We start from the raw sequence: 230,686 nt of genomic DNA on the forward strand, positions 1-230,686 counted from the left end.
ATCCTTTATTCTCAAATATATATCATTTCGAAATTTCAGTAGTATTGAATGAAGACTTATACTTTCAAAAACTTGCGGATCGACACGGTACTTCCCCACACACCAATCAGCACTCCCAGGCCAACCAGCAGCCCGCAGAGCATCAACCAAATATCCTCAAAGGGAACAAGTTTCAGCCCAAGCATCGGATCTCCCTGTACGGAAGACACCAGACTGCTGTAACCAACGTAGAGAGCACCTGAAGTGACCAGTGATCCGATCAGGCCAATAAGCGCACCTTCAATAAAGAACGGCCAGCGGATAAAATAATTCGTCGCACCCACCAGCTTCATAATGCCAATCTCCTTGCGGCGGGCAAGAATGGTCACCCGGATCGTATTGGAGATCAGGAACATCGACATCAGCGCAAGTCCTGCCACAAAAATAAAGCCGATGTTGCGTACTGCACGCGTTACTTTGAACAGCGTCTCTACCGATCCTTTGCCGTAGTTAACTTTAAAGATTGGCTGCTCTTTATGGGTCTTGTTGAGTGCTTCAATCTTTTCGGAGACAAAAGGAACGGTTGTTGGTTCGATAACTTCCACCAGCAGCTTGTCCGGCAGCGGATTATTGTCTACATCAAAACCTTCCAAAAGCTCGGCGGCATCCGGGCCCATATCTTCGCGGAATTCCTTTAGCCCCTGCTCCTTGGAGACGAACTCAACCTTGCTGACTTCCGGCATGCTGCCGATTTCGTTCTCCACCGTTTCACGCATCTTCTGATCCGTATTCAGCGCTAAATGCACATTGATCTGCACCTGGCTGTCCGCCTTGTCTGCTACGGAATTAACATTAAGCACCAGCAATATAAATACGCCTAGGACGAAGAGAGAGACGACAATGGACGTGATGGAAGCCACCGACATCCAACCGTTGCGGAATACGTTTTTGAAGCCTTCCCGCACATGCCGCAAGAAGGTCTTAAAACTCATAACCGTATTCCCCTCTCACCTGGTCTCGAACAATGTTACCGTTCTCTATAGCCAGCACCCGCTTGCGCATTTTGTTGACTATATCTCTGTTGTGGGTAGCCATGACAATGGTTGTGCCGCGAAAATTAATCTCGTCAAGAAGCTGCATAATTCCCCATGAGGTCTCGGGATCCAGATTGCCGGTGGGCTCGTCCGCAATAATAACAGAAGGATTGTTGACGATGGCCCGGGCAATCGCGATCCGCTGCTGCTCCCCGCCCGACAGCTGCGACGGCTCACGGCCCGCTTTGCTGCGGAGACCTACCAGGTCGAGCACTTCATTGACACGCTTCTTAATGATCTTCTTCGGTGCTTCAATAACCTCCATAGCAAAAGCGACATTCTCGTATGCTGTCAGCCTGGGCAGCAGGCGAAAATCCTGAAATACAACGCCGATATTACGGCGGACATAAGGGATCTTGCGCGGCTTAAGCTTACCTATATTAAACCCGCCTACAGATATCTGTCCTTTGGTCGGTGTTTCTTCTCTATAAATTAATTTCATGAACGTTGATTTCCCTGCGCCGGACGGTCCGACGATATAAACAAATTCATTACGATCGATCTTAACGGATACACCTTGAAGGGCATGGGTTCCGTTCGGGTAGGTCTTCCATACGTCCTGCATTTCGATCATCTTATCACTTCCCGATTCTGACATATTGCTCCGGCTCCTGCCTTTCGACAGTAAACAGCGGGAGCTTCCATAAACTGCATTATTATCGCAGGCGTATCTATTGTAACAAATCCGTAACCGATTGAGTACCCGAAAGTTTTGCCGGAGCCGCACATATACATATATAAAAGCGTGATTGTTGTCCCCTGTACATATATATCGGTTGCAGAAACCGTTCTTTAAGCATTGTTACTACATAGCATTGTTACTATGGCCCGCGCCGCTTCAAGCGCCAATCCGCCCCCAGAAGGAGAATTTTCATGAAAAAAATCCACGCTGCGCTTATCGCTCTGACCGGGCTCATCCTTGCCGGTTCTCTTTTCGCCGGAGCGCTTCATTTATATGGGAGCCAGAAAACCATTCCGAAGGACACCCATTTGGCAGGCTGGAACATCGGCGGAATGGACATCGGCGAGGTCCGCAACGGATTAAATGCGCGGCTGGAGGCGCTGGAGGCGGTCCCTCTTATCCTGAAGGCGGAGGGTAATACGGAGTTGACCCTCACGCTGAAGCAAGCGGGAATGACCTACGAAGCGGAACATTTCCTCCGGGGACTGAAGGAGCTGACAGACGGAAAACTCTTGGACCGGGTGCGTGCCCGCCGGAGTTTCCCCCGCAGCTGGAGCTTCGGTGCCCATCTGGAGATCAGCCAGCTCCAGAACAGCTTAAGCCCGGCCTGGGAAAGAGAGTCTTTTGGCATTCCCGTTGACGCCACGCGGCGGATTACTGAAGATGACCGGGTAGTCTATACACCAGAGAAGACCTCCTACGAGGTGGATTGGCACGGACTGGAGCTTGCCCTCCAGGCAGCCCTGCCAACCAGACTCAGTACCGTAGATTCTTTGCAGGGCAAAGGGATCACTCTTGAAGTGCCGTTGGCCGTCCAGGAACCTGCAGTCACACTTAGGGCTTTGAAAGACCAGGGGATTGAACGGAAAATCACCCAATTCAGCACTTCACTCGGTACAAGCGGACCCGGGCGGTCCTTTAACGTAGAAGCCGCCGCCAAAGCCGTTAACGGCACAATGCTCCCGCCGGGCGCTGTGTTCGATTACGGTAAAGCGATTGAAAAAGCTCAGGTTGAATACGGCTTCCGTGAAGCACCGGTCATTGTGAACGGAAAGCTGCAGCCCGGTACTGGCGGTGGAATCTGCCAGGTCTCCAGCACCCTCTACAACGCAGCACTCCGCTCGGGGCTGGAAATTGTGGAGCGGCGCAATCATTCGCTGCCGGTCAGCTATCTGCCCAAGGGACAGGATGCAACTTTCGCCCAGGGCTACATCAATTTCCGCTTCCGCAACAACACTGGTAAATACTTGATTATTAAAGCTGCGGTACAGGGGCGCACCTTAACTGTAAAGCTGTTCGGAACGTTCCCCAAGAACGTTACCTATGCTGTCCACTCCCAGACCGTGGAGGTGCTGCCGCTAACCGATAAATATGTAGGCGACTCCTCGCTGCCTCCCGGCGGAACACGGGTACTGCATAACGGTAAAACCGGCTATGTGGTTGAGACCTATATTACCCGCTATGAGGACGGCAAGGCCGTAGAGAAGACAAAGCTCTCACGCGATGTCTATCCGGCGCAAAAACGGGTCATCGCCATCAACCGCGGCGGCATGAGCAGGTCCACCCTGCCGGAATCGCCCAAAAAACAACTGGTTGAGGATGGCATACGCAGCAGTGGGCAGCAGTGAGCCTTCCCTTTACTGGCAGGCATTCCGGAAATTCGAAAAAGACGGTCAGCAGCGGATGCTCTGACCGTCTTTTTGGGCAATATAAGTATAAGTTTCACAAGTGTATATATCCATTTTACACTCTGATAATCTACAGCGCCACCGCAGTTAATGATATGACGTTACACTGACAGTAAACTAGCATCTGAAAGGATGAATTATTATGAGCACAATACTTGTATCCGGAATTCCCTCCGTCGTCCGCAGCGCTCCTGCCGTCTACGCCTCGCGCACCTGCCGTGAAACGCTGCGTGTGATGTTTCAGCATCCGGAATCCAAATGTATCGTCGTCTGCAATTCCGTGAATGAACCTGTTGGCCTGCTGATGTGCGAGCGCTTCTTTTTGAAAGCCACCGGACGTTTGGGCATGGATCATTTCTACAGAGAATCTATAACCAAGCTGATGAACCGCAAGCCGCTGATTGCAGACCTCTCCGCCTCCCCGGCCAACGTGCGGACTGAAGCAATGAACCGCCCCGAGCCTATGAGAAATGATTGCATTATTATTACAAGCAACGGCAAGTTCGCCGGTGTTGTCTACCCTTCAGATCTACCTCAGCCCGAATAGCAAACCCACTCACTGCCTCTTAGAAAAGAATGTCCGGTGACGTGTCAATCCTCCAGTACCCGTTCACTTTTTTCAGTTCGACGACTACATTTTCTGTCGGGCCCTGGCCCTCTGGATAAGGCACAGTAAGCTCGAACACTGCTGAGGTTGTGGTTTTGGAAACCATTCTGGCCTTGGCCTTCTCATATTGCAGTGAATTGCCCATGTCGGCATTCACCTGCGCCATTCTCCCCTTATACTCAAGAAATTGATTTTGTACATAATAAGCTGCGGCCTTGTGGGTATACGCACGTTTTATGTAACTGAGCAGCTTCTGCTTCGTTCCGAGATCACTGGAAAGATACCGGTATTCCATAGCATTATAATGAAATAGCTCCGGCATATATGAACTTCCTCCGCGATGCGTATACGTATACAAAGCTTTGGCATGGGCCACCAGCGGAACCACGCTATTGACTGTCAAATTATTGATCAGTACCGGCCCCTCTTTGCCCGGTGCCACTGCGGCCACGCTTTTTACTCCCGTATTCGGGAGCGGCAGTGAAGCCGCCAGTGCCCCGCTTCCCGCAGACATCAGCCCCAGGGAGAGAGCTAACGAACCGATCATCCACTTCTTGTTCATCCTTTAAACGCCTCCTTCATTGTCTTTAAAAATCAGCAGTGCTCAAATGCTTCCATTGCAGCGATAGCTACTTTATAGCTTACGGTGTCCCGTAAGCTAAAATACCCAATCCCTCTTCTTATGAAAACGGATTGATGTCCGGCAAGCACAAAAAAACTCCGCCGAGGATGTATATCGGATTTGCATTGTGCTATATTTGGCTGAGAGGAGGAGTGAATAAATGGCTTTAATAGAATGCAAATTTTATTCGGAAGTATTGGGACTGAACACTTCGATGACTGTCATTTTGCCGCAGCAAACCACTACACAGATCGGGCTCAGCAATGTAAAACGGGGTGATCTTCATCCGACGCTGTTTTTGCTGCATGGCTTGTCTGATGATGACTCTATCTGGCTGCGCCGGACTTCAATCGAACGGTATGTTGCGAAACTGGGGATTGCTGTGGTTATGCCGCAGGTACATCGCAGCTTTTACACAGATATGGCCTCAGGGGGCAATTACTGGACGTTTATCAGTGAGGAACTGCCTGCGCTGGCGCGCTCCTTTTTTCCGTTGTCAGCGAAACGTGAGGATAACTTCGTGGCCGGCCTGTCGATGGGCGGTTATGGGGCGATCAAGCTGGGGCTGCGCAAGCCGGAGGTTTTTGCCGCTGCTGCAAGTCTGTCGGGGGCACTCGATATGGCCCATCATTTCTTGAACTGGGAAGATGCCTCGAAGAAAAGTGAAGAGTACGAACTGATCTTTGGCAAGAAAGACATCGCAGGCACTCCGGATGACTTATTGTGGCTGCTTCAAGAAGTTGACGGCTCGAAGGGACCCAAACCGCTGCTCTACCAATGCTGCGGCACCGAGGATTTCCTGTACGAGGATAATCAGGCCTTCCGTGAAGCCTGCAGCAAGACCTCATTGCCCCTAACTTATGAGGAAGGCCCGGGCGAACATGAATGGGGCTACTGGGATACCAAGATCCGCGATGTGCTGGCCTGGCTGCCATTATCTAAATAGGCTTTTCATTGCCAATACAGAGTTTTTCCCTAGCATAGAAAAAAGACTGTCCTCCCGCATCTAAGATACGGCTTGAAGACAGTCTTTCTTGATTTAAGCTCTTTCGATGATGCGTTGGCCTAAAGTTAACTATTCAGCGCGTTCCCATGCTGCGCTACCCATTTATTGGCCTCAAGCAAGGAAGCCTCTGCCCGTTCAATCGCTGCCTTCACCTGCACAGTGGCTGTGCCTCCGTACACGTTGCGCGCATCCACCACCGCTTCCGGCTGCAGGACTGCATAGATCTGCTCGTCGAACAGCGGCGAGAATTGCTTGAATTCCTCCAGTGTCAGATCGAGCAGGAATTTCCCCTCGTTAATGCAGAACAGTACGGTTTTGCCAATGACTTCATGGGCCTGGCGGAAAGGCAAGCCTTTACCGACCAGGAAGTCTGCAATATCGGTCGCGTTGGAGAAATCGGTATTCACCGCTTCACGCATCCGCCCCTTGTTCACCTTCATGGTGGAGATCATCGGTGCAAACAGCTGCAGCGCCCCTGTAAGAGTGGCTACTGTGTCGAACATGCCTTCCTTGTCTTCCTGCATATCCTTGTTGTAAGCCAGCGGCAGCGACTTCAGTACGGTCAGGAGGCCAATCAGGTTGCCGTAGACTCGGCCGGTTTTGCCCCGCACCAGTTCCGGTACATCCGGGTTCTTCTTCTGGGGCATAATGCTGCTGCCGGTACAGAAGGCATCATCCAGCTCCACGAAGCTGAATTCTGTGCTGCTCCACAGCACCAGCTCCTCACTGAGCCGGGACAGATGGGTCATGATCAGCGAGGCGTTCGCCAGAAACTCCACGATAAAGTCACGGTCGCTGACTGCATCCAGGCTGTTCTCGTACACACTGTCGAAGCCAAGCTGTTCCGCTACAAAATGGCGGTCAATCGGGAACGTGGTCCCCGCCAGCGCGCCCGCTCCCAGCGGCAGCACATTGATCCGCTTGTAGCTGTCCGTCAGGCGCTCCGCATCCCGGCGGAACATCGACACATAAGCCAGCAGATGGTGGGCGAACAGGATTGGCTGTGCCCGCTGCAAATGCGTATAACCGGGAACAATCGTCTCCACATTATCCTTCGCTTGACCAATCAGCGCTTCCTGCAGCTCATGCAGCAGCCCGACCAGCTCTACCACCCGATTACGCAGGTATAGATGCATGTCGGTCGCCACCTGATCGTTACGGCTACGTCCGGTGTGCAGCTTCCCGCCGACCGGACCGATTTCCTCAATCAGGTTCTTTTCAATATTCATATGAATGTCTTCATCTGCTACGGAAAAAACAATTTCTCCCGCCCGAACCTTATCCAGCACCTTATTCAGACCCGCCTTGATCGTTTCTACATCGTCCTGCGGCAGAATTCCGCATTTGCCCAGCATTGTGACATGGGCCAGACTGCCCTGCACATCCTCTTCGGCCAAAGCCTTATCGAACCCGATGGAAGCCGTATATTCCTCCACCAGCTTATTTGTTCCTTTGGTAAAACGTCCGCCCCAAAGCTTGCTCACCTGTTGTTTCCTCCTCTGTTGACGCCAGAAGGGCCGCTCCTGTCCTGACGGGAGGAACGGCCTTCCGAAGTCTGCTTAATTAAGCTGAGCTTATTTCTTGATTAATACCGACGCGCGGTTAAAACACTCTACTTATTAGATTCCGCTACACCTGCTGATACTTTCAAACGCAGGGCATTCAGACGGATAAATCCTGTGGCATCGCCTTGGTCATAAGCTTGTGTAGGGTCAGCTTCCATCGTCGCGATATCCGGGTTGTACAGGCTGACCGGACTCTTGACGCCGGCACCGATGATATTGCCTTTGTAGAGTTTGAGACGCACCGTACCGGTCACGTTCTGCTGGCTTTCTTTGACCAGAGCCTGTAGAGCAAGACGTTCAGGCGCAAACCAGAATCCATTATATACCAAGGTGCTGTAACGGGTAATGAGGCTGTCACGCAGGTTCATCACTTCACGGTCCATGGTGATGGACTCCATCTTGCGGTGTGCCGTGAACAGGATCGTTCCGCCCGGAGTTTCATACACGCCGCGGCTCTTCATACCGACAAAACGGTTCTCTACCATATCTACGCGACCAATACCGTGCTTGCCGCCCAGTTCATTGAGTTTCTCCATGACTTGCAGCGGGGTCAAAGCTTCGCCGTTCAGCGCAACACAATCGCCTTTGAGGAAATCCAGCTCCAAATATTCCGCCTCGTCCGGAGCATCCTCCGGCGCGTTGCTGAGCAGGAACATTCCCTTGTTCTCAGGTGCGCTTGGATCAAACCAAGGATCCTCCAGCACGCCGCTCTCATAGCTGATATGCAGCAGATTGCGGTCCATGGAATATGGCTTGGCCGCTGAGGCCTGTACCGGAATTCCGTTGGCTTCCGCATAAGCGATCATTTCTGCACGGCCCGGGAACTGGTTGCGGAACTCTTCGAGCCGCCAAGGTGCGATAACGTTGATGTTCGGAGCCAGTGCAGCTACGCCCAGCTCAAAGCGAACCTGGTCGTTGCCTTTGCCTGTTGCGCCATGGGCAATTGCTGTAGCGCCTTCAGCGATGGCAATGTCCACCATCCGTTTGGCAATCAGCGGACGGGCAATGCTGGTGCCCAGCAGATACTGTCCTTCATAAAGTGCGCCCGATTGGAACATCGGGTAGATGAAGTCATTCGCGAACTCGTCGCGCAGATCATCAATGTAGACTTTGGAGGCGCCGGTCGCCAGTGCTTTTTCCTCCAGACCATCCAGCTCTTCCTTCTGGCCGATATCGGCTGTAAAAGCAATGATCTCCGCATCATAGGTTTCTTTTAGCCATTTCAGAATGACCGAGGTATCCAGTCCGCCGGAATAGGCGAGTACAATTTTTTCTTTAGCCATGAAGAAGCAACTTCCTTTCGTGTGGGGGGTATAGGATGAACTTCAAAAATTCGCTTATAGAACTCTGGTGATCAGGCGCAACTGCGTGAAAGGTTTGGACTTTCGGCCGCTGTTATAATCAGATTTCTATGATTTATAAGCCCGCGTACAACGGGAGAAATCTGATTATAAAGGCGGACGCTATCGCTCCTACAGTTCCAAACTTTCACTCCGTTGCTCCGCACCGGAATTCTAACGCTGTTTATTAAGTTCAACCTATATAGTGTTTTATATAGTATAAGACCAAGCAAGACCCTTGCAAGATCAATCTTGATTTACTCTAAGCCTAAGGCGAAATTAATTAGCCCATCAGTGCGGCCATCAGAGCCTTCTGCGCATGCAGACGGTTCTCGGCCTGGTCAAAGATGACCGAATTCGGCCCGTCGATTACACCGGTGCTGACCTCTTCCTCGCGGTGGGCCGGCAGGCAGTGCAGGAACAGGTAGTCGCTCTTCGCGCCTTTGACCAGTTCCTCATTGACCTGATAGTCCTTGAATGCCGCTTCGCGGGCCAGCTGCTCGGCCTCAAAGCCCATGCTCGCCCACACGTCCGTGTAGATGACATCGGCATCCTGCACCGCTTCCTGCGGGCTGCGGGTAATGACGATGACAGAGCCGGTCTCCTTGGCGATCTCACGCGCTTCCGCGACCACAGCGGCATCCGGCTCATAGCCTTCCGGTCCGGCGATGGAGACATGCACACCCAGCTTGGCTCCGCCGATCAGCAGGGAATGCGCCATGTTGTTGCCGTCGCCGATATAAGCCAGCTTCAGCCCTTTAAGCTTGCCCTTATGCTCATAGACCGTCTGGTAATCCGCCAGCACCTGGCAAGGATGAGCCAGGTCGCTCAGCCCGTTGATTACAGGGATTGAGGCATAACGCGCCAGATCCTCCACTTTATCATGGCCAAAGGTACGGATCATGATGCCGTCAAGATAACGGGACATTACCTGCGCCGTATCGCCGACCGTTTCTCCGCGTCCGAGCTGAATGTCATTTTTGCTTAAGAAAAGCGCATGACCGCCCAGCTGATACATCCCTACTTCAAATGAAACGCGTGTGCGGGTTGAGGATTTCTCGAAGATCAGTCCGATCGTCTTGCCCTTTAGCGGCTGGTAGACCTCGCCGTTCTTTTGCTTCTGTTTCAGCTCGATGGCCAAATCAATCAAATACGTGATTTCTTCCGGACTGTAATCGTTCAGCTCCAGTAAATCACGGCCTTTGAGCTGCTGTGCGATTGTATTCGCAGCGTTTTGTACACCCTGGCTCATGAACCTGCCTCCCCGTTTTCTTTGTTAGCATAAGTATGAATTAGTTCGGAAAGGATGTCCACCGCCTGGTGGATCTCCTCTTTGCTTACATATAAATTAGGCAGCAGCCGAATCACATTCGGTCCGGCCTGTACGAACAGCAGTCCCTGCTTCTGTCCAGCCAGCACAATATCGCTTACCGGCGACTGGCATTCGATGCCGATCAACAAGCCTTTGCCGCGGATCTCCTTCACAAACGGCGTATCTGCCAGCTTCTCTCCCAGCAACCCGGTGAGGTACCGGCCCATTTCGGCTGCGCGCTGCGGCAGCTCATCTTCAAGCATCGTCTCGATGGTCGCTTCCATCACCGCTGCGGCAAGCGGCGTGCCCCCGAAGGTGCTCGCATGGCTGCCCGGGCTGAAGGCTTCGCGCAAATAGCCTTTGCCCAGCATAACCCCCGCCGGAAAACCGCTGGCCACACCTTTAGCCAAAGTAAAAATATCCGGCTCAATGCCGTAATGCTGATGTGCAAACAGCTTGCCGGTACGGCCCATGCCGGTCTGCACTTCATCGACGATCAGCAGCAGACCATGCTCCTTGCACAGTTCCACCACTGCGTCCAGGAACTCCTGCTTCACTTCAAGCACGCCGCCTTCCGCCAGCACCATCTCCAGCATAATGGCTGCCGTATTCTCGGAGATCGCTTCCTTAAGCGCCGGAAGATCATGCAAAGGCACCGTCTTAAAGCCTGCCGGAAGCGGCAGGAAGCCTTCTTTCACTTTTTGCTGGCCGGTAGCCGTAAGTGTCGCCAATGTGCGGCCATGGAAGGATTGTTCGAACGTAATAACCTCATAACGCCCCGTGCCCTTTACCTTCTGGTGATAGCGGCGGGCCAGCTTGATCGCAGCCTCATTCGCTTCTGCACCACTGTTGCAAAAGAACACCTGATCCGCACAGCTGTTGCCCGTAAGCAGCGCTGCCACCCGGTCCTGGCCCGGAATGTGGAACAGGTTGGACACATGCCATAGCGTATCAATCTGCGCCTTCAGCTTCGCGCCAACCTTCTCCGGAGCGTGCCCCAGACTGGTCACAGCCAGACCACACATGAAATCAAGATATTTGTTTCCTTGATCATCCCATACCCAGCTGCCTTTACCCTTGACCAGACTGATGTCATATCTGGCGTAGGACGGGAATACCGCACCCAGCTTGGCAGGAGCAGCCCCCCGATCCTCCAGTTCCGCTGAACGGTTTTCCGTTGCCCCTGTTAAAGAATCCTTTTCCGCTTGCGTTAGCTTACTCATTCTTAGTCACTCTCCCACCATGCTGCTTCCGGTATTCCGGCAGCGCTGTATTTTGTGATTCCAATCAGCAATATGGCTGTGCAGTACATCTTCTCTTGCATTCTATCAATTTCTGTTAGGAAGAGATAATTCTCGTTCCCAGCTCTTCGCCCTGCAGCACCCGGCTGAGTACTTTCGGCTCCTTGCCGTCCACAATAACGACCTCCGACACACTGCCCTGAATGCAGTCCATCGCGGCCCGCACTTTAGGAATCATCCCGCCGTAGATTTCGCCGCTTTCGATCAATTCTTCAATTTGCGCCACCGTCACCGATGGAAGCACAATCTTCTGTCCTTCCACTGTACGCATAATGCCGGGAACATCCGTTACTACAATCATTTTGGGCGAATCTACAAAAGAAGCAACCGCTCCAGCTGCTGTATCCGCATTAATATTGTAGCGCTGGCCTGCTGCATCCACACCGATAGGGGCAATTACAGGAATATAACCCAAATCAAGAATGCCCTTGATGATCTCAGCTTTGACCCCGGTTACTTCACCGACCTGGCCCACTTCATCGCTGTTCGCTACCGGCCCCGCCATGATGAGATTGCCGTCGACACCAGATAGGCCAAGTGCCTGCCCGCCGCTGCCCTGAATTCTTCGGACAATCGCCTTGTTGATACTCCCGGCCAAGGTCATCTCCACCACATCCAGCACTTCCTCGGTCGTCACCCGCAGGCCGTTCACGAAACGGCTCTCAATACCCAGCTTCGCCAAATTTCCGGAGATCGCCGGGCCGCCGCCGTGCACGATAACAGGCTTCACACCGCTGCTCTGCAACTCTCTTAAATCCTCAAAAAAAGAGTCAGGCAATGCCGCCAGCGTACTGCCGCCGCATTTCATCACGAACAGCCCGCCGGCCCTATTCTTCTCTATACGTTCTTCGGTCATAGTATCGGTATCCTTCCCATGGACTTATGCAACAGGTTGGTCAGGTACGGTAGGCCGCATTGATCCGCACATAATCATAAGTGAGATCACAGCCCCAGGCTGTAGCCGAACCGTCCCCATCAGATAAAGCTACGGTAATCAATATCGTATCGCTTTTTTGCAAATAGTGAAGTGCCTTCTCTTCATCAAAAGCAACCGGACGCGACTGCTTCAGCACCTCAATCTCACCCAGCGATATGTCTACACGCTCCGGTGATACAGGCACTCCCGCGCGTCCCACCGCAGCAATGATTCGTCCCCAGTTGGCATCCGCACCGAATATCGCCGATTTGACGAGACTGGAGCCGACCACCGTTTTGGCAATCGCACCTGCTGCCTCATCATGGACTGCCCCGCTGATCTGCACCTCAATAAGCTTCGTTGCACCTTCGCCGTCACGGGCAATTGCCTTGGCCAACGTCTTGCAGACATGTATAAACGCAGCAGCAAAAGCTTCCCAATCGGGATGTTGCCGCGTCAGCTTCTCGTTCCCGGCCAGACCGCTGGCCATCGCTACCAGCATATCATTGGTACTCGTATCTCCATCGACCGTGATCATATTAAATGTTGAATTGGTAGCCGTGCGCAGCAGGGTCAGCAGAGCTTCCCCGTCAATGACCGCATCCGTGGTCATGAAGCCCAGCATCGTGGCCATATTGGGATGAATCATTCCCGAACCTTTAGCCGCTCCGGCAATTGTAACTTCCTCGCCGCCGACCTGTACCTTTACGCAGCATTCTTTTTTCACCAGATCGGTAGTCAAAATAGCCTGGCAGAATTCCTCCGCACCACCCGCTCCCCCATCCAGCTTCTCCGGAAGTCCGGCAATTCCGCTGCGTACACAATCCATCTTCAGCAGCTCACCGATTACCCCGGTAGAAGCAACTGCAACATCCAGCTCATTCACACCGAGATGACGTGCAGCGGCGGCGCGCATTTCGTAGGCATCGGCTTCTCCCTGTTCACCAGTGCAGGCATTGGCGTTTCCGCTGTTTACGATTACCGCCTGCAACACCCCGTTCGCCAGACTTTCCCGTGTCACCTTTAGCGGAGCAGCCTGAAATATATTGGTCGTATAGACAGCAGCAGCCGTGGCAGGCACCTCGCAAAGGATGGCCGCAAGGTCATTACGGTCGGTTTTTTTGAGGCCGCAGTGCAGCCCTCCAGAGGTAAATCCCCTCGGTGCAGTTATACTTCCGCCTTCCACGACGGTATAAGCTTTACTCTCATTCATTGTATGTTTGACCGCTGAACCTTATGGATACACAGGCGTGTAGCCAAGGCCACGGGTTTCCTCCCATCCCATCATCAAATTCAGGTTCTGAATCGCTTGCCCTGCTGCGCCCTTAACGATGTTGTCAATCACGGACACTATGGTAACCCGGCCTGTACGGGCATCTGTGGCAAACCCGATATCGCAGTAGTTGGAGCCGCTGACTTCTTTCGTCGCCGGAACCACGCCAGCCCCGCGGACACGGACAAACGGTCTGCCTTCATAATACTCACGGTATAATTCCACAAAATCCTGCTCGCTATAATTTCCGTTCATCCCGGCATACATCGTACTCATAATCCCCCGGTTCATCGGAACCAGATACGTGGTGAACGTTACGGTTACCTTCTCTCCGGCAATCTCCGTGAGCACCTGCTCAATTTCGGGGATATGCTGGTGTTTGTTAATTTTATAGGCTTTGAGATTCTCATTGATCTCGGCAAAATGGACCATCAGACTCGTTCCGCGCCCTGCCCCGGAAACTCCCGATTTTGCATCAATAATGATACTGTCATGCTTAATCCAGCCTGCCTTCAGTGCCGGAATCAGCCCCAGCAGTGTTGCCGTAGGATAACAGCCCGGATTAGAGATAAAATCCACGCCGGCGGCACGTTCCCCAAATACCTCACATAAGCCGTAGACCGCCTGCTCCAGGTAAGCTTGAGGGGGAGCCGGATGCTTATACCACTGCTCATACTCCGCACCGTCTTTCAGCCGGAAGTCACCCGATAAATCGACGACCTTCAGTCCTGCCTCCAGCAATTGCGGCACCAGCTTCGCACTGACTCCCGACGGCGTAGCCGTGAACACAACATCCGCCCTTCCGGCGATCTCTGCCGGGTCGACACCATCCAGATTGCGCTGGATAATTGCCGTTAAGTGGGGGAATCCATTCTCAATGGGCTCGCCCGCACTCGATGAGGAGATCACTGAAGTAACCTCTATATCAGGGTGGTTCTGCAGCAGCCTAATCAGCTCCACGCCTCCATAACCCGTTGATCCGACAATTGCCGCTCTCAGCTTGCCTTCCACTGTCATCCCCACTTCCTGCTTCATAAATTGAATGAATACCGTCCTGCAAATATGTATTATTATACGTCCGAATTAATATAAATACAACACATAACGTCAACTTTGTTCAAAAGCATTTTTAGAATTTCTACCTCAGCCCGTGACCCGATAACTAAGAAAAAAGAGAAGCGTTTAGCTTCCCCCTAAGGAAAAATCTATGCTTCTCTTTTAAAACCTTCGCCCAATACTTCATGAGCCTCCGTTATAATGACAAACGCCCCCGGATCGACCGAGCGGACAATGGCCTTCAGCCTCGTAATCTCATTCTGCCCGACAACTGCCATGAGAACCGTACGATTGTCGCCGGTGTATCCGCCCTCAGCCTTCAGCTTGGTCAGACCACGGTCCAGGTCATTTAAGATCGCCTGCGATATCTCTTCCGTCTGGTCTGAAATAATATACGCAACCTTGGTCGTACTAAAGCCTACCTCCAGCGCGTTGATTACTTTGCCTGTAACGAACAGCCCGATCAATGCGTACATCGCCTGCTCCATCCCCAGTACAAAAGCAGCCAGCGTAATGACCGTGCCGTCCAGCAGCACAACGGAGAGTGAGAAGCTGAACCCGGTGATCTTCTGGATAATCTGCGCCAGAATGGTCAAACCACCTGTCGAACCGCGCCCGCGGAAAACCAGACCCAGACCGAGACCCACGCCGATACCACCATAGATAGAAGCCAGCAGCGGGTTTGTTGTAGGAACAGGCCCATCTTTGGTCAGGAAAATAAACAGCGGCAGCACAAAGCTCCCCAGCAAGGAGCGGATTCCATATTGTTTGCCGAGAAAGATGATCCCCAGCACAAACAGCGGGATATTCAGCGCCCACTGCGTAAATGCCGGCTCCGCATGAAACCAGGCTTCGGCAAGTACGGACAATCCCGATACCCCGCCGGATGCAATCTGGTTCGGCAAGAAAAACAGATTAAAAGCAAGCGCGGTAATCAGCGACCCGACCAGGATGAGCACAATATCTACGGTATGGCGCAGCGGCCCGTTCAGCGGGATCAACGGGGGTTTGTTGCGTGAATTGATTTTTTGCATGTATGCCTTTTCTCCTTAAGATGTGATCTTGCTTATATATCGCCGCCAAGTCAAGTTGTTGTTCCAGAGCGTTTCAACTACTTTGCGGGAATTACAGGCATTTCATTCTTACATCACAAAAATTCCTACACCTCCGAAGACGCGTAGGAATACAGTTCCGCTTATTCAACCTCTGTTTTGATTTGGCTCCGCAAGTACCCGTCAATGAACAGATCCAAATCGCCGTCCATGACCGCTCCGACATTTCCGGTTTCCACGGAAGTGCGGTGATCCTTTACCATGCTATAGGGATGGAATACATAAGAGCGAATCTGGCTTCCCCAGGCAATTTCAGATTGCTCGCCGCGGATCTCATCCAAATGCTGCTGTTGTTCCTGTAATTTCCGCTCATACAGCTTGGAACGGAGCATTTTCATTGCCTGTTCCCGGTTTTTGATCTGCGAGCGCTCGTTCTGGCAGGTTACCACCACACCTGTTGGCAAGTGAGTAATCCGCACAGCTGAGTCGGTCGTATTGATATGCTGACCGCCTGCGCCGCTGGCCCGATACGTATCGATCTTCAGATCCTCTGTACGGATATCCACCTCTACATCATCGGCTATTTCCGGAACGACATCGCAGGAGACAAAAGAAGTATGGCGTCTTCCGGAAGAGTCGAACGGTGATATGCGCACCAGCCGGTGGACCCCTTTTTCAGTCTTTAAATAGCCATAGGCATTAAAACCCTTGATCAGCAGTGTAACACTCTTAATCCCTGCTTCATCACCCGGCAGATAATCGAGCACCTCTACTTTAAATCCGTGCTTTTCCGCCCACCGCGTATACATCCGCAGCAGCATCTGGCCCCAATCCTGGGATTCTGTTCCGCCAGCACCCGGGTGCAGCTCCAGAATTGCATTCAGCTTGTCATACGGCTGGTTCAGCAAAAGTTGAAGCTCGAACTCATCGACTTTGCTGCCCACACTGCGGATGGTTCCGGCAATCTCTGCTGCCAGGGCGTCGTCGCCTTCTTCATCGGCAAGCTCAGCCATCATTGCGGCATCTTCATAATCCTGCTGCAGCCTCTCATACTGATCCACGCTAGACTTTACCGCGTTCATCTCGGCGATCACACCTTGCGCCTTCTCGGGGTCATCCCAAAATCCGGGAGCAGCCATTTTCTCCTCAAAGTTTGCGATCATCTCCTGCTTCAGATCTAAGTCAAAGAGACCCCCTAAGGTTGGTTAGTTTCTTGCCTATTTCACGCAGGTCTTGCTTCACGTTAGCATCGATCATATGGTTCACTTCACCTTTCAAAAATAAGTGGTTGCGCCGGGCGGCTGATTGGACTTAGGCGTTTCTAGAGACCAACGCGCTTCGCTGGCGGAATTGTTCTTCAGAACAAAGCGTATTATTCGGTGATGCCCGTAACTGCGTGGAATGTTTGGACTTCCGGCCGCTGTTATGTTTGGATTTCCTGATTTAAACCGCTAGTCACGGTAGAAATCCAAACATAAAGGCGGACGCTACCGCTCCTACAGTTCCAAACTTCCCCTCCGTTACTCTCACCTTCATGGTTAAAGTTCTCAAGAACAGTTCCTTCTGCTCCGCTTGGGAATCTCGCAACGCCCAGAGTCCAAAAAAGCGGCCGGGCCGCAAAACGGGGGAGTCCCCCGGGCCCAGCCGCATTTTATTGTCATTATAACCTTTGAAGCAATGGACAAGACCTAAAGCGCGAAGCATTAAAATGCACTCGCCACTTCGTACTTGCTCACTATTTTAACAGAATCATAAAATCAAGTACCAACTATGTCTTACGCGTTCTGTCCGTGGCAGTTCTTATACTTCTTGCCGCTTCCGCAAGGGCAAGGGTCGTTGCGGCCAATCGCAGACTCTACATGCACCGGACGTTTCTCGGCAGGCTCGGCATTTGTGGAGATTTTGTCCTCTTCCACTACCGACTGGCGTTCCTGATTCGTCTCAATGTGCGCCTTCATAATGTAGGTCGCTACTTCTTCCTGAATGCTGGCGGTCATGGCATTAAACATTTCAAAGCCTTCGAATTGATATTCGCGAAGCGGATCGGTACCGCCGTAAGCACGCAGGTGAATCCCTTGACGAAGCTGATCCATCGCATCAATATGATCCATCCATTTGCTGTCTACGGAACGAAGTACGATAACCTTCTCGAATTCGCGTACCAGTTCGGCACCCAGACGTTCTTCACGGGCTGCATATTTCTCCAGCACACGGGTGAAGATGTACTCAATGATCTCTTCAACTTCCTTGCCCCAGAGATCGTCACGTTTCAAAACGCCTTCTTCCAACAGTTTGCTGTTTACATAATCAGCAACCTCTTGAAGCTCCCAGTTTTCCGGAATATCATCACTGCAGTGGGCGTTAACCACACGGTCAATGACCGGTTTGATCATTTCTACTACGATATCTTTAATGTTGTCAGACTCCAGAATTTCGCGGCGTTGTTTGTAGATAATCTCACGCTGCTGATTCATTACGTCATCATATTGCAATACGACCTTACGGATATCAAAGTTGTTGCCTTCTACCCGCTTCTGGGCAGATTCCACTGCACGGGTAATCATACGGCTCTCAATCGGCTGATCTTCTTCGAATCCGAGACGGTCCATCATATTCAGGACATTGTCCGCTCCGAAGCGTTTCATCAGCTCATCGCCAAGCGACAGATAAAATTGAGTTGAGCCCGGGTCGCCTTGACGTCCCGCGCGTCCACGCAGCTGGTTATCAATCCGCCGGGATTCATGCCGCTCCGTACCAATAATATGCAGGCCACCAAGATCGGTCACACCTTCACCCAGTACAATATCCGTACCACGGCCAGCCATATTCGTAGCGATAGTTACTGTTCCAGGTTGTCCGGCATGAGAGATAATTTCTGCTTCCGCCTCGTGATGTTTGGCATTCAGTACCTGGTGTCTAACACCCTTGCGTTTCAGCATTTCAGATACGCGTTCGGAATTTTCGATGGATACTGTACCTACCAGTACCGGCTGGTTCTTTTTGTGGCGCTCTACAATCTCCGCTACTACAGCGTTGAATTTGCCGTTTTCGCTCTTGTACACGACGTCTGGCATATCATCACGTTTGTTAGGTTTATTGGTCGGCACCTGGAGAACTTCCAGCCCGTAGATCTTCTTGAATTCCTCTTCTTCCGTCTTCGCAGTACCTGTCATACCACCCAGCTTGCGGTACATCCGGAAGTAGTTCTGGAACGTAATTGTAGCGAGCGTCATGCTCTCATTCTGTACCTCAATCTCTTCCTTGGCTTCAATCGCTTGATGCAGTCCGTCACTATAACGGCGTCCTGCCATCAGACGGCCCGTGAATTCATCGACAATAACAACCTCTTCATCATTTACTACATAATCCACATCGCGGCGCATAATAGCATTAGCTTTGAGAGCTTGTACGATATGATGGTTCAAGGTTACATGGGCATGGTCATATAGATTCTCAATGCCAAAAGCACGTTCAGCCGTAGCGACACCCTTCTCGGTCAAAGCCACGGACTTCACTTTAATATCAATCGTGTAGTCCTCTTCAGCAGTCAGCTTCTTCACGAAACGGTCTGCTGCGTAATACAACTCTGTCGATTTCTCAGCCTGTCCGGAAATAATAAGAGGGGTACGGGCTTCATCAATCAAGATGGAGTCAACCTCATCAATAATACAGAAGTATAGCGGGCGTTGTACCATTTGCTCCTTGTAGAGCACCATGTTGTCACGCAGGTAGTCGAAGCCGAATTCATTGTTCGTGCCATACGTAATGTCGCAGGCATAAGCGTTTTGTTTATCAGCATGGTCCATACCGTTCAGGTTCACCCCGACGGTCAAGCCCAGGAAGTTATAGATTTGTGCCATTTGCGCACTGTCGCGCTGAGCGAGATAGTCATTTACGGTTACAACATGCACGCCTTTACCCAGCAATGCATTCAAATATACCGGCAGCGTTCCTACCAGTGTCTTACCTTCACCTGTCTTCATCTCGGAGATCCGGCCTTCATGCAGCGCCATTCCCCCAACCAGCTGTACGTCAAAATGCCGCATGCCCAGCGTCCGTTTGGAAGCTTCGCGTACGGTTGCAAAGGCCTCGGGAAGAATCTCTTCCAAGGTTTCGCCCTTCTCAATACGGGCGCGGAATTCTTCAGTCTTAGCTTTGAGCGCTTCATCCGAAAGCGCCACAAAATCCGGCTCCAGTCCATTAATTACTTCGACCGTCTTCATTAGACGTTTGACATCCCGTTCATTGGTGTCGCCGAATATTTTCTTTACAAGTCCTAGCATGGTTAACCCCTTTCATGCAACACAGATGGTGGAATCGAGCCCATCCCACAAAATTGAAAGGGCCATATATTATTTCGATTCCGCTGCTTCATAAATTGTAACAGTTTGTAAGAGATGCCGCAATACGAGCAGGCCGCAACCTTATTTTACAAAAAAAGTTCAGTCGCGTTTTATCTTCATATTTTCGCTGAAATGCCGCTGTACCTTTGGAGGGCAATGTTGCCCTTTTTTCTGTCTCCGTTTATATACGCACAAGAGCCCTATTCGATTCACACGAATAGGGGCTCGGTTAATTTTCTACGTCAGACTGAGACGAATAACGCAGCCTCAGCTATTGCCTTGTTGATCTTCAGAATCTAGTTCTGTTCAATCAGGCCATACTTTCCATCATTTCGTTTGTAAACAACACTCACTTCAGAAGTGTCGATATTGGAGAACACAAAGAAATTATGTCCAACCATGTTCATTTGCAGGATCGCTTCCTCGACATCCATAGGCTTCAAGGTAAACCGCTTGTTACGCACAACCTCCAAATCATCATAATCCTGTTCCTCTACGGCAACAGCACCAGGGGCTCCTTCTACAAACAGCGTCTTCAGGCTTCCTTCCTGGCGGAACTTGCGATTAAGTTTGGTCTTGTGCTTGCGGATTTGGCGTTCCAGCTTGTCCACAACAGCATCAATGGAAGCGTACATGTCATCACTGCGGTCCTCGGCACGAAGCGTCACACCTGCCAGTGGAATGGTTACCTCCACCGTATGAAGGCCGCGGACAACGCCAAGCGTCACATATCCTTCTGAGGTAGGGGGTGCATCGAAATACTTCTCAAGTCTGCTGAGCTTCTTATCAACATATTCTCTCAAAGCGTCGGTCACTTCAATTTGTTGACCTCGAATGCTGAATTGCATGGGCACTCCTCCTTTGTTTACATTTTCATTATACCAAATTGTCAGCGCTAAGTAAAAAACAAATCATGACAGCCTTTACATTTAGCTAACATAAGATGCTATGAATTCCCCGAAAATACACAATTGGCCCGGAAAGGGTTGTTTTTAATCACCCTCTTCCGGACCAAAGTCAGTTACTTCTACTTAGTATGAATGCGCAGGATCTCCACCGGTGACCATGTGTTTTCACTGCCGGTAATGAGATATACCTTGTAGCTGGTATTCGCAGTCAGGCCGGTTAGCCCCAGCGTCTGTCTTACTCCAGGAGCAGGGGCAGGACTGATTAAACCCGTCCAAGGCGCTGACAGCGCTGTTCCTGCACTATCTTTTCCCTGGGCAATTTGAGCTGCACTCGGATCAGCTGCATTAGCCGGCAACACCACGTATCTTACCGGTGCAGCAGTCCCGCTTGCTTGCCCGTAGGTGACATACACATCTGCTGTAACCGTACCTATCTCCCCTGGTTTAACAGCAGTAATAGACGTTGCACTGCTTGCAGCAGTGGTTAAGCGCAGTGTCGATACTTCTGACCAGTTTCCGTATGAATCAGCAAGCGTTACATAAGCTGCATACTCAGTACCCGCCTGCAAGCCATAGACAGAGAAGGATATAGTTGTATTGCCTGTTGCTGCAGTCTTCCCGCTATTGACACCAGCTGTTCCGGCACTGGTCAGACCATCTCTTATCTGCAACGCGCTCGGCGCCGATACAGTACTGCTGTAAGGGGCCACAACATAATAGACAGCTCCGGTCACTGAAGGTGTAAGATACACATCAGCTGTAACAACACCAACATGGCCGTAGGTTACACCACTTACGGATGGAACAGTGATGCCACCACCACCGCCATTGCCTCCTCCACCACCGCTGCCTCCGCCTGTACCGCTAGTTGGAATTGGTGTTGGTGCAGGTGTTGCCGAAGGTGCAGGTGTCGCGGTTGGTGCTGTTGTAGGCGTAGGTGTAGGTGTTACAGTACCACCAGAGCCACCCGGCCGGTTAGCTACCGAATTTCCGATGATGGTAACCGCTTCAGCTCTTGTCAGCGATTTCTTAGGGCCGAAGGTTCCGTCTGTATACCCGTTGATAATCTTCTTATTGGCTACCGCAGCAACGGAGCCCCGTGCCCACACAGAAATCTGTGCACTATCCTTGAATCCAAGAGTAGTACTGCCTGTGTTCAGACTAAGTAATCTGGCAGTAATCGCCGCTGCTTCCTGTCTTGTCAGCGGGCTTAAAGGGCGAAAGGTTTTGTCGCTAAAACCGGCGATATATCCGGCTTTTACAGCTTTCGCTACTTCATTGTAAGCCCAGTTGGATTTTTTAAGATCCTTGAAGCTGATAGCCGCCGTATCCGTGAATCCAAAGAGGCGGTTTACAAAAGCAACGTATTCGCCCCGGGTAATCACCTTATTGGGCTTAACCGTACCATCAGGGTATCCACCCAAATATCCTTTGTCCAGCCAGTTCTGCAGTTGGCTTTGTGCCCAGTGTCCCTTAATATCCTTTGGCACAGAAGCGGCAGAAACACTGCCCAGAGCCCCGAACAACATGCTAACTCCAAGTAGTACGGTCATAAATCCACGCCATGTTTTCTTCATTCAGCTGTTCATCCTCCTGAGTGTTTGATGGGCATAGGCTTCACTCATCGCTTCTTCCACATCCTCCCGGAAGCATACGCCTAAGTAAGTAAATTGTGTCGAGTCATATAATTAGCCCAACAGTTTACATTACCCAGAAACTGGTTGAACATAACATTCAATTGGTAATCTATATAAATCCACCCTCTGATGTACAACAAAAAAGGACCCCGGGAGTAGTCCCAAGGTCCGCGCTAGCGTAGTCTCAATTGCTAACCATCTACCATATATGTAGGTCGGCTGCGCCGGATGATTATAATTTGATGACGTTAGCTGCTTGTGGTCCGCGTGCGCCTTCTACGATATCAAACTCTACGGATTGTCCTTCATCCAAAGTCTTGAAACCGTCAGTTTGAATCGCGGAGAAGTGTACAAATACGTCGCCACCATCGGCAGTTTCGATGAAGCCATAACCTTTTTCTGCGTTAAACCATTTAACTTTACCTTCCATTGATTAAACATTCCCTTCGTCATCAGATGAACGTGAGTCTTGCTCACAAGTCGACTATACCACCGCTGCTTCTTTATTGTCAATTGGAATAGTAAATGTTTTCTTTCAATAAATTACCATCCCTAAATTTAATATAAAGTCGTCATATTTGTGATATTTTCATCAAAAAAGGAGCAGACGCTATTTAATACCCGCCTGCTCCTGAGATGAATCATCAGGAAATTATTATTTTTTCCGGTCCATCAGGAAGCTGTCCGGGGTGTATCCGGCCTCGTAGGCATTGCGCTGTTGCTTAGCTTGATTGCGTTTCTGAAGCCAGTCTTGAGCTTCCAGGCGAAGGGCGTTCATGCGGGCCATGATCTCTGCATCATGCTCCACAATCCGTGCGATTTCGACCTTTTGCGACTCTCGTGCAGGATTAGACGAAAGCTGACGAGTCATGTCGTCTATCAGTAGTTGACGCTCCTCCACAAAAACTTCAAGTTCCTCATAATCAGCATCGTTCAGCCGCTTCAGGATGTCTTTCGTCAACAGCTGCAGCTGCGCAATCAGCTCATCCATGCGAACTTTCCGTCGGTAACGGCGACTGGCCGCCCTGGCCAGTAGCGATTTTGGAGGCCTGCAGCCAGGTCTCCCGCAGTTCGGTTAAGTAGCCTACCGCTTCCTCAGCTTTCACTGCATCCTTGCGGATATTCGCTTCTACGAGCAGGAAGCTCGTATACTCGTAGAGTGAATATAGTCCTTCAGACACCTCGTAGCTACGATCAAGCGTACTCATCAGCTCACTAACGATGGTTTGCGCCTTACCGAGATTAGTATTTGTTTTCTCGAGATCGTTTTTTTTCAGTCCATCCAGCCCTGCCCGGATAAAGCGAATGGCCCCGTCATAGAGCATGATCACCAGTTGGGCAGGTGTAGACGTCTGAACGGAAGACTGACGGTATTTATCGTATGGAGAATTAATCAATGATCTCACCCTTTAACTGTTATGATGATTGACCCATGCTGGATAGTAAACTGGAGGCCTGGGATTGCATCTTACTCATTGCCGTTTCCATCGCAGTGAACTGTTTGTAGTAGCGGTTCTCCGTATTGGTCAGGTTTCTCTGCATGAGAAGAATTCGACTATTATACCCCTTCAACGTCCTACCCATTACACTTTCTTCTTTAAAGGAGCTGGTTAGATCCATTGAGTTTTTGCTTGTTCCTGCGCGTTCAGCAATACTGCTAAGTGCAGCACTTATCTTATCTGCCATCTTATCAAAAATACCGTCATTTATAGCGTTTCCCGGACCCTGGAACAGGTCAAGAGCAAGCTGAGGATTTGCGTTGATGGCAGTCTTCAGCTTCGCTTCGTTCTCAATCACTAACATACCGTCTGAGGCATAATTCCCTGTGGTAATCCCAAGTGTACTAAGCGGACCCAACTTCTCCGTTATAACTCCGCGCATTTGGGACAGAACATTTTTTATAATGTCATTATTCTTTAGAAGACCACTTTGTGCTTTCTCTGTCCAGGTCTTAATATCTGCTTCTTTTAATTCCTTCTTCTGCTCATCTGTCAATGGCCTGAAATCACGATATTTAACTTCATCAATTTTGGAATTCAGCGTTTTGATCAAGCTGTTGTAATCTTCTATAAAGCCCTTAATGGACTCTATGGCTTTATCCGGGTCAGATTGGGTTGTAATTTTGATCGTATTGTCACCTGTTATTGGAGGTGTAGCGGTTGGATTTGCAGGATCAACAGGACCTCTTATAACCGTTTCCTTCAGCAGCGTCAGTTGGACGCCATTAATTGTGAAAACATTGTCGTTCGTATCTTTAATAAGTTCACCATTAATAGAAACGATGGCGTTCTGTCCATTCTTAACATTGTAATCACTGGGACTCCCTACAGCAGGCTTTACACCTTTGAACAACTGCAGCAGCTCGAAGGAATCCCCTCCCAGCTTTACTTCGCTGCCAGAGTCAGCAGTCAGCTTCAATTTGCCGCCAGTAAATTCTGCCTGAACTTTAGTTGTACCCGACTTTGCGTTAATCTCAGCTACAACATCATTAATAGATTTGGTTCCGTCAAAGGAGAAGGATTCACCATTAACGCTGAATTTGTATTTCAACTTCTCGGCATCTGCCACGGTTGTCGCATCCAGCAGATTTTGCAGATGAGCCAATGACTTGGTACCATCGCTGGTTCCGGCCCCATTGGTCTCTACTTCCGTAACAGTTCTCTTGGTGAATAAAGCCAATAAGGTACTTCCATTTCCTACCTTTACGTCCCTTGTTGATTGGTATCCAGAAGCTGGATTTGGATCTCCACTGGTCTTGGAGGCAATACTCAATTTCCCTGTAATCTCATCATAGCTTGCAATAGCATTGGCAGTCGGGTGGGAATTAATGGTTGCCACCATCGTTGATATAGAAGTAAGACCATTGAACAGGGATTTGCCATCCTTGTCCTTAAATTCCACCCCATTAATGGCAACATCAAAACCCTTCTTCAGATACTCGGTTCGGGCATCCTCTGAAAGACTGTATATATCAACACCGTCGAGCTTAGCCAAAGAAGTAGAGCTTGATACTCCTTGTCCTAATCCTGTATTCATCTGCAGCGTTGTCCGGGCAGCCAATTGACTAACACTTACCTCCATGTTAATGCCATTGGCGGAAGCCAAAGCCTCTGCTTTTACGGCATCTGTGTTTCCAGTAGTAATTGCCTTATTCGCATTTAAAGCCGCATTCCCGCCATATTTCACAATCAATTTATTTTGCCGGAAATCGTAGAGTTTACTGTTTAGTTCCCGGTAGCTTTCCCGCGTCCACTGCAGGAGCTGCTTATCTTGGGTAAGCTTATCTAGGGGCACCCTCTTGGCAGCCATCATGCTCTTGACCATACTATCAATGTCCATGCCTGAGAAACCATTTACACGTGTAACCAAAAACAACACCTCCCAAAAGTTAGATTTTCTCGTCTACAAGTATTCCTGCGATTTCCATCATACTAGCTACAAGATCAAGCGTCTTCTCTGGCGGAACTTCGCGTATTAATTCACCGGTATCTTTGTTAAGCACCTTCACCATAATATCATGTGTCTTCTCATGGATGCTGATCTCCAGCGTGGTCTGGGGTCCCTGCAGAGATTGAACGGCTCGTTCAATGGTGCGGATCAACTGTTCCTCAGCAACGGATACATTCACGCCCTGCTTTTCTTTCAGACTCATCTCCTTGGCATTACGGATCGCAGAGACTTGATTTACGGGTGATACCGGTCCACTGCCCGAAGCTGTTGCTGATTCAGCTCTACCCTGCCCGCTTGTTGTAGAACTAGCAGTAAGTGAAAACTGTACATTCATTAACCCCGACCTCCACTATACACTTTAATACTTTATATATCGGTTAGTTTCAGGGATAATTTAGGATTTTGTTCAAGTCAAGCAAAAAAAAGAAAAAAGGCCCCGGGTTTCCCCGGGGCCTAGTGTGAAGCAAGTAAATCTTAACGAAGCAATTGCAGAACGCCTTGCGGCTGTTGGTTAGCTTGCGCCAACATAGCTTGTGCAGCCTGAGCAAGGATGTTGTTCTTAGTTTGTTGCATCATTTCTTTAGCCATGTCAACGTCACGTACACGGGATTCAGCAGCAGTCAGGTTCTCAGAAGCTGTACCCAGGTTGTTGATGGTGTGTTCCAGACGGTTTTGAACGGCACCCAGTTTAGAACGTTCGCTGGATACAAATGCAGTAGCTTTGTCCAGAACTGCGATAGCTGCAGATGCGCCTTCTTTAGTAGCAATGTTCAGAGCAGCTTCACCCTTAACATCGTTTGTTCCGTTAGTAACAGTATTGGCAGCAGTGAAACCAGCATCGCCAGCTTTACCAGTGATACCCAAAGCGTTGGAACGAACGTCTTTGATGGACAGGCTCATGGATTGACCTTTGTTAGCACCGATTTGGAAAGAAGTTTCGAAGTCTTTTTGAACTCCACCGTTGGTAACTTTAATGCCGTTACCCTCTTCGCCTTTGGCGGTTGCCGAAACTGTAAGAACTCCTGCAGCTCCAGTCAGCTTAACACCAGCCAATTTATCTCCAAGTGTATCGGTAATAGCTTTTACAACAGCAGTTGCATCAGCCGCACCACTAATATTAACACCCAGTGCCTTACCTGTGTATGCACCTTTAGTTGCATCATAAAATTCGATTTGTTGATCATTAATCGTCAAACCAGTACCCACCAGTTTTGCTGCTGCGGCAGCATCAGCAACTGTGAACCCAATACTGGCTGAGGCTTGTGTATACGTTGTTGTACCAACGGAAGCAGCACCACCTGCAGCTGCAGCTCCGTTCACTTTTGCTGCAGCCATATTTCCTTGAGAGCCATAAAGTTGACCACCTGCTGTTTTTGCAACAGCTGCAATAGTTATATCGCCGCCAGCATTGGTTTTAACAGTAAAATTGCCTTTTAATGTATCATTTTCATCAATAGCTTTTTGCAAAGCAGCCGCGTATGCTGTGCCAGTGGCTGGCGCAGTTGCAGTTGCAGCTGTTAACTTAGCAGAAAGGTCTTGACCATTTATAGTTACTGTCAACTCGTCTCCATCTGCACCAGTGGCGATAGCAGTAATAGTTTGTGTTGCTTCAGTATGAGTTGTTTTCCCCTCTACTACTGTACCAGCCGTTCCAACTGCACCAGCAGTACCAACACCTACAAGAGCATCTGAAACAGCACCGTTAGTTCCTGGAAGTGTCGCTTTTCCGTCACCCTGCAACAATTTCTGAGTATTGAACTCAGTAGTGTTACCGATACGGTTGATTTCGGAAGTCAATTGGTTCATTTCGTCTTGCAGAGCTTGACGATCGGAATCAGTGTTCGTTCCGTTAGCGGATTGGTTAGCGATTTCGCGTTGACGTTGAAGGATGGAGTGAGTTTCGTTCAGTGCACCTTCAGCGGTTTGAATCAACGAGATACCATCTTGAGCATTACGGGAAGCTTGATCTAAGCCGCGGATTTGACCGCGCATTTTTTCGGAGATTGCCAGACCGGCAGCATCGTCACCGGCACGGTTGATGCGAAGACCGGAAGACAATTTCTCAATATTTTTGTTAGTGTTAGCAGTGTTAATGGACAGTTGGCGGTGAGTATTCAACGCCGGGATATTGTGGTTAATAATCATTTGATATTTCCTCCCTGAAATTAAGTTAGTTCCACATCCATGTGGTAAACGCCGAACCATTAAGGTCGGCCGCCCTGCCGGATCAGCGTCTAATACATATATCGACTGCATGTCCCCAACTGTTTAGAGTTTTTTAAAGTTTTTTTATTTTTCTTTTATTTTTCTTCTCCAATCGACAAAAAAAACCGAGCAGTATATTGCTGCTCAGATTGGATAAACAGTTCCTAATATTTAATTATTGGCATTTGAGCCGCGCAGCCGATTAATCAGTGCATTCAAATCAGACTGTTGAGGAGCAACAGATTCACGGTTCGACTCTTGAATGGAAAGATAGACTTCTTTGCGGAAAATATCAACATGTTTCGGTGCAGAGATCCCCACTTTAACTGTATCCCCATCCACACTTAGGATGGTCAGCTCAATTTGGTCCTGTATCACGATGGACTCCCCTTTTTTGCGGGACAGTACAAGCATGTTATCCACCATCCTTTCCGTCTATAGTCGACTGTTCCTGCAGCAAGCTATGCTTCGTATGATAAGGGGCCTTGTGCAAAACAATCTGTTTGCCGGATAGGCCTGTAGGATTGAGTACAACGGGAGCGAGTAGATTAATCGTTGATTGATCTAATTGCTCTTTTAATGTAATAATGCAGCGGACAACGACATCTTTGCTAATCCCTAACTCTTCAGCTTCATCATCTGGCAACTCAAATTCAAAGGTAGGGTAAAAGACAAAGGGATCACCTAACAAGAAAGATAGAGCTATGTTTTTTACAGACTGTAGTACCCAAAACGGAGTTTCCGCCATCGGTATCAGAGCAAATTCAGTCTCCTCGTCGAAGCCGGGCAATCCTTTAGAGAAATGATAGATCTGTTCTTCGTCTATTTCTAGTTTACCCCAAGATAGCGTTTCAATAATCAAGTTGTTCACTCCTTAAAAGTTCTGCAATGCAAAACTATTCCTTAGACATAATATAATATTATTAGAAAAGTATAAAAGCTATAGAGGCGCTCTAGGCACATCTATAGCTTAACAAGCTACAATTTAACATTCACTTCGGGTGGAATAAACTGAATCGATGCATACTGCTGCATGTAAATATTCAGCTTGCCGCGAGTATATTCAGTTTCCGGACGATGTCTCTCGACTTGAATATCAACCTCTGCTGCCCGAAAGCTAATTTGAGGAGCTCTCGTCTCAAAATGGATATCCACGTTATCATAGGAGGCAGGGCCACAAGGCTCAGGGAAGGAATTCGGCTCGGTATCCATGCCATATACTTCAGCTATTGTATTACCAGGCTTAAAAAACTCGGCCATTCTTGTTCCTTGCTCCATCCTGCGGGCAATCGCTTGAAGATACAACTGTTGGATCCCAGAATAGATACGTTTGTTCATATCTAGTACACTGCCTCCGTTATAGGCGGCGTGTGCCCTCGTTTGGTCAATAGTCAGCTCCGGCCGGAATGACTGCACGTTGAGTTCCCCTGGGGTAGTCGTTACATTTACCTCTGCCTTGGGCTGAGACATGGAGAACGTGCCGGGATCAGCATCAATACCAATTATCGCCGGTGTCTGCCGAATTTGCAGAATGGACTGCAGCAACGAGCTTCACCTCCGTTATCTGATAAAGTCCACGAGTGTGGTAGATATAATCTTAGCACCTACCGACAAAGAGGCGTTGTAGATATTCTCTTGAATTTTGGATTTCATAATTAGCTCCTCGTAATCGGCATCTTCTGTCTTCGCTTGCAGATCTGTCAGATTGATGTTGAGATCGCTAAGCCGATCCTGCATTAATTCCACACGATTAGTCTTCGCACCTATCTCTGCGCGGGCAGATAAGATGGTTTCAACCCGTGTATCGATATTGTCCAGTTGACCTGTTATGGCTGTTAAATCACCTTTTTTCAAGGCATCAGAAATGTTGTTAATAATTGAGAATAGATTGTCAGAGTCCCCAGTGTGACCAAACACATCATTACCAGTCATATTAATAGGCATCTGCACACCCTCACCTACAATATACTGAATTTGCCCGGAATCTGTAGTGACCGGCTTGGAAGTGTCATAGGACCCATCTGTCCCTTTGGCAAAATCATATGGCTTGGTATCATATTTCTCACCATTAAAGATGTATTTGCCGTTGAGCTTGCTGTTGGAAACATCCACAAGTTGCTGTTTGAGCTGCAAAACCTCTTCGTTGATGCTGTCCAAAGCCGATTGGGGATTGCTTCCTGTCGATGCTTTCACGGTAAGCTCCCGCAGACGCTGCACAACATCTCCTGCCTGGCCCAACACGGTATCATTATAATCCAGCCAAGAAAGAGCACCGTCTACGTTCCTGGTATATTGTTCATTTGACGAAAGCTCCGCACGGTAACGCAAGGAATATGTAATTCCTACAGGGTCGTCGGAGGGCTTGTTGATCTTCCGCCCGCTGGCCAGCTGCAGCTGTGTATCGTTCATTGTACGCGCATTGCGGTTCAAGTTAAGCAGCAGCTGTGAATTCATCATATTGGAGGTTACCCTCAACATATGCTCTTCCTCCTCTATCTACCGACGGTGCCGGTAGAATTAATCAATTTATCGAGCATTTCATCAAAAGTCGTCATAAAGCGCGCAGCGGCGCTGTAAGCATGCTGGAATACAAGCATATTCGACATTTCTTCATCCAGTGATACCCCGCTTACAGACTGGCGGCGGGAATTCACTTGCTCAACCAGAAAGTCCGAATTGCTCGCCTGGCGGGCAGCCTCTTGTGATTGGATACCAAGCTGACCGACCATAGAGCTGAGGTAGGACCCGACAGTGCCTGTTGTAGAGCCGCTTGCTGTAGTAAATGTATTGTTATCTTTGAGATTGCTGAACATCAGGGCCAAGGTATTATTGCCTTTGATCACTGAAACCTTGCCAGCGGTATCAGTAGTTGCACGCATCGAAGTAGCAAATAGGCTTGGGTCGGCTGCAATCTCCGGATTCAAACGAATATTGCCGGCAGTGATAGCTTCACCTGCGACAGCAGGGGTAAAGAATGCGCGGCCTGAGCTGCCATCCATACCAAATCCTAACTGATGCAAGCCGTTCAGGCCCTTAACAGTAGTCTTTAGATCACCAGTTAGAGGAATAGGAATTGCAGCACCTGCAAGCAGCGGGGTCTTTGTCCCGTCCACATTTATGATTTCTGAGTCTTTGAGTACAGTAGTTCCTGCGGGAACAGTAGAGCCTGCCGGAATAGTAACCTGCACCTCTCCGTTAGCAATCGTATTAGCCAAGGTATCAAGCTGTTTCTTGTAATCCGTGACATAAGTTCTGTTGGAAAATATCATCCCGTAAGCTTCTCCAGCCTTCAGATCTCCAGAGTCATAAGCAGCATTAAGGAACGCGCTGTCTACCGTTGCGCTAAGCGCTGCTCCCTGCACAAGATTCCGTCCCCCCAATGAGATGTTATATCCGGCGTCCGTATCTACCACCGTAATATTAGCAATCTTGGAGAGCTTGTCCGTCAACAGGTCACGTTGATCCCGCAGATCATTGGCTTGATCCCCCATGCCTTCAATCTTGGCAATGGATTGGTTAAGGTCGACGATAGAACTGAGGTAGGTTTGAATTTCCTTCCCCTTTACATCAATATTGGAGGTAAGATCACGGTCAAGATTATTTAATTGTGTGCTCATATAATTGATTGCATCAGTGAGCGATTGTGTGGTCTGCACTACAATCTTACGGGCCGTTGGGTCCTCTGGATTCTTGCTCAGATCTGACCAGGACTTCCAGAAGTTATCGAGTACGGTCCGGATGCCTGTATCTGAAGGTTCATTCACAATAGCTTCCAGCTTATCGAGAGTATCCGATTGGATGGTCCAGTTGCCGCTGGCGGCACTTTCTCCACGGTACTGGTCATCCAGAAACATCTCCCGGATCCGTTCGATGGAGGTGAATTCTACACCGGTACCCAGCTGGCCGGGAACGGTAGAATTAGTGAGTCCATACGCCTCAATAGGTGAAGCTGCTTTCATATTCACGCGCTGGCGGGTATAGCCTTCCGTATTTGCATTGGCAATGTTGTGTCCGGTTGTATTGAGCGCAGCAGTCTGCGTAAAAAGGCTTCGTCTTGCGGTCTCAATTGAATGAAATGTCGATGTCATGCTACTTGGTCCTCCCTTGTGATTGCTCCGGCAAAACAGCCAGTAATAAATACAATTCTATCCGCGGGTGTCAAAAAGGCCCGGCCGTGCTGCGCTGTTGCCCTTGTCGGATGGATGATGATAGGTAAAGTCCTGGTTCGGTCTTCCGACAAGCAAATCCAGGGAATAATCTATAAAGGTAAGCGACTGCTCAATCAGCTTCTGGTTCAGCTCATTGGCTTTCTTCAAGCGACGCACTGTGTCTGAAAGCTTCTGCTGAATTTGCAGCAGCCGTAATTTGTCTTCTGGGTCAAATACAAGCCGGGACAGCTCTGTCAGATTCAGATTCAGATTGGAGCGTATGCCCACATGCTGCAAAAAGGCATACGCAGCCTCCGTGCGCTGCTCTTCAAGCTGTCCAATCAGCTTCATTAATTTGGACTCACGGTTCATGATGTCAATAAGACCATCCACCTTGTTGTCCATAATCGTCTGTTTCTTGACAGCGGCCAGATCCAGCATCTGAAGATGCACTTCGTCCAGCCGCTCAAGCAATTCAAGCAATTTCGTCAATGCCATGGATGGGTTCACCTAATTCTCGGAGGATTGCTTAAAATAAGGGGCGAGTTTCTCTGCGAGTTTGGCTGCGTCTACTTCATAGGTACCTGCGGAGACCTGTTGCTTCAAGCTGTCAATCTTAAGTGCGCGTTCTGCATCAACCTTGCCGCTGTTCTGGGCTTGCAAGAGCTTAATAGCTTCGTCGGAAATAGAAACCTCATCTTTACGCGTACTCTTCTTCATTTGTTCCTGCCTTTGCGATTCCGCACTGCGTTGATACGGATTAATCGCATTAATTCGTCCGGTCTCGTTAATTTTCATAACTTCCACCTTCCTTTTGATATAAAAAAACCGATAATCTTTACTAAGTTTATCGGCCTACGTTGAAACATTCTTTATAGCTGCAAACGTTTTTTTACAGAATTTATATACCACGGAGCTTATCGACTGCCCGGTAGGCGCCCTCAGATGACTTCTTAACAGGTTCTGCAGCGGCACTTTCTTTAGCAGCATTTGCAAGATCTTTCGTCAGACGGGAGCGGCAGCTGTCGCACATATGTCCTTCACGGATCAAGGTTCCACATACTTCGCACGGCAGCATCATATTAGGCGCATTTGCTATGGAAATTCGGCCTTCGCGAATAAAACGGGTGATTTCCTTGATCGGAATCTCCGTAGCATCGGACAGCTCCTGAATATTGGTGCCTCTGTTCTTGCGCAGATATTCTACGCAGATTTCATATTGATGTTCAAGCTCTTTGAGACAGGGCTGGCACAGGTCCATGATATTTTTGACATATAACCGGCCGCACTTTGGACAATTGTCTAAATTCATTTCGGCAGCGGCTCCCTTCTTACATTCTTTACTGTGAATTCACGTCTTATGCTCTAGATTACATGATAGCAGAAATTCCGTCTATGATTAGTATCGGCTAAAAAATCGCTTTAATTATATTATAATAGCAAAAAATATGCTAAACGGTCATATCAAAGGAGAAATCACATGATTCGTATTCTTGTCATTGAAGATGATCAGGAAATTTCCGGGCTGCTCGAACGATATTTTCATAAGGAAGGCATGGACTGTGTGCGGATCGGGAACGGCCTTGAGGCAAAGGCAGCTTTTGAGCGCAACGGCCCTTTTCAGCTTGTACTGCTCGATCTGATGCTGCCAGGGATGGATGGACTGGAGGTGCTGCGAAGAATCCGTGCGGTCAGCTACGTGCCCGTGCTGATTATGACCGCCAAAGACGGGGAAACGGATAAGATCATCGGTCTCGGCAGCGGAGCAGATGACTATATTATTAAGCCTTTCAGTATCTTTGAATTAATAGCCCGTGCAAAGGCACTTATCCGGCGGTATATTGATTTTTCGGCCGATCCCCTCCTTGAACAGAGCAATCCATACATCTCCTGCGGCGATCTACTAATTGATCCCGAACAGTGCTCAGTCCTGCAAAACGGTGTCTCCCTCGGTCTGACGGCCACGGAATTTCAAATCGTCTATTTGCTGGCCTCTCATCCCAAAAAAGTGTTCACCCGGGAAAATCTATATACCCGAATCTGGGGTGAAGATTATGCAGGTACGGGTGCGGAAAACACCATTTCCGTACACATCCGCAGACTGCGCTCCAAAATTGAAGAGGACCCCTCCATGCCCCGGCATATCATCACAGTCTGGGGAATGGGCTACAAATGGGGTGAAATATGACGGTTCTTGTCCTTACTATCAGCCTGATTCTTGCTGTCCTGTTGGCCATTGTCCTTGCCTTCCGCTTACTGCGGCTTCATCGCGAACTGAATCATATCCATGAGTTTCTTTTGAACAAGACTACCTTCACAGAACCCGGACAGGCCCTGCCCAATGAGCGAGTTCGGATCTTTAGCGAAAACCCTATACTTCGCAAGTTGGCTTCCGGCATTAACAGTCTTCTGGATCGTCTGCAAAATGCTGAATCCCGTACAAGGCAAGCAGAGGACGCGCATAAACGGCTGGTATCGAATATCTCGCATGATTTACGCACCCCTTTGACCTCTGTGATGGGCTATTTAGAGGTACTGCAAACCGATGAGAATCTGAGCGGTGCGGAGCAGAAACAATTCATGAACATCGCTTATAAGAAATCCCGCTCAATGTATGAGCTGCTGGATCAGTTTTTTCAATTGGCGAAGATTGAAGCCGGGGATCTCCCCCTGCAAAACGTCCCTATAGACATGAACAGATTAACCAAGGAAATGCTGGTCGGCCTCTATCCTATTTTTCTCAACCTGTCGCTGGAGCCTGTTGTGGAGATTCCGGAAAAACGATTGTATGCGCTTGGTGATAACATGGCTGTGGAACGCATCGTTGGCAATTTACTGTCTAACAGCTTGCAGCACGGTGCTTCTTCCGGAAAGATCGGGGTTCGGCTCACCGAAACAGAGGATCACATCTTGCTTGAAATCTGGGATAACGGACCGGGGATTGCACCGGAGAACTTGAAGCTTATTTTCGAAAGAACGTACACGCTTGAACCCGCACGTACATCCGGCAGCAGCGGCAGCGGCTTGGGACTCACGATAGCCAGACAGCTCGCGCTCAAGCAGGGGGGAAGTCTCCATGCCGCTTCGATACCTGGGGAACGCACCTCTTTTATTCTGCAGCTGCCTAAGGCTTCCTCTTGCTGAATGTAGGAATATTAAAGAAAAAGTAAGAATTAAGTCATAGTTAAGTAAGGGTATTCCTCTAAGCTGAGTCCATACCTTTACTGAGGAGAGACAATCAATGATTCCTATTCTGCAAACCCGTGACTTAAACAAGCACTACCGAAACTCGGCCGTAGTTGAAAATTTGAACCTGACCGTGCGCCAGGGTGATATTTATGGTCTTCTCGGTCAGAACGGAGCCGGCAAAACTACGACCCTGCGCATGCTTCTGGGATTAATCCAGCCTACCTCAGGCAGCATCGAATGGCTTGGTAATCCGCTGCACAGAAGGCTTTACAGCCGGATTGGCTCTATTATTGAAACCCCGGGATTCTATCCACACCTGACAGCCGCCGAGAATCTCGAAATTCACCGCCGGATGAGCGGCATTCCCGAGAGGGAATCCGTGATGGAGCACCTGAAGCTGGTCGGTCTGCAGCAGGCCGCACATAAAAAGGCAAAACAGCTCTCACTCGGCATGCGCCAGCGTCTCGGCATTGCCCGTTCACTCATGCATCGTCCGGACATGCTCATCCTGGATGAGCCGATTAATGGGCTTGATCCCCTTGGCATTAAGGATACCCGCGAGCTTATTGTAGACCTGCAGAAGAAGCGGGAATTGACCGTGCTGATCTCCAGCCATATTTTGGGTGAAATCGAGCTTATGGCCAACCGGATCGGTATTATGCATAAAGGCAGACTCATTGAGCAGTTGGATTACGAAGAGATCCAGGGCAAAAACCGCCACTATCTTGAGCTTAAGGTGAATGATGATCAGCAGACGGCCGTGTTATTGGAGCACCAGCTTGGAATCCACAAGTTCCAGGTGTGGGAAAAGGGAGTACTCCGCTTGTACGAGGGCTTCGACAACAGCGGTGAAATCAACCGCCAGCTGGTGGTGCACGGGATTGAAGTGAAAGAGCTGGCCATCCGCGCCGACTCACTCGAGGATTTCTTCATCCATGTTACCAGCCAAAAGGAGCTGAACTAAGATGCTGTACTGTGAATGGCTCAAGTTCCGAAAATCGCCGCTCTTCTGGGCACTGCCCGCAGTAAGCCTGTTTGGCCCATTGTTGTTTATGGTAATGCGCCTCGGAGAACCAATGTCCTGGGAAGGTTATCTCTCGAATGAAAAGCTGATGTATGCATTCATGACGGTAACCCTTTGGATTGCTCTACTAGCCAGTCAAATCATCTCCAAGGAATATACAGATTTTACGGCTTCTGTATTATACACCTATCCACGCTCCAGAATGTCGATTATATTCAGCAAACTATTCATAGCTTTCCTGATTTTATTGGTCAGCACGTTTATTGAATTTATAGGGATGTATATTACCATCTGGATTTTTAAAGGAGAGCCGTTGCCTACAGAACTGTTGAACGATCAGTTAGCTCGCGCAGGGCTGTTCCTGCTGGGTCAGCTTGCGGTTCTGCCTCTGTTCGCTCTGCTCAGCCAGCTCAGCCGCTCACTGCTTGTTCCCGTGCTGGTGGCAGTAGCCGCTACGATTACTAATCTTAGTCTTGGACTCAGCGGCAGCAAATTTTTTTGGTATTCGCCTTTTTCCGTGGTGGCTGCCCCATATGTATCCGATATTGGAAACATCGAGACCGGAAAGATCGTAATGCTGATTGTAATTGTGTTCCCGGTCTCGCTGGCTGCGCTGCTCATGCATACCTTCAAAATGGAAGTAAAATGAACGTTCTAAGATCTGGCCCAGGTCAAGCTGTATATTTCCGCTGTGCAGCCCAAACTCGCGCTTAGCCGGATTATCGTTTCCGCACACGCACGGATGGTGCTTCCTGTGGTATAGATATCATCAATAATGATAATCTGCAAAGGCCGGTCCTGCGGATTCAATGATTCCAACAGATCTTCAAAACTTGATAGAACTTTAGAATCTCGGCTAGCGGCAAAAGCGTGCTTCATATCTGCCAGCCGCTCGGCCCGGGTCTTAAAGCTCTGTTTGCCGGTATGATGGGTACGGATCAGCAGCGGGAGCTGCGGTACCCCTCTGCGCCGGGATATCATCTCCGCCAGCCGCTCGGCCTGGTTGAACCCTCTCTCCACGAGCCGGGAGTCACTGACAGGAACAGGAACCAGCAAGTCGGCCTGCCAGAGAAGATTCCGCTCGCTTTTCCTAACAGGAAATATGATGTTTGAGAATCTGCTCTGCACCGGGCGGCTGCTGTGCATTAACTGCTCCCGTTCTTCCTTCAGAATGGAATATGCCCTGTCCAGCATCAGGCCAAGCATTGAAACCAGCTTCTCATCGCCGCGATATTTGTACCTTCCCAAAATCTCACGCATCACACTCGTATAAGCAACCGCACTGCGGTTACACACGAGTGGACCTGGCTCGCTGCTGCGGGTACAATCGGGACAGCCGACATGGCGTCCGCATTTACTGCAGCGCGGACAGCGAATCCAGGGAATAGCCGCTTCACAGCCCGCACAGACTCCAGGCAGTTCTGTTACGGGCTGGCTGTGTTTCCCGCAGATCAGGCACTGCTGCAGGGAAGGGGCAAATAAGGATTGAATATTGGCCAGCCTCAAGAGTGAGAATTTCATATCCATTTCTCCTTGCTTATCAACCCTTGTCTGCGGGCAATGGCATTCATTGTCCGAATCTGCGAAATGGCTCCGCGCTGTGACCTTGACCACTGCGGAGATAAGAAGATCACCGATCCGTCTGGATCGTCCTTTGACCTCCCGGCCCGGCCTGCCATCTGGACAAGTGAGGCCTCATCGAACAGACCACTGTCAGCATCCAGAATAAACACATCGCTTCGCGGGACTGTTACTCCCCGTTCAAGAATCGTAGTTGTCACCAGCAGGGAGATTGCCCGGCTGCGGAATCCCGCCACCTTCTCTGCTCTTTCGGGGTCCTGGGATGAGGTGCCTTCAATGGCTTTGCCCGGAAAACTCCGGCGCAGAAGCGACAGCAGTCCGGCAATATGGGAAATCCGCGACACAAACACAAATATTTGCGCTTCCCGGGCAAAAGACCTGCCCAGCGCCTTCTTAAGCTTCCCGGGCAGAGTTCTGCGCTTCAAGCATTGCTGTACCGGCGCCATGGTCAGATGCTGCGGTACGGGCAGGGGATGGCCATGAAAACGGACAGGCACTCTGGCATGCGGAAGTCTGCCGCTATGCGCTTGGCGCTGCAGCTCCGGTGGCGGCGTCGCCGACAAATAGATAAAACGGCCGTCCGGCTTGCACGCATGCTCGGCCGCAAAGGCCAGCATTGGATCATTGACATAGGGGAATGCATCCAGCTCGTCAATTATGACCAGATCAAAGCCCTGATGAAAACGCAGCAGCTGGTGGGTGGTCGCCAGCACCATCTGGCTCTGGCTCCAGCAGTCCGGACTGCCGCCGTATAGCACGGAGAGCGTCCTGTCCGGGAACGCCCGGCCCAGCCGCGGAGCCAGCTCCAGTACGACGTCGCGGCGCGGCGTCGCTATCAGCACGCGGCCCCCGGCGCGCAGCACCGCCTCCAGGAGCGGGAAAGTGATCTCCGTCTTTCCCGCTCCTGTAACTGCCCAGAGCAGGAACCGCCCTGGGCCCTGGGCGGCGGAGCGCTGGCGCGGCTCCGCCAGGAACCCCAGTGCAGCGCCGGCGGCTCCCGCCTGCGCGCTGCTCAGCCCCCACCGGCGCGCTGCTACGGTGGGACTGACACCGGCCGTACACCGTACGGCCGGAAGGGATGCGCTGCGCAGCAGCAGCGCACAGGCCCGGCTGCGCCCGAGCGCGAGGCAGGCCTCGCAGTAGGCGCAGCCGGTGAGGCCGCACGCGGCGCATGCCGTGCGGCCGGTGGCGACGCTGCCGCAGCGCAGGCAGCGTATGTCCGCGCGGCGGGCGACAGCGCCGCCGCGCAGGGGCAAGCGGAGCCGCGGCAGGCGAAGCGCCGCAGCACGCAGGAGGCTGCCTGCACTGGGCAGCCGCGCACGGACATCCCTGCCTTCGCTCTCTTTCAATTCTTCCGCCACAACCTCCCTGCTCTTCCTCTCACTCCATGCATCAACGCCTACTCTCCTGCTCTCCCTCCCACTCCACGCATCACCTACTGTATCCCTAGCTACGCTCTCACTCCATGTATCGCCCGCCACTTCCCTGCTTCCCCGCCCCCGCCTCGCCTCACCTGCAGCCTTTTGCGGGCTCTCAGTCCGCGTAGCTCTCTTTTCTATCCCCGAGCTCCATCGCCGCAGTTTCCCCTTGCTCTCTTCAACCCTGCTGCAAGCGGCCTCAAGTTTCAGCCGCCCCTGCAAATGTGCGAGCTGCGCTGCAGCTTGCCAAGTGTCTGCCAGTAGCGGCTCCTTCTCCTCCAGTAGTGCTTCAACTTCAGACTGCAGCAAAGACCGGCCGGACAGCGCCTCCACTAAGCGATCCGCCTGCGCACTGAGTGCGAAACGCGCAGTCCGTTCACTGAAACTAGCGGTTGAATGAAACTGGGTACTATTCTTCCATTCGCCACCTGCTTCTTGCTCCTCATTAATCTCAGCCTGCAATAGATTAGCCAGATAGCCAGCCCAATGTTCTTCCGTCCATTCCTGCATGCCCTTCACAGGTTTGACATTGTCACGAAGTTTGACTGCCCAACCGAGCGGCAGATCCGCAGAAAGCAATACCCGTTTGTCCGCAGACTGTCCATTCCAGCCTTCACCTCCCACCCCGCTCCACCAGACATTGTCTACCTGGATATTCAGCGAAACCCACAGGTGCCAGCATTCCTTATTCTTCACAGCATATAGGGCAACCCTCATCTGCAATCCCTCCTTAATTTATCCTGAGACACAAAAAAGCACACCACTCCATTCTTGGAGAGTGTGCTTCACCCGATTCTTGCGTATTTAATTCTCATTCGCCGCGCTCTGATTGATATCCCCCGCTTTCCGGCATCCGCATAAACCGCAACGGAGCAGTTGTGCCGGGAAACCGCAAATCGACCAATATACCCTGCTGTAACGGGCTTTCTGCCTGTAAGCTACGATTGTGCATGAACCGGGCAACATCAATGGAAGAACCGCTGCAAGCCAATCTGGAAGCCACAGCTATCGTAGCATCACTTGAATCATCGTCCATTACTGTCACCCGAAATAACTTTCCGGTCAGAAAAGCATGAATACCGATTACCCGGATATACCATTCGACAACCGCTTCATGATTACGGGTAATAAGAATATAATGCAGCCGCTTCCCAGAACATGCCGTCTGCCGGGTCAGTTCCCGGTTGCGCAAAATATGAACAAGGACAACTGCGGATCCGTATATAACCGCAATCCAGATTAACTGGGCTACCATGGAGATGCACCTCCTCTGTATACCGACACTATATGCCGGAGTTAAAAGGTCGGTGCCTGCCCATGGTTCCAACAAGACTGGGGATAGCCGGGTACATATTTACATCAGCGTTTTGCCGAATCGAATATAACTGTGCACTGAAACAATACGTTTGATTACAGCAGAATCGCTGCAGTCTGTTATGTAATGTTGTTCCGGATCATTGGGATTCTCCAAAACGTTCAGTTAAGGTTAAGCCTGTTATAGGGTTACCCAGCCGTATTTGATAGAATTAATGACTGCTTGAGTACGGTCGTCAACTTCCATTTTTTGCAGAATACTGCTGACATGGTTCTTAACGGTCTTCTCGCTGATAAAGAGGTATTCTCCGATCATCTTATTGCTCTTGCCTTCGGCCATCAGCCGCAGTACCTCTGCCTCGCGCCGGGTCAATGGATTGTTGTCGCCTGCGACGAATTTGACGCCTGCTTCCTTAACGGCCGTTTCGGTCATTGCTCCCGTCTCATTGAGATAGGTCATGCGCCGCAGCTGATTAATCAGCTTGCCCGTAACCTTAGGATGGATAAATGCATGGCCTTCACAGACGGAACGAATAGCGTTAATAAGCGACTCTGCCTCCATATCCTTCAGCAAATAGCCATTGGCACCCTTGCGCAGTGTTTCAAATACATAGCTTTCATCATCATGAATCGACAAAATAATAACCTTGACTTCAGGGAACATTTCACGCAGCTTTTGAGTAGCCTCCACACCGTTCTCGATAGGCATATTGATATCCATAAGCACGATATCGGGTTTATTGACATTGCAAAACTCCAACACCTGGATGCCGTCACCGCATTCGCCAATGACTTCAATGTCATCCTCCATATTTAAAATACGTTTCAGCCCTTCACGAAACAACTGATGATCATCGGCCAAAAGAACCTGAATGGGCGATTTGCCAGAACTTTGGTTCTCCATCACATTACTCCTTTCCCTTATCCACATTCGTCGGAATGTGGATTACAATTGTTGTGCCCTGATTCTCCGCTGACAAAATCTCCATTCTTCCTTCAAGCAGTTCCACCCGCTCCCGCATGCCTACCAGTCCAAAGCTTTCGCGGTTGCCCTGCTCGCTTACCTTCTTAACATTAAAGCCTAATCCATTATCCTTTACGACGATCTTAATCAGCTGCGCCTGATAAGTGATCTCTACTAGCACATAGCTGGGAAAGGCATGCTTGGCCGCATTGGACAAACCTTCCTGAACCAGGCGGTACACCGCCGCCTCCATGGCAGAAGACAGCCTGTGCTCCTTGCCCCTCGTTTCAAAGGAGGTTCTGATCTTCGTCTTCTCCTCATAATCATGAACGTATTTACGGAGTGTCGGGATCAGCCCCAAATCATCGAGAGCCATCGGACGTAAATTAAAAATCACCTTGCGCATTTCTTCGAGGCTGTATCGAACCTGTCCCTTTAAGTCTATTACTTCGTCCTGCACCAGGGCAAATTCCTGCTTTACCAGCATTCTTTCTACAATTTCCGTCCTAAGGACTAAATTCGCCAGCATTTGAGCAGGACCGTCATGAATTTCCCGGGCAATTCTCTTCCGTTCCTCTTCTTGAGCCAGGATTATTTTGAGTCCGATCATCTGCCTGTTCTTCGCAGTTTCGACAATTCTAGTCACTTGTCCTAGTTCTCCGGACAAATATTCCAGGACAACGCTCATTTGCGAACCAATCGATTCGGCACGTTCCACTGAGTTCTCCACACTTCGAACCCGCTGTTGCAGTTCATCCCGTCTGCTTCGGAGATAGGTTTCCCTTTCCCTTGTCATCATGAGCTCCAGCTGAAGCTCTGTCGCCTTCTCATACGCAATCCGGATATCTTTCTCCGAGTAGCGGACAAAATCCCGGCTAACCTCAGTCAGCCGGATGCGGGAGCGGTGGTACTGCAGCTCCAGTTTGTCTACCTTTTGCAATGTTTCATCCGTTTCTTCCATAACGCGCTGCAGTTCTTTGGTGAGTGCAACAAGCTCATCCCTTGCAACCTGCAATATTTCAAATATCTGATACTTGCTGCTCTCCATCACGTCGATGGTATTCTTAATAACGCGATCTATCGCATCGGCCTGAAATTCCACGGATGCTTGCCCCATTTCTATCGAATCGTATTAAAGGCTTTCCTTTATACTAACATATCACGATTCGATAGTTACGGTCTTCGTGTTCTGTTCCCATTTTACGGTCAAACCTAGCTGTTCTGAGACCAATCTTAGAGGTACTAAAGTCCTGCCCTGTAGGATCAAAGGAGCTACTTCAGCACTCTGCCGTTTCCCGTTCAACACATATTCCTTGCTATTCACAGTAAGCTCCATAACTTTTGCACCTCGCAAAATCAAGATCTTCTTGGTGCTCGAATTCCAACCCGCGCTGCCGCCAAACGCGTCCATCACATATTTAATCGGCACATAAGTACTCTCACCTTTAACAACGGGAGCTACGTCAATGGGTTTATCCGCTCCGTTCAGCGCCATGGATTTGGAACCAATCTTCATTACAGCGGTTCCCTTCGGAAGTCCGGCTTCACTGGAAAGCGACGGCATCACAAAGGAAAGATTGTCAAAAGCAACGGTGCCGGTTTTGGCCCGCTCATCTTGTCCTTCCTCTACATTCACCACATACAATCTCTTTAAAGATGCAGGGAATTTAATTCCGGAGCCTGACAAATCAATATTCAAGCTTTTCCAGCCGTTCCAGTCGATAACTTTGGCCAAATCAATATAAGCTGTAGTTCCGCTACTGTCCACTACTTCAGCCCGTAGCCAATTCAAACTCATATCGCCCATGACATCAAGCGACATTGAGGTTGCTGCTGCCGGGATGCTTTTACCGCCCGTGCCATTGAATTGGGCGTAGGCATACATTTTGCCACTGCCGGCCGTCATATCATAGCTAAGCGACAGCACCTTGGAGCCTGCACGTTCAGCACTGCCCGCCGTAACACCCGCAGTTCCTGTTACAGTGTTGACGTTTGAAGTAAAGGCAATCGGATAGGTTACATTCTCAAAGTCTTCCCAGGTAGAAGCTGCCGCTGCCGACAATACAACTGCAGTGCTGAAGCCGTCATAACGGGCTATCGCATAGCCGGTAGTCACACCAGGATTGACAGAATCAACTGTGAGCTTACCCTCCTGCACATTGCCCTTAAAACCGACGAACTCCCATTTGAGTGCTGAATTCGGCACTGAAATTGTTGCTCCGCTCTTGGCAGCTGCTGTCACAGGCACGGATACCGATGCGCCGGCCGTCAGAGGCGCTGTAGCCGTTCCAACAGACAGACTGTTCAGATCCTCACCACCCAGAACAGTGACCTTTGTAGACGCGCTAGCCTTACCGCTAGTCGCTGTCAAGGTGACTGTCCCCGGCTTCACTCCGGTTACTTCCCCTGTACTTACACTTGCACTGCCATTGCTTGCCACCCAAGCCGGGTTTGCTGCAGCTACATCGATTGGATTATAGTACGTATCATAGCCTTTTAAAGAATAGCTTTCCTTTTGTCCGATCAGAAGCACCGGGCTGCCGCTGATTTTAATCCCTTTTACTTCGCCTTTTGGAGCAGATGTAAATACTCCAAGCCCGTTGACAATGCTGCGCTGCTCTTTGCCATACTCTGTATTAAACGTTAGAGTGGTCGAGGTTTCGGCCAAAGGCCGGTCTACCATCGTTGTAGAGCCGCCTCCGTCCAGATTGAGCCCCTTCCAGACCCCGATATCCGTCATGAAGGATTGCAGCTCTGACAGCGACATTCCGGCACTGTTGTCATTTTTCTCGACTGCGATAACATAGGCATACTGTCCATCCTGTGAATACCCCAGTGCTGTGCGGGCACGGTAACCGCCAAGACTGCTGGTTGAGCGCGAGAAGGTCGCAGCTTGGCCGCCATTAACCAGTATCGTATGTCCGCCTATCATCATCTGCACATTGGCGGGATCGAGCTCCTGCTGCGTTGTTTTGGAGCGTAGCGTATAGTCTGTGACCAGCTTTTGCCCTACAGCCAGGTGACCCGTAACAAACTGAGACGCGAGTCCATGTGTCCGCAGAATATAGGCACCTTTAGGAACTGCTATTGCCAGAGCTTTACCGGCTTCTGAAATCTGGGTAATAATATCATTCTCAACCAGAACCTCTGTGGGGCTGGCCGAGCTATTCTTTGGCCGCTCCCGCGCTGTCCAGGCATCTGTATAAACATAGGCAGCATTGGCATGGCTGTATGTGGAACTGCCTCCATCCGGAGTATAAGCTCCTTTGTTGATACCCGATAACGGGAATTGCGAACCATCCTCCGCCGTCACCAGCCCTTCAAACGTATATTCGTCGATCACAGGCTTGCGGTCCTTGGTAACAGCAAAGGCGTACATTCCATTAAGCTGCGACGGCGTTGAAACAACGACTCCGCCCGTTACCTGTCCACCAATAGGCGCGCCTTCACCACTTGTATTGAAATAGTCTCCATTAACTGCCGCCACTGCTCCGGTTTCCGCAGCCATACCGCCTGTGCTTTGGCGCGTAGTCAAGTTGCCGCCTTTGCCGGTCATCACATCTAGAGATACGTAGGGGTTATTCAGATCTACACGAATTACATCCGCGAGCCCAGTCGCATTCTTGCCGGAGCGGGTGGTGGAGAATTTATATTTCATCATAACTGCCCCTGAAGTGATTACCTCTTCACCTAATTTGGTTACTTTAATAGAGGCTGCTGCTTGAGCCAACGATGCGGTTCCTGGCCCGAAATGAGGCAACCCTTCACTGCCGATTACCGGCATGATCCACAGCACTCCTGCCAATGAAGCGGCGATCCATCTTTTAGCTGGCGACATTTTCATTCCCCGTAAATCTGCTCTGCTATTCTTGTCCTTGAATACTTCATTCATTTCAGCGTAACTCTCCCATCTCATTGTTAAAAATTTAAACTTCCCCATAGGTTCACATCTATTTTCAAAAATCCTATAAACTGTTTTCAGTGTCCCTGTTATATCTTTAATAGACTGAATTTATGGGAAAAAGTTGCGAATATTACTAGATTCATCAATTTGAACTGACAAAAAGCGCCCGGCGCAAAACCGGACGCTTGAGAGCGGACATATAGCTATTGTCAGTAGTAATGCCACACTCGGATACTCATGCTCTTGCAAGTGGAAACGGTTTTGCCGTCCTAAAAAGGACAGTATCCGTTTCAGCGAGAAATAGAAGGATAATTTATAGCGTGAAGCCATATAAATTCGTATATTTTTACAAAAAACCAGCCTTTGTCAGCATCCGCTGCAGCATTACTGCCGCTTGAGAGCGGGTGGCATTGCCTTGAGGCTGAAACTGGGCGCCAGGCATACCCAGAATAATTCCTTCCTGTACAGCTTTAGCCACAAATTCGGCGCTTTGACCCGAAACCTTGCTCTTATCTTTAAAGGCCGAAAGTACGGATGTGCTTGTGCCGCTAAGCGTAATCGGATTTTTGGTGTATTCCATAGCCCGAATCATCATTGTCGCCATATGCTCACGGGTAATATTGGCATTGGGACGGAAAGTACCATCCGTATTGCCGGTAATAATTCCGGCCTTGGCCGCTGCTCCAATAGCATCTCCGATTTGGGTAGAAGCTTGAACATCACTGAAGCGCTGTGCCGTCTCACGGTCACCCAGCAGCCCAAGCCCTCTGCTTAGCATCACCGCAAACTCGGCACGGGTAATCTTCTGCTCTGGCTTAAAGGTGCTGCCGTAGCTGTTGTCTATAATATTTTTGGCCGCCAGCAAAGCTACACTTGATTTGCTCCAGTGCCTGCTCATATCTGAAAAGCCCCGGGTAGACAGAAACGTTCCTACCACCTGATTCCCTACCACCTTCGCCTGAATGAAGGTATAGCTTCCTGCCCCGCTGATTTTGCCAGGCAGATATGCTGCTTCAGAATAGACAAGGTCCAGTCTGGCTGCTAAAGTCTGGTCACTGACTAAAGAAGAAGTTGTACGGGCCGTATATTCCCCCGGAACACTTAGAACCGTACTATTGGAATAATTGCCGCTGACCGCAGCGGTCAAACGGATATCCACAAGGCTGGTTACACTCTGCAGTCCCTGAGCTTTAAGCGTTGCCTCAACTGGCCCAAATGTGCCGAAAGGTACCTTTTCAAGTCTTAGCATCAGCGAGATATTGCTGCTGTCTGTAGTTAACTTGGATGCAAGGCCGGTCATATCTATGTCATTTAGTGCAAGATTGTACAGGCTGTCACCATAACGTATAGCAAAGGCTGCCTTACTGTCGCGTTTTACTGCTTCCAGCAGGGGCTTAAGCGGTACAACTACATAGGCCCCCAATTCCGTGGAGGGCACTTCAAATGCCAGAGACGGACTGCCCATTTTATTGAGATAATCATAGCTGGCAGTTAATCGGTCAGCCGTAAGGGTATATCTTTTTACCGACTGGTTATATACGGAACGGTCATCCGCAGAAGCTGCGGAGTCCCCCTTCAATAGCGGATACTCTTTGCCAAATTCACTTGCTGCCAAAGTTCCCAGATACGAAGGACGCCCCGTTGCCGATGTGCCTACACCGGTGAGGTTCTGAACAGAAAGCGCGCTGAATGAAGCAAGCGCACTGCCGTTCAGATCCAGAATATTTCCGGAACCGGACATATAAGATAAAACGACGGTTTGTCCGGTTTTGACTGCCGTGGACAACAGCAGCTTCAATGTACTTCCCGATACAGTATACGATTGTATACCCACGCTGCTTCCATCAGCTCTCACACCAAACTGGTTGGTGTACAAGCTTGAGGACGCCTGCATATTCTTGCTGAAGTTTACAATAAGCTCATCACCGGAGACAGTCGCTGAATTAATAAAAGGCACTGTTGTTGTACCATTACTACTGCTGGTGCCTGAAACCGACACTGGCTGCAAATTAATGTAGGCGGCCCGGTTGCCGTTCAAGTCACTGATACCAGATGTTCCTGGTACATAAGAGATCGTAGTGGAATTATTCGTGCTCAAGGCGCTCGCTAGCGTCAAGGTTACCAGATTTCCGCTTACGTCTACGTTTGTCACATAATTAGGTGTATTCCCCACAAGTACGGAGAATTGGCTGTTCATCGGCAAATTAGCCGTTGACAGTCCTTCATTATAAGTTAGTACAATCTTATTTCCCGAGCCTGCAGCGCTTTGATAGACAGGTGCAGTTGAATCACTGGTATTACGGATATAGAAATCGCTAAAATTCGCTATATTTTGGCTATATTGATCTTGGATAGGATAAGATCCGGCATAGTAGGTTACGCGAATCGTCTGTCCATTCGCTGCATCATTACTTAGCCCCAGAATGACCGTGGAGCCACTGGAAGTGGAGGAGACCACTCCAAGTGAAACACCATCTGCATAAACAGAAAATTGGCTGAAGGCGTTATTGGAAATTGCTTTAAGTGTATCATTGAAATTCAGCGTTAGTGTCTTGCCTGACAAAATTCCGTCCTTAGGCGCTGGAAGCGCCGTTTGGACTGTGTTCGTTACCTGTCGTAGTGAGAACGTAGATGCTGCGTTGCCGGCGGCATCCTGAATCGTTCTAAGGCCACCCGTATAGGCTATCTTGACAAATTGGCCTACTGCCACACCCGTACTAAGGGTCACATACACGCTGTCCCCTTGGATATATACACTCTCTACTGCCCTTTTCTCATCGTTGACCGTTACATTAAAGCTGGAAGACAGCAGAGCAACTGCCGGACGAATTGCTTCATCATACTTCAGCCGGATTGTGCGGTTACTTTCAAGCTGTGTAGACACCAGAACCGGTGCCCTCTTATCTAATGCCACCGTTCGGAAACTCCAAGAGTTTTTTCCGTTGAGTCCCTCATATGAATTCGGATTATTTTTTTCAATAAAAGCACCTGATGGAATATCAACGTAATAAATAGTATCGTTTTCGAGCGCACTTGAAGGCACGATTACGAATTCACTGTCGTTATTTCCGCCAATTACTTTTGATCCCAATTTTGTTCCATTGCTCTTATAGAGGCTCACAGGATTCGTCTCAATATACTTACTTGGACGGTTGAAGGTAATCTTAATGGGCTGATCAAGCGCCGCAGATTCACTGCGGTCTGCCGGGCTGAGCGAGTCTACAGCATAACCAGTTTGTGAGGTAGTTGTAAAACTCCATACATACGGTGTTCCTGAGGCAGGAAAAGCATTGCCATCCTGGTCATTAAACGCGCCTGCAGGAATAGTGACTGTGTAAATAGTATTATTCATCAGCGGACTCGTCGCCGATGTCGATGCTACCGTTATGGTTCTGGTCCCGCCACCGGTAACAGCCGAGGAGTTCACATCAAAGTATCTTGTATCCGCTGCATTAGTGGAAGATAATTTGATCACTCCATTAACCGGCGTCATCGGCTGGTCAAAGTTCAGCTGAATGTTGCCGGCTGGGGATACGGCAGTAGCACCACTGGCTGGAGATACATTTACCGCAACGCCTGTTCCCTTTGTGGAAAAACTCCAAATGTTCCCACTGGTTATTCCAGCGAAGGTTTTATTCTCATCATCCTTAAAAGCATAAGGATCGATTAGAACATAATAACTTTTTCCAGCCGTAAGTCTACTCGCCAGATTCAATCTCACTATCGTGGAAGAGTCGTCGCTTTGCAGATTGACTGAATAATCTCCATCATTAACCTTGAATTCCTGAACAACAGAATTGTCTGCCGAGGAAATGAGTTTAATGGATCCACCGCTCTTTTGCAGCTTCTTGTTCAGCTTAAAGCTAAGCTGAGTCAGTGTTGTGGAATCTACCCGTGAATAGTTCGCCGGAGTGAATTCGCTTGCCACAATATTCAGGTTCATTTCAGGTGATGAGGTAAATGTCCATGAAGCAGCCGCTGAGTCAGCACCCGCCCCGTCCTTAAACAGTCCTCTGGGAACAGTGACGGTATAGGTTTTGTTCTTCTCCAGCTGCTTGCCTAATTTAACTTCGTATTCCGTAGAATTGCTGATTAGCCCAGAACTGCCGATAGGCACCGTCACATATGGCGTGCCTGTGTCTCGCGTAGTAAGGGTGATATCTCCACTCTGCGGATACACCTGACGATCGAATTTCAGTTTAATGGAGGACGATACATTTACATTGACCTCACCTGCTGTTGGCGAAGTTGCCATGCTGAATTCGCTTGCAGCATAAACTGCTGAATTCCCGGGACCGATTGACGAATACCCTGCACTGAGCAACAGATCCCCTGCCAAAATGAGTGCTGCTAATATTGAAATTTCCCTTTTCATGCGGTGATAGACTCCTCTCAAGCCATACTTTCGTCTTTACATATATTCTTATATTTCGGCTAAATGGCTTCCAAAGTTTAGAAGAGTTCCTCTATAAGATAAGTTGACTTATATATAGTTTCAGCATGTGCATACAAAAAAGCCCGCAAAAGCAGTTCTTCCTTGAATCGAAGAATTGCCTTTACGGGCCTGATTCTAAAGCTATAAATTATATCCCAGCCTGGTCTTTAAGCATTTCTGCCTTGTCCACACGCTCCCAAGGAAGATCAATATCCGTACGTCCAAAATGACCGTAAGCTGCAGTTTGTCTATAAATCGGCTTGCGCAGATCGAGCATGGAAATAATTCCGGCCGGCCGCAGATCGAAGTTGCTGCTGATTAACTGAGCCATTTTTTCCTCACTGATTTTACCTGTTCCGTATGTATCTACATTAATCGAGACAGGATTAGCAACGCCAATGGCATAGGCCAGTTGAATCTCGCATTTGTCGGCAAGACCAGCGGCCACCAAATTCTTGGCGACATAACGGGCGGCGTAAGCTGCGGAACGGTCGACCTTAGTCGGATCCTTCCCTGAGAATGCCCCTCCACCATGACGGGCATATCCGCCATAAGTGTCGACAATAATCTTGCGGCCAGTCAAGCCTGCATCACCTTGCGGACCGCCAATAACGAAACGGCCTGTCGGATTAATGAAATATTTAGTATTCTCATCAAGCAATTCGGCAGGAACAACCGGCAAAATAACATGCTCCTTAATATCAGCCTGAATTTGCTCAAGCGAAATTTCTTCGGCATGCTGTGTGGATACCACTACAGTATCTACACGTACCGGTTTTTCGCCATCATACTCAATGGTCACCTGTGTCTTACCATCAGGACGCAAATATTCCAAAGTGCCATTCTTACGGACCTCAGACAGGCGCCGGGCAATACGGTGGGACAAAGCAATTGGCAGTGGCATCAACTCAGGTGTTTCATTCGTCGCAAACCCGAACATCAACCCCTGATCACCGGCGCCAATGTTGGCGGTTTCTTCAGCAACCTGTGCAGGATCGCGGTTCTCCAGCGCAGCATTTACACCTTGGGCAATATCTGCAGACTGCTCATTCAGCGAGCTGAGAACGGCACAAGTATTATAATCAAAGCCATATTTCGCGCGTGTATAGCCAATTTCCTTAATCGTATTACGTACAATGGCCGGTATATCTACATACTCCGACTTTGTACTAATTTCGCCAATGACAAGTACAAGACCCGTTGCAACCGCTACCTCACAGGCGACACGTGCATTTGGATCATTAGCCAGAAAAGCATCCAGTACCGCATCAGAGATCTGATCGCAGATCTTGTCCGGATGTCCCTCCGTTACGGACTCGGAAGTAAATAAATGACGTCCTTTAATCGACATGTACAATAACCTCCCATATGGATAGTCTGACACTGTATAAGGGGGCTCCTTAACAAATAACAGGCCACATAAAATAAGTATAGTATAAATATCGGAATACCGCATATCTTAAAAAAATGAACCTTTTCCGCATGGAAAAGGTTTATGGCTTTCCTCAAAAGTCATATTATCTTATTTGCAGGATGGTGTCAATTATAGCCATTGTTACCCGTCATAGCGTAAGGCACTAGCTTATACCCCGCAAGCAAACCCTAGAGTGGTTCGGGTATTAAGTAAACAAAGATTGCTCAGCTTGTTTAACCAGTCTCTTTGTAATCTCTCCACCTACAGATCCGTTGTCTCTGGATGTAAGATGTCCGAGGTACTGACTACGCCCGATTCCACCTGTTCCACCCAAAGCCCCCAGTTCAGAAGCAAACTCTGTATCAGCCCCGCCACCGTAAGAAGCTCCGTATAGTCCGAATTCAGCAGCGATCTCGTATTGCATCTGTTTAAGCATTGCCCGGCTCTCCGGTACAACTGTGCGATTAGTACGTGCCATGTTACAGCACCTCCTGAATTTTTTTAAGATCACAGGAAGTATTGTGTGCTCTTTACCAGGGCCTCAATCGCCTCAATGTTTGTCAACAGTGGTAAACTGTGCCGAAGTATGATGAAACCTATATTAGGACATTCTATTTATATTCGAGCCTATTTCAATGTGTAGGCTCCGCGTACCATGACAACCAGACCACCGGCCTGACCCTCTTGCACCACTATGCCCCGTCCGGCACGAGGGAACGATAACAGATGATTGGATGGTACTGCAGTACCGTTAACCAGATCTGCTCCATCCGTTAAATCAGCAACACCATTGCTGTCCTGAGAATAAATAGCAGCCTTTCCGGCGCGGACGATAAACTCGGCACCCGCTCCGGCAATCAGAGTCTGACCTGCTTTCACATCAACAATCTCAACTTCCTCGCCTTTATTTTGGCTAGGTGGTGCTGTAGGCGTAGGGGTTGCTGCAGGCGTTGGTGTCGCTGCTGGAGCCTGTGTAGCGATAGTCCCGCCCTGAATCGCTTTTTGGATCTGTTGATCCACATAGCTTTTGGTAACTACTGGATCTTCAGACGTCCCTGGCTGGTTGCCCACACTGGCACCGTCAGCTTGACCAAAAAAGAGGGATCCACCCCACAGACTGCCTGTAATAAGCACAGCTGCTGTCATTATTCTATAAGTTGGTTTCATACTAACCTCCAATGTACTGGGATTGTAAGCCTTATTACATAAAAAGTCTAAAAAAAAAGAATAGCCTCCGAAGAGGCTATTCTGTGCTTCGGTAATCGGAGATTACTTAGCGTTTACTGTCTTATCACCAACGATAGTGTTACCTGCGATATCTGTAGCAGTTGCGCCATCGATAACTCTAACAGTAATATTATTTACGTTGTTAGCGTTGAGGTCAGGATATCCTGCAAGTCTAACATAATATTTACCTGCATCGTTACCAACACCGGCGATGAAACCACCAGTAATTGCTGTTGCAGTCGAGCTGTTGTTCACAATAATTACGAAGTCGCTAGCCTTAAGAGTAGCAGCATTGATCGGCTCAGAGAATGTCAATTGCAGAAGTGAAGTATCTCCAGAAGAGACAGCTGCTGAATCCAAGGTCGGTTTAACACCGTCTGCCAATACTGGCTTAATAGTAGCGCCGTAAGTACCATTTCCTGCAGTATCAGTTATACCGGATGCAATAAATTCAATTGCTTCAGTTTTGCTGATTGCTGATTTAGGAACGCGTACTTCAACTACTGCTTCTGTAGGAGCTGTTGAAGTTCCTTTAGATGTCAATAGCTGTGGATAGGAATTGATAGGAAGTGCTTTGCTGCCCAAAGTATAGCTGTTCAAATCACGCAGGGACGTCACATTCAGACCAACGTTGTCTTTAACTGTTACGGTGAAGACAACTTCAGTATCAGCTTTAGCTCCCTCAGAGTAAGTGATGCTTGTAACTACAGGTCTTTCAGTGTCAGTTGTAGTTGCAGCTGCTGCACTAACACTAATAGTAGTGCCAACTGATTTGTTCTTAGCAAGTGCCAAATCTGTTACTAGACCAGCAGGAAGACGCAGAGTATAAGTTCCACTAAGACCCTTCACATTTGGATATGTGAGCTTACTACCGTCAACAATCTTAGCACCACTGAAATCAATACCAGTTACTACTAGACCAGTAGAATCACTAATCAATGTTGGTGTTCCACCTACCAGCGTAACATCTTCGGAGTATGGTACAACCAGACCTTTATCAGTGCTGAATGATGCATTAGAAGCTACAGGAGCCGTAGTATCCTTCACAAGTGTGATCGGTTGAGTCACTGGTGTACCAAGCGTGTTGCCCAATGTGTCTTTAACAGTTGCTCCGAAAACAAGTGACCCAGTGTAAGAACCGGAATCTGGCAGTTTGAATCCAGCAGGAACTTTAAACTTAATAGTGTCGCTGTCAGCAGTTGCTTCTACACTAAGTGTTCCTTGGGACTCTCCATAAGTATTCAAGAATTTAACGTTACCAATCAAGGACTGATAGTTAACTTTCTTGTTGAACTTGACAGTGATAAGGCTATCACCTGTTGCAGTAACAGAAGTAATTGCAGGAGCAGCAGTATCAGAAGTTACAGCTACACTTGTTTTGATCGGGTTAGGACTTATCAGGTTGCCAGCAAAGTCACTAACATTCAACAGGGATACATCATAAGTTGTACCAGTCTTCAATGTACCTGCAGTCAAGCTGAAGGTGTCGTAAGTTTCACGGGTTACAGAAGCGGATACGCCGTTTACGCTAGCAATAATTCCGGCCGGTTTAACTGGCTCACTGAACTTCACAAGCACTTTATTAGTAGTATCCTTAGCTACAGCAGTTACGCTTGCAACTGTTGGAGCCACTGTATCAGCAACAGTCAACATCTGGCTGTACTGAGCAAGAGCTGTTCCAGCAGTTGTCTTAACTGCATCTGTTACAACAACAGTGTATTGGCCTTTAAGGAATTCAAGACCTGGGAACGTAACAACCGCTTCAGTTCCAGCAGCGTTAACGCTCACTTCAGCACCATCTACTGTAATAGCAGGTTGGTTATTCAAAGGAATTACTCTGATAACACCAGTTTTAAGCTTATCGCTAGAAACTACAGTTGAAGTATCAATTGCACGGTTGAATGTTACTTGCAATTGCTTAGAGTTCGGAGCATTTACAGAAACAACCTTAGGAGCTGCAAGAGTAACCTTCACGGTGTAATCAACGTTGTTGTGTTTGAAAGGAACTGTAGTTTCAACGCCTTCCACCAAAGCGGTAGTCAGAGTTACAGTTGTTGTAGATTTATCAGAGAAAGTCACCAATACGCTAGTTGGGTTCAAAGCATCACCCGAAACTACTGTTGGAGCTTTCGAGTAGTTAGCAGCAGCATAGGCTGCTTCTACTACCAAAGAGCGGGTAGCACTGGATTTGAAATCGATACCTTTTGCAACCAGACCAGCGTTAACAACTGCTTGTGCGTAACCTTTAGCCCATACAGCGGCGTTGTTGTCAGTTGTAGTAGGAGTTTCAAGTTTCAAAGCACGGTGCAGCACAGCTGCGATTTCTTGAACTGTAACTTTACCACTGTAGTTAAAGATACCTTTTACAGGGTCAGTTCCTTTCATGTAACCAGCTGCAGTTACAGCTTCAATGTAAGGAGTTGCCCACATAGTTTTAGTGTAACCTTTGTCTTTGTAAGACAATGTTGTAGGAGTCACTTCTGGAAGATCAAACAATTTAGTGATGATCTTCGCGAATTGAGCGCGATCCAGATCTTTTTCAAGATGCGCTTGACCGTCTGGGAATCCATCAAGAATACCTTTCGCTGCCAAAGCATCAAATTTCGCTTGCGGAGTTGTTGCAGTTTCACCAAATGCTACAGAGGCAAACATCGAGAATGCCATTGCTGTAGATAATGCTACGGATAAAATTTTCTTCATAACCTTTTTTTCTCCTCCTTGGACGTTCATGAACTGAGATTTTTCTTTAGTTGGGTAGCTCATGTCACTCATTAGCCGATGCACCCCCTTTCCCGAGTTGAGCATATTAAGTATAAATAATGTCTGTGACGGGTATCACAGAAACTTGTAAACCGATTTAAGGCATGACAATACTAGATTCCTAATTCTACCTAAGTATTATACAATGTGCCTCAAGTCACGTAAAGCTAATTTTTCCAATCACTGCGCTTCATTAATTTGGGCCATCCCAAATGTCTGGTGCAAATGACTCTACACTTTAAACGCAGAAGTTCTGGAAAAGTTGCGCCTTACTAAAAAAAAGTTTTTTTGGCATCCCGATGCCGCTCCAATAGAAGAGCATATGTAGTTCTACTAACTATTTCTAATCATGGGTGACTACGGGAAACAGTATAGCACATGAACTTTCGAAACGTCATTAAACAATATTTGTTAAGTTAATAAACATAATCACCTTTTTTCAAACCCAAAAATTTCTTTATCATCCAAAACAAAAAAGCGCCGTAACCGGCGCTTTCACTTTATAGCATATAACTAACGGATCTTCATCGACAGCTGAATCAGTTCCTGCCGCTTCTCAGGGCTTGAATTGACATTCTCGTACATTGTATCAATCGCTACTCGGTTCTCCCGATAGCTCTTCTCATGCTTAATTGTAGTATGAGACCACTCAATTAATGCATTCTCTGCAATAACAAGATCATTATATGCATCATGGAATCCTGTAGCTTGTACAAGTTCCTCCATTAGATCCTGTGAAATTTCCTGTAATGCTCTTTTTGCTGTGATTTCCTTTTCCAGGATTTTCGCTCTATTCTCAAACATATTCTTTGCTTTCATATAATCCAATTGTGCTTTTGCTAAAATCGGTTTCATGGATGGCTTTCACCTTTCAGAAAATAATATTTACAATATTATTGTAACGTAAATGGGAGCAGATTACAAAGTTATCTAAATGGAAATGCAACCTGCGTGAAGTCACAGCTTCTCCGAAGAACTATATATAGTCCGTTTCTTATTATACCCAAAGAAAATTGATTTATAAAGGCATACCCTTAACAACTCCATTTGCATACAAAACGGAGGGCAAGTAACCAGCCCTCCGTAATATCATAATAAATTAAAATGTATCTAGCTCAGGGTTTTAGGGAAGATGGTGGTGCTCTTCTTTAACAGTTCCACAGCGATCTTTCCTGCCTCAGCTCTGGTCATATTAGACTTAGGATTAAAGTTGTAAGACGCCTTCTTTTGACCAGCTATGCTTACTTCAGCGCCATTCATAATTTTCGCCTTCGAAACGGCTTGGACTGCCGACAAGGCATAAGACTCTATTTTACCGGAATCCAAAAATGACTTGGCGACTGAATCCTTTAATTTCTGATCGTTAGCTGCCAATTTCAATTTCAGGGCTCTGGCAATCATTACAGCTGCCTGCTCACGAGTAATTGGCTGATCCGGCGCAAATACTCCATCGGTAAGTCCAGTCACTATGCCTGCTCTCGACGCAGTTTCAATATGGGCATAGTCCCATGTGATTGAACTTGCTCCAGGCACCAGATCGGAATACGTCTTGTTGTCATCATAATTAAGTGGAAGATTCAAACCTTTAACCAGAAGTGTCGCGAACTCACCTCGTGTCGCTTGATCATCTGTTCCAAATTGCTCAAACCGAAGATTTTTCATAATACCCTTTGAGTAAAGAGCGTTCAAAATATTTCTGGCCCATTGATGATTCGTGACGTCATTATAGCCCCGGCTCATTTTCATTACCTTATAATACCCAAATTCATCAAAAGGAACGGAGATCGTGTGCTTATTGGTATCTACAGTACCGCCAATATTCTCCCATTCCCTTTTATTGTTGTATTTGAAGACCGTAACAATAGTTCCCGCGTCTTGTACAACATTCGGGTCAAAGGCTAATGTCAATTTCCCCCGCTTAGATGGTGTAATGATACGTTCCGCTGGAGTCTGTGGATCCCCAAACAATCCATCTACAGAATAAGGAGCCAAACCATTCGTAGCTGGAATATGCCCTGGCGTTGATGTGGTTCCAAGCTCACCCAATCCTCCGCTGATCCAATACACTTCCGATATGCGTCCAAAATTGCTGCTCTCATAAGGAGAATTGAACCGGAGCGTAAATTCATCTGGAATCGTCCAAGTTGGTATGCCGCTCTCTTTAAAGGTTTCAGGGAAGCCGATGACGTTCCCATAATCGTTACGCCGTTCTACAACACCTGTGGATGGGTCTGCAATCCCAAACCGCAGCTTGTTATTAGGATAGTACTTCGTCAAATTACGCGTATCCGTACTTTGCATTACCGTTCCTTTTGGGAAGGTTAATTCCACTGCTTTGTTAAACACACTGTATTTGTCTGCTGTTTTAGGTGACATGTATTGTGCATCGACCGCTACTGTACCGGTATAGAATATTGAAATAGTGTCTGTACTTGTCGTAGCACCGCGAACAATTTGAATTTTGATGCTGTTAGCTTTATCTGCCTTCAACCCTACATAGTCCAGTGCAAATCTCCCTGGCCCCAAATCCGTACGTTTGACTGCTTTTTCTTTGTCTATGATGACATCTGTAGCCCCTTCAGCTTCAATATCAAAATGAACAAAGTTTTTATTAACAACATATTGAGTACCTACAGAAGGCTGAGGAGAGAGAATACGATAGGCACTTACTTCTCTAACAATCTCCAGCTTCTGACTTGTTTTGGCTCCTGTACTATTTATCAGCTCAAGCGTGTAAACATACGTTCCTGGCGTATCATTCACAAGATCCTGAATCCGCATTACAAAGTCTTTTTGACTCCCAGCAAAACTGGTGGTATAGCGTTTATCTGCAAAACTCGGGCTGGGAGTAATCGGTGGATTGGGAATGGCAGGAATATCAAGTGACAGGATATTTTTTGTTCCCATATTCAAATTGAGTTTTACCGCACCGCTTCCTCTAAGTACCAGATCATAAGTTTTCAAGCTGGTAGTATACTGATTATCTTTGTATATAAAATCAGGAGTTAAGTTAAATAGTTTGGTCAGCAGTTCATCCGTTGGTCCAAACTCCCTATCAGGAAACGTACTTCTAGCAGTACCCACCGCGGGTTGAAACTTACTTATGGTTGATACGTTCTCATCGAGAATGTAAATGCGCAGTTCCTTGCGGACTTCCCGGGTTTGCCCCTTTTCATCCGTACCTGTGCCTGTAAAGACAATTTTATTCTCTCCAAACACTAATGGACCCGTGGTCGCATTAATCGCTAAATTAACTTCAAATCCACCTGCGGCGCTTTTAAACCAAGTTTTATCTAAGCCGGTTGATCTTTGTTTTGTTCCATTCACATACATTTCAGCCACGAAGTAATCGGAGTTTGAATTGAAATCAATATATTGCCCCTTAATAGCAAGGCTCTTGCCAGCCTCGGAATCAATAACAATAGTCTGTCCATCTGTAAGGTTGGATACATAAATATAGCTTTTAGAGGCAAAGGAAATATTAACATCCTTATATGCAGAGGAACCCTCAATGTTAAATCTAACGGTCTGGTTCCCGTTTTGGAAATCCTTTATTTTAAAGATATGCTGTGTATCTGAAACAGAAGTCACCAACTCCGGTGTCAGACCTGCAGTGGAAATCGGTAAATATTTCGCAATCAGTTTCGCCGGGCTAGTCACTGCTGCATTTGTTTTAACCGAGATATAGAACTCACTGGCATCCACCTTAGCCCCATTCAGAGCTATCCCGGGTGGAATAACGCCAGTTCCATCGTATCCTGCAAGATATTTCATATCCGTGATTACGATTCTATCTTTCATATACTGAAAATCAAAAGAACGATTTATAGTTTTAGTTCCGTAAGCTACCGAAAGATTATGTGTTTGCGTCTCTAATCTGTTCGCTGGCGTTGCATTGTCTTTGTTTAGGGTCAGCGGCATCTCAAAAGAAACCAGCCGATAGGACGGTGCATTCTTGATAGGAGAGGGTACCAAAACCTCATCTCCCGCGTTCAATGCGATAAGACCAGCGCTGTCCAATGTTATACCGCTCCCATAGGTAGGCGTTGATACTGCTCCATTCATTTTCACTACTGCCGAACCCGCAAAAGGGACTCCCGCAGTATCCTCAATCATCATTTGAACCATTAATTTTGCAGTATCTGAACCTTCTGTCATCACCGGCTGACCACCCAGCAGGTCCTGACCCTGATTGTGCGAATCAACCAAATACATTTTAACTATAGGATTCTTCTCATCATAATAAAAAAGCGTATATTCAAAGCTCAACGTATCTGAGCCATTCTGCACGACTAATTTCAGATTATTGACACCCGGATTAAGCGCCATACGCTGTGAGAAGAACGTTCCATCCTGCAGTAAGGAGGTATTTGATGCACTTTCATTATTAATGGCAGCAGTAACCTTTGTTGCATTTAACGCTTTACCTTCAAGTGTAATTTCTTTGGTGGCTACGACCAATTGTGCTCCTTCGTTCAAATTAAGCTTCTCTGAGCCACCCAGAACTTGAAGTCTCTCGACATAAGGAACCTGATCAAATAGTACATAAAAAGCCTCAGAGCGATCATTGCTTCCCTGTGAGCCTGTAAGAGTAATCTTGTTCATGCCTGGAAACAATGTCAGATTTGCGGTAAAGCGGTTGTCAGGACTGTCAATATCCAACTGCACAACACCTGGCGTTACATGAGTAGCATCTTCTACCCATTTCCCATCTTCCCAGTTCAAACGTTGTACATTGGCCCCCAGAGTAGAACTCGTAACTTTTGTAAATGTTCCTGTAACTGGTAAACTAGCATCCGTTACCTGTAATACATTAGTTCTTGAGATTTGATTTGTTGCTGGAGGCAGTAATGTCAGATCAACAGTGTTTCTCAATTTCGTATTATCTGGCGTAAAATAACTGGTAGGCTTAAGCGTGTCTGCAGCCACTGCAGTATTCATAAGTCCAGTTGGAATTAAAGATACAATTAAGGCGAACAGAAGCGTCCATACAAATGGCTTTCTCATGCGCTGCATGTCATTAATCTCTCCCTTTTGATGATATTAATTATTTTATCGGTCCTAGAGAAGATAATTTGAAGGAATTCCTTGAATTTTCTATACACTTATCATTCGTGCTTCAACAGATTCCTTCAATAAACACCCTCTAAAATGCAAAAAGCCCACCCTTCATCAGGATGAGCTTTTCAAAAAAAATATATAATAGCAATACAAATCTATAAACAAACCCTACAGCTTCGAGCCTCGTTCCTGACTAACTTTCATTCGCATTCTCAGGAAGAAGTCAATTACAGGCCGTTTAGTCTTACTAATAACACCGGTAATCTCCGCGCCAATTTGCAGGAAGAACAGCATTACACAAATGACTACAAAAGTAACCCAGTTTGCTTCGTAAAGTGAGGCAGAGGTCTGGATAACAGCCAATACACCGAAAAATGTTGCAATTCCATAAATGATCAGTACCGTTTGACGGTGGCTGAACCCCAGTTCGCGCAGGCAATGATGCAGGTGGCCTTTATCCGGTGCAAATATCGGTTTCTTCTGCAGCTTGCGGCGTACGATGGCAAAAAAGGTATCAGACAAAGGCACCCCGATAATGAGGAGCGGTGTAATAAAAGAAACGACGGCAATTTGCTTAAACCCAAGAAGTGCAAGCAGAGCCAAGCAAAAACCTAAGAATAGTGAACCTGTATCACCCATAAAAATTTTGGCGGGGTGAAAATTAAAGAACAGAAATCCTATGATGCTGCCCAGCAGCAGCAGGCACAGAAGTGCAACCATGGTATTTCCCATCAAGAAGGCCATCACTGCAATGGTGGCAATAGCTATACCGGATACCCCGGCAGCAAGCCCGTCCAACCCGTCAATCAAGTTAACGGCATTCGTGACCCCCACAATCCAGAAAATAGTCAGTGGAATAGCAATCCAGCTTTCCAGCGAAGAATACGTATTATGAAAAGGAATATTTACGAAATCAACAGTAATACCAAAACCGAAGACTACTATGCAGGCAGCCGCAATCTGGCCCAGCAGCTTCACCTTTGCCGAAAGTTCGAACCGGTCATCCAAACCGCCGATCAGAACAATCATTCCGCCGCCACACAGCAGCGCTTTGATGAAGCTTACCTCCCGCGGAGTGAAGTCATAAGGAATAATTGGCAATACGGCAAGCAGGCCCAACACAAACGCCAGAAAAATACCAAGTCCGCCAAGGCGGGGCATAATCTTCGTATGCACTTTACGGGCATTCGGCACATCTGTAGCGCCAATCTTAATAGCGAATTTCTTCACCAGCGGCGTCAAGAGTAAGGCGAGTCCCATGCACACAACAAATCCGGCGATGTATATGATTAACATTTGATCAGTCGACCCCCATTTCTCTACCGCATTGAATTATACGCTGAACTAAATACAAATTCCAATTCCGTTTTTGGGCTGCTATTCTTATTTTCACGGTGAATATCCGCATTTTACTGAGCTTTTGTCACTTTATCTTTCTCACGCATCACTTTTACTGCGAATTTCGGCAGCGCAAGCATTCTTTTATAGCGTGTTGGTTCTTTAAGAAGACGATATAACCATTCCGCTCTAAGTTTCTGGAAGGCTATGGGAGCGCGTTTGGTCTTGCCCGAGATCACATCAAAACTCCCTCCGACCCCCATCATCACCGGAATATTCAGTCTGGATTTGTACTTGGCGATCCAAGGCTCCTGGCTGTCAGCGCCTCTGGCAACAAAGAGCAGATCCGGCTGGGCCTCCAGAATTCCAGAAATAATCTTCTCGTCGTCGTCGGGTCCAAAATAACCATCATGATATCCCGAGATTACGATCCCGGGATACTGAGTTTGTAACCGGGAGGACGTCTCATGAATCACTTCCGGGGTAGAGCCCAGCAGATAGACCTTCCAGGTATATCTTTCGCCTTGACGCAGCAATTCATGTAAAAGATCAAATCCGGCCACACGCTCCGCCACGGGTTCACGACAATATTCCGCAGCCCACACGACGCCTGTCCCATCAGGCACCACCAGCTCCGCCGATTTCATGATTTCCATGTATGCTGGATTCTCCAGCGCGGTCATAACCATGATCGGATTAGCAGTAATTACCTGGTGCGGTTCACGGTTGCGGACTGCTTCTGTCAAATAAGCGACTGTGGCTTTCATATCGATTTTAGATACCCTGATGCCAAAAATTGGAACTGTAGGTACCGGACTTTCTGCTTTCACTATCAATCATCCTTTGCGGTGGAAATATTCAACAATTTGCCGGGCAGGAGCCTCGGCTTCTTCAACTAAGGCAGCAATTAGCGGCTCACGCTTAAGTTTCCAATCGTCTCCTGCTTCCAGAAGATGAAGGACTTCAGCGGCAACTTCTCCGCCGTCAAGCGAAGTCGTAGAACCGACGGGCCGACAGTCGATCCGCTCAAGAAAGTGATCGATCTTAGGATCATAGGAGATCCCCATCAGCGGCACACGCCTTCCGGCAGCATAGATGAGACTGTGCAGCCGCATCCCGATCAGCATATCGCATTCTCCTACCTCGCGCAACATCTGCCGGGGATGGAGCGCATCTTCACAAATGCTGATCCTGCCGCCCTGGCGCGCAATACCCTCCTCCAGTTTCTGCATCACATAACGCGAAGCCTCATTATCTGAGGAATGATGGAAAGGCAGGAAGCGCAGATGCAGCGGAACTTGCCCACAGGCAATTAGCAGGCCTTGCGCAATGGCATCCAATTCCTTACGGGACTGCTCCCAGTAACGCACCGATATCCCGACGGTCTTCAATGCAGTGTCGCGGGTAATCTCCTCAAAGGGTTGGGAAGCCTCTGGAAGAGAGAGTCCCATCACAGGATCAGGAACAACCACAACTAGTTCCCGGTCAAGCCCCATAGTCTGCAGCAGCTGGCGAGATTGCTCATCCCGCACAGACACATAGCTGCATTTGCGGAAAACGGATTTGATCAGCGGATGGAACAGCTTCCGGTTTACCGGACCGATGCCCTGGGCATAAATAAATGTCGGCTTTCTCATCCATTGAGCCAGCTTTATAATCCCCAGGTAGTAGGGAATACTCTTGCTGCCCGTCACGTCCTGCAGCAGGCTTCCGCCGCCGCTGATGAGACCTGCACTCTCGTAAATGGCCTGGCGTACCTCACCCAGCTTCATCCGGTGAACAGCTTTTACACCATAAGTAGCCGTTGTCCACTCCGGATCAATGGATAACACAACAGGTTCAACCGGTATGCCGGCAGCTTGTGAATGCTTCTGCAGCGCATCTAGAATGGACTGCAGCACTGCCTCATCCCCGCTGTTGCGGAAACCATAATAGCCGGAGAGAATTATTTTTTGAGCAGCGGCGACCATCGTTTCCAACACCCTTCTGCAATCTGCCATACGCCAACAGCGATGAGTCCAATAATCAGACCAAGCCCCAGTCCAAGCAATCCGCGAACAAGTGAAATCAGCATAGGAGAATGGATATGGGCGAAGGTATCCACCATCGAAAGCTGGCCGATGACCGCAATAATCATAATAAACGCGGCATTCCGGTATTTATAGGCCATGAAAGCACCCAGAATGAACAGCGGATGAGCCAGCAGGAATTCTTTATTGCGCGGCCGGACTTGAACTGTATTCTCCAGGAAGGTACGGAAAGTCATCTCCAATGGACTTACACTACCGCTGTTTCCAGTCCGTTTTAAGTAATACCAGCCAATGATCAACAGAACACCGGCAGCAATAACCATTATGAGTGTAATGGGAGTACGCAGCAGCTTGCCTGTCTTGTTAAAGGTGAATTCACCACGGTATAGAAGTACATACAGCGCAGTCAAGGCAATCGGCGCCAAATGCAGCAGGCTGACACCGCGGAACTGATTGAGCACAAGGCTGTACGTAATGTTGTTCAGAAGTGCAATTACAAACGGTACGGCACTAAGCGAGATCAGTGCTGTCTTCACATAAAGTACAAGACTGTGCGCCAAACGCCGCTTGGGACTCATGACCGTATAGGTTAGTTTATTGATTCGAAGCGGCGGACCCTGTTCATTAATCTTGCGGATCGCCATTACTGTCGCCACAGTCGGGGCGCTGATAGCTACCGCAAGTGCCAATGCCTGTTCAAAAAGCTGAGGCTTTATTACAAGTAATCCGGCACTTCCCAGCAATCCCAGTACCCAGGCAGGAAGTGTGAGCCATGGAATGAAAAATGAGACAAGCAAAGCTACCATGGATACCGCACCAATCACAGCCCCAAGCTTGAAATAACGCTGATAGGAGGAGTCAACGACTTCAAACGCCGTGGCTTGTCCCAGGGTAAAACCGTTATCCTCAATTTTATCTACAGCACCCCCGGGATCGCTTAGACTCGTTATGAGGTTATCGAGCGTGTCGGTCACCTGAGCTTTAGCAGTGTTTCTTGACGGAATCGTGTTGAGATAGATCATCCGGATATTACGGTCTTTGGTTGCAAGCGCGAAACGGTCAGCAATGACTTCCGGTGCCAAGCTGGAATCTCTTTCACTGAGAGAATACAACCGTGCGACGTTATAGTCGAGCTCATAGGCGAGTTTATTAAAACCTTTTTGCTGGGCCTTAATATTCTCAATTGCAGCAATCCCCATTCCGCGTTCCTTCATAAGTTTTCCAAAGGCGTCTAAACTCTTTAAGTCAGCGTCATCATTATATCCCTTGACCGACTCGCCTTCGAAAAGAATCCGCTTGACCCCGAGTTCCTCATAGCGGTCCAGCAGTTTCTGTACTGCCTCCTGGTTATACTTTAAGGAGTCCACTAGACGGGGGACAATGTTGAACCCTTTGCCATGCAGCATGTCCAGCGTCATCGGATCCGGCTGTAGAGGTTTCATTGTAGCATCTTCAATAGGAGTCTTGATGATCAGCCCCTGCTGTCCGCGGAAACTCCAGTCCTCCGTTCCAATGTCAAGACTGCTGAACGCTTCACGTATCATCGACGAGAGTGCATCACTATTATCTGCGCTCGTAAAGAGGACATATGTATAGTTCTCATTCTCCGGAATCACAGTGTCGGTAAGATTAGCGATATCAGCCGCTCCCCATAACATCAAACGGCGGGCCTTACGGTAATCCTCAAGCGTGCTTTCATAAATTGCCATGCTCTGAACGCCGGCATCCTTTAAACGGTCAAGCTGGTCGGAAATATAATCCTTTGGATTAGAGCGGTAGCTGGCCACTTCAACCAGATCGCGGTAATCAAATACAAATTCAACCGTTTTGGATGATTTCTCCGTCTGCAGCCGGTCATAAACAACCGGTAGCGCAGCCAAGACACCAATTATTACGATAATCCACAACCACTTTCGCGAAGCTATATTCCATCGTTGCCATTTCTGCTGCACCAAAAGTACCTCCTCTTTCACTTTGAAGCCTAGTACCGTTTATAAAACAGTCTTCACTGCCAAGCTGCATATTAATTAAAATCGCTCTAAACTCAAGCAGAAACGGATGTGCATCCGGTTAGGAGCAGTATCCGTTTCTGCGGGAAATTAGCTATCTCGTATTATTTCCCGTCAACGCGGGTCATAACCTGCTGCGTAAGTGCAGCAACCTTATCCTTGGCATTCTGGAGCGATTCACCGCGAACCGCAAAGTACACCTTGATCTTCGGCTCTGTACCGGAGGGCCGCAGGCAGAACCATGAACCGTCGGATAACAGATACTTCAGCACATTTTCCTTAGGCAGGCCATTCAGCCCCAGAGAGTAATCCAGAACCTCGCTTACAGAAGCACCTGCGATTTCCTGCGGGGGATTGCTGCGCCAGTCATTCATAATTGCCTGAATCTGGGCCACACCGTCTTTACCCTTCAGCGTGCGTGATTCCAGGCTTTCCAGGAAGAAGCCAAACTTGCTGTACAGCTCCTGAAGCACATCATAAAGCGTCTTGCCTTGTGCTTTGTAATACGCCCCAGCTTCTGCAATCAGCATGGAAGCCAGAACGGCATCCTTGTCCCGGGCATAATTGCCGGCAAGGTAACCATAGCTCTCTTCGTAACCGAAGAGGTACGTATATTCCCCGGACTGTTCGAACTGGGTCATTTTCTCCCCGATATATTTGAAGCCAGTCAGCGTATTGAATACAGTAGCACCATAATGCTCGGCAACCGCTGCGCCCATTTCACTCGTCACGATGGTCTTGACAACAGCACCGTTCTTCGGCAGCTTTCCTTGTTCCTGCAAACGGCTCAGGTAGTAATGGATCATCAGAGCCCCGGACTGGTTACCAGATAAAACAACGAAGTTCCCTTCATTGTCCCGTACGACGGCCCCCATCCGGTCTGCATCAGGGTCGGTACCGATCAGCAGGTCGGCGTTTAATTCTTCGCCAAGTTTTATAGCCAGGGTAAAGGCTTCCCGCTCCTCGGGGTTCGGTGATTTCACCGTCGAGAACTCAGAATCCGGCTGCTCCTGCTCCGGCACCACATGGACCTGCGTAAAGCCGATCTTCTTCAGTACACTGCGGACCGGCAAATTGCCCGTTCCATGCAGCGGAGTGTACACAATCTTGAAATCTTTGCCAAGAGTAGAAGCGATCTCTTCACGGGCAACACTCACAGCAGCTACTGTATCTGTAAAAGCTTCGTCTTCTTTCTCTCCCAGCCAATGCAGCAAGCCTTGACTTTCTGCATCTTCACGGGAAATCCGCTTTACGCCATTGAAGGAATCAACCTCCAATATGTAGGAAATGACCTTCTCCGCCTCGTCCGGTACCAGCTGTCCACCTTCAGCATTATAAACTTTATAGCCGTTGTATTCCGGCGGGTTATGGCTTGCTGTGATAACAACGCCACCTGACGCCTTCAAATGACGGACAGTAAAGGAAAGCTGCGGCGTCGAACGCAGGGATGGAAACAGATGCGCCTCAATACCGTTGCCAGCCAGCACAAGTGCCGCCTCCAGCGTAAATTCGGGTGAGAAGCGGCGGGAGTCATGCGCGATCACTACAGAAGGTCTGCCTTCTCCAGTATGCTGCTCCAATATATAATTAGCGAACCCTTGAGTCGCCCGGCCTACTGTATATCGGTTGATCCGGTTGCTGCCTGCGCCGATAACCCCGCGCAATCCGCCTGTACCAAACTCCAAATCTCTATAAAAGCGTTCTTCCAGTTCCTGTTTTTCATTCGCAAGAAGGTTCAGTTCTGCCTTCGTATTCTCATCCACAGATGGGTCCTGCAGCCAACGTGTCAATGTTTCTAGCGCTTTCGGGCTTAATTCAGTCATATGAATCTCTCCTTATCCATATTATGATATATGATTGTATAACAGGTGCTAGCTGAGCGCGAACATAATTTCGCCAGAGGCGACAATCTTCCCCTCCACCTTCGCGGTGGCTTGGCCTTTTCCGATGCTGCCTTTAAGCCGGGTAATCTCCACCTCAAGCGTTAGCGTATCTCCCGGTACTACCTGGCCACGGAAACGGAAACCGTCCAGTCCGGCCAGAAAACCGATCTTGCCCCGGTTGGTTTCAAGTCCCAGAATAGCTACGGCGCCTACCTGTGCCAGAGCTTCCGTAATCAGAACGCCGGGCATTACCGGATAACCCGGAAAGTGACCGGTGAAGAACGGTTCATTTACCGTCACATTTTTGATGCCGACAGCCCGTTTGCCCATTTCTATTTCTGTAATTTTGTCCACCAGCAGAAATGGAGGCCGGTGGGGTATTATTTCTTGAATTTGATTGATATCCAGCATTGTCGCAAAGCTCCTTTCGGATGTAACCGCGTGTTTAAACCATCCGCTGAACAGTACTTTGGTTTTATTATTTTACAAAGTCTGCATAAATATTGGCGGCTTCGGTAAAAACTATAATTATCCTTCACCACCTGCAGCAGTGGAGGTTAAGATAAGGGGCTTTCTCCACCGCACGCGGCAGCATGGCGGAGAGGGCCCTTTTTGGCGTTCCTTGGTCCCCAATCATTATACATTTTCCAGTATAAAAAAGAAAACTCCCTTAGACAACCAGGGAGCTTTAAAATACCTCATATTTAAGGTGCGAACACCAAATCATATACATGCTTCCAGGTACTCCACAGAAGCACATCACTGAATTCCTTTTTGCCTAGAACGACGTAACCGACCACAAGACCACTCGCAAGTGCAGCTACAAGCAGCAAGGGAATCATAATCCACTGGATAATGGCCCATGTGGATACTCCCCGCTTCTTCACCGGCTGCCGTTGTTCTTCTTCCGGTTTCTTATTGTCCTGACGACTCATTCCTTCACCTACCCGCGCATAGAATTAGCCAGGCCAAGCATTTGGTCACTGGAGGAAAGTGCCCGTGAGACAAGCTGATAGGTGCGCTGAATCTGCATCATTTCCGTTATTTCCTTGCTGAGGTCAACGTTGGACTGTTCCAGATATCCGGAACGCACTCCTACTGCCGAGGCTTCACCCGGTGCTCTTTGGAGAAAGGCCTGCTGCGCTGTGACTCCGTCAGCAAGCACGTAAAAATTTCCGTCGACTGCCTGCATCGCACTCTTGCTTAGCGGCTCTACAATCATGATTGTACCCGCTACCCGGGCCGGCGCATTCTCGCTGGTCTTCGTGAGCACCCGGCCGCGCTCATCAATAGCGGCACTTACATTCGCAGGTACTGTTAAAGGGTTGCCATCAGTATTCAATACAGGATTGCCTGTATTATCTACCAACATCATATTATCAGGGTTGGAGGCATCCGGTGTAAAATGAAAATCCCCTTGACGTGTATAAGCGGTAGCTCCATTCACCTGAACCCCAAATAACCCGTTACCTTGCAGCGCCAGATCCGTCGGATTCCCAGTTTCTTGAAGCGGACCCTCTTCCCAGTTGGTCTTAACCTCAGGCACACGGACCCCAAAGCCGATATTGAAGCCAAGCGGCATGCTGCGGCCGGGCTGATCGTAGTCTTTGGACTGCTGCTGAACACGGGTCAGAACGTCCTCAAACGAACCTTCTTTGCTCTTATAGCCATTGGTACTCATATTAGCAAAGTTATCCGCGATAATATCCAGACGCTGCTGAAGGCTGGACATCGAGACAGAAGCGCTGATTGACGAATTGTTCATGGATTAATCCCCCTCTATACTCTACCGACTTCATTGACGGTCTTCTGCAGACTGGTGTCGTAGAATTGAATGACTTTCTGGTTCGCCTCATACGCCCGGTATGCAGCATTCATATCAACCGTTACCTGGGTAGGGTCCACATTGGAATTCTCCAAATATCTCTGGCGCACCTGCAGGTTATCTCCTGCGTTAGCATAGCGGATTTCCGCAGCCTCAATATCATCCGCATGGAAGACACCGTTACCGTCGCGCACTAGTTCCTGCGGTCTCGTGATTACACTTACACCAATTTTGGTTCCGGAAGGAAGCCCTGTAGCCGTATTGATCAGATTGCCCTGCCCGTCCACTTTAAGATTATCCTGCGGGCCTGTCAAGACCAGCGGGTTGCCGTTAGCATCTAGAACATTAAAACCTCCGGCGCTGAGCACCTGTCCGGTCGCGCTAACGCTGAAGCTTCCGTTACGTGTATATAAATTATTGCCTTCGTTATCTTGAACAGTGAAAAATGCCTGCGGCCGGTAGATAACCTCGCCTTCAGGAGTTACATATTTGCCCGACCCGTCAAAAGCTATGTTGTCTCCGGTAGCAGGGTCCGTGACCTGTAAGTCAGTAGACAAGGCAAAGTCAATCGACTTTCCGCTTTCAATCAGATCGCCCTGCAAATATTGGGAAACAGATTGTTCTGCAAAAACCCCTGTGTTGAGGCGGCCTACCGGCTTCGTGGTGCCACCACTCATGGCTGAAATCAATACATCAGGAAAGGCATGGCTGACACTATCGACCTGCTTGTACCCCGTTGTATTCAAATTGGCAATGTTTTGTACCGCCGTATCATGTCTGCGCTGCTGCGTGACCATCCCGGCAGCGGCCGTATATAATCCTCTAATCATGAGGGCAATTCCCCTTCCTGAATCTGCTATTACCCTTTATTATCGGCAGCTTAGAACTTTTTCTTAACAACCTTGTCTAAATGATCCAGCATAATCCCCGTTCCCTTGACCACACAGTGCATCGGATCTTCCGCAATCCAGACAGGAACATGCAGCTGCTCCGAGAGCAGCTCGTCCAGCCCGTTAAGCAGTGCGCCGCCGCCGGTCAGTACAACCCCACGGTCAATAATATCGGCCGACAGCTCCGGCGGTGTACGCTCGAGCACTGATTTTGCCGCAGCGACAATAGAGGAAACCGGATCCCATAATGCTTCTTTAACCTCACCGGAGTTAATGGTCAGTGTTTGTGGAAGTCCGCTCACCATATCCCGGCCGCGAATATCCATTTCGGCCTGCATCCCGCCTGGCCGGACTGTTCCGATGGTGACCTTAATATCCTCAGCCGTGCGCTCACCAATGAGCAGTTTATATTTCTGTTTGATATATTTTAAAATGGCATCGTCGAACTTGTCCCCTGCGATTTTGATGGAGGAGGCGGTCACGACGTCGCCCATGGACAGGACAGCTACATCCGTCGTTCCGCCGCCGATATCGACGACCATATTTCCGCTTGGTTGATAAATATCCATACCCGCTCCAATTGCCGCGGCCTTGGGTTCTTCTTCCATATATACATCCTTGGCCCCGCTGCGTTCCGCCGCTTCACGGATCGATTTCTGCTCAACTGATGTAATATTCGTGGGGGCACAGATCAAAATGCGGGGCTTAGCGTACCAAGTACGGCCGCCAACGCGGTCGATGAAATATTTCAACATCATTTCTGTAACGGCAAAATCAGCAATAACGCCGTCCCTAAGGGGACGAATGGTTGTAATGTTGCCAGGTGTCCGTCCTACCATGCGACGAGCCTGTTCACCTACCGCAAGGACTTTCTTCGTATCACTTTCAAGTGTGACCACGGAGGGTTCATCCAGAACGACTCCCCTCCCTTTAACATGAATGAGCACATTGGCCGTGCCGAGATCGATTCCGATATCCTTGCTAAGCATAATGAAAGAGCCCCCAAAGTGTTATTTTAAATGAGATTTGTTAGTGAGTACCAAATTTAAAAATACCATACTTTAGGGGATATACACAATGTAGTAAAAGCGAATTATTGCTTATAATTCCGAAAATATCATGGCTTTGCGGCTACGGCAACCTCACGTTTTTTACCGGTCGTTTTCTTATATTTAATTTTTGTGGCTTCTCCCCCCCGCAAATGACGGATTGATTTGTGATATTCGAGAATGTGCTTCACCTGATCGGCCAAATCAGGGTTGATCTCCGGCAAACGCTCGGTTAAGTCTTTATGCACCGTGCTTTTTGAAACGCCAAATTCCTTGGCAATGGTCCGGACTGTATGCCTGGTTTCCACGATGCAGCGTCCGATTTTGATCGTACGTTCTTTGATGTAATCGTGCACGCTCCCGCCTCCCAACTGTGGATAGTTTGGTACATTATATGAGGGGCGGGCCTATATATTCGCGCTTTCAGGGGATGACAAGCCCTGGAAGGCTCATTTTATTTCCTGGACAACCGTAAGAAGGGCCTATTTCGGCGGAAAACAGCTTACTTCTGTCCTGCTAAGTTTCGCTGGACGTTGCAACAAAAAAACAGGAGGCATTCGCCTCCTGTCTAAAAGTTATGCTTAACGCTGCGGCAGCAGATCCGAAGGATTGACTACCTTGCCATCCTCGTACACTTCAAAGTGCACATGGTTGCCAAGATTTTTCTCAATTTCACTGCGTCCGGCTGTTGCCAGCGTGTCGCCTTGCTTCACTTCATCGCCTTGCTTCACTTTGGTGTCGCCGAGGCTCTGATATACTGTCTTCAGATTGTTCGGATGGGTAATCTCTACAACCTTGCCGAACACTGCAACATCTTCAACCCGTGTTACTTCACCGCTAAGCGCTGCCTTGACATCAAACGTCTTGTTGTCCTCACGTGCGATGTCGATTCCGACATTCGGCACGAAGGTGTCATTGTACTGCACCATAGCCGCTACATGGTTCTCTTCTGTCCCATTCTCGTCATAGAACGGTTTTACCACTTCCACTTCTCCGGGACTGGCTACAGGCCAGGTCAGAGTTTCTGCCGAAGCGACAACTTCCAGAGCCTCAGGGTCGTTTGCTGCACCGGCTTCTTTGCTGGGTTTAGCGGCATCCTGTGAAACGACTGCGTTGGTGTCGGAGTTCAGCGGCTTCTGGCCGGCATCCTGATAGACCCACACCAAGGTTAGTATAATAGCCGCTGCCGCCGTGTAGACTGCCGGGAATACCCACCGTTTGGAGAACAGCCTGTTCCATGAAGAAGGCTTAGCGCCTGAATCTCCCTGCTTGTTTTTGAGAGATTCATCATGGGTTGATTTGTTTTTTTCTTGTTCATTCATATGTTTATCACCTCAGTAACCAGTGTTACCGGGCGCTTCGCTTTTATACGTATCTTTCAAGTTATTTTTTCAGAAGAGTTGAGACTTGAACAAAAGAGACACCGCTGTAATAGTGTTTGAGAATTTGTGTCGCTGTGCTGCCTTCCTTGGCCATGCCGTTAGCTCCCCACTGGCTCATGCCGACTCCGTGTCCATTCCCGTAAGTTGTGATTAGAATCTCGCTGCCCTTTCGCTTCCAGGTAAACTGGCTGGAGCGCAGCCCCAGCTTCTCGCGCACCTCCCGTCCGGTAAATACGGTTCCTCCAATCGAGATTTCCTTGACCCGGTGTCCCGCAGTCAGAGACAGTACTTTCACAGGCATCTGTGCAGAGGAAGAGGAGACCGGCTTCGCCCCTCCGAAAGCTGCAAGATCCTTGGAAGCAGGTAAAACCTTGGCGCTTAACCCCAGCTTGCCTATCAGCTCTGAAATACTAAAGGTATAGGTTACCGCGAGATTCGGTGTAATCTCCTGCTCCCAGGGGCTGGCTACACTGCGCAAATAAGGCACGGCGGCATTCCAGTAGTCTTCCGAATTTTCCGTATAGCCTCCGCTGGAGGCGAAAAAGGAGGCGGTGATCGGCTGCCCCTTATAGGTCATAATGACGCCGCGCGTTTCGCGGACCGCGCGACGGAGTTTGGCCAGCCCGGCGCTTTTGCCGCCGCGCACCCAATCCCGTTCCAGCGCCGCCTGCGAGACGTAAGCCTGATGGCTTACTGTATCGGTCACATCCGCGCCCGGAACGGGCACGCCACTGCTGTCGCCGGCCACCAGGCGGCGCATAATGAACGTGCGGGCGGCCACGGCCTGTGCTTTGAGCGCTTCGAGCTCAAAGTCCGCCGGCATCTCGGCCGCCAGCACGCCGCTGACGTACTCCTCCAGCGGCAGGGTCTCTATTTGTCCGCTCTGCGACAAATAGACATGCACTTCCGGCTGCGGGGCCTCCCTAGCAGCCGTCTCAGGCGGCACAGGCCGTTCCGTGGCCTGTGGCACGGCCTTAGGCGCTGGCTGCCCGCCTCCGCGCAGCGGGACAATCGCCAGCGGCAGCAGCAGCGCCGCCAGCAGCGGCGCTGCGAGCCAGGCGGCCGGGGCCAGCCGCCGGATACGGGGCGCTCCGCGCCGGGTGCGTGCGTAACGGCGTTTGAATTTGCGCCGCAGGTAGTGGAAATCTTTCATCTCTATGGCTCCTTCCGTAAGTCACCGGTGATTCTTATAGATATGAGTTTTCCACAACTGCTAGAACGCTATTCTGAGAGTGAGAGAATCAAATTGCCGTGAAGTTAGCAAAATTCCCAATCGGCAAAAAAAAGACCGCACCGCAAATGCGGAGCAGCCTATTTCATTTATATTATTTACGATTATACCCAGGTTGGCTGAATCTGAAAGCGCGGCTTCAGTTCATCGCTTTTGTACGATTCGCTTTTGGCAGCTTCCGGTTTGGCAATTTCTTCTTTGGATGCCGCTACAGCCGGCTCTTCCATGGAAATCCGCCAAATGTCTGCACCAAGTCCCGACAGCTTCTCAGCCAGATTCACATACCCGCGGTCAATGTGATGCGTACCGCTCACTTCCGTAGTCCCTTCGGCAACAAGTCCCGCCAAAATAAGCGCAGCGCCTGCACGCAGGTCCGTAGCGCACACTTTAGCGCCGACAAGCTGAGCGTTGCCGGTCACAATCGCCGAACGGCCCTCAATCTTGATCTCGGCGTTCATGTTGTGGAATTCATCTACATGCATAAACCGGTTCTCGAAAACAGTCTCTGTTACGACACTGGTACCTACGGAGCGAAGCAGCAGCGCCATCATTTGCGACTGCATATCGGTAGGGAAACCCGGATACGGCAATGTCTTCAGATCAACAGCCTTCAGTGGTTTATCGCTGATGACGCGCACGCCATTCTCATCAGGAATGATCGTAACGCCCATTTCCTCCATCTTGGCAATAACAGGTCCGAGATGATCGGCAATCGCACCTTCAACGTATACATCCCCGCCCGTGATCGCTGCAGCTGCCATGTAGGTACCTGCTTCAATCCGGTCAGGAATCACATGATGTTTTACGCCGTGAAGCCGTTCTACGCCCTCAATACGAATGACGCCGGTCCCAGCTCCACGTACAATGCCGCCCATTCCGTTCAGGTAGTTGGCCAAATCAACAATTTCCGGCTCTTTCGCGGCATTCTCAATCACAGTCACGCCTTCGGCGAGTGCTGCGGCCATCATTATATTTTCAGTCGCACCCACGCTGGCCACATCCAGATACACCTTGGCTCCACGCAGTCGACCGTTTGATTTCGCTTCAATGTAGCCTTGGCCCAAGCTAATCTCGGCACCAAGCGCTTCAAATCCCTTCAGATGCTGGTCAATCGGCCTTGTACCGATGGCACAGCCGCCGGGCAGAGAAATGCGTGTATGACCCATACGGGACAATAAAGGGCCCATTACCAAAAAAGAAGCCCGCATTTTCCGCACCCATTCATAAGGCGCTTCACAGGAAGTGATGCTTCTAGCATCAACCTCGATGATATCGTTCTGGTATGTAACACCTGCACCCAGAGATTCCAGCACTTTGCTGATAGTCATTACATCGTCTAGCGGAGGTGCGTCCACAATGACGCTAACTCCTTCTTCTGCCAATAGAGAGGCGGCTATGATCGGTAGTACGGAATTTTTTGCGCCGCTTACTTTCACGCTCCCGGTCAATCTGTTGCCACCGCGGACGATAAATTTGCTCATTTCGGTTTCCCTCCGCGTCCATATTTCTGAAATAATTTTGAATTTAAGATTCATTTGTTAAATACCGGATATTCCGTCTGTGCGCCCGATGTGCGGGCACGTTCCTTAAACTTCAGTGTTGACATAATAAAACCTTATTATTCGACACCTTTTTCGCATCCATAGACCTATACAGATATAACCAAACCCACTTGCATTAAAACACATTGCGAAGCAGCCCGCTCCAGCCCAGGTAATCCAGCAGAAACCCAGCCACGAAATGACCGAGGACGATAGCCAGCAACAGATGGAGCAGTCTTCCTTGAGGGCTCTTGGGATATCTTATGACCAAATCGAGCTTAAGGTTCTGAAGTGCCCACCAAGATAATACGACACAGAGCAAAGAAACGATCATTGAAACCAAACCGCTGGTACCGATCGCGCTGGATAAATCATCGTAGATCATTTGTTCCATGTTACCTCCCGTGTGAATGTTACTTGGAAATCGACTCTTATATCATACTTGCGCAGATGAAAAGAATCCAGTACTTTTACGAATTTTTAAACATTTCGCCCATTAAGCCCCAGGTTCATGACAATATGTTCATTTCTTACAGGTTTTTTATTCCAAAAAAAATGCAGCCAAGCTATAGGCTTGACTGCATTTGGTGCTACTGTTGTCCTTTTCCGGTGGACACTTTAATCCGTGTAACGGCGCGTTGCAGCGCCAGCTCCGCACGGCGGTGATCAATCTCATCCTGTTTGCTGCGGGTCTGAAGACGGCGTTGGGCCCGTTCTTTAGCCGCTTCGGCGCGTTCAACATCGATATCCTTAGGCAGCTCGGCACTTTCAGCCAGAACTGTCACCTTGTCTTTATGCACTTCTACGAACCCGCCATGAACGGCGATAGTGACGGAAACACCGTCCGATTTTACAGTGAGCGGAGCAACCTGAAGTGGAGTCACAAGCGGAATGTGTCCCGGCAAAATGCCCAGCTCGCCATTGACTCCCCGTACTGTCAGGCTGTTAACCTGTTTGGAGTAGACAAGACGCTCCGGCGTGACAATTTCCAACAAAAAGGTATTCACTTCCATTCCTCCTCAAAGCTTTACCCAGTAAAGCTCGCATCGAAAGCATGATCTAAAGCTCAGAATTACATGGATTTCGCTTTTTCGACCGCTTCTTCAATCGTACCTACAAACAGGAAAGCTGCCTCCGGAAGATCATCGTGCTTGCCTTCCAGAATCTCTTTGAAACTGCGAACAGTTTCTTTGATTGGCACATATTTGCCTTTAAAGCCGGTAAACTGCTCTGCCACGTGGAAAGGCTGGGACAGGAAGCGTTCAACTTTACGGGCACGGGCTACAATAACCTTGTCTTCCTCACTCAGCTCATCCATCCCCAGGATGGCAATGATGTCCTGAAGCTCGGTGTAGCGCTGCAGCAATTGCTTAACGCCTTGTGCGACGTTGTAATGCTCTTCGCCGACAATTTCGGGAGCCAGCATACGCGAACTGGAAGCCAGTGGATCCACCGCAGGGAAAATCCCCTTCTCGGAGATTTTACGCTCCAGGTTGGTCGTTGCATCCAAGTGGGCAAATGCCGTTGCCGGAGCCGGGTCAGTGTAATCGTCCGCCGGTACGTAGATCGCTTGAATGGAGGTAACGGAGCCTTTTTTGGTGGAAGTGATGCGCTCCTGCAATTGGCCCATTTCTGTTGCCAGCGTTGGCTGGTAACCTACCGCTGAAGGCATACGGCCGAGCAGTGCCGATACTTCGGAACCTGCTTGGGTAAAGCGGAATATATTATCGATAAAGAGCAACGTATCGCGGCCTTCCACATCACGGAAATACTCCGCCATGGTCAGACCGGTCAAGGCTACACGAAGACGTGCGCCCGGCGGCTCATTCATTTGTCCAAACACCATGGCCGTCTTCTTGATAACGCCAGAGTCGGTCATTTCATGATAAAGGTCATTACCTTCACGGGTCCGTTCACCAACACCGGCAAATACAGAAATACCGCCGTGCTCTTGAGCGATGTTGTTGATCAGTTCCTGGATAGTTACCGTTTTACCTACACCGGCACCGCCGAAGAGGCCGATTTTACCGCCTTTGGCGTATGGGGCCAGCAGGTCGATAACCTTGATCCCGGTTTCCAGAATTTCCGCTTGGGTCGACAGTTCATCATAAGTCGGGGCAAGACGGTGAATCGGATTCTTCTCTGCGACAACCTCAGCACCGTTATCAATAGGGTTGCCAAGTACATTAAATACCCGGCCGAGTGTAGCTGCGCCAACGGGAACCGAAATCGGTTCACCCTGGTCAATCGCGTCCAATCCGCGAACCAGACCGTCCGTGGACGACATGGCGATACAACGGACCAGATTGTCACCCAGGTGATTGGAAACTTCAAGCGTCAGATCAATAATGCGGCCGTTCTCCAAGCTGGTTTCAATCTTGATAGCGTTGAAAATCTTGGGCAACTGGCCGCGTTCGAATTCAATATCAACAACCGGACCCATAATGCTTACAACGCGTCCTTTGTTCATCTTCATTTCCCTCCTCGAAAGCTGTTACATTGAGAAGAAACGGCGTGCTGTTTTCAGGAGACTATGCCCCTGAAGCGAGCGGTACGTTGTATCGCTCTACGGCACCCGTTTCTTATAGATCAAGACTGCGCATTTGCTCCGGCAACGATCTCAGTAATTTCCTGCGTAATCGCGGCCTGACGGGCACGGTTGTACGTAAGTCTAAGGTCTCCGATCATTTTCGACGCGTTCTTAGTGGCACTGCCCATCGCTGTCATCTTCGCACCCAGCTCACTGGCTTTACCGTCCAGAATTGCGCTATAAATCAAAGTTTCGGCATATTTCGGAAGCAGCACTTGCAGTACGCCTTCCGGGGATGGTTCGTATTCATAGGCTGCACTTGCGCCTGTGTGCTCCTCACCCACTGCATCCATTGGGAGCAGACGGTCAACGGTTGGCACTTGGCTGATGGCATTCACAAACCGGTTATAGCAGATATAAAGCTCATCATATACACCTGTCTCAAACTGCTGAACCGCCGAGTAGGCGATCGACTTAATATCAGAGAATTTCGGTGTATCGGACAGCTCGGTAACTTCCTCTACAATCGGGTATTCACGGCGCCGCAAGAAATCACGGCCCTTACGGCCGATGACGAAAAGCGCATATTCGTCCTTGGAACTATGCCGCTCTGCCAGAAGCATCGTCACTTTACGCAGGATATTGGCATTGTATCCACCCGCGAGACCTCTATCGGAAGTAACAATAATATAGGCGGTCTTCTTCACGGGACGGCTGACCAGCATCGGATGCTGCAAGTCCTGTGTACCGGCAGCAATACTCGATACGACCTCTTTCAGCTTCTGTGAGTACGGACGGGCAGCTTCCGCTTTCTCCTGCGCTTTGCGCAGCTTGGAGGCGGCTACCATCTCCATTGCTTTAGTGATCTGTCTGGTGTTTTGAACGCTCTTGATTTGACGTTTAATATCACGCATACTTCTTGCCATGATTTCACCACCTTAAAGCTTTGACGAAGTCAAAGCTGACCTCGTAAGCATAACTGAGCTTTGAAGAAGTCAAAGCTAACTTCGTAAGCATATATCAGAGCTTCGGCAGAGCCAAAGCCCGTTTCAAAGCATGGGTAGACAGTTATTTGCGATTAGCTGGTCGCGAAGCCTCTTTTGAACTTCTCGATCGCTTCTTTCAGTGCTGTCTCGTTGTCTGCCGTCAAATCCTTCGTATCAGTGATGGATTTGATAATGCCGGCAGCGCTGCTCTCGACGAACGCCAGGAATTCCTTCTCGAAGCGTTTTACGTCTTTAACAGGAATATCATCCAGGTGGCCTTTAACAGCGGTATACAAGCTGAGCACCTGATGCTCAACAGACAACGGCTGGTTTACGCCCTGTTTCAGAATCTCCATCATACGGGCACCACGGTTCAGACGGGCTTGCGTAGACTTATCGAGATCGGAACCAAACTGGGAGAATGCCTGAAGTTCGCGGTATTGGGCCAGATCCAGACGGAGTGAGCCGGCAACCTTCTTCATAGCTTTGATCTGCGCTGATCCCCCTACACGGGATACAGAGATACCGACGTTGATCGCCGGACGCTGACCGGAGTTGAACAGGTCAGATTCAAGGAAGATTTGGCCGTCTGTAATCGAAATTACATTCGTAGGAATGTAGGCCGAAACGTCAGAGGCTTGAGTTTCAATGAAAGGCAGTGCGGTTAATGAACCACCACCCAGCTCATCGCTGAGCTTAGCCGCACGTTCCAAAAGACGGGAGTGCAGATAGAAAACGTCACCTGGGAATGCTTCGCGGCCTGGTGGACGACGGAGCAGCAGGGACAATTCGCGGTAAGCGGAGGCTTGCTTCGAAAGGTCATCATAAATGACAAGGACATGCTCACCTTTGTACATGAAGTACTCGCCCATTGCACAACCTGAGTATGGAGCGATATACAGCAGTGGGGACGGCTCGGAGGCCGACGCAGTTACAATAATTGTATACTCCAAAGCACCATGGCGGCGGAGTGTTTCTACAACCTGCGCCACTGTGGATTGTTTTTGACCAATGGCAACATAGATACATTTCATACCGTTGCCCTTTTGGTTGATGATTGCATCAATTGCGATAGCTGTTTTACCGGTTTGACGGTCACCAATGATGAGCTCGCGTTGTCCGCGGCCAATCGGCACCATCGCGTCAATCGCTTTAAGACCGGTCTGCATCGGTTCATGAACAGATTTACGGTCGATAACACCCGGCGCATTGTTCTCTACCGGACGGAATTCTGTCGTATCAATCGGACCTTTGCCGTCCAGCGGCTGGCCGAGGGCATTCACTACACGTCCCAGAAGGGCTTCGCCCACCGGTACCTGCATAATTTGTCCCGTACGTTTAACTTGATCGCCTTCACGAATCTCCGTATACTCACCCAGAATAACAACACCGACGTTGCTTTCTTCCAGATTGAGCGCCATGCCCACTACTCCGTTGGAGAACTCCAGCAACTCGCCTGCCATTGCGTTTTCCAGACCGTAGACACGGGCGATACCGTCTCCGACTTGAATGACGGTGCCAATTTCGGCCACTTCGATATCGGCTTTATATTGCTCAATTTGACTTTTGATCAAAGTGCTGATCTCTTCAGGTCTGATGCCCAATATCCTCACCCCTATCTTCTATGCTTATCGTTAAAAGATTTCTCGAGACGCTCCAGTTTGCCGGACAAGCTGCCGTCATACAGCGTATCGCCGATTACGACCTTAAGTCCGCCCAGTAGGCTCTTGTCCACGAGATTCGTAACACGAATCTTGCGTTTAGTAAGCTCGCTGAATTCTGCGGCCACAGTATCCTGCTCATCTTGATTAAGCGCATAAGCAGAGTACACAGTAGCATCGCCGATACCGAGGGCGTCTCCTTCAATTTTGATGTATGTTTCCAGCAGCTCAGCAAAAATATCGGTTCTGCCCCGCTCAACCAGCAATTCCACCATGTTCATCACCGTTGGAGAGAGCTTATCCTGAAATGCTGTGCGAAGCACCTTCAGCTTGTCGGACTTTGAGATGCGCGGTGCATGAATGAACCGTTTCACCTCTTGATCGAGATGCAGTACCTCGACTACTGTCTTCAGCTGTTCTTCCACTTCAAGCGTAATGCCTTTCTCCACCGCTGCACCGTACAATGCTCTGGCGTAGCGCCCAGCAACTACCGTATCGCGGCTCATGAGCGGCCTCCTACCTCTTTGAGGTATTGATCGACAAGCTGTTCCTGCTCGCCGTCAGCCTTGACTTCTTTTTCAAGCAGCTTGGAAGCAATGCGGACCGAAGCCGTTCCAAGCTCGCTGCGCAGGGCTTCCACAGCCTTGTTCTTTTCGTTGGAAATATCGCGGACAGCCTCGTCCTTAAGACGTGCAGCCTCAGCTTTAGCTTGATCCATAAGCCGGTCTGCCTGATTGCTGCTTGTGGCCTGGGATTGTTGAATGATCTGTTGTGCCTCTTGACGTGCCTGCTGCAGAGCCTGCTTCTGTTCTTCTACATAAGCGACCGCCTGCTCTCTGGTCTTAGCTGCTTCATCCATCTGCTGCATCACCAGTTCACGGCGTTTCTCCATAACTGCGAATAATTTGCTGAATGCAAATTTACTGAGCAGGAAGTAGAGAATTACAAATGCGGCAATTGAAAAAACTATATTCGTCCAAACTATAGTCACTGTGGTCACTCCTTTCCGTTACCGCGGTGTGCGGACATATACAAAAGTAAGGCGCGGATGGCACTTGCCCTCCCCGCCAAACCGTAAGAACGGTTTATTAAGTAAACATGATCAGGAATGCAATAACTGTTGCGGCGAGCGGAATTACTTCGACGATACCTACACCGATAAACATTGTTGTCTGCAGTGCGTTACGTGCTTCCGGTTGACGAGCGATGGATTCTACCGTTTTGCTGACGATCATACCGTTACCAAGACCTGCACCGAGTGCGCCCAAACCAACCGCGATTGCTGCTGCCAAAAATTCCATTTGTAAATATCCTCCTTTAATTTTGAATCATTTAGTATTTGTTTAATGATATAAAAATCTCCCGCGAAGAGTACTCCGGCGTCTGCCGCTTTCCTCACGGCAGTTCATTAATGTGCTTCTTCCTCGTGGATCGTCATCTGCGCGATGTACACCATCGTCAGAATCGTAAAGATAAACGCCTGAAGCGCTCCTACAAAGATACTGAAGCCTTGCCAGATTGCCAAGAATGGAATACTGAGGAATCCCAGCTTCAGAATAACCGTAATCAAAACCTCACCGGCAAAAATGTTGGCAAATAGACGGATGGCAAGCGCCACCGGCTTCGCCAGGTTCTCAATAATGTTCAGCGGCAAGAAAATTGGAAACGGCTCAATGTAGTGTTTGAAATAATGTTTACCATTCAGCTTAACGCCCAGGTAGTTCATCAATACAAACACGATGATCGCCAGCCCTGCGGTAACATTGATATCGGCAGTCGGCGATTTATACCACAAGATCTCCACATGCTCGCCATGCGCCAAGTTTTTGGTCGCTTCGATAACATGTCCGAAAATCTTAACCGGCTCATGGGCTTCAGTGATGAAGGAAAACGGCAGACCCAGGAGATTGGAGACAAAGATAAACAATATCAGCGTCAATCCCAGTGAAATGTAAGGTTTACCTTTCTTCAGGTCCATGGCACTGCTGATGACTCCCTGTACAAATTCCACCACCCACTCCATAAAGTTCTGAAGTTTGGACGGATTCTCAACGGACAGGTTGCGGACAGACATCATTACCAATATGAACACTACCAGCGAACTGATTAAAAGCATCAGAACAGCGGATAAATCAATCGGTATTCCGCCGAAATAGATTAATGGCATTTCATGCATAGTATCATCCCCCTTTCTCTTTAATCTGGCTACAGCTTATTCCTAATACCTAAATATATCCCCACAGGAATAGAGAGAAGCTGGGGAATGAACAGGCCGGCAATGGTTGCCTCCAGCGAGAAATGCTCGATCTTGACCGAGAACATGGTGACCAGAATCGCAAAACAGATCCGTGTAAGAAAACCAAGGCTGAATGCCTTCCCCTCGTGGTTTGCAGCCGACTTTGTTACCCGCCTTACTTTGGCGGCAAGATAACGAAAGTTGACCAATCCCGCTAACAAACCAAGCGCCATTCCCAGTGTCACGGTACGGGTCTCATGATGCAGTGCCCATCCCATTAACAATCCGGACATCACAACGAGAGTAATCCTGGTAACGGAATTGATCATGGGAGTCATATTATCCATTTTGCTCCCCCAGAAATTTTTTGATTAGCAGGACGACGTTAACGATCCCGAGAAGCATCCCGGTGATTGTACCGATGGCCAACCAGGATTTGGGGCCGTCCATCTGGTTCTGCAGCCATCTTGCCGCAAAAAAACCTATAATAATGTAAGCGGCAAGCAAAGTGCCTGCACTTCCGATGACTAAAGCGGTCCGTCCCAGTCCGGCTTCGTCCTTTTGTTCCTTCATAGGCTACAATCCCAACTAATTTTACTGAATATCCAGACTCTTTGTCAATTCATTGAAAATTGCTCAAAAGTGCTTGAAAACATGAAAATAATCACAGCAAAGCCTACCAAAACCATATAAACCGTACAGTTTCACTGTATGCTGTTTTTATTCACTTTAGTATATTAGTCGTTGTGCCTTTAATTTTTAGTTGTGAACATTCTGTGAAATTCCTCAGGACGCTCTTCAACGGCTCCAAAATGGTGCAAAATCGCATTGACAATTCTCTCGGAGGCTTTGCCGTCTCCATACGGGTTGGCGGCCCGGCTCATCGACTGATACAGATTCTGATCGGTCAAAAGAGCATGTGTCCGTTGATACACCTTCTCCTCGTCCGTTCCCACAAGCTCCAATGTTCCGGCTTCGATCCCTTCCGGGCGCTCGGTTGTATCACGCAGCACAAGCACAGGAACTCCAAAGGAGGGAGCTTCCTCCTGCAGGCCGCCGGAGTCGGTCAAAATCAGGTGGGTATGCGGATAAAAATTATGCAGATCAACGACATCCAGCGGATCAATCAGCTTAATTCTCGGGTGTCCGCCCAGTATCTCATGCGCTGGTTCCTTGACTGCCGGACTCGGATGCACGGGATAAACAATGGCTACATCTTCAAATTCATCAGCGATTCTTTTGACAGCACGGAAAATATGACGGTGCGGTTCGCCTTGAGATTCTCTGCGGTGCGCCGTCATTAAAATTAGTCTTTTTCCTGAAGCAAAATCCAGTACAGGATGCCGGTAGTCCGGCTGTACGGTATATTGAAACACATCGGTTACTGTATTGCCTGTGATATAAATGCTTGACTCTTTTTTGTTCTCGTGTCTCAAATTGCCTGCCGACAAATCTGTCGGAGCAAAGTGCAGATCTGCGAGGACTCCCGTGAGCTGGCGGTTCATTTCCTCAGGATACGGGGACAATTTATTCCAGGTCCGAAGTCCCGCCTCAACATGTCCTACTTGAATCTGCTGCAGGAAAGAGGCATAACTGGCCAGGAAAGTCGTCAATGTATCTCCATGCACCAGCACGAGATCAGGTTTGGCCTCACGCAGTACAGGTTCAAGCCCTTCCAGCACCCGAATGGTGATTTCATTCAACGTCTGGCGGTCCTTCATCACATCCAGATCGTAGTCAGGAGTGATTTTAAAGACCTCCAGCACCTGATCCAGCAGCTCACGGTGCTGCGCGGTCACACATACAACAGACTCGATGTGCTCGGGATGCCTGTTCAGTTCCAGGACCAGAGGCGCCATCTTAATCGCCTCGGGGCGCACTCCGAAAATCGTCATTACTTTAATTTTGGACATAACCCCCACCCTCTCTTCTAAAATAGATGCTTGTTTTACATTTATTCTATATTACTTCTCTAGAGATTATTTGGTTCCATATAACCGGTCTCCGGCATCGCCAAGCCCCGGAATGATATATCCGTGTTCATTCAGATGGTCATCCAGTGCTGCCACATAGATATCCACATCAGGATGGGCTGCTTGTACAGCGGCGACACCTTCAGGGGCGGCAATCAGATTCATCATCTTAATTTGGGTACAGCCGCGGTTCTTCAAAGAAGTGATTGCTGCAATTGCAGAGCCGCCTGTTGCCAGCATCGGGTCGATAACAATTAATTCCCGTTCCTGAACATCCGTAGGAAGCTTAATGTAATATTCGACAGGCTGAAGGGTTTCCGGATCACGGAACAAGCCGACATGTCCTACTTTAGCTGCCGGAAGCAGCTTCAGAACGCCCTCAAGCATTCCCAGGCCGGCCCGCAGAATCGGTATCAAGCCCAGCATTCTTCCTGAGATAACCTTGCCCTGTGTTTCGGCCACCGGCGTCTGCACAGTAATTGTCTCCAGCGGAATATCCCGCGTGATTTCGTAAGCCATCAGTGTAGCAACTTCATCGACATGCTCTCTGAATTCTTTCGTGTTGGTCCGCACATCGCGAATAAATGTTAGTTTGTGCTGAATCAAAGGATGATCGCAAATCACCAATTTTCCCATTTCTGTCCCTCCGGTAATTGTGAGTCTTGTTCGCCATAGAAAGCGCTTTTGCTTCTTCCGTGGCTAAATCCTGTCTATTATATCATCACCGGAGGCTCTTTTCACCTACGATGACTGAGTCCTTTTCATGGAAGCATAAACAAAGGCGAGCTATTCTTTCCAGTACAGTCAGGAAAATACGGGGTGCTTTGGAAATAGAGTGCGCTTTAGTTTGTTCTATTTGCTGCATTTAATACTATTCACATTTTTTTCACTTATTTTGTTGAAAACTCCATGAACTTTCATGAATATTTCATGACAACATCAGACTGTTTTCAATTCTAAGATGTGAACATTATGTCACATGAGGATTTTGCTTGTTTATTAACTTTCAAAAAAACCTCCGAAGCAGCCGGGATACCAGCGCAACGGAGGCGAAAGCTTTATGCTCAGATTAGTCTGATAGCAAAGTGGATATTTAGTACTGGAGACCCGGATAAATCGGGTATTGATCTGTAAGCTGGGCGACCTCACGGGCCGCTTCAGTCAATTTAGCTTCATCCTTCGGATTCTTCAGCACGTTTGCGATAATGCGGCCGATTGTTACCATAGCCTGCTCGTCCATACCGCGCGAAGTAACCGCAGGTGTTCCGATCCGGATGCCGCTGGTTACAAATGGGCTGGTAGGATCAAACGGGATTGCATTTTTGTTCACGGTAATACCGATGGAATCCAGTACTTTCTCCGCATCTTTTCCGGTAATGCTCAGATTGCGGGTATCCAGCAGCATCAGATGGTTGTCCGTACCGCCGGAGACGATGTTCACTCCTTCTCCGATCAGCGTCTCCGCAAGTACTTTAGCGTTCTTCACCACATTCTCGGCATAGGTCTTGAAGGATGGCTGCAGTGCTTCGCCGAAGGAAACTGCTTTGGAGGCAATCACATGCATCAGCGGTCCGCCTTGGGAACCAGGGAATACAGCTTTATCAATGGCCGCGGCCCATGGCTGTCTGCAGAGAATCATGCCTCCGCGCGGACCACGCAAGGTTTTGTGCGTTGTTGTAGTGACGAAGTGGGCATGCGGAACAGGACTCGGATGAACACCCGCAGCAACCAGCCCGGCGATATGAGCCATATCGACCATGAACAATGCACCTACGTCATTCGCAATGGAACCGAGTGCTGCAAAATCAATCGTCCGCGGATACGCACTTGCACCGGCTACAATCAATTTAGGACGGTGTTTGAAGGCGGCTTTGCGCACTTCATCGTAATCGATCAGGAATGTGTCTTCCTGCACGCCATAAGCAACAAAGTTATAAAGCAAGCCGGAGGCATTCACAGGACTGCCGTGTGTCAAATGGCCGCCATGCGCCAGGTTCATCCCCAGTACAGTATCGCCAGGATTCAGCGCGGCAAGATAAACCGCCATATTGGCCTGAGCGCCGGAATGCGGCTGCACATTGACATGTTCGGCGCCAAACAGCTGTTTGGCACGGTCGCGGGCCAGATTCTCCACGATATCTACATCTTCACAACCGCCATAGTAACGTTTGCCAGGATAACCTTCGGCGTATTTATTCGTGAGTACGGAGCCCATGGCTTCCATTACTGCTTCACTGACGATATTTTCCGAAGCGATAAGCTCGATGTTGGCACGCTGACGGCTTAGTTCCAGTCCCATGGCTTCCAGTACTGCAGGGTCACTCTTACGCAATTGTTCCATAATTTTTGATTTCCTCCCTAGTGCATTAGTTTATGTTGTACTTATTTAATCCCTGATTGTTAATGTATTGCTACAAGCTGCTGCCCTGCTTAATCGCAGAGCTGTGCACCACTGGTTTCCGGTGTACGGTATACCGCACGTTCGCCGCCGATAAGAGGCGGTCTGCTCCAGGCCGCATTGACTCTGGCCGAACCGATATAGCGCAAACTCGGGCGAAACGGAACCGCTACCCGGCGCAGATGCATGCCGATCAGCGTCTCACCGATGTCAATCCCGGCATGGGCTTCCACCGTTTCAGCCAAAACAGGGTCCGACATCGAGCGGTACGCTGCGGCAGCCATTGAACCGCCGGCTCCCGGTATCGGCACCGCCGAAACCTCCCTCAGTCCGAGCGACTCCAGCAAAGAACGCTCCATGACAAGCGAACGGTTCAAATGCTCACAGCATTGGTATACGGGATGAAACCCCCATTTATCAGCAACCTGGCGAACACCCTGCAGCAGTTGCTCTGCCACTTCAAGCGCCCCGCCGGTTCCAATCCGGACGCCGGCTACTTCACTTGTACTGACTCCGACGACCAGGATTTTTCCCGGCCCCAGCTTGCCGGCTTCCGCCAGTTCGCCTACGACTACTGCGGTGGCAGCAGCCAAGGAAAGCCCAGTCCCCGCCGGTTCCACCCCTTCCACGGCCGGACTGCCGGGAGCGCGTTCTTCCCAAGAGTCCTGCTTCATGACTTCATCCATCACTTCTGCCTCCTCAACGTTGACTGCAACTCATTTCAGGCCAAAACCGTTTTTTTACTGCAGAGGTACTGCTGCGCCACAGCAGGGAATGAATGCTGAAGGATAGTACGCAGCTTAAGCTTACATATATTTTAAACAAAAAAGAGCAGTCCGCAGGAAGCTGCGGATGTGCTCTTTTGCCCAGGCGACCGGCCGTTTATTCCAGTGCTCCATCGTGGTTTGATCCACATTTGTCGCCAGTTACACCGGAACCGGATAATATTTATTTCATCTTAAAGGAAAGGCTGCGAAAAATCAACCTTCTTTACAAACGGCGTAAGGATTCCAATTTATCGAGCAGATTGTAAAGAGCGGTACGGATTTCCGCCGCTGCCAGCTCATAATCCTCACGGGAACCGCCATAGGGGTCGGTAATATCAAAGCTTGGAATGCGCTGGCGGATCTCGATTATCCGCTGCAAATCGGTCGCCTTCGGCTCTCCGCCCAATGCTTTGCTTAGTTCCGCATCTGCATACAAGCTGTCCAGCTCTTGAATATCGCTATTAACCGCCTCTTCATCATGGACATATTCTTTCAAGGTATACGTCTTCGTAACCGCATTAGGAAAATATTGCAGCAAATGCCGTTTATGCCCGCCCGTCAGGGTCAGTACCAGATCCGCCCAGGACACCATCTCTGCGTTCAGCTGTGAGGAGATCATCTGATCATTAATACCCTCTTCCCGCAAGATTGCTCCAGCGTGCCTGGATATGGAAGTGCCGGAAATGGCGGATACGCCTGCAGACCGCACTTCCAGCTCGATTCCGCGTTCCTTCGCAAGTTTCCGCAGAAGCCCTTCAGCCATAGGACTGCGGCATGTATTCCCGGTGCAGACGAATAAAATATGCAGCATGCTTTCCACCTCCAAATATAATATAAATTAATTTTTACCGTTATTGTATCAGAAGATGAACAGCAATCCAAACGCCAGCAGGATCGCTCCTCCCAGCGCCTCCCCGTAATCGCCCAGTCCACGGCTGACCCGCCTGCCCAGCAGCAGACCGGTAATCGCCATGAACCCCCCGCAGGCGCCAAAAGCAAGAACAGTTAAAACTATGCTATTCACAAACATGCCAAGCGATACCCCAACAGAAAAGGAGTCAACGCTTACACTCAGTGAAATAAGCAGCATGCCCCAGAAGGTCTGGTGATCCATAGACCGCGTTCCAGCATGACCGGCCCGGAAAGAGTTGAACACCATATGTCCACCGAGCAGAATTAACAGCCCCCCGGCTGCAAAAGTGGTTACCTGGCCAAGCAGATGTCCCACATAGCTGCCGGTAAACAAGCCAAGCAGCGGCATCAGCACATGAAAAAAAGCAATAAGCAGGCTGAGCTGCAGCACATGCAAAAGACGGATGCCCTTCATCCCGATACCTACACCGAGCGAAAATGCGTCCATCCCGAGTGCGATTGCCATTATGGCAATCGTTACAAGCTGGCCCCAGCCAGCATATTCCCCTGCTATGCCCATGCTCATGCCCATACCCCCAAAGTCCGATAGTCTTGTACAACAACGATATGCGGACAAGACGGCAATCATGACTGAGCAGGAGAGGTTGGAGGCGGGAAACCGCTGGGTGAAAGGATTTTGGTTAAAAATAGGCGGCCGGGAGGGACTCGACCGGCATTGCCCTGGCCGGGGTGCCCATGCGGGACTTCAACGCAGGGCACTGTGTGAGCGGAGCCGGAATTTATCCGGCGTCGATCACGGATCCACCGGCTGCTTTCATCAGCCGGTTCATGATGGCTGCGCCGAGACCGGCCTCCGGGCAAGCCTCGGCCAGGATGTAGGTCGCTCCCGCTTCATCGAAGCGCCGCAACGCGGCATACAGGGAGCGCGCCCCTTCCTCCGGCGAGTCCAGCGAGCCGAGGGAAACGACGCAGGCGGCCGGAACGGCGGGATACAGGGCCCGGTGCTCCTCGAAGAGGAGCAGGCCCGTCACTTCGCCATTCCGCTGCGCCGCCTGCAGCAGATCTGCGGCGGTTTCCGCCACGCGCTGCGGGGAAACGCCGCGCACTACGCCCAGCCAGCCGTGCGGGGCGTAGTGCGTGTACTTCATGCCCGGCGCGCGCGGCGCCGGGCTGCCGTTACCGGCGGCCTGCACCGCGCCGGCAGGCTGGCCGAAGGCGGAGCCGGAGCCGGTACCGGCGTCCGCTTCGGCCCGGGCCGCGGACGGGCCGGCTGCAGCGCCGGCAAAGTCCACGGCAGCAGCCGGGGCGGTGTCCACAGCCCCGGCACCCGCAACCGCCGCCAGCTGCTCGGCGGTGATGCCGCCGGGACGGAGCACAGCGACCGTCCCGTCCGGCTGCACCTGCACGACGGTCGACTCCAGGCCGACCCCGGCTGCGCCGCCGTCCAGAACCCCGCCGATGTATCCGGCGAGGTCTTCCATCACATGGGCGGCCAGTGTCGGACTTGGCCGCCCGGAACGGTTGGCGCTGGGCGCGGCAACCGGGCAGCCGGCTGCGCTCAGCAGCGCGAGCGCAAGCGGGTGGTCTGGCATACGCACCCCGACTGTATCAAGCCCGGCCGTCACCAGCGGAGACAACACGCCGGGCCGAACCGGGAGTACGAGCGTCAGCGGACCGGGCCAAAATGCGTCGATCAATGCCGCGCCCACCGGATGCACTTCCGTCACAAGGTCATCCAGATCCGCCCGCTGCGCAATATGCACGATTAGAGGATTGTCGGAAGGGCGGCCCTTGGCCGCAAAAACCGCCTCTACTGCAGAGGTATTCCGGGCATCCGCGCCAAGCCCGTACACCGTCTCAGTCGGAAATGCGACCGTTCCGCCTTCGCGCAGCATGTCTGCAGCCGCCGTGATCGCCCGCTCATCCGCCTCACTCCGCAGCACCGGAGCCGCAGCCGGGTGATCCCCAGTTTCCTTTACGGAATCCAGTTCCCAGTAAACCGTATTCTTTATGTTTCCGCTCCGGCGCTGGGCCGCGAACGGGTAAACTTTCTGCTCTGTCATTTCTCATCACCTTATCATCTCTTTAAATCTCAAAAACGGCCCCACCAGGTGGGGCCGCAGCAAATCCGCTCAAGTTCATCCTATATCGTAACATATCTCGCAACCGCGAGCCAGAAAGACTAATATCTGCTCAAGACCATAATCCGCTGATCCAGCTCCAGAGATTGTGCAGCAGCTCCCAGATAAAGAACCGCACTTTCGGGGCCGAAGCTTGTTCATCTCCATTGCCATTCTCAGCTGAAACGGTTGTCACCTTGCCCGCTTCCGCAGCCTTCACCTTGGCTCCATCCTCCGCTCCAGCAGCGGAAACAGTCTTTGCTCCTTTGGCGGAGGCAGCCGCATCTCCTGAGCCTGCATCAATGAAGCATAACGGCGGAAACAGTACGCACCACCAGTTCTGCCCTTTGCCTGCACCGAGCGTAACCCGTACCGCTTCATATTCCCCGGCCGGATACACCGTACCACCGTACATTTTGGTCGGGAAAGGAACCACACCCAGTTCCACCTTATAGGTGTACTCAATCCCCCGCTTTTCCAGTTCGTCCGCGACAAGCGCATTGAGTTCCGGCAGATGGCCCCGGATCAATGTCCGCGCCTGCTCCAGGCTCTGGGGATCTTCCAGTTCCGCTACCCACTGGTTCATTTGTTCAACAATGGAGTCCCGGATCTGGCGTTTGACCAGCTGATCGCCCGTCATATCCGAGTTCGCCAGAATGCGCAAACGGATCGAATCCTGAGGAATAGTAACCTCCGCTATCGCCGCATCACTTTTTTGCCCTTCCCAGGCCATCATCAGGATCATAAAAAAACAAACTAAAATGGCAGTATACTTAACGGTTACGCGCAAGGAATCCTGTATTCCCGGTTTATTGACATCCATCTCCCGCAGCCCCTCTCCCTATGAAACTCTTATGTCCCTAGTATGTCCAGGGAAGAGAGGCTGCAAACCTAGCAATCTATTAATTTATAATTAGCAGATGGATATGCGCTATTTCACGAATGGAATCATGCTGTTTAATTTGCCGGCAGGGGCTGAGGGAGAGGCAAGCATCGGCAGATCCTCTTCCATATCCTGCCCGTATAAAAGCACACTCATGGCAATGCCCATGCTGGCCATATTAATCAGAATCGAGGTTCCTCCAAAGCTGATGAAGGGCAGGGTAATTCCCGTCAGCGGCATTAAACCGATATACGCCCCGATATTCTCCAGAATCTGATATAGCAGCATGGCTACAATCCCTACGATGAGAAACGGCCCTGCGCGGTCCCTGCTGACAAGGGCTATCAGAATCAACCGGTGAATCAGGATAAAATAGAGCAGCAGCAGTACAGCCGATCCAACAAATCCAAATTCCTCCGCGATCTGCACAAAAATCGATTCCGAATACAAATAAGGCACCATATTGTTCTGCACGGAGCTTCCCTCCAGGTATCCCTCTCCGCTCATCCCTCCAGAGGCAATGGCAATTTTGGCATTCCGGGTCTGATAACTCGCATCCTTGCTCGCCACATCGGGAACGAGCCAAGGATCGAAGCGTCTGATAAAATGATCGCGCCCGAGGGTTTCTTTAATAAAAACTACTGCTTGATCATGATAGTTAATATAGGTCAAAATAAAGCCGGCCGCCGAGCCGCCGATAATAAGCAGCCCAATCAGGGCATGTGAAAATTTAATATGGCCAATCCACAGGACGCCTAACAGAATTATGAGATAGCTCAGCGCATTGCCAAGGTCGTTCTGGCTGATGACGAGAAGAAAGGGCACCAGTGCGATCAGACTGAGCGGCACGACATCCCGCCAGAACAGCAGCTGATTTTTATTTTTGCGTACCAGCACGGCAGCCAGAAAAATAATCAGAATCAGCTTGAACAGCTCAGCCGGCTGAAAGCTTAATTCACCGACTCCGATCCACCCCTGGCCCCCGTTCTTCACCTTTCCAAAGAAGCTGACCATCAGCAGGATCCCAATGCCTATAATATAAATAAACAGCGCATATTTAACGAGCAGGCGGTAATCAAATATCATCAGCACGGCAAAGGAAACAAAACCCAGCGCATAAAATTTGATCATTCGAATATGCATTCCGCCCATGCCTTCTCTTCCCTGGGTGACACTATATATAGAAAAGATACTGATACACATCAGCAAGAGCAGAATAACAATGATGACGCCGTCAATTTTTTTGAGCCTTTGCAGCATAGGGCGAACTCCTTAAGTTATCCAGATTTTGGACTTATGTATTACATAACCACACAGTATAGCAGCCACTTATTCCCATTGTAAAACATTTTACAGCCCGGATACAATTTTATAGTTTAGGCCCATAATCTTCCTGATCACTTACACCCCCACTTCGAACCTAATCATAGAAAAAAAACCGCCGGAGTTCATCTGCACAGATGTTCTCCAGCGGTTTGTTATTTAGCAGCGAAACTATCCCTGCTTGGCAGGGGAAGGGTATAAAGTAGATATCGGCAAATCCTCCTCAACATCCTGTCCATGCAGCCGCACGCTCATGACTAGGCCAATACTGGCCATATTAATCATAAGCGAGGTTCCCCCGTAGCTGACAAACGGCAGTGTGATTCCGGTAAGCGGCATTAAACCGATAAAAGCCCCGATATTCTCGAAGATTTGATACAGCATCATTGCGACAATCCCTACAATCAGGAAAGGCCCGCCCCGGTCTTTGCACTCCAGCGCAATCAGGATCATCCGGTGAATCAGAATAAAATAAAGCAGCAGCAGCAGCGCCGAGCCGACAAAGCCAAATTCCTCGGCAATCGCAACAAAGATGGAGTCGGAATAGGTGTACGGCACACGGTCCGTCTGTACGGAAGTCCCCTGCATAAACCCTTCGCCGCTCATACCGCCCGAGGCAATTGCCAATTTGGCGTTTTTGGTATGATAACTCGCTTTGGCCGTTGCTTTATCGGGCACAAGCCAAGGATCAAACCGTTCAATCCAGTGTGAACGCCCAATATCGTCAAGGAACCCCTTAATCTCATCGTGATAGTGAATATAGCTCATAATCCCTGCGGTAGCAGCGCTGGCTATTACGAGCAGTCCAATGAGCGCATGTGAGAATTTGATGTTGCCGATCCATAGCAGCCCCACCAGAATCACAAGATAAGAAAGCGCGTTACCCAGGTCATTCTGGCTGATGACGATCATAAACGGCAGTAATGTAAGCAGGCCCAATGGTACGACATCACTCCAGAAGCGGAGTTTGTTTCTGTTCTTGCGGACAAGCACGGCAGCTAGAAAAAGAATCAGGATCAGCTTGAACAGCTCCGCCGGCTGCAGACTGAATCCTCCAAACTTAATCCAGCCCTGGGCACCATTCTGCTCTGCGCCCACAAAGCTGACCAGAACCAGAATTCCGATCCCTGTAATATAGATATACAAAGCGTATTTAACGAGTATCCGGTAATCCACAAACGTCAGTCCGACAAAAGCAATGATGCCGAGCACATAAAATTTGATCATCCGGAGATGTGCCCCGTCCAGTTTTTCCCTTCCATGCGTAACGCTGTATATGGAAAAAATGCTGACGACCATCAACAGCACTAGAATCATTACGATGACGCCGTCAATCTTTTTAATCTTCTGAAGCATATTCCGTCTCCTTACTCTGTACTGGTTCTTCCAGATTCATGCCTGCAGGGAAGTTCCGTCAAAATCTATTGTAAAGGAAGGGGCAGCAAAAATAAAATCCCATCTTCTAACACTTAACTTTCCTGCTTCCTATCGTGCGATGCCCAGCACATGGCGCGGAATTCCGGCAAGATCGTCAACGGTCACGATCTCGTTCCAGTGGCCCGCCGCCTTAAGCAGCTCGGCCACCTGCCCGGCCTGGCCTTGACCGAGCTCAAAGCCGACCAGCCGCGGCGGGGCCGGGAGCAGCGGCAGCTGCTCCATCATGCGGCGGTATGGGTCAAGCCCGTCATCGCCGCCATCCAGCGCGGTGCGCGGCTCATGTTCGCGCACTTCGCGCTGCAGCCCGGCGATGTCGCCGCCGGGAATATACGGCGGGTTGGAGACGAGAATATCCGTCTCCATCCCCGCAAACGGCTCGAGCAGATCGCCGAGCCGCAGGTCCACTGCCGTGCCGTGCCGCAACGCGTTGCGCGCGGCCACCGCCAGTGCGCCCGGCGAAATATCGCCGGCGCAGACCACCCACGCCGGCGCTTCCGCCGCCAGCGTGACGGAGATCGCTCCGCTGCCGGCACCGATATCGACGGCGGTCAGCGGACGGGCGGCGCGAGCGTCCCCTGCGCCGCTGCCGGGGCTGGCTTCTTTGCCGCCTGCCTCTGTGCCGGGTGCAGCCGCTTCAGCTCCGGCTGCACCGCCTGCATGCACGGAGCTGTCAGCAGCTACCCGCGTTTCTGCTCCTGCATTCACCATCCTATCCGGCCACAGCTCCGCCGCGTAGCGCAGGATGGCTTCGACGAGCAGCTCTGTCTCCGGCCGGGGGATCAGCACATCGGGCGTTACCTCAAAGGCACGTCCGTAAAATTCCTGCTCGCCAATAATATACTGCACCGGTTCCCCAGCCGCACGTCGGGTAATTCCGGCTTCCCAGGCATCCTTCACCGCTGCCGGAAAGGGATCAGCCAGCGCCATATAATACGCCGCCCCGCTCAGGCCCAGCACATGCTCCAGCAGAAGCTGCGCACTGCGCTGCGGCTCAACACATCCATGTCCGGCCAAAAAAGAAGAAGCCTCCGCAAAGGCTTCCCGGATGCTTTGCACGTAAGGCATGACATAAGAGTCGTGTTTCAAAGCATTATTCTCCTTTTTCCATCAATTCCGCTTGTTCCGCAATAGACAGTGCTGAGATAATCTCAGTAATATCTCCGTTCATTACTTGTTCCAGACGGTGCAGCGTAAGTCCGATCCGGTGATCGGTAACCCGGCTCTGCGGGAAGTTGTACGTACGGATACGCTCACTGCGGTCACCTGTGCCGACCTTGCTCTTCCGCTCGCCGGAATATTTAGCTTCCTCTTCCTGGCGTTTCAAGTCTGAGATCCGGGCACGCAACACTTGCAGCGCTTTTTCCTTATTGGAGTTCTGCGATTTACCATCCTGACAGGTAGCCACGATGCCTGTAGGAACATGGGTTACGCGTACGGCAGACTTGGTAGTATTAACGGACTGTCCGCCCGCACCACTGGAACAGAAGGTGTCGACACGGATGTCTTTATCATGAATCTCAATCTCAAATTCTTCAGCTTCAGGCATAACTGCAACGGTAGAAGTAGACGTATGGATACGTCCCCCTGATTCCGTCGTAGGAATACGCTGCACACGGTGCGCTCCACTTTCGAATTTCATTTTGCTGTAGGCACCACGGCCATTAATAAGGAAGATGACCTCCTTGAAGCCGCCAAGATCATTTGTATTCACATCCATCAGCTCTACGCGCCAGCCTTGTGCGTCTGCATAACGGGTATACATGCGGTAGAGATCGGAAGCAAACAGAGCCGCTTCGTCTCCGCCGGCAGCGCCGCGGATTTCCACAATTACGTTCTTCTCGTCATTAGGATCTTTAGGCAGCAGCAGAAGGCGGATCTTCTCCTCCAGCACGGTCTGGCGCGAGGACAGGTCGTCGATTTCCATCTTGACCATTTCCTTCATTTCATCATCGAGCTTCTCAGCCTGCATCATCTTTGCCGCTTCCAGCTCTTCCATTACATTCTTATATTCGGTATAAGCCTCAAAAGCAGGCTGCAAATCAGATTGTTCTTTGGAATAGTCCCTCAGTTTCTTACTGTCGTTTGCAACATCCGGGTCACAAAGCAGTTCACTGAGTTTCTCATAGCGGTCCGCCAGGGATTGCAATCGGTCCAACAAGGGAATTCACCTCTCCTGATTCAATTTCATATTCAATAAATAATGTTTACATTATTAGATACAATAAAAATAGATATACGACTTTATATTATACCACCGATTATGCCAATTGGCTACAGTGCCCCCGTATAGATTCGAGGGATTTTTATAAAAGGGAGCCATCCCGAGGTGAACATTCACCCCGAAATGGCTCCCCTTCTTGACGTTTAAACGCAAAGCAAGACTGTTTATACGTGTTATACGTTGAAACGGAAATGCATGACATCGCCGTCCTGTACCAGATATTCCTTACCTTCCAGACGCAGCTGTCCGCGTTCCTTGGCACCGTTCATCGAACCTGCGGCTACCAAATCAGCGTACGCTACAACTTCCGCCCGGATGAAGCCGCGCTCGAAGTCGGTGTGAATGACACCGGCTGCGCCAGGCGCTTTAGTACCGCGGCGGATGGTCCAGGCACGAACCTCTTGCACGCCGGCTGTGAAATACGTATACAATCCCAGCAGCTTGTAGGCTGCTTTGATCAGGCGGTTCAGACCGGATTCCTGCAGGCCCAGCTCTTCAAGGAACATCGCCTTGTCTTCACCTTCAAGCTCGGCAATTTCCGCTTCCACTTTGGCGCTGATAGGCACAACCTCTGCATTCTCGGCAGCGGCAAACTCACGGACCTGTTGGACATACGGGTTATTGTCGGCACTGGACACTTCATCTTCGCCCACATTCGCCGCGTAGAGCACCGGCTTCAAGGTCAACAGATGCAGATCGCGCACGATCAGGAGCTCATCATCGGACAATTCTACACTGCGTGCCGGTTTATCTTCGTACAGGGCTTCCTTGATCCGTTCCAGCAGTTCAACTTCCTGGGCATACTTCTTATCGCCGCCCTTGATATTTTTGCGGGACCGCTCAATCCGTTTCTCAAGGCTTTCCAGATCTGCCAGAATCAGCTCCAGGTTAATCGTCTGGATATCGCTGATCGGGTTCACTTTACCGTCCACATGCGTTACATTCTCATCCACAAAGCAGCGTACGACATGAACAATGGCATCCACTTCACGGATGTGGGCCAGAAACTTGTTGCCCAGACCTTCGCCTTTACTCGCGCCGCGCACAAGTCCGGCAATATCCACAAATTCAAAAGCAGTCGGAACTGTCTTGTTCGGCTGCACCAGCTCGGTCAGCTTATTCAGACGTTCATCCGGCACTTCTACAACACCGACGTTAGGGTCAATCGTACAGAAAGGATAGTTTGCGGATTCTGCTCCCGCTTGCGTAATTGCATTAAATAAAGTGGATTTACCAACATTTGGAAGTCCAACAATTCCAGCTTTCAAAGCCATTTATATGACAACTCCTATTTTCGGTTGTATTGATCGCCCGCATAATTACTGACTTGATCTAAACCATTATATATTAGAACAAAATCTCCAGCAACAGCGGATGTCCGGGGGATGTGTCAGATAAAGGGCGGTGGCAGCAGGCCTTTCGCTGCGCATGGCGGTTAAACGGCTGGCATTAGATCGCCGCGCTTATTGCCCTGAGGCAGCCACCAGTGCCTTCCGGATCGCTTCGTCTTTGTGCCAGTCTCTGTTTTTTTCCGGCATTCACAACAGCATCAAGCAAGGTCTTGAATTCATCATTTGCCGGTCCATCTGCAGTCAGACCAAGCACCACCGGAAAGTTGAGCACAAATAGGGACCCTACTTTCAATACTAATTCCCTGCTTCCCCAGAGCACTTCATTTTGAAGACATGCTCTAAAGACAATCATATTTTCCTTTTCATCCGAATTAATCAGATAAGTCACATTTTCCTAATCCAAAACGTTCTGGAGAATGCCAAAAAGACCCCTTTACGAGGTCTCTGTGTGCTGCGATGAGCCGGGCTTCTTAAAGCGTTTTGGACATGGTGATGTCCGTAACGAGGTAGCCCATCTTTTTGTACAGCTCGAAAGCGCGGTTGTTCTGGCCGAAGACATGCAGGCCGATTTTGGAAACACCCATCTCCCGGGCGGACTCATCAAGCGCAAGCAGGGCCTGTTTGCCATAACCTTTGCCCTGATACGGCTCAAAAATATAAATATCATAGAGGAAAGCTTCCCGTCCCGTGCGTGCTTCCGTTACATTAAACCAGATATAACCCGCCTGAGTATTGCTTTCTATTTCCATAACAGAATACAGGTAGGCCCCGTCGGTGTGAAGTCCTTTGGGCAGGAAACGCACCATCTCTTCCTGAGACTGCCTAAGCGCAGTCTCGGCATCCCATGCCCCCGCTTTGATCTTATCCTCCGCATAATCGCGGGTCGACTGACTCCAGAAAAATTGAAAAGCAATTTCGTCCATTTGGACTAATTTAATCATGATTTGTAATCCTTCCTTACTCCATAATCTTCGCTCGCCCCTACTTGCGGATCAGGCGCGGGTTGCCGCGCAGAGCTGCAAGATCCGGCGCGCCAATGCCGAACATCGCCGTCCTTAGCTCCAGCTCCACCTGTGCCAGCGCATGGTCCAGCGCTTCCTCAGACTGTACTGCCGGGCCTAGCAGATTCCGGCCGAAGCCGGCCAGATCAGCGCCAAGCGCCAGCGCCTTCGCTGCATCTACTCCATGCCTCAGCCCGCCGCTGCCGATAAGCGCGCCCTGCGGTGAAGCCGCCCGCACCCCGGCAATGCATTCGGCGGTGGGAATTCCCCAGTCGGCAAAGGCCTCCGCCGCCGCGCGCCGCACCGGATCGCTGCTGCGGAACTTCTCGACCTGGCTCCAGGAGGTGCCGCCTGCACCGGCCACATCTATAAAAGCCGCCCCGGCATTGTACAGCCTGACCGCTGTCTCGCCGTCGATGCCCCAGCCGACTTCTTTCACGCCTACCGGCACCTCAAGCGTCCGGCATACCTTCTCGATCTCTTGAAGCAGGGAAGCAAAACCCGTGTTGCCTTCCGGCTGAAACACCTCCTGCAGCCCGTTCAGGTGCAGCACCAGCCAGTCGGCGCCGGCAATCTCCACCGCCCGGCGGCATTCTTCCACGCCAAATCCATAGCTTAGCTGCACAGCGCCAATATTGGCAATGACCGGAATTCCCGGGGCCATGCCGCGTACATGAAAGGTCTCGGCCAGCTCGGAGCGTTCCACAGCTGCTCGCACCGAACCTACACCAAGCGCCCAGCCCCGGCGCTCGGCTGCTTCCGCCAGCCGGGCATTGATTGCCCCGGTAGCCTTGCTCCCGCCTGTCATGGAGCTGATCAGCAGCGGTGTGCGCAGCTCCCTCCCCAAGAAGGTCGTACGCAGCGCGATATCGTCAAAGTTCAGCTCCGGAAGCGCATTATGCCGGAACCGGTAATGCTCGAACCCGCTCGTTATCCCGGTGCCGCCGACCTCCTCGTTCAGGCAGAGGCGCACATGCTCAATTTTGCGCTCACCCGTTGTGGATGAAGGCAGCAGAGATGTATGCCCTGCACTGTCTGCAGTCTGCGGATCTCCGCCAGGCTCCGGGCTGAACCGTTCCTTTACTTGCCGGGGCCCTTCATCCTGCGGCATATGATTCATCCTGACTCCCTCCATTTCCATAGCATGCTTCATTATAGCATCGCCGCAGAGCAATTTACAGAAAGGGCCCCCCTTGTATCACGTCAGGACAATGGCATAAGGTATCAGAGGTTCAGCCAAGCTGTAGATTGGTCGATTTGGCAGCTGCTGCTTCACTTCTCCCCCACGGGTGTTAATAGGTTGTTACAATGCCAACGCAGGCTACAAGAACTGGCTTGACACTGCGGATACTCAGGAGGATTAACCCATGAATCGACGCAAACATCCCATTATGCCCGCAACCCTTCAATCTACTTATAATATGGAATTGGACTTATCCTTTGCTGCAAAAAAACGCTTCCCCCCAAGCCGCCGCTTATGGCTGCTTGCTGCTGCTGTGCTCGTATTATGGCTGGCTGGTGTGATGATTTACCAGACCCATAAACTGCTGCCTCCGGGCCTTTCTTCTGAAAGCCCGGTGTACAAGGTTCAAAATGTGCACTTTTGGCATGATTTAACCTACCAGGGCGACAACGGGTCGCAGCACCGGGAAGAGCAGATCCTGCCGAGGATACTGCAAATTATCGAAGAATCGCGGGAGTTTCTGGTCGTTGACTTATTTCTGTTCAATGGGTATACCCATAAGGATCAGCAGTTTCCTGCGGTCAGCCGGGAGCTTTCCGATAAGCTTATCGCGCAGAAAATAGCGTACCCCGCTATGGATGTTGTTTTTATCACCGATGAGGTCAACACTAATTACGGCTCTGCCCCCAATCCTCTGCTGGAAGAGATGAAAGCCGCGGGAATTAAAGTCATTCTGACTGATGTAGACGCGCTGCGCGACTCTACTCCTGCCTACTCAGCCGTATGGCGGACCTTTATCCAGTGGTTTGGGCAGACTGGTACAGGCTGGATTCCTAATCTTATGGCCAGCGGAGGGCCTGATATCACAGCCCGCTCATATATGAAGCTGCTGAATGTAAAGGCCAATCACCGCAAAGTTGTAGTCAGCGAGAATACAGCTCTGGTATCCTCCGGCAATGTCCATGACGCCAGTGCTTATCATTCCAATATCGCGCTGGAGGTAAGCGGTCCCGTTATCGCTGATATCCTGAAGACTGAGCAGGCCGCAGCAGACCTGTCCGGAGCAGGTCCGCTGCTTGGCAAAGATCCCGTACTCACGGGGAGCGAAACTGCCGCAGGCGGTCCGCTGGAGGTACGATATTTAACCGAGGGCAAGGTAAACAAATACGCCCTTGAAGGAATCCGTGCGGCCCAGAAGGGCGACATCCTCTGGATGGGCATGTTCTATCTTGCCGACGACACCATTATTGATGCACTGCAGGAAGCATCCGCACGCGGCGCAGAGGTGCGCCTCCTGCTGGACCCGAACCAAAACGCCTTTGGCCGTGATAAAATCGGCATCCCGAACCGTCCGGTGGCCTGGGAACTAAACCGGCGTTCGGATGGCAAGATTGCTATCCGCTGGTACAACACGGGCAAGGAGCAGTATCATACCAAACTCTTGTTCATTGCCAAAGCGACCGGCAGCTCAATCGTCCTCGGCGGCTCCACCAACTTCACGGCCCGCAACCTGGACGACTATAATCTGGAGAATAATCTCTGGGTGTCCGTGCCGCAGGATCAGCCGCTCTATGCGGAGATGGAGAGCTACTTCAACACAATTTGGAACAATGAGGGGGCGGAATACAGCCTGCCCTTGGAGGATTACCAAAGCGAGGTGACCTGGCTCAAATATATAATTTACCGTATGCAGACCCGCTTGGGTCTGACAACATTCTGATCTACAGAAAACCGCCGGAAAGCTGCAATCAGCTTCTTCCGGCGGTTTTTTACTTGTCCGTTATCTTTCCGTACTCAGAGCAGCGGCGACATCAGCCGGGCTGCAGATTCCAGCATCCGCTCCAGGAGACGTTTATTCATGAAGGTCTCATGTACAATCTGGCGGGTTGACAGCAGATCCCGTTCAAAATCAGCAACGATCCGGGAGACGCTCTCTGTCTGCAGCAGCAGCGCATTGACCTCAAAGTTCAAGTGAAAGCTGCGCATGTCCATGTTTGCAGTACCAATTGTGGCTATCTCACCATCGGTAATCAGCAGCTTGGAGTGAATGAAGCCCTTCTCGTATTCGTAGATCTTCACACCCGATTCCAGCAAGGCCGGGAAGTAGGAATGCGACGCCAGAAACGGCAGCCATTTATCCGGTTTGGCGGGGAACAGCAGCCGCACATCAAGTCCGGACATTGCCGCTACACGCAGGGCGGTCAAGATATCCTCATCCGGAATAAAGTACGGGCTGGCAATCCAGACCGATTTCTCTGCGGAGGTAATCATGGAGAAAAAGATATTCTTCAGCGCACGCCGTTCGTTATCCGGTCCGCTGGCAATAATCTGCACAGCTCCATCCCCGGCTGTGAACCGCAGCTGTGGCGAGAGGTAGTCCTGCTCCAGTATTTTCTCACCCGTTGTATGCATCCAGTCCTGCAGGAAGATAATCTGCATCGTACGCACTGCCTCGCCTCTGAGCAGCATGTGGGTATCGCGCCAGAAGCCGTACGTTTTGCTGCGGCTTAAGTATTCATCACCAACATTAAGCCCGCCCATAAATCCGACATCGCCGTCTATGACAACAATTTTTCGGTGATTCCGGTAATTAACCCTGCTGGAGAAAAAAGAGGTGGAGTTGCCGTATGAGGCAACCTGCACTCCTGCATCGCTTAATTCCTTAAGAAACGCTTTGGAAAGCTGAATACTTCCTACAGCGTCATACATAAATCTGACCGTAACACCCGCACGGGCCTTCTCGATCAGAATTTGCTGAATGCGGGTGCCGATATGATCTGCCCGAAAAATATAATATTCCATATGAATATGATGCTGGGCCTGCCGTAGCTCCAGCAGCAGAGTGCCGAAGGTTTCTTCCCCATTGGTAAGAATCCGCGTTTCTGAATTAAAAGAAATCGGCGTCCGCGCGAGCCTCTGGGATAATCCCAGCAGCTTCTGGCGGGCAGGATCAAAGACCGACCAGTCCTGGTGCATCCGCAGGGCATCATTTTCAATCCGTTCATAAGCCATGAGGTCCCGCTGGGCCTTCTTATCATATTTACGCCGTTTGAACACATTTTGTCCGAACAGGAAATAAAAGACGAGTCCCACTACCGGAATCAGGGCAAGCAGCAGAATCCAGGCCATCGTTGTGGAGGGGTTGCGATTCTCCATAAAAATCCCCAGACCGATCGAAATGACGGTCAACGTGGAGAAAATACTGATGATTGTACCGGCGGTACTTCCAAGTAAACCAAAACCAAAATAATAAAATGCCAGTAAAGCCCCGATAATGATTATCGCCTGCAATCCTCTTCTCATATGCAACCTACCTTCTCTTTCTTCCGTACATCACTAAAATGACACATTTATATATTACATGAATAATCTCTTTCTTCCTACTGGAATCGTCTGCAAAACAAAAATTTCAATAATAAGCTAAACTCTCCATACAGGAATTTGTATTGCCGCAAATTATATAATATAATCAGCTTGACCTTAGAGTCATTTACAGAACCCAATAGTCAGGAAAGGAGTTATACCTCTTTGTGATTGACAAAAACGCAAACAAAAAAGAACAGATTATCAAAACAGCCATGCAGCTATTCGCTGTAAAAGGCTCATCCTCCACCTCTATGCAGGAAATTGCTGAGCTATGCGGAATCTCCAAGGGCAGCCTGTACCTGGTGTTCAAGTCCAAGGAAGAGCTGGAACGCAGCATTTACATATATTGCTTCCGCATGATTCGTGATCCCCTGCAGCGCGAGGAATTGGAGAGCCGGAGAAGCCCGCGGGAGAAGCTGCGCAACCAGGTCGAGATCCTGCTTAATCATGTATACGAGCTTCGCGAGTTTTTGCAGCGTCAAATTCAGGAATTTGCCGGAAAAGGCGTAATGGAAGTGCCGGAATGGCTACGCAAGAGCAACGCTCCCCTGCTGACCTGGTTCCAGAATAAACTCGAAACCCTGTACGGGCCCGATATTCTGGCTTATACAGGAGACCTAAGCCTGCTTGGGAGCGGGATGATCCACTCCTATATCCGGGTTATTTTCAATCAAGGATCGCCTGTATCTATCGCACGTATGGCCGACCATCTTATGGATCTGCTGGACATCGTTGTCGCGGGTCTGCTCGCCGGCAAGCCTGATCCCCTGATTTCCTCCGCTTTCCTCATACAGTGGCTGGAGGAACACGGAGACAACCCGCGCAAAAGTCCGCTGCAGCTGATCAAAGAAATGAAGGTATTGCTCAGCGCTACTTCCGCCGTAGACACGCAAAGTCTGGAAGAAGGGCTTGAATCTCTGGGAATTCTGGAAAGTGAGATTCTCATGCCACATCCACGTAAGGCAATTGTCCGGGGAATGCTGTCCAACCTGCAGAGCTACCCTGCGCTGGACAAGGAACTGCAGGATCTGAATAAGCTGATTTCTCCTTACATGCAGAACACATGCGGTTTATATTAACCCTTAAGACCAAAGGAAGTGGAAACAGAGAGAAGACGTCCGGATAGGCAGTGCCAGTAAATATAAATAGAGGCTTTCCACAGGAAAGTCCGAGAGGAGCAGAAACACTACTTATGAAAAGCTTAATTAATTTCTCGCTTAAGAATAAATTCGCGATATGGCTGCTAACCATTATTATTGTATTCGCCGGTTTGTACAGCGGCCTGACCATGAAGCAGGAAACTCTGCCTAATATCAGTATTCCTTATCTCAGCGTGACAACGATTTATCCAGGTGCAGCACCGGAGGGTGTTGTGAATGATGTCAGCAAGCCGCTGGAGCAGAAGCTCCGCAATGTGGATGGCGTCAAGATGATCACTTCCACCTCGCTCGAGAATGCTTCCAACATCCAAATCGAGTTTGATTACGGCGCGAATCTGGATAATGCCACAGCAGCCGTTCGTGAAGCCTTGAACGATGTCGCTCTGCCGGAGGATGCCCAGAAGCCGACCATTTCCCGCTTCAGCCTGAGCTCACTGCCAGTTATCTCGCTGAGTCTGTCCGATGACAAATCCGGGGATCTGGAAGAGCTGACCCGCATCGCGGAGAATGATATCCGTCCTGCCCTGGAGGATATCGAAGGTGTTGCTTCCGTGCAGATTTCCGGGCAATACGTCAAGGAGGTCTCCCTGAAATTCAACCAGGACAAACTGAAGCAATACGGGCTGACAGAGGATACCATTAAAGGGCTCGTTCAAGCCTCCTCTCTGCGTGTTCCGCTGGGACTGTTCGAAATGGAGAAATCACAAAAGGCCGTTGTTGTAGACGGCAATATTACCACAGTAGACGATCTTAAGAATTTGACGATTCCGCTTGTGCCTTCAGCTGCGGGCGCACAAGCAGGTTCAGGTGCCGGTGGTGGTGCTGTTGCTGGTGGTGGTGGTGCTGTTGCCGGTGGTGCCGGTGCAGCCGGTACTGGTACTGCTGGTAGTGGTTCCGCCGGAACAGGCGCGGGCGCGGGAGTACCAACTGGCCTGCCGACGGTGAAGCTGGGTGAACTTGCCTCCATTGAGGTTATCGGCAAGTCCGAATCCATCTCCCGTACCAACGGCAAAGAATCTATCGGGATTCAAATTGTTAAGTCCAATGACGCCAATACCGTTGAAGTTGTAAACAGCGTTAAAGATACAACGAAAGAATTGAAGCAGCAGTATAAATCTATGGATCTTACGGTTCTGCTCGACCAAGGCAAGCCGATTGAGGATTCCGTAAACACTATGCTGTCCAAGGCAGTCTTTGGCGCTTTGTTCGCCGTACTGATCATTCTGCTGTTCCTGCGGAATATCCGTTCAACTATCATCTCGATCATTTCTATTCCCTTGTCGCTGCTTATCGCTGTTCTATGCCTGCGTCAAATGGATATCACGCTCAATATGATGACGCTCGGCGCGATGACCGTAGCTATCGGGCGGGTTGTCGATGACTCGATTGTCGTCATTGAGAATATATACCGGCGTATGACGTTGTCGGGTGAGAAGCTGCGCGGCCGGGAGCTGATCAGCGCGGCTACAAGCGAAATGTTCGTGCCGATTATGTCTTCTACAATTGTAACGATCGCCGTATTCCTTCCGCTTGCTTTTGTCAGCGGCATGGTGGGGGAACTGTTTCTGCCGTTTGCACTGACCATGGTATTCTCCCTGCTCGCTTCTCTGGTTGTGGCGATCACACTTGTGCCGGCACTGGCGCATACGCTGTTCCGTAACGGACTGAAGAAAGGCAAGAAAAACCATGAAGAGAAACCGGGCAAAATGGCTCTGGGTTATCAAAAGATTCTGAACTGGTGCCTTTCCCATAAGCTGGTTACTTTCGGGGTCGCGGTTCTGTTGCTGGTTGGCAGCTTGTTCCTGATCAAACCGATCGGGGTAAGCTTCATGCCTTCACAGGAAGATAAAAGTGTCATCATGACCTATGCGCCAAAAGCCGGGCAAACCGCTGAAGATGTCCAGGAACAAGGACTGAAGGCTGAGAAGTACATTCTGGCCCAAGAGCATATCGACAACATGCAATACTCCATCGGTGGCGGTGGATTTATGGGAATGGGCTCCAGCAATTCAGGTCTCTTCTATATTACCTATGACAGTGATACTCCAGATTTCGATACAGTTAAGGAAAATCTGATTGAAGGGCTGACCAAGGAGGTTCCTGAAGGCGTGTGGGGCGATATGTCCGGCATGATGGGCGGAGGCCTTGGCGGCAATACGCTGACCGTGAATATTTTTGGTGACACCTTGGATCAGTTGAAACCGGTAGCCGATGAGATAGCAGGCATCGTGAATGCCGATACCGCTAATTTCAAGGATGGGGAAACCAGCCTTGCTGAAGGTTACGAACAATACACCGTGGTTGCCGATCAAGCGAAGCTAAGTTCGCTTGGCCTCACTGCCGGACAGATTGCCATGAAGCTGAGTCCGGTTAATGCCCGCCCTGTAATGACAGAGGTGGAAGTGGATGGCAAAAACTATAATGTCTATATTGAAGCCGACACCCATACGTACAGCAGTATTCAGGAAATGGAGGAGGCTACGCTGACCTCACCGCTGGGCTTTACAGTGCCGATCGGCGAAGTGGCAAAGATTGAGAACGGCACATCTCCGGACTCAATTACCCGCATTGACGGCAAAATGAGCGTTAATGTGACCGCTGAAATCATTGCTGCCGATGTAAACAGCGCTTCAAATGACGTGAAGGAAAAGATCGACGCCCTGAAGCTGCCTGACGGAGTTACCATCTCCTTCGGCGGCGTTACCGAACAAATCAATGAAACCTTCGGCCAGCTCGGACTTGCGATGGCGGCCGCTATTGCCATTGTATATTTTGTGCTTGTGGTTACTTTCGGTGGCGGTCTGGCACCATTCGCGATCCTGTTCTCACTGCCATTCACTGTAATCGGAGCACTCGTCGCTCTATTGCTGGCAGGAGAAACCCTAAACGTCTCCTCGCTGATGGGGGCACTGATGCTGATCGGTATCGTCGTAACGAATGCGATCGTACTGATCGACCGGGTTATTCACAAGGAAAAAGAAGGGATGTCTACCCGTCAGGCACTGCTTGAAGCCGGAGGCACCCGCTTGCGTCCAATTCTAATGACGGCTCTCGCCACGATCGGCGCTCTGCTGCCGCTGGTTACAGGACTTGAGAACAGCGCCGGCATTATCTCTAAAGGACTTGGCGTGACCGTTATTGGCGGTCTGATCAGCTCCACCCTGCTGACACTGGTCGTTGTACCTGTAGTCTATGAATTCCTAATGAAATTCCGCAGCAAAAAGGTTATTGAATAGAGCTAAGGACACTAACCAAAAGTTCATAAACAAGGCGCCTTTCCACAATTTGGAGAGGCGCCTTTTGTTTGTGCTTAATATGAAAGCATACATAGTCTATAGATAGCGGCCGGTTACCGTTACTTGGTCCAGGTTAAACCATGGCTGCCGCGCTGCTCTCCAGCGAAGACTTCCAGGCGCGCAGCATCTGCAGATCCTGCGGCAGAAATTCCTCCAGCATATGGCTCAGCCCCAGATATAAAGGACTGTCTGTAGCTGCATTCAGTCTTTCGCAGAATTGTGGTGTCCATTTCAGTAAGTGCTCTTCCAGGAAGTTCTCCTGGATTTCCAGCAATTCCATGGCGCTTCTCACCGAGAAGCTGTTGTACAGCATCCGTTCATGGAGCACGGCCATGAATTCCAGCTCAATAGCGATATGGTCATCGGCTTCGCCGCCGCATTTCTTGAACACAATCCCCGCCGAAGCGTATACATCGGAGAGCACATTGCAGAATTCTTGCTCACGGCCCAACTGGGCGGCTTCACGCGGCAATTCGTTCATCAGCCGCTTGTATTCGCGGTTCTCCTTCTCGCAGATCAGCGGAAGCTGGGCAGGCTCCTGGCTGCACAGATAACGCTTCAGCTCCCTTCCGCCCTCCGTCATTTCCGCCGCTACGCTCATTTGGCGGTTGCGGCTCCACTGGGCAACCAGCGAAAGCGTTGGTTTTCTCCCGTAAAAGTCAACTAAAATCTGATATATTAATCCCCGGCTCTCCAGCCAGCGGCTAAATGCCTCCGGCACGACAAGTGATGGAACTGTTGTTATCGTCATTTTGCAAATCCTCCCTACTTGGTTTGACCGGATGCTGCACCCGCCGTTATTGCCGCGTGCATGCCCCGGTATCATAGCTGTGAGCTGCGCAAAAGTGAACATAGAATAGAGATGAATCTTTCACACTTAAATTATATCGAAATTGTAAAGCGCTTTCAGTGAGCATTTTATGACCATTCCCCGTAATTGTCGTACTATTGTCAAATTTAGACTTTGCCATTCCTCTTTTGTCCCCTATTAAAAGCTAACAATGCACGGTACCATTGACGGCAGCGGAAGCAATCTTTAAAATTTAAATAAGATACACAAATGAAGGGAGCAACGATATGGAACCGCTGACGGACCCTTTTGGACGTTTACATGACTATATCCGCATTTCGGTTACAGACCGCTGCAACCTGCGCTGCATTTATTGTATGCCGGCGGAAGGAATGCAATTCCAACCGCAGGAAGAGATTATGAGCTATGAAGAAATTACTGCTGTGGTGGAGGCGCTGGCGCCCCTGGGACTGAGCAAAGTCCGGCTGACCGGGGGAGAACCGCTGGTCCGTAAGGATTTAGAGAAGCTTGTATCCATGATTTCCGCTATACCGGGTATTAAAGATATATCATTAACCACGAACGGTCTCATGCTGCCGGCTAAAGCCGCCCTGCTGAAGCAGGCTGGCTTGTCACGGGTGAACATCAGCCTCGATTCGCTCAAACAGGAGCGCTTTGCGATGATTACCCGCGGCGGAGATGTCGCCAAGGTGCTGAAAGGCATAGAAGCCGCTGAAGCGGCAGGGCTCTCCCCGATCAAGCTGAATGTTGTGCTGATGAAAGGCATCAATGATGATGAAATTAAGGATTTCATCTCGCTGACCCTGCACAGCCCGCTGAATGTGCGGTTCATCGAATATATGCCGATCGGCAGCGCAAGCGATTCCTGGCGCCAGACTTATTTGCCGCTGGAAACGGTCGTCGAAGCCTGTACCGAAGCAGGCTGGGCAACTGAGGAAGCAGAGATGCCCTCGGGTAACGGCCCTTCGCAGAACCGGCGGGTGGTCGGAGCGCAGGGAACCTTCGGGCTGATCCACCCGGTCAGCGAGCATTTCTGCGATAACTGCAACCGGCTGCGGCTCACTGCGGACGGTCATATCAAAGCCTGCCTGTATTGGGCGGATGAGTACAACGTACGGCCTCTGACCGCTGATCCGGCGGCGGTGCAAGCCCTGTTCCGCCAGGCGCTCGGCAACAAGCCGCATAACCATGAGATGGCGCTGGCGCTGGAGAAAAAGGCGCAGAGCCATACTCCGACGGTTCGCCGCATGTCGCAAATCGGCGGCTAGCCTTTATGATTGCAAGTCAAAACGGATACCCTGCTGCCAGCAGCAGGGTATCCGTTTTTTCGGGAAAACAACTTACGGCAGCAGATTTGGAGCTAAAAGCTTACCCACAATTGAAAGCCCATATAGAGGGCAATTCCCCAGATCAGCACCGCCGAAGCCTTGTTCATCAGCCTGACCGCCTTGCCGGAGGAGTCGGCTTTCCCGAGCATTCTCCCTGCTGCCGCCAGTCCGATGAACCATACCCAGGATACCCCTGCAGCAGCTGACGCGAACACCCAGCGTTCACTTCCGGCATATTGCAGTGCATTGGTGCCGATAACACCTACCGTGTCCATCAGAGCATGCGGATTCAGCAGGGACACCGACAAGGCATAACCCACCTGCCCTTTCAGCGATAGCCGTTTTGCTTCTCCTTTTGCCGGAGCGGCGGCCCATATTTTCCAGCCCATAAAACAAAGAAATAAGGTGCCCGCCCCCAAGACGGCCGGCGTCAGCCAATCCAGTGAGAGCAGAACCAGCGACACCCCGCCGACAGCAGCAGCAATAAGCAGACTATCGCACAGGGCAGCCGTCAGAATAACGGGCAGGGCACCGTGAAACTGCGGATGCAGCGCCCCTTGGTTAAAGACGAATATATTTTGTACCCCCAGCGGTAAAATAAGCCCAAAAGCCAATATTATTCCATGCACTATTGCATCCGTCATCATCCGGCTCCTTCCAGCCTGCCGTCTATTGCAAATCAACCTATGGCAACAACATACACGTCCGTCGCTGCACTATTGATCCTACTCCCCCTAACGGCTCAGGTAACCCTCCAAATCCTAAGGATACTACCCAACCAAATATAGTAGCCGGACGAAGCGTGATATACTCCAAGTAACAAAACACTTGTTCCAACAGCATTTACACCCTATATAAAGGAGCTAGTCCTTTGACGTGCCAACGCCAATCAGTTCATCCACTTACAGCCTCACCCTCGGCAGTTCCTCCAGTTCCATCCGCTTCCCTTGATGATTCTGCAAGCATAAGCGGCCATTGGAAGCCGGACCCCTCTTCACCGCTGCCGCTGCACAGACAAATCTCAGCCTATTTCATCAGCAAAATCTCCAGCGGCGCCTGGCCTCCCGGCATGCGGCTGATCCCGCAGCGCGAGCTATGCCGTCAGCTTGGCGTCAACCGCAGCACGGTTGTCACCGCACTCGGGCAGCTCGCTGCACTCGGCCTGATCGAAGGCAGTCGGGGCGGAGGAACCCGGGTTGCCGCTTCAAGCAGGGCTGGAGCCTCCGGGCCGGATGCAGCGGCCCGCTCCACTGGAGCTGCGGGCCAGCTTGGCGGCAACTGGAATGACTACGTGGAGGAAGGCATCCACTACCCTAACCTGCCTGCGGTACAAGCCATCAACAGGCTTGAATATGAAGCGGGGCTGATCCGTCTCGGTACTGGTGAGCCTGCGCCCGGGCTGCTGCCCGGCGAGTCGATGCGGCAGGTGCTGCTCGGGCTGGCACAGAACCTGCTTCCGCCGCTCTCCTACGAGGAGCCGCTTGGCAGCCTTAGTCTTCGCAGAGCGGTCAGCCATGAGCTGTCGAAGAACGGAATAGCGGCCGATCCGTCTTCCATCCTCATTACCTCGGGCGCACTGCAGGGTCTGCAGCTCATTGCGCTGGGCCTGCTGCCGCGCGGCTCGACGGTGCTGCTGGAGAAGCCCTCCTACCTGTATTCCATCCACGCCTTCCAGTCGGCGGGAGTGAAATTCAGCGGCCTGCCGATGGACAAAGACGGCCTCTTAACAGATCAGCTGGCAGCCGCAGCCATCCGGAGCAAGGCGGCCATGCTCTACACCATCCCCAGCTTCCATAATCCCACCGGAATTCTGATGGGTGCGGGACGGCGGGACGCCTTAATGGACATTGCAGGCGGACTTGGACTGCCCATTCTCGAGGATGGCGCTTATCAGGATCTATGGCTGGATGGCCGCCCGCCCAACCCCCTGAAAGCCCGGGACCGCGAGGGAAGAGTGCTCCACCTGGGCACGCTGTCAAAGGCGGCAAGCCCGGGCCTGCGCATCGGCTGGATTGTCGGCCCGGAGCCGGTAGTCCGCCGGCTGGCCGATATCAAGATGCAGACCGATTACGGCGCAAGCTCCCTGTCGCAGCTCGCCGCCGCGCGCTGGCTGGAAGGCGGTTATCATGCGCAGCATCTCGTCTTGCTGCGCGGAAAATTGCGGCGGCGGCGCGATTTCATGCTGCAGCTGCTAGATATCCATTTTGCCGGGCTGGCTTCCTGGAGCATTCCGGCCGGAGGTTTCTACATCTGGCTCTCCCTGAACGGAGCTCTTTCGCTGCGCCGGCTCTTCAAGGCTGCACTACAGGCCGGAGTACTCCTAAATACAGGGGATCTGTATGACCGCAGCGACAGCAGACATCTCCGCCTGTCCTTCGCCTATGCCTCTGAGGATGAGATGGAGCATGGAATAGCCGCCTTGGCAAATATCATAAATAATCAAATGACATAAATTTAAATTTGTCATTTGTCATCCACCATGTTAAGCTGTACCTACCGAAGGGAGAATCCACCCGTGAACAAACCAAGCGCTTTTTTAAGCAAGACGGAAATATTGGACGCCGCTGAACAGACCTTGCGCAGGTTCGGGCCCGACAAAACCTCAGTGACGGACGTAGCCAAGCTGCTGGGCGTCAGCCATGGTACCTTGTACCGGCATTTTCCCAGCAAAGCGGCATTGCGGGAGGCTGTAACGGAAAGATGGCTGGACGAGTTGATTCTTGGCCCTCTGACAGAGATCGCAGCAGCTGCGGCAGCCGGAAATGCTCTGGAGCAGCTAAGGAAATATATCGCAAAGCTGATCGAGCTTAAACATCACTACGCCGAGCAGGACAGCGAAATGTTCAAGATGTATGCATCTGTTACGGAAGAAGCCTCCGAGCTCATTGACACCCATATTCAGCGGATTATCAGCCAGATGGGCAGTGTAATCGACAAAGGCGTTCAGGAAGGCACAATTACGCCAATCGCCGGTACGGAGACGATTGCCCGTTCACTTTTTTACGCGACGGCCCGGTTCCACCATCCCTCCCATGCCTATGAATGGCATAGCGGAAGCATCGGACAGGAATTCGCACAGCTCTGGGCAATACTTGCCAGAGGCCTCGCGGCTGTCACCAGTTAAACCCGCTATCTTATACAAAACTAAGCGAACACTTCCGAAGCCAGTTTTGTCCGAAGCAGATTCTTATGAAGTAACGCTAACAAAACTTTAAGGAGGAACAATTCATGAATCAAAACCTGGAGGGTAAGGTAGCTATCATTACGGGGTCCTCTAGAGGGATCGGACGGAGCGTTGCGGAGAGACTGGCGGAGCAAGGGGCCGCTGTAATCATTAACTATTCCAGCAGTCCTAAACAAGCTGAGGCTGTGGTGCAGGGTATTCAGGGGAAAGGCGGAAAGGCAGCCGCCCTTCAGGCCGACATCAGCAAACCCGCGCAGATTGAGCAGTTGTTCAAGGATACCAAGGAGCTGTTCGGCAGGATTGATATCGTGGTCAACAACGCCGGAATTATGATAAACAGCCTCATTGGCACAGCTACCGAGGAGGAATTCGACAAGCAGTTTGCCATCAATGTCAAAGGGACCTACTTCTCCTGCCAGCAGGCCTTCTTCCATCTGGAAGAGGGCGGCCGGGTCATTAATTTCTCCACCTCGGTCAATGGCCAAATGTTCCCGGCTTACAGTATCTATGCCGGAACGAAAGGTGCAGTAGAACAATTCACCCGCCAGCTCGCCAAGGAATTCGGGGCCAAAGGCATTACGATCAACGCAGTTGCGCCGGGGCCGGTTGCCACGGATTTATTCCTCGAAGGCAAATCCGAGGCACAGCTTGAAGGGCTGAAGAAAGCCAATGCTTTTGGCCGCCTGGGCCAGCCTGAGGATATTGCCGGAGCCGTCAGCTTCCTCGCCGGGGAAGAGTCCCAGTGGATTACCGGACAAACGCTGCGCGTAAACGGCGGATTTATTTAAGCCGCAATGGCAGGCTCACCGTACAAGCCGTCCCCTCACCGGGACGGCTTGTTACGTTTATCGTCCCGTTATGCAAATCTACGATTTTCTTCACCAGTGACAATCCCAGTCCGCTCCCGCCTCCGCTGGCGCTTCTTGCTTTATCCGCCTTATAGAATCGTTCAAAGATGCGGGGCAGCTCCTCCTCGGCGATGCCTATGCCGCTGTCCCTGATTTCCACAATGGCTTGACCCTCTGCATGATGCACGCGTATGGTGATAAGCCCGCCCTCAGGGGTAAACTTGATACTGTTATGCAGCAGGTTGGTCCATACCTGGCTCATCAGATCCTGCACAGCGTCCACCGAAATCTCCTCCAGCTCGGCTTCCAACTCGATCTCTTTATCCAGCCACTGCGGCTCCGAGGCCAGAATCATATCTTGAAGCTGTTTGTCCAGCCGGTATGACTTCACTTCAAACGGAAAGCTGCCCGCCTCCAATGCCGACAGCTTCAGCAAATTGTCACTGAGCCCGGAGAGGCGGCTGCCCTCTGCTTCGATGATGTCCAGATAATGTCTCCGGTTGTCTGCACTAAGGCCCTCTTCCCGCAGCGCACGGGCGAACCCGCGAATCGAGGTGAGCGGCGACTGGATCTCATGTGAGACGTTGGAGATGAAATCCTGGCGCATAATCTCCATCCGGCCCAGCTCGCTGGCCATTTCATTAATCCCCTCCACGATTCCGCCAAACTGCCCGTAACGCTTGCTGTTTTCCAGCTCTACCTTGAAATTGCCTTTGGAAATTTGCCGCATTGCTGTCAGGATGGGAATATAGAATGCTCTCTCATCCCCCCTGGCATGTCCGATAAGAGCCGTGGTACCGCCCACAACCAAAAGAATAAGAAACTGCAGCGCCATAACAAGCAGCCCCGATCCATAAGGGGACAGAGACCATTCAAAATGTCCCGACAGCAGCTTTACACCGTAATATCCCCCATTCCAGGAAGCATAGAGGGCAGCGATCAATATCCCCATTCCAAGGATTTCTCTCATAATCCTGCCAAGTCTTCTCATCCATTAACCACCTCCAGACGGTAGCCCAGCCCACGGATGGTGCGGATATTGAAGCCATATTTTTCCCGGGGGAAACGTTCGCGCAGACGGCCCACATGCACATCCAGCGTCCGTTCATTGCCCCCAAAATCATAACCCCAGATTTCTTCAATCAGCCTGTCGCGCGTCAATGTCTGCCCGGGATAGCTTGCCAGCTTGAACAGCAGCTCGAATTCCTTCAGCGGCAGCGTGATTTCCCCAAACTCCGAGGAGACTTCATAAGTCTTGCGGTTCATCCGCAAATTTCCGACGTTTACACTCTGTGCGGAGGAAATCTGGTACCGCTTCAGCAACGCTTTAACTCTGGCGATCAGCACCAGCGGTTCAAACGGCTTCACCAGATAATCGTCCGTGCCCAGCTCGAAGCCTTTAACAATTTGTGAGGTTTCCCCTTTGGCTGTCAACATCAGAATGGGAAAATCATAGCTTTTCCGCAGCGCGCGGCACAGCTCCCAGCCATCCATCTTCGGCATCATCACATCGATGATCGCCAGATCCACGCTGTTGTCCTCAAGCAGCCGCAGCGCCTCCACCCCATCGGAAGCGCCGTAGACCTCATCCATCCCCTCAGCTCTCAGAAACAGCTCCACCAATTCGCGGATGTGCGGATCGTCGTCCACTACCAGTATTTTGGCCATATTCTGCTGTAGCCTCCTCTTTACCGCCCTCCAAAAGCTGCGGTGTGTTCATCTGCAGCTGCTGTTCCGCGAATTCCCGGTACAACTCGTGACTGCGCAGCAGCTCTTCGTGCGTTCCTTTGCCGGTGATCCGGCCTTTCTCTATAAAGATAATCTGATCCGCATTCACCACGGTTGCCAGTCTGTGGGCAATCACAATCGTGGTCCGGCCTTGCATAAGGTTCGATAACGCACTCTGCACCACTGCTTCGGACTGGCTGTCGAGACTGGAGGTAGCTTCGTCCAGCATCAGAATCTTCGGATCACGCAGCAGCGCCCTCGCGATGGCAATCCGCTGGCGCTGTCCGCCGGACAGCTTCACGCCCCGTTCCCCCACATCCGTCTGATAGCCGTCCGGAAGCTCACGGATAAAGCCGTCGGCATAGGCCATGGCCGCAGCATGGCGCATCTCCTCCTCGCTGATCTTCCGGTCCAGACCATAGCCGAGATTGTCGGCAATCGTGCCGGAGAGCAGCGGGCTTTCCTGCGAGACATACCCGATCAGCTTGCGCCAGGAACGCAGGGAAAATGCCGACAACGGCTTACCACCCGCCTTGATGACGCCATGCTGCGGTTCATAGAACCGTTCCAGCATTGAGAATAACGTCGTTTTGCCGCCTCCGCTTGGTCCGACAATCGCCGTAACCTGACCCGGCAGCATGGAGAAGCTGACCTTGTCCAGCACCTGTTCACCTGTTTTATAGCCAAAGCTTAAATCCTCTATAGCAATCGGTCCCTGCAATCCATCCGCTTCCTCTGACCCTTCATAAATCTCCTCTTCCGCAGCCAGTGTTTCAATGATCCGTTCCGAGGCACCTTTGGCCTTCTGCACCTGGGTGAAGAATTGGGTCAGCTGGGTGAGCGGCATCACGATCTGGATCAAATACAGAATAAAGGCTACCAATTCACCTGCAGTCAAGGCACCCGAGGACACCTGCATGCCGCCATAGCCGATAATGACGACAAGCAGCATCATGAACACAAACGAGACTAGCGGACTGATCATCGCACTGATTTTGCCCTCCCGGATGCCGAAGGACAGCAGATTCATAATTCCGGTCCGTCCGGCTTCATATTCCCTTTGCTCCGCGCCCGATGATTTCACCAGCCGGATTTCGGACAGCACACCGCTCAGTGTAGCGGTAAAGGACGCTGTTTCATCCTGAGTGCCCTTGGAGATTTTGTACATCTGCCGGCCCAGCGGCACCAGAATGAGTGCGGACAGCGGAAGCACCGTGAACAGCACCAGCGTCATTTTCCAGTTCAGATAGAGCAGTACTGATATCGAACCGACGATAGAGATTACCCCGGTAAATAAACTGGCCAAATGCTCGGAGATCAGCGTCTTGAGAATTCCGGTATCGTTTGTCATCCGGCTGACGCTTTCACCTGTACGGTTATCATTGTAGTAGGCCACCGGCAGCACAAGAAATTTGCGCCACAGCCGGTCGCGCAGTCCCGCGACAATCTTCTGCCCTACATAGTTCAGCAAATAAATGGAGACGCCTCCGGCAATTGTCTGGGCTACAAAAGCTCCGGCAATTCCCGCAATCTGCAGCTTGCTGATGGAGGCCAGCGAGAAGCCGTCCACCAGATTCTTAGTGAACATAGGAATGACCAGGCCCACCAGTGTCGATATCATACTAAGCCCTACCGCCAGAGCAAGCAGCCCGTAGGAGGGTTTCGTCTCATGCAGCAGTTTCAGGAACGGCTTCAAGGCCGCTCCCTGCTTCTGTGAAGATTTGGATTTATTCATAGAACTTCCTCTTTTCTGACGGATAGATCTCGGAGCTGTTCCGCTCCTGTCCGTCTTCCCCTCCACATTAACGCTGCTTTGTAAACTGAAGTTAAACGAAGGAAAAATTAGTGCTCTCAGCAAGGATCCTCGAGCTGTGACAGCAGCTTGACGGCAGCCAAATAATCATCCGTTGTATTCATATTGTACAAAGGGGAGGGCGTAGGCCGGCTAGGCGTAAAGCCGGATTCTGGAACATATAGAACGTCCAGCTTCTCCAGGCACTCCATAACTTTGAACCTTCCACCGCTCAGCGCTGCTTCCAGCGCCGGAAGTGTCCGCTTATGATACAGCCCGAGCAGGGGCTGCGTCCGGCCGGAGGCGGACACCGGAACAGCGGCAGACGCGCCGAAACCGGCTCTATGCCTCACTGTCTCGGGATACGCTGCCGCATGGCAGCTGAGTATGTACTGCAGAAATAACGCCGAAGCAAACGGCAGATCACAAGCCGCTACCAGATTCCATTCCGTTGGTGAATGGCTGAGCGCCGCATGAAGACCTGCCAGAGGGCCGCAGCCTTGATAATGGTCCGTGATCTGGGGGAGCTGCAAGAAGTCATACTCCCTGCGCTCCAGGGGACCGCAGGCAATGACCGTACTTTCGGCTAGCTTGGCCAACTCGTCCGCCAGCCGGGCAATCACAGGTTCTCCGGCAAGTGTAAGCAGCGCTTTATCGCTGCCCATCCGCCTCGAAGCCCCCCCTGTCAGAATAATTCCCGTGTATTGTATCATGATTCCCTCCCGCTGAAATCTCCTGTTCTCTATGCGTATCGTATCAAACTTTACAGCGCGAAAACAGCAAGTCTGACGGGATATCACTTCAAAATCCTTTGCTGCAGGAAAGAAATGAAATTTATTACGCGGGCGAACTTTTTCAAAATTCGAAAAAATATAGACACTGGTTGATTTTGCGGAGGTCTGTGCTAGACTCTAAATTCAAGGCCTCCTAAGCGCCGGTTCCGGCAGCTGCCTAAGGATAAGCGAGGCTCATTCCATAAATGTTCACGTAAACATTATAGAAATCTTAGCTGCAAAAAGGAGTTATCCCATGAAACGTTACCTCGTAGACAGGCCTATCCAATCGAAGCTGTTAATCTGCTTTTTGCCCATTTTGGTCTTATCCGTCGTACTGACCGGATTCTTCTCTTATCTTTCGTCCAGTCGGCAATTAAAAGAAAACGCTTTCTACGCCCTCGCCGACACCACTCATCAGACAGCCCTGTTCATGAACGACAAATTTCTCACAATTTTCGAACAGCTGGTGCGCCTGGAGGATAATGATGCCCTGCAGAGCATTCTCTCGGGAGAAGGCCAGGCGGCCGACCAGAACCGGTATGACGATCTCATTAAGCTGCACGACCAGCTTGACGATGTATACCATTCCTATTTTCAGATGATCGATTCCATCTTTGTCGCGTTCAATAACGGAAGATCCTTCAATCTGCAGCAGGAATATGTCCCCCGGCAGGTCCATATTGATCTGAACGATTGGCTTAGGCGCTACAATACCTCGCAGAAAGGCTACTATTGGCTGAACAGCCATAAGGATACGATCTTTGAGACGGTGGAGCAGCGGAGAGTTATGAGCAGCTTCAAAATGATCGGTACCGAACATTCCCCGGCCAGCGGCATTGTCCTTATCAATTTACGCGAAAGCTATTTTCTCGAGATTATGGAGAATGTAAAGATCAGTCCGGGCGGGACACTGATGCTGATCAGCCCGGAGGGTGAGCTGTACTCCAAGACCTTGGATGCCGAATATGAACTCAGCGGGGAAACCATTAACGCACTAAGAAACGGATCACAGGACAGCGGCAGCCTGACAGCCGACAGCAAGGCAGGCCGGAAAATGGCCATCGCCTACAATACCCTGCCGCTCAATCATTGGGTGCTTGCAGCGGTTGTGCCGGAGAAGGATATTCTCGAGGGAGCAACCCGAATTAAATACATCTCCCTGGTTCTGATCCTGTTTATCCTAATTGTGTTCATCGTGGCTGCCGCGGTTGTCGCCCGCAATCTCAGCAACCCGCTCCGCTACCTGTCCAAGCAGGTCAAACGTTTCGAGCGGGGAGACCTCGGCGTCAGCTTTGAGCTGGACCAGCATAATGAAATCGGCGTATTGGCCCGCGGGCTCTCCGGCCTGGTGGCTTCGGTAGCCCAGCTGCTCGAGACAGTGCGCAGTGAGCAGGAGAAGAAACGCCAGATCGAGCTGCAGGCGATGCAGGCCCAGATCCAGCCCCATTTTCTCTACAACACGCTAAGCTCTATCAAACATCTGATTGATATGAATGAGCGGCAGCGCGCTTCCACCATGGTCAGCGCATTGACCTCCTATTTCCGGATCAGCATCAGCAAAGGCCGTGAGATTATTCCGGTCCGTGAGGAGATGGAGCATGTGCGCAGCTATCTGATGATACTCAACATCCGGTACAGCCAGGAATTTGACTTCGAAATTAAAGTCGAAGACGAGCTGCTTGAGCTTCCCATTCTCAAGCTTACGCTGCAGCCGCTGGTGGAGAATGCCATTTACCATGGAATCAAAAACAAGCACGGCCACGGCTTCCTCTCCATTTCCGGCCGCCGTGAGGGGGATTATGCTGTCTTTGAAGTGTATGACAACGGGCACGGGATCAGCCCGGACAAGCTTTTACAGCTCCGCGCCTCGCTGGAATCAGAGACGGTAGGACATGAAGCCATCACCTACGGGCTGTGGAACGCCCACCGTAGGATTATCCTGCATTTCGGCAGCCGATATGGGTTAAAGCTTGACAGCGAAGAGGGTTTGTACACACAAATAAAGGTGTACCTCCCTTATACAGGCGATACGAAAGGAGAACGATTATAATGCTGAAACTGCTGATTGTGGATGATGATAAATGGATCCGGGAAGGCATACGGGCCAATGTGAAATGGAGTACTGAAGACATTGAGGTGACTGGAACCGCCGCGAACGGAGAAGAGGGCTGGCTGCTTGTTCAGCAGCTCCGTCCGGATATCCTGCTGACCGATATTCAGATGCCCCTGCTGGACGGGCTCCAGCTCGCGGAGATGGTGAACAGGGCGTATCCGCTGACCCGGATTATTTTTCTGACCGGCTATGATGATTTCTCCTATGCCAAGAAAGCTCTCCACCTCCAGGCTTCCGACTACATTCTGAAATACGAGGACAATGATACCATCCTGAAGTCCGTAGCGGCTGCCGGACGCAGTCTGCTGCAGGAGCTGCGGGAATCGGAGAAGGCTCAAAAAAGCCAAACCCTGATTGAAAATAAGTTCTTCTCCGATCTGCTGTCCGGTGTTCCCAGCATCGACTGGGCACGCCGCGAAATGGATCTCCTCGGCATCCGCTGGGAGGGGAACTACTTCCGGGTCGCGGTGATCCAGCCCGAAGATCTGCGGCGCTTCTCCCGGCCCGGCATTGAGGAGAACGCCGAGCTGCTGCTGTTCTCCATCCGCAATATAGGCGTTGAACAGTTCAGCGGCCGGGCCCCAAAGCCTTTTTTCGTCCATTACAACCACAGAATCAATATTCTCTTTAACCTGGAGAAACCGGGCGAGGCGGATCAACCGGACGGTTCCTTTGCCCAATTGCTGGAGGAGATGAGGAATACGATTGAGGCCTGTCTTAAAATTCCGGTAAGCATCGGTGTAGGCAGCGTGTGCGAAGGTTTCGCCCAGATCCCCTACTCTTACAATAAAGCCCTGACGGCTGCGCATATGAAGGATGTTGCCGGCGAACCCGGCCTGTTCTTCTGCGATGAAATGCGCCATTCACAGCATTCGCATCACATGCTGCTGAAGCAAATGGAGCAGTATATTATCAAACATTACGCTGATGAGAAGCTGAGTCTCGCGGCAATTGCCGGTGAAGTTCATATCTCACCATCGTACGTAAGTACTCTCTTCAAAAAATACAGAGAGATCAACGTAATCGAATATATCGCCGGCATCCGGATGGAAAAGGCGGCGGAGCTGCTGAAGCAGACAGATTACAAATCCTATGAAATTAGCGAAAAGGTAGGCTACCCTAATCCTCAATACTTCAGCGTGCTGTTCAAAAAGCACTTCGGCATGTCCCCTTCGGACTACCGTAAGGCTCAGCAGGGTTAAGCGGGCAGCCGCTAACTTATACGCAAACTGTTAAAGAAAACAAACAACCTTTGAAATATATCTTATTCAGCTGATCCGCTATCTGAATTACGATTGTTTTGGAGGTGCAGTTATGGATATTACGCGACAAACCGGGGGCAAGCTTGCCTTATCCAAACCGGGAAAAAGAAAACGCATCAAAGGGGACGGGTGGCTTCCCTATTTGCTTATCGCCCCCACAGTCCTGCTCATTGCGGGCATCCTGATCTTTCCGATATTCCGGGTATTCGACCTGAGTGTTCAAAGCTACGATTTCACCCGTCTGCAGGAAGCAGGCTATATCGGACTGGAGAACTTCCGCCATATCTTCACGGAAGACGATTTATTCTACTCCACACTCGTCACTACGCTAAAATGGGTGTTTTCAGAGGTGGCCCTTCAGCTGGTCTTCGGGCTGATTGTTGCCCTGCTGCTGAACCAGTCCTTCCGGCTGCGCGGCCTGGTCCGCTCGCTGGTGCTGGTTCCCTGGGCCGTATCCGGCGTGCTAACGACCATGCTGTGGTCGCTCATGTTCAACCAGCATATCGGGATCATCAACGATATCCTGATGAAACTTGGCATCATTGATGAAGCCATCGCCTGGCTGGCTAATCCGAGCACTGTGTTCGGCTCCGTAGTCTTCGCCGAGCTGTGGCGGGGTATTCCGTTCTTTGCGATCACACTGCTCGCCGCACTGCAGACCATTCCGCACGAAGTGTACGAATCCTGTGAGGTGGACGGTGCCGGGCCCCTGAAGAAGCTGTTTCATATCACTCTTCCTTATCTGAAGGAGAGCATTATTTTCGCCACCCTGCTCAGAGCCATCTGGGAATTCAACTCCATCGACATGATCTTTACGATGACGAACGGCGGCCCGATGGATATGACGACAACGCTGCCGATTTATATGATGAAGACCTCGATCCTTGAGGGCAATTACGGATACGGCTCGGCGCTTGGTGTCGTCACCTTCCTGTTCCTGATGCTCTTTGTCATTCTGTACCTGAGACTCAACCGGGGAGGAATGCAGGATGAATAAGACTACCGGCCGCAAAATAGGCAGCAGGCTGCTCTTTTACATTCCGCTGGCCTTAACGCTGATCTTTGTACTCGTTCCTTTTCTATGGGCTATCTCCACCTCTCTAAAAAAAGAAACGGACATTATGAGCTCGACGATTCAATATCTTCCGTCTCCGCTGACCTTCGAGAATTATATCAATGTGTGGAACGATAATAATTTCTCGCAATATTTCCTCAACAGTGTGCTGGTCTCCATCCTGTCGGTGATCGTCATTACACTGCTGTCGGTGATGAACGGTTATGCGATGAGCCGCTTCAAGTTCAAGGGAAAAAGCGCCTTTATGCTGATCCTGCTGGCTACACAGATGATGCCTGTCATCCTGTTTGTAATTCCGCTGTTCCTGATTTTCAAGAACCTCGGGCTAATCAACACGCCTTACTCGCTCGTCCTGTTCTATATTGTGCTGCAGGTCCCGTTCAATACGATATTGATGCGCGGCTTCATTGCCTCCACCCCGAAGGAGATTGACGAAGCGGCCATGGTCGACGGTGCGGGAAGATTCCGCATTATCTTCGCCATCATTGCGCCGATCGTGCTTCCGGGCATCGTGGCAACCAGCGCCTTCGCATTCATCGGCGTCTGGAATGAATTCCTGGTCGCGTTCTCGTTTATCACAACGCCTGACCGCTTCACCATTCCTATCGGGCTGAAATTTATGATCGGCGAATTCAGTGTGCAGTATGCCTCACTGGCAGCGGGAAGCATTATCGGGCTGATTCCTCCTGTGCTGCTGTTCATGTACATCCAGCGTTATTTGGTGGAAGGCCTCGGCGGTGCCGTTAAGGGCTAATCCGGCTCCAGTCATTAAGGACGGGGCCGGGCCGGCTTTTCCCGGAAACGTCCTTAATATATACAACAATATAACTTTCAGGGAGGTCTAAAGATTTATGAAGACAAGAAAATTACGGAGTTCCGTATTGGTAGGCGCCTCGCTTCTGCTGGCATTGACCGGCTGCGGCTCGAACAAGACAACGAACTCCGCCTCATCAGGCGAAGCCAGCAAGAACGGGGATAAGGCTAAGCAGACGACCATCAGCTTCTGGGCAGCTGCGGTGACTACGGAGCGCAATGCTTTTTTCGAGAAAATCATCAAGCAGTTTGAGGAAGAGAACCCGGACATCAAGGTGGATTATCTCGGGGTTCCCGGCGATTTGTCCGCTTACGAGCAAAAGGTAAATGTCGCGATCTCCGCAGAACAGGCACCGGATATCATGAATGATTTCAAGGCCGACCTGCTCGCCAGAGATGTGCTGGAGCCCCTCGATGCCTATTATGACAGCTGGGCCGACAAGGATCTGATTTCCGCTGAGCTGATTGCCAGCAACCGCAAGCTGGATACCAAAGAAGGAAAATTGTATGCGCTACCATACAGCTCCCAGACCTGGAATCTCTGGCTGCGCCCTGACTGGTTCAAAGAAGCAGGCCTTGCGCTCCCCGATACCTGGGATCAATTCTTCGAGGATGTTGCCAAGCTTACCGATAAATCCAAAGACCGCTACGGGCTTAGTATCCGCGGGGGTGCCGGAAGTGCCAATACGCTGGAAATGCTGATGTACTCCTACTCCGGAATTGCCGATTATTTTACGCCTGAAGGAAAAGCAACGATTAATGATCCCCTTCACGCAGAGTTTCTGGAGAAATATTTAGGCGCGTATAATGTCTATACTCCAGAGGATGATCTCAACAAGGGCTGGAGCGAGCTCGCCGCCACCTTCCAATCGGACAAAGCGGCTGTTGTTGTGCATAACCTCGGCTCGGCAAGCTCCCATGAGAAAGCATTCAACGGAGACTATACCAAGTTTGAAGCCGTACCGTTTCCGAAGGGTGTCAACGGCTATCGTGAACATCCCGGCCTCATGCCGCTGGGTCTGACCATGACCAAAACCGCCGAAAACAAAGACGCGGTATGGAAATTCATGACCTTCTACCTGTCCCATGACATCAACAGCCAGTACGCCAAGCTATATGGTGAAATCCCTGCCAATCAGGAGGCGGCCGCCGATGCCTGGATTCAGGACATTCCTTATATGAAATCCGCTTCGGAGCTGCTCAATTCGGCCGACACGCATTTTGCCGGCACTCCGTATTATCTACCGGGCTACAGCAATATCCAGAAAAAGATTGAGCCTATGATTCAAAAGGTGATGGCCAAAAAAATGACCGGAACGGAAATGCTGGACGAATGGGCTAAACTGCTTGAGGCAGAGAAACAGTCCTATGATCAGACTCAAAAATAATACGCCACCGCGAATGGGAGGGCTGGAATGAATACTCATGCTGCTACAGGTTCCGGACGCTGGATTCCCGATCAGGGAGACGGAACTTACAGAAACCCGATCATCTATGCCGATTACTCTGATCCCGATGTTATCCGTGCAGGCGATGATTTCTTTATGACCGCCTCCAGCTTTGCGCATACGCCGGGTCTGCCGATCCTACATTCCCGTGATCTGGTCAACTGGAGCATCGTCAATCATGCGCTGCCGCAGCTGGAGCTTCCCGGCTATGAGCGGGTGCAGCACGGCAAAGGCGTGTGGGCGCCCAGCCTGCGCTTTCATGACGGGCAGTTCTGGATCTTCTACGCAACACCCGACGAAGGCATCTTCATGACCAAGACAGATAACCCGTTTGGTGCCTGGGAACCACCGCATCTGGTGAAGGCCGCCAAAGGCTGGATCGATCCTTGCCCTTTCTGGGATGAAGACGGGCAGGCCTATCTGGTCCATGCCTTTGCCCATAGCCGTTCCGGCCTGAAGCATATTCTGAGCCTCTGCAGGATGTCCCCGGACGGCAGAAGCCTACTGGATGAAGGCCGGATTATCATCGACGGCACAGTAAAGCATCCTACACTGGAAGGTCCGAAGCTGTACAAAAGAAATGGCTATTATTATATCTTTGCCCCCGCCGGCGGAGTGCCCACAGGCTGGCAGGCGGTCTTCCGCTCCACCGCCATCGATGGGCCTTATGAGGATAAAATCGTGCTGCATCAAGGGGATACCCCGGTGAACGGCCCGCATCAGGGAGGATGGGTTGAGCTTGCGTCCGGCGAGTCCTGGTTTATTCATTTCCAGGATAAAGGCGCCCACGGCCGGATCGTCCATTTGCAGCCCATGGAATGGCAGGAGGATTGGCCGCTGATGGGCCGGCTTGCACCCGGGCAGGACATCGGAGAGCCGGTAGAGCTCTGGAGAAAGCCCCATATCCGTGCGGCCGGAGAAATTGCCGTTCCCCAAACTGCAGATGACTTCCGTGGACCGTCGCTCGGCCTGCAATGGCAGTGGCAGGCCAATCCGGCTACCGGCTGGTACAGCCTGAATCCCTGGGGCGGCTTGAGACTGTATGCCGCGGCACTTCCAGAGGGCTGCCGCACTCTTTATGACGCCCCGCAGCTGCTCATGCAGAAGTTCGCCGCTCCCGTTATTTCGGCAGCCGCACAGATTACGCCCAGCTTTGCCACCTCCGAAGAACGGGCGGGCCTTGTGGTCTTGGGACAGCGGGCCTTCTATCTGGCCTTGTCTATGGACCAGGACGGAGCGCTCCGGCTGACCCAGTATGAGAGCAGTGGTGTTACAGAGAACCTCACGGAAGCCGGGGATATTAAAAAGGCTGAGATACTCACCAGTGCAGACAGCCTGCACTTAAGGTTCAGCTTGGGGGAAGATTGCCTTTGCCGGTTCAGCTTCAGCCAGGACGGTTCACAATACACCGATTTCGGTGAGCCGTTCACGATTGCCGAAGGACGGTGGGTCGGAGCCAAAGTTGGCCTGTTCGCAGTCTCCTTTGCCCCGGTCGAGTCCGGGGGCTTTGCGGACTTTGACCATTTCCATATCTAAGTTAAACTCCTTGCCGATATCCCAGGATATCGGCTTTTTTCCACTTAAAAAGCTGACGGGAGCAGAAATTAGACAGCTGGCTGGAAAATCATTCAAAACTTGGTTTGTATCCCTTTTCAACAAGTGTTACAGTGTTAGAAACGGCCTATTTTAAGGCTGAAGCAAGGAATGCAAGACATCTGGCGGGAAAGGAGTGCCCAATTTGCGGGAGTACCTTAATAAGCATCCATCCTTCAGCTCTCTGAAATGGTTCAATTTCTTCGTATATGGAACCGTGGTCCTCTTCACCAGCTTCTTCCCACTATATCTGCAGGATGTAGGGATGAATAAGTTGGAGATCGGGAGCTTAATGTCGGTAGGAGCACTCGTTTCAATTATTGCCAATCCTTTCTGGGGCATATGGAGTGACCGTTATCAGAATATACGGCGGATTGTCCTCGTCATGCTGACGGGAACATTAGTATTGTCTCAGCTTGTATTTCAGGCGCATACATATGAAATGATTTATGTTTCCATCCTTTTCTTCTACTTTTTCCAGGGGCCGCTGTTCGCCCAGAGCAACACGATGATTCTTAGCTATATTGACGGCACGAATCACAAGTTCGGCTCTTTCCGGCTCTGGGGCTCGCTCGGATGGGCGCTGACCGCGATCCTGGCCGGGCCCGTTATTGAGTGGGCCGGCGTATCTATCTTGTCTTATCTCTTTGCTGCACTGCTCTGCGCTGCTATGCTTTCGCTGGTTGCCCTGCCGAGGCTCGATCATTCCATAGGCGTTGCTCCATTGCCGTTCAAGGGCTTCCAAAAAATCTTTTATAATCCGTTTTTTCTATGTTTTATCTTCTTCGGCATTCTGGTCTCCATCCCCAATACGATGAACAACACCTTCGTGTCGCTCTACATTACAGAGCTTGGGGGCAGCAAAACAATGATCGGCCTTGCCGTATTCCTCTCCTCTATCCTGGAGGTGGGAGTGCTGCTGCTGTGCAACCTTTTCCTGAAACGTAGGGTCTCTGTGCTGCTGGGCTGGCTGGCACTCGTAAGCGTCTTATTTGTCCTGCGCTGGTGGCTGATGGCCGGTGCGACAACACCGCTTCAGGTGGCTTTTATTCAAATTCTGCACTGCATTACGTTTGGCGGCTTCTTCTATGTGGGAACGCAGCTGACCATGCTGCTGGTTCCACGCCCCTACCGTTCCTCTGGACAAGCCCTCTACACTCTGACCTGGAGCGGCATTTCCGGCATTCTCGGCGGCGTTCTCGGCGGTTGGCTCTATCAGACCCTCGGGGCCCAGAGCATGTACCAGTCCGGTGTATTCCTCTCGTTCATTGGAACGCTTGGCTTCGGCTTAATGTGGCTGTTCGTCAGCCGCGGTGACTACCTGAACCCGGCGGAGCAGGACGAAGAGCTGGCGGGCCACGAATAATAACCTCATAAGCAGCGGATACACCCCATAGAACATAACACAAAAGCAGGCTTGGACTTCCCGATAAGGAAGCCAAGCCTGCTTTTATGTTAGCCTGCCAGATTACAATGCTATGAATTAGCCCTGCTTAGGCGGCTGGAATGAGCTTTTGAGGGATACCACAAGATTGAACACGAGATGTCCCGGCGCGGAGTATTTGCTGTCCACGTTAAAATAGCCATGGCGGAAGAATTGGAACTTGTCCTGCGGCACGCTGTCCTTCAGACCCGGCTCCACAAAGCCCTGCAGAATCTCAATGGATTGCGGGTTCAGCTGATCAAGGAAACTCGGCTCCGGTTTGTCGGCCACAGGCTCCATTCCTTCGATCTCAGCCTCCGCATCCGCTTCTTCAGCGGAAATCAGCGGCTCATAGAGGCGGAATTCCGCCGGTACCGCCTGGCTGGCATCCACCCAGTGCAGTGTTCCCTTGACCTTGCGGCCGGTAAATCCGCTGCCGCTCTTCGTCTCGGGATCATACGTGCAGTGCAGCTCCACAACCTCGCCGTTCTCATCCTTGATGAACTCGTTGCACTTAATGAAATAGGCGTTCTTCAAGCGCACTTCGTTGCCGGGAAAGAGACGGAAATATTTGTTCGGCGGAATCTCCATGAAGTCATCGCGCTCAATGTAGATTTCACGGGAAAATGGAATCTGCCGGTTGCCCATTTCCGGATTCTCCACATTGTTCTCAATCTCGAAGTATTCGGTCTGACCTTCCGGATAATTGGTAATGACCACCTTCAGCGGCCGCAGTACGGCCATCGTCCGGGGAACGGTCAGCTTCAGGTCCTCACGGATGAAATGCTCCAGCATTTGCAGGTCCACCAGACCCTGGCTTTTGGAAATGCCTGTTTCGTGCACAAAGCTGCGGATCGCTTCCGGAGTGTACCCGCGGCGGCGCAGCCCGGAAATCGTCGGCATACGGGGATCATCCCAGCCGTCCACATGGCCTTCGTCCACCAGCAGTTTCAGCTTGCGCTTACTCGTTACCGTCTGGGCCAGGTTGAGCCGGCCGAATTCATACTGATGCGGCACGGCCGGCATCTCGCATTCTGCGACCACCCAATCATAGAACGGGCGTTGATCTTCAAATTCCAATGAGCAGAGGGAGTGGGTTACACTCTCAATAGCATCTTCCAGCGGATGTGCAAAGGTATACATCGGATAGATGCACCATGCATCGCCGGTGTTATGATGATGCGAGTGGGAAATACGGTAAATGACCGGATCGCGCAGGTTGATATTCGGTGAGGACATGTCAATTTTGGCACGGAGCACCTTTTCGCCGTCCTTGAATTCCCCAGCCCGCATGCGGCGGAACAGATCCAGGTTCTCTTCGATTCCGCGCTCACGGTGCGGGCTGTTCTGCCCCGGCTGGGTCAGCGTACCGCGCAGCTGGCGGATTTCGTCAGCGCTGAGGTCATCGACATAGGCTTTGCCCTTTTGAATAAGCAGTTCTGCCCGCTCGTACATTTCTCCGAAATAATCGGAGGCAAAACGCAGTTCATCCCATTCATAGCCGAGCCACTTTACATCCTCTTGAATGGAATTCACATATTCTGTATCCTCTTTAAGCGGATTGGTGTCGTCAAATCTCAGATTGGTCTTTCCGCCGAATTCATCAGCCAGCGTAAAGTTAATCCAGATCGCCTTGGCATGTCCGATATGTAAGTAACCGTTCGGCTCCGGCGGAAAACGGGTGACGACCTCCTTAACCTTCCCCGAGCTCAGATCTTCAGTAATAACATTCTTAATAAAATTGGAGGGTGTTCCACGGTTCTCCACAGCTATCAACCTCTCGTTCTGTATTGTTCTACTTCCTTGTATGAACATGTTTCCTACTAATATACCCGTTAACCGTAGAATGTTCAATAAAATGGGTGACTCACTCAGCCTTGCCGAATGCTTTGACTTCTCTCCCGGCGATAGAGTAGCATGGAAATTATAAGGCATAATTAACGAATAACTTAACAATGGGGGACTATTCTTATGAAACCGATGAAACTGCCTAAAGAGCAGCGCGACATTATTACAGAGAACATCCGCACTTACTTCGAAGCCGAACGCGGAGAGACCATCGGCCATCTCGCAGCCGACAATTTGCTGGATTTCTTCCTTAAGGAACTGGGACCTGCCCTATACAATGGAGCGTTGAGCGATTGCCGCGCCCTTGTAGGACAGCGGATGCAGTCGCTGGAAGAAGATATTTACGCTCTGGAATGGAAGAAGCGTTAATCAGTACATCCGGCCCTAGTGGCACAGAGGGAGGCAGCCGCTTGTTTAATTATGTCATTGATGAAGAGCTTGTGCTGAAGCTGTTGATGCCGGAGCAGGCCCGCCACATGTTCGCGCTGGTAGAGCGCTCGCGGAGCAGGCTCAGGCAGTGGCTGCCTTGGGTTGACGGAGTCACCGAGCAGGACCACATCGCCACATTTATCAAAAATGCCGCCAAGCAGGGCAGCGACAACGGCGGCTTCACCGCCGGACTGTGGGTCCGGGGAGAACTGGCCGGCATTATCGGCTACCATGAGATAGATTGGCAGAGCCGCTCCGTCGGAATCGGCTATTGGCTTGGAGAAGGATATGAAGGCAAAGGCTACATGACCAGCGCCTGCCGGGTTTTCGTAGATTATGCGCTGCTGGAAATGGAGCTGAACCGCATTGAAATCCGCTGCGCCACGGGCAACAAGCCCAGCCGGGCGATTCCCGAGCGGCTGGGTTTCGTATTCGAAGGAGTTCTGCGCCAGGCGGAGAAGCTGCCTACGGGCTATGTGAACCATGCGGTATACGGCCTGCTGCGCAGTGAATGGAAGCTGCTGAGCTAAACAGAGGGACATATACAAACCGGCAGAATGTAACGGAATTGTCGATCTTTTATAACAAACCAAGCCCCCCGTAACAGGCATCCGGGGGGACTTGGCATACCATCAAATTCACCGATTTGGATATCAGAGTTGTTAGCTCTCCGCAGCCTCAAGCCAGCTCCGGAACTTCATCCGGGTTCCCGGCGCCAGGCTGTCCAGTTCCGATAGCTCAGCCAAACCGTTCTTGTCCTTTCGGCCATGTTCCATCAGGTAGAGCACCCGCTTTACAGGGTAGCCTCCCGCACCGGATTCCTTCTTGACGATTACATCACCGGCTGTAATCTGACCTTCACGCAGTACACGGAAATAAAATCCGCTGTATCCGGTAGCCAGTACTTTGGCCGGCATATCAGCCGGGCCATGCTTCTGCGAGAGCTTAAAGCAAGGAAACCGCGGCTGGCTAACCTGCAGCAGAGTCGAACCGATCTCATACACATCACCGATGCAGACCTCGGTCTCCAGCAGTCCGCTGACTGTGATATTCTCGCCGAAGGCGGAGAACTCCAGTTTCTTGCCGAGCTGCTCCTCCCAAAAGGCATAATGCTCAATCGGATACACACAGACCGCTTTGTCCGGCCCCCCATGGTTCACCAGGTCCGCTTGCCCGTCACCGGCGAATCCCTCAAGATGAAGCTGTACCGGCCCAGCCGCCGGCATTTTATAAATCCCCGTTTCCAGCGGCTTACCACGGTAATCTACCGTTACAGGTTTGCCTACATTAAGCGAAATGACTTCCATTTCCCTTCCCTCCAGTCAGCATGCAGCTCATAAATACCTCATCTACATAATGTCCGCCAAGATAAAACTCTTCCCTGAGCCGGCCCTCTTCCTCAAATCCGCATTTCCGGTAGAACGAGAGCGCAGGAGTGTTGCTGGACAGCACCCGCAAGCGGAGTTTGCGTATCCCGTTCTCTCCGGCATGCTGCTTGATCGCCTCGATCAGCTGTCCGCCGATGCCCAGCCGCTGGAACTTCGGATGGACAGCGATGTTCACCTCGCACACATGGCGGTTGCTCTCCATCCCGCTGGGACAGCCGAAACCGACATACCCGCATAATTCTCCTTCCTGCAAAGCTACAAGCTGGGAACCGGGAGGGGTATGGAGCAGATAATCCTCACGGGAACACCACATTAATGGACCCGGTGTGGTCTCCTCCGTCCAAATCATGTTATCGAGAATAATCAGCTCACGGGTATCCTTGAACTCCGAGGGACGAATCGTGAGCGAGCCTCTAATAATTTGTTGCATAGCTCTTTGCACTCCTTGACTTACCTTTAAGTGATTCTTCTACAGACCATTATACCCCATTTTGTTCCAGTGCACGGCCAGAACGGTTGATGAAGGCATGGACCGCGAAGAACCCCACCGCCAGCAACGCCATTCCGCAAGCCAGCCAGCCTGTCGGCACAAGGCCTCCCCGGTCATACAGGCTGCCCATCATATAGGGGCCGAGAACTCTGCCGACCGCACCGATCCCACCGCTAAGCCCGAGATAGAAGGGCGCACTGCGGTCCGCATGATCGGAAATAAATGAAGGCATTGCCGGAGAAATAAGCATCTCCCCCAGCGTGGTCAGCAGCATCGCCAGCACCAGGCCGGGATAGCTTGGGGTTAACAAGATCACTGCATATCCACTCAGGTAAAAAACAGCGCTTGCCGTCATCTGCGCCGTCGAGGTCTCTGCGAACCAGCGTTTAATCAAGCTTACCAGCGGCTGTGCGGCAAAGATCAGAATCCCGTTGAGCGTCCAAAGAAGGCTGTAGGTGCTCTTAGCCCAGCCTTCCGAAATAATAAACGGAGAAACTCCCGTATTCCAGATTGAGTTACCGATCAATAAAAACAACGAACCTAAGGCCATATACAGATAGATTCGGGTGTGGCCTATAAGCTTCCAGTTCGACAGCTCTCCGGGGCCGTTTCTCCTATGCGGCTCGGCATGGGCCGGCTCTGTGCCAACCTTCCGCAAATACACAAAGAAAAATGCGGCAAACACGGCTGAGGTCAGCCCATTAAGCACAAAGCTCAACAGATAGGAAATATCGGCCAGAAAACCGGCCAGCATCGTGCCCAGCGCTACCCCAATATTATTGGCGACATAAATTACATTAAAAAGCTCTCCGCGCTGTTCTGCGAAGCGGAAACCTATAAAGGCCTGAATGGCCGGCAATGACAACGAATTGAACAGACCCACCAGCCCCATCACCAGCATGAACATATTCCAGTTCACGCTTGCCGCCGGCAAGGTAAACAAGGCTAGGGCATTCATGGCCAGCGCACCGACAATCAGGCGTTTGACACCAACTTTATGATAGAGTGATCCACCCAGCAGTTGTCCGAATATGCCTCCAAGGGATTGAATAACAATAACGAGTGCGGCATCTGTCATACTGCGGCCCAGTTCATCAAATACATACATCGTGACAAGCGGCCACATCAGCGCGCTACCCGTTGCATTAATAAGACTGGCAATCAGAAAAACTTTGACTTCCTTTGGATAAGCTTGTAAAAACCTCATGACTTGTCTTTCAACCCCTGTAATATATGTGTCATTAATTTCATCCAGTATCATCCCAAAACAGGACGAAGAGCAAGCATCCACACTGACGCATTATCGCGTCACTTAAACACAACATCCCCCATGATTTTTGACCAAAACCTATGGACAGCCCTAGCAGTAAAAAGCCTGTCCAATCGGATCTTTATATTTTATAACTGCTGCCGCCATGCGTAAAGAAATTTGCTGAACGAGACTGATTCGTTCTTCGTTTGCCCGGGTAATAGAGCATATGAAACACTCCCTATTATTCGCCGTGAGCCCGATTTCGTTCCCCCGAGTCGGATATGCACGGCGAATTTTGTGTTGTGCGCCCCTATTTCACCTCACAAAAAAACACCCCGAGAACCTTTCCTCTTGAGCCGTTATAGGCTGGAAGAGGAAAAGTTACAAGGAGTGTCTATTGCCGTTTAAGACGGCATTTAATTAGTAAGGATTAAGCGTGTTTCTTCACTCCGACAGAGGATACAGCCTCTACGGATTGCACAGCCGCCGGCCCTTTACGAAGGTAAGCCATATAATAGGCTGCGGCTACGAAGATGGCTCCGCCCGTAAGGTTGCCCAGCCATACCGGGGCAAAGTTTCCGAAATATTGTGCCCAGGTAAAATGCCCCTCAAATATAGCAGCAGGGATAAGAAACATGTTGGCTACAACGTGCTGGAATCCGATGGCCACAAATGCCATGGTCGGGAACCAGATACCGAGGATTTTGCCGCTGAAATTATCCGCCCCGTAAGAGAGCCACACGGCCAGAGCTACCAGCCAGTTACAGCCGATCCCGGAGACAAAGGCCTGCAGGAAGGTTGCGTCAATCTTATGTTCAGCCATATCGACCAGTTTATCAAGATACACTCCGTCTGCGGTGAGGCCGACAACGTGGCCGAAGAAATAAGCAACGAACAACGCGCCTGCCAGGTTGCTGAGCGTGATCAGCACAAGGTTCTTGATGACTTCCCAGAAGGAAATCTTCTTCGCCATAAATGCCAGCGGCACGGCCATCATATTGCCTGTCAGCAGTTCCCCGCCGGCCAGCAGCACCAGGACCAGTCCTACCGGGAACACCGACGCCCCGATAAAGTTTGCGATGGAGCCCCATTCCGCCGGAGCACCGGCAATGACACGAATATCCAGTAAAAATCCGAGCGCAATAAACGCTCCCCCCAGAAAACCGAGAATAAGTACGGTGGCAAGCGGGTTGTGAGCCTTCTTGATTCCGTTCTCTACCGTTACCTCGGCGATCTGCTGCGGTTTGTTATAAGCCATGATTCCTATCCCCTTTTAATACTTAAAATTTGTTCCTTTATGCCATTGTAGCGTGATCGCAATCACATTTACGTGATAAAAGTCACGTCTAGGAAAACTAAGTGAAAGTTTTCACTGACATGTCAAATTTACCATTACTGCATTGGATGCAGAAACAAAAAAAGACCAGATCCATGGGCTGGATCCGGTCTCTTGGGTTTGTTTTATACAGTTACAATTTCTTTGACTGCAGACATCTTTGGCAATGCCTGAAGGCCAGCAGTGTTCAGGAAGTTCCACGGCTTGTTGTAATGCGGCTGGAAGAAGAAATCAATGAAGGCCAGCTGATCCACCGTCATTTTGTTCTGGATGCAGACAGACACGGTATTGATCGACTGTGTCAGATCCATCTTGGACATAATCTGCGCTCCGAGAACCCGGCGGGTGGCGCGGTCAAATACTACTTTTAACTGAACCTGCTCAAAGGTCGGCATAAACTCCGGACGGTAGTTGTCGATCAGCAGCACGCTCTCGATATCCATGCCTTCGGCTTTGGCTGCGTCTTCCGTCAGTCCCGTTCCAGCGATGTTATCCTCATAAATCTTAATCCCCGATGTTCCCTGCGTACCCATGTATGGGATCGTGTTCGTCACCAGGTTGCGCGCTACCAGTGTTCCCATACGTACAGCATTCGTAGCCAGCGGAATATACGCATGTTTGCCGGTTGGGTTATAATGAATCGCACAGCTGTCGCCGGCGGCATAGACATCCGGGAGGCTGGTCTGCATATAATCATTGACGATAATCGCCCCGTTAGGCAGCATATCCACTTGACCTTTCAGCAGCTCTGTATTCGGACGGAAGCCAATGCAGAGGATAACCAAATCGGTCTCATGCTCCCCTTTGCTTGTGATCACCTTGGTCACTTTACCGTTCTCTCCGGCAAACGAGCTGACCTTCTCACCGAGCGCCAGCTTGATGCCGTGATCCTCCAGTGTCTGCTGGATCGGTGTAGTGAATTCTTCATCCAGATATTTGCTCAGGATCCGGTCCTCGCCGTCGATCAGCGTAACCTGCTTGCCGTTCATTTGAAAAGCCTCCACCAGCTCGACTCCGATATAACCGGCTCCGACAACGGTGATTCTGTCCACCTGCTGTGCTTTTTCGATAATGGTGTTGGAATGATTGTAGTTCTTCGACAGCAGGATGCCATCCAGCTCCATGCCTTCCAGCTTCGGCACAATCGGCCACGAGCCGGTAGTCATAATAAGTTTGTCATACGTATCTTCAAATTCCTGGCCGTTAGCCAGATTACGGGCTATTAAGGTTTTGCGGGCTGTATCCACATTGATCACTTCATGGCGCATCTTTGTATTAACACCCAGTTCAGCAAGCTTCTCAGGCGAAGAATAAAACAGGCCTTGCGGATCTTTAACCACTCCGCCGACATATAGAGCAATGCCGCACGACAGGAAGGAAATATTATCATTGCGTTCGTACACCGTAATTTCGGCATCCGGGTAAAGCTGGGCGGTATTAACAATTGCGGCGGTTCCGGCATGGGTACATCCAATGACTGCTACTTTCATGATTTCTTCCTCCTCCAAATTGGCAAGCATATTTTTGTCTGTTTGTTTGTGATATATTTCACTTTATATACTGATTATATTGTGATTAATATCACATTGCAAGCCTTTTGGTACATCTTCTCATATTGTTCACATTTGAAATGTATGAACTTCGCCTTTTTTTAGGTACTCTGCGGCTTCCTTTAGCTTTTCCCCGGCGGCAAGACATTATGTCTTAAAAATGCAGGAAGCAGCAGCCAGCCTAGGATCACAGCAGCAGTGCAGCAGGATAATATCAATGGAGGAAACCCGTCACGCAAAAAAAACCGGAGCCCGCGCAAATTACGCAGCGGGTCCGGGGTTTCGGTCATACTAAAAGATATAAAAACTACTCCAAGCCGTTAATTACACCGTCTTCGTCAACGGAAAGCCCTTCGGCGGCCGGCTTGGCCGGGAGCCCCGGCATGGTCACAATATTGCCGGTAATCACAACAGCGAAGCCTGCGCCCAGCGACAATGTAATATCACGCACCCCCATCGTGAAACCTTCAGGCGCACCAAGCAGTCTTGGCTGATCTGAGAAGGAATACGGTGTTTTGGCCATGCACACCTGAAGCTGCTGTAAGCCCAGCCGTTCGATGATGGCCAAACTGCGTTTGGCCGCAGGGGAGAACGCGACTTCCGCACCACGGTAAATTTCGGTGACGATTTTATTGATTTTGGACGGAATATCCAAGCTGTCTTCATACAGTGGGGCGTAACTCCCTGCATCTTCACGATCCAGCAGTTTCTTCAGCTCCGCTGCCAGCTCGAGTCCACCTGCACTGCCTTCTGCCCATACCTTGGAAACGGCCGCAGGCACGCCAAGGCGGCTGCAGGCGTTCAGCACCTCTTCTATCTCCGATGGCACATCACCTTCAAAGTGATTGAGCGCAACTAGCACAGGGACGCCGAATTTTCCCAAATTCTCAATATGGCGTTCCATATTGGACAGTCCCGAGAGCAGTGCCTCCCGGTTGCCGGCATACAGCTCTTCTTTGCGGACACCGCCGTTATATTTCAGTGATTTCACCGTCACGACCAGCACAGCCGCAGAAGGGGCAAGCCCGGCCTGACGGCATTTGATATCCATAAACTTCTCCGCGCCGAGATCAGCGCCAAACCCCGCTTCGGTTACAACCACGTCACCCAGCTTCAGCGCATAACGGGTCCCGATGACACTGCTGCAGCCGTGGGCAATATTCGCAAAAGGTCCACCGTGCACAATGACCGGCGTCCCCTCCAGTGTCTGCACAAGGTTAGGCTTCACAGCTTCCTTAAGCAGCGCAGTCATCGCTTCCACCGCCCCGAGATCCTTGGCCGTTACCGGCTGCCCTAACTGGTCATATCCGACCAGCATGCGGCCTAAACGCAGCTTAAGGTCAGCAAGGTTATCGCAGAGGCACAGCACAGCCATAATCTCCGATGCTGTTGTAATCTGGAAACCGCTCTCCCTCACTGTTCCATTGCCGTCGCCCAGCCCGGTCACAATGCTGCGCAGACTGCGGTCATTCATATCCATGACCCGCTTCCAGACGATGCGCTGCGGATCGAGGCCCAGCACATTCCCTTGGAACATATGATTGTCGATCATCGCCGACAGCAGATTATGCGCTGAAGTGACTGCATGAATATCCCCTGTAAAGTGCAGATTAATCTCATCAGCCGGAACGATCTGTGCCTTGCCTCCGCCGGTTGCCCCGCCTTTCATGCCAAGGCATGGCCCCAGCGAAGGCTCGCGCAGTGCCGCTACCGTCTTCACCCCCGCTGCATTCAGCGCCTGGGTTAGCCCGATGGTTGTTAAAGTCTTGCCTTCGCCTGCCGGCGTAGGATTAACCGCAGTAACCAAAACCAGCTTGCCATCGGGCTTGTGCTTCAGCTCATCCCATAGCGTTGGCGCCAGCTTGCTTTTATATTTGCCGTACAGCTCCAGATGCTCTTCACTAATCCCTGCTGCCGATGCTACCTCTGTTATTAACCTCATGCCCTTATAAAACCCTCCTGCCGTTATTATCCTGCTTCGTACTGCGCATTATGCGCTTAGTGTGTTTTATGTATGATCAACGATGATGTTGTCTCTTCAAAGGATACAGCGTCTCTGAAAGGCGTCAAGGATTATTTTCATAGTATATTTCACAGCACAAGCCGTGGCAATGGATTCTGTGGCTGCTTTCACCGGAGATCAGCTATGGCTAATCAAATAAAAGCCCTCCCAAAATGCGGTTTGCACCGGGTTTCGGGAGGACACTGAATTTGCACTAAGACAGGCATGGCCCGGGTTTGCAAATGCTGTTTACAGCAAAGATTCTATGAGTCCCTTCATCGTTTCAGGGGATTCCTTCGGCTCCACGCGGGCCACAACCTTGCCGCTGCGGTCAACCAGGAACTTGGTGAAGTTCCACTGGATGTCACTGCTCTCGGCTGCACCCGGCTGCTGGCCCTTCAGATATTGAAAGAGCAGGCTTGCATCCGGTCCATTGACATCCACTTTGGCGAAGACCGGGAATTTGACGCCATAATTAATCTGGCAGAACTCCTCCGCTTCTTCACTCGTTCCCGGCTCCTGGCCGGCAAATTGGTTGCAGGGAAAACCCATCACAACAAGACCTTGGTCACCATATTGCTCATAAAGATTCTGTAGATCTCCGTATTGCGGTGTAAGTCCGCATTTGCTGGCCGTGTTCGCGATCAGCAGCACTTTGCCTTCATAATCCTTAAGCGGCACTTCTTTACCGGAAGGCGTTACTCCGGCAAAACTGTAAATAGACATCCTGCATCCCTTCCTTTCGGGTGTATGTTAATAAATGACCGGTATTGCAGCGAAATGCCCAGACTGGGACTTTGCATTTCATTTCCCATCTTACCTTATCGGAAACGGAAAACAAAACTCAGCAGATTATTATCCAGCGTCTGAGCCCCGCCGGGATAACCCGCAAGCCTCAGCGATAAGCCGGAGGGATTTCAGCCGGCCCTCAAAGCTATGTATAAAACTTGCAAACATAATCTCTTCACATTGATATTGTTCGGCAAGAGCCTGAAACTGGCGCCGGATATCCTCCGGCGTCCCCACAACCATCCGCCTGCGGTTCTCCTCAATACGAAACCGGTCATACGGAGCATAATTATAGCGCAGCGCGGCTTCTACGGAAGGCGTGCCGGTGGAGACATGGCCTTTCTCCAGCAGTACAAGCGAAAGATCCATGCTGGTTGCCAGCCGGTCTGCCTCTTCAGCGGTTTCTGCACACACAGCAAATACGGAAACCAGCGCCCGCGGCTTCGCGGCAGCGGGAGACGGTCTGAAGTTGTGCCGGTAGGCCCTTACCGCTTCATATCCTCCGTTGCCGTTAATAAATTGGGCAAAGGCGAAGCCGGTCCCAAGCTTCGAGGAGAGTTCGGCACTGTCTCTGCTTGAGCCGAGCAGCCAGATCTCCGGCGCTGTACGGACGGCCGGAGTGGCCTGCAGTCCCGCAAAACGGTGCCCGGAATCCACTGTACCGTGCAAATAGGCAATGAGATCCTTAACCTGCTCCTCATAACGGCTTATGTCGTCCAACCGGTTCTCTTGCAGGGCGCGCACAGCCAAAGCCGCACCTCCCGCTGCCTTGCCCAGCCCAAGGTCAATCCGTCCGGGATACAGCCCTTCCAGCACGCGGAAATTCTCAGCCACTTTAAAGGCACTGTAATGCGGAAGCAGAACGGCACCGGAGCCAATCCTAATAGAGGAGGTCACAGCAGCCAGGTGGGCCATGAGTACTTCCGGGCTGGATCCGGCCAGTCCGGGAGCCGCATGATGCTCCGATACCCAGAAACGGTGATACCCCAGTCTCTCCGCCTCCCGGGCGAGCATGGACGTTTGAGCCAAGGCCTCGGCAGGGGAGCAGCCCTCGGAGACCGGAGACTGATCCAATATGCTTAATTTCATATTCTAAGCCACCCCAATGATAAGATTTGAGATATCCAGATACTGCCTCCATTATATCCTGAACGTTCCCTGTGTACCTATTCCCCAACAGCAAAAGTCCTTCTCCTGTGAACCGGAGAAGGACTTTACCTCGCTATATACCAGCGCATGCACCGGTAGAGCCTGCATACCCGCTTAACCAGCCTGCGGGCAAGCTTTGAATTACTCCTGAACCAGCTTGACCAGCATGTGCGCCAGACGATGCCGCTCTTCCTTGCTGCCAACCTTCCACAGCTCCAGCAGCAGTTTCTCCTCGCTGTTGCGGGGCTCTTCATAAGCCGCCAGATAATCAGCGATTTTCTCGGCTGCTAGGACCAGCTGCTCATCGCTGAGCCCGATTTTTTGGGCAAGTTGAATCCGCTTACTTAAATAGCTTTTAAACTCCTGAAAATTGTTCAGAATAACCTCTTTCTGCTCAGGTTCAATCCGGTCCAGGGCGTCATTGACACGGTTCATGGTTACACTTCCATCCTTGCTTACCACATGGTTATGTTCGGACACGTGATGCGCCTCCTTATGAAAACTAATTAGTTTCCCACTACTTAACCATCGGCCGCATAGCTGAACCATAGCATTGAAGGAAGCAGACGTTACGCATTGGCCAATCAAAAAAAGCGGTCCCGTTATCCAGGGACCGCTGGTGGAGCTGTTGCTAAACGTGCCGGTTAATTCGATACGGGAACAGCATCAAAGTACTCTTCCAACGTAATGCCTTTCTCTGCAATGGAGGCGGCGATCTCCTTGCCTACATAGCGGACATGCCAAGGCTCGTACTTATAACCCGTAATCGACTCCTTACCTTCCGGATAACGGATAATGAAGCCGTACTCCGCAGCATGGCTTGCGAGCCAATCGGCTTCAAGCGTACCCGCAAAGCAGCTCTCGGCGGCGCATTTGCCGTCACTGCCGGAAATGTCAATCGCCAGGCCCGTCTGATGCTCACTATGGCCGGGAACCGCGCTGTAGGTGCGGGCTTTCTCTTCCCCGTCTCTGTCTACATAGTTGTTAAATAGCCTTGTCTGGGTTTTCTCGGAACGGTAGGCCGAAACACCGGCCAGCTGTATGCCATCCTTATTCGCCCCAGCGAACATTTCCTCGAGCGCACCAGCTGCAGTGCGGCGCATCATCCGCTTCTCAATCTTCTCCGAGAAGAGGAATCGTACATTCGGATATACCAGATCCGAAGGCTTATACTTATCCGGCAGCTTGTACTGCTTGTTGACCATGACTGACATGCTTTCGGGCTCTGCGGCAGTCAGTTCGGCTGCATTATTGCCTGAATCCGGCGTGCCCGGCTTATTTGTAGCAACAGAAGTTGGATTGGGAGCCGTGTTCTCACCATCGTTCTCTTCCGGATCAGCCGTAGCAGCCGGAGACCCTTCGGCTCCCGTGTTGTTTCCAGAAGTCCCCTGGTCCTGCTCGTCCGGGTTTAAACTGGCAACGGGCGAAGGTTCTGCACTTGCATCCCGCTGACCCTGAAGGGCACTGCCGTCGCTTACTACCGTTCCTTCTTCCTCTGAAGCAGATGGACCCGACGTATATTTTCCGATTCCCCAACCGATCGCAATCACGACAACGAATAAAATAACTATTTTGGCGGTCTTGGACATATGATGTATGTTTCCTCCTATACTTGTTGGCAACCTGCTTCCGATCCGTCTGTACGAAACCAACAGTTGCCTCATTCTCTGCACTCCTGCAGCTGGTACTCTATTTATCTATTAGACAGGCTAAAGGGCAAAAAAGTTTCAGTCGTATAAAACAAATGTTACCACAGGTGGTTGGCGGATACACCAACTGCCCTATGGTAACAAGTTTCATCTATAGCTGTCTATCGCCTTTATCTGGATGAGCCGCGTCCGCCGCGGGAACCGCCGCCGGAGCTCTTACCACGCCCGCCACGTGATGCACCGCCGCCGCCGCTGTTCCGTCCGCCGGAGCTGTACCCGCCTTTGCCGCCCTTGGAGCTGCCGCGCGCACCTTTGGGAGCTGCCGCATTGTAGCCGCCTGATTCACTGCTGCGGGCTACATTGGCTCTGTGTTTAGGGCTGGCTTGCGCACCGCCCGGATTATATCCGCTTCCCGAGCCTGCGCCTTTGGAAGCGCCATAGCTGAAGCCGCCAGCTTCCATTCCTCTGGTGACGTTGGAGCTGTAGCCGCTGCTCGGGCCGCCTTTGGATGGGGCGGCCGTTCTGCTGCCGCCACGCCCGCCGGCGGCATTGCCGCCTGCCCCGTAAGCTGCAGCCGGGCTGGCGCTTCTAGGGTCAAAGGCGCCGTAGCCGCCGCCCGGTCTTGGCTTCGCCGCGCTCTTGCCGGCGGAATCGCCGCCTCTGGGCGCTGCCGCCTCGTAGGCGCTGCGCTTGCCCCCAGCCGTCGCACTGCGGCTGGTCTTCTCGGCAGGCGCGCCCCAGCTGCCTGCTTCCTTGTTGCCGCCGCGGCCGCGCCCGCCCGGCCGTGCTCCGGCTTCGGCGCGTGGTGCTCCGCCGCTGCGCCCTTGCCCGCGCCCGCCGCGGCTGGCACGCGCCGCTTCAGGCGCTGCGTTCTGGCGTCCGCCGCGCGGAGAGCCGCCGCCTTGCACGGAGGTGAATTCGCCTACGCCGAATTCATCCTTATCGTAGCGGCGGCGGTCCAGCCGCTGGGAAATACCGTGCTCAATCAGCTCGAGCCCGTTACGTTCGCGCGGCGAGGAGAAAGTGATCGCCAGGCCTTTGCCTCCGGCACGCCCGGTCCGGCCGATCCGGTGAATGTAGCTGTCCGCATCCAGCGGCAGGTCGTAGTTGAAGACATGGGTAATCCCTTCAACGTCCAGACCGCGCGCGGCAACATCCGTAGCTACCAGCAGCTGCAGCTTCGCTTCGCGGAACCGCTTCATCACTGCTTCGCGCTTGCCCTGGGACAAATCGCCGTGCAGCTCGTCGCAGTCATAACCCGCTGCCTGCAGCGCTTCGTTCAGCTTCGATACCCGCCGTTTGGTCCGACAGAAGATAATTGCCAAATACGGACGGTCGCGTTCAATCAGTGCCTGCAGCGCTTCTTCTTTGTTGCGGTCGGAGCACTCTACGACCTGCTGGCGGATATTGTCCAACGGAATCGGCGAGCCGCTCTTAATCACGATGTCCAGCGGTTCCTTCATGTAGTTGGCGGCGAGACGTTTAATGGGATCAGGCATTGTGGCGGAGAAGAGCATCGTCTGACGGCGGTAAGGAACAGCCGTAATAATCGTCTCCACATCCTCCAGGAAGCCCATATGCAGCATCTGGTCGGCTTCATCCAGGACGAGCATCTTCACGCCCCCAAGATCCAGCGTTTCCCGCCGCAGGTGGTCAAGCAGTCTGCCCGGGGTTCCGATAATGAGATGTCTTCCGCCCTCCAGCTTGCGAAGCTGCTTCTCTACATCCTGGCCTCCGTAGACAGCCAGAATCTTCACACCCGTATGCCGTGCCAGCTTGCGTGCCTCTTCCGTAATTTGCAGGGCCAGCTCACGCGTCGGCGCGAGGACCAGCGCCTGCGGATAAGCCGCCTCCACGCGGATCTTGTCCATAATCGGCAGCAGGAAAGCGAGCGTCTTCCCCGTTCCCGTCTTCGCTCTGGCGATAACATCCAGACCCTGCACCACCGGCGGAATGGCTTCCTCCTGCACCGGCGTTGGTTTTACAATGCCTTGTCCTTTGAGCAGATCATTCAATAATTCAGAAACTCCTAATTCCTTAAAACCCGGCAATTTCTCCACCTCACTAATTCTCTAATTTGCCTTACTGTGCAGCATAACTTATAGTCATCCATTTTCGGGAGTAATGTACGCATCCATACAGCCTTCGCTGAAGCGGCGGCACAAGCTTATTTCAGGCGAAAACGGCATATTATCAAACAAAAGCGGAAGAACCCCGTCACCGGAGTCCTTCCGTCCCACTTGCCGATTCTGGCCCTGCAGACGTGCGGTCCAAGTCGGTTTCAGGGGCAGCAGCGTTCCACCGGACATTCAGACGGCACTCCATTTGCGTTCCATTACATACTATACGATAGCCTGTCCTGCCTTAAGGGCCGAACAGTGACCTAAGAAAGTTATCTTTATATTGTACTTGATCCTGGGGCGTTTGTGTGCAAGTGGCGAAGAATAATTATTGTGTTCCCTGCAAGGCTAGAAGCGGCCCGATTTAAAAATCGAGAAGAGCAGCCACAGAATCATCAGCAGCGCAATCACCGAGCCAATCTCCACCGTAGGAAAATCCCACAGCAGTGAAGGTTCGCCGCGCAGCGATGAGCCGATAATCAGCCCTGCCATAATAATGCTGAAGGCCAGCAGTACAATGCTGAAGGAAAGGCGGTTGCCGACGCGGCTAAACTTATGCTCTAAATTTTTCAGTTCGGGTAGCCCGACCTCCACCTTAAGCTTGCCTCTGCTGATTAGCGCCGACAGCTGCCGGGCCTGAGAGGGAAGCTCGAACAGACTTTCCGCCAGATCGGCGACTCCCCCGATAAGCTTGCGCCGCATGCGGGTGCCGCTGAAGCGCTGCTTCACCAGCTGCCTGCCGAAGGGCTCGGCCATCTGCACAATGCTAAAGGAAGGGTCAAGGTTGGCAACAACCCCCTCCAGCGTCAGCATCGTTTTGCCCAGCATCGCCAGATCCGGCGGAATGACCAGCCGGTGCTTACGGGCGATGCCGAACAGATCGTTCAGCGCCTTACCGATGCTGATCTGATGGAACGGGATATCATAATAGGACTCCCGGAGCCGGTCCATATCATCATGAAGCGCAGCACGGTCAGCTTCTTCGGGAATTACTCCCAACCGCAGAATTGCCCGCACCATAGAATCGGTATTTCTGCGCATCAGCGCGATGACGAGCGCGGACAGACTGTCCTTCATCTCCTCACTGAGCCGCCCGACCATGCCAAAATCAATCAGCGCCAGCTTGTTGTTGTCCAGCAGCATCACATTGCCCGGATGGGGATCGGCATGAAAGAAGCCGTGGATAAAGATCTGATCCAGCATCATCTCCACAAGCTGCTGGGCTACAGTTTTTAGCTTGACGCCCCGCTCCAGAAGCTCATCCCGGTGGTTGAGTGTAATGCCCTCCACATATTCCATCGTCAGCACACGCGCCGAGCTGTAGTCCCAATAGATCGCCGGAATATATACTTTATCATGTGCCGTCTGCTGGCTGGCAATACGCTCGGCGTTGCGGCCTTCCTGGCCGTAGTCCAGTTCAGCCAGCAGCGCCCGGGAGAACTCCTCCACCATCCGGATCAGCCCGTATTGCTTTGCCCAGTCCAATCTTCTTTCGGCAAGCGCGCTTAGGTCCTGAAGAATTTCCAAATCACGGGTCATGGTCCGCATGACACCGGGACGCTGTATCTTAACCGCAACCTGCTTGCCTCCATGCAGTACAGCGCGGTGCACTTGGCCGATCGAAGCCGCAGCAAGCGGTGTATTCTCGAAATATTCGAAGGTTTCACCCAGATGCTGGTCAAGCTCCTGCTCGACAATATTGCGTGCAGTTTCCGCCGAGAATGGCGGCACACTATCCTGCAGCTTCACCAGTTCCTGAATGATCGAATCAGGCAGCAGATCGGAACGGGTACTGGCCAGCTGACCCAATTTGACAAAGGTTGGCCCCAAATCCTCCAGTACCTGGCGAATCCGTTCCCCGAGTGTAAGGCTTGCGTGAGTCTCCTGTGTCAACATCCGGCGCGGAAGGGAAAGAATATGGTAGAGACCCAGTTCCTCCACCATATAACCGAAGCCATGGCGCATTAGCGCCATGGCAATGGTCCGGTACCGTCCGGCATGTCTGATGCGTACAGCCATTTATTCCGTACGCGTTTCCGGCAGAGCTTCCTTCTGGGCAGAGGCACCCTCCAGCTCAGCCACACGGCGCTCCAAAACGGCAATTCGAGTTTCCAGTGTAGCGATATCGCTTTGTACGGGAACTTTAAGATCCTTCAGCACACGCTGAACCTGCTCCTGTACGGCATTCTTGAAGGCCCCGCGTTCCTCGTCGCCTCGCTCCACGAGCCGGTCGACAAGCGCTTTGGATTCCGAGGGCGCAAGCTCTCCCCGTTTTACCAGCTCCTCAACTACCTTTTCCACCTTTTCCTTGCTGACAATGGTGAGGCCCACTCCTAAAGAGATTGCTTTTTTGAACAAATCACTCATAGTACTTTCCTCCCCAAGATTCCAGTTATGGATAAAGTATACCCCTTGTCAGAGCATTTCACAAAGGAAGCAGCCGCAAGGGGTATCATTTTATTGCAATCTCAAATTATCTGGGAATACGTGCCGCCCAGGTCGCCGCCCGCAGAATCAATTCACGGACCGCCGGATGCCGGAACGAAGGCTCATGATGTCCGGGCATAATATAGACAACCCGTCCCAGTCCGTAGCTGTGGCACCAGGCTGCCGGCAATCTTTCGCCCTCATATTCATACTCCAGCAGAATGGTCTTCTCGGTAAAAGGATCGAATTCAAACCGGTATGGCTCTTCATCGAGCTGGAAGTCTTCCATACCCTCTGTAATATCATGCTCCATCACTTTGAAGTTCAGCGGAGCATAGGGCGGATGTCCGGTGAATCTGCCGCCGATTAGATGGGCTAATTCATAGCGCTTGGCCAGGGAAACCCCCGTATGCAGCACGATCAGTCCTCCCCCTCCGCTCACATAGCTGAGCAGACCCGCTGTCTGCTGGGGGGAAACCGTTTCGTTCCATAGTTCATTATAGGCGATGCACAAATCGTAACCGGCCAGATGCTCGCTAAGCAGCAGCTTTTTATTCTCCGAGCACTGAACGATCAGCAGATCATTCAGAATTTCGCTGATTTGTTTGTCTACACCCTGCAGCGGATGGAACCGGGGATGAGTGTAATCGCCCAGCAGCAAACATTTTCTCTTGTCCATAGGTATCCTCCTCCTTGTCTCTATCTTGGATTATGGCACGTTGCTTTTATTCTAAGTAAAAGTGCAGCAGATGTCTATTACCGGCAGGATAAATGTCTGTTACCGGAGCCTTGCATCAGGCTAGTTCAGGACTGCGTTGCTAAGTAAGAAATAGAAGGACAATTAATAGCGTGAAGCATATAAATTATCTTTTAAAAAAACAAATCCTGCCCACGAACGGAGCAGGATAACCGTCTTTACAGATCCCCCGCAGAAAACCGCAGCGGAACCCGGCCGAAAAATCAGCGGTTTGCCGCGACATAACGCCCAAGCTCAACAAACATGCTGCCCATCCGTTCATGCTCCGGCATCACAATCCGCTTGACGCCTTCCTCCTTCAGGGACTCAGAGGTAATCTTGCCCACGGAAACCGCCAGCACTTTAGTTTCAAAGGCTTGCACCAGTTCCCCAAGCTTGCCTTGTTCCCGGGCGTACCCTGCCAGGAAGCGGAATTGCGGTCCGCTCGTAAATGCTACGGCATCCACCAAGCCCTCCGTGATTTCCGCCAGCAGCCTGGCAAGCGAACCCGGCTCGGGCGGGGTGTGAAGGTATGGCTGCACTTCGCGGACAACAGCTCCGGCTTCCGTAAGCCAGGCAACGAGACGGGGGGAGCGATCGCCATGCAGCTGCAGCACGGCCTCCTTGCCCCGCAAGTCCCAATCCGCAAGCCCGCGGATCAGTCCTGTAGTACTGCCATCGTCATCGCGCACCTCCGGCACCAGTCCCCGCTTCTTCAGGGCGTTCACTGTTTTATAGCCCCGGGCAGCAATCGGAGAGGACGAGAGGACCTCCTGAAACCGTTCGGCAAGCCCTATTTCCCCGGCCATTTCGAACAGTGCATCAAGCCCCATGCCTGTAGTCAGAATGGCCATATCCGGCGGATGCTGGGTCCAGGCTACGAGCGCTTCACGAAGGGCCTCACCGTCGAGAAATACCGTTCCCTGGGCAGGCCGATGCAGCGCCGTCCCCCCCATATTCTGCACCAGTTTGGCCATTTCCTCCGATTTTCGCGGACCGGCAAGGGCTACGGTAATCCCCTTTAACTGCTCTGCCATAAATATTCCTCCTAGTTAGCCCTGCATTATTGCTTATCAGTATACTTGCAAAGCCCTGGAAAAGAAAAGTAGCGTGATCAAATCCGTAATCGGGAATTTTCCGGTCCCTTCTGAAGATCCGCTTCCTGCGGAACAGAAGGTTCAAAGGAAACCTGCTGCCCCGGATGAAGCTTGAAGCGGCCTGCCAGCTTCTGCAGCTCTCCGGCAAGCTGGCTTAAGCCAGCCGTGGAAGAGGCGATTTCTTCAACGGAAGCAAGCTGCTCCTGTGCAGCAGCTGAAATCGTCTCCGTATTGCCTGCAGCCTCCTTGGAAATGCCCTGCAGCTCCCCGATTGCCTTCTCCATACTGGCAGCTTCTGCCGACAGGGTGTGTACGGCTCCGCCCATCGCTTCAATTTTCTCTGCCGCGCCTTTGACCGCCCTGCGGATCCGCGATAAGGAGCGTCCTGTAGTATCTACTGCCAGGATGCCTGCCGACACCTTCTCTTTGGCATCCTCCATCGTCACTGTTGCCTGCTGCATCTCCCCGTTGATGGAGGAAATCTGCTCCGAGATCATCCGCGCCGATTTCTCTGATTCCTCGGCCAGCTTGCGGACCTCCGAGGCGACAACGGCAAAGCCGCGCCCCTGCTCGCCCGCTCTGGCTGCTTCAATGGAAGCATTCAGGGCCAGCAGATTGGTCTGCCTCGCAATACCTGTGATCACACCGACAATGCCCTGAATTTGTCCGGTGCGCTCATTCAGCTTGTCAATCATGTTGCCAAGCTCTTCCACCGTCTCATGAATTCCGTTAATTTTGTCAACCACACTGATGACCGAATCATTCCCCTCGGCTGCAGACAGTGAGGTCTTGTCCATCATGGCTGACACCTGCTCCATGAACCCGGAAATATGCTGGACTTCATGGGTTGTTGCCGCGGCGCTCTCCAGCCCTTTTTGCACACTGCCTACCTGCCGTTCTGAGCCTGCCGCGACTTCCTGAATCGCTTCGGTTACATGCCTGATCGCCGTAGTTGACTGCTCAGCCCCGCTTGTCAGCTCTTTGGCCGAAGCGGACAGATTACCCGTCATCTGCTGAACACCGAGAATCATGCCGCGCAAATCAGCCACCATCGTGCGGAAATTGTCGGCCAATAGGCCAATTTCGTCCCTGCGGAACACCCCGATATCTTCAGACAGGTCGCCTTTCGCTATAGCCGCTGTAGCTTTGCGCAGACGGATCAGCGGACGGACGATGGAGGAGACATTGAAATAGATCAATACGAGCGCTAGCAATACAGAAACAGCAATCACTACAACCGCTTTATCACGGATGCCAGCTGTAGCATCAGCAACCTCTTGCTTGCTGATGGTGCCCCCGATTCTCCAGCCGGTAAGCTCATTGACCATGAAGGTCAGCTTTCTGGGAGTATCCTTATACACATAATCAAAAGAACCTGCTTCTCCCTCGAACATCTGCTTCACAAAATCCAGCGAGGATTCCTCGGCTATCGTCTCCGTGGGATGAACCAGAAACTTTTTGCTGCTGTCCAGAATCATTATGTATCCTTCCTTGCCCAGCTTAATGTTCGTAAGATCAGCCAGGGCAGACAAGTTTAGGTCGAGCCCTAAGACTCCGCTGCCATCTGCAAGCACTCCCGAAATAGCGATGGCCGTTTCATTATTTGCCGTTTTAAAAGCAGGGGAGATTACTGTTCCTTTCCCTTGCTTCAGCGCATTCACATAAAAGCTCTGCTTGCGCGGGTCATAGCCGTCCGGCTGCTGGCCATCGGAAGCATGAACAGACTTTGCCCCGCTGGTTCCGACGTAAATATCCAGAATATCGGGATGCAGCGCGGCATATTCCTGCAATCTGGCCTTTACATCAGCCGCACTTTCCCCTACAGCATTCACTGACCCGGAGGAAATTTGCCCGGCAAAATAGCTAACCGCGTCGATTTTGGACTGAATGTTTGCATTTATGATCTCGTTGGCCGCCATCACACTTTCTGTGGCGTTAGTCATCAGCTGTTCCTCCACCTTATGGCTGGCCGATTGATAGGTCTGCCAGCCGATGATAAGACTGGGGGCCAGAAGTACAAGCAGATATGTAAGAATAAGCTTCATACGGATGGTTAAGCGACTGCTTTTATTCATGGGTGAAATCCATCTCTCCTTCTTATCAGGTCTTAAGTATGATCATTTATGGCATATATAGATTGAACTTATAATTCTTCTATTTTGGGATTGGCCGTGACTACAGAGAATGTTTGGACTTCCGGCCGCTGTTAGGTTTGGATTTCCTGAAATAGCCGCGAATCGCGGTAGAAATCAAAAATCTAAAGGCGGACACTGTCGCTCCTACAGTTCCAAAATTCCCCTCCGCACTTTTCCCTACATGTAATTCTCAAGTTCAATCTATATAGGTATATAATTATATACCGGGTATGGAATCCCTCTTTTATTCTGAAATTTGCTATGAATTTCAAGACTTTCTTAATAAATTTGCTGATAAAACAGCAAAAAGACCGTTTATTTGAAAACGGTCTTTTATTATATATCTATTCATATGTGAGACCTTGGCCGGGATTTAGGCCCTTATTAAGCTAATTCATAACTTTGTTCCTGCAAGCCGGGCATACTCCGCCGAATACGACATGGGCATGTGAAATGGAATATCCGGTATCCTTAGCCACCGTATCCATCCACTCCTGGGGCACATGGCTCATTACCTCATCCACCGCACCGCACACCTCACAAATAATATGCTGGTGATCGTCCATACGCGCATCATATCTGCTGGCAGCTTCCCCAAGCTTCAGCTCGCGGATCATTTGTTTATCGGCAAGATAACGCAGTGAATTATACACGGTGCCATAGGCCAGGTTATGTCCCTGCTCTACCAGCCGGTTCATCACTTCTGCGGCGGTAGGATGATCATGTGACTGGCGGACGATATCATAAACGGCTTGACGCTGGGAGGTCAAATTCAGGTTCCTCATCTTTATCATCCTTTAACTTATTTTTAGATCAAGTATAAGTCTTGATTACTCCAGCGTCAATCTAATCGTCTGACTGTCGAATCCAACTTATTTTGGCATTATATCCCCGATTTCATGCACCTGGACCTTTGAGGAGTTTCTTTTGGCGGGACTGTGGTAATAAATGAGATGAATATGGTACCGATGGAGGGATGTTAAGATGAGTTCAACGCACGATGTATCTCAGGGTCTTCCGCAATTTCCGCAATCGTTATGGAGAGACAGCATCGACCTGCCTTCGTTTCCGAAGCTAACGGAGGATCTAGTTACAGATGTCGCAATTGTCGGGGCCGGTATTACCGGCATTACTGCAGGTTATTTGCTGGCAAACGCAGGGTATAAAGTCACTTTACTGGAGGCGGGAGAAATTTTTGCCGGCACCACTGGATTCACAAGCGCCAAAATTTCCGCCCAGCACGGGATGATCTACGATGATTTGCTGAAGCATTTCGGGGAAGAACAGGCCAGGCTCTATTACAGTTCAAACACTGAGGCGATGGAATGGATTATCTCCACTGCAGAGGAACTGAACCTGTCCTGCGGAATAACACGTGAAGACGCCTTCCTCTATGCCGATAACAGCGACGATAAGACGCTCAAACAACTGGAGGCGGAGTTTAATGCTTACGAAAAACTGGGACTCCCCGGGCAATGGCTGGACAATGTCTCCTTGCCGCTGATGGCAGGAGGTGCCATCAAGCTGCCGGGACAGGCCCGCTTCCACCCGCTTCAATACCTGCAAGGCTTGCTTCAGGTGATTCTGGACAAGGGCGGAACTGTTTACGAGCATACGATGATTGGAGAAAAGGTAGACAAGGACGGCGGCCTCACGCTTTACACTGAGGGAGAGAAGCTGAAAATTAAGTGCCGCCATGCCATCTCGGCCTCCCACTTTCCTTTCTATGACGGCGGAGCCCTCTACTTCTCGCGCCTGCATGCAGAACGTTCCTACTGTCTGGCGATTCAGCCGGAGACCGATTATGAGGGCGGCATGTATTTGAGCGCCGGAGATCCTACACGCTCTCTGCGCGCTGTCGAATGGGGCGGCCAGAGGCTGGTCATTGTCGGCGGGGACAATCATAAGACAGGCCAGGGCATCTGCACCTTTGGCCATTATGAGAATCTGGAGCTGTTCGCTGGTGAATTGCTGGGCATCAAGAGCATCCCGTACCGCTGGTCTGCCCAGGACCTCATTACCCTGGACAGAGTGCCTTATATCGGCAAGGTTTCCGGGGAAGAGGAAATCTATATTGCCACCGGCTATCGCAAATGGGGCATGACCAGCGGAACATTGGCAGCGCGTATGATCACGGATCAGATTTTGCGCAAGCATACTCCCTACAGTGATCTCTATGATCCCTCGCGCTTTAAAGCCAACCCATCCATCAAAAATTTCATCGTGCAGAATACCAATGTCGCCAAGGAGCTGATTGCCGGCAAGGTGGAGATTGTCCACAAAAAAACCCGTGATCTGGAGCCTGATGAAGGCGCGGTTGTTTTTCATGACGGCAAACGTGTTGGGGCCTACCGTGACACTGGGGGCAAGCTGCATCTGGTCGACAGAACCTGCACCCATATGGGCTGCGAGTGTGAATGGAATGATGGGGAACGCACCTGGGACTGTCCGTGCCATGGCTCACGTTACTCCTATGAGGGAGCTGTACTGGAGGGTCCCGCTACGGTGCCGCTGACGAGGCTGGAAGCGGAGACGAATTAAAGCTGTGACATCTCCAAGTGGCTCCGGCGTGATTGTCCGCCCACGCTCAGGTATAATAGGAACTGAATGTTTTTATTATTAATAAATTCAGAAGGAGCGTGACGGCAGGTTATGGATTTGAGAGGAAAAAGCATTGTGATTACAGGTGCCGGCAAAGGGATCGGCAAAGCCTTAGCAATGGCAGTGGCGAAAGAAGGCGCTAATCTGGGCCTGATCTCCAGAACTTCAGGTGATCTGGAGGCACTGAAATCGGCTTTGACAGAGGTCTATGATGTAAAGGTCAGCATTGCTGTAGCCGATATCGCTGTCCGCGAAGAAGCGGAGCGGGCCGTTGTTGCGCTTCAGAATGATCTCGGCACCTTCGACGCGCTGATCAACAACGCCGGAATTGCCAAATTCGGCACCTTCCTGGAAATGGACCCGGCAGATTGGGAGCGCCACATGCAGATCAATCTGTTCGGCACCTATTATGTAACCCGGGCAGCACTGCCGGCAATGATTGAACGCAGCGGCGGAAATATCATCAATATTTCCTCTACAGCCGGTGAGCGCGGCTTCGCCACCGGCTCGGCCTACTGCGCCTCCAAATTCGCCCTGATGGGCATGACGGAAGCGCTGGCCCAAGAAGTGCGCAAGCATAATATCCGCGTAGTGGCCCTGACACCAAGCACCGTCAATACCGGACTTGCCGAGAATGCCGGCCTGAAGATCGGCGATGAAGACCGGATGATGCAGCCGGAGGATGTGGCTGAGCTGACCCTGGCGGCCCTGAAGCTGCCGGACCGCGTCTTCTTGAAGACTGCGGGAATCTGGACTACCAATCCACAATAAATTGCAGAGTCTTTCGAGGGAGGAATCAGCATGCTGGTAGTAACAAACACCATTAAGGTTAAGGAAGGGCATGGAGAAACCCTTGCCCAGCGTTTTGGCGGAGCGGGCGGCGTGCAGGATATGCCCGGCTTTGTACGTATGGAGGTATGGCACAGCGTCGCTAAAGAGGGCGTGGAAGAGCTGAAAATCTGTACCGTGTGGGAGAACGAAGAGGCCTTTAAAGGGTGGACTGCCAGTCCTTCCTTCCGCGAATCGCACCGGGGGTCAGGCGGAAATGAAGCCATCCTGGGTGCGTCGCTCGACAAGTATGAGCTGCTGATCAGCCGTACACCGGGGGAATGATCCGGTAGAGGGCGCAGGCCCCATACTGCTCATACGGCTGCGCTAGGGCGTGTCAATCCCGTCTGGCGGCGCAAATGACTGCAAAATAAAGGGACGCCCTACTAAGCTATCATGGCTTAGAGGGCGTCCCTGTTTATTATCTGCCTGTAGCAAGCTCTGGCTTAATGCTCATCAACTGCCGGCAATGCCTGCTCCAGCTCCTGATGTTTGCCGGGCCAGAACGACCAGCGGCCCAGCAGCACTGTGATTGCCGGCACCAGAAACGGCCGGACGATGAAGGTATCCAGCAGCACGCCTATCGCGGTAATGATCCCGAACTGCACCAGCACCTGTATCGGCAGGCTCGCGAGTACGGCAAAGGTTCCGGCCAGAATGAGTCCGGCCGACGTAATCACCGATCCAGTCTCGTTCACACCCTCTGCTACGGCCTGCTTCAGCGGCATCCGCTTGCGCTTTTTCCAAATGTTCGAAATCATAAAGATGTTGTAGTCCTCGCCCAGCGCCACCAGGAAGACGAAGGAATACAGCGGAATCGAGCCCTGAATGGCATCTGCGCCCAGCACGTAATGAATAATAATCCACCCTAAACCAAGGGCTGAGAAAAAGGACAGAATGACTGTAGCCACCAAATAGAAAGTTGCCACTACAGAACGCAAGTAGATCAGCAGCAGCAAAGTAATAAGCCCAATGACTACCGGTATAATCAAATCGGTATCCCGCTCACCCAGCTCTTTCGTATCATGCTGGATTGCCGTCTGTCCGCTGACCCATACCTTATCGCCGGGCTCAGCCACTCCTACATCAATCAGCGCCTGCTCCGCAGTATCCTGAAGCGCCGGTATGTGGCTCATCGCCTCCAGGGAATACGGGTTATTCTTAAATTCGATATCATAACCGAGAATATTCTTATTGACCGCACCTTCCTGGGGGTCCGATACAACATCCACGTATGAAAGGCCGCCCAGGATTACCTTAAGATCCTCACCATCCGCTTTGCCCTCGGTATCTATCATCAGCTTGGCGGGAGCCAGCTCCCCGGGGGAGAACTGATTGCCTATCAGGTCAAAACCTTCGCGCGACTCCATATCCTCCGGAAAGGACGATAGGATATCATAAGTGAACTTGATGCCCCCGGAGAAGGAAGCCAGCACACCCAGAAGCACCACGGTTACTCCTACAATTGCCCAAGGACGGGAAACGACAAAGTTGCCGATTCCTTTGTTGCGGGCAGGTTTTGGCTGCGGAGCCGGCTTGCCTTTGGCTCTGGCCCGATCCGCCTCCATCAGCGGAGTGCGTGGAACAAACGGGAAGAATGAAGTCCGCCCGAAGATGGCCAGCAGCGCCGGCACCAGAGTCAGACTGGCGATGCCCATAATAAGAATGGAGACGCTGAAAGGAACCGCAAAACGGTGGTACGCTCCATATTTCGCCAGCAGCAACGCGAACAGCGCCAGCACTACTGTAAATCCGCTCATTGCAATAGCCCCGGAGGAATGGGTAATTGCGCTCAGCAGGGCACGGCCTTTACTCTCCTCCACCTTCAGCATCTGACGGAACCGGGAGATCAGGAACAGGCAGTAGTCCGTGCCTGCGCCGAACAGCAGCACGGTCATGATGGAGATGGCCTGTGAATCCACTGTAATCCAGCCCTCCTGGGCCATCTTCCCAATCACCGGACTGGTAACCCCATAAGCAAATCCTACCGCCACGAGCGGAATCAAAGCCAGAATCGGCGAACGGTAAATCAGCAGCAGGAATACCAGCACAAGAATTACGGTCGCGATGAGCAAGGAAACGTCCGCATCCTTGAACAGCCCTGTCGCATCAATGGAGATACCCACAGGACCGGTAACCCGCAGGCTCAACTCACTGCCGTCCACCTTGGCCGCAGCAGGATCACCGCCGGTTTCCGCAGAGATCAATTCCTTCATTTGCGTTACGGCCTCACCGAGCTGATCACTGTCCGCGGACTTGTCGAAGAGCACCGGTGTGACCAGTGTGCTGCGGTCCTCGGACAGAGAAGCTTGCAGCGCCTGCGGCGGCAGCTTTCCCAGCGGCGGAACATAGTTCTGATGCGGCAACGGCTGCTGCTCAAGCTTGCCGTATACAGCAATGATATGTATCAAATCCTCATCGGACAGCCCGCCCTCCCTATGCCATACAAGCAGTGCCGGCACGCCACTCCCTGCTGGAAACTCCTGTTCCGCAACCGCCGCCGCCCGGACCGACTGCGAATCATCAGGCAGATTCTGCGCATTATTCACTACCTGTGAGTTTACGGAAGGCCAAAGAAGTGTAAGAGCACCCACAATTACGATCCAGACCGCAAGAGTTATCCACTTTGTTTTACGGCCAGCCACCCATTTTCCGTAACCTGACATTCCTTTCACCCTCTCTTCAACCCCGGCTTCCCTAAAAAATGAGCCGCGGGTCATTTTATTAACCTTATCATATATACCCTATAATTTTTAATCAAATCTTTTTTATATTTTATTCTTTGCCATAAGCTATCCCCTTCATGCAAAACACCCCTCTGCTCACAGCAATAGTAGGTATGCTGTAGATAGAGGGGTGATATTTGATGGATATATTCAGATGATATTTGCTGCTTCTGCTTGCGGTTTAGCCCACATCCGGCAGATCGTCACCGGAAAATTGGCTGTTGTACAGGTCGGCATAGAATCCGCCTTGCTCCAGCAGCTCCACATGGGTGCCTTTTTCAATAACGCTGCCTTGGTTCATCACCAGGATCAGATCTGCGTCACGAATCGTTGACAGGCGGTGCGCAATTACAAAGCTTGTTCTGCCGTTCATCAGCGTATTCATCGCCTTCTGAATCTGCACTTCGGTCCGTGTATCGACACTGCTGGTCGCTTCATCAAGAATCAGGATCGAAGGATCGGCCAGAATTGCCCGGGCAATAGTCAGCAGCTGCTTCTGCCCCTGCGAGATATTCGAGGCCTCTTCGTTCAGGACTGTGTCGTAGCCAAGCGGAAGCGTGCGGATAAAGTGATCGGCATGCGCCGCCTTGGCTGCACGTACCACATCCGCCTCTGTTGCACCTTCGCGGCCGTAAGCAATGTTGTCGCGGATCGTCCCGTTAAAGAGCCAGGTATCCTGAAGCACCATACCGAATTTACTCCGCAGCTCGCTGCGCTTCATGTCGGTGATGTTGACTCCGTCAATTACAATCTCGCCGCCGCTGATCTCATAGAAGCGCATCAGAAGGTTGATCAGCGTGGTTTTGCCGGCACCGGTTGGTCCTACAATCGCTATGGTCTGACCCGGGCTGACTTCAATGTTCATATCTTCAATAAGAATAGCATCCTCTTTGTAGCCGAATTTCACATGACGGAATTCGACTGAGCCTTCTTCGGCAACTACAGCACGCTTAGCCTGAGCAGCAGTAACTTCCGGAATTTCCTCTTCTTCATCCAGCAGCTCGAACACGCGCTCAGCGGAAGCTATGGTGGATTGAATGATGTTGGCGATATTGGCCGTTTGTGTAATTGGCATGGTGAACTGGCGGGAATACTGGATAAACGCCTGAATATCACCGACCTCAATCGTTTTCTTGGTCACGAAGATCCCGCCGACCACACAGACCAGCACATACCCCAGGTTACCGATGAACATCATCAGCGGCATAATGATCCCGGAGATAAATTGGGAGCGCCAGCCGGAATTGTACAGATCGTCATTAATACTGTTGAACTCTTTAAGCGATTGCTTCTCGCGGCCAAAGGCCTTGATAATGCGGTGACCCGTGTACATCTCCTCTACATGGCCGTTCAGCTGACCCAGTGATTTCTGCTGGCCAATGAAATATCTTTGTGAACGCTTAGAGATCGCAATAATCACGACAAAGCTTAGCGGCAGGGTGATAACTGTAATTAAGGTCAGCCATGGGCTGATGGTGAGCATCATGATAATGACACCAATGATAGTTACAATGGACGTAATCAATTGAGTTAAGCTCTGCTGCAGGGTCGTACTGATATTGTCTACATCATTGGTCGCACGGCTAAGAATTTCCCCATGCGTCCGGGAGTCGAAATATTTCAGCGGCAGACGCTCCAGCTTGTTATTGATCTGCTCGCGCATATCGAAAACAACTTTCTGGGCCACGCCGGCCATTACATATTGCTGCACATAGCTGAACAAGGAGCTGAACAGGTACAGACCCGCCAGGATAAGCAGAATTTTGTTCACATAATCAAAATCAATCGCGGCTCCCGGAACACCCTTCAGTATGCCGTATGCGCCCTCGAACAGCTTGGTTGTCGCCTTCCCCATCACCTTCGGGCTGAAAATACTGAATACGGTGCTGGCAATAGCCATAATAAATACAATCAGCAACTGCATCTGCCGCGGACGCAGGTAGCGGATCAGCCGTTTGAGCGTACCTTTAAAATCCTTGGCCTTCTCCACCGGCATGCTCATTCCGGGCGGTCCGCCGGGTCCACCGCCATGTCCCCGCGGTGGTTTGGGCATTTGGGTTCCTTTATTCGCTTCACTCATGCTATTTCCTCCTCTGACAACTGCGAGGATACGATCTCGCGGTACACTTCGCTGTTCTCCATCAGCTCACGATGGTTACCGATGCCGGCAATCACGCCGTCATCCAGCACAATAATCCGGTCAGCATCCATAACCGTGCTGACCCGCTGGGCGACGATCAGAACCGTTGATTTCGTTGTTTCGTCTTTGAGCGCAGCGCGCAGCTTGGCATCGGTCTTGAAATCAAGCGCCGAGAAGCTGTCATCGAACAGGTACACTTCCGGTCTTCTAACCAGTGCACGGGCAATCGACAGCCGCTGCTTCTGTCCGCCGGACACGTTGTTCCCGCCCTGGGCAATTTCGGAGTTGAAGCCTTCTTTCATCGCAGAGACGAAATCATAGGCCTGTGCTACCTTGGCCGCATGAATGATCTCCTCATCCGTAGCATCTTCTTTACCGTAGCGGATATTCTCGTTGATCGTGCCGGAGAATAACACCGCCTTCTGCGGAATATATCCGATCTTGCTCCGCAGCTCTTCCTGCGTCATCTCGCGCACATCTACGCCATCCACACGCACGGCGCCTTCAATGGCGTCATAGAATCTCGGGATCAGGCTCAGCAGGGTCGATTTACCCGAGCCTGTACCGCCAATGATCGCTGTAATCTCACCGGGCCGCGCGCTGAAGCTGATTCCGGACAGTGCAGGCTGCTCCGCACCGGGATAGGAGAAGGAAACATTGTCAAATTCAACAAACCCATGCATAGCATCCCGGCCATCCTTCTTCGTTACTGCAGCCGTGTTCTGAAGCTCGGATGCCGTAGGATCTGTAATCTCAGGCTGCATATCCAGCACTTCATTGATACGCAGTGCGGAGGCAGAGGCCCGGGGAATAAGCACGAACATCATCGACACCATGATTAAGGAGAACATTATCTGCATTGCATATTGAATAAATGCCATCAATGAACCTACCTGCAGATCACCATCGCCAATCCGGATTCCGCCGTAATACAGAATAGCAATCATCGAAAAGTTCATCACGAGCATCATAATCGGCATCAGGCCGGCCATCACCTTGTTGACTTTGATCGCCGTTTCCGTAAGATCCTTGTTCGCTTCAGTAAACCTTCTGTTCTCATGATCAATCCGGTTAAAGGACCGAATGACACGGATACCGGTCAAATGCTCACGCAGTACGCGGTTTAATTTGTCCAGCTTGACCTGAATCGCCTTGAACAGCGGCAGGCCCTTCATTCCGATGAAGAATATTGCTCCTACAAGCACAGGAATCACGACTACAAAAATAAGGGAAAGCTTGGCATCTTCTGATACCGCCATGATAATCCCGCCGATCATCATCATCGGAGCGCCGACCATCATGCGCAGCATCATAGTAAGTACGGTTTGTACTTGTGTAATATCATTAGTAGTACGCGTAATCAGCGAGGCAGTGCCCAGCTTGTCGAATTCATGCAGCGTAAAGTTCTCCACATGATTGAACATCCGCGAGCGGACATTTTTACCGAATCCGGCAGCAACCTTTGCCGATAAATAACTGGCAACGATAGAGCATATGGCTCCTCCGCCCGCCACCAGCAGCATAAATCCGCCGATTTTCCATATATAATTGCGGTCGCCCTGCACGATCCCTTTATCCACGATATCGGACATCAGCGTAGGGAGGTACAAGTCGCCCAGAGACTGCAGAAAGATAAGGATTAACACAGCGGCGACAGCCAGCTTAAAAGGGCTCAGGTTTTTTAATAGTTTAATCAAGTTTCTCATCTCCGTTCATTTGTAGCAGGTCTAGATTAGGCGGCGGATTATCTTCTACGAATGCGTGGACCTTCAGCAGAAGATCTGCCAGATGGTTGCACTCTTCTTCGCCCAAATGTTCCGCCAGTTTGTTCAGCGCTGCATCCATATGATGTTTGGCTTTGCGTGTGATTACTTTCCCCTGCTCCGTCAGCTTAATACGGACAACTCTCCGGTCGGAGGGATCAGCCACCCTGAGAACCATGTCTTTGGCTTCAAGACTGTTGACCAGCTGGGTAACGGTTGGCGGCATCAGCCCCAGGAACCGGCTCAGCTCCGAAACCTTAAGTCCTTCATCCAGGGGATGGGACCGCTTGGCAAGACATATCAATAAAGTCATCTCACTTGGCTTGTGGCCTTCCACAGTTTGCTGCCAATGAACTTTTCGCAGCTGCCGCAATGCGGCAAACAGCCTGTGCGCGACTGGATTTTCTTCATGGTTTATCCCAATGCTGTTCACCTCTGTCGTTAGTTAGGTTTGCTAATAATTAAACACTATATTAATTAGGCTACCTAATTATATTTTCACCGTAATTGTTTGTCAAACATTGAAGGCGTTATCAATTATTACGGAATGAAGAACATCAGCGCTGCAACTGCTGCGAAACCAAAACTCCCCCGCCCGAAGGCGGAGGAGGAATATTCATAGTATAGGATATGTAAGATGAGGTAACTGGGCAATACCGGATTGCTGATCAACGTTTACTGCGTTTTCATCATTTTTCCTTAACTCTTGTATGAGTTCTCTATACTTCTTCTGCTGGTCATCGGTAGCGTAATCCCTGCTTGTCTCGAATAAAGTCACACAATCAATCAAGTCCTTCGCACTGTTCAGCTCAACAGCGAGCGTGAGACATTGCAGAATGCAGTCGACTCCAGACATATACCGTTCCCGGTCTATATGGTAGATGGCCAGCTGATAGCTGAGCCTGTATACACGGTCTATATTCATCGGGTCCTGATACAGCACACAATGAGCCATCTCCACTGAAAACTGTTCCAGCACATCGTCTACAGCGAATCCGAACCGGTTGGCCGCCTCTATGATAATGACCAGACCAGGCAGAATCTCCCCGGGATGTTCCACCAGAAAAGCTGTATATGCCGGCAGTACTGCGTAATTGCCCACCAGCATTTCCAGGGTAAAGCTGTTCGCTATGGCAAATAAACGAAAGGCTTCAACCTCAGACCGGCCCTCATCATCAAGAAATTGAAACCAGCTTAAATCGGCATAGCCGGCAGTATATTTCTTGGCTTCTTCATATCTCCCCTGTTTCGTAAGAGAGGTCGCCTTGAGCAGATAGCCATGGGCATAATAAAAAACAAGCGGGCGCTCCAGTTTCAATTCTTCACCTCGCCTGCCTGCCTTCTTTTGCAGCTGTTCCCGGTACATCGCACTGGCCAGCGCCCTCAGTTCATCAGTGTACTTCTCCATTTCTTTGTACTTATGCAGGGTAAAGGTGACCTGGGCCAGCTTCAGCAGACCATCTAGCTGCAGATTCTCGGGAAGGCGTCCGCGGAACGGTTCAAAGGTGATCACTGCCCGCAGCTTCTCCTCCCAATTCACAACGGACATCAGCGATTTGAAAATACGGTACTGACTGATCGCCAGCCGTTCGGAGTAACTATCCTGTTCATTGTCCACTACAATTTTATAAAAAACCGTCGCCTCCTGCATCTTGCCGGCGGTGAACAGTTTCTCCGCTACTGAATAGACAATATCGAGCGGTTTGGGGTATTCCATCATTCTGCTTAACACTTCATCAATACAATGCTGCTTGCCAGTTTCGGCGCAGCGAATTAAAAAAGGCTCCACCCTGCGGCGCGAGACCTTCTCTTCACTAAAGCATTCATCCACATAAAGCGAATATAAACATCCTTCCGGAAATCCAAAGGCTCGGTTGAACGCATCCAGCTGCCTCAAAGAAATCGGCTTAGGCGGATTGCCATGAAGAATGGCACTGAGACTGCCGCGGTTCAGGCCGGAAACTTTCGCGAACGAGGCTAGATTATGACCCGAGCGGGACAGATTGTCCTCAATTTCAGAGCGTAATGTTGTCAGTTTCGCCTCCACTCGGCACCTCCCCCGGTCATGTTGAACTAGTGCTGCTATTAATTGACATTATAGGTGAAGCCTGTGGAAAGCACAACAAAATGGCCCCGCAACGCGGGACCTTTCCTATCAGCGGGCAGCTGATTATTTATGAAATTACTGTTCCAACAATTTAAGAAGAAAAGCAGCAGGCTCTTCTGTCAGCACCTATCCGGTTGTTAGAAGCCGGGCGGAACTACTGCTGCAATGCCGCCTTGCTTCTTACCCTTTGGCTCTTGGTAACTTTGCCGAAAGCGGAAGCTGCATTATTGCGGCTGCGCAGGCCTTCCATCATTTGCTTCTGAGCCATTACAATGTAGCCGTCCAGACGCTGGCTGAGCTCAACGACCGTATGGTCGCTCAGACTGCGCTCCTGCGCCACCTCCAGCAATTGACTTCTAAGGCTCTCTATAGTTAAAAATAACTCGTCTTCTCTGTAATCTCTTCTATGATCCTCGTGGGAAGCCTGGTATAAGTTCACGATCAGTCACCTGCTCTCTATCAACTTCTACCTTATCATAATTCATGATGCCAAAAAACATATTTTGAAAAAAAAGAAAAATATGTCGAACATATTACATTGGTAAATTTTCATTCATTCCTCTGAATAGACATTCCCGGAGGACTGTAACGCTGGCCAAGGACTCCCATGGCAAAAGTTATCCATTCCCGGGCGGCAAAGGACAAATACCGGTCTCTGCGCCAGATCATCCCCAGCTGCCAGGGAATAACAGGCTCTGTTAAAGGAATCACAGAAATTCTGGACCGGTCCATGTCACGGCAGATGGTCTCCGGCAGCAGTGCGATGCCCATCCCGGCAGCCACCATCCGGCTAATCAGGTCCCACTGTGAACTCTCATATACAACTCTGGGCTGAAATCCGGCTTTTACGCATTCTGTTATGATCCGGTCATGCAGGGCAAAATCCTCGCGAAACAGCACAAACTCCTCCTCCGCCAGTTCTTTCAGAGGAACACTGTCAGTACCGGTCAGCCGGTGTCCTATCGGCACTAGAAGCTCCAGTTTCTCCTCTACAAAAGTAAAGCAATGAAACTTTGCCGTATCCACGGGTAGCACAATCGCCCCGATATCAAGCAGCCCCGTTTCCACATCATCCTCCACTTTCTTGGCTCCGTCCTCATGCAGCCGGATGGTAACCTCGGGATACCGCCGGTGAAATTCTCCGATGACGGCCGGAAAGAAGCTGGCGCCCACCATGGGCGGCAGGCCGATGCGGATATGCCCGCGCTTTAGGTTGCGCAGGCTGTCCAGCTCGGAGGAGAGGCTGGCGAACGACTCCACTATATTTTGCGCCTTGGAGAGCAGAATCTCCCCTGCATCTGTCAGCCTTATGCTTTTGCCTTCACGGTAAAAGAGGTCCGCACCCAGCTCATTCTCGAGGTTGCGGATCATTTTGCTGATCGTGGGCTGTGAGATATAGAGCGACTCCGCCGCTCTGGAAAAGCTGTTCAACCTGGCCGCCTGGACAAAGTACTGTAATTGGCGGATATCCATCGCTTATCGCCTCCCATGCATAGACAAAAGGAATGTCATTTATTCGATCTATTCATTTTACCTATGAAAACAATTGATGTAAACTTTCATTATCATGAAAGGAGCGAAGCCTTATGAAAAAGTTATCCCTAGGCTTGCTGCAGGTAGCCGGACTTACAATATTCTCAATGCTTATCAATACATTGACTCCACTACTTCATATACCTATTCCCGGAAGCATTATCGGGATGATCCTCTTGTTCCTGCTGTTGGAATCTGGCGTCATCCGCCTGAACTGGGTGGAAGTCGGTGCCTCTTGGCTGCTTGCCGAGCTGCTGCTGTTCTTTATCCCTTCCGCTATCGGAGTGATGAAATATTCGAGTCTGCTTGAAGCAGACGGCCTTCAAGTGCTGGCGGTTGTGCTTGTCGGCACATTTGCGGTAATGGCCGGTTCGGGCCTGCTTACGGGAGCCATCTATAAAGTGAAGGAGCGTAAAAGCTGATGATTACAGGACTGCTGCTGCTAGGTCTCACCATTGCTGTGTATCTCATCTCCAAACGAATTTATGCCTCCAGCACCAAGATGTATGCTTCTCCGCTCATCATAACACCCTTGGCGATGATCCTCTTTCTGCTATTGATGGGCATCCCTTATGAATCTTACAATGCGGGAGGCAAATGGCTTACAGATCTGCTGCAGCCGGCGACCATCGCCTTTGCGATCCCACTCCATAAAAACTTCAAAGTACTCAAAAAACACGCCGCCGAAATTGCGGCGGGCGTGTTCTCGGGTACAGTAATTGCAGTGCTCTCCTCGATGCTGCTGGCAAAGTGGCTGCATTTAAGCGGGGAACTGGCGACCAGCCTGGTACCCCGTTCGGTGACGACACCGATTGCCATGAGCATCTCGCAAAGCATTGGCGGTGTCCCGAGCATTACGGCTGTTTTCGTAATTCTCACCGGCGTGCTGGGAACATTGATGGGGCCAACCGTACTCCGCCTCTTCCGCATTGACAACGAAATAGCGCGCGGTGTATCGCTGGGAACCGCCGCACACGGCACAGGGACATCCAAGGCCTTTGAGCTGAGCTCCCTGACCGGTACCATCTCCAGTATCTCGATGATTCTGACGGCGCTGTTCTCGATCGGACTTGCACCGGCACTTCTCGCGGTATTCCTCCACTAGGCCGACCCGGCTTGGGCCAAAGACCTGCCGATCATTTAACCGATCCGGCAGGTTTCTTTTTACTTAAAGCCAAAAGCGGCTATTCCTAAAGTTTCACCGGCAGGCCGCACTGAGCCGACTCATAAGCCGCGCAGGTTACTTTCAGCGTTTTGTAGCCGTCCTCATAATCGCTGAGAATCCGTGAGCGGTCTCCGGTCCGCACCGCATGCAGGAAAGCCTCGGTCTCCACTGCGTAAGGATTGCCTGCATTAACGAATTCCTTGCTGTCGCCGCTGCGCACCTCCAGCAGACGTTCCGGATTCCAGTCCAGCAGCCCGTTGTCATTGTAGAAGCTGAGTCCGACACGGCCAACCTCGCCGGGCAGCACACAGGTATTGGAAATGTTCGCAACCACGCCGCTTGCCAGCTTCAGCGACACTGTGCCCACATCAGCTACCGTTACATTCTCGTGCTGCTCATGCATGATCCGGTTCCCGAACATACCATATACTTCTGTCACCTCGCCGGCCAGATAACGCAGCAGATCGACGATATGGGTCGTCTGCTCCGTGAATTGTCCGCCGGATTGTTCCTGGTTGCGCCACCAGGCTACGCCGGGCATCCCTCCCATCCATTGTCCGACAATCATTCCTACCTTATCTCCACTCAAAGATTGTTTCAGCCGCGTTATGTTCTCCTGATAACGGAAATGATAGCCAACCGAGGTCAGCAAATTATGTTCTTTAATATCCTGCAGCAGACTTGCCGGAATTTCCGTGCTTGACCCCAGCGGTTTCTCGATAAAGAAAGGAATCTCTCTCTTAATCAGCGCCCGCTCTATCGCTCCATGCGATTGTGGAGGTACACAAATGTACACGGCATCCAGCTTATGGGCTTCCAGCATCTCTGTCATTTCACCATAACCCTCTGCTCCATACGGACGGGCCATATCTTCACCCTTCTGCTTGCTGCTGCCGCAGATGGCTTTCAGCGACACATCCTCCATGCCTGTGAGCAAATCGGCATGCACCTTGGAGAACCAGCCTGTTCCTACGATTCCGATATTAAGTGTCATTTAATTCCCTCCTGTAGCGCTCTAGTGAACAGCATCTTTTCATAGAAGTACAATTAGATTATAAGCGTTCAAGCCAGTACAAGGTAGTTTCTCCATTCCCCGGGGAGCAGCTGCTGGTATGGATATTGCAGGAACCGGTCATCTGCGAGCACAATGCTTCCGCTGTCATTCTCGCTGCGGATCAGCCTGCCCCCAGCCTGCAGCACCTTGCACATGCCGGGATAGACATAGGCGTAATCAAAACCGTTCTTTCCCCGGGACTGGAAATATTCACGCAGCAGATTACGCTCCAGCCCTACCTGCGGCAAGCCTACCCCTACAACCATCACACCGTTCAGGCGGTCACCGGGCAAATCCACACCTTCCGAGAATATCCCCCCCAGCACGGCGAAGCCCAGCAGTGTTTCAGGGTTATCCGGGCGAAAGGAGGAGAGGAATTGCTCCCGCTCGGGTTCACTCATACCGCTGCTCTGCACCAGCGTGGGAACCTCCGGATATTTGTCCGCGAATATCTCATAAACATTCTGCAAATAGACATACGAAGGAAAAAACACCAGATAGTTGCCTTTCCGGGAGACCAATCCTTTCAGCGCATCACTCAGTGGAAGCAGAGAATCGGCCCGGTCGCGATAACGGGTGGAGACTGGCAGCACAGACACCTGCCACTGCTCCTTATGAAAGGGAGAGGGCACACTCAGGCTGTAGTCTTCCTCGCCCGCGCCGATCATGTCCCTGTAGAAGGAAAGCGGCGACAGCGTAGCCGAGAAGAAGATCTGGCTGCGGTAGCTCTTTCCCATTTGCTGCAGCAAAAAGGAGGGGTCCAGATTGAACAGCTTCAGCACCACATCCCCGCGCTGGACTTCCGCATAGGTGACATACCGTTCATCATAGGTCTTGAACGTGCGCAGCATCCCCTGCACCGCATAATACGTATCCAAAAGCCCGCCTTCACCGTCTTCTTCCCCCTCCTGTGCAACCAGCGAAATAGGCGAAGGGCTGAGCAGCTCAAGCTCCGCTTCTGCGGCAAAACTCTCCAGCAGGGCAGGCAGCTCCTCCGGATACATCGTCCATTCACCTGCCCCTTCTTCATTGCAGCGTTTGCGCAGGGCAATGAAAAAAGCATTTACCGCTTTGGCGGCAACGCCGAGTGAGCGGTTAACGGTCTTGTACTGGCGCTGCAGCGAGAGGAACGGAGCCTTCGCCAGACTGGCCGAGTACATCTCCCTCCCCCGGTCCACCAGATTATGGGCCTCATCCACCAGCAGCACCGTCTTCTTCTTCCGTTCCTCCGGCAGCCGCTTTAAGCTGATACGGGGATCATAAATATAATTGTAATCACATATAACGGCATCACAGGCATAGGCGGCATCCAGCGAAAATTCAAACGGGCAAACCTGATGTCTCTTGGCATACCTGGCAATCACGTCCTGTGTCATCAGCGTCTCATGCTCCAGCATGTCCAGCAGCGCGTTATTGATCCGGTCATAATATCCGTCGGCAAAGGGACAGAAGTCCTTAGTGCACAGCCCCTCATCACGAAAACAGGCTTTCTCCTTTGCCGTAAGCGTAATAGCATGCACATGAAGCCCGCCTTTCAGCAGCATGGCTATTGCCTCCTGCGCGGCGAACCGGTTAACCGTCTTAGCGGTCAAATAGAACAGCCCGGCTGCCTTGCCTTCTCCCAATGCTTTGAGCGCAGGAAAGAGGGTGGACATCGTTTTGCCGATACCGGTCGGGGCTTGGGCGAACAGATTAACGCCCTCCGTGACTGATTTATAGACCGCAGCCGCAAAATGCCGCTGTCCCTGCCGGTATTCGGCAAAGGGAAACGACAGCCCGCGGATGCTGGCTTCCTTCTGCGCCTCATGCCTGACCATCAGCTCAGCATAAGGGGCATATTTCGCTACCGTATCAACGGCAAAGGCAATCAGCTCTTCTTTGGACAACTGCCTGTAGAGGCTCCGCTGCTCTTCACCGCCCCGCCGGACATAGGTGAGCTTGACCTCAATAGAAGTAAGCTCCTGTGCTAGACATATCATATAGGCGTACATGTATGCCTGCGCCCAGTGCACCTCCCGGCCTTCGAAAGCAGGTTCGAGCGGACCGGCCGTTGATTTGATCTCTTCGACCGTCACACTTCCGTCCTCCCCGGTGAGCAGGCCGTCGCAGCGTCCGTCGATCCTAAATATAAGGCCTTCATGGGCAATTTCTGTCTTCAGGTAGACTTCTTTACGGTCTCCTTCCTTATACTGCTTCTGAATGTGCTGATGAATACGCGTACCCTCCACCATCGCTGCTCCACTGCGGAATCCCGGCTCCAGACTGCCGCTGCTAAAGACATATTCCACGAGGGATCTCACTGAAAGAACTATTTCCGCATATTCCATGTATGCCCACCCCCACTATTTCCCGAGCCCCTTTTTAGCATCGGTGGCCGTTTTCGTCCTTTTTCCATGATATAAACTGATCTGAGTGCTATAATCCCGGCTTCATTCCTGCGCATATCGCTTTACGCGGTTCATGGTGGTTATACGACGATTCTGATTTTTGACATTCCTCCACCAGCACTGCATAATAAGTTCTATTAATATGGAATTCTTTTGTCTATGCGCTGCGTCCTCCTAGCCGGGAAACGGCGTTTCATCTTGCAGAAAGAAGGCGAAGCTGTGTCATCCCTTACTATTAAACGATGGTTGGTTAAACCATTTGTATTCTTCTCGATCATCTTCATTCTCAAAAGCTGTCTGGCTTGGGGTGTAATCTTTGGAGATTTATTGCCCTGGAAAACAATATTAACCGAAATTCCTTTTGTTTGGGCGCTTTTTTGCCTTATTGAGCGTTTTGCCTCCAAACGGAAGCTTGGTTATTATATGACCGTCAATCTGCTCGTTACCGCGATCTTTTTCGCCGCTATTATGTACTTTAAATATTACGGAGTTATTGTCACTTACCATGCAGCAGAGCAGGTGAACCAAGTCACTGCTGTCCGCAACAGCGTATTTTCACTGATGGACCCTTACTATCTGCTGATATTTGCCGACATTATCATCCTGGGCATCTATTTCTTCTTTAATAAGAAGGGCCGGACGTATAAAAAGGATAATATTAACCGCTGTGACCACCGCCGCAACGGCAAGCTTTCCTTCAGCGTGCTGTTCGCCGTTTCCTTCGCACTCTGCTTGTTCAATATACTGCCCAATAAGGCCAGTATGAATGAGATCAAGAAAGCGCAGGAGATGGGTATCCTCAATTATGAGGCTTATACCATTTTTGCTCAAGATAAAACAGAGCTTGTGAACGCCAGTGAGATTACGCAGGATGCTATCAACAAGCTGAAGGGAATTGATCCCGCAGCTGTCTCCCCGCTTCAGGGTGCTGCCAAAGGCAAGAACCTGATCATCATTCAGCTCGAGTCCTTCCAGAGCTTTCTGATGGGACTAAAAGTGGACGGCCTAGAAATTACGCCGAACCTCAACCGTCTGATGGATGAAAGTCTTTATTTCCCTAACTTCTACCAGATGGTGGGGCAGGGAAATACCTCGGATGCGGAGTTCGTTGTTAACTCTTCTTACTATATTCCGCCGCAAGGTGCGGCTACGATGGCATATGTCGACAAGGATCTGCCAAGTCTGCCGAAATTGCTGCAGGCCAACGGGTATCAGACAGCCACCTTCCATACGAATGATGTGGAATTCTGGAACCGCGGCGAGCTCTACAGTTCACTGGGCTGGGAGCAATATTACGACCATAAGTTCTTCGGAGATGAAGATACCTTCTTCTTCGGTTCTTCCGATGAAGTGCTCTACCGCCGGTCTGCCGAGAAGCTGAAAGAAATGGATGACAGCAGCAAGCCGTTTTATGCTCAGGTCATTTCCATGTCAGCGCACCATCCGTTCACCATTCCGGCAGAGAAATATCAAATGAAATTGCCTGAGCGTTATGAGGGCACCTTTGTCGGAGACTATATCCGTTCGCAGAATTATGCCGACTATGCCTTCGGACAATTTGTTGAAGAGCTCAAAGCAAGTGGTGTCTGGAATAACAGTCTGATCATGGTCTACGGAGACCATATGGGACTGCCGATTTATTCACTGGACCATGATGACAAAGAACTGATGACTGAAATATACGGACATGAATATGAATATTCCGATATGCTCAATATTCCGCTAATTATTCATGCCGGAGACAGCCTCAAGCCACAAACTCTGGAACAAGTTGGCGGAGAAATTGATATTATGCCAACGGCTGCCAGCCTGCTGGGTGTCTCCATGGCTAACAATATCCACTTCGGCCAGGACTTGCTCAGCCAGACATACAATCTGCTGCCGCAGCGTTATTATTTGCCAACCGGCTCCTTCATTGCCAGCTCCGGGCTGTTGATTCCCGGGAACAGCTTTGAAGACAATACGCAATATAAACTGGCTGCCGGAGGGAAAACTCCTGACGGTACCGAAGATGAATATACCAATGCTTTGCGGTTGCGCCAGCTGTCAGACAGCTATGTGACCCAATTGCCGGATAAAAAGACCGCCGTAGAATAACATAGGCGGATTAAGCAGCAGTACAGAAAGAGCCGCGCTCCCATTTGGAGCGCGGCTCTTTCTGTATCCCTCAGGCCAATCCCGTTATCGTTCCTGCTTCTCAAGTATCCGGTAATAGTCCGCGAAGTTCTGCAATTCCTCCGGCTTCAGGATTGATAAATGTTCGGCAAGCAGCAGCAGCGAACGGTACTGCGCTTCCTCCAGCAGCTCCTGGCCCTTGGCTGTAAGAGTCACAATAACTGCTCTGCGGTCATTCTCATCCGGCTCGCGTGCGATAAGTCCCAGCGCTTCTAACCGGTCCAGCATGACTGTAACCGCACTGGACTTCACCTCAAGCTTATCGGCCAGTTGGATCACCCTTGCTTTTTTCTCCTGTGCGATCATGCGCAAAAGTCCGAATTGCGGCACAGTCAGACCGATTTCTTTATGCAATGACATCTGTGAAGTGATTTTACGCTGCACCCTCCACATAGACAATCCTACGGCTTCAATCAACGGATCGATTTGTTGCGGCATCCCTTTCAGCTCCCAGTCCGTTAGTCCTGCCTTAAGCGTAACACTTCGGCAGGTGATGATTCAATGCTTTTGTCTTTTTGGACATGATCAGAGTCATTGCAAAAGTGATTTTTTTAGGCAAAGTTTGCATTTTCCGACACAAAAATACTACATTCTAGATACTGCTCTAGGAGCCGCGATACGCTATAATCTTAGCAGTGAACAGTGATTCACTGAATATATTTAGTCAGGGCTGGTGGTACAAAACATGAAATTGGCAACAAAATTAACTTGGATGATGCTCATTGTGTTACTTCTTGTCGGATCATCCATCGGGTTCTTCGGATACCGCGCCGCTTACAGACAAGTGGATGAAGCTGCAGGTATCGAACTGGTAGGCTGTGCGAATATTACTACCGGCCTGGTAGATCCCGCTGACATATCGGCACTGGTGTCAGGTGACAGCAGTAAGGTGGCCGCTGTAGAAGACCGGATCAGCTGGATTATTAACCATAAACCGATTTTCAAGGAAGCCTTCATCCTATCCTTGGACGGTACTGTGCTTGCCGCAGACAAAAGCTTCAAAGAAAGAGGCTATAAGGCCGGCGACACTTTCTATTTTTCGGATAAAGATAAAGAAATGATTACTACCATGAAGCATTCCGCATACTCCAAAGTTTATACATATCAAGGCACCTCCCTCAAAACCGGGTACGGCCCCATTTATCAGGATCATGACCCCACGAAGCCCATTATCGCACTTATGGCCATCAATTTTGACGGCCCGCTGATTCAGACGCGTACGAGGGACATCATCGTTCAGCCTTTCATTATCGGCGCATCCATACTGGTAGTAGCTATTATTGCCGCGTATTTGGCCATCCGGCGCATGGTTAGACCGCTCACCAAACTATCCAGTTCAGTTAACAACGTGGCTAAGGGCGATTTGACCCGTGAACCGCTCCTGTTCAAGAGCAAGGATGAAATCGGCACCTTGGCCCGCGACTTTAACGAAATGACGTCGAGCCTGCGCTACCTCATCACCCAGGTCAATGATACCTCCATGCTGGTGGCCTCTTCTTCCCAGGAACTCTCAGCAAGCGCTCAGGAAACGAACCGGGCCGGAGAGCATAGTGTCAATGTCACCCTTGAGCTGGCGGATGGGGCCCATACGCAGCTGGACAATTTGGAAGGAAGCTATAAAGCTGTACAGGATATGTCCCGGTTTATTACCGACATTGCCGACAATGCGGACAGCGCCATGAACAATGCGGCCAGCAATGCACTGAGAGCCCGGACAGGACGGGAAGCGATGGATTCCACCACCTCGCAAATGCAGGTGGTCAGCGGCAGCATTACCGATTTATCCGCTATTATCGAGACACTGGGCAGTCATTCCAAGGAAATTGAGAACATTGTCGGTACGATTGCCAGCATTGCCGAAGAAACCAACCTGTTGTCGTTGAATGCGGCGATAGAAGCGGCCCGTGCCGGTGAAGAAGGCCGAGGCTTTGCTGTTGTTGCAGGCTCTGTTCGTAAGCTTGCTGAACGCTCAGCTAAATCAGCAGGTCAAATTGGCGATTTGGTCAATCTCATTGTAAATCAGATGGACAAGGCCGGAGAAACCATGAAACGTTCCACGGATGAAATGCAGCAGGGCAGAGAAATGATCCTGTCTGCCGGGCAATCCTTCTCCGAGATAGAAGTTTCTGTCTCCGATATGTCTTCACAAAGCCAGCAGATTTCGGCGACCGTCCGTGAACTGGCACTGATCTCCGACGGACTCGTGACAACGATTCAGAATATTGTCGCAGTATCGAACCAGACTGCCGAAGGCGCCGAGACCCTATCTGCTTCCTCCCAGGAGCAGCTTGCAGCTATGCAAGAGGTTGAATCCTCCGCTGCGTTCCTTTCTTCACTTGCTGAGAAGCTGCAGGTGCTGGTGGAGAGCTTTAAAATCTAATTCTAATAAAGCAGCAAGTCTCAACAAGACTTCGCTGCTTTTTTAATGCTACAGACTTAACAAGTGCTAAATTCTTATCTTTGAACAAGAGGCTGGCCATCCTGTTTCTCAGTGATGACCAGCCTCTTGTATAGTACATTGAGTTATATAAACGTATGTAGCGTCTAGGCTGTATTTTCTATAAACCATTGACCCAGTTCATGAACCGGCATCGGACGGCCGTAATAGAAACCCTGCATTACCCGACAGCCGAGGGATTGCAGCAGTTCTATCTGTTCGGTGGTTTCTACACCTTCGGCCACAACCTCCATATTGAGGTTGCTGGCAATCGCAATAATATTGCTGATAATCGCTTTTTTCGAATGCATTTTACTTTTGCGGATAAAGACCTGATCAATCTTAAGCGTATTGACCGGAATCTCATCCAGATTACCGAGTGAAGAGAACCCTGTACCGAAATCATCGAGCGATACACGCACCCCGAGATTCCGCAGCTTGGAGAGCTGTGCTACCGTCTCCTCCATATTGTTCATTGCAATGGATTCCGTGATCTCCAGTTCGAGAAAATGCGGCTCCAGACCAGAGCGTGTAAGCGCCTCCTCCACCACATCATACAGGCCTCCGCCTTCAAACATCCGGGCCGACATATTGATGGATACAGGAACATTCGCTACCTCAGCCCTGTGCCACAGCATATTCTGGCCGCATACATCATGCAGCATCCAGTACGTAATCGGCACGATAAGGCCCGTCTCTTCGGCAATCGGTATAAACTCTGCCGGAGAGACGATCCCATGCTCCGGATGCCTCCAGCGCAGCAGCGCCTCCAGTCCAACAGTGACGTTCATAAATGAATCCCACTTCGGCTGATAAACTACCATAAATTCAGAGCGGGCCAGCGCCTTGCGCAGATCCTTCTCCAGTGACATCCGCCGCAGCTGGTGGCGGTTCATCTCCTGATCGAACACACTGAATTTATTTTTGCCGGAGTCCTTGGAGGTGTACAGCGCGGTATCCGCGGCTTTCATCAGCGCAGAGCGGTCCGTGCCATGCACGGGAGCCAGGCTGATTCCGACACTCGCTGTTACATACAGCTCATTGCCCTTAATGCTGTAGGATTTCTTAACCTCCCGCAATACATGCTCTGCCATGTCCTGAGCATTCTCTAATGTACAATCCGGCAGCGCAATCAGAAATTCATCGCCGCCCATCCGAAAGACCTTGCCTTGGCAGCCTACACAATACATCAACCTGTCTGCAACCTCCTGCAGCAGTTCATCGCCGATGTCATGTCCCAGCGTGTCGTTAATCGACTTGAACCGGTCCAGATCGACAAAAAACACCGCACCCGTGTTCACCCCAAAGAACTCCTCGAGAAAGTAACGCTCCAGCCCATGCCGGTTCGGCAGCTCGGTCAAAGGGTCATGATAGGCCATCTTTTCCAGAACATGCCGGTCCAGAAACACGGCGCCTCCAGAAATAGCGAGCATAAACAGAGTTACCAGCGATACCCCTGTCAACAGAATGAAATCCGTCTCCATCAGAAAGGGCTTAGTCCCAAGCCAACTGTTGAGCTCGAAGCGGCTTGTACTCAGGCTGATATAATGCATTCCGGTTACCGCAAACCCGATGAACAGCGAGGAGCAGAGCTTCCTGGCACTGAAGCCTGTGTAATCCTTAAACTTGCGAAACAGAAATACAGCGATGTAAGAGGCCAGAAGAGCAATCATCATAGATATGCCCTGAGCCATTGGCTCATAGTGAAGTCTGCCGTCCATCTCCATAGAGGACATCCCGATGTAATGCATGGCAGAAATTCCACCGCCCAGAATGAAGCCGGAGGCCAGCAGCCTGAGCAGCCGCTGGCGGGATGCTACCGCAATCCCCAGGGCCAGAAAACTGGAAAGGATGCTGATCAGCAGGGACAACACCGCTCTGCCCGGATGATAACCGACTTCAAACGGCAGGCGGCTGGCCATAATGCCGACAAAATGCATCGCCCAGATTCCGCTGCCCAGCACACATGCCCCCGACAGCAGCCACAAACGCCGGATCTTGCCCGTAGAATGGGAAACCTGTGAAATCAGATTAAGCGCTGAATAGGCCGCGGTTGCCGCCAGCGCGAAAGATAGCAAAACAATCCAAATGTTATAGTGGATTCCCATTTGATCCATAGTTGACCTCTTCACCGGTTATATTATCATTATCGCTGCATGTATTCTCAAGTATAAAATCAATATACGAGTATCAGATAAACGGAAGAGTGTGTAAAGATTATAGGTGATCCCTGAGAACTAACTTCAGCTGTATTCTACCTTTTATTTGGAAATCTGTCTAAGTAAATACTGGAACTTGAACCCCTTTTTTGAGGATGGCAAAAAATGTCCATATTTGCCTGCTGCCTCAAGCGCCGAGAGTTGGGAGCTTCCCGTTTCGCGGAGCGGCTTGGGGGAAGGAAATATGCCAAACCCACCAATTGAGAGCTGCCAAAATTACCAAATAGATGTAAATTCCCGGGAAGAACAAGGTGAACACATAATGAACCCCGGCAAATCCCATTAATATAAACAGTAAGGCAAAGGAAATCCCTTTGTAATCACTCTGCTTGGCAGCTTCATATTTCTCAGAGAAGGGCAGCGCCTGCGGCATCATGCGATGGCAGATGACGGTATACAGCAGCGAGGCCAGCAGCACAGCGAACAAATCTACAATGATCTGGCCTCCGAACAGCCAGACGAATACCGCTCCTTCCAAGACAAACAATGGCAGTAGCAGCCGCAGCAGCACCGCCTTAAGCATCCCGCGGTACACCGCGGCCGTCTCGGGCAGTGGAATAGCTTTATAAATCCATGCGCCCTTATAGCTGGCCGAATAACGCAGCATTTGCACAGCAGTCAGCACCAGCATTGCGCTGAGATAAACAAACAGGTAAGCTTTGGAGCCTCTGACCGCCTCCATGTCTCCGCTCCACACCTGGTTGAATATAAAGATAAAGGGCAAGACCAGCGACAATCCTATGGACGGGTATACCTTCAGCTTGAAATCCCGTTCGTTTTTCATCATGGACCAGGTAAACCGGAAGAACATCCCCTCTTCCTTGTTCCGGCATACAATCGCAGACAGCCGCCGGGACAAGCGTCCATTATCTTTGCCCGCAGCGCCCTGCTCCGCCAGCTTCTGCAGACTCCGTTCGAATGTCGGCATCAGCTTGATGTATGCCGCAAGCAGTATCAGCGGCACCACAAGGCCAAGCAGGGCCAGCTCCACAAGATGGGCACTCTTTTTCCCGGCAATCAGCAGCTCAAACGGAGCAGAGAACCAGATCGGGGCGAACAGAAAATTCCACCAGGCCGCTTTAAAAGTAACACCCAGCTCAGTGATGTTGAACAAGCGGGAAATCAGCTGGGCGCCCACCGTAACTCCAATGGATAAAATGATCTGGACATAGTTGATGATGTCCTTGAGCTTTTCCCCGTCAAAGACCCTTAGGATCAATAAATAGAGCAACGCGGTAAATACAAGGATAAAGCAGTCCATCAGAATGACCGCAGCAGCGTACAGCAGGAAGAAAGGCACTCCCTGGATAAATATCGAAGCGATCAGTGACGGTCCCGTAAACGTCAGCGTGACTGTCAGCAAATAAATGAGAATATGCAGGCTCTTCGCCATGCTCAAGGTCCGGCGGTTCACCGGCTTGGAGAACAAAATATTCTTGTCCCGCAGATCCAGCATGACCGAGGAGAAGTCGGAGATCAGTGTTGTCATAATCATGAACATAACCACACTAAACAGCATACTCATCATCAGGATATAATTTCCCTTGGGAATAACGATGAAAATCATCATCAAACCGATCAGTAAATAAAACCACTGCACCCGGAACGGCGAACCCTCGGTCTCCTGCTTATTGTTCTGTGATCCCGCAAATACCGTCGGCGTCCGCCTTCCGTCCATGGTCAGCTTTACTTGAAGAATGTTGCGCAGCATACCATAATCGACACCGATTCTCTTGAAGCCTCCCTGCAGCCGGTCAAGCAGCTTCAATACAAAGAAATCATTCATGCGGAGCACCCTCAGCAATGACCGCTACAAATTCACCGGCGATATCCCGGTACTGGTCAAATCCGGTCAGCTGATTGAAGATCTCCTCCAGCGAGCCTTCCCTGTTCTGCTCCTTCAACTGCGAGAAGCTGCCGTCTGCTACGATATCTCCTCCGTCGATCAGGATGATCCGGCTGCTGATCTTCTCTACCACATCCATAATGTGCGAGGAATAGAAGATAGTCTTGCCCCGTGCCGCGAGTGAGGCGAAGATTTCTTTAACGATCATTACACTGTTGGCATCCAGCCCGCTGAGCGGTTCATCAAGAAATAAGATGTCGGGATCATGCAGCATGCTGGAAATCAGCAGCACCTTTTGCTTCATCCCTTTGGAGTAGGAGGCGATACGCATGTCGTAGGCCCTCTCCAGGTTTAAAAGACCCATCAGCCTTTCCGCCTTCTCATCGGCATCCTTTTGCTTCATGCCGTACAGTTCGCCGATGAATGTCAGATACTCCCTCGCGGTCAGGCTGTCATACAGCTCTGCAACCTCAGGCACATAGCCGATCCGCCTTTTGTAGGCAGTATCTCCGTCAGCGATGTCTCTGCCAAAAATTTTCACCGTACCGTTGTAACCCTCTACCAATCCGAGCATGATCTTGACCGTGGTGCTCTTGCCCGCCCCGTTGGGTCCGATATAGCCAATGATTTGCCCCCGGTGAACCTCCAGATCGATTCCCCGCAGCACCATTCTGTCACTGTAATTCATCCATAAGCCAGATATTGAGATGACCGGCTCTTCCAATAGCCCCATTGTTAATCTCCTTTCGAATCGGCTTTCTTTTAAATCATCAAGACAAACTTTCAATACTATTCCTATTCTATCAAATTTTACAACGTTCCTCATGTGAGTAATCGCAACAAGTAACCCGTAAACTTATACATTCACAAGAAAACTGGGGGTATATTAGGACTACGAACAACGTGAAAATTACAATTCTTATCTTTTAAAAAGGGATTGACAGTACAGCGGAACTTCCAGTATATTTATCCCACATTAATTCTTATATAACCAATTAGATTAGGGGGTATTATTAAAAATGTCTACTATCGACAACAACTTGATCACCGCCATCGAAAGCAACTGGTATGGCTTTGTTGTATCGATTTTTGTATTCGGGGTACTCTTCCTGTTGGCCCGCAAGCGAGTCGGGTTTGGTACGCGGGTCATTGTAGCTCTGGCAATTGGTCTGGTCGTCGGCATCCTTTTTCAGAATCTGGAGTTTGACACCAAGGCTATCACCACCTTCGGCAGCATCTATGTCAGTCTAATCCGCATGCTGGTTGTCCCTCTGGTCTTCGTTCTGGTGCTTAACAGTATTGCATCGCTGACCAATCTGGAATATTTGCGTAAGATCGGCTTCAAGACCTTTGCCTGGTTCCTTGGAACAACGGGTATTGCTTCAATAATAGGACTACTGGTTGCACTGCTGTTCAACCCGGGAAACGGCATTCAGCAGGATGTGCCGGCCGACTTCACCGCCCGTGAAATTCCGGCCTTCTCCCAGGTCATTCTTGACCTTGTGCCTTCCAACCCGATCAATGAAGCGGCTGAAGGCAAGGTTGTGCCGGTGCTTATCTTTGCAATCTTCCTTGCAGTGGCCATCATCAAGATCGGATCGAAAAATGCAGAGTCCGTAAAGCCTGTGCGTGACCTCATTCAATCGCTGACACTGGTGCTGCATCAGGTCGTTAAATTCATCATCCGTCTGACGCCTTACGGTGTCTTTGCACTTATCGCCGGCATCACTGCCCGCTATGGCTGGGAAACGCTGCAGGAGCTGGGAAGTGTAATTATAACCTCCTACGTCGCACTGATTATCCATTTTGTGCTGGTGTTTGGCGGGCTCGTATTTTTTGTGGCCAAGGTCAATCCGCTGCGCTTCTTCCGCAAAATTTATCCCACCGTTGCCGTGGCCTTTACAACCAGAAGCAGCTACGCTGTACTTCCGGTTAATCTTGAGGTTATTACAAAACGGCTGCATATTTCTCCCCGGATCGCCAGCTTTGTCGCTCCCCTTGGGGCGTCAGTCAACTTCAACGGCTGCGGCGGGATCTGGCCGGCCATTGTTGCTGTCTTCACTGCACAGGTATTCGGAATAGATCTTGGCTTGACTGACTATATTCTGCTGGTCTTTGTCAGCATCATTTCCTCGATCGGAGTTGCCGGTGTGCCCGGACCCGCAGTGATCTCGACAACAGTCGTACTTACCGCTTTGGGCCTGCCGCTTGAAGGTATCGCAATCGTCGCCGGTGTGGAAGCGCTGATCGACATGGGCCGCACAGCTGTAAATGCTACCGGTACAACCGTCACCGCCCTGTTGGTCGCCAACTCCGAAGGAGAGTTCGACCGGGATGCCTTCAATAACAACAACGACGAAGATGAGCTTATTGCATCCGCCGTATAATTCAGTGTCTGACCTGTATTCACCCAAGTCCAAACGGCTTCGCCGTCCTCAAAAGAACGGCATCCGTTTCAGCGAGAAATAGAAGGATAATTTATAGCGTGAAACATATAAATTCATATCTTTCCAAAAAAACGGCTGCGCCGTCCTTGAATCAGGACAGCGCAGCCGTTTATGTGTGCAACAAAAATTACAGCAGAATCCGTTCCCGCCGGCGGGCAGAATCGAGGCAGGTCTCAATCAGCCGCATATTCAGCACCGGATCATCTGCTGCTACTCTGGGTTTAACCCCGGAAACGGCCGCCGCAAAATTATCGGCCTGCCAGACATAAGGATTTGCGCCGGTAGCTTCGATCACCTTCGATTCGCCGCACGTATGCAGGATGAATTCCGCATCCTCAAATCTCGCATTGAACGGCATCGGAATTTCAATCCGGCCCTCCGTGCCGAGCAACTCCAGTAGCTGGCGGTTGTAGGCCCACATCCCGCAGTCGAAGATCAGGCTTACTCCGCCTGGAAACTCAACCAGACCTGAAGCCATCATATCCACATTGTCATGCTCCGGGGAGAACATCGCTTGTACCGTTACCGCTTCCGGCTCCGCAGCGAACAGCATACGCGCCGCGCTGAGCGGGTAACAGCCGACATCGTACAAAGACCCCCCGCCCCAAGCCGATTTAAAGCGAATATTCGTCGTATCCCCGGCATCATTATATGTAAATGTTCCGCGGATTGACCGGAGCTCACCGATTTCTCCCCGGGCGATAATGTCCTGCACCTCGGCAATCCGCGGATGATGCCGGTACATGTAGGCCTCAGCCAGATGAACACCGGCCTTCCGGCATGCTTCCACCATCTCTGCCGCCTCAGCACTGTTAAGCGCAATAGGCTTCTCACAGAGCACATGCTTGCCAGCTTCCGCAGCGCGGATGACCCATTCCCGGTGAAGATGATTCGGAAGCGGAATATAGACCGCATCAATATCCTGATCCGCAAGCAGCTCCTCATAACTACCGTAGGCCTTCTCTATCCCAAACTCCGCAGCCACGGCACTGCTTTTCTCCAGTCCACGGCTCGCTACTGCTGCGATGATGCCGGATTCCGATTCCTGAATAGCCGGCATGACCGAATTTGTGGCAATCTGGGCACATCCCATAATTCCCCAACGAAGTTTCTGCGCCATAGCTGTACACCTTCCTTGTATTAGATTGTCTATTTATACCTATAGACACCATATCATAGAATAAGGTTTATCTCTATTTACAGAGGTAGGATGATGTTATGAGGTAATCCAAATATCCAGCACAACGGCCACTCCAAGCACAATAACGCGGGCCATGCTCATCAGCACGAAATTTTTGACTGCCAGGATAAAGGTCGTCGCCTTCTCCTGCTTCTTATAAAACAGGGCAATATTGCGGCGCAGCGGGATCAGTGTCAGCAGCAGCAGCACAACCAGAACAGGATGGACGCCAAGCAGCAGCAGCACGATCAAATCCAGAAAGGAGACATAGTAGAGAAGCTTAAACAGCAGTAACGCATTGCTGCGGCCGATGTAGACGGGCAGTGTATACCTGCGGTTCTCCATATCATCCTCAATGTCGCAGATGTTGTTCGCCAGCATGATTCCGGCAATTCCCAGAATCGCCGGCACCGAAAACCAGAATAGATACAGGACCTCCACAAAGTTGATATGCAGATCAATCCAGTCTTCCCGGAACAGCAGGGTAACAACACTCTGGTCGGAATGGATGTAAGCCGAAATGAAGATGATGACAAAGCCCATAAACAGGCCGGAGAACAGCTCACCCAGCGGCATCCGCGAGATCGGTATCGGCCCGAATGAATACAAGATCCCGATCAGGAAGGACAATCCGCCGAGCAAAAATATGATCAGACCAGTCTGGGAGACAAGGGCAATCCCGCCCCCAACCGCCAGCACCAGCAGGATGATAATCGTCGCCACCACAGTACTTTCCTTGAGCTTGTAATGAACAATGGCATTATGGGTCTCATAGCCGTAGCCGTGGGTTTTGGCCGCTTTTTTGAAATCGTAATAGTTGTTAATTGCCGTTGTCGCCATATCGAAGCTCAGCAGGGACACGAACATGAGCGCAAAACGCAGAGGATAAAAATCCTCAAACCGGTACAGAGCATACAATGACCCGAGCAGAAACGGGATAACACTAGCCACCTTGGTCGGCAGCTCTACAAATCTCAGGAAACTTTTTACATTCAAGGTGATCCACCCTCATCTGTCAAATAAGCACGGTTATTGTGCGGATGTTGTTATGGTCAGCGGAGACCATTCGGCGATGACTGTCTGGCCATGGGCGGACACACTGCCTTCGGGCGTGAGGTCCTTCTCGGTCATAATGCCCAGTGCTACAGTGAAGCTGTTGAATTTGATCGGCACATGCTGCTCGCGCCGCACCTCTTTGCCGTTGACATAGAACACAGCCTCATCGTTCCCGCGGTTATAGGTTATCTTGTACGTGTTGAATTCACGCGGTTTGAAGTCCGTATCTTCCTTGAAAATGCAGAAGTATTTCGTTCCCCCGGTTTCAGGAACCTGCACGCCCGGGAAAGGCAGAACTCCGTAGACGCTGGCATATTTGTCGTTTCCGGCAAAGAAATCAAGCGCCGCACCCGTCGTGAAATCAAGCAGATTCAGCGAAACATAACCATCATACAGGTCTCCGGGTGCCGTACCCTGTGTGCGGGCGCGAATCTGCAGCTCGAAGCTGACCTCTCCGCTCTCCGGCACCTCGACCGGCTGAGCCGAATAATACATATGCTTGGCATTGTCGAGAATCTGCACATGGTTGTTCTGGCGGGACAGCTGGGCCCGCACATAAAGGTAGCCATTGCGCACAATCACAACAGCCTCCGGCTCACGGTAAGCCCAGAAAGAACCATCCGGCAAGGTGAATCCTCCGGTCTTCCAGACCTTGCCCTCCGACAGAATAGTATGAAAGTCTCCGAGTATGGTCGGGTTATACTGTGCAGCCTGTGCATCTTCATTGCTTGTTTTGTTCTTGTCCATGGGGTTCACTCTCTTTCTATCATCTAATGTTCAGCAATTTTTACATAAAGCCTTGAAGCAGCAGCGCTACCGCCATAATTGCACCGCAGCGCACGGAGGCCTGCTGGGAGGCGCCCATCAGCGGCAGATAGGCTGGCGAGGCATTTTGCGGCTGCAGGCCGCGGTATACATGCACCGGCGCAATCGCAGTGAGCAGTGCAAGCAGCGCATAAACCGGAAGCACGCCAAAGCCCACGCAGACGATCAGAGAAGCGTAGGACATATAAAGCAGCACACGCGAGAAGATCAGCGACTTGCGCTCTCCCCAAACGACAACAAGCGTACGCTTGCCTGCCTGCTCGTCCGCTTTCCAGTGCAGAAAATGATGGTTGAACAGCAGCAGCGTCGTCAGAAGTCCAACCGGAACCGAAAGCAGCACCGGCTTCAGGCTGAATTCGCCAGTCTGCACGAAATAAGAGCCGAGTACAGGCATAATGCCAAACGCAACGAAAATGGCGAATTCACTGTAACCCTTGCCCCGGTACCCAAAACGCAGTGGTGGAGCGACATAGAAATAGGCGATAAGTGCCCCTGCCGCTACAAACCAGAGAATCTCCCAGCCGCTATAAATACTGAGCACCGTGCCGCAAAGCACGGCGACTGCAAGCAAACTCCAGGTCAATACTGCGAAAACGGTCTCCGAGAGCAGACCTCCGGACAAAAAACCGGAGTTTGTGGAAATCATCCCCGGTGTGTTTTTTGCCTCCATATCAGTTCCGTTGCGAAAGTCCCATAAATCATTCACCATGTTAGAGAACAGATGCGCAGATATTGCCCCGATGATCGTTATAACAAACAAAAACGGATGGAACTCTCCCTCCCATACATATGCCCCGACAGTTCCCAAGACAACCGGTATGAGCATAACTGGGATGGTTCCAAACCGTGTAGCTTTCTTAAAAAATGTCCATTTATTCATGCCCAAGGTGGTCCCCTTCTATTATAATGTGATAATTATTATTGTTTAATTATTATACATCAAATTTCGACAGTTAGGGCAGAAAAGCGCTGCAAAATATTCCCTAATCATGGTACACTGGTTATAATGGTACTTATTTCCTATAAATTCTATAGATACTAAGGGGAGCAACATGAAGCTGCGCAAAAAAATAGTGATCTTCATCTGTGTCGTGGCCCTATCCGGCTTAGGGCTGACTTATCTGCTCCTGCACCTGATTCTGCTGGGCCGCTTCGAGAAGCTGGATGAAGCCGCACTGCGGGATAAGCTGGAGAATGCCGTCTCCTCTTATCAGAATGAGCTGCAGAATATGAAGACCCAGTTGCTTAAATATTCGGTTTGGGATGAATCCTACCGGTTTGCGGAATCCACGGACCCCGCAGATTCTATTAGTGACGCCTACCTAAGCAGTAACTATAGCCGGACAACTTATGAGATTAACCATTTTGATATGATGGCCCTGCTGAACCCTTCGGGTACCCCCTTGTACGGGGAAACCTACAATCCGGACTCCCGCAATCTATCTCCGCTAACACCGGAGATCATCACCTTGTTCAGGGATATTCATCAACGGCTTCCGAAATTATCCGGCGCAGAGGATAGCACAAGCGGCATTGTATTACTGGATAAAGGCCCTATGCTGATCACCCTGACCCCTATTGTAAACAGCGGCAAAACGAAACCGGTTGTTGGAACAGCAGTAGCCGGCAGAATGCTGCAGCAGGAGCAGCTCACAGAGATCTGGAATGAGGCAGCGTCCACCATCCAGATCAACCCTGTGAACTCCGGCAGACTCGCGGAGAGCAACGGAAGCAATATCTGGATGAGCCCTGCCTCGAACAATGTAATGTCCATTCACACAACTATATACGACCTGTTCGGCAACCCCGGTGTGGTTCTCACCCTTAAGCATCCGCGTCAGATCTACGTAAGCGGACTGCAGTCGATTAACAGCTTCCAACAGTATTTTCTTGCCGTCACTATGCTAATAAGCGGGGCCAGTCTCCTCTTCGTCAATCAATCTATCCTCGTAAGAATCTCCTTGTTGACCCGGAATATCCGGGCTATCGGCAGAAGCAAGGATTTATCCATCCGGATTGGCCCTTCCGGCAAAGACGAATTCAGCGATGTGGAGCAGGAGTTTAACCGGATGATTGATTCCCTGGAGCAGGCGCAGGAAGAGCTGCAGCTGCAAGCAATGCTTGACCCTCTGACTCAGCTGCCCAACCGTTCGCTGTTCTTCGCGAAGCTTAATGAAGCGATTGCTTCAATTAAAGGAACCGGCAGACAGCTCGGACTGGTATTTATTGATCTGGATCACTTCAAAACCGTAAACGATACACTCGGCCACGACTTTGGTGATGCCATGCTGAAGGAGATCGCTTTGCGGATTTCCCAAGTTATCGGACGTTGTGATGTGGTGTCCCGTCTGGGCGGCGATGAGTTCACGATCCTGCTCGCCGATATCCCCGATTCGGACAGCATTTCTGAGCAGCTGCTACGCATACGGGAGACGCTGTCGCTGCCCCACCGCATACAGGGACATCTCCTCTACAATACGGCCAGCATTGGCGTCAGCATCTATCCGCAGAACGGCGAAGACGCCGACTTTCTGGTCAAACAGGCCGATCTGGCCATGTTCCATGTCAAAGAAACAGGCCGCAACAATATTTTTCAATACTCTGAGGATCTTGAAGAAAGTATCCGCCGCAAAAATGTACTCTCCCAGCTGCTGCTCTCCGCAGCCGTGAATCATGAATTTGAAGTCCATTATCAGCCGATCCTCAGTTCCGGCAACCTGAAGGTTTCGAAGCTGGAGGCGCTGCTGCGCTGGACAAGCCCTGCATACGGCCCTATCTCGCCCGGCGAGTTTATCCCGCTCGCCGAAACCAGCGGCTCTATTGTAAACATCGGGAGCTGGGTGCTGCGGCAGGTCTGCTCCGATCTGCGTACTTTCCGGCAGAATGGGCTGGAGCTGACCGTGGCGGTCAACATTTCCGCCATGCAGCTGATGCAGCCGGGACTGTCTGAGCTGCTGCTGGAGCTGCTCCATGAATACGGGCTGCCCAGCTCATGCCTGGAGCTGGAGATTACGGAGAGCGTGCTGGTGTCGGGTGACAATATTTTCCATTCACTGCAACAGCTCAGGGGACACGGTTTCCGCATTTCCCTGGACGACTTTGGCACAGGCTTCTCTTCCCTCAGTTACCTGCGGCGCTTTCCCGTTGATGTAATCAAAATCGACCGTTCTTTTGTTTCCGAGATGACACTGGGCCCGCAGGGTGACGTGCTGATCAAGGCTATTATCGAGCTTAGCCATACTCTTGGACTGCAGGTAGTTTCCGAAGGAATCGAGCTGAAAGAGCAGTTCGACATGCTGCGCGACCTGGGCAGTGATGAGCTGCAGGGCTACTATATAAGCAGGCCGGTAAAATTCCAGGATATCCCTGACTTTTTAACGCAAAATAATCTCCTTTACCACAGTAAATGAGCACTCTTTTTTTGTAGGCAAGCTCAAAACGATATGATATGATAGGCAAGCTGATTACAGCACCCCTTTCCGGGTGCTGTGATCCTATGCGAACACTTATGAAAATTGGAGGCTTTAATTGCTATGTCAGCGCAACCGCAAACACAATCCGTCAAAATCGTCACTGCCGACCCCAGCGCCATCGGCTTGTTCGGATTGGCTATCGTCACCTTGGTCGCTTCTTCACAAAAGCTCGAAATTACAACAGGTCTCAGCTACTGTATTCCATGGGCTATATTCCTCGGAGCCTTCGCCCAGCTGTTCGCTTCTATCCAGGATGCCAAACACAACAACACCTTCGGGATGACCGCTTTTGGCGCTTATGCGTTCTTCTGGTTCGGCATGGCCGGAAGCTGGCTGATCAAGCTGGGTGTATTCGGTACGGTTCTGGCAGAAGGCGTTGATCCCAAACAGCTCGGCTTTGTTTTTGCGGGTTATTTGGTCTTCACGCTGTTCATGACCCTTGGCGCTGTGGAAGCCAATAGAGTGCTGCTTGTTATTTTTATACTGATCGATTTCCTGTTCCTCGGCTTGACCTTTGATGCGTTCGGAGTGGCTGCGGAATTCTTCCACAAGCTGGCTGCCGTATCGGAACTGGCCATCGGTATCGTATCACTGTACGGCTGCGGTGCATCTGTGCTCAACGCTCATTTCGGCCGCACGTTCCTGCCAATCGGTGCACCACTGGGTATTTTCAAGAAATAATCCCGTCTCTTCACTTGCACAAAGTCCATAATGTACTCATTTCTAGAGCAACGGATAAATACAGGCTGCCTTTAGGCGGAACGTATTTATCCGTTTTGGATTTTACGGGGTTCTTGTTAGGTTTTTCCTTGCACAAAGGCGATAAAAATGACATGCTAAAGAAACACCCACGACATATCTCGACATTTTTCTGCGGTGCTGGAACAGCTTCTAATGAGTTATTAATATAATGTTGAATTTCGGGTATCGGAGGCATTCCATGGCTTTCTTTAATAAAAAGCCTTTAACGATCATCCTCGGCTTCTTAGTCGTGCTGCAGCTCTCTCTGTTCTATTATTACTCCTTATCAGTGAACCGGGAATACCGGGCTGAAAAAGCCGGCTTGTCCTCAAAGGCAGTCATGTTATCATCGAACATTGAAGAGAAGGTTTCGATTGTCAAAGGTGTTAGTTCCTTTATTCAAACGGTCGGCTTTGATGCTGAGCCAGCGCTTATTAATCAATATTTAATGAAGGCTTATAACAATTCAAGCAATATTATGAATATTATGATCGCTCCGGACGGCCTCATCCGTTATCTCTATCCTCTCTCAGGCAATACAGCGATTCTTAATAAAAGTCTCCTGCTCGATCCCGACTTGTCCTCGCCCGGTTTGATTCAAGAAACGATCACTTCCCGGGGCATTACGGTGGACGGTCCCCGGGTACTTGCCCAGGGTGCCTTCGGCATGGTAATCAGGCAAGCTATTTATAACGGCAACTCATTCTCCGGCATCGTTTCCGTCACACTGAAGATCAATGATATTGAGAACCAGCTGCTGTTTAAAGACTCCCCCATGTATGTAACAGATGAAGACCATACCTTTTTATTTGGCAATCAAGCCCACGGGAACGAAGAGCAGGTCACGGTTCCCATTGAAATTAAAAATCAGCATTGGCTGATGGGAATCCCCTTTTCTTCGCACAAGAAATGGGAGATCTTCCGCAGCGTCCTGTGGATCGACATTTCCTTTCTGCTCGTTATGGCCTTTATTCTGTATATCTTCTGGCATCAGGACCGGTTCAACCGCGAACTGGAGCGCGTGGTCAATATCCGCACCCGGGATCTCCGAATATCCAAACGCCTATATGAAAAACTTGCCCATTATGACAGTTTGACGGAAATTCCGAACCGGCGTTACTTCATGGATGAATTCGGACGGCTGCTGCAATGCGCCGAACCTGCGCAGACCTATACGCTGTTCTTTTTTGATCTAAACAGGTTCAAGGAGATCAATGACACCCTCGGCCACTCCACGGGCGACCAGGTCATCAAAACACTGGCCTGCCGGCTGAAGGACAGCGGCCTGCCCTTCAAGCTGTTCGCGCGTACCGGCGGCGATGAATTCGTAATGATCTTCTCCGATTTGCCGCGGGAGCAGATCCCTGAAATTTCCGGGCATATCAGCCTGCTGATCTCTGAAACACTGCTGATTGCCGGGGCATATTTAAGTCTCTCAACCAGCATAGGGATCTCTCTTTATCCGGAGCATTCCCTCCACAAGGAGGATTTGCTGAAATTCGCCGACATGTCCATGTATCAGGCGAAGTCACAGGAAGACAGCAATTATTTCGTGTTTGACTGGGAGCTGCGCGAGAAGCTGGAGCAGAAAACGATGATCTCCAAGTATCTGCATTCCGCGCTGGAGCGTGAAGAATTCGTGCTCCATTATCAGCCGCAGATCAATGCCGTCACCGGCCAAATGGTTGGTATGGAGGCCCTGATCCGCTGGAACCATCCGGAGAAGGGGCTGATCGGGCCCGGAGCCTTCATCACTGCTGTGGAAGACGCCGGGCTAATGATTCAGCTCACCGACTGGGTGCTGCAGGAAGTATGCCGCCAGCTCTGCGAATGGAGAACGATGGGCATGCCGCTGCTGCGGACATCCATCAACATCTCCAACAGCTGGTTCTATAACCGGAATCTGATAGAGAACCTGCTTGGCGTGCTTGAGCAATATGGGCTGGAGACGAATATGCTGGAATTCGAGATCACAGAAAGCACCGCCCTGCTCGAGGAGCATTATCCGCTGCTGCAGCAGATGCGCGACCATGGGATTGTCGTTTCGATTGACGACTTTGGCACCAAATATTCTTCACTGAATTATTTGAAGCATTTCCCTGTCAACAAGATCAAGATTGACCGCACCTTCATTACCGGCATTGGTGTCAGCTCCATTGATGAGACCATTATTAAGTCAATTGTTTATGTCGCCTCCCAGCTTGGTTATGACCTGATTGCGGAAGGTGTAGAGACGCCTGAACAAGCCCAGTTCCTGATTAAGCATGACTGCCCTTATATCCAGGGATTTCTTTACTTCCCTCCGCTTCCTGCGGATGAGATCTTCAAGCTTGCTTCCTGATGTTGCCCGGGAAGATACTGTACCGTATGTCTCAGGCTCCCTTTGGGGAGCTTTTTCTGTACTATATATAATAAGTAAGCACTACCGGAGGTGGGATTCTGTGAAAAATGAAAAGGCCTTAGGGGTGTATGGCTTCCGCTTTAGCGAGCCGGAGCAGTTGCCGCTCTGCAACCTCTTTGCAGTCGGGCATGAGATTGTAAGTAATGCTTCTTACCACTGGAATGGAATGGAGCGACGTGACGGCCCCCTGTTACTCTTCCAATATACAGTTGAGGGCGCAGGGGTATTCAGCACGGAACACGAGAGCTTCAAAATCAGCTCCGGACGGGCATTTCTGGCGGAAATCCCCAGCAGCCACAGCTATTATTATCCCGGCGGTTCCCAGCCGTGGGAGTTTTATTTCCTGCTCTTCAGGCCGCAGCTGGTACAGCCCCTCTGGGAGGAGATCAAGGTCAAGCTCGGTCCGGCGCCGGTCATCGAAACGGGAAGCCTGCCCATCCGCATGCTGCGGGATATTACCCGGGAAGCCCATAGCGGAAAAATCACCGATCCTTACATCGCCTCCTCGCTGCTGTATCAATTCATGATGGAGCTCGGCAGACTGTCGTCCAGCGGGCCGCGCCATGAAACGGAGTGGCCGGCGGCGGTTAGGGATGCCGTTACTTTTATCGAAGGCCATCACAACTCCATGATTGGCCAGGAAGAGCTTGCGGAGAAGCTCGGACTTTCCAAATTCCATCTGCTGCGGACATTCAGCAAATATGTCGGTGTAACACCCAATGAATACCTGAACCGCATCCGTATCGAGCGGGCGGTGGATCTGCTGCGGACAACAGACCACAGTATTGAAGCCATCGCGGTTCAGGTCGGATATTCCACCGGAAGCTATTTCATCAAAGTGTTTCACAAGCTGACGGGACAAACGCCTGGCAATTTCCGCACCGGAAACGGCAGCCTCCAGTATAACCGTTTGTTCTTCAGTTAAATTCCCGCCATGCGCAATTTTGTGCTATTGAGATAACTATTTTACTGTAGAAATGGGTTTTGAAAGTGTTTTATGATGGATCTATTAGAGCAAGTTTATTCTACAACCCCTTCCGGGGTTTAAGGAGCGAGATCATCATAATGAGTCACTTACAGTATGCGAAAACACCGCCTATGGGCTGGAACAGCTGGGATTGCTATGGAGCTGCAGTTACGGAACAGGAAATCCGCGGAAATGCTGAATATATGGCGGCGAACCTGAAGTCCTTCGGCTGGGAATATGTCGTTGTGGATATTCAGTGGTATGAGCCGGGGGCAATTTCTTCGCAGTACCGTCCTTTTGTTCCGCTGGAAATGGACGAATATTCCCGGCTGATGCCGGCAGTGAACCGTTTCCCCTCGGCAGAAGGCGGCAAGGGGTTTCTCCCTTTGTCTGATTATGTACACAGTCTGGGCCTTAAATTCGGCATTCATCTGATGCGCGGAATTCCAAGACAGGCGGCGCATGCCGCCACCCCGGTCAAAGGTTCAGGAGCGACCGCCCGGGACATCGCCCATCCCAACTCCATCTGCCCCTGGAACACCGATATGTATGGGGTTGATGCTGCCAAGGAAGGTGCCCAAGCGTACTACAATTCCCTATTTGAGCTGTATGCCGAATGGGGCGTAGACTTTGTGAAGGTGGATGATATTGCTGCGTCCAGACTGTACGATACACACCAGCCCGAGATTGGGCTGATCCAGAATGCGATCCGGCACTGCGGACGCCCGATGATCCTAAGCCTCTCCCCGGGACCGGCACCGGTTTCTTATGGAGATTTCCTCGGCCAACATGCCAATATGTGGCGGATCACCGATGACTTCTGGGATCATTGGGACCTGCTCCTGGATATGTTTGACCGCTGTGAGGCGTGGGCAGGCAAAGCCGAAGCCGGCAGCTGGCCGGATTGCGATATGCTGCCGCTGGGCCATATCGGCATCCGCTCCGTAGACGGCGGCGGGGCTGACCGCTGGACTCGCTTCACGCCTGATGAGCAGGTCACCATGATGACCTTGTGGAGCATCTTCCGCTCGCCCCTGTTCTTCGGCGGCGAACTTCGCGATAACGACGCTTGGACCCTTTCCTTGCTGACCAACCCAGATGTACTGGAGATGCACCGCAACAGCAACGGCGCACGCCTCATCAGCCGGGCAGGAGACCGCGTGGTCTGGACGGCGGAAGGGGACTCCGGGTGCCGCTATGCCGCGATGTTTAATACCGGCGAAAACACCCAGAGGGTCAGCGTAACTCTCGCAGAACTGGGCCTTGAGAGACCAGTCACTGCCAAGGAGCTTTGGAGCGGGGCGGAGGTTGGCCCCGTGCAAGACGAGCTCGCTTGCGAGATTGCTCCGCATGGCGCAGTACTGTATCGTCTGACATAGCTCCCGCTGCAGTCATAACGTTGAATGAACCAAGTGATTCATCTTACGGCAGACCCGGATTAACGGGCCTGCCGTTTTGCTGCAGATATATGCCGGGAAATCCAACCAGCCATAGCACATCCCCTCTCAGGACAGTCACAGGATAGATCCAATCGAGCCAATCCCCTACACGCCTAGCGGCATTTGGAACATCTTATGACAGCAGGCATACTTCTCCTCACGTTAACCATACTAAGGTCATTCTATGATGTGACGGAGGAATGCAGCGATGGGCAAAAAGATGAATCTGCTGATGTTCAGCGGGGAATATGACAAAGCGATGGCCGGGTTGATTCTGGCCAATACCGCAAGGGATATTGAGGTTGAGGTCACAATGTTTTTCGCCTTTTGGGGACTCTTCCTTGTCCGCGACCCCGAGAAGATGACACTTGAGGATAAGACAATTTATGAAAAGCTGATGGATGTCATTACACCGAAGGGACCACAGCACCTCCCGCTTTCGCGGATGAACTTCAGCGGTCTTGGACGGATGATGCTGGAGGAAATGATGGAGGATCAGGGCGCGCCGAAGCTGATTCATTTTCTCAAGGGCGCCCGCAAAAAAAACATTAAATTCTACGCCTGCAAGCTGTCCGTAGAGATCATGGGCTTCAAGCCGGAGGAGTTTCTGCCCGAGGTGGAGATCATTGATGCGGCCACCTATCTGAAGGATGCGCTGGAAAGTGACATGCAGCTCTTTATTTAGAGGAGCTCCTTAATGAATGCAGACAATAGGCTTTAACCCATTGCCTCCAGCGGGCATATACTGAGCCTGGGAATATAACCCCACTCTTAATTCGCAAGAAGAAACGGCCGTGCCGTCCTTTGTAAGAGGGCGTGAGCCGTATCTTGCGAGAAATCACCGGGCTGGAGGGATTGTCTGTGCTGAGCATCAACCACGCTTCTTCTGCGGAGGAGCCCGCTTCACTGCAAGAGCATTTCGCAACGTTTCGCGAGCATACCATCGGCAACCGGCATTCTATTTCCACGCCTTACGGACGGCAGCCGCTGCTGTATGCCGACTGGACCGCCAGCGGGCGCTTGTATGAGCCGATTGAGCGCAAAATGCAGGAGACGTTCGGCCCCTATGTCAGCAATCCGCATACCGAGTCCAATACGACCGGTTTAACTATAACACTCGCCTATGCCGAGGCTCAGAACATTATTAAGCGGCATGTTCATGCCGGGCCGGGAGACGCCCTGCTCTTCTGCGGCAACGGCACAACCGGAGCAGTGAACAAGCTGCTGCGGCTGATGGGCCTAAAGCTGCCGGAATGGATGCGGGATCATTACCTCTGTCTTCCAGAGGAACGCCCGGTTATCTTCATCAGCCACATGGAGCATCATTCCAACCTGCTGCCTTGGCAGGAGGGCATCGGCGACGTGGTCACCGTACCGGCCGGGGCGGATGGAAGCATGGATCTCCGGGAACTGGAGGATCTGTTGATCCGCTACCGGAACCGCCGCTTCAAGATCGGCTCCTTTACCGCCTGCTCCAATGTAACCGGCATACAGACCCCGTACCACAAGCTCGCTGAGGTGATGCACCGGCACGGAGGCCTCTGTTTTGTCGATTTTGCCGCCAGCGCGGCTTATGAAGAGATCGACATGCATCCTGCCTCCCCGCTGGAGAAGCTCGATGCCATCTTCTTCTCTCCCCATAAATTCCTTGGAGGCCCCGGTTCAAGCGGGGTACTGGTATTCGATACCGCGCTTTGCAGGGGCCAGCTCCCGGATGAGCCCGGCGGCGGCACGGTGGTTTGGGTTAATCCCTGGGGCGGACGCCGCTACATAGATGAAGTGGAGGTCCGCGAGGACGGTGGAACACCGGGGTTCCTGCAGGCCTTCCGCACAGCGCTCTGCCTGAAACTGAAGGAGAAGATGAATGGCAACGGGCAGTTCATGATGCGGAGGGAACAGGAACTGTGCCGCCAGCTGCTGACCGGGCTTGCCGGAATCCCCGGATGTTACATCCTGGCGGGTGAGCATACCAAACGCCACGGCATCGTATCCTTTATCTTGAAGAACATCCATTACAATCTGGCCGTCAAGCTGCTGAATGACCGTTTTGGCATTCAGGCCCGCGGAGGCTGCTCCTGCGCCGGCCCCTACGGACATTATCTGCTTGGACTTGACGCCAAGCTCTCCCAGCATTTCATTCACGCGATTCAGGCCGGAGACCAGTCTTTGAAGCCGGGTTGGATCCGCCTTTCGCTGCACCCCATCATGACAGACCGTGAAGTCCAAACGATCATCTCCGCAGTGCGGAGCATTGTCCGCCATATAGAGGAATGGAGACAGGATTACCGCTATAACGCCTCTACAAACAGCTGGGTTCATCTCAGCGGAAACCATGAGACCGATGCCGACATCAGCGGACTATTCGTGGTGTGAAGAATTTCCCGCGGCAAGCGGCTTCTCCTGTTCCCGCGCCGCCCGGGCAAACCGGGCCTCTATGGCCTTGACGCACCATAGGGAAACACCGATGAACAGCAGCACATAGATGATCTCCCACGGATTGCGGATAAACCGATCCAAGTCATTTCCGATATAGGAAACTGCAAACACCATGATGGCTTTGCCTGCACACAAAGCGAGCAGATAAGACCGCAGGCGCATGCCGGCAAGCCCGGCTGCCATATTGATGACCACAAAAGGCCCTACCGGAAATATACTGAGCAGGAAGACATAACTGAACCCGCTCTGGCGGACCCACGTCATGCTTCTCGCTACTTTTGGCCGCTGCGCCCACTTCCGCAGATAGCGGTGGGATGCAATTTTGCGGATAATCATAAACGTGGTCACACAACCGGCAACCAGCCCGATCCAGGAATACAGGAATCCGAGCCATAAGCCATAAACCGCACCGTTTAATCCCACAATCGCAATCGTAGGCAGCGGCGGTACAAAAGATTTCATAAAAGTCAGCCCGATCCCGGGCAGCGGCCCGAGCGAGCGGTACTGCTCCAGCAACAGCCGCAGACGTTCCTCTGTCAGCCATGATACCGTATCCAGAAAGTACATACCCTCCCGCACTCCTCATCCTTGCTAAATTTGAATCTGTATAATTTGTGGCGCCGAGCCTCAATTATACAATAGATTGGCACAGGATGACCTTTTCTGTTGGCAGCATCCTGTTCTTCTTGTACTATGTTGCTATAATTATCAATGTAAAGGGGAGAGCTCCATGTTAATACCATCCAGACTGCTGGATATACGGAAAACTGCGCTTCAAGATTTGGATTTCGTCCTGGCTGCCGAGCAGGCCGAATCTAATCGACGCTTTATCGGACAATGGAGCAGGGAACAGCATGTTGCAGCACTACAGGACGGGGACATTCTGCATCTCATCATCCAGGATAAATCCGGGGAACAAGCAGGCTATGTGATTATAACGGGGCTGCAGGACCCTAATCTTAGTGTCTGCATTAAGCGGCTTGTCATACAGGCTAAGGAACGAGGCTACGGAAAAACAACCCTCTCACTGCTGACGGATTGGATCTTCACCCAAACCGAAACCCACCGGCTGTGGCTGGACGTTAAAGAACATAACTTCAGAGCCCGTCATGTCTATGAAGGTGCGGGATTCACACTGGAAGGGACCCTTAGGGACTGTGTAAGGACTGGGGATTCTTTCGAGTCGCTGCACATCATGTCGATTCTGCGGTCCGAGTATTTGGACAAGCTATCGCTGCAGGCATAGTCTTCTTGGCGCCAATTCCCTCTGCAGCGCCCTTTAGCAGGGCAAGTTCTCTACATAAATTTGCCGGACTGCACAAAAAAGACTGCCAGATAGGAGCCAATTGTTTCTTGGCCTACCGGCAGTTTTTTTGACACGCGAACCCTGTATCTTAGAATTGTCGCACCTTACGTATGCGTTTCTATGGGGGTGGCCGGTCTCAGACCACATAAAACCACCGTCGTCACATGCTTGCGCGCATCCGCCGTCAGCAGCTGCAGCTCCACCGGCACCCTGCCTGGGCTGCTATGAATAAATCTCACCCTGGCACCGTCCAAATCCTCTTCAATACTGACGATGGAGTAGCCTTGCAGCAGCAAATCGTCAACCTCCTGCCGCTCTTGGTCAAACTCATCAAATGCAGACATCTCAGACCACTCCTCCGCTGATTTCCGCTTTGGCCGGTCGCGGTGCTTCCGCTGCAAACCTTTTGCGGTGCAGGTATTTGCCGGAACCCGCCCGGCCGACAAACCGCTTGTCGCGGATCACGAATTCCCCCCGGCTGAGTACGGATACCGGTTCGCCTTTAACCTCAAAGCCTTCAAACGCGTTGTAATCGACGTTCATATGATGGGTTTCGGCAGACAGTGTTCTTTCCACCGACGGATCAAAAATCACGATGTCTGCGTCGCTGCCTACAGCTATAGTGCCCTTTTGCGGAAATAGGCCAAACAGCTTGGCGCTGGAGGTCGAAATGATATCCACGAATTTATTAAGCGAAATCCGCCCCTTCTGCACCCCTTCGGAGTAGAGCAAGCTGAACCGGTCTTCAATCGTCGGACCGCCGTTCGGGATCTTGGAGAAGTCGCCCAGACCCAGATCCTTCTGCCCCTTGAAGTCAAAGGAGCACTGATCGGAACCGATCGTTTGCAGCGTGCCGCTCCACAGCGCATCCCACAGCACCTCCTGATTCCACTGCTCGCGCAGCGGCGGGGACCAGACATATTTGGCGCCTTCAAAATCAGGCTTCGCGAGCGCGGTCTGATCCAGCACCAGATATTGCGGGCAGGTTTCACCGTAGACACGCAGCCCTTTCTTGCGGGCTTCAGCAATCTTCCAGGCCGCTTCGGCGCAGGTTACATGCACGACGTAGAGCTGCGAATCAGTCAGCTCCGTCAAGTAAGCGGCCCGGCCCGTGGCTTCACCCTCCAGCTCCGGGGGGCGGGTTAGCGCATGGTAGATCGGATCGGTGTTGCCTGCGGCCAGAGCCTGCTCCACCAGATATTCGATCACATCGCCGTTCTCGGCATGGACCATAACGAGTGCGCCTTCCCGCTTGGCTGCCTGCAAAGTCTTGTACAGTACACCGTCATCGGCCTGAAAAGTGTTCTTGTAGGCCATGAACACCTTCAGCGAAGTGATGCCTTCGTCTTCAATAATTTGCGGCAGCTCGCCCAGCACCTTGTCATTCAGCTCCGAAACCATCAGGTGAAAGCTGTAGTCAATCACCGCTTTATCCTGTGATTTGTTATGCCAGGTATCGACAGCCTGCTGAAGCGGCTGGCCTTTGGCCGTCAGGCAGAAGTCGATGACCGTTGTCGTTCCGCCATAGGCGGCGGCAATCGTGCCGGTCTCGAAGTCATCAGCCGTCACGGTTCCCCCGAAGGGCATATCCAGATGTGTATGGGGATCTATCCCTCCCGGAAAGACATAACAGCCGGAAGCGTCAATAATCTCCGCACCCGGCGCTTCCAGCTTCAGCCCTATTCCGGTAATAATGCCGTCCTCAAACAGCACATCTCCCTTATAAGTATCCGCTGCGGTAACGATAATGCCATTTTTGATTATCTTCTTCATGCTAGACCACCTCCGCTTCTGAATACGAGCCGTTCAAGCCGCTGATGACCTTCTGACGCTGATTCCAGGTCAGAGGCGCCGCGCCGCTGTCCAGGGCAACCATATCAATGGCTCCGTCTGCCGGGCAGACAATGGAGCACAAATTGCAGCCCACACAGTCTTCTTCACGCACTTGCAGAATTGCCTTTCCTGCGGCATCCGTTAACATGTCGATACATTGATGCGAAGCATCCTCGCAGGCAATATGGCATTTGTTACAGTTGATGCAGTTCTCCTCGTTAATTCGTGCAACGACTTTATAGTTGAGGTCCAGATCACCCCAATTGGAGTACTTAGACACCGATTTGCCAATCAGCTCAGTGACCGAAGCCAGCCCTTTATCATCCAGATAATTGTTCAGCCCGTCGATCATCTCCTCGACGATCCGGAAGCCGTGATGCATAACTGCCGTGCAGACCTGAATGCCCGTGGAGCCCATCAGCATGAACTCAACCACATCCTGCCAGGTGGAGATGCCGCCAATTCCGGAGATCGGCACGCCGACTCCGCGGTCGCGGGCGCATTCGGCCACCATGCTGAGCGCAATCGGCTTCACCGCCGGGCCGCAATAACCGCCATGCGCGCCTTGGCCGCCGACATTCGGAATCGTGTTCCAGCTGTGAATGTCCACGCCGGCCAGACTGTTGATTGTATTAATCAGGCTGATCGCATCGGCGCCGCCTTTGACGGCATGGCGGGCAACGACTGTAATATCCGTTATATTCGGGGTCAGTTTCACAATGACCGGCGTGGTCGCGACTTCTTTGACCCAGGTGGTCTGCGCCTGTACGAGGTCGGGCTGCTGGCCGGAGGCTGCGCCCATGCCGCGTTCCGCCATCCCGTGCGGGCAGCCAAAGTTAAGCTCCAGGCCGTCTACGCCGACAGCCTCTACCCGTTTGACGATTTCATGCCATTTGTCCTGCCTCGGTTCGACCATCAGGGAGGCAATAATCGCATGACCCGGAAACTTTTTCTTCGTTTCATAGATCTCCTTCAGGTTCACCTCAAGCGGGCGGTCCGTAATCAGCTCGATATTGTTGAAGCCCGCCACACGCTGACCGTTGAAATGCACGGCCGCAAACCGGGAGGAGGTGTTAATGATCGGATCACCGAGTGTCTTCCACACCGCCCCTCCCCAGCCGGCCTCGAACGCCCGCTGCACTTGATAGCCTGTATTGGTAGGCGGCGCAGACGCCAGCCAGAATGGATTAGGTGACTTGATACCTGCAAGATCAATACTCAAATCTGCCATTGATGTTCCCTCCCTGTCATATAAAGTCCGGTTGAAGCCGCCGGTCTTGTATTGCTTGGCACTCCCCGTTTAGACAGCAGAACCTGCCACGCTGTCCTGCAGGCCCAACAATTGCTTCACAATCGCATAAGCGGCGTCTTTGCCCTGCTGGGCGGCGGATACGACCATCGCTTCGCCTTTGCCGGAACCAAACACAATATCACCAGCGGCATAAATCTGCGGATCCGACGTCCGTCCGGTCTTCTCATCAATTGTGACAACCCCATAGTTGTGCTCAAGACCGAGCGCTTCAACCAGGTCCAACCGCCGCTTCTGTCCGATCGCTACCACAACCGCATCCACCGGTATCAGGAACTCAGAGCCATCAACAGGCATCGGCGCAAGGCGGCCGTCTTTGCCGGTCTCCCCGGTCAGCTTCATCTGCACGCACTCCAGTGCCGTAACATTGCCGAGCTCGTCCCCGACAATACGCTTCGGCAAAGTCAGCCAGTTGAATTCCACACCTTCCTGCTTGGCAAATTCATATTCGAAATCGTAGGCCGTCATCTCCGAGCGCGTACGGCGGTAGACCATCTTCACATTCGATGCCCCCAGCCGCACCGAGCAGGTTGCCGCATCAATGGCCGTATTGCCTGCGCCGATGACAGCGACGCGCTGGCCCATCAGCTCCAGTGTGGGAATGCCTGTCTTGGTGGTCTCCACCAGCTCTATCGCATCGTATACCCCGGACAGCTTCTCTCCTTCAATCCCAAGCGGAGGAACATACCCCATCCCTGCAGCCAGCACAATGGCATCATACTCCGCCTTCAGCTCCTCCACGGAGACGTCAACGCCAACCTTCGTTCCGGTGCGGATCTCCACGCCCAGCTGCTCCACCTGCTCCACTTCCCACAGCGATATAGACTGCGGCAGCCGGAAAGAGACAATACCATGCGTATCCAGCCCGCCGGCGAGCGGCTTCGCCTCATAGATCACCACCTGGAAGCCTTCACGCGCCAGCTCTCTAGCCGCTGACAGCCCGGCAGGACCGCTCCCGATGACAGCGACCTTTTTGTCATTAGGAGCACCGGCTTTGAATAACTGAACACCGCTGTTTATAGCCCAGTCCGTGGCATAACGCTGCAGCAGTCCGATCTGGATTGGTGCCGAAGCATCATTCAGAACGCATGCGCCTTCGCACAATTCCCCGGTAGGACAGACACGGGCGCAACTGGCGCCTACAGGATTGGAGTCCATGATCGTCTGCGCCGAGCCTTTTAAATTATCGGTGGCAATCCGCTTAATAAAGGAAGGAATATTAATGCTGGTCGGGCAGGCTTTAATACAGGGGGCGTCATAACAATACAGACAACGGTTGGATTCTTCGATTGCACCTTTGCGGGTCAAACCCGGCTCAGCCTCGGCGAAGTTGCGCATGAACATATCAGGCGTAAACGTGGTTAACGGAGAAGAATGCTCCATCAGATCTCCCTCCTTCTGGACGAGTGGTGTTCCCAGGCATTACCGGATAAAAAATTACATTTTCATCATCGAAGTCATCTTTGTGTTATATAATATAACATTATTTCAATAATCGCCTTAAAATTTTACTTACTCATCAGGCTTGATGTAGTAAAATGGGCAATAAACCAAAGAATCCATTCTATTTTCTTTCTGAACGAGTTATATTTCCTCACATATTATATTCAAACTATAGTCATTTTGATTTTTCGTTACACTAGACACATTGTCTAATTTCAAAAGTGTATTTTTTACCTGCCTGACGATATAGCGAGGGGGAAGCTTATGGATTGGGAACTTGTATTTACGGTCCGCGATGCGCTGAAAAGACCGCTGTTCGCGGAAGCGGAGCTTATCGGCGGAAAAAACGGCCTGAACCGGGCGATTCGCTGGGTGCATGTACTGGAAAGCGCCAGTTTTGAAAGACTGATTCACGGGGAAGAGATGATATTGACTACGGGGATGGGTGTAAGTGTTGATTTGCCTGCCTCCTTATCATTTATGCACAATTTGATCGATAAGAATGCCGCCTGTTTGTGCATCGAGCTGGGAGAGTATTTCTGCAAAATCCCGCAGGAGATGATCGACCTGGCGAATAGCCACGATTTCCCGCTGATTATTTTCACCCGAACGGTACGTTTCGTGGATATCACGCTTGACCTGCATTCCCTCATCATCAACCGCCATCACCGCATGCTGCAGGAGCTGGAGAGCATCTCCCGTGAATTCCACCGCCTGACGTTGACTTCCCAAGGGACCCTTAAGGTTCTGCAGCTATTATGTAAAAGCACCCGCACGCAAATTGTATATATGCAGCTGCAGGGCAAACCCCTGTTCTTCCCGGCGCTGCCGCCCGAGGATCAGGCCCCATTGCTTCAGTTCTTCGAAGCCTTCAGCGAGGAGATGGAGGGCGTACAGCCCGATGCCGCACCTTACATCCGTGAATTCGGCCACAAGCTGATCGCGCTGAAGCCGGTGGGCGCGCTCGACCAGACCTGGGCTTATATCCTGATGGTCAGCAGCCACAAACCCCAGGAGTTCGACTGCCTGCTGCTGGATTCCGCCTCCCTGTCGATCGCCCAGGAGCTGCTGCGCACACGGTATATGGAGGAACGCAAGCTGTTCTCCGAGAACCTGTGGGTGGATGAGCTGATCAGCGGCCGCACCCAGGATGACAACCGGCTCAAGGGACTGGCGGGACCCGACTTCAATGTCTTGAATGAGCTGCCGTACCGCGTATGCCTGATTGAGATCGAGAATCCCCGCGATGTTAAATGGAACAGCTCGGAGAATGATTGGGAATCCATCACCTTCCATCTGTCGCTCATTCTCCGCTCCATCTTCGAGAAATACTCGCTGCGCCCGCTGATCACACTCAAGAACAACCGGCTCACTGTCATCGCGCTAGATATCCAGTCCAAGCTGCCCGGCAAGCTGCGGCTGCAGCAGGCGCTTGATTCCCTGCTGCATATCCGCTCCGACGAGAAATTGAAGGACCTGCAGCTCGTTATTGGAGTCAGCAAGTCCCACAGGGGCCTGAAACATGCCTATGCCGGTTATCAGGAAGCCGTACAAGCGTTGTCTCTCTATACTTGTTACCAGAAGTCTGTGTTGTTCTACGAAGAACTCGGCGTATTCCAGCTGCTGCTGAACCTGAATGACGGCAAGACGCTGGAGAATTTCATCCGCAGCTATCTCGGCCCGCTGATCGATCACGACCAGTCCAAAGGGAGCGAGCTCCTGCTGACGCTGCGCGTCTATCTCGACCACGACGGCTCCAAGCAAATCGCCGCCCGCAATTTGTTCATCGTCAGACAGTCGCTCTATTACCGGCTGGACAAAATCACCGAACTGCTGGGCGAAGACTTCATGCTGCCGGAGAACCGCATCTCCATCCAGGTCGCCCTGCGTGCCTACCAGTTCCTGTATCCGGAGAAATTCACTCTGCCCAGCTCCCGTTCAGCACAGCTTTGAACGTCTCGATTATAAACTGCACATCCTCATCGGTGGAGGATAACGGCGGTGCAAAGGTAAGCACATTATTGAATCCCGCCACCGTATCTCCGTTTTTGCCGATGATTAGCCCTTTAGATTTGCATTCGGCAATAATTCCTTTGACGACAGCCAGATCGGCAGGCTGCTTGGTGGCTTTATCTGCCACCAGCTCAATGCCGATGACCAGCCCAAAGCTGCGGACATCTCCTACCAGCTTGTGATCCCGCAGCTTAGAGAATGCATCCGCCAGCCTTTGCCCGAGGATTTCAGCACGCTCCACCAAATGCTCCTGCTCCAGAATCTCCAGGTTGCGCAGCGCAAGCGCACAGGCCGCAGGATTGCCGCCGAACGTATTCACATGGCGGAAATATCCATAATCATCACTGTTGTCCTTGAAGACCTCATAAATATCCTTGCGCACCGCCGTTGCCGACAGCGGAAGATAGGCGCTGGTCAGCCCTTTGGCCATCGTCACTATATCAGGTTTGATGCCGAAATTGTGATGGCCAAAGCTGCGGCCGGATCGCCCGAAGCCGCAGATGACCTCATCAATAATCAGCAGTACTCCATGCTTGCGGCAGATTTCCTGCACCCGGTCCATATACACCTGATGCGGCACAATGACTCCGCCTCCGGTAATCACCGGCTCCATAATTACCGCCGCAACCGTCTCTGCTCCCTCCCAGACAATCGTATCCTCAATGGCCTGCGCACATTGGAGGTTGAACGCCTCCACAGTCATGCCGTCAGGACGGCGGTAGCTGTCCGGCGGTGCCACATGGAGGAATCCGCCGGTCAGCGGCTCATATTTATATTTGCGCTGCGCCTGGCCGGTCGCTGACAGGGCGCCGAGCGAGCTGCCATGATAACCGCGGTAGCGGGCAATGAATTTATGCCGGTAATGCTGGCCGATTTGCTGCTGGTATTGGCGGGCCATTTTGAAGGCCGCTTCGTTCGCTTCCGATCCGCTGTTGGAGAAGAAAATGACATAGTCGTCGCCCAGCCATTCATTCAACTTCTCGGCAAGCGCGATAGCCGGCCTGTGGCTCTGCGTGAGCGGAAAATAAGGCAGGGTGAGCAGCTGCTGATAGGCCGCATCGGCCAGCTCCTTGCGCCCATATCCGACATTGACGCACCACAGCCCGGACATCCCGTCCAGAAATTTATTCCCGTCAATATCGGTAACCCATGATCCGCTTGCCGTCGCCGCGATCATCGGCGGATGGCTCTCGCTGTAAGGGGTAATGTTATGCCATAGATACTGCTGATCTTTCTTGACGGCCAGCTTGCTTTCGTTCTCCAGGCTCTGCACCGCAATCTCTCCTCTCAACATTCCATTGTGGTCAATAACGCGCAGTGATCATTTTCTTGCGGGTGTAGAATTCTACACCGTCACGGCCGTTGGCGTGCAGGTCTCCATAGAACGATTTCTTATAGCCGGAGAAAGGGAAAAAGGCCATCGGCGCAGGTACACCGAGATTCACGCCAAGCATTCCGGCATCAATCTCTTCCCGGAACTCCCGGACCGCCTTAGCGCTGTCCGTATAAATGCAGGCTCCATTGGCAAATGGGGACTGATTCGTTACGTTTATCGCCTCCGCCAGATCCTTGACACGCACCACAGACAGCAGCGGAGCGAAAATCTCATCGCGCCAGATCGTCATTCCCGGCTCTACACGGTCGAAGATGGTCGGCCCGAGAAAGTAGCCCTTTCCTCCCGCCGCTGCATCTTTCCGGCCGTCCCGTACCAGTTCCGCCTTCTCCTGTACACCTGCCTCAATATAAGCCAGCGTACGGTCCTTGTTCGACTGGCGGATGACCGGCCCGAGAAATACTCCAGCGTCCCTGCCGTCGCCGATCTTCAGCCCGTCGGCCGCCTCAAGGAGACGGCGCACCAGTTCATCGGCAACCGTCTCCTCCACGACGACCACCGAGCAGGCCATACAACGCTCGCCCGCCGACCCGAAGGCCGCAGCGATAATATTCTTCACCGTATGGTCCAGATCGGCATCTTGAAGCACAATCGAATGGTTTTTGGCTCCGGCCAGTGCCTGCACCCGCTTGCCATGTGCAGTCCCTTGCTTATACACATATTCCGCTACCGGCTGTGAACCAACAAAGGAAATCGCCTTCACCTCGTCGTGTTCAAGTAATCCACCCACTACATCATGCGATCCATGCACCACATTCAGCACACCCGGCGGAAACCCCGCTTCCGCAAACAGCTCCGCCAGCCGGTTCATCAGCAGCGGTGTCCGTTCGGAAGGCTTCAGCACAAAGGTATTGCCGCAGGCCACTGCCAGCGGAAACATCCAGCAGGGCACCATCATCGGGAAGTTAAAGGGCGCGATCCCGCCGATCACCCCCAGGGGGTAGCGGTACATGCCCGATTCAATTCCGGTGGCAATATCCGGCAGCTGGCTGCCCATCATCAGTGTGGGGATGCCGGAGGCAAACTCCACACATTCAATACCGCGCTGCACTTCGCCCAGCGCTTCCTCCAGGCTTTTGCCGTTCTCCAGCGTAATCAGCTCAGCCAGCTCATTCCAGTGCTGCACCAGCAGCTGCTGGTACTGGAAGAAATAGCGGGCCCTCCGCGGAACGGCAACCCTCTTCCATGAATGAAATGCCTCTGCCGCAGCTTGTACCGCAGTATCCAGCTCTTCGCGGCTGGAAATCGGCACATAAGCAATCACTTCTCCGGTTGCCGGGTTGAACACTTCCTCCTCCCGCCCGGATGATGACGCCACCCAAACCCCGTTTATATAATTCCTGACCTTTTCAGTCTGCTTCGCCAGCAGAGACATAGCCTGCACCTCTTTCACTGTTTGTGGATGCCGATGATAACAGATGACCGCCAGAACGGGCGGCCATCTACTATCAATATGAGGGAAACCGCTTATTTCGCTGCCATTTCAACAATCTCGTTCGTATAGGCTTCTTTCACGTTGGCCGCCTCTTTGATTACACCGAATTTGAGCGCGATGTCTGCCGTCTGCTGGAATGCAGCTGCATCGGTATACCCCAGCTTGGAAACGTCAAAGCCCTGCGGCTGGATCAGCTTGGCAACCTCCGTCATCATCGTGAGCTGATGCTCTCTTGAAGTGCTGCCTTCTTCAGCGAGCTTCATTACACTATCTACAGCCGCCTCAGGATCGGCGATGGCATCTTTCCAGCCCTTCAAGGAAGCGCGGACGAATTTGGCCGCTGTCTCCTTATTGTCTGCAAGCCACTCTTTATTGGCGAACAGATTGTCTTCGAGCATCGCTACGCCTTCATCATTCATATCAATCACATTCAGCGCTTCGGCCTTGATGCCCGATTCCAGCACAACCTGATATTCGTTATACGTCATCGCCGAAGCCGCGTCGATTTCGCCGCCAAGGAATTGGTCCATCGTGAAGCCCTGCTTTGTGAAGTTCAGGTCCTTATTGGAATCCAGCTTGTATTTATCAAAAAGCGCAAGGATTTCAAACTCGTTACCACCCATCCAGTTGCCGACTTTTTTGCCTTTCAGATCCGCTGCACTGCTGATTCCTGCCTCCTTCTTGGACACCAGCACCAGTCCGCTCTTCTGGTAGATTTGCGCAATCTGCACCAGCGGCATTTCCTGTTCCTGGCTGGTCAGCAGACTCGCCACCCAATCCACGCCGATATCGGCGGAGCCGCCCGCGACCTGTTGTTCAGGTACTATATCCGGGCCGCCGGGCAGGATCTCTACATTAAGACCTTCTTCAGCATAGTACCCCTTGTCCTGGGCCAGGAAGTATCCGGCAAATTGGGCCTGGGGCACCCATTTCAGCTGGAGCTTGACCGTCACCGGTTCCGCAGCCGGTTCTGTGGCCTTTTCCGGTGAAGCCGAAGCCCCCGTGCCTGCCGTCGCTTCAGCCGCCGGAGCATTATTATTGTTATTACCTCCACAACCTGCCAGCAAAGAGATTGCCATGATCATTACCGCCATCAACAGCCCACCGTGAAATTTGCCTTTATTCCCTTTCATCACGCAGCTCCCCCTACCCATTTGAGTTTGTAGTCTGGTGTAACAGATTTAAGATGACGCCCGCTGGGAGGAATGCCACTTGATGAATACCTTCTCCAGCCGCTCCACTACCAGATAGAAGATGACTCCGGCTATAGCTGCAAGTACGATGCAGGACCAGCCCAGCGGCATCTTGGCCACCTTGATCGAGTTGGATAGCAGGTAGCCAAGCCCTCTGGAGGAGAAGAAAAACTCTCCGACAATCGCTCCGATCATACTTGCGGTAGCATTGATCTTCAGCGCGGTGAACACATACGGCAGACTGTTCTGAATCCGCAGATAGCGGAATACCGCCGGCTTGCCGGCTGCGTAGGAATGCATTAAATCCAGCGCCAGCGGATCAACTGATACCATCCCTTTATAGGCATTGATAGCCATCGCCGCCATGGTCGTCGCCGTAACGATTGCGGCACGCGAGCCGATCCCGTCGCCGAACCACAGATTCATAATCGGTGCCAGCGCAACAATCGGCACAGCATTCAATGCAGCGACCAGTGTCAGGCTGCCACCGCCCCAGCGGGGCCAGGCCGTTGCGACCAGGGCGATCAGGAAGCCGCAGGCCGAACCGATCAGCATTCCCGCCACAGCCTCAGTCAGTGTATAGCCGGTATAGGACAAGAGCAGGCTGAAATTATTCCTTATCGCCTCCGCTATGGCCGAAGGCAGCGGCAGCTGGTATTTTTTCAGATCGAACAGCTTGTGGAATATTTGTGCTTCCCAGAGAACCAGAAAAAGCACACCGGCCAGCAGAGGCAGAATCACGCCAGCGTTCAGCCAGCTCACAGAGCGGCGGCCAAACTTCCGCTTGCTCCGTCCAGTAAATACGTCTTCCTTCGTTGTTATACGAGATGGTGTAGATCCCTCATTCCCTGCAGAGGCTATCAACGTTGCTTCACGCACAGTATTCCCCTCCATTAGCGGCGCCCCCCCTTCGGGCGGAATTCAGGCTGCCATGGCGCAACCAGGCGTTCGGCGAGGCTCATCAGTCCGTAGCTCGCCACTCCCAGCAGAGCGCCGACAATTACCGTGGACCAGAACATATACGTATGGGAAGGACCATAATAGAGATTGCGCAGCATGATCACACCTATGCCATGCTGCGCCCCCATAAGCTCTACCAGAATCGCACCGGTCACGGCAAGCGGGGCTGCGACCTTGAGGCCGCTGAACAGTGCCGGCAGTGCAGCCGGAAGGCGCAGCTTCCAGTACACCGCCCAAGGTTTGGCGGCATAAGAATGCATCAGCTCCAGCGCCGGCAGATCGACGCTGCGCAGACCGCGCAGCATGTTGAGCGCAACCGGGAAAAAGGTAATGTATCCGGAAATAATGATCCGGGACACCTGCTCATCACGTACAATACCGTAAATAATGGGCGCAAGCCCCAGAATCGGGATCATCTGCGAGGCTATGGCATACGGAAAGGCAAGCTGCTCGATCGTCTTTGACAGACTCATCAGCACAGCGAGAACCACACCCGCAGAGGCCCCGATCAGAAACCCGACTCCTGCATTGCCAAAGGTAGCTCCCCCCTCCTTAACCAGCGTGCCGCTGTACTTCCATAAGGTAGCCGCCACTTCATGAACATAAGGCAGCTTCGACTGGGCCAGCGGCGTTTGTGCCACATGGAGCAGCATCCAGGAGCCAGCCTCCCACACCATCAGCAGCCCAAGGAGCCAGACGGACAGCGGCAGCACGCGGCTGCGCATAAACGCACTGTTCCCCTTCATCGTTACACCCCTTCAAAGCTGTCGCGGATCGTGGCGATCAGTTCAAAAAACTGCGGGCTGTTTCTCATTTCCGCCGTACGCGGACGCGGCAGCGGAATATCAACAATGGCCGACAGCCTTCCCGGATGCGGAGAAAGCACGAATACGCGGTCAGACAGAAAAATAGATTCAGGAATGCTGTGGGTGACAAAAACAATGGTGCTCTGCACCTTGCTCCAGACAGCCAGCAGCTCTTCATTCAGGCGCTCACGGGTAAACTCATCCAGCGCGGAGAACGGTTCATCCATGAGCAGTATCTCCGGTTCCATCGACAGCGCTCTGGCAATCGCAACCCGCTGCTGCATACCGCCGCTGAGCTGCCAGGGATATTTGTCCGCGAAGCCTTGCAGCCCGACGAGATCCAGCAGCTCCAGCGCCTTGTCCTCACGGATCGACTTCTTGACGCCCATCAGCTCCAGCGGCAGGGTAATGTTGTGTTTCACCTTGCGCCAGTCATAAAGTACCGGACTCTGGAAAACTATGCCGTACTTTTGGGCCAGTCTGGCTTCCTTGGCGCTTTTGCCAGCCACCGTTATGTTTCCGTCGGTTGGTGTAATAAGATCTGCCATCAATCTCAGCAGTGTGGTTTTGCCGCATCCCGATGGACCCAGCAGGGAGACGAATTCTCCTTTGGCAATATCAAGGCTCACCTGATGCAATGCAAGCACATCCGCAGTCTCCGCCACATAACGCATTTCAACGTTTTCCAGCTGTATTTCAGGAATTCTTGCCGCTACTAATGACATTCCCAGCTCCCCCTTCATCCCTGAATCCATTCGTTAAATGTTAATTAACTTAACGTAAATTCTTATGAAACGCTGAATTTCTTTTTGAAATGTAGTATTAACTAACATGGTACACTCTGCTCCCGGTACACTCACTAGACAAATAGTAAAATTGCATCTGTGAAATTCCGTCACTTTGTCTAGGAGTGGCGCTTTCATTGTTAATAATGAAGAAATATGCCGATAAAAGAAGGTAGCGGTATTCACGCTTCACTGCGTTCAATCCCGAATGTTATCCATGAAGATATGTGGTACTATTTATCTATATTCTTGCTGAAACAGGAGACAATACGTGATGTTTAATGCTTATAATAACGCCTCATGGCTATATGCCCCGTTGTCCCTGCTCCCATGGCCAGCCTCGGCAGCCCACACTACCTGGAGGCCCAGCCGATGGAAGCTATGATCTCGAATTATATTATCATTGTCTCCATCTCCGGTGTGCTGAGCGCACTTCTCGCGCTGTTCGCCTATTACAGAAGAACGGATTTCTCCGGAATCAATGCCTTCATCCTCAGCTCCATCACTTCCGCGATCTATACCTTTGGCTTCGCGCTGGAATTGTCGGGCAGCACTATGCAGGAGATTGGCTTTTGGGTCAAGGTGGAGTATCTGGGTATGCCCTATATCGCTCCTTCCAGCCTGATTATGATCATGCATTTCGTCGGCCTGGACCGGCTGGTTAAGAAAGGGCTGCTGACCGCGCTGTACTCCATCCCCTTAATCTCTACCGTGCTCGTATGGACCAACGATTATCACCATCTGTTCTATCATTCAATGCATTTCCGGGAAGGTGCCCCCACCCCGCTGATCGACATCGTGATGGGGCCTTGGTATATCGTGCAGGGCAGTTTGACCTTCGGCTGCATGCTTGCCGGAATGTGTCTCATTCTCTGGCAGTGGAACCGGATGAAGCGGGTCTACCGCCGGCAGATGATGACGATCTTCATCGGGCAGTTCCTCCCGGCTCTGGGAGCCTTCCTCTATTTAATGAACATGACCCCTTATGGAATGGACCCTGTGCCGGTGATTATGAGCGTGACTTCGACCCTCTATATTTGGGCGATTCTTTCCAGGGGCATGCTGACCGCGGCACCCATCGCCCGGGAGAATTTATTCGAGAGCATGCGTGACGGAGTGCTGGTCACGGACCGCAAAGATACGCTTGTCGACTATAACCGTGCTGCCACGGAAATGCTGGAGGGCCTGGATTCATCAGCCATCGGCAGACCGCTCGCCCAGCTGTTCCTGCCTGCGGGCAAAGACGCTGTAGATTATGTAATGAATTCCGACCCTCTGCTCAGCGAGGAACGCGAGCTGGCCTGGAATATCAACGGGGAGACCAGCTACTACCAGGTCAGATCCTCTCCGGTGCAGAAGCATGACGGTCACCTGGCCGGGCGGATGATTATGCTGATTGATGTGACAGAGCGGACACTGCTTCAGGCCAAGCTGCTGCAGCTTGCCACTGTCGACAGCCTGACCGGTATCTATAACCGTACGCACTTCATGGAGCAGAGCCGGTCTCTGCTGGAGGAAGCAGTCGGCAGCAAGCGCCCCTTGTCCATCATCCTGCTCGATATCGACTTTTTCAAAAGCATCAATGACCGGTACGGACATCAATATGGCGATATAGCGCTCCAGCATATTGTCAGCGTATGCAGCAAACATGTGCGCGAAGGGGATATCTTCGGGCGTTACGGAGGCGAAGAATTCGTCATTTGTCTGCCTGACACTTCCTTGAAGCAGGCGGCTCTGCTCTCCGAAGCTATCCGTGACAGCATTGAGCACAGCGAAGTCTACACCTCGTCCGGTCCAATCCATGTAACGGCAAGCTTCGGGGTGGCGGAGGCGTTCAGAGAACCTATTTCGCTTGAAGAGCTGCTCTCCGAAGCGGATCATGCGCTCTACAGCTCCAAACGCAACGGACGCAATACCGTACATTTATCTAGCGGAGGTTCGATCACCCCCTTTACACCTGTTTAAACGAACAGCCCTGTTCTCCGGCACGAAGCCGATTAGAGAACAGGGCTGTTATCTCATCATTCTGCAACACAATGACCCCGCCAGTGCGTGGCAGGGTCTGAATATAGTCAGTAGAAATTATGAATATTGCAGTTAACGCCGCTTCGCGCCCGCCATGAAATATTCCACACCCTGCAGCAAATCCCCAGGCAGCTCTTCAAGCTGAAGATAGGTCTTCAGCTCCAGCACCACCCGTTCCCGGTTGTGTCCGAACACATCGACGATCCGGGCCAGCCGTTCCCAGGGAGCCAGATCCTCCCGGAACTCCTGCCTGGTCATCGGCAGCCCATGCGACTCCACATACCAGTCCGCGTCATAGCGGTAAGCAATGTCCAGCAATTTTAAGAACCCGGTGCTGCTGTATTGGCGCGGTCCGCCATATACAGAAGGGCCTAGAGCATCGCCCAGAAAAAGCACCTTGTCTTCCTTAACGTAAAGCACGCAGGAGTCCGGCGAATGGTCGCCGCCTACATGGACCACTTCACAGATAACTCCGCCCAAATCGACCGTGAGGCTGCCGGTAAACACAATATCCGGCTTGACGACAGTTACCTCTCTTGCCCCGCCGTACTCCAGACGGATATGTTCCGCGCTTTCTTCACTGATCGTGCCACTCTTTACAAGCTTCTCCAAGCCCTCTTCTCCCCAGTTCCGCCCGGTCAGGCTCTCCAGCACTTTCGCCGTCTCTTCATGGGCAATAGCTGGAGACAACCAGGATGAGAGCCCGAAGGTGTGATCCCAGTGCCAATGGGTCAGAACCAGCATGTCTGGCTGCCTGCAGCCGCGTCTGGCCAGTTCTTCCCGGAACAGCGCTGCATGGGCCGGCGAATTGCCGGCATCCATCAGAAGTGTACGCCGTTCCCCTGTAATTGCTGCCAGTACCGGACGATCCGTGTCATGCTCCGGATGCATAATCAGAATGTGACGGCTAAGCTGTTCGAACTTGTGCTCCATCTCGTGCTCCCCCTTGCAATATACATCAGACTGAAAATAGGCCGGACAACAAAGTATATCCGGACGTTCTTTTGGTGATAACAGCACCCATAGCGGTATTTCCGGCCTCGTTCATTTCAGGCCATCTTTAATCTTCATGTTGCCTCAATTACGGACAATAATCAACAGCCCTTGTTTGCTCTAGAGGGTTTTAAGTTTAATAAGAGTTAGCTGATCTGTTCGGGTCAGGTACGGATATACTGACAAGGAGGAGATTCCATGATTAAGATCGGGCTAACCGGCTTCGGTGACCATGAAGAGCTTTACGGCAAAATCAAGCCCGCTGACCGGCTCCCTACCTATAGCGCGCATTTTCCGATTGTGGAGATTGACAGCTCCTTTTATGCCGTGCAGCCAGTCAGAAATTACGCCAAATGGGTGAGCCAGACGCCGGATGCCTTCCGGTTTATCGTTAAAGCCTATCAGGGAATGACTGGCCATTTACGCGAGAAAAAGAATTATTATGACACTCCGGAGGAAATGTATCAGGCCTTCCATACCTCTATTGAGCCAGTCCGGGCAGCCGGGAAGCTTGCGATGGCCCTCTTCCAGTTTCCGCCGTGGTTCGATTGCACCAAAGAGAACGTGCAGTTTCTGCGCGAGGCCAAGCAGCGGATGCTGGATGTGCCTTCCGCCATCGAATTCCGCAATGACTCCTGGTACAGTCCGGAAATGCAGGCCAAAACCCTGCAGTTTCTGGAGCAGGAGGGCTGGATTCATACAGTGGCCGATGAACCCCAGGCCGGATCAGGCTCGGTTCCGATTGTGCCGGTGGCCACATCACCGGATATCACCTACGTGCGGCTGCATGGCCGCAACGCCCAAGGCTGGAGCCAGAGCAGCCATCCGAATTGGCGGAGCCTGCGCTACTTGTACCGCTACAGCACAGAGGAGCTGACCGAGTGGCGGGACCGTCTGCTTGCGCTGGAGCAGTCCTGCCGGGAGCTGTACGTGGTCTTCAACAATAACTCCGGTGGTGACGCCACCGATAACGCCAAAGAGCTGCAAACGCTGCTCGGAATCGACGGCGGACTGGCCCCGCGCCAGCTGGACTTATTTTCATGAGCACCAGATGTGTACATATCCTCTCTTCTGCTCCTTACTGAATTACGACACCAATCGCATTTATCCATTCCTATCATAATTTTAAAGGAGGCCAAACGGAAATGAAGAGAAACCATACGATGATGCAGTTTTTCGAATGGCATGTCGCCGCGGACGGGAAGCACTGGAAACGGCTGGCTGATGCTGCCACCGAGCTGAAGGCCGCCTATATTGATTCTGTCTGGGTACCGCCGGTAACCAAGGCCGTCTCTGGCGAGGATACAGGCTATGGTGTCTATGATCTATACGATCTGGGCGAATTCGACCAGAAGGGGACCATCCGGACCAAATACGGCACCAAGCTGGAGCTGGTGGAGGCGATTGCCGAATGCCAAAAGAACGGCATCGCTGTTTATGTGGATCTGGTGATGAATCATAAAGCGGGCGCCGACGAGACCGAAGTGTTCCAGGTGATCGAGGTTGATCCGAACGACCGCAACAAGGAGATTTCCAAACCGTTCGAGATTGAAGGCTGGACCAAATTCACCTTTCCCGGACGTGGAGACCAGTACTCCGCCTTTAAATGGAACCACACTCATTTTAACGGCACCGATTTCGATGCCAAGGAAAGCCGGACCGGCGTATTCAAGCTTGCCTCCGACAACAAGAGCTGGAACCCGAATGTGGATGACGAGTTCGGCAACTATGATTATCTGATGTTCGCCAACATCGACTACAGCCATGAGGAAGTTAAGCATGAGATGCTGGAATGGGGCAAGTGGCTGGTCGACACGCTGCAGTGCAGCGGATACCGGCTGGACGCCATCAAGCATATCAATCATGAGTTCATCAAAGAATTCGCTGCCGAAATGGCTAAAAAGCGCGGTGAGGACTTCTACATTGTCGGCGAATTCTGGAACTCGAATCTCGAGGCCTGCCGGGAATTCCTCAACACGGTGGATTATCAAATCGACCTGTTCGATGTATCGCTTCACTACAAGCTGTATTCGGCTGCACTGGGGGGCAGGGACTTTGATCTGACCCAAATCTTTAACGATACGCTCGTCCAGACCCACCCCGGCAATGCCGTAACTTTTGTTGACAATCATGATTCGCAGCCCCATGAAGCGCTGGAATCCTGGATCGGCGACTGGTTCAAGCAAAGTGCCTATGCGCTGATCCTGCTGCGGCGTGACGGATACCCGGTTGTCTTCTATGGTGATTATTATGGCATCGGCGGACCGACTCCGGTGGAAGGCAAGAAAGCTGCCATTGATCCGCTGCTCTACACCCGGTACCATAAGGCATACGGAGAGCAGGATGATTATTTCGACCACCCCAATACGATTGGCTGGGTGCGGCGAGGTGTGGAAGAAATCGAAGGCTCCGGCTGTGCCGTAGTCATCTCCAATGGAGATCAGGGGGAGAAACGGATGTTCCTCGGCGAGGAACGCGCAGGCGAAGTTTGGGAGGATTTCACCCATAACCGTGAGGACAATATAACCATCGGTGAGGATGGCTGGGCGGTTTTCCCGGTAAACGGCGGAAGTGTCTCTGTCTGGGCTCTGCCCGATAACGGCGACAAGGAACCCGATCCGGCATAAAGCATTTATTCAATAAAAGAGGTGAACTACGCGCCGTACCGGCAGCCGTTAGTTCACCTCTTTGCTATAACGTTGACGTTCCGGTTCAACTGAGTTTATAGCTCAGCATATATTCTGTAAGCGGTCCGTCAAGATCAAGCTGCGGATCATTAACGGTCCATTCCCCCGCAATGTCCAGTTCACGGCAGGCAAGCCCGAAATTGCAGGCGGCAATCCCGATATCAATCCGCTGCATCTCAAAGCCCAGCTTGTTGCCGCTGTAATTCGGCGTATGCTGCAGGTAGAAATGGGCCTGCTTCCGGTCTGGAGAGACTACCACTCTCCAAGGCTGTTTATTTGAAGCAGATGGGCCGAGCCGGACCATTTCCAGCGGGGGCGCAAGCTTCCCGGCTGACTCGGGAGCGAGCATATTGCCAAATTCGGTGTCGTAGAACAGCTCCCGCCAAGGCTTCTTCTGATCAGCTTTGACGACATAGCGCATCGTGGCATCCAGCAGCCGCTGCTTCTCCCGTGCATACCCCAGCGGCGTGATGCAAGGAATAATCTCGTCCGGGGCAAGCTCGATTTCGCGGGCAAAGGTCTTGCGGTTGAACGTTCCGCCAAGCCAGCAGGTGCCAAGTCCCAGGCTGGTGGCATAGAGAATCAGCCTATGAAATACATACCCGAATTCCAGCAGCGCCAGTTTGTCGTTCCTAACCTTGCCGACCAGATAGGCCTGCGGATTCTGAATGATACCGTAAGCCCCCAGCTTCACGTTCTTTCCGTCCTCTGTCCCGCTTTTGGCCCAGACCCACTCAATTCCCGGCTTTCCGCCAAACGGCCCGTGCAGGTTGTCCTCCTGGCTCAGATAATCCATTATGGAAGCATGGACGGCCTCCCCGATCGGTGTGGCTTCATAAGTCCGTACAGATTTACGCTTCTCGATAATATCCATAACCGGAATTCCCATCTGATGTCCCTCCCCTTCATTATTTTAAAAAAGATGGCGCCTGCGGAAACAGGAGCCATCCAAGTGATGATGGATACTTATGATTGCTTATTGTGCGATCTTAGTAAGATCTTAATAAGAGCAAAAGTTATTTAGTTATTTTTTTCACATACTAATATTAACATCTATAGACCATGCTGTATAGACGCCGAGCCCACCTTAGGGGGATTTTCAATACACTGGTGACGGCTACTTCTGCACCCTAAAAGAGGACTCCCTCACGGCAAAGGATGTCCTCTTTAGGGTTTGCTGTTTACTTGGCTTCGGGTGCTTACTTATACGCGGATGTCAAATCTTCCTTGGCTGTCCGTAGTGGCAGCAGCGATCTCCTGCGCGCTTGCCGCGGCAAGCGTATTGCTGTTTGCAGGTTTCTCGGGCGGTGTGCTGCTGCTGTTGGCGGAAGCGGAGCTGTTCTGCGATTTCTGGGCAATTTGCGCATCGATCTGCTTGATCTGCTGCTCAATTTGTTTGGTCTTGGTTTCCTTTGTCTTCTCGTCGTCCTTGCTGGCCCCGATCTTCTCCAGATCGGCTTGCAGCTTCGCTTTTTGCTTCTCCAGCGCACTTGTATCGGTAGCACTGGAAGCAGTATAGGAAGCGGAAGATGTAGATGATGCGGATGAAATATTCATTCACGTTCCTCCTTTCACCTCTACACTATAATCCTTCCACCCGAAAGGAACGTTAAAATGCGCTGAAAGTTTGCTGAAAGTATTCGAAGCTATGAATTGGATTAGACCTTGCTCTGACCACTCTCATCCACTGCCTGAGACGTTTTTGGCCGGGTTTTGCGGTTGACCAGCGTTACGCTAAGCAGAATAATCGCCAGACCAGCAAGCGTATTGGCATAAACCGGTTCATTCAGGAAGATTACACCCCATATCAGCCCGAACACGGGGACCAGGAAGGTAACACTGACGGTCTTGACCGCGCCAACACTTTGGATCAGGTGAAAATACAAGAGATACGCCACGGAAGTGCAAATGAATGACAAACCGAGTACGGAAAAAACCGCTGCCGAAGACGGCAGCTCCCGGGGGGCAAAAATTACCGCCAGCGGCAGCAGCACTACAGCCGCCCCGAGCTGCTGGCCTGCAGCAAGCGCCAATGGCGCAAGGCCACGGCCCACGCGCGCAGCGTATAACCCCCCGAAGCCGTAGGCAAGTGCAGCTCCTAGTGAGAAAAACACGGACAACAGAACCTTGCCGGAGAGCGGCACCGGACTCCATCCGACCAGCACAGCTACGCCGAGCAAGCCGATCACGAGTCCTATAGACTTGGACAGTCCCGGCTTCTCCTGTTGTGTTCCCCAAGCTGCTAGTGCCGCAAACATCGGTGTGGTGGCATTGAGGATGGCTGCCAGCGAAGCGCTAAGATGCAGCTCGGCCATGCAGATCAGCGTGAAGGGCAGCGCGGCATTAATGGAGCCCAGCACAAGGAACTGCTTCCAATGCTGCCAGATCCTCAGCTTCCGCTTGGTGACCGCTGCAAAGAGCAGCAAGGTTGCAGCTGCCAGCGTAACGCGCAGCTCTGTCGTAACAACAGGCCCCAATTCGGGAGAGGCAATTCTCATAAACAGAAAGGAAGCGCCCCAGGAAAAGGCCAACAGTAATAGAATGGAATAATCCTTACGGCTCATTTCCTCTCCCCTCTCTTGCAGAGCAGCAGATAGGACAGGATAGAACAAACCCCGGCACCCGCGATCACGATCGCCATCGGCAGCGCCGTATCGTCACCCCCAAGGCCGACCAGCGGAGCGACACAGCCGCCAAGCAGCAGCGGCAGCAGACCCAGCAGCGCTGAAGCGCTGCCTGCGGTTTCTCCCTGATCCTGCATCGCCAGCGAGAAGCTGGTTGTGCCCACCATTCCCACACTGGAAACCACAGCGAACAGGCAGATCAGGATGGGAAGGAGACCGCCTCCGGCCAGAATAGTGATCAGCAGCACAGCACCTCCCAGTGTGCAGAGCAGGAGGCCGCTGGCCAGCAGCTTCGCTTCGCCCAGCCGTCCGGACAATCTTCCGGCAAGCTGGCCGGACATAATAATCCCCAGCCCGTTAACGGCAAAGATCAGACTGTACATTTGCGGAGACACTCCAAAAATATTTTGCAGCACAAACGAAGAGCCGGAAATATAAGCGAACATCGCCGCTGTAACAAACCCTTGAGAGAGCGCATAACCTATAAACTTCCTGTTGCGGAGCAGATCACGGAAGGTGCGCAGCGTGCCTAGCAGCCCGCTTTTTACGCGCCGCTCCTTCGGCAGCGTCTCCGGCAGCCGCAGCAGAATGGTGGCGCAAAAGAGCAGCCCGGCTGCAAATAATACAATGAATACGCCCTGCCAGGTCGTTATTCTCAGCAGCTGCCCGCCGATAACGGGAGCGAATATAGGCCCCAGACCATTGACGATCATCAGCAGCGAAAAAAACTTCGTGAGTTCGGAGCCGCTGTACAGATCGCGGACCGCCGCCCGGGAGATGACCACCCCTACCGAGCCGGCCAGGCCCTGGATAAAGCGCAGCCCGACCAACAGCCCGATCGAGGGGCTGAAGGCGCAGAGCAGCGAGGATACCGCATAAATCAGCATGCCGATGAGCAGCGGACGGCGGCGCCCGTGGACATCACTCAGAGGCCCTGCCACAAGCTGCCCCAAGGCCAGCCCCAGCAAAAAGAAGGTCAGGCTAAGCTGAACCAGCGCTGCGCTGGTGCCGAAATGTTCGCCAAGCGCGGGAAGCGCAGGCAAATACATATCGATGGACAGCGGACCAATGGTGGCAATAGCCCCCAGAATCACAGCAAGCTGAAGCCGCTGTTTCCGCGTTGGGCCTTCTGCGGCCAGCGAATTCTTATCGTTTTGTATTTTGATCATGGTAAATTTTCGTCAACCTTTCCGCAGCAGGCCTCAGGCCAGTTTTTTGTATCCTTCATACTACCTGATGCGGGACATGATGTTCAATGTTTTTTCCTATTTATGTACCTCAGAAGCAACGGCTTTCCGGTGCGGGTTGTATTCGGCATAGGCTCCGGCGATGTGTCTGTAATCCAGCGGGGCATCCTCGATGATCGCTTTGCGTTTGGCTTTCAGTATAATTTGCTCGATATCAGCAAGGCTGCAGCCCGCCAGCAGTTCAGCCATCCGGCGGGACAGCTCCTGCGCCTCCGGTTCAGAACCGACAAACAGCCCAATATACTGAAGCCGGTCTTCCTCCGTCGGCAGCGAATACGTCATTTTCGTATCAAACCGCCGCCACACCGCAGGGTCGAGCTCTTCCTCCAGGTTGGTTGCGGCAACAAAAATACTTTCGCCATGAAACTCATCCAGGCATTGCAGCAGCGTGTTGACCACCCGTGCCATCTCCTTCACCTCATCGCCGGAATCACGCATTCGGCCCAGCACATCGAATTCGTCCAGAAACAGCACACAAGGTGCAGCATTGGCATAGTCAAATACCTTCCGCACATTGCTCCCGGTCTCACCAAGATGGCTGTGAATAATGGTATCCAGGCGGACCAGAACAAGCGGCAGCTCCAGACGGTGCGCGATATAAAATGCGGTCAGCGTTTTGCCGGTGCCGGGAGGACCGAACATCACCATTTTGCTCGGCATAGGCACATCCTCCGCCTCAAATCTTTCTTTCATGCCCTGGATCGTAATAAATTCATCCACAATGGTCCGGTTGACCCCATTCAGAATGATGCGCCGCACCTTGCGTCCACATTCCTTTGGTGTATATACGGTTGCCATGTCCAAGCCCTTGGCCCGGGGTAGCCGGGCGGGGTTGCTGTTCTTTTTGCTGCTGTTCACGTGGGGTAGACTCCTTACATTCATAATATTAAATAGTAACAATTACGATTAAAGTCTATGGTACCAAAAACCGGAGGAATTTGCTATACCCCATGGTTATCTGCAAAAAAAGGCTGGCTGCGCATTATCATGACAGCAAAAACCGCCCGCAGGAGCTTCTAAGCAACATTACGTCACTTATCAGCGGCCCCGCAGGCGGTTGTAGTTGTAGCTTTCCTGAAATCACTTGCTGTTCCGGTTCAGCCAATCACGGGCTGCTTCAGCCTCGGCCGCGCTCAGGCGGTGTCCCTGATTACCCCAGTGGGCGGTAACTTCAGCCCCCGCCCCCTGCAGCAGCTGCTCCAGCTCCCGCGTTTCTTCTGCCCGGATCAGCGGGTCATTGCTGCCTGCACCGATAAAGACCGAAACGCCGTTAAGCGAAGGGATCGCAAGCCCCCGGAGCGGCACCATCGGATGCAGCAGCACTGCCGAACGGAACAGGTTTCCGTAATGAAATAACAGGCTGCCGGCGATATTCGCTCCATTGGAGTAGCCGACAGCTACGAGATTGTTTGGATCGAAGCCGTACTGCACCGCCGCTACATCCATGAACTGCTTCAGCTCATGGGTGCGGAAGATCAGGTCCTCTTCATCAAAGACACCTTCAGCCAGACGGCGGAAGTAACGCGGCATGCCGTTCTCCAGCACATTTCCCCGGATACCCAGTACAGAAGCGCCGGGAGCCAGCAGCTCCGCCAGCGGCAGCAGATCCTGCTCGTTTCCGCCTGTGCCATGAAATAATACTAGTGTTGGTTGATTGGCGTCTGTTCCTTTGTGATAGACATGAATCATCCCTGCTTCACCTCAATTTCACGGATTTCAAATGGGCTCAAATTCTCTTCGATCACAGCACGATGCGGTTCAAACCATGCCGGAAGCATCAACTTCTGGCCCAGCGCATCCGGAGCCTCGTCATTGGCGAAGCCTGGAGGATCGGTAGCAATCTCGAACAGGATTCCGCCTTCTTCACGGAAGTAGATGGCGTTGAAATATTGGCGGTCCTGTACCGGAGTGGGCTGGTAGCCGTGACCTTGCACATGACGTCCCCATTCCAGCTGCTCGGCATCATCTTTAGCGCGCCAGGCGATATGATGAACGGTTCCCGAGCCTCCGGCTCCTTGCGGCACCGGCGAGTCTTTAAGATCTATAATATTGCCGAGATCGGCAGTAGAGCCGTAACGGATATAACCGTCTCCCTTGGCGATCAGCTCCATTCCGAGTGTACGGGTAAGCGTATCGGCCGTTTTTTCGGGATTCGTACTGTAGAGCACAGCCCCGCCAAAACCTTTAATAGCATGCTCCGCAGTCACTCCGGCAAAGGACCAGGTACTCTGCGGACCCGCTTCGCGTTCCACCAGCTCAATCCGCAGTCCATCGTAATCGCTGAAAGACAGGTAAGACTCAGAGATCCGGGTTACATGGGTAACCGGAATCTGATATGCGGCAAGCCGCTGCTCCCAGAAAGCCATCGAACCAACCGGAATCGCATAAGTGGTTACGCCAACCTGCCCGCCGCCAATCCGGCCTTTGCGCCCTGTCGACCAAGGAAAGAAGGTAATAATGGTGCCCGGTGCACCCTGCTCATTCCCGAAATAGAGGTGGTAAACCTCGGGGGCGTCAAAGTTGATTGTCTTTTTTACAAGCCGCAGGCCGAGAATCCCGGCATAGAAATCGGCATTGCGCTGAGCATCTCCGACAAAAGCTGTAATATGGTGAATCCCTGCAGTTTGAAGTGTCATTATAAGTCATCTCCCTAAGATTTTTTTTAGATGATAAGTTTGAATAGATGAACATCTGGCGTATAATCCGATTTAGTTAAAAAACAGGGCATCCAGCGAAATCGAACCTGCTCCGGTCAAAGCCACACCTACTGCGACTACAAGCACCGTTAATGGAAACTCGATTCCGTTGGCCGTCGACCAGAAGCCGTTCGGAGCATGAACCTTGATAATCGCTCCGAGCATCGTTGCGGCAATTAATACTGCAGCCACAGGAGTCAGGAGTCCGGCTGCGAACAGCAAGCCTCCGGCAAGCTCCAGCATTCCTGCCAGCACCGCCATCGCGACACCCGGCTTAATACCGATGGATTCCATCCAGCCGCCCGTACCCTTTGGACCATATCCTCCGAACCAGCCAAACAGCTTCTGTGCCCCATGCCCGATAAAAGCAATCCCGATCACCAATCTTACCAATAACAACCCTACACTAACCATTTTATACCCTCTCCATTCTCTTTAATTTAATTATCTTAACCTTAAGATATTAGCTAAAAAAAATTAGTCGAACCTTGTACTTTGCTAGCCTGGTAAACGCTGATAAGCAAGCTTCCCGCCCCGTTCTTAGGAGAATGTTGCTGGCCTAAATGCCTTTACCAAGCTTCTTTAGCAATTCTATTGCCTGTTCCTTCTCTTCCTGATTCAGACCGCCCATCATCCCGTGAATAGAAGAAACATGGCGGGGGAAAATATCGTCAAACAGCCCGCGGCCTGCTTCGGTAATCTCCGCATAAGTTACACGCCGGTCATCGCTGCAGGGAACACGCTTCAGCAGTCCTCTCTTCTCCAGCTTGTCGATGTTGTAAGTGATGCTCCCGCTGGTAACGAGTATCTTCTCTCCGATCTGCTGCAGCGGAATCCGCGTTCTATGATAGAGTACCTCAAGGATCATAAACTCGGCAGAAGCTAAACCATGGCTCTTCATGTCCTTTACCGCCAGATCCATCAGGCTCTTATAGGCCTTGGATAAGACCACGAACAATTTCAGTGATGAAGCAGCCTGCTCCTGATCCGATGCGCCAGCCGTCTTGCTGATCAGCTCATTGTAGTCGCTCATATTGTACACCTCCAATGCTTTCGGCATTTATCTTTAAGTTAATTATCTTTAAGTTAAGATAAATATAATCCTGTGCGGGAAATTTGTCAACAGTTTTTGCACAATTCAAGCAAAGTCTGCTCACCGCCTTTATACGGCAACATCAGATCCCAGGATGAATCATCTCTGCTTGTTTCTCGATAGATTTAATTATGACTGTCTATAAAAGGTAAAGCTCCGGCAATTTTGCAGGAGCTTTACCTTTTATGCTTTTGCTTCTTAGTTAGAGAGCAGAACACCGTACTGATCAACCAAACCCAGTTCGTAGGCTTTCTGGATAGTAGCAAACCGCTGAGACACAAAGGCACTTAAACCATTCTGGGTCTCATAAACCTGGTTGTCAGCAAGCTCTTCTTTGGATACTGCCCGCGAATTGCTTTGGTGCACACCCTCTTCCTTGCGAACTGCATCCATAAATTGCTGGAATGTCATGGAATTATTCTTCTCTGCCTCGTTACCCCTAAGCGTTTGTTTCAAGCGATTCACCACTACCAAATTTGTATAGGCGGCAAACTCAGCTGTGAATTTCCCATCGGCTCCCACTGCTTGAATCGTCAAGATACCTCTCCCCTTTACGCATTAATAATTTATGTATCGGCTTAGGGATTGGTAAATGTTAGGAGTTTCATTATCACTGAACAGTGATATATAAAGTATCTGTGAACGTCCGGTATGGAGGTAAATAATTATTAGCTGTAACTGAAATGTTACCTGTATGCACATCGTTTAAATCAAAAGAACGATAATAGACGGTACCCACAACAATATTGCCCGGACCTGTAATAAACTGATTGGGTGCCGATTGGGTTGTAGGTATCATTGAACCGTTTTGGCGGAGAACCGGATAATTAGGTGCTTGCATAGTCCCTTGAGCATATACGGAAATATATCCCTTCGTACCTGTCAGTGTTACATTGGCAACTGTCTGGTTAGGACTAATGTTCTCCCAAATGAAGTTGTTGCCGTCAGATGTAATTCCTGTATATTGGAGATTGGTTAAAGCAGGCGCAGGTGCAGCTGAAGCAGCAGCCGGAATCATAAATAAAGCCAAGACCATAAGAGAAACTATCCATTTTCTAATCATCAAAAACATCCTCTCCCGATTTTGTTTGACGTGACTAAAATGGTTCGTTGCTCACGGTATATTAAGCCTACTTATGAACGCCTCCCTTCAGGGCATTTTTACAATGAATAGATGTAGAAGCTAAACTCTAGATGAAATGTAACCCTACCGCAAGCTTCTTAATACAGGAATATACTGTAATTTTATTCCTTATTTTAGAATACTCCCATTGATAGAGTTCGTCAATCTGCATTGTTAACCTCTACAGAAGTTCCCCAGTTTGACCTTGACTGCAAAACGGCGTATCCTTTTCCTAGCGAATATTGGCCTTTATTACCGAGCTGCATTACGAGCTATATTAATAGGAGGAGGCTGAAAAATGAAATCAGATTCTACTCCAACTTCTACCGGCAAAGCCGCAGAGGAAGCTCTGCCGCGCGTGCTGATCGTAACCGCTGTCGAAGCCGAGCGGGAGGCGGTCCTGCGCGGCCTGAGGGGCAGCAGCAGGTTCCACGTCATCGCTGCAGGTGCCGGTACCGCAGCAGCAGCGGCGGGCACCGCAGCAGCACTGGCAGCCGGAAGCTACGGCTGCGTTATCAGCGCCGGGATCGGCGGCGGCTTCCCCGGGCGGGCGCCCGTAGGCTCGCTCGCGCTCGCCAGCGAGATGATTGCCGCCGACCTCGGGGCGGAGACGCCGGAGGGCTTCCGCAGCGCGGCCGAGCTCGGCTTCGGCCGCGTGTCCGTGCCGGCCCGCTCCGGCACGGTGCAGGCCGTTGCGGCCGCGCTCGCAGCGGCCGGGCTTACGGTAAGCACAGGTCCTGTGCTTACCGTGTCAACGGCGACCGGCACCGCAGAGACGGCCGCCGCTCTGGCGGCGCGGCATCCCGGTGCCGTCGCGGAGGCGATGGAAGGCCACGGGGTTGCCGTGGCCGCCCGGCACTTCGGGATCGCGGCGCTGGAGCTGCGCGCGATCTCGAACCCGGTCGGCCCGCGCGACCGGGCGGCGTGGAAGATCAATGAAGCCCTGGAGGCCCTGGAGGCCGCGGCTGTTATACTACTGGAGGTGCTGTAATGACAACCGAGCTGAATATCGCCTTTTCCCCTTGCCCCAATGACACCTTTGTGTTCCATGCCTGGGCGCACGGGCTAGTAGAGGATGTACCCAAGCTGAATGTTACCTATGCAGATATTGATATTACGAACGGTCTGGCTGCTGATGGCGCCGGGCCTGAGGTGCTCAAAATTTCCTATGCTGCCCTTCCCTGGGTGCTGGAGCGGTACAAGCTGCTGTCTTGCGGCGGCGCACTTGGCCGGGGCTGCGGCCCGCTGGTGCTGACCCGCAAAGGGCCGGGCGCCATCAAGCATCCCAAGGAGCTGTCGGGCCGCAGAATCGCCGTACCCAGCGAGCGCTCCACCGCCTACCTGCTCTTTCGCCTTTGGGCTGCGCAGCAGGTGCCGGGCGGTCCAGCCGAAATCGTCGTTATGCCTTTCGATGAGATTATGCCTGCCGTGCGTGACGGGCAGATTGATGCCGGACTGGTGATTCACGAAGCCCGGTTCACTTATCCCTCCTATAGCCTCCATATGCTGACTGATCTTGGCAGCTGGTGGGAAAGCGATACCGGACTGCCTATACCGCTTGGGGCAATTATCGCCCGCCGCGATCTGGACAGCGAAGCCATCTCCGGCTGGATACGCAGTTCGCTGCAATACGCCTGGGATCATCCTACAGCAAGCAGAGATTATGTCCTGAGCCACGCCCAGGAGCTGGCTCCAGAAGTCGCCAAATCACATATTGATCTTTACGTGAATGAATTCTCGATGAATCTCGGAGAGGATGGCTACGCTGCAATCTCTGCTCTGCTGAACCGCGCCGCGGCCGAGGGTCTCGTGCCTGCCGTTGCTCCTGAGCTGCTTCGTTAGAGCTTGAAACAGATGACTTCGGAAGCTTTTAACTTTACAATAAAGCTAAAGATCAGTGATGGGAGAGGATTCAATGATTCCTGCAGGCAACAGCAAGCAAAACATCGACCGCTTCTTGGGATTTCAGGACGAATACGACCGTTACCGTCCGGAAGCCCCGCAATTGGTTACTGAATTGTTGACGAATTACCTGGGCTGCCGCCCTGCCCTCGTGGCCGACATAGGCTGCGGAACAGGACTGTCCACCTTTCTGTGGAGAGAGAGTGCCGACTCCATAGTCGGCATAGAACCTAACCCCGACATGCTGGCCAAAGCGCTTGACAAGCTTGCCCGGCAAGGACAGCAACAATCCCTGTCCTTTGTCCAAGGATACTCCAACCAGCTGCCCTTTGACTCTGGCAGTGTTGATATCATTACCTGCTCCCAGTCATTCCACTGGATGGAGCCGATAAGCACGCTGCAGGAAATCTCCCGCTGCCTGCGCCAAGGCGGGGTGTTCGCCGCTTATGACTGCGATTGGCCGCTCGTACTACAGGCGGATATTGAAACCCGCTACAAACAGCTGATATCCGCCGCCGATAAACTGCTTGATGTACTCCAGCCATCTGCCGAACAGGCGCATAAATGGGATAAAGAAGGACATCTGGGGCGGATAGAGGCCAGCGGCTGCTTCTCCTTTGCGCGGGAAATTGTTTTTCATAATACAGAAGAATGTGATGCCGAACGTTATGTCGGGCTGGCACTCAGTCAAGGCGGCATTCAAACCGTTCTGAAGCTCGGCTCTTCCGCACTGGAGCAGCTTATTTCCGATTTCTCCGTAGCGGTGGAGCAGTATTTTCAGGGACGCACCCTGCCGGTACACATCAGCTACCGGATGAGAGTCGGGATCAAATAATGCTTGGAACGGCTATCTGTTATATATAGAACCCAAAAACTGATTTCTGGTTTTATGAGAGTGCATTTTCTCTTCAATTTAAGTCTCCCATCTTTTCACCACCCCAACAAAAAAAGCGCCCAAATACGGAAACTCCGCATTTGGGCGCTTTCTACTGGCTATGACTGACTAACTGGCATATTATGCACCAGCTTATTTCTTGTTCATCTTGAACTTCAGGAACAGCTCGTTGTAATGGGCGAGCATCCGCTTGCCGAGGTTGTCGTAAACCTCCAGCCGGTCGGTAATTTCAGCAGGCGGATAGAAGCGGGTGTCTCCGGAAATATCCTCCGGCAGCAGCGCAAGTCCCGGAACGTTAGGTGTGGAATAACCTACATACTCTGCATTCTTCGCCGCCACATCGGGACGGAGCATAAAGTCAATGAACTTATGCGCCCCCTCCACATTGGCCGCCGTGCGCGGAATGACCATGTTATCGAACCATTTGTTCGAACCTTCCTCCGGCACCACATAATCGAGCTTGTCGTTCTCATCCATAATTTCCGAGGCGTCGCCGGACCATACGATCCCGACGGCTGCTTCTTCGTTCGCCAGCAGCATTTTGACCTCGTCACCGACAATAGCCTTCACATTGGGAGACAGCTTGTTCAGCTTGGCCAGCGCTTCCTGCAGGTGATCCTCATTCCGGTCATTGACGGAATAATGCAGGCTGTTCAGCGCCATCCCCATGACCTCACGGGCACCGTCAACCAGGAAGATACTATTGTTCAGCCTGCTGTCCCACAGGGAATCCCAGCTGCTGAAATCAATCCCCTCCGTCATTTCCGGGTTGTAGATAATGCCTACTGTTCCCCAGAAATACGGCACCGAATACAGATTTCCCGGATCGAAGGAAAGATCCATGAACTGCGGATCAATATTGGCCAGATTCGGAATCTTGCTGTGATTCAGCGGAAGCAGCAGCTTCTCTTCCCGCATCTTGGCGATAGCATAGTCTGAAGGCACAACAACATCGAAGGTTGTCCCGCCCTGCTCGACCTTGGTCAGCATCGCCTCATTGGAATCAAAGGTCTGGTAAATGACCGTAATCCCGGTCTCTTGCTCGAACTGCTTCAACAGTTCAGGTTCGATATAATCGCCCCAGTTATAGATGGTCAGCGTATTGCCGCCCGTATAGCCTTCAGCCGAATTCAGCCTAGAAGCCAGGAACATCAGCCCAAATGCGACGATAAGAATCGCCAGAAAAGCATTCACCAGCTGTTTCATCTAGGCACCCCCACTTCAGCGGCCGGCTCTGCGATATGAACCGCCGGGCGTTGCTTCCGGCGGTTCAGGAAATAATAACCGACGACAAGCAAGATAGTGAAGAGGAAGATCAGCGTGGACAACGCGTTAATCGACAGCGATACACCTTGCCGCGCCCGTGAATAGATTTCCACTGAAAGCGTCGAATATCCGTTGCCTGTTACGAAGAATGTCACCGCGAAATCATCCAGTGAATAGGTAAGGGCCATAAAGAAGCCGCTGAAGATCCCGGGTTTAATGATCGGCAGAATCACCTTGGTCAGCACATCGCGGCGGCTGGCCCCGAGATCACGCGCAGCATCGGTCAGCGTCGGGCTCATGTCCTGCAGATGCGGCAGGATCATCAGCACGGCAATCGGCACGCTGAATGCAACATGCGAGAGCAGGACCGACACGAAGCCGAGCTTGATTCCGGCAATCGTGAACAGGATCAGGAAAGACGCGCCGATAATGACATCGGGACTGACAATCAGCACATTGTTCAGTGAGAGAAGTGTATTCTTGGCCCTCCGGCTGCGGATGCGCTGAATGGCCAGCGCCCCGATGATCGCAATCAGCGTAGCAATCGCCGAAGACAGCAGGGCAATCACCAAAGTGTTAATCATAATAATCATCAGCCGCGTATCCTGCACAACCTCACGGTAATAATCCAGCGTGAAGCCCTCGAAGCCATGCATCGTCCCGCCGCTGTTGAAGGAATAGTACATCAGGTAGAAGATCGGTGCGTACAGCACGGCAAAGACCAGCACCAGGTACAGATTTGAAATCCCATTCTTATTACTTCTCATGCCGCACCCCTTTCCGCGAGCTGCCCGACAGAATCATGAACAGCGCCATGATAACAATCAGGAAGACAGCAACTGTAGAGCCCATGCCCCAGTCCTGAGTGACCAGAAAATGCTGCTCAATGGCGGTGCCCAGCGTAATGACCCGGTTGCCGGCGATAAGGCGGGTAATCATAAACAGCGATAACGCCGGAATGAATACCGCCATGCAGCCGGAGCGCACCCCGGAGATGGTCAGCGGGAAAATGACCCGCCGGAACGTCGTCCACCCGGAGGCACCCAGATCACGGGCCGCATCTACAAGGGACAGGTTCAACTCGTCCAGAGCGCTGAAGATCGGCAGGATCATGAACGGGATAAAGATATATACCGAAACAAAGACAAAGCTGAAACCTGTAAAGAGGATTTGCTGCTCTCCGATGCCCAGCAGGTCGAAGACATTGTTGACCGGCCCGAAGGTCCCAAAGATACCAATAAAGGCATACGTCTTCAGCAGCAGATTAATCCATGTCGGCAGGATGATCAGCAGCAGCCACAGCTGCTTATGTTTCGTCCGGGTCAGCAGATACGCCGCCGGATAAGCCACCAGCAGCGAGAACAGCGTAATCAGGATCGCGTACCAGAAGGAGTTGAGCATCATTTTCATATATACCGGTGTAAAGAAGTTCACGTAGTTGTCCAGTGTAAGATGCCCGTCCAGATCAAACAGGGAGTAGTAGACAACCAGCAGCACCGGCGCTATGACGAACAGGGCGATCCATAAGTAATAAGGGATGAGGAAATACGACCGGCCCTTACTCTTCATGGCTCTCCACCTCGCCGTAAGCTTCCAGACGTCTGTCGAATTCTTCCTCCGTTTCCCCGAAACGCATAACATGAATCGCTTCCGGATCGAAATACAGCCCGATCTCGCTGCCGACCTCCGCCTTGCGCGTGGAATGGACCAGCCATTCGTGGCCGGACCCGTCGTAGCAGCTGATCTCGTAATGCACGCCGCGGAACAGCTGGGAATCCACGCGGACGCGCAGTTTGCCTTGTTCAACTGCAGCAATCTCCAGATCCTCCGGACGGATCACGATCTCCACCGCTTCATTCGGCTTCAGCCCCGCATCCACACATTCAAAGCGGTGGCCGTTAAATTCAACAATATAATCCTCAATCATCATACCGGGCACAATGTTCGACTCGCCGATGAAATCAGCCACGAAGCGGTTGATCGGCTCATCATAAATATCGTTAGGCGTTCCGCTCTGCTCAATACGTCCGCCGTTCATGACAAAAATCCAGTCGGACATGGCCAGCGCTTCCTCCTGGTCATGGGTAACGAAGATAAAGGTGATGCCCAGCCGCTGCTGCATTTCCCGCAGAATGTACTGCATTTCCGTGCGCAGCTTCAGATCAAGTGCCGAAAGAGGCTCATCGAGCAGCAGCACCTGCGGTTCATTGACGATGGCCCGGGCAATCGCTACACGCTGCCTCTGTCCGCCGGACATTTCATTAATGGCCCGCTGATCGTAGCCTACAAGGTTGACGAAGCGCAGCGCCTCCTGCACCTTTTGCGTGATGACCTCTTTCTTAAGCTTCTTGATCCGCAGTCCAAAGGCCACATTCTCAAATACGTTCAGGTGCGGAAACAAGGCATAGTCCTGAAATACCGTATTGACCTGCCGTTCGTTGGCGGGAATGTGGTTGATGATTTTGCCGTTCAAATAAATGGAACCTTCCGTTGGTTCAGCGAACCCGGCGATCAGACGCAGGATTGTCGTCTTTCCGCAGCCCGAGGGTCCCAGCAGTGTATAGAATTTGCCGCGTTCGATCTCGAAGCTGACTCCTTTTAACACGGCTTCTTCATCGTCATATTGTTTGGTAACCTGGTCAAAAGAAATAATAGTGTCTTCCAGGGTAGTTATGGCTAACGACCTCCCTTACCTTATGTAGT

The 230,686-nt window shown here is 51.4% G+C and carries 199 protein-coding genes and 1 riboswitch; of the genes, 46 read left to right on the top strand and 153 right to left on the bottom strand.

The genetic code is table 11. From position 1 onward, the window contains the following. Positions 1-56: 56 nt before the first annotated feature. Positions 57-971 carry a permease-like cell division protein FtsX gene (gene ftsX / locus NST07_RS31450; protein ID WP_341096733.1) on the bottom strand — a complete coding sequence of 305 codons (915 nt, stop codon included), beginning with the start codon at positions 969-971 and terminating at the stop codon, positions 57-59. After that, positions 961-1,647, bottom strand: coding sequence for a cell division ATP-binding protein FtsE (gene ftsE, locus NST07_RS31455; protein WP_038600957.1), 687 nt, complete (start codon positions 1,645-1,647; stop codon positions 961-963). Before ftsE ends, ftsX begins: the two co-directional genes overlap by 11 nt. Before the next feature lie 299 nt (positions 1,648-1,946). Here ftsE and NST07_RS31460 point away from each other — a divergent pair, with 299 nt between their 5' ends. Continuing rightward, positions 1,947-3,383 carry a VanW family protein gene (locus NST07_RS31460; RefSeq protein WP_342480730.1) on the top strand — a complete coding sequence of 479 codons (1,437 nt, stop codon included), beginning with the start codon at positions 1,947-1,949 and terminating at the stop codon, positions 3,381-3,383. Between the two features lie 202 nt (positions 3,384-3,585). Continuing rightward, positions 3,586-3,990 carry a hypothetical protein gene (locus NST07_RS31465; RefSeq protein ID WP_342480731.1) on the top strand — a complete coding sequence of 135 codons (405 nt, stop codon included), beginning with the start codon at positions 3,586-3,588 and terminating at the stop codon, positions 3,988-3,990. 19 nt (positions 3,991-4,009) lie between these two features. On the opposite strand, the gene NST07_RS31470 is transcribed toward NST07_RS31465, so the two are convergent. Then, positions 4,010-4,612 (bottom strand): DL-endopeptidase inhibitor IseA family protein, encoded by a 603-nt coding sequence (locus NST07_RS31470; RefSeq protein ID WP_341096737.1) that lies wholly within the window; start codon positions 4,610-4,612, stop codon positions 4,010-4,012. Positions 4,613-4,832: 220 nt separating this feature from the next. On the opposite strand from NST07_RS31470, the gene NST07_RS31475 reads away from it, so the two are divergent. Continuing rightward, positions 4,833-5,618, top strand: coding sequence for an alpha/beta hydrolase family protein (locus NST07_RS31475; RefSeq protein WP_341096739.1), 786 nt, complete (start codon positions 4,833-4,835; stop codon positions 5,616-5,618). A gap of 125 nt (positions 5,619-5,743) precedes the next feature. Here the strand turns inward: NST07_RS31475 and argH are convergent, their stop codons facing one another. The 26 genes from argH to NST07_RS31605 all read right to left on the bottom strand — a co-directional run bounded on the left by argH (position 5,744) and on the right by NST07_RS31605 (position 33,496). Next, on the bottom strand, positions 5,744-7,162 hold the full coding sequence (argH, locus tag NST07_RS31480) for an argininosuccinate lyase (protein WP_341096740.1): 1,419 nt from the start codon (positions 7,160-7,162) through the stop codon (positions 5,744-5,746). 128 nt (positions 7,163-7,290) lie between these two features. Further along, the gene (locus NST07_RS31485) at positions 7,291-8,526 is read right to left on the bottom strand and encodes an argininosuccinate synthase (RefSeq protein ID WP_341096742.1); all 1,236 of its coding nucleotides are present in this window, start codon (positions 8,524-8,526) and stop codon (positions 7,291-7,293) included. 340 nt (positions 8,527-8,866) lie between these two features. Beyond that, positions 8,867-9,835: an ornithine carbamoyltransferase gene (gene argF / locus NST07_RS31490; RefSeq protein WP_342480732.1), complete on the bottom strand. Its 969-nt coding sequence runs from the start codon at positions 9,833-9,835 to the stop codon at positions 8,867-8,869. Beyond that, positions 9,832-11,118, bottom strand: a complete 1,287-nt coding sequence (locus tag NST07_RS31495) for an aspartate aminotransferase family protein (protein WP_341096745.1) — start codon at positions 11,116-11,118, stop codon at positions 9,832-9,834. Before NST07_RS31495 ends, argF begins: the two co-directional genes overlap by 4 nt. Before the next feature lie 115 nt (positions 11,119-11,233). After that, a complete protein-coding gene (gene argB / locus NST07_RS31500) occupies positions 11,234-12,052 on the bottom strand; it encodes an acetylglutamate kinase (protein ID WP_341096747.1) in 819 nt (272 codons plus the stop codon). 40 nt (positions 12,053-12,092) lie between these two features. Then, positions 12,093-13,325: a bifunctional ornithine acetyltransferase/N-acetylglutamate synthase gene (gene argJ / locus NST07_RS31505; RefSeq protein WP_342480733.1), complete on the bottom strand. Its 1,233-nt coding sequence runs from the start codon at positions 13,323-13,325 to the stop codon at positions 12,093-12,095. A 21-nt stretch (positions 13,326-13,346) separates the two neighbouring features. Next, on the bottom strand, positions 13,347-14,396 hold the full coding sequence (gene argC / locus NST07_RS31510) for an N-acetyl-gamma-glutamyl-phosphate reductase (protein ID WP_342481994.1): 1,050 nt from the start codon (positions 14,394-14,396) through the stop codon (positions 13,347-13,349). Positions 14,397-14,590: 194 nt separating this feature from the next. Then, complete coding sequence (locus NST07_RS31515; RefSeq protein ID WP_076109619.1) at positions 14,591-15,475, bottom strand: YitT family protein; 885 nt, start codon at positions 15,473-15,475, stop codon at positions 14,591-14,593. A 161-nt stretch (positions 15,476-15,636) separates the two neighbouring features. Beyond that, a protein-coding gene (gene prfB, locus NST07_RS31520) for a peptide chain release factor 2 (protein WP_341096750.1) occupies positions 15,637-16,750 on the bottom strand; the annotation gives its coding sequence in 2 pieces (ribosomal slippage) (positions 15,637-16,677 and positions 16,679-16,750; 1,113 coding nt in all). A 518-nt stretch (positions 16,751-17,268) separates the two neighbouring features. Beyond that, on the bottom strand, positions 17,269-19,776 hold the full coding sequence (secA, locus tag NST07_RS31525) for a preprotein translocase subunit SecA (RefSeq protein WP_342480734.1): 2,508 nt from the start codon (positions 19,774-19,776) through the stop codon (positions 17,269-17,271). Positions 19,777-20,132: 356 nt separating this feature from the next. Beyond that, positions 20,133-20,684: a ribosome-associated translation inhibitor RaiA gene (gene raiA / locus NST07_RS31530; RefSeq protein ID WP_341096753.1), complete on the bottom strand. Its 552-nt coding sequence runs from the start codon at positions 20,682-20,684 to the stop codon at positions 20,133-20,135. Between the two features lie 179 nt (positions 20,685-20,863). Continuing rightward, positions 20,864-22,321 (bottom strand): S-layer homology domain-containing protein, encoded by a 1,458-nt coding sequence (locus NST07_RS31535; RefSeq protein WP_342480735.1) that lies wholly within the window; start codon positions 22,319-22,321, stop codon positions 20,864-20,866. 292 nt (positions 22,322-22,613) lie between these two features. After that, positions 22,614-22,811 carry a cold shock domain-containing protein gene (locus tag NST07_RS31540; protein ID WP_019915069.1) on the bottom strand — a complete coding sequence of 66 codons (198 nt, stop codon included), beginning with the start codon at positions 22,809-22,811 and terminating at the stop codon, positions 22,614-22,616. Positions 22,812-23,036: 225 nt separating this feature from the next. Continuing rightward, positions 23,037-23,372, bottom strand: a complete 336-nt coding sequence (locus NST07_RS31545; protein WP_342480736.1) for a flagellar protein FliT — start codon at positions 23,370-23,372, stop codon at positions 23,037-23,039. Then, complete coding sequence (gene fliS, locus NST07_RS31550; protein ID WP_342480737.1) at positions 23,365-23,778, bottom strand: flagellar export chaperone FliS; 414 nt, start codon at positions 23,776-23,778, stop codon at positions 23,365-23,367. Before fliS ends, NST07_RS31545 begins: the two co-directional genes overlap by 8 nt. Positions 23,779-23,797: 19 nt before the next feature. After that, complete coding sequence (gene fliD, locus NST07_RS31555; protein ID WP_342480738.1) at positions 23,798-25,750, bottom strand: flagellar filament capping protein FliD; 1,953 nt, start codon at positions 25,748-25,750, stop codon at positions 23,798-23,800. Positions 25,751-25,769: 19 nt separating this feature from the next. Beyond that, positions 25,770-26,165, bottom strand: a complete 396-nt coding sequence (locus tag NST07_RS31560) for a flagellar protein FlaG (RefSeq protein ID WP_342480739.1) — start codon at positions 26,163-26,165, stop codon at positions 25,770-25,772. Between the two features lie 140 nt (positions 26,166-26,305). Then, complete coding sequence (locus tag NST07_RS31565) at positions 26,306-27,976, bottom strand: flagellin (RefSeq protein ID WP_342480740.1); 1,671 nt, start codon at positions 27,974-27,976, stop codon at positions 26,306-26,308. A gap of 231 nt (positions 27,977-28,207) precedes the next feature. Continuing rightward, positions 28,208-28,450: a carbon storage regulator CsrA gene (csrA, locus tag NST07_RS31570; RefSeq protein WP_342480741.1), complete on the bottom strand. Its 243-nt coding sequence runs from the start codon at positions 28,448-28,450 to the stop codon at positions 28,208-28,210. 1 nt (position 28,451) lies between these two features. Continuing rightward, positions 28,452-28,898 (bottom strand): flagellar assembly protein FliW, encoded by a 447-nt coding sequence (locus NST07_RS31575; protein ID WP_342480742.1) that lies wholly within the window; start codon positions 28,896-28,898, stop codon positions 28,452-28,454. 116 nt (positions 28,899-29,014) lie between these two features. Then, entirely contained in the window at positions 29,015-29,581 is a 567-nt protein-coding gene (locus NST07_RS31580) for a DUF6470 family protein (RefSeq protein ID WP_342480743.1), read from the bottom strand. A gap of 15 nt (positions 29,582-29,596) precedes the next feature. After that, positions 29,597-30,514, bottom strand: coding sequence for a flagellar hook-associated protein FlgL (gene flgL / locus NST07_RS31585; RefSeq protein ID WP_342480744.1), 918 nt, complete (start codon positions 30,512-30,514; stop codon positions 29,597-29,599). 14 nt (positions 30,515-30,528) lie between these two features. Continuing rightward, positions 30,529-32,124, bottom strand: a complete 1,596-nt coding sequence (gene flgK, locus NST07_RS31590) for a flagellar hook-associated protein FlgK (protein ID WP_341379994.1) — start codon at positions 32,122-32,124, stop codon at positions 30,529-30,531. 57 nt (positions 32,125-32,181) lie between these two features. Continuing rightward, on the bottom strand, positions 32,182-32,682 hold the full coding sequence (locus tag NST07_RS31595; RefSeq protein ID WP_341096769.1) for a flagellar protein FlgN: 501 nt from the start codon (positions 32,680-32,682) through the stop codon (positions 32,182-32,184). A gap of 12 nt (positions 32,683-32,694) precedes the next feature. Then, positions 32,695-32,982, bottom strand: coding sequence for a flagellar biosynthesis anti-sigma factor FlgM (flgM, locus tag NST07_RS31600; RefSeq protein WP_038597336.1), 288 nt, complete (start codon positions 32,980-32,982; stop codon positions 32,695-32,697). A 103-nt stretch (positions 32,983-33,085) separates the two neighbouring features. Then, positions 33,086-33,496 (bottom strand): TIGR03826 family flagellar region protein, encoded by a 411-nt coding sequence (locus tag NST07_RS31605; RefSeq protein ID WP_076109633.1) that lies wholly within the window; start codon positions 33,494-33,496, stop codon positions 33,086-33,088. Positions 33,497-33,664: 168 nt separating this feature from the next. On the opposite strand from NST07_RS31605, the gene NST07_RS31610 reads away from it, so the two are divergent. The 4 genes from NST07_RS31610 to NST07_RS31625 all read left to right on the top strand — a co-directional run bounded on the left by NST07_RS31610 (position 33,665) and on the right by NST07_RS31625 (position 37,046). After that, entirely contained in the window at positions 33,665-34,372 is a 708-nt protein-coding gene (locus NST07_RS31610) for a response regulator transcription factor (RefSeq protein ID WP_342480745.1), read from the top strand. Continuing rightward, on the top strand, positions 34,369-35,328 hold the full coding sequence (locus tag NST07_RS31615; RefSeq protein WP_342480746.1) for a HAMP domain-containing sensor histidine kinase: 960 nt from the start codon (positions 34,369-34,371) through the stop codon (positions 35,326-35,328). The genes NST07_RS31610 and NST07_RS31615 overlap by 4 nt, the downstream gene beginning before the upstream one ends. Positions 35,329-35,425: 97 nt before the next feature. Beyond that, complete coding sequence (locus NST07_RS31620; protein ID WP_342480747.1) at positions 35,426-36,337, top strand: ABC transporter ATP-binding protein; 912 nt, start codon at positions 35,426-35,428, stop codon at positions 36,335-36,337. 1 nt (position 36,338) lies between these two features. Next, complete coding sequence (locus tag NST07_RS31625) at positions 36,339-37,046, top strand: ABC transporter permease (protein ID WP_341096776.1); 708 nt, start codon at positions 36,339-36,341, stop codon at positions 37,044-37,046. A gap of 5 nt (positions 37,047-37,051) precedes the next feature. Here the strand turns inward: NST07_RS31625 and NST07_RS31630 are convergent, their stop codons facing one another. The 54 genes from NST07_RS31630 to fni form a co-directional block, all read right to left on the bottom strand. Continuing rightward, the gene (locus tag NST07_RS31630; protein ID WP_341096778.1) at positions 37,052-37,918 is read right to left on the bottom strand and encodes a ComF family protein; all 867 of its coding nucleotides are present in this window, start codon (positions 37,916-37,918) and stop codon (positions 37,052-37,054) included. Continuing rightward, positions 37,915-40,113: a helicase-related protein gene (locus tag NST07_RS31635; protein ID WP_342480748.1), complete on the bottom strand. Its 2,199-nt coding sequence runs from the start codon at positions 40,111-40,113 to the stop codon at positions 37,915-37,917. Before NST07_RS31635 ends, NST07_RS31630 begins: the two co-directional genes overlap by 4 nt. Before the next feature lie 94 nt (positions 40,114-40,207). Continuing rightward, positions 40,208-40,651 (bottom strand): hypothetical protein, encoded by a 444-nt coding sequence (locus NST07_RS31640; protein WP_341096782.1) that lies wholly within the window; start codon positions 40,649-40,651, stop codon positions 40,208-40,210. 240 nt (positions 40,652-40,891) lie between these two features. Then, positions 40,892-41,614 carry a response regulator transcription factor gene (locus NST07_RS31645; protein ID WP_341096784.1) on the bottom strand — a complete coding sequence of 241 codons (723 nt, stop codon included), beginning with the start codon at positions 41,612-41,614 and terminating at the stop codon, positions 40,892-40,894. A gap of 4 nt (positions 41,615-41,618) precedes the next feature. Then, positions 41,619-42,776 carry a histidine kinase gene (locus NST07_RS31650; RefSeq protein WP_341097803.1) on the bottom strand — a complete coding sequence of 386 codons (1,158 nt, stop codon included), beginning with the start codon at positions 42,774-42,776 and terminating at the stop codon, positions 41,619-41,621. A 57-nt stretch (positions 42,777-42,833) separates the two neighbouring features. Next, positions 42,834-45,518 (bottom strand): stalk domain-containing protein, encoded by a 2,685-nt coding sequence (locus tag NST07_RS31655; protein ID WP_342481995.1) that lies wholly within the window; start codon positions 45,516-45,518, stop codon positions 42,834-42,836. A gap of 406 nt (positions 45,519-45,924) precedes the next feature. Continuing rightward, on the bottom strand, positions 45,925-49,953 hold the full coding sequence (locus NST07_RS31660; protein WP_342480749.1) for an Ig-like domain-containing protein: 4,029 nt from the start codon (positions 49,951-49,953) through the stop codon (positions 45,925-45,927). Between the two features lie 208 nt (positions 49,954-50,161). Then, positions 50,162-51,364 carry a methionine adenosyltransferase gene (gene metK / locus NST07_RS31665; RefSeq protein WP_076109642.1) on the bottom strand — a complete coding sequence of 401 codons (1,203 nt, stop codon included), beginning with the start codon at positions 51,362-51,364 and terminating at the stop codon, positions 50,162-50,164. A gap of 268 nt (positions 51,365-51,632) precedes the next feature. Further along, on the bottom strand, positions 51,633-51,905 hold the full coding sequence (locus NST07_RS31670; RefSeq protein ID WP_341096786.1) for an alpha/beta-type small acid-soluble spore protein: 273 nt from the start codon (positions 51,903-51,905) through the stop codon (positions 51,633-51,635). Positions 51,906-52,054: 149 nt separating this feature from the next. Next, positions 52,055-52,594, bottom strand: coding sequence for a hypothetical protein (locus tag NST07_RS31675; RefSeq protein ID WP_342480750.1), 540 nt, complete (start codon positions 52,592-52,594; stop codon positions 52,055-52,057). A 102-nt stretch (positions 52,595-52,696) separates the two neighbouring features. After that, on the bottom strand, positions 52,697-55,426 hold the full coding sequence (locus NST07_RS31680) for a hypothetical protein (RefSeq protein ID WP_342480751.1): 2,730 nt from the start codon (positions 55,424-55,426) through the stop codon (positions 52,697-52,699). A 501-nt stretch (positions 55,427-55,927) separates the two neighbouring features. Beyond that, entirely contained in the window at positions 55,928-56,269 is a 342-nt protein-coding gene (locus tag NST07_RS31685; protein WP_038597365.1) for a hypothetical protein, read from the bottom strand. Positions 56,270-56,524: 255 nt separating this feature from the next. Next, a complete protein-coding gene (locus tag NST07_RS31690) occupies positions 56,525-60,430 on the bottom strand; it encodes an S-layer homology domain-containing protein (protein WP_342480752.1) in 3,906 nt (1,301 codons plus the stop codon). Positions 60,431-60,643: 213 nt separating this feature from the next. Further along, positions 60,644-61,771, bottom strand: a complete 1,128-nt coding sequence (locus tag NST07_RS31695) for an MraY family glycosyltransferase (protein WP_341380008.1) — start codon at positions 61,769-61,771, stop codon at positions 60,644-60,646. Between the two features lie 113 nt (positions 61,772-61,884). Then, positions 61,885-62,643, bottom strand: coding sequence for a WecB/TagA/CpsF family glycosyltransferase (locus tag NST07_RS31700; RefSeq protein WP_341380010.1), 759 nt, complete (start codon positions 62,641-62,643; stop codon positions 61,885-61,887). A gap of 6 nt (positions 62,644-62,649) precedes the next feature. Beyond that, a complete protein-coding gene (gene csaB / locus NST07_RS31705) occupies positions 62,650-63,783 on the bottom strand; it encodes a polysaccharide pyruvyl transferase CsaB (protein WP_341380428.1) in 1,134 nt (377 codons plus the stop codon). Further along, positions 63,759-65,795 carry a DUF5693 family protein gene (locus NST07_RS31710; RefSeq protein WP_341096799.1) on the bottom strand — a complete coding sequence of 679 codons (2,037 nt, stop codon included), beginning with the start codon at positions 65,793-65,795 and terminating at the stop codon, positions 63,759-63,761. The genes csaB and NST07_RS31710 overlap by 25 nt, the downstream gene beginning before the upstream one ends. Positions 65,796-65,956: 161 nt before the next feature. Further along, positions 65,957-67,675 carry a phospho-sugar mutase gene (locus NST07_RS31715; RefSeq protein ID WP_342480753.1) on the bottom strand — a complete coding sequence of 573 codons (1,719 nt, stop codon included), beginning with the start codon at positions 67,673-67,675 and terminating at the stop codon, positions 65,957-65,959. 48 nt (positions 67,676-67,723) lie between these two features. Then, positions 67,724-68,146 (bottom strand): 3-hydroxyacyl-ACP dehydratase FabZ, encoded by a 423-nt coding sequence (gene fabZ, locus NST07_RS31720; RefSeq protein ID WP_341380011.1) that lies wholly within the window; start codon positions 68,144-68,146, stop codon positions 67,724-67,726. A gap of 293 nt (positions 68,147-68,439) precedes the next feature. Continuing rightward, positions 68,440-68,670 carry a DNA-directed RNA polymerase subunit beta gene (locus tag NST07_RS31725; RefSeq protein WP_341096802.1) on the bottom strand — a complete coding sequence of 77 codons (231 nt, stop codon included), beginning with the start codon at positions 68,668-68,670 and terminating at the stop codon, positions 68,440-68,442. Between the two features lie 8 nt (positions 68,671-68,678). After that, complete coding sequence (locus tag NST07_RS31730; RefSeq protein WP_341096803.1) at positions 68,679-69,500, bottom strand: flagellar hook-basal body protein; 822 nt, start codon at positions 69,498-69,500, stop codon at positions 68,679-68,681. Positions 69,501-69,514: 14 nt separating this feature from the next. Beyond that, positions 69,515-70,390: a flagellar hook-basal body protein gene (locus tag NST07_RS31735; protein ID WP_341096804.1), complete on the bottom strand. Its 876-nt coding sequence runs from the start codon at positions 70,388-70,390 to the stop codon at positions 69,515-69,517. A 50-nt stretch (positions 70,391-70,440) separates the two neighbouring features. Then, positions 70,441-71,439 (bottom strand): rod shape-determining protein, encoded by a 999-nt coding sequence (locus NST07_RS31740; RefSeq protein WP_341096806.1) that lies wholly within the window; start codon positions 71,437-71,439, stop codon positions 70,441-70,443. Between the two features lie 128 nt (positions 71,440-71,567). Next, the gene (gene spoIIID, locus NST07_RS31745; RefSeq protein WP_038597396.1) at positions 71,568-71,855 is read right to left on the bottom strand and encodes a sporulation transcriptional regulator SpoIIID; all 288 of its coding nucleotides are present in this window, start codon (positions 71,853-71,855) and stop codon (positions 71,568-71,570) included. A gap of 225 nt (positions 71,856-72,080) precedes the next feature. Beyond that, positions 72,081-72,821: a M23 family metallopeptidase gene (locus NST07_RS31750; protein WP_038597399.1), complete on the bottom strand. Its 741-nt coding sequence runs from the start codon at positions 72,819-72,821 to the stop codon at positions 72,081-72,083. A gap of 61 nt (positions 72,822-72,882) precedes the next feature. Further along, on the bottom strand, positions 72,883-74,034 hold the full coding sequence (gene spoIID, locus NST07_RS31755) for a stage II sporulation protein D (RefSeq protein ID WP_341096807.1): 1,152 nt from the start codon (positions 74,032-74,034) through the stop codon (positions 72,883-72,885). 182 nt (positions 74,035-74,216) lie between these two features. Beyond that, positions 74,217-75,593, bottom strand: coding sequence for a UDP-N-acetylglucosamine 1-carboxyvinyltransferase (gene murA, locus NST07_RS31760; RefSeq protein ID WP_341096809.1), 1,377 nt, complete (start codon positions 75,591-75,593; stop codon positions 74,217-74,219). Between the two features lie 196 nt (positions 75,594-75,789). After that, positions 75,790-76,047 carry a DUF1146 family protein gene (locus NST07_RS31765; protein WP_038597407.1) on the bottom strand — a complete coding sequence of 86 codons (258 nt, stop codon included), beginning with the start codon at positions 76,045-76,047 and terminating at the stop codon, positions 75,790-75,792. Positions 76,048-76,243: 196 nt separating this feature from the next. Further along, complete coding sequence (locus NST07_RS31770; protein WP_038597409.1) at positions 76,244-76,660, bottom strand: F0F1 ATP synthase subunit epsilon; 417 nt, start codon at positions 76,658-76,660, stop codon at positions 76,244-76,246. Positions 76,661-76,725: 65 nt separating this feature from the next. Then, positions 76,726-78,123, bottom strand: coding sequence for a F0F1 ATP synthase subunit beta (gene atpD / locus NST07_RS31775; RefSeq protein ID WP_341096812.1), 1,398 nt, complete (start codon positions 78,121-78,123; stop codon positions 76,726-76,728). A 119-nt stretch (positions 78,124-78,242) separates the two neighbouring features. Then, a complete protein-coding gene (atpG, locus tag NST07_RS31780) occupies positions 78,243-79,109 on the bottom strand; it encodes an ATP synthase F1 subunit gamma (protein ID WP_038597413.1) in 867 nt (288 codons plus the stop codon). Between the two features lie 152 nt (positions 79,110-79,261). After that, positions 79,262-80,773 carry a F0F1 ATP synthase subunit alpha gene (gene atpA / locus NST07_RS31785; RefSeq protein ID WP_341096814.1) on the bottom strand — a complete coding sequence of 504 codons (1,512 nt, stop codon included), beginning with the start codon at positions 80,771-80,773 and terminating at the stop codon, positions 79,262-79,264. Between the two features lie 11 nt (positions 80,774-80,784). Continuing rightward, positions 80,785-81,336, bottom strand: coding sequence for a F0F1 ATP synthase subunit delta (locus tag NST07_RS31790; protein WP_341380016.1), 552 nt, complete (start codon positions 81,334-81,336; stop codon positions 80,785-80,787). After that, positions 81,333-81,821, bottom strand: a complete 489-nt coding sequence (atpF, locus tag NST07_RS31795) for a F0F1 ATP synthase subunit B (RefSeq protein ID WP_038597421.1) — start codon at positions 81,819-81,821, stop codon at positions 81,333-81,335. Before atpF ends, NST07_RS31790 begins: the two co-directional genes overlap by 4 nt. A gap of 97 nt (positions 81,822-81,918) precedes the next feature. After that, entirely contained in the window at positions 81,919-82,131 is a 213-nt protein-coding gene (atpE, locus tag NST07_RS31800; protein WP_036699216.1) for a F0F1 ATP synthase subunit C, read from the bottom strand. A gap of 107 nt (positions 82,132-82,238) precedes the next feature. Beyond that, entirely contained in the window at positions 82,239-83,006 is a 768-nt protein-coding gene (atpB, locus tag NST07_RS31805) for a F0F1 ATP synthase subunit A (RefSeq protein WP_341096819.1), read from the bottom strand. 29 nt (positions 83,007-83,035) lie between these two features. After that, positions 83,036-83,413 carry an ATP synthase subunit I gene (locus tag NST07_RS31810; protein WP_038597428.1) on the bottom strand — a complete coding sequence of 126 codons (378 nt, stop codon included), beginning with the start codon at positions 83,411-83,413 and terminating at the stop codon, positions 83,036-83,038. Next, on the bottom strand, positions 83,406-83,639 hold the full coding sequence (locus NST07_RS31815; RefSeq protein WP_052092354.1) for an AtpZ/AtpI family protein: 234 nt from the start codon (positions 83,637-83,639) through the stop codon (positions 83,406-83,408). Before NST07_RS31815 ends, NST07_RS31810 begins: the two co-directional genes overlap by 8 nt. A 179-nt stretch (positions 83,640-83,818) precedes the next feature. Further along, a complete protein-coding gene (wecB, locus tag NST07_RS31820) occupies positions 83,819-84,979 on the bottom strand; it encodes a UDP-N-acetylglucosamine 2-epimerase (non-hydrolyzing) (protein ID WP_341096822.1) in 1,161 nt (386 codons plus the stop codon). Positions 84,980-85,045: 66 nt separating this feature from the next. Then, entirely contained in the window at positions 85,046-85,675 is a 630-nt protein-coding gene (gene upp / locus NST07_RS31825; protein ID WP_341096825.1) for a uracil phosphoribosyltransferase, read from the bottom strand. Between the two features lie 457 nt (positions 85,676-86,132). Then, the gene (glyA, locus tag NST07_RS31830; RefSeq protein WP_038597437.1) at positions 86,133-87,383 is read right to left on the bottom strand and encodes a serine hydroxymethyltransferase; all 1,251 of its coding nucleotides are present in this window, start codon (positions 87,381-87,383) and stop codon (positions 86,133-86,135) included. Positions 87,384-87,469: 86 nt separating this feature from the next. After that, on the bottom strand, positions 87,470-88,123 hold the full coding sequence (locus NST07_RS31835; protein ID WP_341096827.1) for a TIGR01440 family protein: 654 nt from the start codon (positions 88,121-88,123) through the stop codon (positions 87,470-87,472). A 171-nt stretch (positions 88,124-88,294) separates the two neighbouring features. Beyond that, a riboswitch (ZMP/ZTP riboswitch) is annotated at positions 88,295-88,377 on the bottom strand. Positions 88,378-88,427: 50 nt separating this feature from the next. Continuing rightward, positions 88,428-89,015 carry a low molecular weight protein arginine phosphatase gene (locus tag NST07_RS31840; RefSeq protein ID WP_341096830.1) on the bottom strand — a complete coding sequence of 196 codons (588 nt, stop codon included), beginning with the start codon at positions 89,013-89,015 and terminating at the stop codon, positions 88,428-88,430. A 48-nt stretch (positions 89,016-89,063) separates the two neighbouring features. Further along, positions 89,064-89,636, bottom strand: coding sequence for a manganese efflux pump (locus NST07_RS31845; RefSeq protein ID WP_341097805.1), 573 nt, complete (start codon positions 89,634-89,636; stop codon positions 89,064-89,066). Positions 89,637-89,856: 220 nt separating this feature from the next. Next, positions 89,857-91,140, bottom strand: a complete 1,284-nt coding sequence (locus tag NST07_RS31850) for an L-threonylcarbamoyladenylate synthase (protein ID WP_342480754.1) — start codon at positions 91,138-91,140, stop codon at positions 89,857-89,859. A gap of 130 nt (positions 91,141-91,270) precedes the next feature. Then, positions 91,271-92,020: a stage II sporulation protein R gene (gene spoIIR, locus NST07_RS31855; protein WP_231578348.1), complete on the bottom strand. Its 750-nt coding sequence runs from the start codon at positions 92,018-92,020 to the stop codon at positions 91,271-91,273. A 108-nt stretch (positions 92,021-92,128) separates the two neighbouring features. Beyond that, positions 92,129-93,340, bottom strand: coding sequence for an FtsW/RodA/SpoVE family cell cycle protein (locus NST07_RS31860; RefSeq protein ID WP_341380018.1), 1,212 nt, complete (start codon positions 93,338-93,340; stop codon positions 92,129-92,131). 234 nt (positions 93,341-93,574) lie between these two features. Then, complete coding sequence (locus NST07_RS31865; RefSeq protein WP_342480755.1) at positions 93,575-94,759, bottom strand: FtsW/RodA/SpoVE family cell cycle protein; 1,185 nt, start codon at positions 94,757-94,759, stop codon at positions 93,575-93,577. Between the two features lie 129 nt (positions 94,760-94,888). Then, the gene (locus NST07_RS31870) at positions 94,889-95,905 is read right to left on the bottom strand and encodes a HemK/PrmC family methyltransferase (RefSeq protein WP_342481996.1); all 1,017 of its coding nucleotides are present in this window, start codon (positions 95,903-95,905) and stop codon (positions 94,889-94,891) included. A 25-nt stretch (positions 95,906-95,930) separates the two neighbouring features. Continuing rightward, a complete protein-coding gene (gene prfA, locus NST07_RS31875; protein ID WP_076109669.1) occupies positions 95,931-96,998 on the bottom strand; it encodes a peptide chain release factor 1 in 1,068 nt (355 codons plus the stop codon). A gap of 236 nt (positions 96,999-97,234) precedes the next feature. Further along, positions 97,235-98,335, bottom strand: coding sequence for a redox-regulated ATPase YchF (gene ychF, locus NST07_RS31880; RefSeq protein ID WP_341096841.1), 1,101 nt, complete (start codon positions 98,333-98,335; stop codon positions 97,235-97,237). A 175-nt stretch (positions 98,336-98,510) separates the two neighbouring features. Beyond that, positions 98,511-98,801, bottom strand: a complete 291-nt coding sequence (locus tag NST07_RS31885; RefSeq protein ID WP_342480756.1) for a hypothetical protein — start codon at positions 98,799-98,801, stop codon at positions 98,511-98,513. Between the two features lie 82 nt (positions 98,802-98,883). Beyond that, positions 98,884-99,354 (bottom strand): GNAT family N-acetyltransferase, encoded by a 471-nt coding sequence (locus NST07_RS31890; RefSeq protein WP_342480757.1) that lies wholly within the window; start codon positions 99,352-99,354, stop codon positions 98,884-98,886. A 40-nt stretch (positions 99,355-99,394) separates the two neighbouring features. Then, entirely contained in the window at positions 99,395-100,534 is a 1,140-nt protein-coding gene (gene fni, locus NST07_RS31895; RefSeq protein WP_341380022.1) for a type 2 isopentenyl-diphosphate Delta-isomerase, read from the bottom strand. Positions 100,535-100,781: 247 nt separating this feature from the next. Between fni and NST07_RS31900 the strand changes: the two genes are divergently transcribed. Continuing rightward, on the top strand, positions 100,782-102,317 hold the full coding sequence (locus NST07_RS31900; RefSeq protein ID WP_341096850.1) for a phospholipase D family protein: 1,536 nt from the start codon (positions 100,782-100,784) through the stop codon (positions 102,315-102,317). 74 nt (positions 102,318-102,391) lie between these two features. Here NST07_RS31900 and cls read toward each other — a convergent pair whose 3' ends face one another. Beyond that, positions 102,392-103,900, bottom strand: coding sequence for a cardiolipin synthase (cls, locus tag NST07_RS31905; protein WP_341380025.1), 1,509 nt, complete (start codon positions 103,898-103,900; stop codon positions 102,392-102,394). A gap of 227 nt (positions 103,901-104,127) precedes the next feature. Between cls and NST07_RS31910 the strand changes: the two genes are divergently transcribed. Both NST07_RS31910 and NST07_RS31915 read left to right on the top strand, forming a co-directional pair. After that, positions 104,128-105,042 carry a TetR/AcrR family transcriptional regulator gene (locus tag NST07_RS31910; RefSeq protein WP_341096853.1) on the top strand — a complete coding sequence of 305 codons (915 nt, stop codon included), beginning with the start codon at positions 104,128-104,130 and terminating at the stop codon, positions 105,040-105,042. Positions 105,043-105,155: 113 nt separating this feature from the next. Next, positions 105,156-108,359: an efflux RND transporter permease subunit gene (locus NST07_RS31915; protein ID WP_341096856.1), complete on the top strand. Its 3,204-nt coding sequence runs from the start codon at positions 105,156-105,158 to the stop codon at positions 108,357-108,359. Between the two features lie 133 nt (positions 108,360-108,492). Here the strand turns inward: NST07_RS31915 and NST07_RS31920 are convergent, their stop codons facing one another. Further along, entirely contained in the window at positions 108,493-109,170 is a 678-nt protein-coding gene (locus NST07_RS31920) for a molecular chaperone TorD family protein (protein WP_341096858.1), read from the bottom strand. Between the two features lie 326 nt (positions 109,171-109,496). On the opposite strand from NST07_RS31920, the gene moaA reads away from it, so the two are divergent. Continuing rightward, positions 109,497-110,498, top strand: coding sequence for a GTP 3',8-cyclase MoaA (moaA, locus tag NST07_RS31925; protein WP_341096860.1), 1,002 nt, complete (start codon positions 109,497-109,499; stop codon positions 110,496-110,498). A gap of 92 nt (positions 110,499-110,590) precedes the next feature. Here moaA and NST07_RS31930 read toward each other — a convergent pair whose 3' ends face one another. Then, positions 110,591-111,202 (bottom strand): LysE/ArgO family amino acid transporter, encoded by a 612-nt coding sequence (locus NST07_RS31930; RefSeq protein WP_342480758.1) that lies wholly within the window; start codon positions 111,200-111,202, stop codon positions 110,591-110,593. A 227-nt stretch (positions 111,203-111,429) separates the two neighbouring features. On the opposite strand from NST07_RS31930, the gene NST07_RS31935 reads away from it, so the two are divergent. The 3 genes from NST07_RS31935 (at position 111,430) to NST07_RS31945 (ending at position 114,530) form a co-directional block, all read left to right on the top strand. Further along, positions 111,430-113,010 (top strand): PLP-dependent aminotransferase family protein, encoded by a 1,581-nt coding sequence (locus NST07_RS31935; protein WP_341096862.1) that lies wholly within the window; start codon positions 111,430-111,432, stop codon positions 113,008-113,010. Positions 113,011-113,073: 63 nt separating this feature from the next. After that, positions 113,074-113,682: a TetR family transcriptional regulator gene (locus NST07_RS31940; protein WP_341096864.1), complete on the top strand. Its 609-nt coding sequence runs from the start codon at positions 113,074-113,076 to the stop codon at positions 113,680-113,682. Between the two features lie 104 nt (positions 113,683-113,786). Beyond that, a complete protein-coding gene (locus NST07_RS31945; protein ID WP_341380028.1) occupies positions 113,787-114,530 on the top strand; it encodes an SDR family oxidoreductase in 744 nt (247 codons plus the stop codon). Here the strand turns inward: NST07_RS31945 and NST07_RS31950 are convergent. From NST07_RS31950 to NST07_RS31965, 4 genes are all read right to left on the bottom strand, one after another. Beyond that, positions 114,523-115,581, bottom strand: coding sequence for a HAMP domain-containing sensor histidine kinase (locus NST07_RS31950; RefSeq protein WP_341096867.1), 1,059 nt, complete (start codon positions 115,579-115,581; stop codon positions 114,523-114,525). The two genes, NST07_RS31945 and NST07_RS31950, sit on opposite strands and share 8 nt — an antisense overlap. Then, positions 115,578-116,258 (bottom strand): response regulator transcription factor, encoded by a 681-nt coding sequence (locus tag NST07_RS31955; protein WP_341096869.1) that lies wholly within the window; start codon positions 116,256-116,258, stop codon positions 115,578-115,580. Before NST07_RS31955 ends, NST07_RS31950 begins: the two co-directional genes overlap by 4 nt. After that, positions 116,188-118,053 (bottom strand): ABC transporter ATP-binding protein, encoded by a 1,866-nt coding sequence (locus tag NST07_RS31960; RefSeq protein WP_342480759.1) that lies wholly within the window; start codon positions 118,051-118,053, stop codon positions 116,188-116,190. Before NST07_RS31960 ends, NST07_RS31955 begins: the two co-directional genes overlap by 71 nt. A gap of 116 nt (positions 118,054-118,169) precedes the next feature. After that, positions 118,170-118,823: a molybdenum cofactor guanylyltransferase gene (locus NST07_RS31965; protein ID WP_341380032.1), complete on the bottom strand. Its 654-nt coding sequence runs from the start codon at positions 118,821-118,823 to the stop codon at positions 118,170-118,172. Between the two features lie 316 nt (positions 118,824-119,139). Between NST07_RS31965 and NST07_RS31970 the strand changes: the two genes are divergently transcribed. From NST07_RS31970 to NST07_RS32000, 7 genes are all read left to right on the top strand, one after another. After that, a complete protein-coding gene (locus NST07_RS31970; protein ID WP_341380033.1) occupies positions 119,140-120,936 on the top strand; it encodes a sensor histidine kinase in 1,797 nt (598 codons plus the stop codon). Beyond that, the gene (locus NST07_RS31975) at positions 120,936-122,201 is read left to right on the top strand and encodes a response regulator (RefSeq protein ID WP_076109680.1); all 1,266 of its coding nucleotides are present in this window, start codon (positions 120,936-120,938) and stop codon (positions 122,199-122,201) included. The genes NST07_RS31970 and NST07_RS31975 overlap by 1 nt, the downstream gene beginning before the upstream one ends. Before the next feature lie 112 nt (positions 122,202-122,313). After that, entirely contained in the window at positions 122,314-123,258 is a 945-nt protein-coding gene (locus NST07_RS31980) for a sugar ABC transporter permease (RefSeq protein ID WP_341096877.1), read from the top strand. Then, a complete protein-coding gene (locus tag NST07_RS31985; protein WP_038597501.1) occupies positions 123,251-124,090 on the top strand; it encodes a carbohydrate ABC transporter permease in 840 nt (279 codons plus the stop codon). Before NST07_RS31980 ends, NST07_RS31985 begins: the two co-directional genes overlap by 8 nt. 97 nt (positions 124,091-124,187) lie before the next feature. After that, positions 124,188-125,537, top strand: coding sequence for a sugar ABC transporter substrate-binding protein (locus tag NST07_RS31990; RefSeq protein WP_341096880.1), 1,350 nt, complete (start codon positions 124,188-124,190; stop codon positions 125,535-125,537). 27 nt (positions 125,538-125,564) lie between these two features. After that, the gene (locus NST07_RS31995) at positions 125,565-127,133 is read left to right on the top strand and encodes a glycoside hydrolase 43 family protein (RefSeq protein WP_342480760.1); all 1,569 of its coding nucleotides are present in this window, start codon (positions 125,565-125,567) and stop codon (positions 127,131-127,133) included. 202 nt (positions 127,134-127,335) lie between these two features. After that, complete coding sequence (locus NST07_RS32000) at positions 127,336-128,556, top strand: MFS transporter (RefSeq protein ID WP_341096885.1); 1,221 nt, start codon at positions 127,336-127,338, stop codon at positions 128,554-128,556. Between the two features lie 117 nt (positions 128,557-128,673). On the opposite strand, the gene NST07_RS32005 is transcribed toward NST07_RS32000, so the two are convergent. Beyond that, positions 128,674-130,380: a glutamine--tRNA ligase/YqeY domain fusion protein gene (locus NST07_RS32005; RefSeq protein ID WP_341096887.1), complete on the bottom strand. Its 1,707-nt coding sequence runs from the start codon at positions 130,378-130,380 to the stop codon at positions 128,674-128,676. 204 nt (positions 130,381-130,584) lie between these two features. On the opposite strand from NST07_RS32005, the gene NST07_RS32010 reads away from it, so the two are divergent. Both NST07_RS32010 and NST07_RS32015 read left to right on the top strand, forming a co-directional pair. Beyond that, positions 130,585-130,830 (top strand): DUF2164 domain-containing protein, encoded by a 246-nt coding sequence (locus tag NST07_RS32010; RefSeq protein WP_038597516.1) that lies wholly within the window; start codon positions 130,585-130,587, stop codon positions 130,828-130,830. A 41-nt stretch (positions 130,831-130,871) separates the two neighbouring features. Continuing rightward, positions 130,872-131,420, top strand: a complete 549-nt coding sequence (locus NST07_RS32015) for a GNAT family protein (RefSeq protein ID WP_341097808.1) — start codon at positions 130,872-130,874, stop codon at positions 131,418-131,420. Between the two features lie 132 nt (positions 131,421-131,552). On the opposite strand, the gene NST07_RS32020 is transcribed toward NST07_RS32015, so the two are convergent. From NST07_RS32020 to NST07_RS32105, 18 genes are all read right to left on the bottom strand, one after another. Then, positions 131,553-132,197, bottom strand: a complete 645-nt coding sequence (locus tag NST07_RS32020; protein ID WP_341096889.1) for an MOSC domain-containing protein — start codon at positions 132,195-132,197, stop codon at positions 131,553-131,555. Then, positions 132,178-132,708, bottom strand: coding sequence for an N-acetyltransferase (locus NST07_RS32025; RefSeq protein WP_341096890.1), 531 nt, complete (start codon positions 132,706-132,708; stop codon positions 132,178-132,180). The genes NST07_RS32020 and NST07_RS32025 overlap by 20 nt, the downstream gene beginning before the upstream one ends. 49 nt (positions 132,709-132,757) lie before the next feature. Continuing rightward, entirely contained in the window at positions 132,758-133,975 is a 1,218-nt protein-coding gene (locus NST07_RS32030; protein ID WP_342480761.1) for an MFS transporter, read from the bottom strand. 475 nt (positions 133,976-134,450) lie between these two features. After that, positions 134,451-135,278: a formate/nitrite transporter family protein gene (locus NST07_RS32035; protein WP_341380038.1), complete on the bottom strand. Its 828-nt coding sequence runs from the start codon at positions 135,276-135,278 to the stop codon at positions 134,451-134,453. A 203-nt stretch (positions 135,279-135,481) separates the two neighbouring features. Next, entirely contained in the window at positions 135,482-136,846 is a 1,365-nt protein-coding gene (locus NST07_RS32040) for an FAD-dependent oxidoreductase (protein ID WP_341380039.1), read from the bottom strand. Between the two features lie 367 nt (positions 136,847-137,213). Continuing rightward, positions 137,214-138,848 (bottom strand): formate--tetrahydrofolate ligase, encoded by a 1,635-nt coding sequence (locus NST07_RS32045; protein WP_341380040.1) that lies wholly within the window; start codon positions 138,846-138,848, stop codon positions 137,214-137,216. Positions 138,849-139,157: 309 nt separating this feature from the next. After that, positions 139,158-139,634: a glutathione peroxidase gene (locus NST07_RS32050; RefSeq protein WP_341096899.1), complete on the bottom strand. Its 477-nt coding sequence runs from the start codon at positions 139,632-139,634 to the stop codon at positions 139,158-139,160. A gap of 129 nt (positions 139,635-139,763) precedes the next feature. Then, positions 139,764-140,786, bottom strand: coding sequence for an LLM class flavin-dependent oxidoreductase (locus tag NST07_RS32055; protein WP_341096901.1), 1,023 nt, complete (start codon positions 140,784-140,786; stop codon positions 139,764-139,766). A 201-nt stretch (positions 140,787-140,987) separates the two neighbouring features. After that, entirely contained in the window at positions 140,988-141,326 is a 339-nt protein-coding gene (locus NST07_RS32060) for a DUF3243 domain-containing protein (protein WP_341096904.1), read from the bottom strand. A 164-nt stretch (positions 141,327-141,490) separates the two neighbouring features. Continuing rightward, a complete protein-coding gene (locus NST07_RS32065; RefSeq protein WP_342480762.1) occupies positions 141,491-142,435 on the bottom strand; it encodes a D-alanyl-D-alanine carboxypeptidase family protein in 945 nt (314 codons plus the stop codon). Between the two features lie 230 nt (positions 142,436-142,665). Beyond that, positions 142,666-144,510, bottom strand: a complete 1,845-nt coding sequence (locus NST07_RS32070) for a DEAD/DEAH box helicase (protein ID WP_342480763.1) — start codon at positions 144,508-144,510, stop codon at positions 142,666-142,668. A gap of 90 nt (positions 144,511-144,600) precedes the next feature. After that, positions 144,601-144,804, bottom strand: a complete 204-nt coding sequence (locus NST07_RS32075) for a hypothetical protein (protein ID WP_341096910.1) — start codon at positions 144,802-144,804, stop codon at positions 144,601-144,603. A 159-nt stretch (positions 144,805-144,963) separates the two neighbouring features. After that, on the bottom strand, positions 144,964-146,634 hold the full coding sequence (locus tag NST07_RS32080; RefSeq protein ID WP_341380044.1) for an AarF/ABC1/UbiB kinase family protein: 1,671 nt from the start codon (positions 146,632-146,634) through the stop codon (positions 144,964-144,966). After that, a complete protein-coding gene (locus NST07_RS32085) occupies positions 146,635-146,982 on the bottom strand; it encodes a polyhydroxyalkanoate synthesis regulator (protein WP_341096914.1) in 348 nt (115 codons plus the stop codon). It abuts the gene before it with no gap. A gap of 106 nt (positions 146,983-147,088) precedes the next feature. After that, positions 147,089-147,721 carry a ThuA domain-containing protein gene (locus tag NST07_RS32090; protein ID WP_038597565.1) on the bottom strand — a complete coding sequence of 211 codons (633 nt, stop codon included), beginning with the start codon at positions 147,719-147,721 and terminating at the stop codon, positions 147,089-147,091. Positions 147,722-148,002: 281 nt separating this feature from the next. Next, positions 148,003-148,815: a uroporphyrinogen-III synthase gene (locus NST07_RS32095; RefSeq protein WP_341096917.1), complete on the bottom strand. Its 813-nt coding sequence runs from the start codon at positions 148,813-148,815 to the stop codon at positions 148,003-148,005. A gap of 77 nt (positions 148,816-148,892) precedes the next feature. Then, positions 148,893-150,950 carry a methyl-accepting chemotaxis protein gene (locus NST07_RS32100; protein ID WP_341096919.1) on the bottom strand — a complete coding sequence of 686 codons (2,058 nt, stop codon included), beginning with the start codon at positions 150,948-150,950 and terminating at the stop codon, positions 148,893-148,895. 449 nt (positions 150,951-151,399) lie between these two features. Next, the gene (locus tag NST07_RS32105) at positions 151,400-151,795 is read right to left on the bottom strand and encodes a transcriptional repressor (protein WP_341096921.1); all 396 of its coding nucleotides are present in this window, start codon (positions 151,793-151,795) and stop codon (positions 151,400-151,402) included. A 199-nt stretch (positions 151,796-151,994) separates the two neighbouring features. On the opposite strand from NST07_RS32105, the gene NST07_RS32110 reads away from it, so the two are divergent. From NST07_RS32110 to NST07_RS32120, 3 genes are all read left to right on the top strand, one after another. Continuing rightward, complete coding sequence (locus NST07_RS32110) at positions 151,995-153,551, top strand: FAD-dependent oxidoreductase (RefSeq protein WP_341380046.1); 1,557 nt, start codon at positions 151,995-151,997, stop codon at positions 153,549-153,551. 111 nt (positions 153,552-153,662) lie between these two features. Next, positions 153,663-154,382 carry a 3-ketoacyl-ACP reductase gene (locus NST07_RS32115; RefSeq protein ID WP_341096925.1) on the top strand — a complete coding sequence of 240 codons (720 nt, stop codon included), beginning with the start codon at positions 153,663-153,665 and terminating at the stop codon, positions 154,380-154,382. Between the two features lie 30 nt (positions 154,383-154,412). Continuing rightward, positions 154,413-154,724, top strand: coding sequence for an antibiotic biosynthesis monooxygenase (locus NST07_RS32120; protein WP_341380047.1), 312 nt, complete (start codon positions 154,413-154,415; stop codon positions 154,722-154,724). A gap of 161 nt (positions 154,725-154,885) precedes the next feature. On the opposite strand, the gene NST07_RS32125 is transcribed toward NST07_RS32120, so the two are convergent. The 7 genes from NST07_RS32125 to NST07_RS32155 form a co-directional block, all read right to left on the bottom strand. Next, the gene (locus NST07_RS32125; RefSeq protein WP_341096929.1) at positions 154,886-157,105 is read right to left on the bottom strand and encodes an MMPL family transporter; all 2,220 of its coding nucleotides are present in this window, start codon (positions 157,103-157,105) and stop codon (positions 154,886-154,888) included. Positions 157,106-157,346: 241 nt separating this feature from the next. Beyond that, entirely contained in the window at positions 157,347-159,245 is a 1,899-nt protein-coding gene (locus NST07_RS32130; protein WP_341096932.1) for an ABC transporter ATP-binding protein, read from the bottom strand. Then, positions 159,242-161,002: an ABC transporter ATP-binding protein gene (locus tag NST07_RS32135; protein ID WP_341096934.1), complete on the bottom strand. Its 1,761-nt coding sequence runs from the start codon at positions 161,000-161,002 to the stop codon at positions 159,242-159,244. Before NST07_RS32135 ends, NST07_RS32130 begins: the two co-directional genes overlap by 4 nt. Beyond that, positions 160,995-161,501 carry a MarR family transcriptional regulator gene (locus NST07_RS32140; protein WP_342480764.1) on the bottom strand — a complete coding sequence of 169 codons (507 nt, stop codon included), beginning with the start codon at positions 161,499-161,501 and terminating at the stop codon, positions 160,995-160,997. Before NST07_RS32140 ends, NST07_RS32135 begins: the two co-directional genes overlap by 8 nt. Positions 161,502-161,684: 183 nt before the next feature. Next, a complete protein-coding gene (locus NST07_RS32145; protein ID WP_341096937.1) occupies positions 161,685-163,115 on the bottom strand; it encodes a DNA-binding protein in 1,431 nt (476 codons plus the stop codon). A gap of 214 nt (positions 163,116-163,329) precedes the next feature. Beyond that, a complete protein-coding gene (locus NST07_RS32150; protein ID WP_076109704.1) occupies positions 163,330-163,614 on the bottom strand; it encodes an aspartyl-phosphate phosphatase Spo0E family protein in 285 nt (94 codons plus the stop codon). A 110-nt stretch (positions 163,615-163,724) separates the two neighbouring features. Beyond that, positions 163,725-164,648, bottom strand: a complete 924-nt coding sequence (locus NST07_RS32155; protein WP_038597594.1) for a LysR family transcriptional regulator — start codon at positions 164,646-164,648, stop codon at positions 163,725-163,727. A 113-nt stretch (positions 164,649-164,761) separates the two neighbouring features. Here NST07_RS32155 and NST07_RS32160 point away from each other — a divergent pair, with 113 nt between their 5' ends. Together NST07_RS32160 and NST07_RS32165 are read left to right on the top strand one after the other, a co-directional pair. Beyond that, complete coding sequence (locus NST07_RS32160) at positions 164,762-165,130, top strand: CidA/LrgA family holin-like protein (RefSeq protein ID WP_038597597.1); 369 nt, start codon at positions 164,762-164,764, stop codon at positions 165,128-165,130. Positions 165,131-165,132: 2 nt separating this feature from the next. Further along, a complete protein-coding gene (locus NST07_RS32165) occupies positions 165,133-165,813 on the top strand; it encodes a CidB/LrgB family autolysis modulator (RefSeq protein ID WP_038601037.1) in 681 nt (226 codons plus the stop codon). Between the two features lie 85 nt (positions 165,814-165,898). Here NST07_RS32165 and NST07_RS32170 read toward each other — a convergent pair whose 3' ends face one another. Both NST07_RS32170 and NST07_RS32175 read right to left on the bottom strand, forming a co-directional pair. Then, the gene (locus NST07_RS32170; protein WP_342480765.1) at positions 165,899-166,867 is read right to left on the bottom strand and encodes a Gfo/Idh/MocA family oxidoreductase; all 969 of its coding nucleotides are present in this window, start codon (positions 166,865-166,867) and stop codon (positions 165,899-165,901) included. A gap of 68 nt (positions 166,868-166,935) precedes the next feature. Continuing rightward, on the bottom strand, positions 166,936-169,254 hold the full coding sequence (locus NST07_RS32175) for a helicase C-terminal domain-containing protein (protein WP_341096941.1): 2,319 nt from the start codon (positions 169,252-169,254) through the stop codon (positions 166,936-166,938). 219 nt (positions 169,255-169,473) lie between these two features. Between NST07_RS32175 and NST07_RS32180 the strand changes: the two genes are divergently transcribed. Next, on the top strand, positions 169,474-171,411 hold the full coding sequence (locus tag NST07_RS32180) for an LTA synthase family protein (RefSeq protein ID WP_341096943.1): 1,938 nt from the start codon (positions 169,474-169,476) through the stop codon (positions 171,409-171,411). An 84-nt stretch (positions 171,412-171,495) separates the two neighbouring features. On the opposite strand, the gene NST07_RS32185 is transcribed toward NST07_RS32180, so the two are convergent. Beyond that, entirely contained in the window at positions 171,496-171,927 is a 432-nt protein-coding gene (locus tag NST07_RS32185; RefSeq protein WP_341096947.1) for a MarR family transcriptional regulator, read from the bottom strand. A gap of 247 nt (positions 171,928-172,174) precedes the next feature. Here NST07_RS32185 and NST07_RS32190 point away from each other — a divergent pair, with 247 nt between their 5' ends. Beyond that, complete coding sequence (locus NST07_RS32190) at positions 172,175-173,869, top strand: methyl-accepting chemotaxis protein (RefSeq protein WP_341096949.1); 1,695 nt, start codon at positions 172,175-172,177, stop codon at positions 173,867-173,869. A gap of 164 nt (positions 173,870-174,033) precedes the next feature. On the opposite strand, the gene NST07_RS32195 is transcribed toward NST07_RS32190, so the two are convergent. The 3 genes from NST07_RS32195 to NST07_RS32205 all read right to left on the bottom strand — a co-directional run bounded on the left by NST07_RS32195 (position 174,034) and on the right by NST07_RS32205 (position 178,724). Next, positions 174,034-176,043, bottom strand: coding sequence for an EAL domain-containing protein (locus tag NST07_RS32195; RefSeq protein ID WP_341096951.1), 2,010 nt, complete (start codon positions 176,041-176,043; stop codon positions 174,034-174,036). A gap of 229 nt (positions 176,044-176,272) precedes the next feature. Then, positions 176,273-177,931 (bottom strand): hypothetical protein, encoded by a 1,659-nt coding sequence (locus tag NST07_RS32200; protein ID WP_341096953.1) that lies wholly within the window; start codon positions 177,929-177,931, stop codon positions 176,273-176,275. Beyond that, positions 177,924-178,724 carry an ABC transporter ATP-binding protein gene (locus NST07_RS32205; protein WP_038597612.1) on the bottom strand — a complete coding sequence of 267 codons (801 nt, stop codon included), beginning with the start codon at positions 178,722-178,724 and terminating at the stop codon, positions 177,924-177,926. The genes NST07_RS32200 and NST07_RS32205 overlap by 8 nt, the downstream gene beginning before the upstream one ends. A 286-nt stretch (positions 178,725-179,010) precedes the next feature. Between NST07_RS32205 and NST07_RS32210 the strand changes: the two genes are divergently transcribed. Next, positions 179,011-180,378, top strand: coding sequence for a dicarboxylate/amino acid:cation symporter (locus tag NST07_RS32210; RefSeq protein ID WP_341096955.1), 1,368 nt, complete (start codon positions 179,011-179,013; stop codon positions 180,376-180,378). Positions 180,379-180,565: 187 nt separating this feature from the next. Here the strand turns inward: NST07_RS32210 and NST07_RS32215 are convergent, their stop codons facing one another. The 4 genes from NST07_RS32215 to NST07_RS32230 all read right to left on the bottom strand — a co-directional run bounded on the left by NST07_RS32215 (position 180,566) and on the right by NST07_RS32230 (position 184,379). Continuing rightward, a complete protein-coding gene (locus NST07_RS32215) occupies positions 180,566-181,558 on the bottom strand; it encodes a Gfo/Idh/MocA family oxidoreductase (protein WP_342480766.1) in 993 nt (330 codons plus the stop codon). A 96-nt stretch (positions 181,559-181,654) separates the two neighbouring features. Continuing rightward, positions 181,655-182,614, bottom strand: a complete 960-nt coding sequence (locus NST07_RS32220; RefSeq protein ID WP_342480767.1) for a 1,4-dihydroxy-2-naphthoate polyprenyltransferase — start codon at positions 182,612-182,614, stop codon at positions 181,655-181,657. A 33-nt stretch (positions 182,615-182,647) separates the two neighbouring features. Next, entirely contained in the window at positions 182,648-183,421 is a 774-nt protein-coding gene (locus tag NST07_RS32225) for a DUF6081 family protein (RefSeq protein WP_341096961.1), read from the bottom strand. Positions 183,422-183,461: 40 nt separating this feature from the next. Further along, positions 183,462-184,379, bottom strand: coding sequence for a prenyltransferase (locus NST07_RS32230; RefSeq protein WP_342480768.1), 918 nt, complete (start codon positions 184,377-184,379; stop codon positions 183,462-183,464). Positions 184,380-184,551: 172 nt separating this feature from the next. Here NST07_RS32230 and NST07_RS32235 point away from each other — a divergent pair, with 172 nt between their 5' ends. The 7 genes from NST07_RS32235 to NST07_RS32265 all read left to right on the top strand — a co-directional run bounded on the left by NST07_RS32235 (position 184,552) and on the right by NST07_RS32265 (position 194,893). After that, on the top strand, positions 184,552-186,909 hold the full coding sequence (locus NST07_RS32235; protein WP_342480769.1) for an EAL domain-containing protein: 2,358 nt from the start codon (positions 184,552-184,554) through the stop codon (positions 186,907-186,909). A gap of 123 nt (positions 186,910-187,032) precedes the next feature. Continuing rightward, entirely contained in the window at positions 187,033-187,653 is a 621-nt protein-coding gene (locus NST07_RS32240) for an acetate uptake transporter (protein ID WP_341096967.1), read from the top strand. Between the two features lie 259 nt (positions 187,654-187,912). Beyond that, positions 187,913-190,054: an EAL domain-containing protein gene (locus NST07_RS32245; RefSeq protein WP_341096969.1), complete on the top strand. Its 2,142-nt coding sequence runs from the start codon at positions 187,913-187,915 to the stop codon at positions 190,052-190,054. Between the two features lie 100 nt (positions 190,055-190,154). Continuing rightward, positions 190,155-191,039: an AraC family transcriptional regulator gene (locus NST07_RS32250; RefSeq protein ID WP_342480770.1), complete on the top strand. Its 885-nt coding sequence runs from the start codon at positions 190,155-190,157 to the stop codon at positions 191,037-191,039. A gap of 140 nt (positions 191,040-191,179) precedes the next feature. Further along, a complete protein-coding gene (locus tag NST07_RS32255; RefSeq protein WP_342480771.1) occupies positions 191,180-192,460 on the top strand; it encodes a glycoside hydrolase family 27 protein in 1,281 nt (426 codons plus the stop codon). A gap of 268 nt (positions 192,461-192,728) precedes the next feature. Next, positions 192,729-193,205 carry a DsrE/DsrF/DrsH-like family protein gene (locus tag NST07_RS32260; RefSeq protein ID WP_038597634.1) on the top strand — a complete coding sequence of 159 codons (477 nt, stop codon included), beginning with the start codon at positions 192,729-192,731 and terminating at the stop codon, positions 193,203-193,205. Positions 193,206-193,381: 176 nt separating this feature from the next. Further along, positions 193,382-194,893: an aminotransferase class V-fold PLP-dependent enzyme gene (locus NST07_RS32265; protein ID WP_341097809.1), complete on the top strand. Its 1,512-nt coding sequence runs from the start codon at positions 193,382-193,384 to the stop codon at positions 194,891-194,893. On the opposite strand, the gene NST07_RS32270 is transcribed toward NST07_RS32265, so the two are convergent. Continuing rightward, complete coding sequence (locus NST07_RS32270; RefSeq protein ID WP_038597638.1) at positions 194,879-195,523, bottom strand: TVP38/TMEM64 family protein; 645 nt, start codon at positions 195,521-195,523, stop codon at positions 194,879-194,881. The two genes, NST07_RS32265 and NST07_RS32270, sit on opposite strands and share 15 nt — an antisense overlap. Positions 195,524-195,686: 163 nt before the next feature. Here NST07_RS32270 and NST07_RS32275 point away from each other — a divergent pair, with 163 nt between their 5' ends. Beyond that, positions 195,687-196,202 (top strand): GNAT family N-acetyltransferase, encoded by a 516-nt coding sequence (locus tag NST07_RS32275; protein ID WP_341096974.1) that lies wholly within the window; start codon positions 195,687-195,689, stop codon positions 196,200-196,202. A gap of 164 nt (positions 196,203-196,366) precedes the next feature. Here NST07_RS32275 and NST07_RS32280 read toward each other — a convergent pair whose 3' ends face one another. The 4 genes from NST07_RS32280 to NST07_RS32295 form a co-directional block, all read right to left on the bottom strand. Then, a complete protein-coding gene (locus NST07_RS32280) occupies positions 196,367-196,606 on the bottom strand; it encodes a hypothetical protein (protein ID WP_341096975.1) in 240 nt (79 codons plus the stop codon). A 1-nt stretch (position 196,607) separates the two neighbouring features. Beyond that, positions 196,608-198,035: a dihydropyrimidinase gene (hydA, locus tag NST07_RS32285; protein ID WP_341380059.1), complete on the bottom strand. Its 1,428-nt coding sequence runs from the start codon at positions 198,033-198,035 to the stop codon at positions 196,608-196,610. A 1-nt stretch (position 198,036) separates the two neighbouring features. Beyond that, the gene (gene preA / locus NST07_RS32290) at positions 198,037-199,326 is read right to left on the bottom strand and encodes an NAD-dependent dihydropyrimidine dehydrogenase subunit PreA (RefSeq protein WP_038597650.1); all 1,290 of its coding nucleotides are present in this window, start codon (positions 199,324-199,326) and stop codon (positions 198,037-198,039) included. A gap of 69 nt (positions 199,327-199,395) precedes the next feature. Next, positions 199,396-200,787, bottom strand: coding sequence for an NAD(P)-dependent oxidoreductase (locus NST07_RS32295; protein ID WP_342480772.1), 1,392 nt, complete (start codon positions 200,785-200,787; stop codon positions 199,396-199,398). Positions 200,788-201,111: 324 nt separating this feature from the next. Here NST07_RS32295 and NST07_RS32300 point away from each other — a divergent pair, with 324 nt between their 5' ends. Further along, complete coding sequence (locus tag NST07_RS32300; RefSeq protein WP_342480773.1) at positions 201,112-202,800, top strand: PucR family transcriptional regulator ligand-binding domain-containing protein; 1,689 nt, start codon at positions 201,112-201,114, stop codon at positions 202,798-202,800. Here the strand turns inward: NST07_RS32300 and NST07_RS32305 are convergent. The 6 genes from NST07_RS32305 to NST07_RS32330 form a co-directional block, all read right to left on the bottom strand. Beyond that, on the bottom strand, positions 202,766-204,133 hold the full coding sequence (locus NST07_RS32305) for an aspartate aminotransferase family protein (protein WP_342481997.1): 1,368 nt from the start codon (positions 204,131-204,133) through the stop codon (positions 202,766-202,768). The genes NST07_RS32300 and NST07_RS32305 overlap by 35 nt on opposite strands. A gap of 31 nt (positions 204,134-204,164) precedes the next feature. Beyond that, positions 204,165-205,628: a CoA-acylating methylmalonate-semialdehyde dehydrogenase gene (locus NST07_RS32310; protein WP_341097811.1), complete on the bottom strand. Its 1,464-nt coding sequence runs from the start codon at positions 205,626-205,628 to the stop codon at positions 204,165-204,167. Positions 205,629-205,720: 92 nt separating this feature from the next. Further along, entirely contained in the window at positions 205,721-206,821 is a 1,101-nt protein-coding gene (locus NST07_RS32315; RefSeq protein ID WP_341096981.1) for an ABC transporter substrate-binding protein, read from the bottom strand. A gap of 48 nt (positions 206,822-206,869) precedes the next feature. After that, complete coding sequence (locus tag NST07_RS32320) at positions 206,870-207,775, bottom strand: ABC transporter permease (RefSeq protein ID WP_342480774.1); 906 nt, start codon at positions 207,773-207,775, stop codon at positions 206,870-206,872. Beyond that, the gene (locus tag NST07_RS32325) at positions 207,775-208,587 is read right to left on the bottom strand and encodes an ABC transporter permease (protein ID WP_341096983.1); all 813 of its coding nucleotides are present in this window, start codon (positions 208,585-208,587) and stop codon (positions 207,775-207,777) included. The genes NST07_RS32320 and NST07_RS32325 overlap by 1 nt, the downstream gene beginning before the upstream one ends. 2 nt (positions 208,588-208,589) lie before the next feature. Further along, on the bottom strand, positions 208,590-209,372 hold the full coding sequence (locus NST07_RS32330; RefSeq protein WP_342480775.1) for an ABC transporter ATP-binding protein: 783 nt from the start codon (positions 209,370-209,372) through the stop codon (positions 208,590-208,592). 432 nt (positions 209,373-209,804) lie between these two features. On the opposite strand from NST07_RS32330, the gene NST07_RS32335 reads away from it, so the two are divergent. After that, entirely contained in the window at positions 209,805-211,397 is a 1,593-nt protein-coding gene (locus NST07_RS32335; RefSeq protein ID WP_341096987.1) for a histidine kinase N-terminal 7TM domain-containing protein, read from the top strand. A 132-nt stretch (positions 211,398-211,529) separates the two neighbouring features. On the opposite strand, the gene NST07_RS32340 is transcribed toward NST07_RS32335, so the two are convergent. Further along, positions 211,530-212,390, bottom strand: a complete 861-nt coding sequence (locus NST07_RS32340) for an MBL fold metallo-hydrolase (protein ID WP_341096989.1) — start codon at positions 212,388-212,390, stop codon at positions 211,530-211,532. Positions 212,391-212,648: 258 nt separating this feature from the next. Here NST07_RS32340 and NST07_RS32345 point away from each other — a divergent pair, with 258 nt between their 5' ends. Further along, on the top strand, positions 212,649-213,494 hold the full coding sequence (locus NST07_RS32345; RefSeq protein WP_341380063.1) for a DUF72 domain-containing protein: 846 nt from the start codon (positions 212,649-212,651) through the stop codon (positions 213,492-213,494). A gap of 101 nt (positions 213,495-213,595) precedes the next feature. Continuing rightward, positions 213,596-215,077 (top strand): alpha-amylase, encoded by a 1,482-nt coding sequence (locus tag NST07_RS32350; protein WP_341096992.1) that lies wholly within the window; start codon positions 213,596-213,598, stop codon positions 215,075-215,077. A gap of 85 nt (positions 215,078-215,162) precedes the next feature. On the opposite strand, the gene NST07_RS32355 is transcribed toward NST07_RS32350, so the two are convergent. The 11 genes from NST07_RS32355 to NST07_RS32405 all read right to left on the bottom strand — a co-directional run bounded on the left by NST07_RS32355 (position 215,163) and on the right by NST07_RS32405 (position 223,860). Then, positions 215,163-216,026 carry a nitroreductase family protein gene (locus tag NST07_RS32355; protein WP_341096995.1) on the bottom strand — a complete coding sequence of 288 codons (864 nt, stop codon included), beginning with the start codon at positions 216,024-216,026 and terminating at the stop codon, positions 215,163-215,165. A 314-nt stretch (positions 216,027-216,340) separates the two neighbouring features. Next, the gene (locus tag NST07_RS32360; RefSeq protein WP_341096997.1) at positions 216,341-216,694 is read right to left on the bottom strand and encodes a FlxA-like family protein; all 354 of its coding nucleotides are present in this window, start codon (positions 216,692-216,694) and stop codon (positions 216,341-216,343) included. 101 nt (positions 216,695-216,795) lie between these two features. Next, positions 216,796-217,701: a DMT family transporter gene (locus NST07_RS32365; protein ID WP_341096998.1), complete on the bottom strand. Its 906-nt coding sequence runs from the start codon at positions 217,699-217,701 to the stop codon at positions 216,796-216,798. Beyond that, on the bottom strand, positions 217,698-218,930 hold the full coding sequence (locus tag NST07_RS32370) for a multidrug effflux MFS transporter (RefSeq protein ID WP_341097001.1): 1,233 nt from the start codon (positions 218,928-218,930) through the stop codon (positions 217,698-217,700). Before NST07_RS32370 ends, NST07_RS32365 begins: the two co-directional genes overlap by 4 nt. 96 nt (positions 218,931-219,026) lie before the next feature. Beyond that, entirely contained in the window at positions 219,027-219,866 is an 840-nt protein-coding gene (locus tag NST07_RS32375) for an ATP-binding protein (RefSeq protein WP_341097003.1), read from the bottom strand. 222 nt (positions 219,867-220,088) lie between these two features. Beyond that, the gene (locus NST07_RS32380; RefSeq protein ID WP_341097005.1) at positions 220,089-220,697 is read right to left on the bottom strand and encodes an alpha/beta hydrolase; all 609 of its coding nucleotides are present in this window, start codon (positions 220,695-220,697) and stop codon (positions 220,089-220,091) included. Continuing rightward, a complete protein-coding gene (locus NST07_RS32385; protein WP_341097007.1) occupies positions 220,694-221,644 on the bottom strand; it encodes a ring-cleaving dioxygenase in 951 nt (316 codons plus the stop codon). Before NST07_RS32385 ends, NST07_RS32380 begins: the two co-directional genes overlap by 4 nt. Positions 221,645-221,716: 72 nt before the next feature. Next, positions 221,717-222,118 carry a DoxX family protein gene (locus tag NST07_RS32390; RefSeq protein ID WP_341097009.1) on the bottom strand — a complete coding sequence of 134 codons (402 nt, stop codon included), beginning with the start codon at positions 222,116-222,118 and terminating at the stop codon, positions 221,717-221,719. A 145-nt stretch (positions 222,119-222,263) separates the two neighbouring features. Then, entirely contained in the window at positions 222,264-222,737 is a 474-nt protein-coding gene (locus NST07_RS32395; protein WP_341097010.1) for a MarR family transcriptional regulator, read from the bottom strand. Positions 222,738-222,995: 258 nt separating this feature from the next. Beyond that, complete coding sequence (locus NST07_RS32400) at positions 222,996-223,334, bottom strand: hypothetical protein (RefSeq protein ID WP_341097012.1); 339 nt, start codon at positions 223,332-223,334, stop codon at positions 222,996-222,998. Positions 223,335-223,407: 73 nt separating this feature from the next. After that, positions 223,408-223,860, bottom strand: coding sequence for a DUF4879 domain-containing protein (locus NST07_RS32405; protein WP_341097013.1), 453 nt, complete (start codon positions 223,858-223,860; stop codon positions 223,408-223,410). Between the two features lie 358 nt (positions 223,861-224,218). On the opposite strand from NST07_RS32405, the gene NST07_RS32410 reads away from it, so the two are divergent. From NST07_RS32410 to NST07_RS32420, 3 genes are all read left to right on the top strand, one after another. Beyond that, positions 224,219-224,911 carry a futalosine hydrolase gene (locus NST07_RS32410; protein WP_341097015.1) on the top strand — a complete coding sequence of 231 codons (693 nt, stop codon included), beginning with the start codon at positions 224,219-224,221 and terminating at the stop codon, positions 224,909-224,911. Between the two features lie 11 nt (positions 224,912-224,922). Next, positions 224,923-225,762 carry a 1,4-dihydroxy-6-naphthoate synthase gene (locus NST07_RS32415; RefSeq protein WP_341097812.1) on the top strand — a complete coding sequence of 280 codons (840 nt, stop codon included), beginning with the start codon at positions 224,923-224,925 and terminating at the stop codon, positions 225,760-225,762. Positions 225,763-225,835: 73 nt separating this feature from the next. Further along, positions 225,836-226,657 (top strand): methyltransferase domain-containing protein, encoded by an 822-nt coding sequence (locus tag NST07_RS32420; RefSeq protein WP_341097016.1) that lies wholly within the window; start codon positions 225,836-225,838, stop codon positions 226,655-226,657. A gap of 192 nt (positions 226,658-226,849) precedes the next feature. Here the strand turns inward: NST07_RS32420 and NST07_RS32425 are convergent, their stop codons facing one another. The 4 genes from NST07_RS32425 to NST07_RS32440 are packed head-to-tail and all read right to left on the bottom strand — an operon-like array spanning position 226,850 to position 230,648. Continuing rightward, positions 226,850-227,923: an ABC transporter substrate-binding protein gene (locus NST07_RS32425; RefSeq protein WP_341097019.1), complete on the bottom strand. Its 1,074-nt coding sequence runs from the start codon at positions 227,921-227,923 to the stop codon at positions 226,850-226,852. Beyond that, positions 227,920-228,750 (bottom strand): ABC transporter permease, encoded by an 831-nt coding sequence (locus tag NST07_RS32430; RefSeq protein WP_038597726.1) that lies wholly within the window; start codon positions 228,748-228,750, stop codon positions 227,920-227,922. The genes NST07_RS32425 and NST07_RS32430 overlap by 4 nt, the downstream gene beginning before the upstream one ends. Continuing rightward, positions 228,740-229,552: an ABC transporter permease gene (locus tag NST07_RS32435; RefSeq protein ID WP_038597729.1), complete on the bottom strand. Its 813-nt coding sequence runs from the start codon at positions 229,550-229,552 to the stop codon at positions 228,740-228,742. The genes NST07_RS32430 and NST07_RS32435 overlap by 11 nt, the downstream gene beginning before the upstream one ends. Then, complete coding sequence (locus tag NST07_RS32440; RefSeq protein ID WP_341097813.1) at positions 229,542-230,648, bottom strand: ABC transporter ATP-binding protein; 1,107 nt, start codon at positions 230,646-230,648, stop codon at positions 229,542-229,544. The genes NST07_RS32435 and NST07_RS32440 overlap by 11 nt, the downstream gene beginning before the upstream one ends. Positions 230,649-230,686 lie beyond the last annotated feature (38 nt).

The sequence above is a fragment of the Paenibacillus sp. FSL L8-0340 genome, from assembly GCF_038593145.1.
In the GTDB taxonomy this organism is placed as follows: domain Bacteria; phylum Bacillota; class Bacilli; order Paenibacillales; family Paenibacillaceae; genus Paenibacillus_AQ.

Excerpts from the sequence above, each read along its gene's own strand:
- ftsX (WP_341096733.1), bottom strand. The coding sequence starts at position 971 with ATGAGTTTTAAGACCTTCTTGCGGCATGTGCGGGAAGGCTTCAAAAAC.
- ftsE (WP_038600957.1), bottom strand. The coding sequence starts at position 1,647 with ATGATCGAAATGCAGGACGTATGGAAGACCTACCCGAACGGAACCCAT.
- NST07_RS31460 (WP_342480730.1), top strand. The coding sequence starts at position 1,947 with ATGAAAAAAATCCACGCTGCGCTTATCGCTCTGACCGGGCTCATCCTT.
- NST07_RS31465 (WP_342480731.1), top strand. The coding sequence starts at position 3,586 with ATGAGCACAATACTTGTATCCGGAATTCCCTCCGTCGTCCGCAGCGCT.
- NST07_RS31470 (WP_341096737.1), bottom strand. The coding sequence starts at position 4,612 with ATGAACAAGAAGTGGATGATCGGTTCGTTAGCTCTCTCCCTGGGGCTG.
- NST07_RS31475 (WP_341096739.1), top strand. The coding sequence starts at position 4,833 with ATGGCTTTAATAGAATGCAAATTTTATTCGGAAGTATTGGGACTGAAC.
- NST07_RS31485 (WP_341096742.1), bottom strand. The coding sequence starts at position 8,526 with ATGGCTAAAGAAAAAATTGTACTCGCCTATTCCGGCGGACTGGATACC.
- argF (WP_342480732.1), bottom strand. The coding sequence starts at position 9,835 with ATGAGCCAGGGTGTACAAAACGCTGCGAATACAATCGCACAGCAGCTC.
- NST07_RS31495 (WP_341096745.1), bottom strand. The coding sequence starts at position 11,118 with ATGAGTAAGCTAACGCAAGCGGAAAAGGATTCTTTAACAGGGGCAACG.
- argB (WP_341096747.1), bottom strand. The coding sequence starts at position 12,052 with ATGACCGAAGAACGTATAGAGAAGAATAGGGCCGGCGGGCTGTTCGTG.
- argJ (WP_342480733.1), bottom strand. The coding sequence starts at position 13,325 with ATGAATGAGAGTAAAGCTTATACCGTCGTGGAAGGCGGAAGTATAACT.
- NST07_RS31515 (WP_076109619.1), bottom strand. The coding sequence starts at position 15,475 with ATGCAAAAAATCAATTCACGCAACAAACCCCCGTTGATCCCGCTGAAC.
- secA (WP_342480734.1), bottom strand. The coding sequence starts at position 19,776 with ATGCTAGGACTTGTAAAGAAAATATTCGGCGACACCAATGAACGGGAT.
- raiA (WP_341096753.1), bottom strand. The coding sequence starts at position 20,684 with ATGCAATTCAGCATTCGAGGTCAACAAATTGAAGTGACCGACGCTTTG.
- NST07_RS31535 (WP_342480735.1), bottom strand. The coding sequence starts at position 22,321 with ATGAAGAAAACATGGCGTGGATTTATGACCGTACTACTTGGAGTTAGC.
- NST07_RS31540 (WP_019915069.1), bottom strand. The coding sequence starts at position 22,811 with ATGGAAGGTAAAGTTAAATGGTTTAACGCAGAAAAAGGTTATGGCTTC.
- NST07_RS31545 (WP_342480736.1), bottom strand. The coding sequence starts at position 23,372 with ATGGATGAGCTGATTGCGCAGCTGCAGCTGTTGACGAAAGACATCCTG.
- NST07_RS31560 (WP_342480739.1), bottom strand. The coding sequence starts at position 26,165 with ATGAATGTACAGTTTTCACTTACTGCTAGTTCTACAACAAGCGGGCAG.
- NST07_RS31565 (WP_342480740.1), bottom strand. The coding sequence starts at position 27,976 with ATGATTATTAACCACAATATCCCGGCGTTGAATACTCACCGCCAACTG.
- csrA (WP_342480741.1), bottom strand. The coding sequence starts at position 28,450 with ATGCTTGTACTGTCCCGCAAAAAAGGGGAGTCCATCGTGATACAGGAC.
- flgL (WP_342480744.1), bottom strand. The coding sequence starts at position 30,514 with ATGTTGAGGGTAACCTCCAATATGATGAATTCACAGCTGCTGCTTAAC.
- flgK (WP_341379994.1), bottom strand. The coding sequence starts at position 32,124 with ATGACATCGACATTTCATTCAATTGAGACCGCAAGACGAAGCCTTTTT.
- NST07_RS31595 (WP_341096769.1), bottom strand. The coding sequence starts at position 32,682 with ATGGCATTGACGAAATTGCTTGAATTGCTTGAGCGGCTGGACGAAGTG.
- flgM (WP_038597336.1), bottom strand. The coding sequence starts at position 32,982 with ATGAAAATTAACGAGACCGGACGAATTAATGCGATTAATCCGTATCAA.
- NST07_RS31605 (WP_076109633.1), bottom strand. The coding sequence starts at position 33,496 with ATGAATTTAGACAATTGTCCAAAGTGCGGCCGGTTATATGTCAAAAAT.
- NST07_RS31610 (WP_342480745.1), top strand. The coding sequence starts at position 33,665 with ATGATTCGTATTCTTGTCATTGAAGATGATCAGGAAATTTCCGGGCTG.
- NST07_RS31615 (WP_342480746.1), top strand. The coding sequence starts at position 34,369 with ATGACGGTTCTTGTCCTTACTATCAGCCTGATTCTTGCTGTCCTGTTG.
- NST07_RS31620 (WP_342480747.1), top strand. The coding sequence starts at position 35,426 with ATGATTCCTATTCTGCAAACCCGTGACTTAAACAAGCACTACCGAAAC.
- NST07_RS31625 (WP_341096776.1), top strand. The coding sequence starts at position 36,339 with ATGCTGTACTGTGAATGGCTCAAGTTCCGAAAATCGCCGCTCTTCTGG.
- NST07_RS31630 (WP_341096778.1), bottom strand. The coding sequence starts at position 37,918 with ATGAAATTCTCACTCTTGAGGCTGGCCAATATTCAATCCTTATTTGCC.
- NST07_RS31635 (WP_342480748.1), bottom strand. The coding sequence starts at position 40,113 with ATGAGGGTTGCCCTATATGCTGTGAAGAATAAGGAATGCTGGCACCTG.
- NST07_RS31640 (WP_341096782.1), bottom strand. The coding sequence starts at position 40,651 with ATGGTAGCCCAGTTAATCTGGATTGCGGTTATATACGGATCCGCAGTT.
- NST07_RS31645 (WP_341096784.1), bottom strand. The coding sequence starts at position 41,614 with ATGGAGAACCAAAGTTCTGGCAAATCGCCCATTCAGGTTCTTTTGGCC.
- NST07_RS31655 (WP_342481995.1), bottom strand. The coding sequence starts at position 45,518 with ATGAAAATGTCGCCAGCTAAAAGATGGATCGCCGCTTCATTGGCAGGA.
- NST07_RS31660 (WP_342480749.1), bottom strand. The coding sequence starts at position 49,953 with ATGAAAAGGGAAATTTCAATATTAGCAGCACTCATTTTGGCAGGGGAT.
- metK (WP_076109642.1), bottom strand. The coding sequence starts at position 51,364 with ATGTCGATTAAAGGACGTCATTTATTTACTTCCGAGTCCGTAACGGAG.
- NST07_RS31670 (WP_341096786.1), bottom strand. The coding sequence starts at position 51,905 with ATGGCACGTACTAATCGCACAGTTGTACCGGAGAGCCGGGCAATGCTT.
- NST07_RS31675 (WP_342480750.1), bottom strand. The coding sequence starts at position 52,594 with ATGAAACCAACTTATAGAATAATGACAGCAGCTGTGCTTATTACAGGC.
- NST07_RS31680 (WP_342480751.1), bottom strand. The coding sequence starts at position 55,426 with ATGAGTGACATGAGCTACCCAACTAAAGAAAAATCTCAGTTCATGAAC.
- NST07_RS31685 (WP_038597365.1), bottom strand. The coding sequence starts at position 56,269 with ATGAAACCGATTTTAGCAAAAGCACAATTGGATTATATGAAAGCAAAG.
- NST07_RS31690 (WP_342480752.1), bottom strand. The coding sequence starts at position 60,430 with ATGCAGCGCATGAGAAAGCCATTTGTATGGACGCTTCTGTTCGCCTTA.
- NST07_RS31695 (WP_341380008.1), bottom strand. The coding sequence starts at position 61,771 with ATGTTAATCATATACATCGCCGGATTTGTTGTGTGCATGGGACTCGCC.
- csaB (WP_341380428.1), bottom strand. The coding sequence starts at position 63,783 with ATGGTCGCCGCTGCTCAAAAAATAATTCTCTCCGGCTATTATGGTTTC.
- NST07_RS31715 (WP_342480753.1), bottom strand. The coding sequence starts at position 67,675 with ATGACTGAATTAAGCCCGAAAGCGCTAGAAACATTGACACGTTGGCTG.
- fabZ (WP_341380011.1), bottom strand. The coding sequence starts at position 68,146 with ATGCTGGATATCAATCAAATTCAAGAAATAATACCCCACCGGCCTCCA.
- NST07_RS31725 (WP_341096802.1), bottom strand. The coding sequence starts at position 68,670 with ATGAGTCGTCAGGACAATAAGAAACCGGAAGAAGAACAACGGCAGCCG.
- NST07_RS31730 (WP_341096803.1), bottom strand. The coding sequence starts at position 69,500 with ATGAACAATTCGTCAATCAGCGCTTCTGTCTCGATGTCCAGCCTTCAG.
- NST07_RS31735 (WP_341096804.1), bottom strand. The coding sequence starts at position 70,390 with ATGATTAGAGGATTATATACGGCCGCTGCCGGGATGGTCACGCAGCAG.
- NST07_RS31740 (WP_341096806.1), bottom strand. The coding sequence starts at position 71,439 with ATGCTTAGCAAGGATATCGGAATCGATCTCGGCACGGCCAATGTGCTC.
- NST07_RS31750 (WP_038597399.1), bottom strand. The coding sequence starts at position 72,821 with ATGAATGAACAAGAAAAAAACAAATCAACCCATGATGAATCTCTCAAA.
- spoIID (WP_341096807.1), bottom strand. The coding sequence starts at position 74,034 with ATGAAAGATTTCCACTACCTGCGGCGCAAATTCAAACGCCGTTACGCA.
- murA (WP_341096809.1), bottom strand. The coding sequence starts at position 75,593 with ATGAGCAAATTTATCGTCCGCGGTGGCAACAGATTGACCGGGAGCGTG.
- NST07_RS31765 (WP_038597407.1), bottom strand. The coding sequence starts at position 76,047 with ATGGAACAAATGATCTACGATGATTTATCCAGCGCGATCGGTACCAGC.
- atpD (WP_341096812.1), bottom strand. The coding sequence starts at position 78,123 with ATGAACAAAGGACGCGTTGTAAGCATTATGGGTCCGGTTGTTGATATT.
- atpG (WP_038597413.1), bottom strand. The coding sequence starts at position 79,109 with ATGGCAAGAAGTATGCGTGATATTAAACGTCAAATCAAGAGCGTTCAA.
- NST07_RS31790 (WP_341380016.1), bottom strand. The coding sequence starts at position 81,336 with ATGAGCCGCGATACGGTAGTTGCTGGGCGCTACGCCAGAGCATTGTAC.
- atpE (WP_036699216.1), bottom strand. The coding sequence starts at position 82,131 with ATGGAATTTTTGGCAGCAGCAATCGCGGTTGGTTTGGGCGCACTCGGT.
- atpB (WP_341096819.1), bottom strand. The coding sequence starts at position 83,006 with ATGCATGAAATGCCATTAATCTATTTCGGCGGAATACCGATTGATTTA.
- NST07_RS31810 (WP_038597428.1), bottom strand. The coding sequence starts at position 83,413 with ATGGATAATATGACTCCCATGATCAATTCCGTTACCAGGATTACTCTC.
- NST07_RS31815 (WP_052092354.1), bottom strand. The coding sequence starts at position 83,639 with ATGAAGGAACAAAAGGACGAAGCCGGACTGGGACGGACCGCTTTAGTC.
- wecB (WP_341096822.1), bottom strand. The coding sequence starts at position 84,979 with ATGTCCAAAATTAAAGTAATGACGATTTTCGGAGTGCGCCCCGAGGCG.
- upp (WP_341096825.1), bottom strand. The coding sequence starts at position 85,675 with ATGGGAAAATTGGTGATTTGCGATCATCCTTTGATTCAGCACAAACTA.
- NST07_RS31835 (WP_341096827.1), bottom strand. The coding sequence starts at position 88,123 with ATGGATGAAGTCATGAAGCAGGACTCTTGGGAAGAACGCGCTCCCGGC.
- NST07_RS31840 (WP_341096830.1), bottom strand. The coding sequence starts at position 89,015 with ATGCTGCATATTTTATTCGTCTGCACCGGGAATACATGCCGCAGTCCT.
- NST07_RS31845 (WP_341097805.1), bottom strand. The coding sequence starts at position 89,636 with ATGGGCATAGCAGGGGAATATGCTGGCTGGGGCCAGCTTGTAACGATT.
- NST07_RS31850 (WP_342480754.1), bottom strand. The coding sequence starts at position 91,140 with ATGACAGAGCAGAAAGTTTACCCGTTCGCGGCCCAGCGCCGGAGCGGA.
- spoIIR (WP_231578348.1), bottom strand. The coding sequence starts at position 92,020 with ATGGATGTCAATAAACCGGGAATACAGGATTCCTTGCGCGTAACCGTT.
- NST07_RS31860 (WP_341380018.1), bottom strand. The coding sequence starts at position 93,340 with ATGCTGCAAAGGCTCAAAAAAATTGACGGCGTCATCATTGTTATTCTG.
- NST07_RS31865 (WP_342480755.1), bottom strand. The coding sequence starts at position 94,759 with ATGCTTCAGAAGATTAAAAAGATTGACGGCGTCATCGTAATGATTCTA.
- NST07_RS31870 (WP_342481996.1), bottom strand. The coding sequence starts at position 95,905 with ATGCCTTACGTGCAAAGCATCCGGGAAGCCTTTGCGGAGGCTTCTTCT.
- ychF (WP_341096841.1), bottom strand. The coding sequence starts at position 98,335 with ATGGCTTTGAAAGCTGGAATTGTTGGACTTCCAAATGTTGGTAAATCC.
- NST07_RS31890 (WP_342480757.1), bottom strand. The coding sequence starts at position 99,354 with ATGATTAAATTAGTCCAAATGGACGAAATTGCTTTTCAATTTTTCTGG.
- fni (WP_341380022.1), bottom strand. The coding sequence starts at position 100,534 with ATGAATCATATGCCGCAGGATGAAGGGCCCCGGCAAGTAAAGGAACGG.
- NST07_RS31900 (WP_341096850.1), top strand. The coding sequence starts at position 100,782 with ATGAATCGACGCAAACATCCCATTATGCCCGCAACCCTTCAATCTACT.
- cls (WP_341380025.1), bottom strand. The coding sequence starts at position 103,900 with ATGAGAAGAGGATTGCAGGCGATAATCATTATCGGGGCTTTACTGGCA.
- NST07_RS31915 (WP_341096856.1), top strand. The coding sequence starts at position 105,156 with ATGAAAAGCTTAATTAATTTCTCGCTTAAGAATAAATTCGCGATATGG.
- NST07_RS31920 (WP_341096858.1), bottom strand. The coding sequence starts at position 109,170 with ATGACGATAACAACAGTTCCATCACTTGTCGTGCCGGAGGCATTTAGC.
- moaA (WP_341096860.1), top strand. The coding sequence starts at position 109,497 with ATGGAACCGCTGACGGACCCTTTTGGACGTTTACATGACTATATCCGC.
- NST07_RS31930 (WP_342480758.1), bottom strand. The coding sequence starts at position 111,202 with ATGACGGATGCAATAGTGCATGGAATAATATTGGCTTTTGGGCTTATT.
- NST07_RS31945 (WP_341380028.1), top strand. The coding sequence starts at position 113,787 with ATGAATCAAAACCTGGAGGGTAAGGTAGCTATCATTACGGGGTCCTCT.
- NST07_RS31950 (WP_341096867.1), bottom strand. The coding sequence starts at position 115,581 with ATGAGAAGACTTGGCAGGATTATGAGAGAAATCCTTGGAATGGGGATA.
- NST07_RS31955 (WP_341096869.1), bottom strand. The coding sequence starts at position 116,258 with ATGGCCAAAATACTGGTAGTGGACGACGATCCGCACATCCGCGAATTG.
- NST07_RS31960 (WP_342480759.1), bottom strand. The coding sequence starts at position 118,053 with ATGAATAAATCCAAATCTTCACAGAAGCAGGGAGCGGCCTTGAAGCCG.
- NST07_RS31965 (WP_341380032.1), bottom strand. The coding sequence starts at position 118,823 with ATGATACAATACACGGGAATTATTCTGACAGGGGGGGCTTCGAGGCGG.
- NST07_RS31970 (WP_341380033.1), top strand. The coding sequence starts at position 119,140 with ATGAAACGTTACCTCGTAGACAGGCCTATCCAATCGAAGCTGTTAATC.
- NST07_RS31975 (WP_076109680.1), top strand. The coding sequence starts at position 120,936 with ATGCTGAAACTGCTGATTGTGGATGATGATAAATGGATCCGGGAAGGC.
- NST07_RS31980 (WP_341096877.1), top strand. The coding sequence starts at position 122,314 with ATGGATATTACGCGACAAACCGGGGGCAAGCTTGCCTTATCCAAACCG.
- NST07_RS31985 (WP_038597501.1), top strand. The coding sequence starts at position 123,251 with ATGAATAAGACTACCGGCCGCAAAATAGGCAGCAGGCTGCTCTTTTAC.
- NST07_RS31990 (WP_341096880.1), top strand. The coding sequence starts at position 124,188 with ATGAAGACAAGAAAATTACGGAGTTCCGTATTGGTAGGCGCCTCGCTT.
- NST07_RS31995 (WP_342480760.1), top strand. The coding sequence starts at position 125,565 with ATGAATACTCATGCTGCTACAGGTTCCGGACGCTGGATTCCCGATCAG.
- NST07_RS32010 (WP_038597516.1), top strand. The coding sequence starts at position 130,585 with ATGAAACCGATGAAACTGCCTAAAGAGCAGCGCGACATTATTACAGAG.
- NST07_RS32020 (WP_341096889.1), bottom strand. The coding sequence starts at position 132,197 with ATGGAAGTCATTTCGCTTAATGTAGGCAAACCTGTAACGGTAGATTAC.
- NST07_RS32025 (WP_341096890.1), bottom strand. The coding sequence starts at position 132,708 with ATGCAACAAATTATTAGAGGCTCGCTCACGATTCGTCCCTCGGAGTTC.
- NST07_RS32030 (WP_342480761.1), bottom strand. The coding sequence starts at position 133,975 with ATGAGGTTTTTACAAGCTTATCCAAAGGAAGTCAAAGTTTTTCTGATT.
- NST07_RS32035 (WP_341380038.1), bottom strand. The coding sequence starts at position 135,278 with ATGGCTTATAACAAACCGCAGCAGATCGCCGAGGTAACGGTAGAGAAC.
- NST07_RS32040 (WP_341380039.1), bottom strand. The coding sequence starts at position 136,846 with ATGAAAGTAGCAGTCATTGGATGTACCCATGCCGGAACCGCCGCAATT.
- NST07_RS32045 (WP_341380040.1), bottom strand. The coding sequence starts at position 138,848 with ATGAGGTTAATAACAGAGGTAGCATCGGCAGCAGGGATTAGTGAAGAG.
- NST07_RS32050 (WP_341096899.1), bottom strand. The coding sequence starts at position 139,634 with ATGTCTATTTACAGTTTTGCCGGAGTAACGCCTTCCGGTAAAGAAGTG.
- NST07_RS32055 (WP_341096901.1), bottom strand. The coding sequence starts at position 140,786 with ATGAAATTAAGCATATTGGATCAGTCTCCGGTCTCCGAGGGCTGCTCC.
- NST07_RS32065 (WP_342480762.1), bottom strand. The coding sequence starts at position 142,435 with ATGTCCAAGACCGCCAAAATAGTTATTTTATTCGTTGTCGTGATTGCG.
- NST07_RS32075 (WP_341096910.1), bottom strand. The coding sequence starts at position 144,804 with ATGTCCGGTGGAACGCTGCTGCCCCTGAAACCGACTTGGACCGCACGT.
- NST07_RS32080 (WP_341380044.1), bottom strand. The coding sequence starts at position 146,634 with ATGGCTGTACGCATCAGACATGCCGGACGGTACCGGACCATTGCCATG.
- NST07_RS32085 (WP_341096914.1), bottom strand. The coding sequence starts at position 146,982 with ATGAGTGATTTGTTCAAAAAAGCAATCTCTTTAGGAGTGGGCCTCACC.
- NST07_RS32090 (WP_038597565.1), bottom strand. The coding sequence starts at position 147,721 with ATGGACAAGAGAAAATGTTTGCTGCTGGGCGATTACACTCATCCCCGG.
- NST07_RS32095 (WP_341096917.1), bottom strand. The coding sequence starts at position 148,815 with ATGGCAGAGCAGTTAAAGGGGATTACCGTAGCCCTTGCCGGTCCGCGA.
- NST07_RS32100 (WP_341096919.1), bottom strand. The coding sequence starts at position 150,950 with ATGAATAAAAGCAGTCGCTTAACCATCCGTATGAAGCTTATTCTTACA.
- NST07_RS32105 (WP_341096921.1), bottom strand. The coding sequence starts at position 151,795 with ATGAGGAACCTGAATTTGACCTCCCAGCGTCAAGCCGTTTATGATATC.
- NST07_RS32110 (WP_341380046.1), top strand. The coding sequence starts at position 151,995 with ATGAGTTCAACGCACGATGTATCTCAGGGTCTTCCGCAATTTCCGCAA.
- NST07_RS32115 (WP_341096925.1), top strand. The coding sequence starts at position 153,663 with ATGGATTTGAGAGGAAAAAGCATTGTGATTACAGGTGCCGGCAAAGGG.
- NST07_RS32120 (WP_341380047.1), top strand. The coding sequence starts at position 154,413 with ATGCTGGTAGTAACAAACACCATTAAGGTTAAGGAAGGGCATGGAGAA.
- NST07_RS32125 (WP_341096929.1), bottom strand. The coding sequence starts at position 157,105 with ATGTCAGGTTACGGAAAATGGGTGGCTGGCCGTAAAACAAAGTGGATA.
- NST07_RS32130 (WP_341096932.1), bottom strand. The coding sequence starts at position 159,245 with ATGAGTGAAGCGAATAAAGGAACCCAAATGCCCAAACCACCGCGGGGA.
- NST07_RS32155 (WP_038597594.1), bottom strand. The coding sequence starts at position 164,648 with ATGGATATCCGCCAATTACAGTACTTTGTCCAGGCGGCCAGGTTGAAC.
- NST07_RS32160 (WP_038597597.1), top strand. The coding sequence starts at position 164,762 with ATGAAAAAGTTATCCCTAGGCTTGCTGCAGGTAGCCGGACTTACAATA.
- NST07_RS32170 (WP_342480765.1), bottom strand. The coding sequence starts at position 166,867 with ATGACACTTAATATCGGAATCGTAGGAACAGGCTGGTTCTCCAAGGTG.
- NST07_RS32175 (WP_341096941.1), bottom strand. The coding sequence starts at position 169,254 with ATGGAATATGCGGAAATAGTTCTTTCAGTGAGATCCCTCGTGGAATAT.
- NST07_RS32180 (WP_341096943.1), top strand. The coding sequence starts at position 169,474 with ATGCGCTGCGTCCTCCTAGCCGGGAAACGGCGTTTCATCTTGCAGAAA.
- NST07_RS32185 (WP_341096947.1), bottom strand. The coding sequence starts at position 171,927 with ATGCCGCAACAAATCGATCCGTTGATTGAAGCCGTAGGATTGTCTATG.
- NST07_RS32190 (WP_341096949.1), top strand. The coding sequence starts at position 172,175 with ATGAAATTGGCAACAAAATTAACTTGGATGATGCTCATTGTGTTACTT.
- NST07_RS32195 (WP_341096951.1), bottom strand. The coding sequence starts at position 176,043 with ATGGATCAAATGGGAATCCACTATAACATTTGGATTGTTTTGCTATCT.
- NST07_RS32200 (WP_341096953.1), bottom strand. The coding sequence starts at position 177,931 with ATGAATGATTTCTTTGTATTGAAGCTGCTTGACCGGCTGCAGGGAGGC.
- NST07_RS32205 (WP_038597612.1), bottom strand. The coding sequence starts at position 178,724 with ATGGGGCTATTGGAAGAGCCGGTCATCTCAATATCTGGCTTATGGATG.
- NST07_RS32210 (WP_341096955.1), top strand. The coding sequence starts at position 179,011 with ATGTCTACTATCGACAACAACTTGATCACCGCCATCGAAAGCAACTGG.
- NST07_RS32215 (WP_342480766.1), bottom strand. The coding sequence starts at position 181,558 with ATGGCGCAGAAACTTCGTTGGGGAATTATGGGATGTGCCCAGATTGCC.
- NST07_RS32225 (WP_341096961.1), bottom strand. The coding sequence starts at position 183,421 with ATGGACAAGAACAAAACAAGCAATGAAGATGCACAGGCTGCACAGTAT.
- NST07_RS32230 (WP_342480768.1), bottom strand. The coding sequence starts at position 184,379 with ATGAATAAATGGACATTTTTTAAGAAAGCTACACGGTTTGGAACCATC.
- NST07_RS32235 (WP_342480769.1), top strand. The coding sequence starts at position 184,552 with ATGAAGCTGCGCAAAAAAATAGTGATCTTCATCTGTGTCGTGGCCCTA.
- NST07_RS32240 (WP_341096967.1), top strand. The coding sequence starts at position 187,033 with ATGTCAGCGCAACCGCAAACACAATCCGTCAAAATCGTCACTGCCGAC.
- NST07_RS32245 (WP_341096969.1), top strand. The coding sequence starts at position 187,913 with ATGGCTTTCTTTAATAAAAAGCCTTTAACGATCATCCTCGGCTTCTTA.
- NST07_RS32255 (WP_342480771.1), top strand. The coding sequence starts at position 191,180 with ATGAGTCACTTACAGTATGCGAAAACACCGCCTATGGGCTGGAACAGC.
- NST07_RS32260 (WP_038597634.1), top strand. The coding sequence starts at position 192,729 with ATGGGCAAAAAGATGAATCTGCTGATGTTCAGCGGGGAATATGACAAA.
- NST07_RS32270 (WP_038597638.1), bottom strand. The coding sequence starts at position 195,523 with ATGTACTTTCTGGATACGGTATCATGGCTGACAGAGGAACGTCTGCGG.
- NST07_RS32275 (WP_341096974.1), top strand. The coding sequence starts at position 195,687 with ATGTTAATACCATCCAGACTGCTGGATATACGGAAAACTGCGCTTCAA.
- NST07_RS32280 (WP_341096975.1), bottom strand. The coding sequence starts at position 196,606 with ATGTCTGCATTTGATGAGTTTGACCAAGAGCGGCAGGAGGTTGACGAT.
- hydA (WP_341380059.1), bottom strand. The coding sequence starts at position 198,035 with ATGAAGAAGATAATCAAAAATGGCATTATCGTTACCGCAGCGGATACT.
- preA (WP_038597650.1), bottom strand. The coding sequence starts at position 199,326 with ATGGCAGATTTGAGTATTGATCTTGCAGGTATCAAGTCACCTAATCCA.
- NST07_RS32295 (WP_342480772.1), bottom strand. The coding sequence starts at position 200,787 with ATGGAGCATTCTTCTCCGTTAACCACGTTTACGCCTGATATGTTCATG.
- NST07_RS32300 (WP_342480773.1), top strand. The coding sequence starts at position 201,112 with ATGGATTGGGAACTTGTATTTACGGTCCGCGATGCGCTGAAAAGACCG.
- NST07_RS32310 (WP_341097811.1), bottom strand. The coding sequence starts at position 205,628 with ATGTCTCTGCTGGCGAAGCAGACTGAAAAGGTCAGGAATTATATAAAC.
- NST07_RS32315 (WP_341096981.1), bottom strand. The coding sequence starts at position 206,821 with ATGAAAGGGAATAAAGGCAAATTTCACGGTGGGCTGTTGATGGCGGTA.
- NST07_RS32320 (WP_342480774.1), bottom strand. The coding sequence starts at position 207,775 with ATGGAGGGGAATACTGTGCGTGAAGCAACGTTGATAGCCTCTGCAGGG.
- NST07_RS32325 (WP_341096983.1), bottom strand. The coding sequence starts at position 208,587 with ATGAAGGGGAACAGTGCGTTTATGCGCAGCCGCGTGCTGCCGCTGTCC.
- NST07_RS32330 (WP_342480775.1), bottom strand. The coding sequence starts at position 209,372 with ATGTCATTAGTAGCGGCAAGAATTCCTGAAATACAGCTGGAAAACGTT.
- NST07_RS32335 (WP_341096987.1), top strand. The coding sequence starts at position 209,805 with ATGGAAGCTATGATCTCGAATTATATTATCATTGTCTCCATCTCCGGT.
- NST07_RS32340 (WP_341096989.1), bottom strand. The coding sequence starts at position 212,390 with ATGGAGCACAAGTTCGAACAGCTTAGCCGTCACATTCTGATTATGCAT.
- NST07_RS32345 (WP_341380063.1), top strand. The coding sequence starts at position 212,649 with ATGATTAAGATCGGGCTAACCGGCTTCGGTGACCATGAAGAGCTTTAC.
- NST07_RS32350 (WP_341096992.1), top strand. The coding sequence starts at position 213,596 with ATGAAGAGAAACCATACGATGATGCAGTTTTTCGAATGGCATGTCGCC.
- NST07_RS32355 (WP_341096995.1), bottom strand. The coding sequence starts at position 216,026 with ATGGGAATTCCGGTTATGGATATTATCGAGAAGCGTAAATCTGTACGG.
- NST07_RS32360 (WP_341096997.1), bottom strand. The coding sequence starts at position 216,694 with ATGAATATTTCATCCGCATCATCTACATCTTCCGCTTCCTATACTGCT.
- NST07_RS32365 (WP_341096998.1), bottom strand. The coding sequence starts at position 217,701 with ATGAGCCGTAAGGATTATTCCATTCTATTACTGTTGGCCTTTTCCTGG.
- NST07_RS32370 (WP_341097001.1), bottom strand. The coding sequence starts at position 218,930 with ATGATCAAAATACAAAACGATAAGAATTCGCTGGCCGCAGAAGGCCCA.
- NST07_RS32380 (WP_341097005.1), bottom strand. The coding sequence starts at position 220,697 with ATGATTCATGTCTATCACAAAGGAACAGACGCCAATCAACCAACACTA.
- NST07_RS32385 (WP_341097007.1), bottom strand. The coding sequence starts at position 221,644 with ATGACACTTCAAACTGCAGGGATTCACCATATTACAGCTTTTGTCGGA.
- NST07_RS32390 (WP_341097009.1), bottom strand. The coding sequence starts at position 222,118 with ATGGTTAGTGTAGGGTTGTTATTGGTAAGATTGGTGATCGGGATTGCT.
- NST07_RS32395 (WP_341097010.1), bottom strand. The coding sequence starts at position 222,737 with ATGAGCGACTACAATGAGCTGATCAGCAAGACGGCTGGCGCATCGGAT.
- NST07_RS32405 (WP_341097013.1), bottom strand. The coding sequence starts at position 223,860 with ATGATTAGAAAATGGATAGTTTCTCTTATGGTCTTGGCTTTATTTATG.
- NST07_RS32410 (WP_341097015.1), top strand. The coding sequence starts at position 224,219 with ATGAAATCAGATTCTACTCCAACTTCTACCGGCAAAGCCGCAGAGGAA.
- NST07_RS32420 (WP_341097016.1), top strand. The coding sequence starts at position 225,836 with ATGATTCCTGCAGGCAACAGCAAGCAAAACATCGACCGCTTCTTGGGA.
- NST07_RS32425 (WP_341097019.1), bottom strand. The coding sequence starts at position 227,923 with ATGAAACAGCTGGTGAATGCTTTTCTGGCGATTCTTATCGTCGCATTT.
- NST07_RS32430 (WP_038597726.1), bottom strand. The coding sequence starts at position 228,750 with ATGAGAAGTAATAAGAATGGGATTTCAAATCTGTACCTGGTGCTGGTC.
- NST07_RS32435 (WP_038597729.1), bottom strand. The coding sequence starts at position 229,552 with ATGAAGAGTAAGGGCCGGTCGTATTTCCTCATCCCTTATTACTTATGG.